At 63.8% G+C, this 229,172-nt stretch carries 217 protein-coding genes and 3 tRNA genes (1 of these 220 running past the window's edge); 91 read left to right on the top strand and 129 right to left on the bottom strand.

All coding sequences use genetic code 11. The features are described from left to right. Together ABIC75_RS10200 and ABIC75_RS10205 are read left to right on the top strand one after the other, a co-directional pair. A partial coding sequence (locus ABIC75_RS10200) for a hypothetical protein (RefSeq protein ID WP_354013752.1) occupies positions 1–188 on the top strand: 188 nt, incomplete at its 5' end. Between the two features lie 203 nt (positions 189–391). After that, positions 392–1,192 carry a dioxygenase family protein gene (locus tag ABIC75_RS10205; protein WP_354013753.1) on the top strand — a complete coding sequence of 267 codons (801 nt, stop codon included), beginning with the start codon at positions 392–394 and terminating at the stop codon, positions 1,190–1,192. On the opposite strand, the gene ABIC75_RS10210 is transcribed toward ABIC75_RS10205, so the two are convergent. Continuing rightward, positions 1,179–1,538 (bottom strand): cupredoxin domain-containing protein, encoded by a 360-nt coding sequence (locus ABIC75_RS10210; protein ID WP_354013754.1) that lies wholly within the window; start codon positions 1,536–1,538, stop codon positions 1,179–1,181. The genes ABIC75_RS10205 and ABIC75_RS10210 overlap by 14 nt on opposite strands. Further along, entirely contained in the window at positions 1,535–2,476 is a 942-nt protein-coding gene (locus ABIC75_RS10215; RefSeq protein ID WP_354013755.1) for a metallophosphoesterase family protein, read from the bottom strand. Before ABIC75_RS10215 ends, ABIC75_RS10210 begins: the two co-directional genes overlap by 4 nt. 139 nt (positions 2,477–2,615) lie before the next feature. On the opposite strand from ABIC75_RS10215, the gene ABIC75_RS10220 reads away from it, so the two are divergent. After that, a complete protein-coding gene (locus tag ABIC75_RS10220; RefSeq protein WP_354013756.1) occupies positions 2,616–3,188 on the top strand; it encodes a sigma-70 family RNA polymerase sigma factor in 573 nt (190 codons plus the stop codon). Beyond that, entirely contained in the window at positions 3,175–3,960 is a 786-nt protein-coding gene (locus ABIC75_RS10225; protein WP_354013757.1) for an anti-sigma factor family protein, read from the top strand. Before ABIC75_RS10220 ends, ABIC75_RS10225 begins: the two co-directional genes overlap by 14 nt. Positions 3,961–3,968: 8 nt before the next feature. On the opposite strand, the gene ABIC75_RS10230 is transcribed toward ABIC75_RS10225, so the two are convergent. Together ABIC75_RS10230 and ypfJ are read right to left on the bottom strand one after the other, a co-directional pair. After that, positions 3,969–4,331, bottom strand: a complete 363-nt coding sequence (locus ABIC75_RS10230; protein WP_354013758.1) for a YkgJ family cysteine cluster protein — start codon at positions 4,329–4,331, stop codon at positions 3,969–3,971. A gap of 90 nt (positions 4,332–4,421) precedes the next feature. Then, positions 4,422–5,282 (bottom strand): KPN_02809 family neutral zinc metallopeptidase, encoded by an 861-nt coding sequence (ypfJ, locus tag ABIC75_RS10235; protein WP_354013759.1) that lies wholly within the window; start codon positions 5,280–5,282, stop codon positions 4,422–4,424. 109 nt (positions 5,283–5,391) lie between these two features. Here ypfJ and ABIC75_RS10240 point away from each other — a divergent pair, with 109 nt between their 5' ends. Continuing rightward, positions 5,392–5,787: an MAPEG family protein gene (locus tag ABIC75_RS10240; protein ID WP_436407908.1), complete on the top strand. Its 396-nt coding sequence runs from the start codon at positions 5,392–5,394 to the stop codon at positions 5,785–5,787. 37 nt (positions 5,788–5,824) lie between these two features. On the opposite strand, the gene ABIC75_RS10245 is transcribed toward ABIC75_RS10240, so the two are convergent. Next, the gene (locus tag ABIC75_RS10245; RefSeq protein ID WP_354013760.1) at positions 5,825–7,378 is read right to left on the bottom strand and encodes a hemolysin family protein; all 1,554 of its coding nucleotides are present in this window, start codon (positions 7,376–7,378) and stop codon (positions 5,825–5,827) included. A gap of 241 nt (positions 7,379–7,619) precedes the next feature. Here ABIC75_RS10245 and ABIC75_RS10250 point away from each other — a divergent pair, with 241 nt between their 5' ends. Further along, positions 7,620–8,429: a CPBP family intramembrane glutamic endopeptidase gene (locus tag ABIC75_RS10250; RefSeq protein ID WP_354013761.1), complete on the top strand. Its 810-nt coding sequence runs from the start codon at positions 7,620–7,622 to the stop codon at positions 8,427–8,429. 22 nt (positions 8,430–8,451) lie between these two features. Here ABIC75_RS10250 and ABIC75_RS10255 read toward each other — a convergent pair whose 3' ends face one another. The 8 genes from ABIC75_RS10255 to ABIC75_RS10290 all read right to left on the bottom strand — a co-directional run bounded on the left by ABIC75_RS10255 (position 8,452) and on the right by ABIC75_RS10290 (position 14,593). Next, positions 8,452–9,021 carry a Maf family protein gene (locus ABIC75_RS10255; protein ID WP_354013762.1) on the bottom strand — a complete coding sequence of 190 codons (570 nt, stop codon included), beginning with the start codon at positions 9,019–9,021 and terminating at the stop codon, positions 8,452–8,454. A gap of 30 nt (positions 9,022–9,051) precedes the next feature. Further along, a complete protein-coding gene (locus ABIC75_RS10260) occupies positions 9,052–10,569 on the bottom strand; it encodes an acetyl-CoA hydrolase/transferase family protein (protein WP_354014340.1) in 1,518 nt (505 codons plus the stop codon). Positions 10,570–10,647: 78 nt separating this feature from the next. Continuing rightward, on the bottom strand, positions 10,648–11,097 hold the full coding sequence (locus ABIC75_RS10265) for a GNAT family N-acetyltransferase (RefSeq protein WP_354013763.1): 450 nt from the start codon (positions 11,095–11,097) through the stop codon (positions 10,648–10,650). 172 nt (positions 11,098–11,269) lie between these two features. Beyond that, entirely contained in the window at positions 11,270–11,740 is a 471-nt protein-coding gene (rlmH, locus tag ABIC75_RS10270) for a 23S rRNA (pseudouridine(1915)-N(3))-methyltransferase RlmH (RefSeq protein ID WP_354013764.1), read from the bottom strand. 85 nt (positions 11,741–11,825) lie between these two features. Continuing rightward, positions 11,826–12,218, bottom strand: coding sequence for a ribosome silencing factor (gene rsfS, locus ABIC75_RS10275; protein ID WP_354013765.1), 393 nt, complete (start codon positions 12,216–12,218; stop codon positions 11,826–11,828). Positions 12,219–12,520: 302 nt separating this feature from the next. Then, positions 12,521–12,823: a hypothetical protein gene (locus ABIC75_RS10280; protein WP_354013766.1), complete on the bottom strand. Its 303-nt coding sequence runs from the start codon at positions 12,821–12,823 to the stop codon at positions 12,521–12,523. A 523-nt stretch (positions 12,824–13,346) separates the two neighbouring features. Continuing rightward, entirely contained in the window at positions 13,347–14,006 is a 660-nt protein-coding gene (locus ABIC75_RS10285; RefSeq protein WP_354013767.1) for an NrsF family protein, read from the bottom strand. Positions 14,007–14,011: 5 nt separating this feature from the next. After that, a complete protein-coding gene (locus ABIC75_RS10290) occupies positions 14,012–14,593 on the bottom strand; it encodes a sigma-70 family RNA polymerase sigma factor (RefSeq protein ID WP_436407909.1) in 582 nt (193 codons plus the stop codon). A gap of 303 nt (positions 14,594–14,896) precedes the next feature. Here ABIC75_RS10290 and ABIC75_RS10295 point away from each other — a divergent pair, with 303 nt between their 5' ends. From ABIC75_RS10295 to msrB, 3 genes are all read left to right on the top strand, one after another. Then, on the top strand, positions 14,897–15,592 hold the full coding sequence (locus ABIC75_RS10295; RefSeq protein ID WP_354013768.1) for a hypothetical protein: 696 nt from the start codon (positions 14,897–14,899) through the stop codon (positions 15,590–15,592). A 121-nt stretch (positions 15,593–15,713) separates the two neighbouring features. Then, positions 15,714–17,432, top strand: coding sequence for a cytochrome c biogenesis protein DipZ (locus ABIC75_RS10300; RefSeq protein WP_354013769.1), 1,719 nt, complete (start codon positions 15,714–15,716; stop codon positions 17,430–17,432). Between the two features lie 21 nt (positions 17,433–17,453). Continuing rightward, positions 17,454–18,074 carry a peptide-methionine (R)-S-oxide reductase MsrB gene (gene msrB, locus ABIC75_RS10305; RefSeq protein ID WP_354013770.1) on the top strand — a complete coding sequence of 207 codons (621 nt, stop codon included), beginning with the start codon at positions 17,454–17,456 and terminating at the stop codon, positions 18,072–18,074. A gap of 46 nt (positions 18,075–18,120) precedes the next feature. Here the strand turns inward: msrB and nadD are convergent, their stop codons facing one another. From nadD to ABIC75_RS10345, 8 genes are all read right to left on the bottom strand, one after another. Continuing rightward, positions 18,121–18,765 carry a nicotinate-nucleotide adenylyltransferase gene (nadD, locus tag ABIC75_RS10310; RefSeq protein ID WP_354013771.1) on the bottom strand — a complete coding sequence of 215 codons (645 nt, stop codon included), beginning with the start codon at positions 18,763–18,765 and terminating at the stop codon, positions 18,121–18,123. Continuing rightward, complete coding sequence (gene holA, locus ABIC75_RS10315) at positions 18,762–19,772, bottom strand: DNA polymerase III subunit delta (protein WP_354013772.1); 1,011 nt, start codon at positions 19,770–19,772, stop codon at positions 18,762–18,764. Before holA ends, nadD begins: the two co-directional genes overlap by 4 nt. A 14-nt stretch (positions 19,773–19,786) precedes the next feature. Further along, positions 19,787–20,344, bottom strand: coding sequence for an LPS assembly lipoprotein LptE (lptE, locus tag ABIC75_RS10320; RefSeq protein ID WP_354013773.1), 558 nt, complete (start codon positions 20,342–20,344; stop codon positions 19,787–19,789). A gap of 5 nt (positions 20,345–20,349) precedes the next feature. Beyond that, positions 20,350–23,109 carry a leucine--tRNA ligase gene (gene leuS / locus ABIC75_RS10325; protein WP_354013774.1) on the bottom strand — a complete coding sequence of 920 codons (2,760 nt, stop codon included), beginning with the start codon at positions 23,107–23,109 and terminating at the stop codon, positions 20,350–20,352. Between the two features lie 166 nt (positions 23,110–23,275). Continuing rightward, the gene (locus ABIC75_RS10330) at positions 23,276–23,890 is read right to left on the bottom strand and encodes a PqiC family protein (protein WP_354013775.1); all 615 of its coding nucleotides are present in this window, start codon (positions 23,888–23,890) and stop codon (positions 23,276–23,278) included. Next, positions 23,887–25,566 carry an intermembrane transport protein PqiB gene (locus ABIC75_RS10335; RefSeq protein WP_354013776.1) on the bottom strand — a complete coding sequence of 560 codons (1,680 nt, stop codon included), beginning with the start codon at positions 25,564–25,566 and terminating at the stop codon, positions 23,887–23,889. The genes ABIC75_RS10330 and ABIC75_RS10335 overlap by 4 nt, the downstream gene beginning before the upstream one ends. Next, entirely contained in the window at positions 25,559–26,182 is a 624-nt protein-coding gene (locus ABIC75_RS10340) for a paraquat-inducible protein A (RefSeq protein WP_354013777.1), read from the bottom strand. The genes ABIC75_RS10335 and ABIC75_RS10340 overlap by 8 nt, the downstream gene beginning before the upstream one ends. Next, a complete protein-coding gene (locus ABIC75_RS10345; RefSeq protein WP_354013778.1) occupies positions 26,179–26,820 on the bottom strand; it encodes a paraquat-inducible protein A in 642 nt (213 codons plus the stop codon). The genes ABIC75_RS10340 and ABIC75_RS10345 overlap by 4 nt, the downstream gene beginning before the upstream one ends. Before the next feature lie 140 nt (positions 26,821–26,960). Here ABIC75_RS10345 and trxA point away from each other — a divergent pair, with 140 nt between their 5' ends. Beyond that, positions 26,961–27,821 carry a thioredoxin gene (gene trxA, locus ABIC75_RS10350; protein ID WP_354013779.1) on the top strand — a complete coding sequence of 287 codons (861 nt, stop codon included), beginning with the start codon at positions 26,961–26,963 and terminating at the stop codon, positions 27,819–27,821. An 86-nt stretch (positions 27,822–27,907) separates the two neighbouring features. Here trxA and ABIC75_RS10355 read toward each other — a convergent pair whose 3' ends face one another. The 4 genes from ABIC75_RS10355 to acnD form a co-directional block, all read right to left on the bottom strand. After that, positions 27,908–29,899, bottom strand: coding sequence for an alpha/beta hydrolase family protein (locus tag ABIC75_RS10355; protein WP_354013780.1), 1,992 nt, complete (start codon positions 29,897–29,899; stop codon positions 27,908–27,910). A 155-nt stretch (positions 29,900–30,054) separates the two neighbouring features. Then, entirely contained in the window at positions 30,055–31,245 is a 1,191-nt protein-coding gene (gene prpF, locus ABIC75_RS10360; RefSeq protein ID WP_354013781.1) for a 2-methylaconitate cis-trans isomerase PrpF, read from the bottom strand. Continuing rightward, a complete protein-coding gene (locus tag ABIC75_RS10365) occupies positions 31,235–31,648 on the bottom strand; it encodes an endonuclease domain-containing protein (RefSeq protein WP_354013782.1) in 414 nt (137 codons plus the stop codon). The genes prpF and ABIC75_RS10365 overlap by 11 nt, the downstream gene beginning before the upstream one ends. Before the next feature lie 46 nt (positions 31,649–31,694). After that, positions 31,695–34,304 (bottom strand): Fe/S-dependent 2-methylisocitrate dehydratase AcnD, encoded by a 2,610-nt coding sequence (acnD, locus tag ABIC75_RS10370; RefSeq protein ID WP_354013783.1) that lies wholly within the window; start codon positions 34,302–34,304, stop codon positions 31,695–31,697. A gap of 240 nt (positions 34,305–34,544) precedes the next feature. On the opposite strand from acnD, the gene ABIC75_RS10375 reads away from it, so the two are divergent. Together ABIC75_RS10375 and ABIC75_RS10380 are read left to right on the top strand one after the other, a co-directional pair. After that, positions 34,545–35,030 (top strand): DUF4442 domain-containing protein, encoded by a 486-nt coding sequence (locus tag ABIC75_RS10375; protein WP_354013784.1) that lies wholly within the window; start codon positions 34,545–34,547, stop codon positions 35,028–35,030. A gap of 58 nt (positions 35,031–35,088) precedes the next feature. Next, the gene (locus ABIC75_RS10380) at positions 35,089–35,763 is read left to right on the top strand and encodes a DUF502 domain-containing protein (RefSeq protein WP_354013785.1); all 675 of its coding nucleotides are present in this window, start codon (positions 35,089–35,091) and stop codon (positions 35,761–35,763) included. Positions 35,764–35,793: 30 nt separating this feature from the next. Here the strand turns inward: ABIC75_RS10380 and ABIC75_RS10385 are convergent, their stop codons facing one another. Then, on the bottom strand, positions 35,794–37,407 hold the full coding sequence (locus ABIC75_RS10385; RefSeq protein ID WP_354013786.1) for a multicopper oxidase family protein: 1,614 nt from the start codon (positions 37,405–37,407) through the stop codon (positions 35,794–35,796). Positions 37,408–37,486: 79 nt separating this feature from the next. After that, a complete protein-coding gene (locus tag ABIC75_RS10390) occupies positions 37,487–39,184 on the bottom strand; it encodes a phospholipase C (protein ID WP_354013787.1) in 1,698 nt (565 codons plus the stop codon). Positions 39,185–39,950: 766 nt separating this feature from the next. On the opposite strand from ABIC75_RS10390, the gene ABIC75_RS10395 reads away from it, so the two are divergent. Continuing rightward, the gene (locus tag ABIC75_RS10395) at positions 39,951–42,077 is read left to right on the top strand and encodes a M13 family metallopeptidase (protein ID WP_354013788.1); all 2,127 of its coding nucleotides are present in this window, start codon (positions 39,951–39,953) and stop codon (positions 42,075–42,077) included. A gap of 96 nt (positions 42,078–42,173) precedes the next feature. On the opposite strand, the gene ABIC75_RS10400 is transcribed toward ABIC75_RS10395, so the two are convergent. Beyond that, positions 42,174–42,479 carry a hypothetical protein gene (locus ABIC75_RS10400; RefSeq protein WP_354013789.1) on the bottom strand — a complete coding sequence of 102 codons (306 nt, stop codon included), beginning with the start codon at positions 42,477–42,479 and terminating at the stop codon, positions 42,174–42,176. A gap of 150 nt (positions 42,480–42,629) precedes the next feature. Next, a complete protein-coding gene (panE, locus tag ABIC75_RS10405) occupies positions 42,630–43,559 on the bottom strand; it encodes a 2-dehydropantoate 2-reductase (protein ID WP_354013790.1) in 930 nt (309 codons plus the stop codon). Between the two features lie 104 nt (positions 43,560–43,663). Between panE and ABIC75_RS10410 the strand changes: the two genes are divergently transcribed. From ABIC75_RS10410 to rapA, 10 genes are all read left to right on the top strand, one after another. Beyond that, positions 43,664–43,837, top strand: a complete 174-nt coding sequence (locus ABIC75_RS10410) for a hypothetical protein (RefSeq protein ID WP_354013791.1) — start codon at positions 43,664–43,666, stop codon at positions 43,835–43,837. Positions 43,838–43,866: 29 nt separating this feature from the next. Beyond that, positions 43,867–46,206: a catecholate siderophore receptor Fiu gene (locus ABIC75_RS10415; RefSeq protein ID WP_354013792.1), complete on the top strand. Its 2,340-nt coding sequence runs from the start codon at positions 43,867–43,869 to the stop codon at positions 46,204–46,206. A gap of 98 nt (positions 46,207–46,304) precedes the next feature. Then, entirely contained in the window at positions 46,305–46,982 is a 678-nt protein-coding gene (locus ABIC75_RS10420; protein WP_354013793.1) for a Fe2+-dependent dioxygenase, read from the top strand. A 274-nt stretch (positions 46,983–47,256) separates the two neighbouring features. Continuing rightward, a complete protein-coding gene (gene pilV / locus ABIC75_RS10425; RefSeq protein WP_354013794.1) occupies positions 47,257–47,814 on the top strand; it encodes a type IV pilus modification protein PilV in 558 nt (185 codons plus the stop codon). Then, the gene (locus ABIC75_RS10430; RefSeq protein ID WP_354013795.1) at positions 47,811–49,166 is read left to right on the top strand and encodes a PilW family protein; all 1,356 of its coding nucleotides are present in this window, start codon (positions 47,811–47,813) and stop codon (positions 49,164–49,166) included. Before pilV ends, ABIC75_RS10430 begins: the two co-directional genes overlap by 4 nt. Before the next feature lie 95 nt (positions 49,167–49,261). After that, complete coding sequence (locus ABIC75_RS10435) at positions 49,262–49,921, top strand: pilus assembly PilX family protein (RefSeq protein ID WP_354013796.1); 660 nt, start codon at positions 49,262–49,264, stop codon at positions 49,919–49,921. 17 nt (positions 49,922–49,938) lie between these two features. After that, positions 49,939–54,366, top strand: coding sequence for a pilus assembly protein (locus tag ABIC75_RS10440; protein WP_354013797.1), 4,428 nt, complete (start codon positions 49,939–49,941; stop codon positions 54,364–54,366). After that, on the top strand, positions 54,363–54,806 hold the full coding sequence (locus ABIC75_RS10445) for a type IV pilin protein (protein ID WP_354013798.1): 444 nt from the start codon (positions 54,363–54,365) through the stop codon (positions 54,804–54,806). Before ABIC75_RS10440 ends, ABIC75_RS10445 begins: the two co-directional genes overlap by 4 nt. Positions 54,807–54,811: 5 nt before the next feature. After that, a complete protein-coding gene (locus ABIC75_RS10450) occupies positions 54,812–55,423 on the top strand; it encodes a GspH/FimT family pseudopilin (RefSeq protein ID WP_354013799.1) in 612 nt (203 codons plus the stop codon). Between the two features lie 102 nt (positions 55,424–55,525). Then, on the top strand, positions 55,526–58,366 hold the full coding sequence (gene rapA / locus ABIC75_RS10455) for an RNA polymerase-associated protein RapA (protein WP_354013800.1): 2,841 nt from the start codon (positions 55,526–55,528) through the stop codon (positions 58,364–58,366). Positions 58,367–58,426: 60 nt separating this feature from the next. Here the strand turns inward: rapA and ABIC75_RS10460 are convergent, their stop codons facing one another. The 4 genes from ABIC75_RS10460 to gloA form a co-directional block, all read right to left on the bottom strand. After that, the gene (locus ABIC75_RS10460; RefSeq protein WP_354013801.1) at positions 58,427–59,131 is read right to left on the bottom strand and encodes an aspartate/glutamate racemase family protein; all 705 of its coding nucleotides are present in this window, start codon (positions 59,129–59,131) and stop codon (positions 58,427–58,429) included. A gap of 45 nt (positions 59,132–59,176) precedes the next feature. Then, entirely contained in the window at positions 59,177–60,547 is a 1,371-nt protein-coding gene (locus ABIC75_RS10465; protein ID WP_354013802.1) for an amino acid permease, read from the bottom strand. A gap of 31 nt (positions 60,548–60,578) precedes the next feature. Then, a complete protein-coding gene (locus ABIC75_RS10470; RefSeq protein WP_354013803.1) occupies positions 60,579–61,229 on the bottom strand; it encodes a rhomboid family intramembrane serine protease in 651 nt (216 codons plus the stop codon). Positions 61,230–61,370: 141 nt separating this feature from the next. Continuing rightward, positions 61,371–61,898: a lactoylglutathione lyase gene (gloA, locus tag ABIC75_RS10475; RefSeq protein ID WP_354013804.1), complete on the bottom strand. Its 528-nt coding sequence runs from the start codon at positions 61,896–61,898 to the stop codon at positions 61,371–61,373. Positions 61,899–61,997: 99 nt separating this feature from the next. On the opposite strand from gloA, the gene ABIC75_RS10480 reads away from it, so the two are divergent. Then, the gene (locus ABIC75_RS10480; protein WP_354013805.1) at positions 61,998–62,639 is read left to right on the top strand and encodes an NAD(P)H-binding protein; all 642 of its coding nucleotides are present in this window, start codon (positions 61,998–62,000) and stop codon (positions 62,637–62,639) included. A 72-nt stretch (positions 62,640–62,711) separates the two neighbouring features. On the opposite strand, the gene ABIC75_RS10485 is transcribed toward ABIC75_RS10480, so the two are convergent. The 3 genes from ABIC75_RS10485 to ABIC75_RS10495 form a co-directional block, all read right to left on the bottom strand. After that, positions 62,712–63,428, bottom strand: coding sequence for a C40 family peptidase (locus ABIC75_RS10485; protein WP_354013806.1), 717 nt, complete (start codon positions 63,426–63,428; stop codon positions 62,712–62,714). Between the two features lie 230 nt (positions 63,429–63,658). Next, on the bottom strand, positions 63,659–64,396 hold the full coding sequence (locus tag ABIC75_RS10490; protein WP_354013807.1) for a YggS family pyridoxal phosphate-dependent enzyme: 738 nt from the start codon (positions 64,394–64,396) through the stop codon (positions 63,659–63,661). A 106-nt stretch (positions 64,397–64,502) separates the two neighbouring features. Further along, positions 64,503–65,927, bottom strand: a complete 1,425-nt coding sequence (locus tag ABIC75_RS10495) for a M20 family metallopeptidase (protein WP_354013808.1) — start codon at positions 65,925–65,927, stop codon at positions 64,503–64,505. 199 nt (positions 65,928–66,126) lie between these two features. On the opposite strand from ABIC75_RS10495, the gene ABIC75_RS10500 reads away from it, so the two are divergent. From ABIC75_RS10500 to ABIC75_RS10515, 4 genes are all read left to right on the top strand, one after another. After that, complete coding sequence (locus ABIC75_RS10500; RefSeq protein WP_354013809.1) at positions 66,127–66,480, top strand: ComEA family DNA-binding protein; 354 nt, start codon at positions 66,127–66,129, stop codon at positions 66,478–66,480. A 106-nt stretch (positions 66,481–66,586) separates the two neighbouring features. Then, a complete protein-coding gene (locus ABIC75_RS10505; protein WP_354013810.1) occupies positions 66,587–67,066 on the top strand; it encodes an SET domain-containing protein in 480 nt (159 codons plus the stop codon). Between the two features lie 5 nt (positions 67,067–67,071). Continuing rightward, positions 67,072–67,611: a GNAT family N-acetyltransferase gene (locus ABIC75_RS10510; protein ID WP_354013811.1), complete on the top strand. Its 540-nt coding sequence runs from the start codon at positions 67,072–67,074 to the stop codon at positions 67,609–67,611. After that, a complete protein-coding gene (locus tag ABIC75_RS10515) occupies positions 67,608–68,177 on the top strand; it encodes a HutD family protein (protein WP_354013812.1) in 570 nt (189 codons plus the stop codon). Before ABIC75_RS10510 ends, ABIC75_RS10515 begins: the two co-directional genes overlap by 4 nt. Before the next feature lie 1,037 nt (positions 68,178–69,214). On the opposite strand, the gene ABIC75_RS10520 is transcribed toward ABIC75_RS10515, so the two are convergent. The 7 genes from ABIC75_RS10520 to ABIC75_RS10550 all read right to left on the bottom strand — a co-directional run bounded on the left by ABIC75_RS10520 (position 69,215) and on the right by ABIC75_RS10550 (position 77,155). Then, positions 69,215–70,135 (bottom strand): hypothetical protein, encoded by a 921-nt coding sequence (locus ABIC75_RS10520; protein WP_354013813.1) that lies wholly within the window; start codon positions 70,133–70,135, stop codon positions 69,215–69,217. Then, the gene (locus ABIC75_RS10525; protein ID WP_354013814.1) at positions 70,117–72,330 is read right to left on the bottom strand and encodes a M1 family metallopeptidase; all 2,214 of its coding nucleotides are present in this window, start codon (positions 72,328–72,330) and stop codon (positions 70,117–70,119) included. The genes ABIC75_RS10520 and ABIC75_RS10525 overlap by 19 nt, the downstream gene beginning before the upstream one ends. A 75-nt stretch (positions 72,331–72,405) precedes the next feature. Continuing rightward, a complete protein-coding gene (locus ABIC75_RS10530; RefSeq protein WP_354013815.1) occupies positions 72,406–74,049 on the bottom strand; it encodes a sulfite reductase subunit alpha in 1,644 nt (547 codons plus the stop codon). Continuing rightward, positions 74,046–75,017, bottom strand: a complete 972-nt coding sequence (locus ABIC75_RS10535; RefSeq protein ID WP_354013816.1) for an FAD:protein FMN transferase — start codon at positions 75,015–75,017, stop codon at positions 74,046–74,048. Before ABIC75_RS10535 ends, ABIC75_RS10530 begins: the two co-directional genes overlap by 4 nt. Before the next feature lie 41 nt (positions 75,018–75,058). Continuing rightward, positions 75,059–75,871, bottom strand: coding sequence for a DUF4198 domain-containing protein (locus tag ABIC75_RS10540; RefSeq protein WP_354013817.1), 813 nt, complete (start codon positions 75,869–75,871; stop codon positions 75,059–75,061). Between the two features lie 18 nt (positions 75,872–75,889). After that, positions 75,890–76,405, bottom strand: coding sequence for a DUF2271 domain-containing protein (locus tag ABIC75_RS10545; protein WP_354013818.1), 516 nt, complete (start codon positions 76,403–76,405; stop codon positions 75,890–75,892). A 105-nt stretch (positions 76,406–76,510) separates the two neighbouring features. Continuing rightward, a complete protein-coding gene (locus tag ABIC75_RS10550; protein ID WP_354013819.1) occupies positions 76,511–77,155 on the bottom strand; it encodes a PepSY-associated TM helix domain-containing protein in 645 nt (214 codons plus the stop codon). 234 nt (positions 77,156–77,389) lie between these two features. On the opposite strand from ABIC75_RS10550, the gene ABIC75_RS10555 reads away from it, so the two are divergent. Both ABIC75_RS10555 and ABIC75_RS10560 read left to right on the top strand, forming a co-directional pair. Further along, positions 77,390–78,079, top strand: coding sequence for a response regulator (locus ABIC75_RS10555; RefSeq protein WP_354013820.1), 690 nt, complete (start codon positions 77,390–77,392; stop codon positions 78,077–78,079). A gap of 41 nt (positions 78,080–78,120) precedes the next feature. Continuing rightward, on the top strand, positions 78,121–79,542 hold the full coding sequence (locus ABIC75_RS10560) for a sensor histidine kinase (RefSeq protein WP_354014342.1): 1,422 nt from the start codon (positions 78,121–78,123) through the stop codon (positions 79,540–79,542). Between the two features lie 136 nt (positions 79,543–79,678). Here the strand turns inward: ABIC75_RS10560 and ABIC75_RS10565 are convergent, their stop codons facing one another. Together ABIC75_RS10565 and ABIC75_RS10570 are read right to left on the bottom strand one after the other, a co-directional pair. Continuing rightward, the gene (locus tag ABIC75_RS10565) at positions 79,679–81,088 is read right to left on the bottom strand and encodes an aspartate aminotransferase family protein (RefSeq protein WP_354013821.1); all 1,410 of its coding nucleotides are present in this window, start codon (positions 81,086–81,088) and stop codon (positions 79,679–79,681) included. 49 nt (positions 81,089–81,137) lie between these two features. Beyond that, positions 81,138–81,842, bottom strand: a complete 705-nt coding sequence (locus ABIC75_RS10570; RefSeq protein ID WP_354013822.1) for an MtnX-like HAD-IB family phosphatase — start codon at positions 81,840–81,842, stop codon at positions 81,138–81,140. A gap of 226 nt (positions 81,843–82,068) precedes the next feature. On the opposite strand from ABIC75_RS10570, the gene ABIC75_RS10575 reads away from it, so the two are divergent. The 5 genes from ABIC75_RS10575 to ABIC75_RS10595 are packed head-to-tail and all read left to right on the top strand — an operon-like array spanning position 82,069 to position 87,138. Then, positions 82,069–83,502 (top strand): TolC family protein, encoded by a 1,434-nt coding sequence (locus ABIC75_RS10575; protein ID WP_354013823.1) that lies wholly within the window; start codon positions 82,069–82,071, stop codon positions 83,500–83,502. Next, positions 83,502–84,635, top strand: a complete 1,134-nt coding sequence (locus ABIC75_RS10580; protein ID WP_354013824.1) for an ABC transporter permease — start codon at positions 83,502–83,504, stop codon at positions 84,633–84,635. The genes ABIC75_RS10575 and ABIC75_RS10580 overlap by 1 nt, the downstream gene beginning before the upstream one ends. Before the next feature lie 3 nt (positions 84,636–84,638). After that, entirely contained in the window at positions 84,639–85,394 is a 756-nt protein-coding gene (locus tag ABIC75_RS10585; protein ID WP_354013825.1) for an ABC transporter ATP-binding protein, read from the top strand. Continuing rightward, complete coding sequence (locus ABIC75_RS10590; protein WP_354013826.1) at positions 85,391–86,329, top strand: efflux RND transporter periplasmic adaptor subunit; 939 nt, start codon at positions 85,391–85,393, stop codon at positions 86,327–86,329. The genes ABIC75_RS10585 and ABIC75_RS10590 overlap by 4 nt, the downstream gene beginning before the upstream one ends. A gap of 11 nt (positions 86,330–86,340) precedes the next feature. Then, a complete protein-coding gene (locus ABIC75_RS10595; protein WP_354013827.1) occupies positions 86,341–87,138 on the top strand; it encodes a MipA/OmpV family protein in 798 nt (265 codons plus the stop codon). A gap of 64 nt (positions 87,139–87,202) precedes the next feature. On the opposite strand, the gene ABIC75_RS10600 is transcribed toward ABIC75_RS10595, so the two are convergent. Then, the gene (locus ABIC75_RS10600; protein ID WP_354013828.1) at positions 87,203–87,523 is read right to left on the bottom strand and encodes a non-heme iron oxygenase ferredoxin subunit; all 321 of its coding nucleotides are present in this window, start codon (positions 87,521–87,523) and stop codon (positions 87,203–87,205) included. Continuing rightward, positions 87,520–88,062: a GNAT family N-acetyltransferase gene (locus ABIC75_RS10605; RefSeq protein WP_354013829.1), complete on the bottom strand. Its 543-nt coding sequence runs from the start codon at positions 88,060–88,062 to the stop codon at positions 87,520–87,522. The genes ABIC75_RS10600 and ABIC75_RS10605 overlap by 4 nt, the downstream gene beginning before the upstream one ends. Before the next feature lie 146 nt (positions 88,063–88,208). Here ABIC75_RS10605 and ABIC75_RS10610 point away from each other — a divergent pair, with 146 nt between their 5' ends. Both ABIC75_RS10610 and ABIC75_RS10615 read left to right on the top strand, forming a co-directional pair. Continuing rightward, the gene (locus ABIC75_RS10610) at positions 88,209–90,248 is read left to right on the top strand and encodes a M13 family metallopeptidase (RefSeq protein ID WP_354013830.1); all 2,040 of its coding nucleotides are present in this window, start codon (positions 88,209–88,211) and stop codon (positions 90,246–90,248) included. 239 nt (positions 90,249–90,487) lie between these two features. Next, positions 90,488–91,267 (top strand): tetratricopeptide repeat protein, encoded by a 780-nt coding sequence (locus tag ABIC75_RS10615; RefSeq protein ID WP_354013831.1) that lies wholly within the window; start codon positions 90,488–90,490, stop codon positions 91,265–91,267. Between the two features lie 53 nt (positions 91,268–91,320). Here the strand turns inward: ABIC75_RS10615 and ABIC75_RS10620 are convergent, their stop codons facing one another. The 5 genes from ABIC75_RS10620 to ABIC75_RS10640 form a co-directional block, all read right to left on the bottom strand. Next, positions 91,321–92,568 (bottom strand): aminotransferase class V-fold PLP-dependent enzyme, encoded by a 1,248-nt coding sequence (locus ABIC75_RS10620; protein WP_354013832.1) that lies wholly within the window; start codon positions 92,566–92,568, stop codon positions 91,321–91,323. Between the two features lie 33 nt (positions 92,569–92,601). Next, the gene (gene sufD, locus ABIC75_RS10625) at positions 92,602–93,921 is read right to left on the bottom strand and encodes a Fe-S cluster assembly protein SufD (protein ID WP_354013833.1); all 1,320 of its coding nucleotides are present in this window, start codon (positions 93,919–93,921) and stop codon (positions 92,602–92,604) included. After that, positions 93,918–94,688, bottom strand: coding sequence for a Fe-S cluster assembly ATPase SufC (gene sufC, locus ABIC75_RS10630; protein ID WP_354013834.1), 771 nt, complete (start codon positions 94,686–94,688; stop codon positions 93,918–93,920). Before sufC ends, sufD begins: the two co-directional genes overlap by 4 nt. 73 nt (positions 94,689–94,761) lie before the next feature. Further along, on the bottom strand, positions 94,762–96,243 hold the full coding sequence (gene sufB / locus ABIC75_RS10635) for a Fe-S cluster assembly protein SufB (protein ID WP_354013835.1): 1,482 nt from the start codon (positions 96,241–96,243) through the stop codon (positions 94,762–94,764). 46 nt (positions 96,244–96,289) lie between these two features. Beyond that, positions 96,290–96,724 carry an SUF system Fe-S cluster assembly regulator gene (locus tag ABIC75_RS10640; RefSeq protein WP_354013836.1) on the bottom strand — a complete coding sequence of 145 codons (435 nt, stop codon included), beginning with the start codon at positions 96,722–96,724 and terminating at the stop codon, positions 96,290–96,292. Positions 96,725–97,070: 346 nt separating this feature from the next. Between ABIC75_RS10640 and ABIC75_RS10645 the strand changes: the two genes are divergently transcribed. The 5 genes from ABIC75_RS10645 (at position 97,071) to ABIC75_RS10665 (ending at position 101,801) form a co-directional block, all read left to right on the top strand. Then, positions 97,071–97,409 (top strand): P-II family nitrogen regulator, encoded by a 339-nt coding sequence (locus ABIC75_RS10645; protein WP_354014343.1) that lies wholly within the window; start codon positions 97,071–97,073, stop codon positions 97,407–97,409. After that, positions 97,399–98,739 carry an ammonium transporter gene (locus ABIC75_RS10650; RefSeq protein ID WP_354013837.1) on the top strand — a complete coding sequence of 447 codons (1,341 nt, stop codon included), beginning with the start codon at positions 97,399–97,401 and terminating at the stop codon, positions 98,737–98,739. The genes ABIC75_RS10645 and ABIC75_RS10650 overlap by 11 nt, the downstream gene beginning before the upstream one ends. Before the next feature lie 86 nt (positions 98,740–98,825). Beyond that, on the top strand, positions 98,826–99,839 hold the full coding sequence (locus ABIC75_RS10655) for an aminoglycoside phosphotransferase family protein (protein ID WP_354013838.1): 1,014 nt from the start codon (positions 98,826–98,828) through the stop codon (positions 99,837–99,839). Beyond that, positions 99,836–100,540: an N-acetylmuramate alpha-1-phosphate uridylyltransferase MurU gene (gene murU / locus ABIC75_RS10660; RefSeq protein ID WP_354013839.1), complete on the top strand. Its 705-nt coding sequence runs from the start codon at positions 99,836–99,838 to the stop codon at positions 100,538–100,540. The genes ABIC75_RS10655 and murU overlap by 4 nt, the downstream gene beginning before the upstream one ends. Positions 100,541–100,685: 145 nt before the next feature. Beyond that, positions 100,686–101,801, top strand: coding sequence for a sterol desaturase family protein (locus tag ABIC75_RS10665; protein ID WP_354013840.1), 1,116 nt, complete (start codon positions 100,686–100,688; stop codon positions 101,799–101,801). A gap of 7 nt (positions 101,802–101,808) precedes the next feature. On the opposite strand, the gene ABIC75_RS10670 is transcribed toward ABIC75_RS10665, so the two are convergent. From ABIC75_RS10670 to ABIC75_RS10720, 11 genes are all read right to left on the bottom strand, one after another. Beyond that, positions 101,809–102,372 carry a hypothetical protein gene (locus tag ABIC75_RS10670; protein WP_354013841.1) on the bottom strand — a complete coding sequence of 188 codons (564 nt, stop codon included), beginning with the start codon at positions 102,370–102,372 and terminating at the stop codon, positions 101,809–101,811. 243 nt (positions 102,373–102,615) lie between these two features. Next, on the bottom strand, positions 102,616–103,581 hold the full coding sequence (secF, locus tag ABIC75_RS10675; RefSeq protein ID WP_354013842.1) for a protein translocase subunit SecF: 966 nt from the start codon (positions 103,579–103,581) through the stop codon (positions 102,616–102,618). Between the two features lie 13 nt (positions 103,582–103,594). Continuing rightward, entirely contained in the window at positions 103,595–105,466 is a 1,872-nt protein-coding gene (gene secD, locus ABIC75_RS10680; RefSeq protein WP_354013843.1) for a protein translocase subunit SecD, read from the bottom strand. A gap of 88 nt (positions 105,467–105,554) precedes the next feature. Continuing rightward, positions 105,555–105,890: a preprotein translocase subunit YajC gene (gene yajC / locus ABIC75_RS10685; protein ID WP_354013844.1), complete on the bottom strand. Its 336-nt coding sequence runs from the start codon at positions 105,888–105,890 to the stop codon at positions 105,555–105,557. A gap of 316 nt (positions 105,891–106,206) precedes the next feature. Beyond that, a complete protein-coding gene (tgt, locus tag ABIC75_RS10690) occupies positions 106,207–107,334 on the bottom strand; it encodes a tRNA guanosine(34) transglycosylase Tgt (RefSeq protein WP_354013845.1) in 1,128 nt (375 codons plus the stop codon). A 217-nt stretch (positions 107,335–107,551) separates the two neighbouring features. Further along, positions 107,552–108,580, bottom strand: coding sequence for a tRNA preQ1(34) S-adenosylmethionine ribosyltransferase-isomerase QueA (queA, locus tag ABIC75_RS10695; protein WP_354013846.1), 1,029 nt, complete (start codon positions 108,578–108,580; stop codon positions 107,552–107,554). Positions 108,581–108,672: 92 nt separating this feature from the next. Continuing rightward, on the bottom strand, positions 108,673–109,275 hold the full coding sequence (locus ABIC75_RS10700) for a response regulator transcription factor (protein WP_354013847.1): 603 nt from the start codon (positions 109,273–109,275) through the stop codon (positions 108,673–108,675). Next, positions 109,272–110,453 (bottom strand): sensor histidine kinase, encoded by a 1,182-nt coding sequence (locus tag ABIC75_RS10705; protein WP_354013848.1) that lies wholly within the window; start codon positions 110,451–110,453, stop codon positions 109,272–109,274. Before ABIC75_RS10705 ends, ABIC75_RS10700 begins: the two co-directional genes overlap by 4 nt. Next, positions 110,450–111,670, bottom strand: a complete 1,221-nt coding sequence (locus ABIC75_RS10710; RefSeq protein ID WP_436407920.1) for a sensor histidine kinase — start codon at positions 111,668–111,670, stop codon at positions 110,450–110,452. Before ABIC75_RS10710 ends, ABIC75_RS10705 begins: the two co-directional genes overlap by 4 nt. Positions 111,671–111,706: 36 nt before the next feature. Then, entirely contained in the window at positions 111,707–112,471 is a 765-nt protein-coding gene (locus ABIC75_RS10715; RefSeq protein WP_354013850.1) for an ABC transporter permease, read from the bottom strand. A gap of 20 nt (positions 112,472–112,491) precedes the next feature. Beyond that, complete coding sequence (locus ABIC75_RS10720; RefSeq protein ID WP_354013851.1) at positions 112,492–113,406, bottom strand: ABC transporter ATP-binding protein; 915 nt, start codon at positions 113,404–113,406, stop codon at positions 112,492–112,494. Positions 113,407–113,713: 307 nt separating this feature from the next. Between ABIC75_RS10720 and ABIC75_RS10725 the strand changes: the two genes are divergently transcribed. The 6 genes from ABIC75_RS10725 (at position 113,714) to ABIC75_RS10750 (ending at position 123,251) form a co-directional block, all read left to right on the top strand. Beyond that, a complete protein-coding gene (locus ABIC75_RS10725) occupies positions 113,714–115,219 on the top strand; it encodes an aminotransferase class III-fold pyridoxal phosphate-dependent enzyme (protein WP_354013852.1) in 1,506 nt (501 codons plus the stop codon). Between the two features lie 173 nt (positions 115,220–115,392). Continuing rightward, a complete protein-coding gene (locus ABIC75_RS10730) occupies positions 115,393–118,221 on the top strand; it encodes a lamin tail domain-containing protein (RefSeq protein WP_354013853.1) in 2,829 nt (942 codons plus the stop codon). A 208-nt stretch (positions 118,222–118,429) separates the two neighbouring features. Beyond that, positions 118,430–118,771 (top strand): PsiF family protein, encoded by a 342-nt coding sequence (locus ABIC75_RS10735; protein ID WP_354013854.1) that lies wholly within the window; start codon positions 118,430–118,432, stop codon positions 118,769–118,771. A gap of 146 nt (positions 118,772–118,917) precedes the next feature. Continuing rightward, positions 118,918–119,559 (top strand): uracil phosphoribosyltransferase, encoded by a 642-nt coding sequence (upp, locus tag ABIC75_RS10740; RefSeq protein ID WP_354013855.1) that lies wholly within the window; start codon positions 118,918–118,920, stop codon positions 119,557–119,559. Positions 119,560–119,809: 250 nt separating this feature from the next. After that, on the top strand, positions 119,810–121,447 hold the full coding sequence (locus tag ABIC75_RS10745) for a methyl-accepting chemotaxis protein (protein ID WP_354013856.1): 1,638 nt from the start codon (positions 119,810–119,812) through the stop codon (positions 121,445–121,447). 13 nt (positions 121,448–121,460) lie between these two features. Further along, the gene (locus ABIC75_RS10750; protein WP_354013857.1) at positions 121,461–123,251 is read left to right on the top strand and encodes an EAL domain-containing protein; all 1,791 of its coding nucleotides are present in this window, start codon (positions 121,461–121,463) and stop codon (positions 123,249–123,251) included. A gap of 48 nt (positions 123,252–123,299) precedes the next feature. Here the strand turns inward: ABIC75_RS10750 and pip are convergent, their stop codons facing one another. The 3 genes from pip to ABIC75_RS10765 all read right to left on the bottom strand — a co-directional run bounded on the left by pip (position 123,300) and on the right by ABIC75_RS10765 (position 126,849). Then, the gene (pip, locus tag ABIC75_RS10755) at positions 123,300–124,256 is read right to left on the bottom strand and encodes a prolyl aminopeptidase (RefSeq protein WP_354013858.1); all 957 of its coding nucleotides are present in this window, start codon (positions 124,254–124,256) and stop codon (positions 123,300–123,302) included. Between the two features lie 98 nt (positions 124,257–124,354). Next, positions 124,355–125,380, bottom strand: a complete 1,026-nt coding sequence (locus tag ABIC75_RS10760) for a YncE family protein (RefSeq protein WP_354013859.1) — start codon at positions 125,378–125,380, stop codon at positions 124,355–124,357. 86 nt (positions 125,381–125,466) lie between these two features. After that, positions 125,467–126,849 (bottom strand): FAD-binding oxidoreductase, encoded by a 1,383-nt coding sequence (locus ABIC75_RS10765; protein ID WP_354013860.1) that lies wholly within the window; start codon positions 126,847–126,849, stop codon positions 125,467–125,469. Between the two features lie 123 nt (positions 126,850–126,972). On the opposite strand from ABIC75_RS10765, the gene serA reads away from it, so the two are divergent. Next, positions 126,973–128,205 (top strand): phosphoglycerate dehydrogenase, encoded by a 1,233-nt coding sequence (gene serA, locus ABIC75_RS10770; RefSeq protein ID WP_354013861.1) that lies wholly within the window; start codon positions 126,973–126,975, stop codon positions 128,203–128,205. A gap of 216 nt (positions 128,206–128,421) precedes the next feature. Here serA and ABIC75_RS10775 read toward each other — a convergent pair. From ABIC75_RS10775 to thrS, 9 genes are all read right to left on the bottom strand, one after another. Beyond that, positions 128,422–128,498, bottom strand: a tRNA-Pro gene (locus ABIC75_RS10775). A gap of 62 nt (positions 128,499–128,560) precedes the next feature. Then, the gene (locus ABIC75_RS10780; protein ID WP_019467383.1) at positions 128,561–128,917 is read right to left on the bottom strand and encodes a MerR family transcriptional regulator; all 357 of its coding nucleotides are present in this window, start codon (positions 128,915–128,917) and stop codon (positions 128,561–128,563) included. After that, entirely contained in the window at positions 128,898–129,197 is a 300-nt protein-coding gene (ihfA, locus tag ABIC75_RS10785) for an integration host factor subunit alpha (RefSeq protein WP_019467382.1), read from the bottom strand. The genes ABIC75_RS10780 and ihfA overlap by 20 nt, the downstream gene beginning before the upstream one ends. A 1-nt stretch (position 129,198) precedes the next feature. Further along, on the bottom strand, positions 129,199–131,610 hold the full coding sequence (gene pheT, locus ABIC75_RS10790) for a phenylalanine--tRNA ligase subunit beta (protein WP_354013862.1): 2,412 nt from the start codon (positions 131,608–131,610) through the stop codon (positions 129,199–129,201). Positions 131,611–131,631: 21 nt separating this feature from the next. Beyond that, a complete protein-coding gene (pheS, locus tag ABIC75_RS10795) occupies positions 131,632–132,627 on the bottom strand; it encodes a phenylalanine--tRNA ligase subunit alpha (RefSeq protein WP_354013863.1) in 996 nt (331 codons plus the stop codon). 145 nt (positions 132,628–132,772) lie between these two features. Beyond that, positions 132,773–133,132, bottom strand: a complete 360-nt coding sequence (gene rplT, locus ABIC75_RS10800) for a 50S ribosomal protein L20 (RefSeq protein ID WP_017463630.1) — start codon at positions 133,130–133,132, stop codon at positions 132,773–132,775. A gap of 16 nt (positions 133,133–133,148) precedes the next feature. After that, positions 133,149–133,346, bottom strand: coding sequence for a 50S ribosomal protein L35 (gene rpmI / locus ABIC75_RS10805; protein WP_019467379.1), 198 nt, complete (start codon positions 133,344–133,346; stop codon positions 133,149–133,151). Between the two features lie 306 nt (positions 133,347–133,652). Next, on the bottom strand, positions 133,653–134,177 hold the full coding sequence (gene infC / locus ABIC75_RS10810; protein WP_304529332.1) for a translation initiation factor IF-3: 525 nt from the start codon (positions 134,175–134,177) through the stop codon (positions 133,653–133,655). A gap of 44 nt (positions 134,178–134,221) precedes the next feature. Further along, positions 134,222–136,123, bottom strand: coding sequence for a threonine--tRNA ligase (thrS, locus tag ABIC75_RS10815; RefSeq protein ID WP_354013864.1), 1,902 nt, complete (start codon positions 136,121–136,123; stop codon positions 134,222–134,224). A gap of 349 nt (positions 136,124–136,472) precedes the next feature. Here thrS and ABIC75_RS10820 point away from each other — a divergent pair, with 349 nt between their 5' ends. Beyond that, on the top strand, positions 136,473–137,486 hold the full coding sequence (locus tag ABIC75_RS10820) for an NAD-dependent epimerase (protein WP_354013865.1): 1,014 nt from the start codon (positions 136,473–136,475) through the stop codon (positions 137,484–137,486). 42 nt (positions 137,487–137,528) lie between these two features. Here ABIC75_RS10820 and ABIC75_RS10825 read toward each other — a convergent pair whose 3' ends face one another. The 3 genes from ABIC75_RS10825 to uvrB all read right to left on the bottom strand — a co-directional run bounded on the left by ABIC75_RS10825 (position 137,529) and on the right by uvrB (position 140,221). Continuing rightward, complete coding sequence (locus ABIC75_RS10825) at positions 137,529–137,978, bottom strand: CopD family protein (protein ID WP_354013866.1); 450 nt, start codon at positions 137,976–137,978, stop codon at positions 137,529–137,531. Positions 137,979–138,041: 63 nt separating this feature from the next. Beyond that, a tRNA-Val gene (locus ABIC75_RS10830) sits at positions 138,042–138,116 on the bottom strand. 83 nt (positions 138,117–138,199) lie between these two features. Continuing rightward, on the bottom strand, positions 138,200–140,221 hold the full coding sequence (uvrB, locus tag ABIC75_RS10835) for an excinuclease ABC subunit UvrB (protein ID WP_354013867.1): 2,022 nt from the start codon (positions 140,219–140,221) through the stop codon (positions 138,200–138,202). 151 nt (positions 140,222–140,372) lie between these two features. Here uvrB and ABIC75_RS10840 point away from each other — a divergent pair, with 151 nt between their 5' ends. Further along, on the top strand, positions 140,373–140,933 hold the full coding sequence (locus ABIC75_RS10840) for a GspH/FimT family pseudopilin (RefSeq protein ID WP_354013868.1): 561 nt from the start codon (positions 140,373–140,375) through the stop codon (positions 140,931–140,933). Here the strand turns inward: ABIC75_RS10840 and ABIC75_RS10845 are convergent. The 8 genes from ABIC75_RS10845 to ABIC75_RS10880 form a co-directional block, all read right to left on the bottom strand. Then, positions 140,930–141,268 (bottom strand): hypothetical protein, encoded by a 339-nt coding sequence (locus tag ABIC75_RS10845; protein WP_354013869.1) that lies wholly within the window; start codon positions 141,266–141,268, stop codon positions 140,930–140,932. The two genes, ABIC75_RS10840 and ABIC75_RS10845, sit on opposite strands and share 4 nt — an antisense overlap. Before the next feature lie 525 nt (positions 141,269–141,793). After that, positions 141,794–141,961, bottom strand: coding sequence for a hypothetical protein (locus ABIC75_RS10850; protein WP_354013870.1), 168 nt, complete (start codon positions 141,959–141,961; stop codon positions 141,794–141,796). Positions 141,962–142,095: 134 nt separating this feature from the next. Next, a complete protein-coding gene (locus ABIC75_RS10855; RefSeq protein WP_354013871.1) occupies positions 142,096–142,665 on the bottom strand; it encodes a hypothetical protein in 570 nt (189 codons plus the stop codon). Positions 142,666–143,056: 391 nt separating this feature from the next. After that, the gene (locus ABIC75_RS10860) at positions 143,057–143,512 is read right to left on the bottom strand and encodes a hypothetical protein (RefSeq protein WP_354013872.1); all 456 of its coding nucleotides are present in this window, start codon (positions 143,510–143,512) and stop codon (positions 143,057–143,059) included. Positions 143,513–144,042: 530 nt separating this feature from the next. Continuing rightward, a complete protein-coding gene (locus ABIC75_RS10865) occupies positions 144,043–144,531 on the bottom strand; it encodes a hypothetical protein (RefSeq protein ID WP_354013873.1) in 489 nt (162 codons plus the stop codon). Further along, positions 144,528–144,689 carry a hypothetical protein gene (locus ABIC75_RS10870; protein WP_354013874.1) on the bottom strand — a complete coding sequence of 54 codons (162 nt, stop codon included), beginning with the start codon at positions 144,687–144,689 and terminating at the stop codon, positions 144,528–144,530. Before ABIC75_RS10870 ends, ABIC75_RS10865 begins: the two co-directional genes overlap by 4 nt. Positions 144,690–144,729: 40 nt before the next feature. Continuing rightward, complete coding sequence (locus ABIC75_RS10875) at positions 144,730–145,068, bottom strand: phage holin family protein (RefSeq protein WP_354013875.1); 339 nt, start codon at positions 145,066–145,068, stop codon at positions 144,730–144,732. Beyond that, the gene (locus ABIC75_RS10880; protein ID WP_354013876.1) at positions 145,068–145,304 is read right to left on the bottom strand and encodes a hypothetical protein; all 237 of its coding nucleotides are present in this window, start codon (positions 145,302–145,304) and stop codon (positions 145,068–145,070) included. Before ABIC75_RS10880 ends, ABIC75_RS10875 begins: the two co-directional genes overlap by 1 nt. 45 nt (positions 145,305–145,349) lie before the next feature. Between ABIC75_RS10880 and ABIC75_RS10885 the strand changes: the two genes are divergently transcribed. Continuing rightward, complete coding sequence (locus ABIC75_RS10885; RefSeq protein ID WP_354013877.1) at positions 145,350–145,607, top strand: hypothetical protein; 258 nt, start codon at positions 145,350–145,352, stop codon at positions 145,605–145,607. A gap of 25 nt (positions 145,608–145,632) precedes the next feature. Here ABIC75_RS10885 and ABIC75_RS10890 read toward each other — a convergent pair whose 3' ends face one another. The 8 genes from ABIC75_RS10890 to ABIC75_RS10925 are packed head-to-tail and all read right to left on the bottom strand — an operon-like array spanning position 145,633 to position 155,982. Further along, on the bottom strand, positions 145,633–146,253 hold the full coding sequence (locus tag ABIC75_RS10890) for an SPRY domain-containing protein (RefSeq protein WP_354013878.1): 621 nt from the start codon (positions 146,251–146,253) through the stop codon (positions 145,633–145,635). After that, on the bottom strand, positions 146,250–147,686 hold the full coding sequence (locus ABIC75_RS10895; RefSeq protein ID WP_354013879.1) for a glycosyl hydrolase family 28-related protein: 1,437 nt from the start codon (positions 147,684–147,686) through the stop codon (positions 146,250–146,252). The genes ABIC75_RS10890 and ABIC75_RS10895 overlap by 4 nt, the downstream gene beginning before the upstream one ends. A 2-nt stretch (positions 147,687–147,688) precedes the next feature. Continuing rightward, positions 147,689–150,286 (bottom strand): hypothetical protein, encoded by a 2,598-nt coding sequence (locus tag ABIC75_RS10900; protein ID WP_354013880.1) that lies wholly within the window; start codon positions 150,284–150,286, stop codon positions 147,689–147,691. Further along, positions 150,279–150,515, bottom strand: coding sequence for a hypothetical protein (locus tag ABIC75_RS10905; protein WP_354013881.1), 237 nt, complete (start codon positions 150,513–150,515; stop codon positions 150,279–150,281). The genes ABIC75_RS10900 and ABIC75_RS10905 overlap by 8 nt, the downstream gene beginning before the upstream one ends. Next, positions 150,512–150,940 (bottom strand): hypothetical protein, encoded by a 429-nt coding sequence (locus tag ABIC75_RS10910; RefSeq protein ID WP_354013882.1) that lies wholly within the window; start codon positions 150,938–150,940, stop codon positions 150,512–150,514. The genes ABIC75_RS10905 and ABIC75_RS10910 overlap by 4 nt, the downstream gene beginning before the upstream one ends. Beyond that, the gene (locus ABIC75_RS10915; RefSeq protein WP_354013883.1) at positions 150,931–151,785 is read right to left on the bottom strand and encodes a phage BR0599 family protein; all 855 of its coding nucleotides are present in this window, start codon (positions 151,783–151,785) and stop codon (positions 150,931–150,933) included. Before ABIC75_RS10915 ends, ABIC75_RS10910 begins: the two co-directional genes overlap by 10 nt. Next, positions 151,778–152,980, bottom strand: a complete 1,203-nt coding sequence (locus ABIC75_RS10920; RefSeq protein ID WP_354013884.1) for a hypothetical protein — start codon at positions 152,978–152,980, stop codon at positions 151,778–151,780. The genes ABIC75_RS10915 and ABIC75_RS10920 overlap by 8 nt, the downstream gene beginning before the upstream one ends. Further along, positions 152,980–155,982: a phage tail length tape measure family protein gene (locus tag ABIC75_RS10925; RefSeq protein ID WP_354013885.1), complete on the bottom strand. Its 3,003-nt coding sequence runs from the start codon at positions 155,980–155,982 to the stop codon at positions 152,980–152,982. The genes ABIC75_RS10920 and ABIC75_RS10925 overlap by 1 nt, the downstream gene beginning before the upstream one ends. Between ABIC75_RS10925 and ABIC75_RS10930 the strand changes: the two genes are divergently transcribed. After that, positions 155,956–156,234: a hypothetical protein gene (locus ABIC75_RS10930; RefSeq protein WP_354013886.1), complete on the top strand. Its 279-nt coding sequence runs from the start codon at positions 155,956–155,958 to the stop codon at positions 156,232–156,234. The genes ABIC75_RS10925 and ABIC75_RS10930 overlap by 27 nt on opposite strands. A gap of 7 nt (positions 156,235–156,241) precedes the next feature. Here the strand turns inward: ABIC75_RS10930 and ABIC75_RS10935 are convergent, their stop codons facing one another. The 16 genes from ABIC75_RS10935 to ABIC75_RS11010 form a co-directional block, all read right to left on the bottom strand. Next, positions 156,242–156,733 carry a DUF6631 family protein gene (locus ABIC75_RS10935; RefSeq protein WP_354013887.1) on the bottom strand — a complete coding sequence of 164 codons (492 nt, stop codon included), beginning with the start codon at positions 156,731–156,733 and terminating at the stop codon, positions 156,242–156,244. After that, complete coding sequence (locus ABIC75_RS10940; RefSeq protein WP_354013888.1) at positions 156,733–157,521, bottom strand: hypothetical protein; 789 nt, start codon at positions 157,519–157,521, stop codon at positions 156,733–156,735. The genes ABIC75_RS10935 and ABIC75_RS10940 overlap by 1 nt, the downstream gene beginning before the upstream one ends. Beyond that, positions 157,514–157,765 carry a DUF7210 family protein gene (locus tag ABIC75_RS10945; protein WP_354013889.1) on the bottom strand — a complete coding sequence of 84 codons (252 nt, stop codon included), beginning with the start codon at positions 157,763–157,765 and terminating at the stop codon, positions 157,514–157,516. The genes ABIC75_RS10940 and ABIC75_RS10945 overlap by 8 nt, the downstream gene beginning before the upstream one ends. 3 nt (positions 157,766–157,768) lie before the next feature. Further along, complete coding sequence (locus ABIC75_RS10950) at positions 157,769–158,431, bottom strand: hypothetical protein (RefSeq protein ID WP_354013890.1); 663 nt, start codon at positions 158,429–158,431, stop codon at positions 157,769–157,771. Next, positions 158,428–158,877 carry a hypothetical protein gene (locus ABIC75_RS10955; protein WP_354013891.1) on the bottom strand — a complete coding sequence of 150 codons (450 nt, stop codon included), beginning with the start codon at positions 158,875–158,877 and terminating at the stop codon, positions 158,428–158,430. The genes ABIC75_RS10950 and ABIC75_RS10955 overlap by 4 nt, the downstream gene beginning before the upstream one ends. After that, entirely contained in the window at positions 158,870–159,166 is a 297-nt protein-coding gene (locus ABIC75_RS10960) for a head-tail joining protein (protein ID WP_354013892.1), read from the bottom strand. Before ABIC75_RS10960 ends, ABIC75_RS10955 begins: the two co-directional genes overlap by 8 nt. A gap of 3 nt (positions 159,167–159,169) precedes the next feature. Beyond that, positions 159,170–161,044, bottom strand: a complete 1,875-nt coding sequence (locus ABIC75_RS10965; protein ID WP_354013893.1) for a phage major capsid protein — start codon at positions 161,042–161,044, stop codon at positions 159,170–159,172. 62 nt (positions 161,045–161,106) lie between these two features. After that, entirely contained in the window at positions 161,107–162,627 is a 1,521-nt protein-coding gene (locus tag ABIC75_RS10970) for a phage portal protein (protein ID WP_354013894.1), read from the bottom strand. 47 nt (positions 162,628–162,674) lie between these two features. Next, on the bottom strand, positions 162,675–163,220 hold the full coding sequence (locus ABIC75_RS10975; protein ID WP_354013895.1) for a hypothetical protein: 546 nt from the start codon (positions 163,218–163,220) through the stop codon (positions 162,675–162,677). Positions 163,221–163,269: 49 nt separating this feature from the next. Next, on the bottom strand, positions 163,270–163,560 hold the full coding sequence (locus tag ABIC75_RS10980) for a Mor transcription activator family protein (protein WP_309444555.1): 291 nt from the start codon (positions 163,558–163,560) through the stop codon (positions 163,270–163,272). Positions 163,561–163,563: 3 nt separating this feature from the next. Then, on the bottom strand, positions 163,564–165,504 hold the full coding sequence (locus ABIC75_RS10985; protein ID WP_354013896.1) for a phage terminase large subunit family protein: 1,941 nt from the start codon (positions 165,502–165,504) through the stop codon (positions 163,564–163,566). Further along, complete coding sequence (locus tag ABIC75_RS10990) at positions 165,501–166,091, bottom strand: hypothetical protein (RefSeq protein WP_354013897.1); 591 nt, start codon at positions 166,089–166,091, stop codon at positions 165,501–165,503. Before ABIC75_RS10990 ends, ABIC75_RS10985 begins: the two co-directional genes overlap by 4 nt. A gap of 363 nt (positions 166,092–166,454) precedes the next feature. After that, a complete protein-coding gene (locus tag ABIC75_RS10995; RefSeq protein ID WP_354013898.1) occupies positions 166,455–168,431 on the bottom strand; it encodes a DUF5906 domain-containing protein in 1,977 nt (658 codons plus the stop codon). Between the two features lie 1,090 nt (positions 168,432–169,521). Further along, complete coding sequence (locus ABIC75_RS11000) at positions 169,522–169,743, bottom strand: hypothetical protein (protein ID WP_354013899.1); 222 nt, start codon at positions 169,741–169,743, stop codon at positions 169,522–169,524. Then, positions 169,743–170,123 carry a hypothetical protein gene (locus ABIC75_RS11005; RefSeq protein ID WP_309444567.1) on the bottom strand — a complete coding sequence of 127 codons (381 nt, stop codon included), beginning with the start codon at positions 170,121–170,123 and terminating at the stop codon, positions 169,743–169,745. Before ABIC75_RS11005 ends, ABIC75_RS11000 begins: the two co-directional genes overlap by 1 nt. Before the next feature lie 66 nt (positions 170,124–170,189). Further along, the gene (locus tag ABIC75_RS11010) at positions 170,190–170,414 is read right to left on the bottom strand and encodes a hypothetical protein (protein WP_354013900.1); all 225 of its coding nucleotides are present in this window, start codon (positions 170,412–170,414) and stop codon (positions 170,190–170,192) included. Positions 170,415–170,502: 88 nt separating this feature from the next. Between ABIC75_RS11010 and ABIC75_RS11015 the strand changes: the two genes are divergently transcribed. Together ABIC75_RS11015 and ABIC75_RS11020 are read left to right on the top strand one after the other, a co-directional pair. After that, entirely contained in the window at positions 170,503–171,168 is a 666-nt protein-coding gene (locus ABIC75_RS11015) for a LexA family transcriptional regulator (protein ID WP_354013901.1), read from the top strand. A gap of 38 nt (positions 171,169–171,206) precedes the next feature. After that, positions 171,207–172,826 carry a hypothetical protein gene (locus tag ABIC75_RS11020; RefSeq protein WP_354013902.1) on the top strand — a complete coding sequence of 540 codons (1,620 nt, stop codon included), beginning with the start codon at positions 171,207–171,209 and terminating at the stop codon, positions 172,824–172,826. Here ABIC75_RS11020 and ABIC75_RS11025 read toward each other — a convergent pair. Next, positions 172,823–173,302 carry a hypothetical protein gene (locus ABIC75_RS11025; RefSeq protein ID WP_354013903.1) on the bottom strand — a complete coding sequence of 160 codons (480 nt, stop codon included), beginning with the start codon at positions 173,300–173,302 and terminating at the stop codon, positions 172,823–172,825. The two genes, ABIC75_RS11020 and ABIC75_RS11025, sit on opposite strands and share 4 nt — an antisense overlap. Positions 173,303–173,507: 205 nt before the next feature. Here ABIC75_RS11025 and ABIC75_RS11030 point away from each other — a divergent pair, with 205 nt between their 5' ends. The 15 genes from ABIC75_RS11030 to ABIC75_RS11100 are packed head-to-tail and all read left to right on the top strand — an operon-like array spanning position 173,508 to position 180,625. Next, complete coding sequence (locus ABIC75_RS11030; protein ID WP_354013904.1) at positions 173,508–173,759, top strand: hypothetical protein; 252 nt, start codon at positions 173,508–173,510, stop codon at positions 173,757–173,759. Then, entirely contained in the window at positions 173,756–173,989 is a 234-nt protein-coding gene (locus ABIC75_RS11035) for a hypothetical protein (protein WP_354013905.1), read from the top strand. Before ABIC75_RS11030 ends, ABIC75_RS11035 begins: the two co-directional genes overlap by 4 nt. 2 nt (positions 173,990–173,991) lie before the next feature. After that, a complete protein-coding gene (locus ABIC75_RS11040) occupies positions 173,992–174,198 on the top strand; it encodes a hypothetical protein (protein WP_354013906.1) in 207 nt (68 codons plus the stop codon). Then, positions 174,195–174,401, top strand: a complete 207-nt coding sequence (locus ABIC75_RS11045) for a hypothetical protein (protein WP_354013907.1) — start codon at positions 174,195–174,197, stop codon at positions 174,399–174,401. The genes ABIC75_RS11040 and ABIC75_RS11045 overlap by 4 nt, the downstream gene beginning before the upstream one ends. A 20-nt stretch (positions 174,402–174,421) precedes the next feature. Continuing rightward, positions 174,422–174,952, top strand: coding sequence for a DUF6378 domain-containing protein (locus ABIC75_RS11050; protein WP_354013908.1), 531 nt, complete (start codon positions 174,422–174,424; stop codon positions 174,950–174,952). A gap of 56 nt (positions 174,953–175,008) precedes the next feature. Then, complete coding sequence (locus ABIC75_RS11055) at positions 175,009–175,197, top strand: hypothetical protein (protein ID WP_354013909.1); 189 nt, start codon at positions 175,009–175,011, stop codon at positions 175,195–175,197. Beyond that, on the top strand, positions 175,194–175,553 hold the full coding sequence (locus ABIC75_RS11060; RefSeq protein WP_354013910.1) for a hypothetical protein: 360 nt from the start codon (positions 175,194–175,196) through the stop codon (positions 175,551–175,553). The genes ABIC75_RS11055 and ABIC75_RS11060 overlap by 4 nt, the downstream gene beginning before the upstream one ends. A gap of 8 nt (positions 175,554–175,561) precedes the next feature. After that, positions 175,562–175,750 (top strand): hypothetical protein, encoded by a 189-nt coding sequence (locus ABIC75_RS11065; RefSeq protein WP_354013911.1) that lies wholly within the window; start codon positions 175,562–175,564, stop codon positions 175,748–175,750. A gap of 4 nt (positions 175,751–175,754) precedes the next feature. Then, a complete protein-coding gene (locus tag ABIC75_RS11070) occupies positions 175,755–176,027 on the top strand; it encodes a hypothetical protein (RefSeq protein ID WP_354013912.1) in 273 nt (90 codons plus the stop codon). Beyond that, the gene (locus ABIC75_RS11075) at positions 176,024–177,910 is read left to right on the top strand and encodes a ParB/RepB/Spo0J family partition protein (protein ID WP_354013913.1); all 1,887 of its coding nucleotides are present in this window, start codon (positions 176,024–176,026) and stop codon (positions 177,908–177,910) included. The genes ABIC75_RS11070 and ABIC75_RS11075 overlap by 4 nt, the downstream gene beginning before the upstream one ends. Continuing rightward, entirely contained in the window at positions 177,900–178,757 is an 858-nt protein-coding gene (locus tag ABIC75_RS11080) for a hypothetical protein (protein WP_354013914.1), read from the top strand. Before ABIC75_RS11075 ends, ABIC75_RS11080 begins: the two co-directional genes overlap by 11 nt. Further along, complete coding sequence (locus tag ABIC75_RS11085; protein ID WP_354013915.1) at positions 178,750–179,088, top strand: hypothetical protein; 339 nt, start codon at positions 178,750–178,752, stop codon at positions 179,086–179,088. Before ABIC75_RS11080 ends, ABIC75_RS11085 begins: the two co-directional genes overlap by 8 nt. Next, positions 179,081–179,419: a hypothetical protein gene (locus ABIC75_RS11090; RefSeq protein ID WP_354013916.1), complete on the top strand. Its 339-nt coding sequence runs from the start codon at positions 179,081–179,083 to the stop codon at positions 179,417–179,419. Before ABIC75_RS11085 ends, ABIC75_RS11090 begins: the two co-directional genes overlap by 8 nt. Beyond that, positions 179,416–179,634: a DUF4224 domain-containing protein gene (locus ABIC75_RS11095; protein WP_354013917.1), complete on the top strand. Its 219-nt coding sequence runs from the start codon at positions 179,416–179,418 to the stop codon at positions 179,632–179,634. The genes ABIC75_RS11090 and ABIC75_RS11095 overlap by 4 nt, the downstream gene beginning before the upstream one ends. A gap of 1 nt (position 179,635) precedes the next feature. Beyond that, entirely contained in the window at positions 179,636–180,625 is a 990-nt protein-coding gene (locus tag ABIC75_RS11100) for a site-specific integrase (protein WP_354013918.1), read from the top strand. Positions 180,626–180,671: 46 nt separating this feature from the next. On the opposite strand, the gene ABIC75_RS11105 is transcribed toward ABIC75_RS11100, so the two are convergent. The 8 genes from ABIC75_RS11105 to grxD all read right to left on the bottom strand — a co-directional run bounded on the left by ABIC75_RS11105 (position 180,672) and on the right by grxD (position 192,492). Beyond that, positions 180,672–180,748, bottom strand: a tRNA-Asn gene (locus tag ABIC75_RS11105). Positions 180,749–180,815: 67 nt separating this feature from the next. Further along, a complete protein-coding gene (gene ppnN / locus ABIC75_RS11110; RefSeq protein WP_354013919.1) occupies positions 180,816–182,225 on the bottom strand; it encodes a nucleotide 5'-monophosphate nucleosidase PpnN in 1,410 nt (469 codons plus the stop codon). 176 nt (positions 182,226–182,401) lie between these two features. Continuing rightward, complete coding sequence (locus ABIC75_RS11115; protein WP_354013920.1) at positions 182,402–185,713, bottom strand: carboxypeptidase regulatory-like domain-containing protein; 3,312 nt, start codon at positions 185,711–185,713, stop codon at positions 182,402–182,404. A 329-nt stretch (positions 185,714–186,042) separates the two neighbouring features. Next, entirely contained in the window at positions 186,043–188,472 is a 2,430-nt protein-coding gene (locus ABIC75_RS11120) for a TonB-dependent receptor (RefSeq protein WP_354013921.1), read from the bottom strand. Positions 188,473–188,951: 479 nt separating this feature from the next. After that, positions 188,952–190,661, bottom strand: coding sequence for a lysophospholipid acyltransferase family protein (locus tag ABIC75_RS11125; RefSeq protein ID WP_354013922.1), 1,710 nt, complete (start codon positions 190,659–190,661; stop codon positions 188,952–188,954). A 101-nt stretch (positions 190,662–190,762) separates the two neighbouring features. Then, positions 190,763–191,362, bottom strand: a complete 600-nt coding sequence (locus ABIC75_RS11130; RefSeq protein WP_354014344.1) for a YhgN family NAAT transporter — start codon at positions 191,360–191,362, stop codon at positions 190,763–190,765. Between the two features lie 36 nt (positions 191,363–191,398). Then, positions 191,399–192,169, bottom strand: a complete 771-nt coding sequence (locus ABIC75_RS11135; RefSeq protein WP_354013923.1) for an SDR family NAD(P)-dependent oxidoreductase — start codon at positions 192,167–192,169, stop codon at positions 191,399–191,401. After that, positions 192,169–192,492, bottom strand: coding sequence for a Grx4 family monothiol glutaredoxin (gene grxD / locus ABIC75_RS11140; RefSeq protein WP_354013924.1), 324 nt, complete (start codon positions 192,490–192,492; stop codon positions 192,169–192,171). Before grxD ends, ABIC75_RS11135 begins: the two co-directional genes overlap by 1 nt. A 122-nt stretch (positions 192,493–192,614) precedes the next feature. Here grxD and sodB point away from each other — a divergent pair, with 122 nt between their 5' ends. Continuing rightward, entirely contained in the window at positions 192,615–193,193 is a 579-nt protein-coding gene (sodB, locus tag ABIC75_RS11145; protein ID WP_354013925.1) for a superoxide dismutase [Fe], read from the top strand. 77 nt (positions 193,194–193,270) lie between these two features. Here the strand turns inward: sodB and ABIC75_RS11150 are convergent, their stop codons facing one another. Next, positions 193,271–194,434: a 5-(carboxyamino)imidazole ribonucleotide synthase gene (locus ABIC75_RS11150; protein WP_354013926.1), complete on the bottom strand. Its 1,164-nt coding sequence runs from the start codon at positions 194,432–194,434 to the stop codon at positions 193,271–193,273. Further along, a complete protein-coding gene (gene purE, locus ABIC75_RS11155; protein ID WP_354013927.1) occupies positions 194,431–194,934 on the bottom strand; it encodes a 5-(carboxyamino)imidazole ribonucleotide mutase in 504 nt (167 codons plus the stop codon). The genes ABIC75_RS11150 and purE overlap by 4 nt, the downstream gene beginning before the upstream one ends. A 63-nt stretch (positions 194,935–194,997) precedes the next feature. Here purE and ABIC75_RS11160 point away from each other — a divergent pair, with 63 nt between their 5' ends. The 4 genes from ABIC75_RS11160 to ABIC75_RS11175 all read left to right on the top strand — a co-directional run bounded on the left by ABIC75_RS11160 (position 194,998) and on the right by ABIC75_RS11175 (position 199,228). After that, positions 194,998–195,270 carry a Trm112 family protein gene (locus ABIC75_RS11160; protein ID WP_354013928.1) on the top strand — a complete coding sequence of 91 codons (273 nt, stop codon included), beginning with the start codon at positions 194,998–195,000 and terminating at the stop codon, positions 195,268–195,270. 165 nt (positions 195,271–195,435) lie between these two features. Next, complete coding sequence (locus ABIC75_RS11165) at positions 195,436–197,730, top strand: DUF1631 domain-containing protein (RefSeq protein WP_354013929.1); 2,295 nt, start codon at positions 195,436–195,438, stop codon at positions 197,728–197,730. Next, positions 197,727–198,581, top strand: coding sequence for a carboxylating nicotinate-nucleotide diphosphorylase (gene nadC, locus ABIC75_RS11170; RefSeq protein WP_354013930.1), 855 nt, complete (start codon positions 197,727–197,729; stop codon positions 198,579–198,581). Before ABIC75_RS11165 ends, nadC begins: the two co-directional genes overlap by 4 nt. Positions 198,582–198,820: 239 nt before the next feature. After that, positions 198,821–199,228: a DUF3301 domain-containing protein gene (locus tag ABIC75_RS11175; RefSeq protein ID WP_354013931.1), complete on the top strand. Its 408-nt coding sequence runs from the start codon at positions 198,821–198,823 to the stop codon at positions 199,226–199,228. A gap of 51 nt (positions 199,229–199,279) precedes the next feature. On the opposite strand, the gene ABIC75_RS11180 is transcribed toward ABIC75_RS11175, so the two are convergent. The 5 genes from ABIC75_RS11180 to petA form a co-directional block, all read right to left on the bottom strand. Further along, complete coding sequence (locus ABIC75_RS11180) at positions 199,280–199,729, bottom strand: ClpXP protease specificity-enhancing factor (protein ID WP_354013932.1); 450 nt, start codon at positions 199,727–199,729, stop codon at positions 199,280–199,282. A gap of 161 nt (positions 199,730–199,890) precedes the next feature. Further along, positions 199,891–200,514: a glutathione S-transferase N-terminal domain-containing protein gene (locus ABIC75_RS11185; protein WP_354013933.1), complete on the bottom strand. Its 624-nt coding sequence runs from the start codon at positions 200,512–200,514 to the stop codon at positions 199,891–199,893. A 96-nt stretch (positions 200,515–200,610) separates the two neighbouring features. Continuing rightward, the gene (locus ABIC75_RS11190) at positions 200,611–201,357 is read right to left on the bottom strand and encodes a cytochrome c1 (RefSeq protein WP_436407910.1); all 747 of its coding nucleotides are present in this window, start codon (positions 201,355–201,357) and stop codon (positions 200,611–200,613) included. After that, positions 201,350–202,651 (bottom strand): cytochrome b, encoded by a 1,302-nt coding sequence (locus ABIC75_RS11195; protein WP_354013934.1) that lies wholly within the window; start codon positions 202,649–202,651, stop codon positions 201,350–201,352. The genes ABIC75_RS11190 and ABIC75_RS11195 overlap by 8 nt, the downstream gene beginning before the upstream one ends. Continuing rightward, positions 202,651–203,256: a ubiquinol-cytochrome c reductase iron-sulfur subunit gene (gene petA, locus ABIC75_RS11200; protein WP_354013935.1), complete on the bottom strand. Its 606-nt coding sequence runs from the start codon at positions 203,254–203,256 to the stop codon at positions 202,651–202,653. The genes ABIC75_RS11195 and petA overlap by 1 nt, the downstream gene beginning before the upstream one ends. A 381-nt stretch (positions 203,257–203,637) precedes the next feature. Between petA and ABIC75_RS11205 the strand changes: the two genes are divergently transcribed. Continuing rightward, a complete protein-coding gene (locus ABIC75_RS11205) occupies positions 203,638–204,825 on the top strand; it encodes a S1C family serine protease (protein WP_354013936.1) in 1,188 nt (395 codons plus the stop codon). On the opposite strand, the gene ABIC75_RS11210 is transcribed toward ABIC75_RS11205, so the two are convergent. Then, positions 204,811–205,911: a lytic transglycosylase domain-containing protein gene (locus tag ABIC75_RS11210; RefSeq protein ID WP_354013937.1), complete on the bottom strand. Its 1,101-nt coding sequence runs from the start codon at positions 205,909–205,911 to the stop codon at positions 204,811–204,813. The genes ABIC75_RS11205 and ABIC75_RS11210 overlap by 15 nt on opposite strands. 320 nt (positions 205,912–206,231) lie before the next feature. Between ABIC75_RS11210 and miaB the strand changes: the two genes are divergently transcribed. The 10 genes from miaB (at position 206,232) to ABIC75_RS11260 (ending at position 218,286) form a co-directional block, all read left to right on the top strand. After that, the gene (gene miaB, locus ABIC75_RS11215; RefSeq protein ID WP_354013938.1) at positions 206,232–207,584 is read left to right on the top strand and encodes a tRNA (N6-isopentenyl adenosine(37)-C2)-methylthiotransferase MiaB; all 1,353 of its coding nucleotides are present in this window, start codon (positions 206,232–206,234) and stop codon (positions 207,582–207,584) included. Then, positions 207,581–208,075, top strand: a complete 495-nt coding sequence (locus ABIC75_RS11220; protein ID WP_354013939.1) for a GNAT family N-acetyltransferase — start codon at positions 207,581–207,583, stop codon at positions 208,073–208,075. The genes miaB and ABIC75_RS11220 overlap by 4 nt, the downstream gene beginning before the upstream one ends. A gap of 8 nt (positions 208,076–208,083) precedes the next feature. Continuing rightward, positions 208,084–209,070 (top strand): PhoH family protein, encoded by a 987-nt coding sequence (locus ABIC75_RS11225; protein WP_354013940.1) that lies wholly within the window; start codon positions 208,084–208,086, stop codon positions 209,068–209,070. Beyond that, a complete protein-coding gene (gene ybeY / locus ABIC75_RS11230; protein ID WP_354013941.1) occupies positions 209,067–209,546 on the top strand; it encodes an rRNA maturation RNase YbeY in 480 nt (159 codons plus the stop codon). The genes ABIC75_RS11225 and ybeY overlap by 4 nt, the downstream gene beginning before the upstream one ends. 437 nt (positions 209,547–209,983) lie before the next feature. Next, positions 209,984–211,255 (top strand): HlyD family efflux transporter periplasmic adaptor subunit, encoded by a 1,272-nt coding sequence (locus tag ABIC75_RS11235; protein ID WP_354013942.1) that lies wholly within the window; start codon positions 209,984–209,986, stop codon positions 211,253–211,255. 15 nt (positions 211,256–211,270) lie between these two features. Then, a complete protein-coding gene (locus ABIC75_RS11240) occupies positions 211,271–212,524 on the top strand; it encodes a hypothetical protein (protein WP_354013943.1) in 1,254 nt (417 codons plus the stop codon). Between the two features lie 5 nt (positions 212,525–212,529). After that, the gene (locus ABIC75_RS11245) at positions 212,530–214,500 is read left to right on the top strand and encodes a glycosyltransferase family 2 protein (RefSeq protein ID WP_354013944.1); all 1,971 of its coding nucleotides are present in this window, start codon (positions 212,530–212,532) and stop codon (positions 214,498–214,500) included. 14 nt (positions 214,501–214,514) lie between these two features. Beyond that, positions 214,515–216,041 (top strand): efflux transporter outer membrane subunit, encoded by a 1,527-nt coding sequence (locus ABIC75_RS11250; RefSeq protein ID WP_354013945.1) that lies wholly within the window; start codon positions 214,515–214,517, stop codon positions 216,039–216,041. A 140-nt stretch (positions 216,042–216,181) separates the two neighbouring features. Continuing rightward, the gene (locus tag ABIC75_RS11255; protein ID WP_354013946.1) at positions 216,182–217,027 is read left to right on the top strand and encodes an HlyC/CorC family transporter; all 846 of its coding nucleotides are present in this window, start codon (positions 216,182–216,184) and stop codon (positions 217,025–217,027) included. A gap of 38 nt (positions 217,028–217,065) precedes the next feature. After that, positions 217,066–218,286, top strand: a complete 1,221-nt coding sequence (locus ABIC75_RS11260) for a lipoprotein N-acyltransferase Lnb domain-containing protein (RefSeq protein WP_436407921.1) — start codon at positions 217,066–217,068, stop codon at positions 218,284–218,286. A gap of 9 nt (positions 218,287–218,295) precedes the next feature. On the opposite strand, the gene ABIC75_RS11265 is transcribed toward ABIC75_RS11260, so the two are convergent. Then, on the bottom strand, positions 218,296–220,299 hold the full coding sequence (locus tag ABIC75_RS11265) for an acyltransferase family protein (protein ID WP_354013947.1): 2,004 nt from the start codon (positions 220,297–220,299) through the stop codon (positions 218,296–218,298). Positions 220,300–220,412: 113 nt separating this feature from the next. On the opposite strand from ABIC75_RS11265, the gene corA reads away from it, so the two are divergent. Continuing rightward, positions 220,413–221,432 carry a magnesium/cobalt transporter CorA gene (gene corA / locus ABIC75_RS11270; protein ID WP_354013948.1) on the top strand — a complete coding sequence of 340 codons (1,020 nt, stop codon included), beginning with the start codon at positions 220,413–220,415 and terminating at the stop codon, positions 221,430–221,432. 86 nt (positions 221,433–221,518) lie between these two features. Here corA and ABIC75_RS11275 read toward each other — a convergent pair whose 3' ends face one another. Continuing rightward, positions 221,519–223,594 carry a S9 family peptidase gene (locus tag ABIC75_RS11275; RefSeq protein WP_354013949.1) on the bottom strand — a complete coding sequence of 692 codons (2,076 nt, stop codon included), beginning with the start codon at positions 223,592–223,594 and terminating at the stop codon, positions 221,519–221,521. 447 nt (positions 223,595–224,041) lie between these two features. On the opposite strand from ABIC75_RS11275, the gene ABIC75_RS11280 reads away from it, so the two are divergent. From ABIC75_RS11280 to ABIC75_RS11295, 4 genes are all read left to right on the top strand, one after another. Continuing rightward, positions 224,042–224,470, top strand: coding sequence for a pilin (locus ABIC75_RS11280; RefSeq protein WP_354013950.1), 429 nt, complete (start codon positions 224,042–224,044; stop codon positions 224,468–224,470). Positions 224,471–224,805: 335 nt separating this feature from the next. Beyond that, entirely contained in the window at positions 224,806–225,246 is a 441-nt protein-coding gene (locus tag ABIC75_RS11285) for a pilin (protein ID WP_354013951.1), read from the top strand. A gap of 74 nt (positions 225,247–225,320) precedes the next feature. Further along, positions 225,321–227,276 (top strand): hypothetical protein, encoded by a 1,956-nt coding sequence (locus tag ABIC75_RS11290; RefSeq protein ID WP_354013952.1) that lies wholly within the window; start codon positions 225,321–225,323, stop codon positions 227,274–227,276. A 144-nt stretch (positions 227,277–227,420) separates the two neighbouring features. Further along, positions 227,421–229,172, top strand: the 5' portion of a protein-coding gene (locus ABIC75_RS11295; protein ID WP_354013953.1) for a hypothetical protein. The gene runs 246 nt beyond the window's last position; only the first 1,752 of its 1,998 coding nucleotides appear in the window; its start codon is at positions 227,421–227,423; the stop codon falls past the right edge of the window.

Here is a 229,172-nt window from a genome sequence, read left to right on the forward strand (position 1 = left end):
AGGCCATTTTCTTTGGGTTACTTTTCTTTTGGGCCAGCAAAAGAAAAGTGACTCGAGCGGCGGCAGCCGATCGAAACGCCCGCTGCGTAGGCGGCACGCTGGCGGAAGCGCCACAAAGGCGCGATCAGACGCAATCGCGACAACCAACCAAGTGCAAAGTCACTGGATTCCGGCCTACGCCGGAATGACGAGCTAGAGCGTCTCCGTCCACTGAAAGGCGCCTCTTGCTCTTGCCCCCTTTGGAGGGGCGCAAAAGCGACGAACCAAAACCTGGTCGCATGCACGCGCCACACACCCCATCGTTCCACCCCAGTGACGCATCGTTCACCCCACGCACGCTGCAATCGCCCGCAAAATCCCTACCCTATGGTGGTCCCCCGAGGTAACCACCATGACGACCCTCCCCAGCCTCTACATCTCCCACGGTTCGCCCATGACAGCGATCCAGCCGCGTCGCGTGGGCGAGCGGCTGGCCGAACTCGCGCGCGAACTGCCGCGCCCCAAGGCCATTGTGATCGCCACGGCGCATTGGCTCGCGCGCCAGCCACACGTGGGCGGGGCCACGCGTCCGGAAACCATCCACGATTTCTACGGGTTTCCGCAGGCGCTGTTCGATATCCAGTATCCGGCGAAGGGCGATCCCGCGCTGGCCGCGCATGTCACCGAATTGCTCGACAAGGCGGGCCTGCCCACCACGCTCGACCCGACGCAAGGGCTGGATCATGGCGCCTGGGTGCCGCTGCGACTGCTTTATCCCGAGGCCGACATCCCTGTCGTTCCCTTGTCCATCCAGCCGCAGTTGGGACCCGCACATCAGTACGCCGTGGGTCGCGCGCTGGCGCCGTTGCGCAACGACGGCGTGCTGGTGATCGGCTCGGGCAGCATCACGCACAACCTCCACGATTTCCGCGAAGGCTACAGCGAGGAACGCGAGGCGCCGTACGTGCGACCTTTCATCGAATGGATCGAGCGCAAGTTGTCCGAGGGAGACGTACCTGCGCTGCTCGACTATCGCAAACAGGCACCGTTTGCCGAGCGCGCGCATCCCACCGACGAACATCTACTGCCCTTGTTCCTGGCGCTGGGTGCGGCGGGGGAAGGCGCGCACGCCCAGCGCATCGATGCCGGCATCGAGTACGGATTGCTGGCGATGGACATCTACCGCTTCGACGGTGCCGCTACTTCACGATGACGGTGCCCACCATCATCGGATGGATGGCGCAGTAATACGTATACGTGCCGGGGTGATCGAACGTCACCGCGTAGCTGTCGTTGGTATCGAGCGCCTTGGACGGCGTGAACTGATTGCCCGCGCTCACCACGACATGCGGTTCTTCATCACGATTGGTCCACACCACGCGCGTACCGGTGGACACGGTCAGCGTCTTCGGCGCGAAGACGAAATCCTGGATATTCACCGCGACCGGCTTGGCCGAGGTCGTCGTTGCCACGGCATCCGCCGCCATCACGGGGGAAAGCGCTGCCGTGGACAGCACGAGCGTGGCAATCACCACCAGCATCCAGCTCATCACGTTCATGCAAACACCTCCTCGGTGACGGCGAGCGCATGACTGCCCTGCACGTGGCGCACGTCGCGAATACCGAGATAGCGATGCAGATCGTTCGGCGCCACGTCCTTCATCGGTCCCGGCGCCGGTGCCGTGCCGGGCGCCGGTTGCGGATAGGCGGTGGAACGCGCGGTGTAGAAGGTGATGTTGCCTTCCACCTTCTGCTGGATCTGGTGGATGTGGCCGTTGAGCACGCTCACCGAGCCGAACCGACGCAGATAGCTCACCGCTTCGTTGCTGTCGTCCGTGCCCCAGCCCCAGTCCGGATACAGCGGCCATAGCGGCATGTGCGCGAATATCACCAGCGGCGTGTCGGGCGAGAGCGAGGCGAGATCCTTCTTCAGCCATGCCAGCTGATCGGCGCCGAGCGAACCGAGGCCGCCGGCCTTCAGATTCAGCACGTTGATCAAGCCCACGAAATGCACGCCGTGGTGGTCGAAGCTGTACCAGCCACCCGTTTGTTGGCGTTCGCCGAAGCGACGGAAGAACTCGGCGCCGTTGTCGCCGATCACGTCGTGTTCGCCCGGCACGTAGAACACCTTGGCCATGCGCGCGTCCTGCATGATGCCCGACAGCGTGTCGAACTCTTCCGGCCGCGACAAATGCGTGAGGTCGCCGGTATGCAGTACGAAATCGGGTTCATTCTTCTGGGCGTTGATCATCGCCAGCGACTTGCGCAGCGTGCCGGCCACGTCCGCGTTCGGCGCCTTGTTGAAGCCGATGTGCGAATCGCTGATCTGCACGAAGCCGAAGGTGGCATCGGTGGCGATGGTGCCGCCTCCGGCGTTCAACGGTTGTGCCTTCAGCACGCCGCCGTGCATCAGCCACAGCGTGCCGGTGCCGGCCCACGCCATGCACTTGAGGAAATGGCGGCGGCCTTCGGTCTCGCGGTCTTCGATATCTTGCATGGTCGAATCTCCGGTATTGGCGGCAGGCACCTTGCCCACGGCCCTTACCCCAATACCCGGCCATGCACGCATCTATTCCCGGCACACGCGCCGAAGAATCGATTGGAATAAAGTGGCCGCAACCCGGGTATTCCCTCGTATGCCGACCGAGCCGAACGCCAGTCCCAAAGGAACCGATGTCGCCCGGAGCGCCCGCTTCGAGGCGCAGGTGGTGCCGTATCTCGATGCGGCCTACAACCTGGCGCACTGGCTCGCGCGCAATCCCGCCGACGCGCAGGACGTGGTGCAGGAAGCCATGCTGCGCGCACTGCGTTATTTCGACAGCTTCCATGGCGGCGACGTGCGCGTGTGGCTGCTCGCCATCGTGCGCAATACGTTCTACACGCTGCGCAGCCGCGCACCGCAGGACGCCTTGCACGACGAACTGGACGACGCGAAGCATCCGCTGGTGGACGACGGCCCGTCGCCCGAAACCCTCACCCTGCTCGCCGTGGACGTGGGCGCGCTGCAGGCGGCGCTGGAACGATTGCCGCCGCCGCTGCGCGAAGTGCTGGTACTGCGTGAACTCGAAGAATGCTCATACAAGGAAATAGCGGCCATCACCGAGCAGAAGATCGGTACGGTGATGTCCCGTCTTGCCCGTGCCCGCGAACGCCTGCGGGACGAACTCACCTGTCGGCCCAAGGAGGTACGTCGTCATGATGTGCGATGACGCCGGGCTGCTTCTGCACGCCTATCTCGACGACGAGCTGGATGCCGCCGACAGCGCGGCGATGGCTCGCCATCTCAGCGAATGCGCTGCCTGCAAGGCGCGCTACGAGACTTACGCCATCATGCAGAAGGCCCTGTCCGAACCTACGCTTTATCGTCGCGCGCCCGATGCGCTGCGCGCCCAGTGGACCACGCCACCCGCGCCCTCCACGCCCTCCACGGTGACGCCATTGCCGGTGCGGCGACGCTCGTTCGTGCCGTTGGCCGCGGCGGCCGGCTTTGTGGCGGCCATGCTGCTTTCCGTGCCCGCGTGGCTGCACTGGCTGCCTTCGCGCGGCACGGGCGATGCCATCGTTGCGCAAGCCATCTCCGGCCATGTGCGCTCATTGCAGGGCGAGCATCTGATGGATGTGATCTCCACCGACCAGCACACGGTGAAGCCGTGGTTCGAGGGCAAGCTCGATTTCTCGCCGCGCGTGAAAGACCTGGCCGGCGAAGGCTTCCCCCTGGCCGGCGGCCGTCTGGATGCACTGGAAGGACACAGCGTGGCCGCGCTGGTCTACAAGCGCCGCCTGCACGTGATCAACCTGTTCCAGTGGCCGGCGGAAAGCGGCACGGCACCGCAGGTCGCGACGCAGGAACACGGTTACACGGTGATCCGCTGGACCGGCGATGGCATGCATTACGTGGTGATCTCCGACGTCAACGAAGCCGACCTGAAGCAGTTCGTGCTGGCCTTCCAGAACGAGGCCAATCCGCTGATGTCGCGCTGAGCGGCGAGTCAGTCGCCGGCAGCGGTCACCGGCCAGTCTTCCGGCGTGAGCACGGGCAATCCGTGTCCCAGCCGCGCCTTGTCGCATTGCGCGCTGGGACGTCCGAATTCCCAGGAGGGCTCCACCTCGCGGCACACCGAGGGCCTGCGCTCGTAGATGCCGCAATGCGCCGCCTCGCCCACCACGCCCTGCAAAGCCACGCAGCGTGGGCGCGATGCCTGCGTACCGCGCATCACCAGACGATGTGGATCGAGCGTTTCGGTGAGCTCCGGCGGCACCACGCCGCCCAGCGACGCGTCCGCCTCTGACCAATGAAAGGCCACGCGGAAAAAGGCGCAACAGGCACCGCAACTCAGGCAGGGATGCAACATGCAGATCGTTCGGGAGCGCCCGGTGGGCGCGCAGACGGGCATTCTAGAACGCCGAAGGCCCGCCATGGCGGGCCTTCGATGCTGCGTTTCTCACGGCTCGCCGGAAAACGTATTGCAGCTTGCAATGTCGCCGCTGTCGAAACCTGCGCGGAACCATTTCACGCGTTGCGCGGAGGTGCCATGCGTGAACGAGTCGGGCACCACCCTGCCCTGCGCCTGCTGCTGAAGCGCATCGTCGCCGATCTTGCTGGCCGCGTTGAGCGCCGATTCGATGTCGCCCGGCTGCAGCCATTGCAAGCGCTGCTGGCTATGGTTGGCCCACACGCCGGCAAAGCAGTCGGCCTGCAATTCCTGGCGAACGGAAAGGCCATCGGCGCCTTCCATGCGCGCGCCGCGGCGACGCGCCTGTTCCACCTGGTCGAACACACCGAGCAGGTTCTGCACGTGATGGCCCACTTCATGCGCAATCACATAGGCGCGGGCGAAATCGCCGGCCGCGTGGAAGCGGCTTTCCAGTTCCTGGAAGAACGCCACGTCCAGGTAAACCTTCTGGTCGCCCGGGCAATAGAACGGACCCACGGCGGTCGACGCCGCACCGCAGGCGGTATTCACGCCACCGCTGAACAGGTCCAGCTTGGGGTCGACGTACTGGCGCCCGTGCGCCGCGAAAATATCGCCCCAAGTCTTCTCGGTGGAACCGAGGATGGCGCTGACGAAATCCTTGGTCTGCGGGTCGACGTTCGCCGGCTGCCCGCTGGGCGCGGCCACCTGCTGGCCGCCGTTGTCCGCCTGTCCCAGCAACGCGGTGGGGTCCTTGAAGAACACGAAACCCAGGATGGCGAGGATGATGATGCCGCCAATGCCCATGCCGCGACCGCCGCCGAAACGGGGACCGCCGCCGCCACTGTCGACCTCGACGTTCTGGCTGCGTTCGCCTTTCTGCCAATCCATATGACGGCCCTCGCGTATCCGACGGTCCGGTGACGATAGCGCCTCGCGCCCTCTCCCGCCATTGGCACGCGATGGCTACAGTGAGCCACCCTTTTCGGAGAAAACACACATGATCCAGCACCTGCCCGCCGTCGTCGTCCTGCTCACGGTCCTGCTCCAGTTCGGCACCGTCTGGGCCACCAGCAACGCGCGCACGAAATACGGGGTCAAGGCGCCGGCCATCGGCGGTCATCCGGGCTTCGAGCGCGCCTGGCGCGTGCAGATGAACACGCTGGAATCGACGGTGATCTTCCTGCCCACGCTGTGGCTGGCCGTGCAGTACGGTTACCCGCTGTGGGCCGGCGTGGCGGGCCTGGTGTGGGTGTTCGCCCGCGTGTGGTACGCGGTGACCTATCTGCAGGATGCGGCCAAGCGCGGCCCCGGCTTCATGCTGGCGACGGCGGCCTGGGCGGTGATCCTGGTGTTCGGCGTCATCGGGCTGGTCCGCGCGATGATGGTTGGATGAGCCAACGATGGGGCGCACGTCATGTGCGCCCCATGCGTCATTCGACCGGATTCACCTTCAGGCGCTCGATGCGCGCACCGTCCATCCCCACCACTTCGAACAGCAGGCCTTCGCTGGTGAACGTATCGCCCACGTTGGGCAAGCGGCCCAGCTGCTGCAGCGCGTAGCCAGCAAGCGTGGAAAAACTGTCGTCGCCGGTCAGCTTGAAACCAAGCAGGTGCTCGACACGACGCAGGTCCAGGCTGGCATCGAGCAGCCAGGTGCCGTCGGTTTCCTGCACGGCGGAAGGGTCGCCACTGTCCTCGTCGGGAAATTCGCCGGCGATCACTTCGAGCACGTCGGTAGGCGTGACCAGGCCGAGCACGCTGCCGTATTCGTCCACCACCAGTGCAACCTGCAGCGTCGAACGGCGGAATTCCTCGATCAGGCGCAGCACGCTCAACGATTCGAGCACCGTGAGCGGCTTGCGCACCACCTGTTCCACGTCGATGTGGCCGTGTTCCAGCAGGCTGGCCAGCAGATCGCGCGATGACGCCACGCCGACCAGTTGATCGAGATCGTCGCCCGCCACCGGCAGCCACGCATGGCTTGATGCGGTGACTTCGGCGCGAAGCTGCTCGGCGCTTTCGCGCGGGTCGATCCAGTTGATTTCCGGACGCGGCGTCATGATGGAACGCACTGGGCGATGCGCCAGATCCAGCACGCCCTGCACCATCGCCAGTTCGTCCTTGCCGAACATGGCAACGCTGCCTTCGGGATTCGCCGTCGTCGTTTTCGGCGCGGCGTCTTCGTCGTCGCCGGCACCGCCCAGCAGGTTCAGCACGGCCAAGGCGGTGCGATCGCGCAACGTGCGCGCACTGCCCAACAGGCTGCGCTGGCGATTGCGGCGCATCAACTGGTTGAACACTTCGATCAGGATGGAGAAGCCGATCGCCGCGTACAGGTAGCCCTTCGGAATGTGAAAACCGAAGCCTTCCGCGACCAGGCTGAAACCGATCATCAACAGGAACGACAGGCACAGGATCACCACCGTCGGCCGCGCATTGACGAAGCTGGTGAGCGGTTTGCTGGCGCTGATCATCAGGATCATCGCGATCACCACGGCAATCATCATCACCGACAGGTGATCGACCATGCCCACGGCGGTGATGACCGAATCGATCGAGAACACCGCATCGAGCGCTACGATCTGCGCCACCACCAGCCAGAACCGCGCAGGCGCGCGCTTGGCTGCGTCGCCGTGGTCGGCCGCTTCCAGGCGCTCGTGCAATTCCACCGTGGCCTTGAACAGCAGGAACGCGCCACCCAACAGCAGGATGATGTCGCGCCAGGAGAGCGACACCGCACCCCATTCGACGATGGGCGTGGTGAGCTTCACCAGCCACGACATCGCACCCAACAGCGCGAGCCGCATGACGAGCGCCAGCAACAGGCCAAGCACGCGGGCCTTGTCGCGCTCTTTCGACTGCAGCTTGTCGGCAAGGATCGCGATGAAGACGAGATTGTCGATGCCGAGCACGATCTCCAGCACCACGAGGGTGAGTAGACCTGCCCAGGCAGTCGGGTCGGACAGCCAGTCGAATGCAAACATGGGCTGGCGCCTGAGCGCCGATTTCCTCCTTGGAACGTCCCTTCACTATACAAGGCGATGCCGTGAACGCGATGACAGCCATGGGCTGCTCGGCGCCCGTCGCATGGAAGGCCTGCGCCGACCGTGCCAAAGGACAGGATTGGCACGCGCAACGCCAAGGTCTAGCGTGGCCACATCGGCCGGTGAGCGCGAAACCTGCTGACGCAACTACTGCGCGCGCGTGCGCCCTGGAACGTTTTTGATGGATGCGAACCGCCTGACCGAGCTACCCGTTTCGCCGCCACACCCCGCTTCGCGCGCGCCTGCCCCGGGCCAGGCCATCGCCCTGATCGTGCTGTATTTCGCCCTGCAGCTTGCCGTGGGCAGCGTGTTCACGCTGGCGGCCGGCGTCGTCGCTACGCTGCGACAGGGCGGCGGACTGGGCGACATCATTCCGCTGGGTCGCCACTGGCTCGGCCAATCGGATATGACGGCCGCTGCCGTGATGGTCACGCTGCTGATTTCGGCCGCGGTGATCGTGCATCTCGCCCGCCGCTGGTGGCCGCAGCAATGGGGCCAGGCTGAACCGCCGGGCCTGGGCTTCACATCGTCTCCACACCTCGCTTTTTACGTGACCGCGCTCGCGGCGGGCGTGATGATGCCCATCGTCGGCGGCATGCTCACACAGTGGTTGGCGCAAGGTCACGAAGTGAGCCAGGACATCAAGCAGCTCGGCGCGCATACGTCGTTGGCGCTGCGACTGCCGCTGGCGCTGCTGGTGATCAGCGTCGGCCCGCTGGTGGAAGAACTGCTGTTCCGCGGCGTACTGTTGTCGGCCATCGCGCGCTACACCGGCAATGGCATGGCCATCGTGCTGTCCGCCCTGCTGTTCGCCTGCGTGCACCTGCCGGACTTGTCGTTCCTCTGGTACGCGCTGCCCAATCTTGCGCTGCTTGGGCTCATCCTCGGCTGGCTGCGCGTGCAGTCGGGTTCGATCTGGCCCGCCGTGGTGGCGCATGGCATGAACAACATGCTCGCCGTGGTTTCGTGGTTCGTGATCAGCAACAGCTGACGTACCTTGCGAAGAGCGCCGATCAGGCGCCGATCAGCGAATGCGCGCGCAGCAAGCGTGCCGTCTCGTAGATCGGCATCCCCATGACGCCGGAATGGCTGCCATCGAGATGCTCGATCAGCTTGGCGCCATGGCCCTGGATGCCGTACGCACCCGCCTTGCCAAAGGGCTCGCGGGTGGCGATATAGGCGGTGATGGTGGCGTTGTCCAGGGTTGGCATGGTCACACGCGACAGGCTGGTATCGGACCATTCACCTGAACGCGTCACCAGCCACACGGTGGAAATCACTTCATGCACGCGGCCCGACAAGCGACGCAGCATGCATGCGGCATCTTCCGCATCGTCGGGCTTGCCGAAGACTTCGTCATCGAGCACGACTTCGGTATCCGCACCAAGTACGGCCGCACCGGATTCCTCAAGCACGGCCAACCCTGCCCTCGCCTTTTCGCGCGCCACGCGGCTCACGTAATCGCGCGGTGATTCGCCCAGCAAGCGCTGTTCGGGCACGTCGACATCGACGATGCGGAAGTTCACGCCGATCTGCTCGAGCAACTGGCGGCGGCGCGGCGACTGGGAAGCAAGATAGAGCATAGGAAGCAGCCCCGGTAACGGCAGGAAACCCTAAGGTCTCATATCGCCGCTGTCGAGGAAACGCTGATGCCACGAAAGTGCTTCCTGCAACAGATGTGGCGTGTGCTTACCGCGGCTGTGGTGCATGGCCCGATCGAAGTGGTCCTGCAGCAGAGGCCGGTAGCTTGGGTGGGCACAGCGCTCGATCACCACCTTGGCACGCTGCCGCGGCGACAGGCCGCGCAGGTCGGCCAGCCCCTGCTCGGTGACGATCACGGAAACATCATGCTCGGTGTGGTCGACGTGGCTAACCATCGGCACGATGCACGACACCGCGCCATGCTTCGCCGTGCTCGGCGTGAGGAAGCAGGAGAGGAAACCGTTGCGCGCGAAATCGCCCGAACCGCCAATACCGTTGATGATGCTGGTACCGGCGACATGGGTGGAATTGATGTTGCCGTAGAGGTCGGTTTCCACCATGCCGTTCATCGCAATGCAGCCTAGGCGACGCACCAATTCGGGATGATTGGAGATTTCCTGCGTGCGAAGAATGATGCGCTGGCGGAAGAAGTCGATCTTGCCCAGAAAGCGTTCGATGCCGGCCGGGCTCAGCGAGAACGACGTGGCGGACGCTACCGACAGCACATCGTCCTCCAGCAGTTCGAGCATGCCGTCCTGGATCACTTCGGTGAATGCGCTCAGTCCGCTGAAGCCACCATCGCGCAAGCCGGCCAGCACCGCGTTGGCGATGTTGCCGACCCCCGATTGCAGCGGCAGCAATTGGGGAAGCAGCCGGCCCTTGGCGATTTCGTGGCGGAAGAACTCGATCAGGTGACCCGCAATCTGGCGCGAGCAATCATCCAGCGGCGCGAAGGCACTGTTGCGATCGGGCGCATTCGTTTCCACCACCGCGATGACTTTGGCGGGGTCGAGCCGAAGATATCTTTCGCCAATGCGATCATCGGGCCTGAGCAACGGGATCGGCTTGCGATGCGGCGGCAAGGCGGTGCCGTAATAGATGTCGTGCATGCCGTCCAGTTCGAGCGGCTGCCAGTGATTCACTTCGACAATCACCTTGTCGGCCAGATCGAGCCACGTCTTGTTGTTGCCCACCGAGGATGACGCCAGCAGACTGCCGTCGGGCATGATCGCCGCCGCTTCGATCACCGCCAGATCGATCTTGCCGAAGAAGCCGAACCACGCGTACTGCGCCACATGGCTGAGATGGATGTCCAGATAATCCATCTCGCCACGATTGATGCGCGCGCGAAGTTCCGGATCGGACTGATATGGCAAGCGCAGGTCGATGCCATCGGCACGCGCCAGCGCGCCATCGAGTTCCGGTGCCGTGGAGGCACCCGTCAGCACGCGCACGCGGAAGGGTTCGCCGCGTTCGTGCGTGGCCACCATGCGCGCGGCGAGCGCCTGCGGCACCGCCTTTGGATAGCCCGCGCCGGTGAAGCCGCTCATGCCGATCGTCATGCCGTGATCGACTCGCTCCGCGGCCTTGGCTGCCGTCATGACCTTGGCGGCCAGTCCTGCATGACGAATGCGCTTGTCCACGGGGATGTCTCCTGCACGGCAATCCTCCAATGGTAACCCGCGAAAGCGTCAAACTCCTGGCAAGCTAGACGATGGTCGAGTGCATCAGAACCGCACGAAATACTCGCGAAATTCCTCGTCGCGCTTCCATCCCATCGACTCGTAGAGCCGCTGCGCCGACACATTGGCGTGAGCCGTGGCGAGCGTCATGCCGGATGCGCCGACCGCGCGCGCGAAATCCATCGCTTCGCGCATCAATGCCGCAGCCACGCCGCGTCGACGTGCGTTCGGTGCGACAAAAAGATCATTGAGCAGGTACATGCGTGACGTGCGCACCGACGAGAACATCGGGTACAGCTGCACGAAACCCGCGCCTTCGCCGTCGCCATCCATTGCCAGCACCACCACGGAGTCGTGATGCTGAAAGCGTTCGCGCAGGAATTGCGTGGCGCGTGCGATGTCGGTCGGCTGGCCATAAAACACGCGGTAGGCGTCGAACAGCGGTGCCACGAGATCGAGGTCGTGAATGGTGGCCTGGCGTACCGTGATGGACATGCGCGCATCCCCGCAACAGCGTCGTTGACGCCAGTATGCGTGGCCGCCCCAGGCTCGCCTATGACCACTTCCCGGGAAAAACGCGCCGAGCCGGCACATGGACAGACGCCATCGCCATCCGAAACAAGCCAACCGCGTCGACGCGCCCTTAGGTCATCGGTGCCTCACGCAACTACGCGCGATGGTAGGGATGTCCCGCAAGCAGGGTCGTGGCGCGATAGAGCTGTTCGGCCAACACCAGCCGCACCAGCATGTGCGGCAGCGTCAACGGCCCGAGCGACCAGGATTGATCCGCCCGCGCCAGCACGTCGGGTGCGTGACCATCGGGACCGCCGATGAGAAAGGCGAGATCGCGGCCGGACATGCGCCATTTGGCGAGTTGCGCCGCCAACTCTTCGCTGGACCATGTCTTGCCGCGACCATCGAGCGCGACGACGTGGATGTCGCGCGGCAAGGCCGCAAGAATCGCGGCGCCTTCATCCTGGATCGCGCGCGCGTCGTCGCGACCCTTGCCGCGGATGCCGGGCTTGAGCTCGATCAGTTCCAGCGGAAGCTCGTGCGACAGCCGCTTGCGGTATTCGGCAAAGCCTTCGGCTACCCACGAGGGCATGCGTTCGCCGACGGCGATCAAACGGGCGCGCATGAATCACGATCCAAAAATCGGGGAAACAAGGGGGAAGCCACGCGCGTTGGACAGCGCGCGGCATTCACCGCCGGTACGCGGGCCATCAGCCCGCGTTGGCGACTTCGGTGTCCATGTCGCGATCACCCACGGTCCACAGCCTTTCCAGGCCATAGAACTCGCGAATGCGCGGCAGCATGACGTGAACGATCACGTCACCCAGGTCCACCAGTACCCATTCGGCTTCGCGCTCGCCCTCCACGCCGAGCGGCATCACGCCCGCCTGTTTGGCGAACTTGACGACTTCGTCGGCGATGGATTTGACGTGGCGCGCGGAGGTGCCGGAAGCGATGACCAGCAGATCGGCGATGGAGGTCTTGCCGCGGACGTCGATTTCACGAACGTCCTTGGCCTTCAGTTCGTCCAGCGCGTTGATGACATGCTGGCGAAGGACCGCCGTGGTGGCGGATTTGGTGTTGCGCTTGGCGGTCTGACTCAAGTGCGTTTGCCTCGATGCGGGATCGACGCGCGGGATGGCGCAGCCGCAGTATACCGGACCACTTTGAAGCCCATGTCAAACGGAAAAACCGGGCCGGAGCAAGCAGGCTCGACCGAGATCGATCTGATTCGCGGGTCGAGACCCCTGCCGGCCCAGCGGCCCCGAGAGACAGGCTCCGTGCACTCCGGATGCCGTCCATGACAAGCAATCGCGGCGCACGAGGGTCCGCTTCTGTCGCTGGGGCAAAAAAAGAGGCCCTCTCCGCGCGGAGAGGGCCTCGTTCTTTTCAGCGCATCAATGCATCAATGGCCGGCAGTGGACGAGGAAGCGGGTGCGCCGCTCTTCTTCGTGTTGTGCTGCTTCTTGTGATGGGTCTGGGTGGCGTCGCTCTTCATCGAGTCGCTGCTCATCGAATCGCCCTTCATCGCGTCGCTCTTCATCGAATCGCTGCTGGACTTCATGGCGTCCGAGCTGGACTTCATCGCGTCCTTGCTGGCGTCCTGGGTCGACTGCGGCGTGGTGCTCTGTGCCATGACCGGAGACATGGCCAAGCCAAACACAACGGCGGTCGCGAAAGCGAGTACGGCGTAACGGGAAACTTTCATGGTTGGGTATCTCCAGAAACGGTGAGGTAACCGTGCGGTGAGGCCGCACTTCCATCGAACAACCGCTATCGTCCCTCCCGAACGACGACGGCAAACCGGTGGCGATCATGTCGACTACCGGCCACGCCGCATCAGCCTTCCTGCCCGATGCGAACGGCCCATCCCTGGTCCGTCAAACCTCTTCATCCGATCGCCCATGCGACCGCCCCCTTCCGGTGCCAAAGCCTATACCCACGCGTGACCCACGAATGTGTCATGGCGCGATGGCCATTCAGTTGGAATATGGCGAGGGCAACAGCAATAATTTGCGATTGCTGCGGTGCGTGCGGCGCGGGGAAGCACGGCGGTTGATCCGCATGCATCGATGTCGCATCAGCGCTGATGTCGTCAGCCCGTGGCGACGGGCGGTCCGTTTTCGTCGTGATTGCGTGCTGCGGCGCAGCACCCCATTTTCATCGCGCTGCACGCGTTCCATGCCTTGGTTTTGGGGTCGCGTCCGGCGATGTCGCCGCCAGGAAAACCGTTACTTCAACGCAGGCTGCAGCAGGCGACCGCCCATTAAGGCATTGGCCAGCACCACGATGGCGACGGCCATCGCGTGGGTCAGCAGGTCCGTGGCCGCAACGGCAAAGGCGTGACAGATCTCGAGCAATGCCGCCGAGGCCGCGGCCGAAGCCAGGCCGATCATGATCGCCGCCAGCACCGGACGCAGCGGACAGGCACGGCGCAGCAGCCAGATCATCAGGGCCGACAACGGCACCGAGAGACTGATGATGAAGATGAGGCAATCGCTGGCCTCATTGAACCGGGCGATATGCGCCGACGGTCCAAGCCAGTCACGCATGCAGCCCAACCCACTCGCGCCCACCCACAGCAACAGGCTCGGCAATGGCAGCCACACCCAACGCCAGGAACGTCCCGGCACGCCCAGGGTAAACGCCGCCCAGGCCGCGCTAACCGCCGTGATCACCGCACCCACGCCAGCGATGGCGATGTCCGGCGCCGCGACCCAGCGCTTGATCATGTGGCCGACACCGTAATGCATCAGCAGGCCCGCCGCGATCACTGCCACCACCACCAACCAGCCGAGCGTACGCACCCACGGGGGCGGCAGGCGCCGCACCGGCGTGAGCTGATCGCCCAGCGATTGGATCAGTGACTCGGGGAGTCGCGGTTCGGCCATGATGCTCAGGGTTCTCCGTGGAAACGCGCACGCAGCGCCTTCAATGCGCGATGCAGATTGACCTTCAGCGCGCCGGTCTGTCGCCCCGTTTCGGCGGATACTTCGGACAGCGAACGCTCCTTCAATCCCAGCTGCTCGATGGCTTCGCGTTGACCGGGCGGCAGCGAAGCGATGGCGTCGTGCAGTCGCTGCGCCTCTTGATCGCGCTCCGCCGCTGCCGTGGCATCGTCCGCATCTGGATGCATGTCGTAGGCATGTTCGTCGTGCACCTCGCGGCTGCCGCGACGTCCCTGACTGCGCAGCGCATCGATGGCGCGCCGCCCCGCCAATGCCGAGAGCCACGCGTCATAGGAGCGCGCCGGATCATAGGTATGCCGAACCCGGTGCACGGTGAGCAGGGTCTCCTGCACCACATCGTCGAGCTGGTCCACGGCAACGCCCTGTCGCCTCGCGGCGACGCGAATCAGCGGCACCGACGCGGCCAGCACCCGTTCGTACGCCCGACGATCACCACCCTGCGCCGCAGCCATCCACGCGGCGCGCTGACGCTCCTGCGTGTCGCCGACGGGGGCTGCAGCATCGCTCACGATGGAATCGGTCCTGGCCCAGCGGGAAAGGACGATATCTAGACCTATCGTGTGGGGTAAGGTCAAGGTGGCGGTCATATTCGGGCGTCGAGGGTCCTTCTCCTCCATTCGATGCGACCCGGCATCGAGTTACGTCCTGTCGCCCTCAGCGCAGCCTTGGGAACACCGCTGGGTCCCTTGAATATCGTTTTTCGCGGGCTTTTCGGAATCTTCCGATGGTCAGCCCCGTCCCCTGGCTGGCCTAATGCCCGCCGAGTCTGCCTTCCCCAACAGACCGTTCGTTTCAATCGCAAGGAAAGCCCAATGAAAAAGATCCTGATCGCGATGGCGCTCGCCGCCGTCGCCGCGCCTCTTGCTGCCCAGGCAACCGACAGCAACGGCATCGGCTACACCTACGTGCAGCTCGACTACGTCAACGTCACTGGCTCTGGCCACGACGCAAGGGCGGATGGTGCATCGTTCAGCGGTTCGTACCAGTTCGCCAACAACTTCCAGGTGTTCGGCAGCTACACCGACCTGCGTTCGCCCACGTATTCCAGCAGCGACTATGCTTCGGGTTATACGTACGGCACGACCGACAAGTTCAAGGACCGTCCATGGTCGCTGGGCATGGGCTACGCCGCCTCCATCGGCTCGCAGGCCGACTGGGTGACCCAGGTGTCCTACACGCACGATCGCGTCAGCGACCATTACTGCGCCTGGGCTCGCTCGGCCACGGCCTCCGCTAGCCGCTGCGGCAACATCAGTACCGACGGCAATCTCTGGGCCGTCAATACGGGCGTAATGGGCCGCATCGTCAACAACCTCGTTGCCAACGCCTATATCGGCTACAGCAACGGTGGCCGTTACAGCCATGAGGGCCCCGGCATCCTGGGCAACGTGTATGCCGATTTCGGCCTGGTCTACAGCTTCAATCCGACCTGGGCCCTGCACGGCGGCGTGCGCGTGAACAACAACGGCAGCGAGAACATCAGCGTCGGCGTGCGCGCCAGCTTCTGATCGCCGCCATCAGGCAAGCAAGAAGGCCCGGCCATGTGCCGGGCCTTTTTCTTTGGGCGCAGGTAACCTGAACCGTATCCGCGACGAATGATCCAGTGACATCCCCACGGACCTCCGCTCCATGCTCGTGTTGATCCTGGCCTATCTCGGTGGCGTACTGACCATTCTCAGCCCGTGCATCCTGCCGGTGCTGCCGTTCGTGTTTGCCCGGGCCGACCGGCCCTTCGCCCGCAACGGCCTGCCGATGCTGGTGGGCATGGCACTCACGTTCGCGCTGGTGGCCACGCTGGCGGCGGTGGGCGGCAGTTGGGCGATCCAGGCCAACCAGTACGGGCGCATCATCGCCTTGATCGTTTTGGCGGCACTGGGATTGACGCTCTTGTCGACGCGACTGGCCGAATGGATCAGCCGTCCGTTCGTGGCGCTGGGCAACAAGCTGTCGCAGCGTTCCGAGGAAGACGATTCGATCTGGTCCGCCGCCGGACTGGGCGTGGCGACCGGCCTGCTGTGGGCGCCGTGTGCCGGCCCCATCCTTGGCCTTCTGCTGACCGGCGCGGCATTGAACGGCGCCAGCCTGCAGACCTCGTTGTTGCTATTGACCTACGCCCTGGGCGCGACGACGTCGCTGGCCCTGGCGCTGCTGGTGGGCGGGCGCGTCTTCTCGCTGATGAAGCGCTCGCTCGGTGCCGGCGAATGGGTGCGTCGCGCGCTCGGCGTGCTGGTATTGGCTGGTGTTGCGGCGATTGCACTGGGTCTGGATACCGGCGTGTTGACGCGCGTGTCGCTGGCCAGCACGGGCGGTATCGAACAGAAGCTGATCGATGCGGCCCGTCCCGCACCCGCGCCAGCACCCGTGGTCAAGCAAGGCGAACCGTTGCCGGTGGAAGGCGAACTGCCATCGCTGCAAGGTGCCACCCAATGGTTCAACACGCCGCCGCTGTCGGTGCAGTCGCTGCGCGGCAAGGTGGTGCTGGTCGATTTCTGGACGTATTCGTGCATCAACTGCATTCGCGCGTTGCCGTATGTGCACGCGTGGGCTGACAAGTACAAGGATCATGGCCTCGTCGTGATCGGCGTACACGCGCCGGAATTCGCCTTCGAGAAAGATCCGCAGAACGTCAGCAAAGCGATCAAGGATCTGGGCGTCGATTATCCCGTCGCGCTCGACAACGACTACGCCATCTGGAAAGGCTTCAACAACGAATACTGGCCTGCGCATTACTTCATCGATCCGCAAGGCCGCATCCGTCATCACCACTTCGGCGAAGGCGAGTACGAGCAGAGCGAGGATGTGATTCGCCAGCTGCTGACCGAAGCCGGCCAGAAGAATCTCCCTGGAGGCTATGTGCAGCCGGGCGCACAGGGGGCGGAAGCCGCGGGTTCGGGCGATGCGATGCGCTCGCCGGAGACGTACGTCGGTTACGCACGCGCCGAGAATTTCGCCGGCGGCCAGGTGGCGCACGACGATGTGTGGACGTATCACGCACCGAAAACCTTGATGACCAACCAGTGGGCACTGGATGGCCGCTGGACCGTGCGCGACGAGAATGCTCGTCTCGATGCCGCCAACGGCAGCATCGTCTATCGCTTCCGCGGACGCGACCTGCATCTGGTGCTGGGCCCCACGCATGACGGCAAGCCGGTGCGCTTCCGCGTCACCATCGACGGCAAGACGCCGGGCGCCGATCACGGCATGGACACCGACAGCGACGGCAACGGCACGGTGACGTCGCAGCGTCTCTATCAGTTGGTTCGCCAGGCCAACGGCACCGGCGAGCGTACCTTCGAGATCACGTTCCTCGACCCCGGCGTTCAGGCGTACGCCTTCACTTTCGGCTGATTCAACCTCACGGAGGTTCTCATGTCTCGCACCAAGGACATCGTGAAACTGGAGCGTCGCCGCTTTCTGCGCGCGGCGCTGACAGGAGGAGCTCTTGCTGCCATCGGAGGCTTTGCGTTACCCACGCTGTTGAAGCACGGCGCACTGAGCGGCGAGGCCATGGCAGCCACACCGCCCGCCACCGGCGGCGAGGTGCTGCTCATCTGCTTCGCCGACGACGGCCACAAGCTGGGGCAATGCCACGTGCCCAAGCTGGTGCTCAACGACGCGCAATGGCATGAGCGCCTCAGCGACGATGCGTACTACGTGATGCGTCGTGCCGGCACCGAGCGCGCTTTCAGCGGTGCGCACGACAAGCCGGCCGTGCCGGGTCTCTACCGTTGCCCCGCCTGCGACACCGCCTTGTTCGACGCCGCTACGCAGTTCGATTCGGGTACGGGCTGGCCGAGTTTCTGGCAGCCGATCGCCAAGCAGAACGTGATCGAGATACGCGACACCACGTTTGGCTGGGAACGCATCGCGGTGAGTTGCGCGGGATGCGACAGCCATCTGGGCCACGTGTTCGATGATGGTCCGCGCCCCACCGGCCTGCGCTATTGCATGAACTCGGTGGCGCTGCGGTTCGTGCCGCGTACGTCGTAAGCATGGGCGTGACTGCGACGCCGCGGTCACGCACCACGCCATCGCCTTACGGCAGCGGTTTGCCTCGATAAGGCGCGAGCACGGCGGGATCGTCGAACAGGCCGCACGGCAGCAGGTAACGCGGGTCGCGTCCTTCCGCCAGCAGTTCGCGCACGCGCGTCGCGGAAATTTCCAGCGGCGTCACGGCCAGTTCGATCACCTTGCCTGCGGGCAAGGTCTGCAGCAGGTCGGGATCGGTCACGCGACGCGGAAGGATTTCCACTGCCAGTTCCACCGACCAGGCTGCATCGATGCCGGGACGGTTGAGCACGCCGATGTGCGCGTGCTCGAACAGCTCGCGCCAGTGGTGCCAGCTCGGCAGGTTGGCGAACGCATCGGCGCCCAGCAGCAGCACCAGCGGTCGATCGCCCTGCTCTTGGCGCAATTCGCGCAAGGTGTGGATGGTGTAGGAAGGCCCTTCGCGGCGCAGTTCGCGTGTATCGAGGGTGAGACGTTCCTGGCCTTGCAGCGCCGCCTTCAACATGGCGACGCGCTGCGCCGGCGTTGCGGTGGGAGCATGGCGATGGGGCGGCACGTTGGCCGGCATCAGGCGCACTTCGGCGTTGAGCAGTTCGGAGGCTTCCCACGCCACGCTGAGGTGCCCCAGGTGCACCGGATCGAACGTGCCACCAAAAAGCGCCAGCGGCTTCATGCCAGTGCGCCGGAAGCCCGCGGTTCGGCAATGGCCGCGATGAGGCGCTCGGCTTCCAGCCATGCATCGCCCTGCTCGCGGCCTTTCGCCATGCGATCGATGCGCGCGGCGCGCGCCAGGCACTGCAGCCAGTGTTCGCGCGGTGCGCGGCGCAGCGCCTTGCGGAAGAGTTGTTCGCGCGCCGGCCACAAGCGCTCGGCGCGTGCCTGCGCAGCGAAGTCGTGGGCGTTGGCCAGTCGCAACGCAAGCTGCAGTTGGTTCACCAGCCAACCCATCAGGCCGATCAGCTCCTCGCCCTCGGCATGCAGGCCGGCGAGAATGCGCAGCGCGCGACCGCCCTCGCCTGCGAACGCGGCGTCGGTGAGCTTGAATGCGTCGTAGCGGGCGCTGTCGGCGACGAGGTTTTCCATCTCCTGCGCATCGATCTTGCCCTGGCCGTGCAATACGACCAGCTTGTCGATTTCCTGCGCCGCGGCAAGCAGATTGCCCTCCACGCGCTCGGCGAGCAGCGCGGACGCATCGGGCGTGGCCGAGAGCCCGCGCGACGACAGGCGTGCACCAATCCACGACGCCCATTCGTTCGGGCGCGGCGCATTGAACACCACCAGGGCGCCTGCGGCATCGAGGTTCCTGGTCCACGCGCCTTCGTGCTTGTTGCTCCACTCGGTGGCCGTGATCAGCAAGGTCACGTCCGGCGGCGGATTGGCGCAGAACTCGTTGATGGCCTTGGCGCCTTCGGTACCGGGGCGACCGGTGGGAAGGCGCAGGTCGAGCAGGCGGCGCGTGGCGAACAGCGACATGCCGGCCGCGGCGCGCGCCAGATCATCCCAGTCGAAATGGTTGCCGACATCCAGCACTTCGCGTTCGGCATAGCCGAGCTTGCGTGCTTGCGCGCGCAACGCGTCAGCGGCTTCCAGCACCAGCAATTCTTCGCCGGCCAGCAGATACACCGGCCGCAGTTGATCGGCGGCCAGCGATTTCTGCCATTGCATGGCGTTGAGCGGCATGAGGAGGCGCTTGCTTAGTGCGTGCTGCTGGCCGAGGCCGGCTGCGCTTGCTCAGCAGCCGCCGCGGCCGTCTGGCCCGGATGACGGCCAGCCGCCTGCAGACGGAACAGGATGGCCTGCACCATGTCGTCGTTGAGGCTGCCCTGGATCGCGTCGACCTGCGCCTGCGTACCCACGGTATTGGTGGCGTCGTAGCTGAATTCGCGCTGCAGGTCGATGCGCTGGTGCGGTACCAGCGGCTGGCCGGTACCGTCGTGCACGTCGAATTCCACGTGATAACGCACGGTGTATTCGGTCACGCGCGCCTGCCCGCTCACGGTCAGCGTATCGGTGCTGAATTGGGCAAGTGGAGCGCTAAGTTCGGCGACACCGGTGCCGGCATGCTCTTCGACCGTGATGCCCGAGCTCACCAGCGCGCGCTCAAGACCGCGCTGGAGGTTGGGATTGCCCGACGTCACGTGCACGCGCTGCATGGCAGGCGGCAACGCCACGTTCTGGCGCAGATGGAACCCGCACGCTGCCAGCACAACAGTGGACATCAACAGCAGCGAAGCTTTGAACACACGGCTCATGGATTTCATCCTGCGACGATGTTGACGATCTTGCCGGGCACTACGATCACCTTGCGCACGGTCTGGCCTTCCAGGAAGGCGGCAACCGGCGGATGTGCGCGGGCCAGCGCCTCGGCTTCTTCTTTGGACGCGTTGGCGGCCACCTCGATGGTACCGCGCAACTTGCCGTTGACCTGAACCGCAAGCGTGAGCGAGTCGCGCACCAGCGCGGCGCCATCCACCTGCGGCCAGGGCTGGTCTTCCAGCACCGACTGCGGATGACCGAGCACCTGCCACAGCGCGTGGCTCACGTGCGGCACCACCGGGTTGAGCAGCAGCACCATCGCTTCGAGCGCTTCATGGCGCACGGCGCGGCCCTGGTCGCTCTGGTCGTTGAACTTGTTGAGCGCGTTGAGCAGTTCCATCAGCGCGGCGATGGCCGTGTTGAAGGAGTGGCGCCGGCCGAAATCGTCGCTCACCTTCTGGATGGTTTCGTGCACCTGGCGACGCAGCGTCTTCTGGCCGGCGTCCAGCACGGACGGATCGACCACCGGGTGATCCGGGTTGGCCGCATGCGTGGTCACTTCGCGCCAGAAGCGGCGCAGGAAGCGCGCCATGCCTTCCACGCCGGCCTCGCTCCATTCCAGCGACTGTTCCGGCGGCGCCGCGAACATGGAGAACAAGCGCACCGTGTCGGCGCCGTACTTATCCACCATGGCCTGCGGATCGATGCCGTTGTTCTTGGACTTGGACATCTTCTCGGTGCCGCCGATCTTCACCGGCTGGCCGTCGTGCTTCGAACGCGCACCGATCACGCGCGCCTTGTCGTCGCGCTCGATTTCCACGTCGGCCGGATTGATCCAGTCCTTCGAGCCATCGGCGCTGTCGCGATAGAACGTTTCGGCGATCACCATGCCCTGGCACAGCAGGTTGGTGGCCGGCTCGTCCGAATGCACCAGGCCCGCGTCGCGCATCAGCTTGTGATAGAAGCGGAAGTACAGCAGATGCAGGATGGCGTGCTCGATGCCGCCGATGTACTGGTCCACCGGCAGCCAGTAGTTGGCGCGTTCGTCGACCTGATCGTGCGCACCCGGGCTGGTGTAGCGCGCGTAGTACCAGCTCGATTCCATGAAGGTGTCGAAGGTGTCGGTTTCGCGCTCGGCCGGACCGCCGCATTGCGGGCACGTGGTCTTGCGCCACTCGGGATCGGCCTTGATCGGCGACTGCACGCCGGAGAACGCGACGTCTTCCGGCAGCACGACGGGCAACTGGTCTTCCGGCACCGGCACCGCGTCGCAGGTGGCGCAGTAGATCACGGGAATCGGGCAACCCCAGTAGCGCTGGCGGCTCACGCCCCAGTCGCGCAGGCGCCAGTTCACGCGGCGCACGCCCTTGTGCTCGCGCTCGAAGCGCGCGGCCATGGCTTCGAAGGCCTGGCCGTAATCCATGCCGTCGAATTCGCCCGAGTTCACCAGATAGCCGCGCTCGGTGAAGGCGCTGTCTTCCTGGATGCTTTTCTCGAAGTCTTCGATCAGCTGCACGGCCGCCGGGATGTTGTAGACATCGACGCTGCCAACGCCGAGCGCGGCGCGCAGTGGATCGGAACCCACGCCCTTGGACAGGTCGTGATTGATCTCGGCCACGGCATCGAGCACGGCGCGATCGACCACCACCATCTTGATCGGCAGGCTGTATTTCTTGGCGAATTCCCAGTCGCGCTGGTCGTGGCCGGGCACGGCCATCACGGCGCCCGTGCCATAACCCATCAGCACGAAGTTGGCCACGAACACCGGGATCTTTTCACCGGTGAGCGGATGCACGGCTTCGATGCCGGTATCCATGCCGCGCTTTTCCTGCGTCTCCAGCTCGGCCTCGGACACGCCGCCGTGCTTGAGTTCCTCAAGGAAGGCCGCGAGCTTGGCGTTGCCTTGCGCCGCCTTGAGCGCCAGCGGATGTTCGCCGGCGATGGAGACGAAGGTGACGCCCATCAGCGTGTCGGGACGCGTGGTGAAGACGGTGAGCGGCTCGCTCTCGCCTTCCACGTCGAAATGGATTTCCAGGCCCTCGGAACGACCGATCCAGTTGCGCTGCATGGTCTTCACCGCATCGGGCCAGCCGGGCAGCGTGTCCAGGCCGTCGAGCAGTTCCTGCGCGTAGTCGGTGATCTTGAGGAACCACTGCGGGATCTCGCGCTTCTCCACCAGCGCGCCGGAGCGCCAGCCGCGGCCGTCGACCACCTGCTCGTTGGCGAGCACGGTCTGGTCCACCGGATCCCAGTTCACCACCGCATTCTTGCGGTAGGCCATGCCCTTCTTCATCAGCCGCGTGAACATCAACTGTTCCCAGCGGTAGTAGTCGGGGCGACAGGTGGCGAATTCGCGGGTCCAGTCGTACGCGAAGCCCATGCGCTGCAGCTGGGCGCGCATGTGCTCGATGTTCTGGTAGGTCCACTTGGCCGGCGCGGTCTTGTTCTTGATCGCGGCGTTTTCGGCGGGCAGGCCGAAGGCGTCCCAACCCATCGGCTGCAACACGTTCTTGCCCTGCATACGCTGGTAGCGGCTGATCACATCGCCGATGGTGTAGTTGCGCACATGGCCCATGTGCAGCGCGCCGGACGGATACGGCAGCATGGAAAGGCAGTAGAACTTGGGCCGCGAGGCGTCTTCCTTCACCTCGTAGGCGCGCTGGTCGCGCCAATACGTCTGAGCGGCGGTTTCCAGCGTCTGCGGCTGGTAGCCCTGCTCGTTGCCCTGGTCCTGGTTACCTTGATCCTGAATGTCCTGCATGTGTCCGGCGCCGTGAGTTTTGCGGGCTGCCACCGGCCTTTCCGATGGTCAGCTGGGAACGCGGCAGACTAGCAGAATTGGGGTCTGTTCCGCGCCAAACGGTCGCAAAACGGTGCCACGGAGGGCCTGGCGGGAGGCACGTTGCGCACTCCCGCTGGCTGCGCGATCAACCCTGAGGGCAGCTGGTGCCCTGGCCATTGGCCATGGCCGCCGCGGCCGCGCCGATCTGTCCGGCGAGGCGGTTGATCGCTTGCTGGTGTCCCTGCACCAGGGCGTCGTAGCCCTGGCCCACGGTTTCGCTGAGGCGACTGGTGCACGCCACGCCATCGCCGCCCTTCAGCGGACGCACGCTCCACGCCGCATCGATATAGGCATAGCTGCCGGGCACGGAATCGAAGCGGCGGATATCGAGCTTGATGCGCACCACAGCGTTGCCATGGCTGGGCAAACCGGTCACGTCCTGGGCGCGGAAATCACGCGTGAGGTCGGCGCTGAGCGCACCGCGCACTTCGTCACCCAGCGGTGCGATCCAGCGCTGCCCCTGCAGCACGTCAACGCCCTGCCCGCCCTCGCGCACCACCATCTGCGGCTGGTCCACCTGCGCCGGCACCGTGACCGGCAGCAGTTCGAACTGGAAGGGCTGCGCCGTGGGCGCCACCGTGGCTTCGCCACCAGCCGGCGGCACCAGCGTGTAGTAGCGCAGCGGCGGCGCCGAACCGCACGCACCCAGCACCAGCGCCAGTGCGGCAATGGCCAGGTTCAACGTTCCCCAGCGCTTCATGGCTTGCTCCCTTGCGACGGTTCGACCGGCGGCGGCGGTGGTGGCGGCGTCTGCGCCGGTTTGTCGTCGGCGCGGCGGCCACGCAGCAGCGCGTCCGGATGCGCGCCCAGATAGTCGGTCATGACGCGCAGCGAACGCGCGGCCCGCTGCAATTCCTGCAGCGTACCGCCCAGGTTCTGTTGCAGCTGCGAATCGGGCGAGAACATGTTGTCTGCATTGCCCAGCGTCTTCTGCGCGCCCTTGAGCGTGTTGGTGACTTCCGGCAGCACACCGCTGTTCACTTGCTTGAGCGTGCGGTTGAGCTCGGCCAGCGTCTGGTCGAGGTTGTTGCCGATGCTGTCGAACGGAATCTTCTGGATCTTGTTGACGATGTCGGCGATCTGCTGCTGGATCTTGTCGAAGTCACCCGGCGCCGTGGGGATTTCCAGCGGCCGGGCGCGACCATCGAAGGCCACCGTCGGCGCCTTCGGCAGGAAATCCAGCGCGATATAGAGCTGCCCGGTGAGCAGGTTGCCGGTGCGTGCCTGCGCGCGCAGGCCGCGATCGACCAGCTTGCCCATCATCATCGACATCTGCTCGTCGTCGCCCTGCGACTTGGCGATGGCCACGAGCTTGTCGTGCGCCTTGCCCAGGCGCGCCGGATACACCACCGCACCGACGATGGTCGGGAAGGTCTGCGTCTTGTCGTCGTAGTCGAGGTTGATGGACACCACGCGGCCAAACGGCACGCCCAGGAATTCCACCGGCGCATTCACCGCCAGGCCACGCAGCGACTGGTTGAAGCGCATGCGGATGTAGCGCGGCTCGCCATCGGGCGGCGCCATCGCCGTAGCCTGGTCGTTGAACAGCGTGAAGGCGTCGTTTTCCTGCGCGCGCGTGGCGTCGTGCGGCCCCGGCGGATCCTGGAACGCGACGCCGCCCGCCAGCACCGTGGCGAGCGATTGCGTGTTGACCTTCAGGCCGTCGGCACCCAGTGACACGTCGATGCCGCTGGCATTCCAGAAGCGCGAGGAGGTGGTGACGAACTCGTCGTTGGGTGCATCGACGAAGATCTGCAGCGTCACGCCCTTGCCGTCCTTGTTGAGGTGGTAGGACGACACGCGTCCCACCTGGATGCGGCGGTAGTAGACGGGCGAGCCGATATCCAGCGAGCCGAGGTCGTCCGAATGCAGGTCGAAGGTCTTGCCCGGCGCGCCATGCGTGACCGTGGGCGGCGACTCCAGGCCGACGAAGTTGTCCTTGGGCTCCTGCGACTGGCCGACGTCGGCGCCGATGAAAGCGCCCGAGAGCAGCGTATCGATGCCGGACACGCCACCGAGCCCGATGCGCGGACGCACCACCCAGAAGCGCGAATCGGCGGTGGCAAAGCCCTTGGCGGTCTTCTCCAGCGCCACCTTGGCCACCACGTGCGTGCGGTCTTCGCTGAGGCGCACGGTGCTCACCTTGCCGATGATCACGCTCTTGAACTTCACCGGCGTCTTGCCCGGATCGAGGCCTTCGGCGCTCTGGAAGCTGATGTTGATGGTGGGGCCCGCTTCGTACCACGCGTGGATCACCAGCGAGAGGCCCACCAGCGCGGCGATGACCGGCACCAGCCAGACCAGCGACGCATTCACCCGCGGCCGCTGGACCACGGGTTCGGGCAAGTCGTCGGTGATCTTGTTGTCGTCAGTCATCGGAGTCCCTGCCATCCCAGATCAATCGTGGATCGAACGTCATCGAGGCGATCATGGTAATCACCACGGTGAGCCCGAAGAACACCACGCCAGGCAGGGGTTCCACCTGGCTGAAGAAACCAAATTGCACCAGCGCCGTGAGCAGCGCCACCACGAACACGTCCAGCATCGACCAGTAGCCGATGAACTCGACCAGCCGGTAAAGCCTGCCCCGCTGGCGCTGCGCCCACTGGCTGCCGCGTTGCGAACTGATCAGCAGCAGCCCCAGCGCGAAGAATTTCAACACCGGTACCACGATGCTGGCCGTGAACACGATAACGGCAAGATCGGGCGATCCCTTGACCCACAGCTCGATGATGCCGCTGAGGATGGTGTTGTCGTCCACGTCGCCCAGGCTCACCGTGCGCATGATGGGCAGGATGTTGGCGGGCAAGTAGAACATGAATGCGGCGATCAGCAACGCCCAAGTGTACGTATAGCTGCGCGACTTGCGCTTGTGCAGCGGCGACCCGCAGCGCGGACACACCACATCCGGCGCCTTCACGTCACGGCACACCATGCGGCAGACGTGGCAGCCAATCAGGCCCAGGTCGCTGGCGCGGGGCAATTCACTCATGCCGGCGTTTCCTCGGTGATGTCCCACAGGCGGCGCACGTCGATGCTGGAGAACGCCGTGATGATTAGCATCAGCACACCGTACGCGAAGATGCCCGGATTGGCCGCCACTTCGAAATACATGTGCGCCTTCACGATCGCCACCAGGGCGCCGAGCACGAATACCTCGCTCATCGTCCACGGGCCCACGCGATAGAGCATGACCATGATCCAGCGGAAGCCCGGCGCACGGCGGCGCTGGCGCGCATAGGCCAACACCCAGAACAGGAAACCCATCTTCACGATGGGAAAGAAGAACAAGGTGAGCGCGGCAATCACGGCCACCACCTCCGCGTGGGAGCGCCACATGATCATGATGCAGCCCCACAGCGTGGCGCTGATCTGCTGGCCGTTGAGGCCCAGCGTCACGATGGGCCAGATGTTGGCCTGCACGAAGGCGATCATCGCGGTGATCACCAGCGCAAACATGCCACGCACGCCGATGCTGTGATGCCGGGCGAGGATGGCGTCGCAGCGTACGCAACGCGCCACCTCGCCACGCGCCAGCTTGCGGCGGCGGTATACCGTGTCGCAGTGCTCGCAAATCCACAGCGTGGGGGGAGCGATAGCCGGTTTGAGGCCTTGCGATGGCATGGTCATGGGGGGATTTTCGCAAATATCCGTGTCTGCCGCCGCAGTGGCCGAACCAAGCGTTCACGCGGAGGCACCGTAAGCCCCTGCGACCTTGATATGCTGGCTGACGCCCTGATGTGAAGGGCATTCGTCAACGGGAGTTCCCAGTGAGTGCCACGACCGCCGATACGCATGTTTTTGACGTGCGCGAGGACAACTTCGAAGCCGAGGTGCTGCAGGCCTCGCTGACCACGCCGATCCTGGTCGATTTCTGGGCGACCTGGTGCGGCCCGTGCAAGACGCTCGGCCCGATGCTGGAAAAGCTCGCCGGCGAGTTCAACGGCGCGTTCCGGCTGGCCAAGGTCGACGTGGACAAGTCGCAGCAGCTGGCCGGCATGTTCGGCATCCGCAGCATTCCCACCGTGATGCTGGTGAAGGACGGCCAGATCGTGGACGGTTTCCAGGGTGCCCTGCCCGAAGGCCAGCTGCGCGAATTCCTGCAGCGCCACGTGCAACCGCTTGATGGTGACGCGAACGACGTGGAAGCCACACCGGAATCGCCGGAGGAAGCGATCAATCGCATCCAGCAGGCCATCGCGGCCGAACCGGAACGCGCGGAGCTGAAACTCGATCTCGCCCTGGCCCTGATGCGCGCCGGCAACGCCGACGCCGCCGAAGCCGAACTGACCTCGCTGCCCGCCAACCTCGCCACCGATGCTCGCGCCGTGCGCCTGCGCAGCCAGCTCGACCTGGCTCGTGCGCTCAAGGGTGCGCCGTCGCTGCAGGAATTGCAGCAACGCGTACAAGCCGATGCCGGCGATTGGGCCGCACGCGACCTGCTCGGCGTGCGCCTGCTGCTGGAAGGCGACGCGCCGGGCGGACTGGATCAGTTCCTCGCCATCCTTGAAAAAGCCCGCGACTGGAACGACGGCCAGGCGAAGAAGCGCTTGCTGGCCGCCTTCACCACGCTCGACGACGCCGAGCTGGTGGGCCGCTATCGCCGCCGGATGGCGTCGCTGTTGTTCTGATCGACGTGGCGACGGGAATGCCCCGCCGCCAGCAACCGATATCACGGGCAAAGCCCATTCCCTCGCGGGAGTGGGCTTTGCGTTCTTCAGGGCGCGTTCGCCACCGCACCGTTGCTGCCAATGTTGCGGTCGAGGAACTGCGTGAGGCGCTCGAACAGCTCCACGTTGTTCTTCTCATCGTAGAAGCCGTGGCCTTCACCCGACTTGTACAACCACTCGTGCGGCACCCCCCGCTTGTTGAGCGCCGCATGCAGTGATTCGCCATGGATCGGCGGCACGCGCTCATCCTGCCCACCCACGATCAGCATCACGCTGGCCTTGAGCTTGTCGAGCTGGTTGATCGGCGAGCGGGCCGCCAGCATGGCCGGATCGGTGCCCAGGGTGTTGCGCAGGTAGTTCTTGCCGCTGATGCGATCGGAGATGTCGCCGTCGGTGTACATCTTGGCCAGGTCGTAGACGCCGACGTAGCCGATGGCGCAGCGATAGAGATCCGGCTCTTTCACCACACCTTCCAGCGCCGCGTAACCGCCGTAGCTGCCGCCGAAAATGCAGATGCGTCCCGCCGTGGTGATGTGCTGGTCGATGGCCCAGTGCGTTGCGTCGGTCACGTCGTCCTGCATGGCGCCGCCCCACTCCTTGTAGCCGGCGTGCTCGAAGCCCGCGCCATAGCCGCCCGAGCCGCGATAGTTCACCTGCAGCACCGCATAGCCACGCGTGGCCATCACCTGCACGGTGGGGTCGTACTCCCAATCGTCGCGTATGCCGAACGGACCGCCATGCACCATCACCACCAGCGGCAGTTGCTTGGCCTCTTCACGGCCCGGCGGCATGCTCAGGTAACCGCGAATGGTCATGCCGTCGCGCGCCTTGAACTCGATCGGCTGCTTGGAGGCCATCTGGCTGGGCTTGATCCATTCGGCGCGCTGAAGCAGTTGCTCGGCCTTGCCGGTGGCGTTGTCCCACAGGTAATACGTGCCCGGATCCATGTCCGACGAGGCCAGCGCCACCGCCTTGCTGCCATCCTCCGTGCTGGACACGACGCGCACGCTTTCGCCAGGCAGGGCCTTGGTGAGCGCACCGATCACCTTCATGGTGTCCGAGCCAGCGACGAAGGCCGATGCGGAAGGCGTTCCGGGCATGGCGTATACGCCCACCACGTCACGTCCGTCCAGCGAACGCATGAGGGTGTCGCCGTCGGTGATGTCATTGGTCCACACCGGCGCTTTCAGGGTCTTGCTGGCCACGTCCCATGGGCACAGCGCGCCAATGGCAGTCGTGCCGTGGCACGACATGTAGACCACCGAATCGTCGCGGTTGAACGCCTCCGGCCACGGCACGTCCTTCGTGGATGAGCCCTGGAACAGCAGCTGCCACTGCTGGCTTCCGTCCTCGCGGTAATACACCACCCGATACGCGTGACTGTCCGAGCCCATCGCGAAACGGGCCACGCCATGGTTGTCGACCACGAAGGAGGCATTGCGCAGTGGCGCCGTTCCCACCGGCCGCTTGACGCCGCTGTTCGCGTCCATGATGAAGAGCTGCGTGTACGCGCCATCGGCACCGCTGTCCCACGAGTTGGTCGCGATCATCACGTGGTTGCGATCACCGTTGCGCAGGATATCCACCAGCTCCCCCGAAGCGCGCTCCGACTGCGCCTGCTGGATGTGCGTGTTGCCGTTGCCGCTACCCGCTCGATAGCCGAACAGCAGGGCCGCGCCCGAACCATCACCGTTCACGGCAAAGAGCTCGCCCGTGGCGAAGGGCCGGTCCCAGCCACTTACCTGCGTGCCTTCGGTGTAGATCACGCGATGATCGTTGATCCACCAGAAATCCACGACCTGATTGCCCTCGCGCGGCTTCAGCATCGTGCCCTTGTGATTGACCAGATCGATCAGCGCCAGCATCGGCTTGCCCTTCACCACCGTGGTGGCCGCGAGGTAATGGCCATCGGCTGAGATCTTGATCTGGCTGTACTGTGCGTGGCGCGCCAGGTCTTCCAAAGACACGGTGGCGGCAAACAACTGGGACGACCAAAGACAAAGCACGCCGAAGACGGCGCACCAGATACGCTTTTCCATGCTATCTCCCCCAAGGAGCGGCACCCCATATGCCGCTGCCGAATCGCAGTATAGGCAAGTTGCGACCCGTTGATAGAGGCGGAAAGCGCCCATTCCGGAGTAGTGCAAAGACGCCCCGGCAGGGCGGGGCGTCGGCCCGAACCTGGGTTCGATGCTTAGAACGAATCGCCCGGCACGCGTACCCAGCCTTCCATCAGCACGCGCGCGCTGCGGCTCATGATGGCCTTGGTGACGGCCCAGGTTCCATTCACCAGCGTTGCCTCGGCACCAACGCGCAACGTGCCGGACGGATGGCCAAAGCGCACCGCCTGGCGCTCACCGCCACCCGCCGCAAGATTGACCAGCGTGCCCGGGATGGCAGCAGCCGTGCCGATGGCCACGGCCGCCGTGCCCATCATGGCGTGATGCAGCTTGCCCATCGACATGGCACGCACGAGCAGATCGATATCGCCTGCCGCCACCTGCTTGCCACTTGAGGAAACGTAGTCGGCCGGCTTGGCGACGAAGGCCACCTTGGGCGTGTGCTGGCGCGTGGCGATCTCGTCGAGGGACTTGATCAGACCCATGCGCAGCGCACCATGCGCGCGAATGGTCTCGAATGTTTCGAGTGCCTTGGCGTCACTGTTGATGGCGTCCTGCAATTCCGTGCCGGTGTAGCCGATGGCGGTAGCCTCCACGAAGACGGTGGGGATGCCCGCATTGATCATGGTCGCCTTGAGCGTGCCCACGCCCGGCACGTCGAGATCATCGACGAGGTTGCCGGTGGGGAACATCGTGCCGCCGACGCCTTCCTCCTCGGCGGCGGGATCCATGAATTCCAGCTGCACTTCGGCGGCGGGAAACGTCACGCCGTCCAGTTCGAAATCGCCGGTTTCCTGCACGTCGCCGTTGGTCATGGGCACATGCGCGATGATGGTCTTGCCGATATTCGCCTGCCAGATGCGCACGATGGCGACGCCGTCGCGCGGCACGCGCGAAGGATCAACCAGGCCACCCGCGATGGCGAATGGCCCCACCGCCGCCGAGAGATTGCCGCAGTTGCCGCTCCAGTCGACGAAGGCCTTGTCGATGGCCACCTGGCCGAACAGGTAATCCACATCGTGATCGGCGCGAGTGCTCCTGGACACGATCACCGTCTTGCTGGTGCTGGACGTGGCGCCACCCATGCCGTCGATCTGCTTACCGTAGGGATCGGGACTGCCAATCACGCGCAGCAGCAGCGCATCGCGTGCGGCGCCGGGCACCTGCGCCGACTCGGGCAGATCGTGCAGGCGGAAGAACACGCCTTTGCTGGTGCCGCCGCGCAGGTAGGTGGCGGGGATGCGGATCTGGGGCTTATGGCTCATGAAAATCCCGTATCGATGCAATCTGGTGTTCTCCCCTCTCCCCTTGCGGGAGAGGGGCTGGGGGAGAGGGGACGCTTTTGGCGAGCTCTTTCAAAATGGCCTCAAGCACTGCTTCGATATTCTGCAATATCTCGTCATTCCAATAGCGCAGCACCGTGAAGCCTTGACCCCGCAACCATGCATCACGCACCGCGTCATTGGCACTGCCGTTGTGCTGCCCGCCATCGGCCTCAACGACCAGGCGAGCGCCGAAATGCACGAAATCCACGATGTAGGGGCCAATGGGTTGCTGCCGCCGGAACTTCTGATCGCACATGCGGTGGGCACGAAGGTGACGCCACAGTAGCTGCTCCGGGTCGGTCATGTTTTTGCGCAAAGTCTTGGCGAACTGTCGCTGATCCATGCCCCTCTCCCCAACCCCTCTCCCGCAAGGGGAGAGGGGCTTCTGGTCACGCCGCCTGCGAAGCCTCGAGGAAGTCCTGCGCAAACCGCTGCAACACGCCGCCGGCCTCATAGATCGACACTTCTTCCGCGGTATCCAGGCGGCAGGTGACCGGCACCTCGATGCGCTCGCCGTTGCTGCGATGGATGACCAGCGTGAGATCCGCACGCGGCGTACGCGTACCGATCACGTCGAAGGTTTCGCTGCCGTCGATGCCCAGCGTCTTGCGATTGGTGCCCGGCTTGAACTCCAGCGGCAACACGCCCATGCCGATCAGGTTGGTGCGGTGGATGCGCTCGAAGCCCTCGGCCGCAATCGCTTCCACGCCCGCCAGCCGCACGCCCTTCGCCGCCCAGTCGCGCGACGAACCCTGGCCATAGTCGGCACCCGCAATGATGATCAGCGGCTGCTTGCGATCCATATAGGTTTCGATCGCTTCCCACATGCGCATCACCTTGCCTTCCGGTTCCACGCGCGCCAGCGAGCCCTTCTTCACTTCGCCGTTTACCACCGCCATTTCATTGATGAGCGTGGGATTGGCGAAGGTGGCGCGCTGCGCGGTGAGGTGGTCGCCGCGATGGGTCGCGTACGAATTGAAGTCCTCTTCCGGCAGGCCCATCTTGGCGAGGTACTCGCCCGCGGCGCTGTCGAGCAGGATCGCATTCGACGGCGAAAGATGATCGGTGGTGATGTTGTCACCGAGCACCGCCAGCGGACGCATGCCCTTGAGCGTGCGCTCACCGGCCAATGCGCCCTCCCAGTACGGCGGACGACGGATATAGGTGCTCTGCGCGCGCCAGTCGTACAACGGCGCAGCGCTGGTGCCGGTGCTGCCCGTGCGCGCGAACATCGGCTCGTAGACCTTGCGGAACTGTTCGGGCTTCACGCTGGAAGACACGATCGCGTCGATTTCCTCGTCCGACGGCCAGATGTCCTTGAGCGTCACCGGCTGGCCATTCGCATCGATTCCGAGCACATCCTTCTCAATATCGAAACGGATGGTGCCGGCGATGGCATAAGCCACTACCAGCGGCGGCGAGGCGAGGAATGCCTGTTTCGCATACGGATGGATGCGGCCGTCGAAATTGCGGTTACCCGAAAGCACGGCGGTGGCATACAGGTCGCGGTCGATGATTTCCTGCTGGATCTTGGGATCCAGCGCACCGGACATGCCGTTGCAGGTGGTGCAGGCGAACGCCACGATGCCGAAGCCGAGCTTCTCCAGCTCCGGCAGCAGCTTGGCTTCTTCGAGATACAACTGCACCGCCTTGGAGCCGGGCGCCAGCGAACTCTTCACCCACGGCTTGCGCGTGAGGCCGCGCGCATTCGCGTTGCGCGCGAGCAGCGCCGCGGCGATCACGTTGCGCGGATTGCTGGTGTTGGTACAGCTGGTGATGGCCGCGATGATCACCGCGCCATCGGGCATCTGGCCGTTGGCTTCCTGCGCCTGCGCGGCGTCGAAGTTCACGGCAATGCCGCGTTCGGCGAGATCCGAGGTCGGCAGGCGCTTGTGCGGGTTCGACGGGCCGGCCATGTTGCGCACCACCGACGAAAGATCGAACGTCAGCGTGCGCTCGTACTGCGCACGATCCAGCGTATCGGCCCACAGGCCCGCGGCCTTGGCGTAGGTTTCGACCAGCTTCACCTGTTCGTCGCTGCGACCGGTAAGGCGCAGGTAGTCGGTGGTCTGGTTGTCGATGAAGAACATCGCGGCGGTGGCGCCGTATTCCGGCGCCATGTTGGAGATCGTTGCGCGATCACCCAGCGTGAGGCTGGACGCGCCTTCGCCACGGAATTCCAGGTACGCGCCGACCACCTTTTCCTTGCGCAGGAATTCAGTGAGCGCGAGCACGATGTCGGTCGCGGTGATGCCGGGCTGGCGCTTGCCGGTGAGTTCGACGCCGATGATGTCAGGCAGGCGCATCCACGACGCGCGGCCGAGCATCACGTTCTCCGCTTCAAGGCCACCCACGCCGATGGCGATGACGCCCAGCGCATCCACGTGCGGCGTGTGGCTGTCGGTACCCACGCAGGTGTCGGGATAGGCCACGCCGTCCTGCACCTGGATCACCGGCGACATCTTCTCCAGGTTGATCTGGTGCATGATGCCGTTGCCCGGCGGAATCACGTCGACGTTCTCGAACGCCTTCTTGGTCCAGTTGATGAAGTGGAAGCGGTCTTCGTTGCGGCGATCTTCAATCGCGCGGTTCTTCGTGAACGCGTTCGGATCGAAACCGCCGCACTCCACCGCCAGCGAGTGATCGACGATCAATTGCACCGGCACCACCGGGTTCACCTTGGCCGGGTCGCCACCGCGCTCGGCGATGGCGTCGCGCAGGCCGGCCAGGTCCACCAGCGCCGTCTGGCCGAGGATGTCATGGCACACCACGCGCGCCGGGAACCACGGAAAATCGCGTTCACGCTTGCGCTCGATGAGCTGTTTGAGCGACTCGGTGAGGATGGCCGGATCGCAGCGGCGCACGAGGTTCTCGGCGAGCACGCGCGAGGTGTACGGCAGCGCGTCGTAGGCGCCCGGCTGGATCGCTTCCACGGCGGCGCGTGCGTCGAAATAGTCCAGCGAGGTGCCGGCCAGGGAGGTGCGATAAGCGGTATTCATGCGGTGAGAACCCTTTGCTGCGTTGTTCTGTGGCGTTATCCACACCGAGGCGCCATCAAGTCGCGCCTTGAGCCGCACATTCTAACGCACCCACTCTGGCCCACCCAGGCAACAACCCGCGTGGCCTCGCTCACGCGGCAACGCTCGTTTTTCTGCAGCATTCCGCAATGCCCATGGACAAAACATACGCATCCGTATGTTTGAGGTATCCTAGGCCGCTCCTCCCCTGACCTGCCCGATATGCGCGCCTCCACTTTCCGCCGCCTGATGAACCTGTGGCCGCCGTTCCTGTTCAACAGCATCCGCGTGCAATACGTGTCGGAAGACTGGTCGGAATTGCGCGTGGTGTTGCGCCTGCGTCCCTGGAACCGCAACTACGTGCGCACGCAGTTCGGCGGCAACCTGTTCGCCATGACCGATCCGTTCTGGATGCTGCTGACCATGCATCAGCTCGGCAACGACTACTTCGTGTGGGACAAGGCCGGTGCCATCGACTTCGTCTCGCCGGGACGCGAGGACGTATACGCACACTTCAAGCTGGAGCCATCGGTCGTCGATGAACTCCGCACCGCTGCCGCCGGTGGCGAGAAGGTGCTGCGCTGGTTCGATGTGGATGTCGCCACGCGCAGCGGCGAGGTCGTGGCCCGTGTGCGCAAGCAGTTGTACGTGCGGCTGAAGCCGAAGGCGCGCGTGGAGCCTGCCGAGCAACAAAGCAACGCCGCCTAGGACGACGCCAAGCCAGTCGCCATGGGACAATGCCGCGTCCCTCCCCGGCATTCCATCCATGAAACGTCTGCGCATCAAGCGTTACCTGTTCACCGGCCTGCTCACCTTCATTCCGCTGTGGGTGACCTGGGTGGTGTTCAAGTTCGTGCTGAGCATGCTCGCCGGCATCGGCACGCCGCTGGCGTCGGCACTGCTGACGACGCTGTCGTCCACCTCGCCACTCGCGGGCATGGCGCTCAACAACGCGTGGATCACCTTCGTGATCGCGCTGCTGCTGACGCTGGGCGTGCTGTACATCCTGGGCTGGCTCGCCAACCGCGTGATCGGCCAACGCCTGATCGACGGCTTCGACGCCCTGCTTGCACGCATTCCGCTGGTGCAGACCATCTACGGCGGCACCAAGAAACTCATGGCCGTACTGCAGCAGAAACCGTCGGGCGTGCAGCGCGTGGTGCTGATCGACTTTCCACGCAAGGGCATGAAGGTGGTGGGCTTCGTCACGCGCGTGATGACGGAGGAAGGCACGGGTCGCGAAATGGCGGCGGTCTACATTCCCACCACGCCCAACCCCACCGGCGGCTATCTGGAAGTGGTGGCCGTGGAGGAACTCACGCCCACCGACTGGACCATGGATCAGGCCATGGCGTTCATCATTTCCGGTGGCGCCGTCGCACCCGATACCTTGCCGGCCTCGCCCGCAACGGCACGCGCACTTGCTCAAGACAACGAATGAGGCCGGTGTGGAAGCGGGCTACGGCCTCTCTCACGCCACCACTTCAAACGGCCGCATCATCTCGTTCGACGCATGCTCCAGCAGATGGCAATGCCAGACATAGCGCCCGACATAACCGTCGAAGGTGATGATGTAGCGCGTCACCATGCCGGGATACACCTGTGCGGTGTCCTTCCAGCCGGCCTCATGTGCAGGCGGCGGCTGTGCCGGACCGGTGTAGCGGATCGTTTTTGATTCCAGGTAGTCGTCCACGTCGAACGGACGACGGTCGAGAATCTGGAAGCGCACCAGGTGCAGATGGATCGGGTGCGTGTCCTCGGTGAGATTCACCAGGCTCCAGATTTCCGTGCTGCCGAGTTTTGGCTTCTCCGTCACCGGATCATGCCAGTGCTTGCCGTCGAGCAGCATCAGCATCGGAGTAGCGACGCAATCGGCGTACTCGTCGATGGTGAGCACGCGCGTGGTCGTGGCGCGCGATTCGGCCACGCGCGGCACGTCGCGCAGCGTGGGCGGCACGCGGCTGTTATCGGCGACCTTTCCAGGCGCGACGTTGAACTGCATCAACGGCAGCGTGTCGTTCATCAGTTCGATGGCACTGCCGTTCAAACTGGCGAAATCCACGATGAGATCGGCGCGCTCGCCCGGCGCAAGGAACAAGCTCGTCTGTGACACGGGCGCAGCAAGCAGACCCTGGTCACTGCCGATCTGCAGGAACGGCCGCTGGCCCCGCAGGCTCAAGCGGAAGAAGCGCCCGTTGGCGGCATTCAACACGCGGAAACGATAACGCCGCGCCTGCACATCAAGGCGCGGCATCAATGCGCCGTTCACCAGCATGGCGTTGCCGAACACTTCCGGCACCCACGGCGCATTGGTTACGCCGGAGGTGGGGTAATACAAATGCCCGTCTTCGGTAAGCAGGCGATCGGTTAACACCAGCGGCAACTCGTAGTCACCGTTGGGCAAGCCCAGCGACAACTCGTGTTCGTCGCGCAACAGGTACATGCCAAACAAGCCGGCGTAGAGATTCAGCCGCTCGATGCCCATGGTGTGGTCGTGGTACCAGAGCGTGGCCGCCTCCTGCTGATTGGGATACGTCTGCTTGCGCACTTGGCCGGGCACGAGCCAGTCCGTGGGGTAGCCATCATCCGTCGCGGGCACGCGCGCGCCATGCACATGCACCACGCCGCGCACTTCCGGCTTGTCGGGCTCGGCGCCGCAAACGTGGTGATCGATGGGCAGAAAGTGTTTCAGAGGAAGTTTGTTGCTCCATTCCACGTGCACCGCTTCGCCGCTGCGTGCCTCGATGGTGGGACCAGGCATGCTGCCGCCGTAGGTCCACAAGCGCGTTGGCGCAAGATCGCGATGCAGGCGCTGCTCGCCTTCGCGCATGGCGATGCGCAGGGTCTCGCCCGCTTTCGGGCGAAGCACTTGCGGCCGCGGCAAGGGATCGACGAACGGCGTGAGCCGCGAGGGATCGAGCAACTTCGGCACGCTGGTTTGATCGGCCACGGCGTGCTTGCAAAGGCCGCTGCCTTTGGCGGCGTGTGGCATGGCCATGTGCATGGGCGCACCCAACGCGCGCAGCGCGCCCGTGCCGGCGACGAGGCCCATGCCCTGAAGAAAACGACGACGCGAGGGATGCAAGATTCACCGCCTCCGTAGTTGAAAAACGAAACGCCCCGGACCGCTGTCCGGGGCGCGCCACGCATGGAAACTCAGGATATCAACCGTGCCAATGCGGCAGGCTCGCCCACGGCCACGGCTTGGGCTGCTTCACCGGCTGGCCGGTCTGCTCGTCCAGGATCAGTCGACGCTGTTCCGGGAACGGCTGGTAGAAATCGAACATCGGGGTGAGCGAGCCGGCCACGTTGTCGAACGAACCACCGCCGAGGCGTTCGCTGCGCAGCCAGTTGTCCTCGATGAAGCGCGTGACGGACGACTGATCGGTCAGCGTGTGATCGACATGGTTGCTGCGCGCCCACGGCGAGACCACCAGCAGCGGCAGGCGCGGGCCATAACCGCAACGACCCTGCACCGGCTGGCCCTTGCTGTTGGTGCCCGGCAGCGTGCCGCGGGCCTTGCACAGGCCCGCGCCGTCGAGTGCATCGGACGAGGTGCTGGACGCATTGATGCGCGGCGCGGCCTGGTGGTCGTACCAGCCGTCGGAGTCGTCATAGGCAATGACCACGGCTGTGTCGCGCCAGTCCGGCTGCTGCTGCAGGAAGTTGATCACGTGCACGATGAACTGCTGCTCGTCCAGGGGATCGGAATAACCCCCATGACCATCCTGGTAACCCGGTGCCTTGAGGAAGCTCACCGACGGGAAGTTGCCCGCCTGCACGGCCGCGTAGAAATCATTGATGTCGTACTGGTGATTGCCGGCATCGCCCTGATGACCGATGGTCTTGGTCGAGGTGGGGCGCGCATGCGTCGGGTTGGCCGTGCTCGGGTAATACTGGAACGGCTGATGATGCGGGATGTAGTCGCTCTCGTTCGCCTTGGTCACTGCCGAGGTGGTCTTGCGCGCGCAGCCGGTGCTGCCGTTGGCGTTGACATGCGTGAGATCGAAGCCGCCTTCGAAGAAGCCCCACGTCACGCCGGCCTGGTTGAGCAGGTCACCCACGTTCTTGCCGCCGAACTGCACCTGGTTGCCCGTGGGCGAAGAGCAGACATCGCCGATGGGATCGGCATCGCCCACCAGCGTGAGACCGCCCTGCCCGTCAGCCACTTCATTGCCGGTGCCGTTGAGCGTCTGCGTGACGCCGTTGGTCTGGCCGGAGATCAGGTTGATGGCGCCCGGCGTGGACGGCCCGAAGGTGCTGCCGTAGCTGTTGTCGCTCAAGGCGAACGACTGTGCGTAGTTCCACAACGCGGTGACGGTATTGCCGTCGTAGTAGCCCATCACCTGGCCAGTGCCTTCCTCATCCGGCGTGGCACCCGGCAGCGTTTCGCCGGTACCGGTGTATTTCGGAAACAGGTCCATCGCGCCACCGTCGAACGCTTTCTGTTCGGGACCGTAGGCGTGGTCCTGGTCGGCCGTCGCGGCCTGCGCACGAGAGAGGCGGAACGGATTGATCGCCCCCGTGCCGTTGGCGCTGTTCTGCTGGTTGGGATTGTGCGTGAGCAACTTGGCGTCGTAGCCGTTCACGCGCGGCGTGAACGGGCGCGCGAAGAACGTCGGCTCGCCCTTGCCGTTGGCGGCGTAGGGATAGGTGCCGAAGTAGTGATCGAAGGAGACGTTCTCCTGGAAGATCACCACCAGATGCTTGATCGGTGTGGACGTATGGACGTCCCCATTGCCACCGCCGTGATGCAGGCTCGCATCGTCGACTGATTCGGCATGGACAGGAAGTTGGGCGAGGGATACGGCGGAAAAACTCAAAACGCACGCGGCAATGCAGACTGCGAGGTTGTTTCGCATGGAAGGCTCCCTACGGTCGCGGTGATGCGCTTCCCCTCAAGCGCTGATTTCTCCGACCATAGGCTCGATTGGTGACAGGCGAATAACAGCAGGCGTCGTATTTTCATGCGATTTTCGCGCTGTGACGTACACCGCAATGCACGAGCGCGCAGCTGGCATTTCTTCGAAGCGATACGAAACGGCTCCGGCTCTAAATCCTCAGCACACCCTTACTGGCGATGTAGCCATACCGTTGATTAGGGAGATCGTGACGATCCGGGCCCGCAATCCTTCAGGCTTGTATGTCGCAGTCAGTGTGAGCTTCTGAGGCCATTTCTTTGGGTTACTTTCGACGCGAAGCTAGTCCCCGTGGGATCTTTGGGCCAGCAAAGAAAAGTGACTCGAGCGGCGGCAGCCGATCGAAACGCCCGCCGCGTAGGCGGCCAGATCGCGGCAACGCGACAATCGCAGCCCAAAGCGACCGGCTGTTCGGCTGCCGAAAAGCGCCTTTGGGCCTTTGGGCCTTTGGGCCTTTGGGCCTTTGGGCCTTTGGGCCTTTGGGCCTTTAGGCCCTTGCCCCAAGCCCATCGCCCCCCTGTAGTCGAATCCCACCTCAAGCCAAGCCCCCCATTGCGCCCAAACCCCCTGACCTTTGACACTGTCTGGACCGTGACTTGCGGCCTAGCCTGAACAGTCGCACGTGCGATCCGGGGGAGCGGCAGGGAACCTCGCGATCGCGATCACCATCGGCCGTCCTGCGCGGCCAACGACACACAGAGGGAAATCCATGACCAAACCGTATATGAAGCCCATTGCGCTCGCCGTGAGCCTGGCCCTGTCGCTGAGCGCCTGCGGCAAGCACGAGGACGCCGAAAAGGCCCCGGCCGCCAGCACCACCGCGCCCGCCCCCGCCAGCACCGCCGCCATGGCGGCTGCCGCGCCCAAGAGCGTGTTCGACGTCAGCGACCTGGACAGCAACATCCAGGCCTGCCAGGACTTCAACGGTTTCGTCAACAGCAAGTGGGTCGCCGCCAACCCGATCCCGAACGACCGCAGCCGTTGGGGCGCGTTCGACAAGCTGGCCGAGGACAGCCTCAACACCCAGCATTCCATTGTCGACGACGCCGCCAAGAACGCCGCCAACGCGCAGGCTGGCTCGATCGAGCAGAAGATCGGCTACCTGTTCGCCTCGGGCATGGACGACGCCGCCATCGAAAAGGCCGGCTTCGATCCGATCAAGCCCAAGCTCGACGCCATTGCCGCGCTGAAGAGCGGCAAGGACGTGGCCAACTACCTCACCCAGAACTTCACCTCGGGTGATCAGCTGGTGTTCCAGTTCGGCTCCGGCGCCGACTTCAAGGACGCCAAGATGCAGATCGGCTTCACCCAGCAGGCCGGCCTGGGTCTGCCGACCAAGGATTACTACACCGACGCGAAGTACAAGGAAATCCGCGACGCCTACGTCGAGCACATCACCAAGGTGCTGCAGCTGACCGGCGTGTCGGAAGCCGATGCGAAGAAGCAGGCTGACCAGGTCCTCGCGTTCGAAACCGAACTGGCCAAGGCCTCGCTGGCGCCGGTGGAACTGCGTACGCCGGAAAACCAGTACCACTTCGTCACCGTGAAGGAAGCGGACAAGATCACCCCGCACTTCAACTGGGAAGATTTCTTCAAGGCCCAGGGCGTGACCATCGACAAGGGCTTCTCGCTGTCGCAGCCGAAGTTCTTCGCTGAGTTCGACAAGCTGCTGGCCACTGCGCCGGCGGACCAGTGGCAGGCCTACCTGCGCTTCCACACCATCGACGACGCCTCGCCGCTGCTCAGCAAGGCCTTCCAGGACGCCCGCTTCGACTTCTACGGCAAGACGCTCTCCGGCCAGCCGGAACAGAAGCCGCGCTGGAAGCGCGTGCTAGGCGGCGTGAACGAGTCGATGGGCGAAGCGCTGGGCCAGCTGTACGTGGCCAAGGTGTTCACGCCGGAAGCCAAGCAGCGTGCCGAAGAGCTGGTCACCAACGTGCGCAACGCGCTGAAGGCTCGCATCGAAAACCTCGACTGGATGAGCGCCGAGACCAAGGAAAAGGCCGTCGCCAAGTGGAACACCTTCCTGCCCAAGATCGGCTACCCGGACAAGTGGCGTGACTGGTCGGGCCTGGACATCAAGCAGGGTGACTACTACGGCAACGTGATGGCCGCCGCCAAGTTCAACTACCAGTACGACCTCAACAAGATCGGCAAGCCGACCGACCGCAAGGAATGGGGCATGACCCCGCAGACGGTCAACGCGTACTACAACCCGACCGACAACACGATCAACTTCCCGGCCGCGATCCTGCAGCCGCCGTTCTTCTATGCCAATGGCGACGACGCGATCAACTACGGCGGCATCGGTGCAGTGATCGGTCACGAAGCCAGCCACGGCTTCGACGACGAAGGCAGCCAGTTCGACGGCGAAGGCAACAACGCCAACTGGTGGACCAAGGAAGACAAGGACAAGTTCGAGGCCCGCACCGCCAAGCTCGTCGCGCAGTTCAACGACTACGCGCCGATCAAGGACAAGCCGGATGTGCACGTCAACGGCCAGCTGACCCTGGGCGAGAACATCGCCGACCTGGGCGGCCTGAACGTGGCGTACGACGCCCTGCAGGAAGCGCTGAAGAAGAACCCGCAGGAAGCCGCCGCGAAGATCGACGGCTACACCGAAGACCAGCGCTTCTTCCTCAACTGGGCTCGCGTGTGGCGCGGCAGCGTGCGTGAGAAGGAAGCCCTGCTCCGCCTCAACACCGATCCGCACGCACCGGCCTCGCTGCGCGCGATGGGCGCTCCGTCGAACATGGAATCCTTCGCCGCGGCCTACCAGTGCAAGCCGGGCGATACCATGGTGCGTTCGGGCGACAAGCAGGTGAAGATCTGGTAATGCCCGTCATGCACTGAGTCGCTCAGTGCAATCGACGAACAAAGGGCGCCCATGGGCGCCCTTTGTTTTCGCTCCTGCCACAACCGGAAGGCTGTATTAGGCGCTATCTTGCAGCAACTGTTCCGCAGCATCCGCGTGACGTATCAGCTGAGCGGCGAGTTTGCGAACCTGGGCAGCAGTGCCATGCATGGTGACTTCCAAACCGGTATAGCCACTGGAATGCATATGCAGGTACACCACCGCACGAGGCCCGGAAAGCGCCTGTATGTCGACGTGAACGTCGCCCATGATGGCCACGTTGCGGGACGCGAGCACGGTCCTCACGCCTTGCGTGCACAGCACGTTGTATTCGCCTCTATTTAATGGTTCCCGCAACAACGGCGAAGCATGTTGCTCCATCATCTTTTCTCTCCCATTCGCCACGACTGAATGTCGGCAAGTCGATGGGCATAGTCGAACGCCTTACTCCGGAAGTGACATAGGCGCACGCCTGAATTGTTGTCGGCAGACTTCACCCGGCTGAGGTGACCAATGAACCGCCGCATGAATCGCTCAGGCCGAGCGTGAGCGTCTCACCTCATAAGCCTTCAGATGCGCGTAAGCGGTACGCAGCATGCCTAGCGCGTCGCTTTCATCGCCGCCGCGATGGAGCAAATCACCCACGATATGATCGGCCTCGATGGGGCCGCCCTGCTCCAGATCGCGCATCATCGAGGCGCTCAATGCCGAGCCCTTTTCCGTAAGCACGCCACGCGCGCGCGCCATCACCGCTTCGCTGGGTGCATGCGCGTTGTGTTCTGCGACGCGGCGGCAATCCTCCAGCAATTGCAACGTGGCTTGTTCGCCGCCCTTGGCCGCCATGATGTCGCCGACGGGTGCACGCATCAGGCAGGTGATGCCGGCGAGTGAGGCGAGGAAGACCCATTTGTCCCACATGTCCTGCAGGATGGTGGTGCTCAGTCGCGGCTCGAACCTGGCCGGGGACATCGCTGCAAGAATGCGTTCCACGCGCTCCGAGCGCGAGCCGTCGCGTTCGCCGAAGGTCACGCTGTGCGACTGGTTGAGATGGCGTACCGTGCCTTGCGCATCGAGCGTCGCCGCGATCACGCACTGGCCGCCGAGCACACGTGCGGCACCGAAGCGCGCATCCAGCAGATCGAGATGCCGCATGCCGTTGAGCACGGGAAGGATGGCCGTCTGCGGCCCGACGGCCGGCGCCATGTCCTCGATCACCTGCGGCAGGTGATACGCCTTGCAGCTCAGCAGGATGAGATCGAAGGTCTCGCGCAGCGCATTGGCTTGCACCGTCTTGGGATGCGGCAACGTGGCATCCCCCAGGCTGCTGCGAATCACCAGGCCGTGCTCGGCCAGCTGGGCGGCTCGCTTCTCGCGCACCAGGAAGGTCACGTCCTGCCCGCTTTCCAGCAAGCGTCCACCGAAATAGCCGCCGGTGGCGCCCGCGCCAATCACCAGAATCCGCATCGTTCGACTCTCCTAGAACCAGGCCGGAAAGGTTACGCCAAGCCGGCCCGCCTGCCTTCCCGACCTAGGTCGGGGCCGTCGCAGCCTCAAGAAGTTGCAATCAATTGCAACTCATTCTCATTACCAATAACATTCAGCAAATGTTTGCCGGCGGGTTCTTGCAGGTGATGGACCACCCGATCGAGCAACAACGCATCCCACGCATGTTTTCAGGACCTATGCCGCAATCGACGCCCGCCGCCGCCACTCGTCGACCTGCCCTGGCCAGCCTCGGCTGACCGCCCCTCACTTTGACGACGAGCTACCCATGGCGCACATCACGAGCCGCAAGCACCCCGTAACCCGCAACGCGCTGAGCGTTGCCACGGCCACCCTCATGACGGGCCTGGCCATGGCGCAGCCGACACTGGCGGCCGATGCACCGGCGGATACCGGCACCACCAACCCGGCAACGACCACCAACACGAACGCGCCGAAGAACCTGCCCGGCGTGTCGGTGGAAGCGTCGGCGGTGAGCGATTACAAGGTCGACAATCTCCAGTCGTCCAAGTACACGCAGCCGATCCTGGACACCACGCAAACCGTCAACGTGATCAGCAAGGACCTGTTCCTGCAGCAGGGCGCGACTACGCTGACCGAGGCCCTGCGCAACAGCCCGGGTGTGGGCACGTTCTACGTGGGCGAGAACGGCACCACCTCCACCGGTGATGCGATCTACATGCGCGGCTTCGATACGTCGGGCAGCATCTTCGTCGATGGCGTGCGCGACCTGGGCACTATTTCGCGCGACGTCTTCAATACCGAGTCGGTGGAAGTGATCAAGGGACCGGCCAGCACTGACAACGGGCGCACCGCGCCCACCGGCGCCGTGAACATGGTCAGCAAGCAGCCGGAACTGGGCAACGGGATCAGCGCTTCGCTCTCCTACGGCAGCGCCGACCAGCGCCGCATCACCGCCGACTGGAACCAGGCCGTGAGCAACACCAGCGCCTTCCGCCTCAACGTGATGGGCCAGGATTTTGGCGTGCCGGGTCGCGACAAGGTGGAGAACAACCGCTGGGGTATCGCACCGGAATTCGCGTTCGGCCTGGGAACGCCCACGCGCGTGTACATCGACTACCTGCACATCAAGCAGAACAACGTGCCGGACGGCGGCGTGCCGACCATCGGCCTTCCCGGCTATACCACTCCCGATCCGAAGCGTCCGTTCCTCACCAACGCCGATGAAGTGGATTCGTCCAACTTCTACGGCACCACGGCCGACCACGACCATGTCACCGCCGACATGTTCACCGTGCGCCTCGAGCACGACTTCAATGACCACATGGTGTTCCACAACACCTTGCGCTGGGGCCGCACGTTCGAGAATTACCTGCTCACCTCGTTCATGGGTAGCGCCGCGAACCTGCTGACGCCGAACCCGAACGATCCGTCGACGTGGACCATCGCGCGCAGCAATCCAACGTTCAAGCACCAGTCGAACCGCATTCTCACCGACCAGGCCAACCTCACCTGGAACTTCGAGACCGGCGCGATCACGCACAACCTCAGCACCGGCATCGAGCTGACGCAGGAGAAGGCGACCACCATCGGTTACGTCGCGCTCAATGGCACGACCTGGCCGGCGGCCAACCTGTACAACCCGAACTGGGACGTGAAGGGCCTCGTGTACGGCCAGAACGGCGCGTATACGGACGGCCAAACGGATACCGCTTCCGCCTACGTGTTCGACACGCTGAAGTTCGGCGAACACTGGCAGGTGAATGCGGGCGTGCGCATGGACCACTACGACACCGACTACTCCAGCGTCGTCGCGTGTGGTGCCCGCAACGCGCCGGTGTGCGGCACGCTGCCCACCGGCTCGCCGGTTCAGGGCCTGACCACCACCACCGGCGACAACCTGTGGAACTGGAAGCTCGGCGTGCTCTACAAGCCGGTCGAATACGGCTCGTTCTACATCAACTACGCCGTGTCGGCCGAACCGCCGGGCGGCAACACGCTCACGCTCTCCAGCTCCACCAACAGCCTGGACAATCCGAACCTGGAACCGGAGCGTGCACGCACGTATGAGATCGGCACCAAGTGGGAGTTGCTGGACCAGCGCATCCTGCTGACTGGCGCGCTCTACCAGACCACGGTGAGCAACGACCTCGTGCAGGATCCGGTCACCCTGCTCTACTACCAGATCGGCAAGAAGCGCGTGCAAGGCGTCGAACTGAGCGCCGTAGGCAAGATCACCGAGAACTGGGCAGTGAGCGGTGGCTTCACCACCATGAATGCCAGCGTGTTGAGCGGCACCGCCGTGGCACAGGACGGCTCGTCCGACCTCGCGTATACGCCGAAGAAGGCCTTCACCAGTTGGACCAGCTATCTGCTGCCCTTTGGCCTGACCATTGGCGGCGGCGCGCGCTACAACGGCGAGATGCTGCGTGGCACGGACGGCGCCATCGGCACGCCTGCGTATACGAAGGCGTATTGGGTGTTCGACGCGTTTGCGTCCTATCCCATCAACAAGAACTTCGATCTGCGCCTCAACCTCTACAACCTCTTCGACAAGGACTATGTCGCGGCGATCAACAAGAGCGGCTACCGTTACACCCCAGGCACCCCGCGCTCGGCGATGATCACGGCCAACGTCCGGTTCTGATGGAACGTTTGCCGATCGCGCATTGCTGATCGAGCGCAACGTCACCGCCCCGATGGCAGTCGGAGCGGCGACGCCACACTCTCACGTCGAGGCACGCCATGCTGCTGCACATTCCAGGGATCCTCGACCAAGCACAGGTGCGTGCCATGCGGCAGGCACTCGATCAGGCCACGTGGACCGACGGGCGCGAGACCGTCGGTCCACAAGGTGCCAAGGTGAAACGCAACCTGCAGTTACCCGATGCTTCACCGTTGCGCGCCGAACTCGGGCGCATCGTGCTCGATGCATTGGCCAAGCATCCGCTCTATCACGCAGCCACGTTGCCGCTGCGCACGCTGGCGCCGCGCTTCAATCGCTATGAAGGCGGCGGGCAGTACGGCTTCCATGTCGATGGCGCGGTGATGTCACTGCCGCACGGCGAACAGTTGCGCAGCGACATCTCCTGCACGCTCTTCCTCGCCGAACCGGAGGAGTACGACGGCGGCGAGCTGATCATCAGCGACACCTACGGCGAGCACGACGTGAAGCTGCCCGCCGGCGACGCCATCATCTATCCCTCAAGCAGCCTGCATCGCGTGACGCCCGTCACACGCGGCGCACGCATCGCCGCGTTCTTCTGGGTGCAAAGCCTCGTCCGCGACGACGGCAAGCGCCGCCTGCTGTTCGAACTGGACGCCTCCATCCAGACCCTCACGCAGACGCAGGCCGATCCGCAGGCCCTGCTGCAATTGACCGGGGTGTATCACAACCTGCTCAGGCAGTGGTCGGAGACGTGAGAGCGAACGCTGGGTCGTGCCACGCGAGTTCGCAATAACTTACGACGCCATTCTTTGAACTCAATCACTTAACTGTGACGGGTGGTGGCGTTTTTCCGACAAGCGGCAATCGAAAGCTGACGTCTTTCATAGGAAAATTCCTTCAAGCCGGGCATGTGTGCTTGCACGGTTCGGCGTTCTGCCCAGAGCAGACGCCCGGCGTTTCGCGAAGGCCATCGGGCCAGAACGCATCGCCGCCAGCCACAGGGGCACGGGAGCAATTGGGGGAAATACGATGCAAGTCATATCGCGTCAGCGAGGCGTCTCGCTGATCGAAGTCCTCGTGGCAGTCCTTATCTTCAGCCTCGGCCTGATTGGCATGGCAGGCCTGTTGATGATGTCCACGCGCTCGAATCAGTCCGCATACCTGCGCACCCAAGTGACCTTCCTTGCCAATGGCATGGCTGACCGCATGCGTGCCAACCCGGCAGGTGTCTGGGGCGGCAACTACAACATCACCGCCTTGCCAACGGCCACCCAGGATTGCAGCGGCACCAGTTGCACGCCGGCACAGCTCGCCAAGCACGATCTGGGCGCCTGGGCGTCACAGCTCAATACGTTCCTGCCTACGGCGACCGCATCCATCAAGTGCGATGCGACGAGCGCAGGCTTCACGCCCAGCAGCACCCAGGTTTCCATGAATCCGCCTTACGGCGGCAGCTGCACGATGGTGATCAAGTGGTCCGAGCGCGACGTGGCCGCCACGACCAATGCGAGCGGCAGCGCCACGGCGGTGGTCGGCAACGCGAACGGCACTACGACGCAGACATTCCAGTGGGTCTTCACGCCATGACGCATCTTGCCCTGCTTCGCCGCCAGCGCGGCTTTTCGCTGATCGAACTGATGATTGCCATGGTGCTGGGCCTGCTGGTAGCCGGCGGCATCATCTCCATCTTCATTTCAACGTCGGCCAGCAACCGCGTGCAGACACAGCTTGCCCGCCTGCAGGAAGAGGGCCGCTACGCCATCACGCGCATCAGCGGCGACATTTCCGCATCCAACAGCCAGTACTGCACCAACACCGGCGGCAACGCCCACCTGGGCAGCGGCGGCGTCTACCTCGACGGTTTGCGTGCGGCCACGGTTTACGCCGCAGGCAACGCCTTGATGGCGGCAATAAACGACAACACCACGCCATGGGGAGCCGGCAACTACCCGGCCATGCCGACGGCGCCGTATTCGTTGCCGGCCTTCCTTTCGATGCGCGGTTACGACTGCACCATCACAGCCTGCCTGCCGCTGGACCCGAGCACGGTGACGTTCACCAATCCGTTGAAGGGCCAGAGCCAGAACATCGGTGATCGTGTGCTTGGTTCGTCGATCCTGACCATGCGCTACATCAACCCGTCGGCCGGCTGGACGATCTACCCCACCGGCAGCGCCACGGGCAGCACCGTGGACATCAATGCCGCGGATGGCTCGCTCAAGGACATCAACCTCAAGCCCATCGGCAGCGAGCCGCCCATTACCAACGTCAAGGCCAACGACCTGATGATGTTGGCCAACTGCTCCAGCGGGCAGATTTTTGCCGTCACCGGCCAGGGTAGCGCGACTCTGACGCCCGCCACGGTAGGCAGCGGCAGCGGCTCCAATTTTGCGGTGCCCAGCGGTCAAGCGGGCATGGCGGCGCCGGTGCTGTTCGACCTCAACACCGATTTCCAGACGGTCACCTATTACCTTCGCGTTGTGCAGGGCAGCGACGGCGTATCGAAGACGGGCGCACTCATTCGCCGCGTGAACGGCGTGGACAGCGACCCCATCGTCACCGGCATCGAACGCCTGAACTTCACGTACGGCGTGGAACTGCCCGACGGCACCACGAAATTCCTCGCCGCCAAGGACGTCGATGCAAGCACCAGCACCACGCCGGGCTGCTCTTCGCAAGTGATGAGCGCCGATACCACAGACAGGGGCTGCCTGTGGCGCGCGGTGAAGAGCATCGAAATCGATCTGGTGATGGACGGCCAGGTGCCGCTCTACACGCTGACCAACAACGAGCTGCAATACACGTATGCGTTCGATAACAAGCTATCGCTCACGCAACCGGGAAGCATGGGCGTGACGCCGGCGCAGCAAGGCTTTGTGAACCAGCTGATCCGTCGCGAATTCACCGCGCTGGTTTCGGTACGCAACTACAACCCCTGAACAATCACGCATGCGCCTTCGGGCGCATGCATCGGTGCCGCGCCAGGCTGATGCCGAAGCGAACGTTCACCGGAAACTGCACAGCGGAGCTCGTCATGACCACGTTTCCATCCGCACACCATCGGCACACGCATCGGCGCCAGCGCGGCGCGGTGCTGATTGTCGCGCTGGTTTTCATGGTGCTGCTGACTATTCTTGCCATCGGCGCATCGGGCCGCTCGCTTTTGCAGGAGCGAATGGTCGGTGGACTGCGCAGCGCACAGCAGGCGCAGATGAGTGCAGAGACAGCGCTGCGCGGCGCCGAGTGGCGTCTGTGGACCAGTACCAGCAACGTGGGCGGCCATCTCAATTGTCTTAACGGCAGCATTTCCTCGGACGACGGCTGCGTCATCTACAACCCCGGCAACCCGCCCTACGATGCGACGGGCGACGTCACCAAGTTCCGCACCAGCCAGGGCTGGGTCACCGGCGTTGGCTACACGTACAAGGGGCCGGGCAAATCGATCGACTACACCGCCAGCAGCCTCGGCAATGCCGCCGTGGCCCAGGCACCGATGTACATCATCGAGGACATGGGCCCCGAGCAGCCGCCGGGTGCGGGCTCACAGCATGAGGCCGGCGACACCGGCCCCAACAACGTGGGCCCGGGCCAGGTCAACACACACATCTTCCGCATCACCGCACGAGCGACGGGTGGCAACCCGAACACCGTGCGCGTGCTGCAGAGCACCTTCGACGCCCAGGCGACCAATTGAGCCGGAGCACATACGACATGCTGACCCGCATTCCCTCTCAACGACTTCGCTTCGGCCTTACGGCCGTGCTGCTGACCCTGCTCAGCGGTTTCGCGGCGCCCTTCACACCGACGGTGGAGGCCGCGACCACCAACGGCTCGGTGGAACTGAGCCCCACGCCGCCGGACCAGACGCAAGCAGTCGGACCGAACATCGTGATGACGTTCGACGACTCCGGCTCGATGCAGTCCAACCGACTCAACGATGCGCCGCCCTTCAGCACGAACAACAACGGCAGCTTGAAAGCGCCGCCTTCGGGTTCGTCGAATAAGTCGTATGACTGGAGCGCCGGCCCGTGGCGTTGCGCTGGCCTGATCGACGCGGACTCCACCGACTCGACCAGCAAGACCCTGCGCGCGCTGACCATGAACGGCGTGTACTACAACCCCAACATCACCTACAACCCACCCATCGACGCCGCCGGCAACACGTTCGCCAATGCCGACGTCAAGCTCCTGGCCGTGCTGGTGGACGGCATCGCCGTGAACCGCCCGCTCAATCCTGCAACGGGCAACAGCACCGGCGCATACAACAACAATCCTGACCTTGACCTGCCCAGTACCGGTGCCGCCACCAACATGATGGGCACGCTGGCAGGCGCGTTGACGTATGGCAACGCGTTTGGCACGACCAGCCAGTGTCCAAGCTCCGGCACCTACAACCTTACGTGCACGCAGTTCAACTCCAACTCGTCCAAGAAGAACGGCACGACGACGTATTCGTACTTCACCTGGCAGGACAGCAATGGCAACACGCTGGCAGGAACCACCTGCCCCAATGGCGTGACCTGCGCGACCCAGTCCTCCACGAAAACGGCGTCCAGCACCTTTGCCACCTGGACCTACTACGCCGACAACCGCTGGATGTGCGGTACCGGTTCGGCGGCTGGCGGCGGTGGCGGTGACATGTATGCGGCGAGCAGCCCGATGGACGGCGCCACGCATACGCTGAGCGACGGCACGTCCTCGACCTATCCGAACGGCACGCCGTACTACTATCGCCTGAAGAAGGGCGTGACCGTCACGCTGAACCAATACGGCACACCGGCCACTCCCACGGATTTGGACACGCTCTACACCCCGAGCAACTGGGAAGCCGTGCCGGTACCGTCGTCGCAGTACCAGAACTTCGCCAACTGGTACGCGTATTACCGCACGCGCAACCAGATGGCGCGCACGTCGCTGTCGCGTGTGTTCGGTTCGCTGGGCGGCAAGACGGAATCGGGCGGCTACGGCAGCAACATCCGCGTGGCCTGGCAGAACCTCAATTCGGGTACGTACAAGCTCCCCACGGGCAGCGTCATCAGCGAGCTGCTCGATGACAAGTCATGTTCCGGGGTAGCCGCATCGGACAGCTCCAAGAGTCCATCGTCGGTGCAGGTAACCACAAGCAATACAGCGCAGCCCACCTGTTATCGCAGCGCGTTCTACAACTGGCTGTTCCAGGTACCGGCGAGCGGCGGCACGCCAACGCGCAGCGCCGTGGCGCGCGCAGGTAAGTTCTTCACCGGCGCTTCGGGCAAGGACCTCACGGACCCTTACTGGCAGCCCGCCTATATCGACCCGGTCAGCGGCTCGGCCATTGGCTCGTCGCACGAGCTGTATTGCCGCCAGAACTTCCACATGCTGGTTACCGATGGTTTGTGGAACGGTGGCAAAGACGGCCCGACTGCCACATCGCTGACACTACCACCGTCGGCCGGCACACTGGCTCTGCCCGACAATGTGGCGTTTCCAGGCACTGGCTCGGCCGGCGTGACGTCTATCTACGCTCGCGTTGATGACACCGCTGATACGGGCACGGACTCGAACAACAACTCGTACAACTACGCGTCGCTCTCGGATGTGGCCTTCCACTACTGGGTGACCAATCTCCGCCCTGATCTGTACAAGCCGGCCAACAACCAGATCGTGCCGCCCTACCTGCCCGACCAGACCACGGGCGTGGTGAATACGAACAACACGACGGGTTCGGTCGTCACCTCGACCAACATCAACAGCGAGATCTACTTCAATCCGAAGAACGATCCGGCCACGTGGCCGCACATGTCCGAATACCTGGTCGGCCTGGGCGTGAACGGCCAGCTGAGCTTTTCCAACGACACGGATTGCACCGCCAGCACGCCGACGAGCAGCTCCGATGCGTGCGCGTTGCGCAAAGGCATCACCAATTCGTCGACGAGCATCGGCTGGCCGGTGCCCAACGGTTCGGGCAGCGGCATCGCGGCCAACGTGGACGATACCTGGCACGCGGCGCTGGCTGGCCGCGGCCAGTACTTCAATGCCGGCAACCCGGCGGCGCTCATCACGCAGATCACCAACATCCTGACCAACATCTCTGCGCGCGCCGCGCAGCCGGTGGTGAGTGCGGTGAACGCGACAGTGCTGTCGCTGGGCTCCGTGACCTACAACACCGGCTATAGCTCGGTGGATTGGACCGGCGTGCTGCAGGCCGTGACGCTGAACTCCGATGGTTCGATCGGCGCGCAGCTGTGGGATGCCGGCGACATCCTCACCAACAAGACCGCTGCGGTGAACCGCCAGATCTTCACGGTGATGCAGAACAGCGGTGGCACCATGACGGCCATTCCGTTCGAGAGCAACGCCGGGTTCGACACGGCCGAACAGAACGCGCTGAATCTGCCCGCCTCGGCGGACAGCACCAACGATACGTTGCAGACCCGCGTGAGCTATCTGCGTGGCGACCGCACCGAGGAAACCGCCAACGTGATGCGCACGCGCAGCAGCCTGCTGGGCGCCATCATCAACGCCCAGCCGGTGTATGTGAGCTACCCCGCCAGCGGCTACAACAACAACTGGCCGGCGGGCTCCAATGAAGTGCTCTCGGGCGCAGAGACGTATGATGACTACGTCAGCACGCAGGCGTTCCGCGCCGGCACGCTTTACGTGGCCGCCAACGATGGCATGCTGCATGCCTTCGATGCCTCGCTGACCTGCTCCGCTAAAGACAGCAACAACAACTGCATCAGTCTGGGCACCACGCAGGCCGCCACGGCGGGCCAGGAGCGCTGGGCTTACGTGCCGCGTGCCGTCTACGGCAACCTTGGCAACCTGACCAGCAAGAACAGCTTCAAGTTCGCCCCCACCGTGGACGCCACGCCGATCACGCGTGACGTGTTCTTCTCGGACCAGAAGTGGCACACCATCCTCGTCGGTGGCCTGCGCCTGGGCGGCCGCGGTGTGTACGCGCTGGACATCACCAACCCCACCGGAGTCTCGGAAACCAAGCCCAACGTGTTGTGGGAGTTCGATGCGGATACGACAGCCTTTGACGCCAGCCACCTGGGCTTTACCTATGGCCAGCCGAATATCGGCCGCCTCGCCAACGGCGAATGGGTGGTGCTGGTGCCGGGCGGTTACTTCCCCGACTGCAGCAAGAGCGATGCACCGCCGAACTGCACAAGCATCACCTTCCCCACGGATACCAGCTACACGTCGCTGTTCATTCTCGACGCGCAGACAGGTGCACTGGTCAAGGAGCTGAAAACACCGACCAACATCACGGGAGTAACCAGCTTCGGCCTGACCTCGCCGGTGCTTGGCGACTACAACAACGATCAGATCGACGACGTCGCGTATGCCGGCGACCTTGCAGGCAACCTGTGGCGTTACGACCTGACCGACACTTCGCCCGACAATTGGAAGGTGTCCCTCGCCTACCAGCCGCCCACCCAAGGCACGCAGCCGATCACGGTGATGCCGCGCCTGTTCCCTGACCCGGCCACCAATCGCTTCATGGTGGTGTTCGGCACCGGCAAGTACCTGGGTGCGAACGACAACACCTCCACGACCATCCAGTCGGTCTATGGCATCCGCGACCTGGTGTCGTCAGGTGCGACGGTGACGGTGACTCAGGACAAGCTGCTGAAGCAGACGCTGTCGGAGACCACCATCAACGATTCCACCAATGCCAACAACGGCGCCACGCTGCGCAGCATCACCAGCAACAAGATCAGCAACAGCTACGAAGGCTGGTATTTCAATCTCAATACGCTCGACAGCAGCGGCAAGCAGACCGATGTAGGCGAGCGCGTGGTGGTGACGCCGGCCGCGTTGTTCAACACCAACACGGTGGTGATCAGCACGCTGATGCCGGGCAACACCGACCCATGCAACCCGTCGGTGGTCGGCTCCATCATGCTGATCGACGCCACCAGTGGCGGCGCGGGCTCGGGCCTGTCCTCGCTCGGCGGCGTTCCCTACGTGGGCGCACGCGTGAACAACGTACGCACCAGCGGCACCATGCCTGTGACCACCACCGTCGGTGGCGGCAAGACGCTGTTCCCCGGCGTGACCCTGACGGGAACCGGCGGCGGTACAGGCCAGACCCTCACCGGTGACGCGCCGATCTGGCGTCGTCGCTCCTGGTCGGAAATCCATCCATGATCGCGATCAAGAGGCTTCCCATGACCCGCTCGCGCGGCTTCACCCTGATCGAGCTGTTGATAGTCGTGGCGATCATCGCCGTGCTGGCGGGCATCGCGATACCGATGTATCAGCGCTACACCTTCCGCGCGCGGCGTGCGGATGGCCAGCAGCTGCTGCAGGCCATCGCCACGGCCCAGGAGCGCTACTACTCGACCAACAACAAATACACCGATCTGGCCACGCTCGGTTACGCCAGCCCTGTCACCTCGGAACATGGCTTCTACATCGCGGATATTCCGGCGAGCGCGTCCACCTCAGGACAGGCGTTCACCGTGGAAGCCATTCCGCAGACCAGTCAGAGCAAGGACGTCTGCAAAACACTCACCATCTACAGCAGCGGCAAGCGGACGCCCGATACCAGCGATCCCGCGCTCAACTCCAACGGTCCGTGCTGGTGAGCGCCATGAATCGGACAGCCGCGAAGACACGGGGCTTCTCGCTCATCGAAATGATGGTGACGCTGGCCATCATGGCCATCCTGGCCATGATCGCGATTCCATCGTTCCGCAACATGACCCGCCGCAATCAGGTCACAACGTCGACCAACAGGTTGCTTGCCGACCTGAGTTACGCAAAGACGGAAGCCGTGAGTCGCGGTTTGTTCGTGTCCCTCTGCCCCAGCTCGGACGGCGAAACCTGCCAGACCACCACCACGTATGACACGGGCTGGATCGTGTATGCGTACTCGCCGGGCAACGCCAAGGCCAACACGAAGTTCGACAACACGTCGCCGGCCACCAATCTGCTGCTGCGCTACACGCAGGCCCAGCAGGGCGTGTCGATCACGGGACAGGACAACAGCACGAACAACGACGTCATCAGCTTCGACTCCCAGGGCCAGCAAATGCCCAGCGCCAGCGCCAAGGAGCTGGATTTCGTGGTCTGCTATCGCGACGGCACCAGTGGCGTGGGCACCAGTACGAGCGCCGCGCAGGGCTCGGAGCTGGTCCTGATGGCATCCGGTGGCCTCACCACCAAGCCCTGGCCCGTGGGCAGCGCCTGCACGCCTTCCTGAAGCGTGCAGGCGCTGCCCCTCCATGAGGCATCACGTACTTTCTCTAGGCATCCACAACCACTGAGCGGATAATCGACGGTCCTTGCAACTTGCGGATCGCTGATGTTCGTACCTGGTCAACGTTGGATTTCCACCGCCGAGCCCGAGCTTGGCCTTGGCACGGTGCTTCGCGTCGAAGGGCGTGGCGTGCAGGTGCTGTTTGCCAAGGCCGGTGTGCTGCGGCCCTACGCGATCGACTCGGCGCCGCTGGTGCGCGCGGAGTTCCGCCCTGGCCAGCGCGTGGCGGGCAAGGGCATCGCGTTCCTGGTCGAACGGGTGGAAGTGCGCGAGGAGCTGCTGGTCTATCGCGGCGAGGGCCGGGAGCTGGAGGAAGGCCAGCTCGACGACGAACAGAGCGTCAGCCAGGCCGATGACCGCCTGATCGGCGGCCGCACCGATCCCGTATCCCATTTCGAATTGCGTCTGGAAGGCCTCAAGCGCCGCGCCGAGGCGCGCCGCTCGCCCGCATGGGGCCTGGGCGCCTCGCGCATCGGGCTGGTGCCGCACCAGTTGCGTGTGGCGGGCATCGCCGCATCGCGCCGCCCTCCCCGCGTGCTGCTGGCGGACGAGGTGGGCCTGGGCAAGACCATCGAGGCGGGCATGATCATTGCTCGCCAACTCGCCACCGGCCGCGCCGGGCGCGTGCTGGTGCTGCTGCCCGACACGCTCGTCTACCAATGGTTCGTGGAGCTGCTGCGTCGCTTCAACCTGAGCTTCGCCATCTACGACGAAGAACGTTGCGAATCGCTGGAGCAAGGCGGCGACACCTCCAATCCCTTCGAGGACGAACAGCTCGTCATCGCCGATTTCACCTTCCTCGAGCAATCGCCCAAGCGCGCGCAGCAACTGCTCGATGCGCGCTGGGATTTGCTGGTGGTCGACGAAGCCCATCACCTCGCCTGGGCACCCGATGCGGCCAGCCCGCGCTACACGCTGGTGGATCAGCTCGCGGCGGCTACGCCGGGCGTCATCCTGCTCACCGCCACGCCGGAACAGCTCGGACGCAGCGGCCATTTCGCGCGCCTGCGCCTGCTCGATCCGCAGCGCTACCACGACCTGGACGTCTATCTGTCCGAATCGGACACGTTCCACAGCCTGTCGAAAGTGGCCGACCGCTTGCTGGACGGCAAGGCGCTCGACGATGCCCAGCTCGCCACGCTGCGCGAGGCCTTCGCGGGTGACGATGCCCTGCAGGCGCGCCTAGCTGACACCACCAAGCCGGACAACGCGCGCGAGATCCTCGCCGCGTTGATCGATCGCCATGGCACCGGCCGCGCGATGTTCCGCAATCGCCGCGCCAGCATCGGCGGCTTTCCCAAGCGCGCGCCGGTGTGGCATCTGATCGACAAGGACACGCTGAGCGAAGATGCGCGCCAGGCGTTGCTCGGTGAATTCCACGCCGATATCCAGCAGCCCTCGCCGGCCATCGAGATCGACTACGGCAACGATCCGCGCATCGATGCGCTGGTCGCCCTGCTCGACGCGCACCCGCAGGACAAATTCCTGCTGATCTGCCGTAGCCAGGCCAAGGTACTCGCGCTGGAAGAAGCGCTGCGTACCAGGAGCGGCGTGGGCGTGGCGCGCTTCCACGAAGGCCTGGGCATCGTGCAGCGCGATCGCAACGCGGCGTATTTCGCGCAGCCGGACGGCGCGCGCTTGCTGCTGTGCTCGGAAATCGGTTCGGAAGGCCGCAACTTCCAGTTTGCTCACCGACTGGTGCTGTGGGACTTGCCGCTCGATCCCGATCTGCTCGAACAGCGCATCGGTCGTCTCGATCGCATCGGGCAGAAGCACGACATCAGCATTCACGTGCTCGCCGTGGCCGACAGCGCACAGCACGTGCTCGCGCGTTGGTACGACGAGGGCGTGGATGCGTTCCGCTCCAGCCCGGCCGATGGCCGCGAATTGCTGCGCCGTTTCGGCGATGCGCTGTCGCGCCTGGCCAGCGAACATGCACGCGGCGACGACAACCGTGACCAGGAACTGGACGTGCTGCTTGCGGAAACGCGCGGCGCGCACGAGGAAATGGCCGAGTTGATCCGCGATGGCCGTGACCACCTGCTGGAACTGGCCGCCAGCCGCGACCTGCATGCCGACGAACTCGCGCAGGCGTTCACGCGTGAAGACAACGATCCCAGCCGCGACGCCTTCATCCAGGGTCTGCTCGAGCGCTTTGGCATTCATGCCGAGGAACTGGGCGGCAAGGTTCTGCTGCTCGATCCGCAGTACCTGTCCACGGATGCCCTGCCCGGCTTCGCCGAAGGTCCGCAGGCTGTCACGTTTGCCCGTGACGTGGCATTGGCTCGGGAAGAACTGCCGCTGTTGCGCCTGGATCACCCGATGGTGCTGGGCGCACTCGATCTCACCTTGTCCAACGAACAAGGCAACGCAGCGTTTCTCGTCGACGATGCCCTGCCGCCGCGCAGTGCGTTGCTGCAGAGCGTGTTCCTGATCGAATGCGTGGCCGACCGCAAGCTCGACGCCGAACGCTTCCTGCCGCCGCAACCCATCGTGGTGACGGTCGACACGCGTCTGGCTGAGCGGCCGGATTTCCGCCCCAGCGACATCGGCCTGCGCAAGGCCGCCGACCGCACCATCGAAGTGGCGCGCTACCGCAAGTTCCTGGCCAAGCTGGTGCCGCCGATGCTGGAGAAGGCGGAAGCCATCGCCAGCGAACGGGCCAAGGCGAATGTCGACGAGGCCGTGGCATTGGCCACGGATACGCTCGACGCCGAGCTGTCACGCCTGCTGGCATTGCGTGCGGTGAACCCGGCCATCAGCGAAGCGGAAATTTCGGCCATCGCGGACGAGCGCACGGCGTTGCTCAAGGCCTTGCCGGGTGCCCGTTTGCGTCTCGACTCCGTGCGTTTCGTCGTGAGCCCGGACTTCCTCGCGCTGCGGTAAGACAAGGCGCGTGTTGCAGATCGCCGCGGAGAAACTCTGCGGCGATCATGGCGGCACGAATTACTTCGCGCCTTTCTCCAACGCGAATGCCACGGCGGCTTCGGCATGCAGTGCAGCCGTGTTGAACAGCGGCAACGACACATCGTCCTGACTGAGCAGCAAGCCAATTTCGGTGCAACCGAGAATGACGCCCTGCGCACCGGCCGCGATCGATTCATTGATGATGGTGCGATAGAACTCTCGCGACGCATCGCTGACCACGCCCGCGCACAGTTCGTCGAAGATGATGCGATGCACTTCCGCACGTTGCGGCTCGGAAGGCAGCAGGCAATGCACGCCGTATTTCTCCTCCAGGCGTGATCGATAGAAAGCCTCGTTCATCGTAAAGGCGGTGCCCAGCAGCAACACCGAGTTCAAGCCCTGGGCGACGATGGCCTCGCCGGTAGGATCGGCGATGTGGATGAACGGCAGCGCCGTTGCCGCCGCGATCGCATCGGCCACCTTGTGCATGGTGTTGGTGGCCAGCACGATGCATTCGGCGCCGGCCCCTTGCAGTCGACGCGCCGATGCCGCCAGGGCCGCACCCGCCGCATCCCAGTCACCCGCGCGCTGCAGGGCGGCGATCTCGCTGAAATCGAAGCTGTCGAGCAGCAGCCTGGCCGAGTGCAGCGGCCCGCATTTGTCGCGGACGCTGCGGTTGATCCACTGGTAGTAGATCAAGCTGGATTCCCAGCTCATGCCGCCGATCAAGCCGATGGTGCGCATCTGAAGACTCCATGAGTTGCAGGGCAGAGCCTGCCTCTCGGGAGTCTAGCCGCGCTCGACAGCCTGCATGCTTGTCCTGACATCGAACAGGCGGTAGGTGATTGCCAGCAAAGCGACCCAGCTTGCGCCGATATAAAGCGCCACGCGCGTATCGGGACTCACGCCCAGCATCACCACCACAAAGCCAAGAAACGCCAGGCAGACGATGCCGCTCAACGGCCACCAACGCAGGCGAAAACCCGCAGGCGCCTCGCCGCGTGCACGCAGCTGGCGACGGAAGCTGTAGTGCGCGAGCAGCACCATCGTCCACGTCCACACGGTGTTGAACGAGAGAATCGACATCATCATGCCGAACACCTTGGCCGGCAGCAGGTAGTTGAGCAGCACGGCCAGCAGCAGCACCGCCAGCGTCACCAGGATGGCGCGCACCGGCACGCCCTGCTCGTTCACCACACTCAGCGCCGCGGGCGCCTGTCCCTTGCAGGCCAGGCTGTACAGCATGCGGCTGCCGCTGAAGGTCGTGCAGTTGAAGCCCGAGAGCGCCGCCGTGATCACCACGAAATTGATCAGGCCAGCCGCTTGTGGAATGCCCAGCTTGGCGAACGTGGTGACGAACGGGCTGCCGTGCTCGCCCAGGCCCGTCCATGGATAGATGGCCATGATCACGAACAGCGCACCCACGTAGAAAATCAGGATGCGCCACAGCACCGAATTCACCGCGCGCGGGATGGTGCGCTCGGGCTGCGCCGCTTCGCCGGCAGCGATGCCTACGGTTTCCACGCCGCCAAACGAGAACACTACCACTGGCAACGCCAGCACCATGCCCAGAACGCCATGCGGAAACCAGCCGCCGTTCGACCAGAGGTTCGACAATCCCGTCGGCTGCCCGCCATTGCCCCAGCCGAGGAAGATGATGGCCAGGCCGCCGGCGATCATCGCCAGCACGGTGAGCACCTTCACCAGCGTGAACCAGAACTCCATCTCGCCGTAGATCTTCACCGTGAGCAGGTTCAGGCCACCGATCATCACCACGCTGCCGAGCACCCAGATCCAGCGCGGCCAATCGGGAAACCACTCGTGCATGTACGCGCCCACGGCGGTGGCCTCGGCCATGCCTACGCCCACCATCAGCAACCAGTAATTCCAGCCGGTGACGAAGCCCGCAAACGGACCGAGGTAACGCTGCGCATAGACGCCGAAGGAGCCGGCGACCGGATCGCGCACCGTCATTTCGCCCAGCGCGCGCATGATGATGAAGATCATCACGCCGCCAAACAAATAAGCGAACAACACGGACGGACCGGCCAGCTTGATCGCGTCGGCGGAACCGAGGAAAAGGCCGGCGCCAATGGCCATGCCTAGCGCCATGAACGTGATGTGGCGCGGCGTCAGTCGACGCTGGAGATGCTGGGTCATGGGAACGGCCGGAAGACTGCGAATGTCGCGATCAGCGCCAGAGTTTGCGCTGCGGCTTGATCGGCAACTTGCCGCGCCAGTACTGGATGAGGATGAAACCACCGAGCATGCCGCCCAGGTGGGCGAAGTGCGCGATGCCCGCCTGCGTGCCGGTCACGCCCATGAACAATTCAGCCAGGCCGTAGAGGGTGACGAACAGCCAGGCGGAGATGGGGATCGGCAGGAAGATGAGGATCATCTTCTCGTGCGGGAACAACATGCCGAACGCCAGCAGGATGCCGAAGATGGCACCCGACGCGCCCAGCGTGGGATAGAAACCGCCGGTGAACCAGTTCACCACCACCAGCTGCGCCAGCGCGGCCACCAGCAGGCACACGAAGTAATAGACGATGAAGTTGCGCGTACCGAACACGCGCTCGATCTGGCCGCCGAACATGAAGAGCGCCAGCATGTTCGAGAACAGATGCGTCAGGCTGCCGTGCATGAAGGCATAGGTGACCAGTTGCCACGGACGGAAGCCCACCGACACCAGTCCCTGCGCGCCCTGCGCCACCTGGTCCGGGCCCCACGGCCACAAGGCGAAGTAGGTCAGCAGCGTTTCGCCCATCACCTGCTGCAAGAGGTAGACCACCACGTTGGCGATCAGCAGGTTGCGGGTGACGACAGGAAGGTCAAACGGCATATCGGGACAAATCCGCGAGGCGATCTACCCAAGCGTAACCGTAGCGGCGCAGCGCCGCCATGGCCGTCCGACCTGGAAACCAGGGTGTCGGAAACATGGGAGCAACGAAAAGCCGCCCTGCGATGGCAAGGCGGCCCGGGGTCAGGCGATGAACGCTGCCGGCTGAAGAATCTCGATCCAGTAGTCGTCAGGATCACGAATGAAAGCGATGTGCTTCATCCGCCCATCGGTCAGGCGCTTCTGGAACGTCACGCCCATCGCCTCGAAGCGAGCGCAGGCTTCTTCCACGTTCGGCACGGAGACGCACAGATGGCCGAAGCCGCGCGGATCCGCGTTGCCGTGGTGGTAGCGGAACGCCTCGTCATGTTCGGTGCCGTGGTTGTGCGTCAGTTCCAGCACGCCCGGCTGGCCAAGCACCCACTGCAGGCGGGCGGCATCGTCCTCGGGAATGACCGAGCGGTCCGGCACCAGCACCAGGTACACGATGGTGAAGGCCGCTTCGGCAAAATCCTGGCGGTGGACCGGCGTGAAGCCGAGCACGCGCGTGTAGAAATCGAGCGAGCGAGTCAGATCCTTCACGCGGATCATGGTGTGGTTGAACACGTAGCCACGGGTGGCGGCTTCGGGCGTCTGGACGCCCGGCATGTCGAGCAAGGGGGAAAGCGACATCCACTTCTCTTCCGGGAAAAACGAATTCTCAACATGGGGTTCATCCCGAACCAGGCAACCCTTCCGCTGCAATAACGATCATCGCCATAGAATGTCGCCATGACCACAGCGCCACGCCATGTCCTGCTTGCCGGTGCCACCGGGCTCACCGGGCGGAAGCTGCTCGCGCTGCTGCTCGAGGACGACAGCGTGGCGCACGTTTACGCACCGACGCGTCACGCGCTGCCACCCCATCCGAAGCTGGAAAATCCGGTGGGCATGGTCAGCCACCTGATTGCGCAATTGCATGGCCAGGCCGACACCGTGTTCTGCTGCCTTGGCACCACCATTCGGCAAGCCGGTTCGCGCGAAGCCTTTCGCATGGTCGACTACGACTTGCCGCTGTCACTGGGCAAGCATGCGCGCGCGCTCGGCGCCAGCCACTATCTCGTCATCAGCGCGCTGGGCGCAGACGCGTCCTCGCGCCTGTTCTACAACCGCACCAAGGGCGAGCTTGAACTTGCGCTGCAGAAACAGGAGTGGCCGCGACTCACCATCGTGCGGCCGTCGCTGCTGCTCGGCGCGCGCCACAAGCCGCGCATGGGCGAGGTATTCGCCGCTCCTTTCTCACGCGTACTGCCCGGCCGCTGGCGTGGCATCGAGGCAGGCACCGTGGCCACGGCGATGTGGCGCCTGGCCAAGGCGCCCGGTAGCGGCCTTCGCATCGTCGCCTCGGACGAGCTTCAACAGCTCGGCAGTTGAGGGCGGGCGCAACGCGCAGGCATAAAAAAAGGCCGCCCCGTGGGCGGCCTTTGACTGACGGTGACGTCCAAATCAGCTGCGGACCAGCGCACCCGGGCGCTTGGCGCCGGCGAAACGCTGTGCCCAGTAAGACTGGTCCAGACTGTCCACGCGCACGGTCTTGCCGCGCGAGGGCGAATGGATGAACTGGCCGTTGGCGATATAGATGCCCACGTGCGAAATGCGGCCCTGGCCACGCTTGCCCGCGGTGCGGAAGAACACCAGGTCGCCCGGCTTCATCTCGCTGCGGTTGACCTGCAGGCCAGCCAGGAACTGCGAGGCGGAGTTGGTCGGCAGATCGAGGCCAACAGCATGGGCGAACACGTAGCGGACAAAGCCGCTGCAATCGAAACCGGTGGACGGATCGTGGCCGCCGCGCACATAGCGGATGTCGCGCAGCTGCATGGCCATGCCGATCAGGGTCTTGCGCAGATCGGAGGTGTCGTTGGCGAGCGCGGCGACTGCATCGACGCCGGAATCCGGCATGCCGTCGCCATCGGCGTCGTCTTCATCGACCGGGCCAGCCGACTTGTCGGCCGAGGCCTTGGTGGCGAGCTGGGCGGGAGCGGCGGACTGGGCGAGCATGGCGGCCGGCGAGAACAGCGACAGCGGGCCCATCAGGTTCGGTGTTACGGAGGCCGACGACGGCGCGGTGGCCGGAGTGGCGGTGAGTGGATCAGCGAAAAGCGGAAGGGAAGTAAGCAGTGCACCAGCAAGCGCAGCAGCGGCGAAAATTCGCTTCGTTGGCATGTGGGACAAATCCCTTTGCAGTTCGTGAGTTACGCCGCCGGTGGATTGGCGGGCCGTGATGGAGCCGTGAACTTAGCAAAGAGATATAGATCGTTTGTTCGGACGCGGTTAACTGTACCCCGTCGTTTCGAAATCTGGCACGACCTATGCTTGGTGCTTAGAACGTGATAAATGATTGATTTCTCAATGAAAACTGTGTCAAATTGGTTACATATTGATCAATTAGTAAACTAAATATTCAATTCGGTACCGTACGTTTCTGGGATGCGTCTCACACCAAAAATGGCGGTGCCGACACGAATTTCGGTCGCACCCTCGGCGATCGCGAGGGGGAAATCCCCGCTCATACCCATGGAAAGGTGTGCCAAATCATGGCCATGGTCGCGCTCCGCATCGCGCAGCAGGCGTAGCTGGCGGAAGCAGGCGCGCACTGCCTCGGGGTCGTCTGACTGCACGGCCAGCGTCATCAACCCGCGCACCCGCAGGCGGTCGTACGCGCGCAACGCGTCAAGGAAGGGCGACAACTGATCGGCAGGCAACCCGTGCTTGCTCTCCTCTGGCGAGGTCTTCACTTCGATCAGCACGTCGATGGCGCGGTCTTCGATGTCCAGGCGTCGCTGCAACGCCTCGGCCAGCTCCAGCCGGTCAAGCGACTGCACTTCGCTGGCCAGGCGCGCCACGTCCTTGGCCTTGTTGGTCTGCAGGTGACCGATCACCACCCACTCGATCGGCTCGCCCGCCAGCGCTTCGGACTTGCTGCGGATCTCCTGCACCTTGTTCTCGCCGAAACGGCGAAGGCCCAGCGCCATGGCGGCGCGCACCACCTCGGGGCCAAAGGTCTTGCTCACGGGAAGGATCGATACCTCGGCCGGATCGCGCCCAGCCGCACGGCATGCCGCGTCGACGCGCTCACGCACGGACGCCCAGTTCTCGGCGAGATGGGAAATGTCGTTGCTAGGTTCGGACATCGCTGACCCCTGCAAAGTCCGCACGGGCATCGGTCCGGTCGTTACCGGCGTCCTGCGCGGACAGGAAACGCATCGCCCCGGCGGATGGCCGGGGCGACGATCACGGTCAGGCCTTGGCGCCCTGCGCGTAGTGATGAGCAACCACGTCGGCCACCACCATCGACACCTTCTTGCCGGTGGGAATGTGCAGGAACTCGTTGGGGCCGTGCGCGTTGGAGTGCGGGCCAAGCACGCCGGTGATGAGGAACTGCGCCTTCGGGAACTTCTCGCCGAGCATGCCCATGAACGGGATGCTGCCGCCCTCGCCCATGTAGGCAGCCGGCGCGCCGAAGTAGGTTTCCGAGGCCTTGGCCACGGCCTCTTCCAGCCACGGCGACAGCTGCGGCGCATTCCAGCCGCTGCCGTCCTTCTCCAGCTTGAAAGTGACCTTGGCGCCGTACGGCGGATCCTTTTCCAGTAGCTGCTTCACCAGTTGGCCTGCCTTGGCGCCGGATAGCGTCGGCGGCACGCGCAGGCTGAGCTTTACCGAAGTCTTGGGACGCAGCACGTTGCCCGCGCTTTCCAGCGGCGGCATGCCGTCCACGCCGGTCACGGCCAGCTGCGGGCGCCAGGTGCGGTTGAGCACGAGTTCGGTGAGGTCTTCGGTGACCGGGTGCATGCCTTGCACGAACGGGAACTTGTCGTAAATCGCCGTGCCGAGCGCTTCGGCCGACTTCTTGGCCTGGTCGATGCGCTGCTGCGGAATGTCGACGTAGAGTTCCTTCGGCTTGATCGTGCCGGTTTCCTGGTCTTCCAGGCGGCTCAGCAGCTCGCGCAGGATGCGGAAGCTGGAAGGCACCACACCGGACGCATCGCCCGAGTGCACGCCCTCTTCCAGCACCTGCACGGTCAGCTCGCCGCCGGTCATGCCGCGCAGCGAGGTGGTGAGCCACAGCTGGTCGTAGTTGCCGCAACCGGAATCCAGGCACACCACCAGCGACGGGTTGCCGATGCGGTCGGCCAGATGATCCACGTAGTACGGCAGGTCGTAGCTGCCCGATTCCTCGCAGGCCTCGATGAGCACCACGCAACGTGCGTGCGGCACGCCCTGCTCATGCAGCGCCAGCAGAGCGGCCAGCGAACCGAAGATGGCGTAGCCGTCGTCCGCACCGCCGCGGCCATAGAGCTTGTCGCCCTTCAGCACCGGCGTCCACGGACCAAGGCCTTCGGCCCAACCCGTCATCTCCGGCTGCTTGTCGAGATGGCCGTACAGCACGACAGTGTCGTCGCCCGTGCCCGGCACTTCGATGTAGATGAGCGGCGTGCGGCCTTCCAGGCGCACCACCTCGAGCTTGGCGCCGGGCAACGAGGACAGCTTGCTGCGCGCCCAGGTTTCCATCAGCTTCACCGCGGCGTCCATATAGCCGTGCTCCACCCACTTGGGATCGAACATGGGCGACTTGTTGGGGATGCGGATGTACTCGATCAGCTGCGGCACGATCTCGTCATCCCACAGTCCGCTGATGAAACGGTTAAGGCGAGCGGTATCCATGGACGACTCCTACAGCGGTGGGAAAAGGCCGCCATTGTATCAGCCGGCCTGAAGCGCCTGCGGCGGCACCAAGGCCCACGCACGATCACGCGCAATTCCAGCGCAGCCATTCCACCGTACCGACAGCCTGCGAGGTGGCGGCTGGAACACAGTCGTCGGGCGGCCGGGAGGCGGCCGCATAAACCATGGAGGAATCATCATGATCAAGCAGATCGCAGCAGCATTGTTGGCATTCGCGCTGGCCTGGCCGGCCTTCGCGTCCACGCCCGTCAACGTCAACACGGCGGATGCCGCCACCCTGGCCAACTCGCTCGATGGCATCGGCCCGTCGAAGGCCGCGGCCATCGTGGCGTACCGGGAAGAGCACGGCCCGTTCAAGTCCGTCGACGACCTTTCGCACGTCAAAGGCATCGGCCCGGCCACCCTGGAACGCAACCGCAGCGCCATCCTGGTGGGTGACGCCGATGCTGCGGCCAAGCCTGCTGCCAAACCCGCTGCCAAGGCCGCGCCAGCCAAGGCTGCGCCCAAGGCCGCCAAGTCCGCCGGGCAATAACCAAACCACGTCAAGTACTTGCGTACACAAATGGCATCCGGCCGGGTATGGAAACCCCGGCCGGATGCGCCTACACTCGCCCGCCTTGCCATCGGTTAGGGCTGCCATGATTGTTCCGCGTTACCGCATAGCCGCGTCGAACATCGCCGGCGCGGGTCAGGGGTTGTTCTTACTCGATGACGTTCCCGCCGGACAGATCGTTACGGCGCCGGACGCCATCGACCGCACCTATCGCCACGACGAGCTGGTCAGCTCGCCGGAGCTTTCGGCGCAGCTTTATGCCAGTGCCCGCTGGTTCGAGGACCGCTATACCGTGTCCCCTGACTGGCCGGACGAGTGCTACATCAACCACAGCTTCGAACCGTCGGGGCTGTGGCATCTGGGTTTTGTGTTTGCCGCGCGCGACTTGCCGGCAGGCACGGAGATGACAGTGGATTACCGCCACCTGTTGCCTCCGGGAGAGGAAGAAGCCTTCGTTGACGCTGCCACCGGGCAGAAAATCGTGGGCATGCCATGGATCGAAAGCCTTCGGACGAGCACTCACGCTTTGGCGGCCCTGCTCGATGGCACCCGACTTGCTTGCTGAAGATCATGATCGACATACCTGTCATTGAAACCGCGCGACTGCGCCTTACCGCTCTGGCCGAGCGCCATTTCGACGATTACGCCGCCATGCTGGCCGACCCGGCCAGCACTCGCTGGATCGGTGACGGGCAGCCGCTGGACCGCACCAACGCCTGGCGGTCGCTGGCCATGCTCATCGGCCACTGGCAATTGCGTGGCTACGGCATGTGGGCGCTGGAGCTGAAGGACACCGGCGAGTTCATCGGCCGCGCCGGCCTGATGCGCCCCGAGGGTTGGCCCGACCTGGAACTCGGCTGGATGCTCAAGCCCGACTTCCGTCACCACGGCTACGCCACCGAAGCGGGAAGCGCCATCCTCGACTTCGCCTGGCATGCCCTGGGCGCGCCGCGGGTCATCAGTTTGGTGAAGGTCGGCAACGAAGCATCGGACCGCGTCGCCGAACGTCTGGGCGGCGAGCACATTGAAGACATGGATTTCTTCGGGGCGCACAACCACGTCTTCGCGTACTACCCGCCCTGCCCCGAGAAGCGTCGCGCCTGGGCATGAGCCAACTGCTCCGACTGCCGGCTGAAAGCCTCCACGGCGCTCCCTGCGCCAAGGGCACGGCCGTCATCACGAACATTGCCCGCGGGCCAGATGACGACGCCTGGCAGTGGCAGATGTCTTTGATCGGCATGGAGCATGAGGTGGATTTTCCAGCACATGCTGACCTGCGCCGGCACTTCGTGCCCCTGGACGCCCCGGTGGCCATCGCCTTCGCCGATGGCCGCACCCAGCACCTCACCCGCTTCCAGATCGCCCAGTTCGACCAGCACAACGAACCGCAGGCCTGCCTGCCCACTGCGCCGACGCGCACCTTCAACCTCAAGCTGCGCGGCGAAGCGCAGGGCGAGCTGATGGTCCGCCCGCTCAACGGCGCGATGGTGCTGCTGGCACCGTCGGGCTGGCGCTGGTTCCTGCTCTTGCTGTCCGGTCGCGCCAAGGTCATCGCCGACCATCGCTCCCAGCCATTGGAAGCGAACGACATGATGTGGATCGACCCGATCCCCAGCCACCCGGTGCGTATCGAAGGCGGCGGCGAGATCGTGCTGGTTCGTCTTCCCACAGCCTGAGAGCCGCCAACAAGACTTGGCGCCAACCCGCTCGTCATTCCAGCAAAAGCTGGAATCCAGCGTCTTTGGCACGCAACGAAGTCACTGGATCCCGGCTTCTCTGAGTTGACGGCAGTTTTGTCAGCGATTCCAAGTCCTCGTTCCTGCACTTCGGAAACGAAGTCGGCATTGGATATTTGCCAGATGCGCGGCCATCACCTGATCGTTGATGCGACTGATTGGCGCCCTACTTTCTGTTGAGAATTTCTCCGGCTCTCAACGCTTCCAAACTGAGAATCAGGTGCATCCGAATTCCGCGAAGGCCTGATCGAGCTCATGCGTCGTTATGTGGCGTTTGTCCATTTCGCTGGCGGAAAGGAATCGCGCCATCCGGACCTGACTACAGTTCAAGAACTTTCCGCCCTCCTGAAGTATCTGCCTCGGACTCGGTTGCTCTCCGACGGAAATGGTCTTCACCAACTCTCCATCGGCACTTCCTGGAAGGCGCGGAGGCCCTTGAGCTGGCGAGCCTCCGCGAACGTATTTGAGCATGGGATTTTCGTACGACGAACCGGCGGAAATGGCTTCCCGAGGCAGGTCAACGCTTCTCGGACTGTCCGCCTCTCTCGCCTGTTGAGGCTCATCGGACCGTGGAGCATCCAACGCCTCGGGTACAGGCCTTCTCACAAAACTCCTGGACGGAGACAAGCGAAGTGTGGCGTGTATCGCCGCCGGATTTTCATGCAATAACGCGGCACTGCGAGAGAGCGGCGGCTGCGGCAGAAACACGAGCTGCAGTGCACCAGTCCGAGTCAATATCTTCGCGCGATCTCTCGAATACTCCGGAGCCAGAGGCATCGTCAGGTACACGAGGATCAGCAGATGAAGCAAAGCAACGACTGCCAAAGTCGCGCCCTTTCTTAGAGCATGCTTCCAATGCCGTATCAGCCGCACTCCCTTCGCCCGTCTGTCGAACGACGCGATGGTGGAGTTGACACCTCATGGCCGGCGTTGGTTCCTGCGTTTGTGGTCCGGCTGTCGCATCACTCCCTTCGTCCCTACAAGCTGGACCGCCTGCCCAAGCCCAGCGAGCGGCCAACATCCGCCAGCGCGAACAGACGTGCGATGCGCATCCATCCCAGCGCAACGACCACCCATTGGCTGAGCAGGAAGCCCCACACCAAGCCCTGCGTTCCCACCGATACCGTGTGCGCACGCAGCAGCCCGAAGGCCAGTGCGATAGCGAAGCCCAGCGCCGTAATCAGCAGATAGGCGAGCAAGGTGGACAACGGCCGGCGGACGAGCTGCAACAAGCCGCGCACCATGGCGACCGTGGCCGAACGCAAGCCGACATCCGCAATGAACGATGCACGCGCCGATTCCACCCATGCCTGCGCCAGCACGATGACGATGCCCGCCGCCCACCACGCCATGTGCTGCGCGTTGTCGGCCTGCGACTGAAGCGTGGCGAGGTCGCCGCGGTCGTTCGCGCGATCGAGCCCCAGCTGGATCAAGAAACCCGCCAACGCGTACGGCAGCGCCGACCAGAGCATCAGTCGAAACATGCGGCCGTACTCGGTCAAGCCACCCTGCAGAAGCTGACCGAAGCCAAGCGTGCGCCCCGCCCGACCGCTCGCCACCACCATGCCGTTGAGCCATGGCAGCCAGAGCAGCATCAGGAGCACGCTGGCCAGTCCTGCGCCGTGCAGCGTGGCGTGCTCGTGTGACAAGGCCACGACGACATCACTGAACATCAGCCCGTCGAACTGTCGTGCCCACGCATGCGCATGGGTGGAGTGATCGAGCAAGGCACCCAGCGATTGCAGGAGCGGAAGCGCCGCCACGGAAGTCGCAACAAGCGTTGCCAAGATCCACAGCAACAGCAGCCTCCACTGCAATGCTGCAAATGGCGCCAGCGCCACCGCACCCACATCCACGCGACGAGAACTCTTGTAGGCCATCACAGCGTCACCAGGCATGCGTAAAGTGCCTGCAGCGCGGCCGCCAGGTCGGCGGTCCAGCGGCGCGAGGCGGAGGCATCGGTTTTCACCGTGCGGCTGTCGTTGAGCTTGTTCTCGTCGAGCAGGATGTTCCGGTCCGGATCGAGTTCCGCCGAAACCGCCGCCGTATCGCCGGTGAAGACGAAGCGCGCCCAACGACGGTCGTCGTCCCAGTGAACGTCGACATGCGAGCCGCCAGCAAACGTCACGCGCAGGATCTGCGGCACGGCCGCACCTTCGCGCACCACCGTCACCGTACTGCGTATGGGAAAAGCGCCCGCCTCGGTTTTTCCCGCGTGAGGGTGGGTTTTCTTCCAGGCTTCGTCCGCCTTCGCTACCTGCTCGTAGCGGTCGTCGTCCGTCAACTCGACGCGCTGGCCGTTCTTCATCCAACTGCCTGCTTCGGGCAACACCCTGCTGATATCGATCGATGCGACGCGATCATCGATGCGGGCCGTGCCATAGACGAACTGGTCGAATATCTCGTCGACCGCACGCGCGTTGCCCGAAACGTCGATCAACGTCGCGCGAAGATCCGCCACGGACGGATGGCGGAAATGCCAGCGCCGATAGTATTCGCGCATCGCGCGCGCCATCACGTCCTTGCCCAGGCGCTCTTCCAGATCATGCATCGCCGTGGCCGTGCGCGAATACACGGTGCCGTAGCTGGAACTGGAATAGCGATCCCAACTGTTCTGGCCAAGCGGATCGAATGGATGCGACAAACCGGCATCCAGACGTTCGGACGTGAACACATCCATCGACGGCGTGATGCCCGCGCGCCGCAGCCAGGTGCTGGGCGTGAGTACGCGCTGGTTGCGGTCTCGCAGCATGCGTTCGTCCCAATACTCGTTCATGCCTTCGTCGAGCATCGGCTCCTCGAATTCGTTCGAGGCAAGCAGGCCGTAGAAATAGCCGTGGCCGAATTCGTGGATGGTCACGAAGTCGATGTTCCACTGGTCCATCGTGTCCTTGTCGATCTCCTTGTCGCCCTCGGCGGTGAAGAAGGTCGGATACTCCATGCCACCGGCCTCATCCGCATTGAAGGGCGGCACCACGGCCGTCACGGTGCGATACGGATATGGCCCCAGCGTGTCGGAGAAATAACTGAGCGAGTCCAGCGTGGCCTTCAACACGAGCTGCGCGCTGGCAACGTACTCGGGCGGATAGATCACGCGCACCGCCACCTGCGGACTGCCCGGCCCGTGCCAGCTGCCGTCGAGCGTGCGAAAGCCCTTGGCGGCGACCCATGCAAAATCGTGCACGTCGTTCTGCACGAAGTGGTAGGTGGTCTTGCCGTTCTGTACGGACGGTTCGTCCTGCTGCGCGCCCACCGCACCCACGGTGTAATCGGAGGGCACCGTGAGCCGCACATCGTAGCTGCCGAAGTCGGCGTAAAACTCGCTGTTGAAATGGAACTCGTGCACGTTCCACTGCACCTGCGTGGCGCCGCGTTCACCCGGCAGTTCGAGCACGCCGATCTTGGGAAACCACTGCGCCACAAGATTGAAATCGCCCCACCAGCCAGTGCGCTCGATCACGCGCGGCAGCTGGCTGGTGAAATCGACATCCAGCGTCAGCGTGCCGCCGGCCGGCACGGGTTCGGCGAGGTCGATGGCGGCCACGGTCTGGTCAGTGGCCGGACCATCGTCGGGGTGCACGAAGCTCCACTTCAGCGCCGCGTTCCCCTGTTGCACGCTGGCGAGGTCGATCCAGCCCCACTCGCCCTTCTTCGGTGCAGCGTTTCCTCGCGAATGGCCATGCGCGGTAAGCACGTTGCGTTCGGTGAAGAAGGTGCTGCCTTCGTTCTGGAATGCATTGAGGTAAAGGTGCAAGTAAATGCGATTGACGGTTTGCTGGCTGCGATTGCGCCAACGCAGCTGCTCGCTGCCTTTCACGCTGTGCTTGCCGGCATCCAGTTCGGCATCGATGCGATAACTTGCGACGCGATCGGAAAGCGTAGCCTCACTGCCTGTGCGTATGCCGCCCCATGCATCCGGCGCGCTGGGTTCGCGCGGTGCCGCAGCGTGCGGCTTGGCCATCGGAATCACCGCCGGCACGGTCGCTACGCTGCTCGCGGGTGCCGGAACATCCTGCGCGTTTACCACGGCCGACAGCGTCAAACAGGTCAGCGCCAACCAAAGACGTGACGCGCCTTGCGTGCGTGTTCCCATGTAACCCTCCCCCGAAGGAGTGCCAGCCTGCGGCATCGGCGCATCGCACTCCTATAGGCCAAAGGTCACGGCAACTCAATACACGTCGCGACGGTAACGTCCTGCCTCGCGCAACTGCTCGACCGTCGCATCACCCAGGGCTTCGCGCAGAATGGCATCGACGCCAGGCGCCATGCCTGCGAGGCTGCCACACACATAGATGGCCGCGCCTCGTTCAACCCATGACTGCAATACATCGGTAGCGGCGCGCAGACGATCCTGCACGTAGACGCGCGACTCACCCTCGCGCGACCAGGCCAGGTCGACTCGCTCGAGCCAGCCTTGCTGCTGCCACTGAAGTATCTCGTCGCGATGATAGAAATCACGGGCGGACTCGCGCTCACCGAACAACAACCAGTTGCGTCCGCGTCCCGCTTCCACGCGCGCCTTCAACAGCGCACGCAATCCCGCCAGCCCCGTGCCATTGCCGATCAGCACCAGGGGTCGATCGTCGACCGGCGCATGAAAGCCGGAATTGGTGCGGATGCGAAGCGCAATGTCGCTACCGACATCCGCATGCTGGGTGAGCCAACCCGAACCGATACCCGGCGAACCGTCGTCCCGCTGCATGCGGCGCACAAGCAGGTGCACCGCACCGTCCGATGGCACGGAGGCAATGGAGTATTCGCGATGCGGTAACGCCTGCAAACCTGCCACCAGTTCCGTCAACGGATTCTGTTGTGCGTCACCAAGCTCCGGTAGATGGCTTGCCGACAACCACTCACGCAAGCACGCCCGACGCCCATGGTGTTCCACGACCGCATTACCGTCGAGTGCATGCGTTGCGAGCCATCGTTCGACATCGTCAACCGCATGCCGCGGACCGATCTCCACCAAGTCGCCCGCCTGCCAGTTCGCCGTGCCCTCGAGCGGGCACAGCGCCAGATGGAAGCATGGACCACCCGTGCTGTGCGGATTGAGCAACGTACGTTCGATCAGTTGCCACCGCTGATAATCGGGGGCCTGCCAATCCGGCAACTCGCTCGCACCGGAAAGCAGCGCGAGGTGATGCTGCCAATGACGCAACGCCGCCGCATCGCTGTTGTCCACTTCCACCGGATCGAACAGCAGCGTCGCGCCGCTTTGCTGCAGCCAGTGCTGGAGCGCGCGGCCAAACCCGCAGAAATCGTCGTAGTCGCGATCGCCCAGTGCCAGCAGCCCGTAGCGAAGCGAATCAAGCGATGCAGGCGCGCGCATGAATTGTGTGACGAAACGCGCGGCGCTGTCCGGTGCATCGCCCTCGCCGGTGGTGCTGACGACGAACAGCACGCGCCCGGCACCGACCAGCGTTTCCATATCCAGGTGACCGAGCTCGATCAGTCGCACCGACTCGCCCGCGGTCTGGAGACTTTGCGCCGTTTGCCGCGCCCATTGCTCGGCATTGCCGGTCTGGCTCGCATAGGCAACGAGGATGGCGCTGTGCTCCCGGGCATCGGCAGGCGCCATGTGTTCGGCCATCCGTCGCGCAATGCTGCGACGATGCCGGCCTAGCCATGCGGTAAATCCGGCCCACAACGACAGCACAAAGACCGCGCCCCACCAGCGTGACGTGCCCGGATCGTGCCACTCCCATTCGCGCGCATGCAGCGTCATCAACGCGACGATCAGCACGGCAAGCAAGGCGCAAAGCAGCACATTGCCCCAGGCGGGACGCGTCGATGTCGCAGGCGATGCACTCATGACGCCAGCGCAGCCTCGAATGCCGGCGACAGGCGCTCTTCCAGGCCGTTTGCACCGTGCACGATGAACATCACCGCAAGGCCGTGCTCCCTGGCGTAAGCCATGCCTGGCTCCGGCCCCAGCACCGTCATCAGCGTGCCCATGGGATCGGCCTGCATCGCATCGCCAGCCAGCACGCTGACGGAGGCCACCGTATGCGGCACTGGCCAACCAGTGCGCGGGTCGATGTGATGCGAGTAAGTCACCCCATCGGCAGCGAACTGGCGGCGGTAATCGCCGGAGGTGGCGATGGCGCGTCCCGTAAGGCAAACCACCTGACTGAGCTGGTCGGCGTACTGCACGGCGCCGATCGCCGCACCGGGACGTTCGATACCGATGCGCCACGGCGAGCCGTCAGGCTTGTTGCCCTTCCCTTTCATCTCGCCGCCCACTTCGACGAGCCACGCGTCGAAGCCGGCACCATCGAGCAAGCGACCGACAAGGTCGACGCTGTAGCCCTTGGCCACCGATGAAAGATCCAGATAGATACCGCCGGGCTGATAGACGCTGTGCGTGGCGGCATCCAGTTTCAGATGCCACCAGCCGATGCGCTCGCGCGCGGCGTCGATGGAGGCGCGCGACGGCGGCTCGCGTCGCGCGCTTTCGGGGCCGAAGCCCCAGAGATTCACTAGCGGGCCCACCGTGGGGTCGTACGCGCCGTCGCTGTCACGCGCCACCTGCAAGGCATGCTTCACCACCTCGAAACACTCGGCCGGCAGCACGTGCCACGTGCCGGCTGGCGCAGCGTTGAAACGCGACAGTGACGAGGTCGACTTGTACGTACTCATCTGGCCGTCGACCAGATCCAGCACGGCCTGGATGCTGCCCGCGTACGACGCCAGCGATAGCTCCGCCGGCATCACCGCGCGCACCGACCAGAACGTGCCCATGGTTTCGCCCTGCACGGATTGCACGACGAGATGACTCATAGGCACCACACTGTTCCGATCGATAGCGCTTGCGTGAGGCATTACTGCGGCAGCACTTCCAGCGTGGCGGCGTACGAGAGTCGACGCACCTTGGCCTGCTTGATGCTGGACTTGTTGTCCTGTGTGCTCGCGTTCACCCAGTACATGCCGGCGTGCGGCCACGTGATGCTGAACTTGCCGTCCTTGTCGGTGGTGACGCCGATTTCTTCCTGCGCATTGCGGTAGCGCGTTTCGCCGGGAATGGCCATCACCTTGAGGTTGGCGGCCGGTTTGCCGTCGATCAGCAGCTGGAACGTGGCCGCCTCGCCCGAAGCAAGATCGGTAACGTGCGTGACCGGCACCAGCTCCAGGCCCTTGCCGCTGGGCTTGAGCGCGCCGTCGCTCGGCTTGCCGTTGGTCACGAAGGTTTCCGTGCGGTTGATCGACTCGGAAACTTCCACGTTCTTCGCATTGGACGGAATCGACTTGGCCAGGTCGGCAGCGTCGCCGCGCCAGCGCTTCTTCTGGCCATCCACTTCGTAACTGGCAAACAGACCACCGTTCACGGCGGCGATCTTGTACGTGCCGGCTTCGGTCAGATGCACGTCGAACACGCTGCGGTACTGGCCGGTGAACGCGTTTTCCAGTTTGGCCGTCTGGCCGTCCGGTTGGGTGATGACGATGCGATCCAGTTGCACGGGCATATGATCGGCGCTGAATAAATCATCGGACATGGCGGCGTCGACCGTGACCCAGGGATCGTTGCCCGCCACATTGGAGGCCGATGGCAACAACCACAGCTTGTGCGCCTGCGCCGAGAGCGGCAACACCAGTGCCAGGGCCAACGCGCTCCACTTCAACGAATGTCTGCTCATGGGGTTGTGCTCCTTCAATTACGGGGCAAGATCGACTTTGACGGCGCCCAGTTCGCTACTGCCCTGGCCCGCCAGTTGTTGTGGCGCGGCGGCAGGCCAGGTGAAGGGCACGCGAACGACTTCGCGACCGCCCGATTCCCGGGCCGCTTCGACGACGAGGTCGTACTTGCCCGGCGCCAGTGCGTTGAGCGGCGCCTTGCCCTCGTGGAAGCTCAACTTCTGGTCGCCCGCCGGACGCGTGGCACCGGATACACCGTCGACCGGCATCTGCAATTCACGGCCACCTCGACGCCACCATTGACGCAGCTCGGGCAGCCACTTGGTGCCAGCGCCTTCCTTCGAATCCTTCTGCGCGTACCACACAGCCAGTTGCGCCGCGACGGAATGGTCTTCGCGCTCCACCCACACGGCGGTGTACGGGCGGTGATATTCCGCCACGTTGAGCTGCGGAATCTGCACGGTGACATTGAGATCGGCCGCGGCGACCGGAGTGGCCAGCAGGATCGCGGGAAGAGTCAGGGAAAGGCGGCGCATGAGGTCCTCGGTGAGACGCGAGAAGAAGAATCGAAAACGTTTGAAGGCATGATCGGCGCACGGCAGGTGATGATCATCTTCATGCTCGTCTGCTCGCTTTCCATGTCAGTGGATGAAGATCAGCGCGAGCACCAAGGGCAGCACCAGGCCAAACGCGACCAGCGGCCAGGTGGCGCCGCGTTGTGCGGCGTGCATCTTCAGCAGAAGCAAGCCAGTGATCGAGAAGATCACGCAGGCCAGAGCAAACACGTCAATGAACCAGCCCCACGCAGGCCCCGCGTGCCGGCCTTTGTGCAGATCGTTGAGATAGGCGATGACGCCGCGCGAGGTGCGTTCGGTCTCCACCTTGCCGGTTTCGCGATCGATGCTCAGCCACGCATCGCCACCCGGACGCGGCATCGAAAGATAGATTTCATCGGAAGACCAATCGCCGGTGCGGCCGGCCACGTCGATGTCGAGCGTGGCACCGACCCAGTCCGCCACCGCCGCAGGCAAGGCCACGCCCTTGCGTTGGTCATCGCCGCTCACGGCCTTGAGCAAGGCGGCGGGCAATTGGGCGGTGCGATGCACGGTGGCGGCCTGCGCCTCGATCTGGCCGGCATGGTTGAGCGTGAAACCCGTGATGGCGAACAGCAGCATGCCCACCAGGCACAGCGCGGAGCTGATCCAGTGCCACTGATGGAGCTGCTTGAGCCAGAACGCGCGGCTCGATCCCATCCGATTGTTGTGCGACCGCGCCGCTGATTCCATGCCTGCCTTTCAGAGCCTTTGCATCATCTCTCTTGGATCAGCGCCAAACCGCGTGACGGGCCATGCAACCGAGTCGCGCGCCCGCTGTCTCAACGTCCAACAGGGCGCTAAGCTTCCCATCGTCCGGGCAGCCTGCTCCTGATATAGAGCCAGAATGTTGCCACAAATGAGAATCACTCGCAATTCAATGATGATGGCTTGCGCGCCGACCCGTCGCCTTTTCCGGAAACCGATATGCGCATACTGATTGCCGAGGATGACCCCTCGATTGCCGCCGGCGTCAGCGCCTCGCTGCGCCAGGGCGGCCACGCGGTGGACTGCGTGACCGATGGCGCCAAGGCCGACGTCGCGCTGCGCGACACGCCGTACGACCTGCTCATCCTCGACCTGGGGCTGCCCAACCTCGATGGTGCCGACGTACTGCAACGTCTTCGCAAGCGCGGCACCGGCCTGCCCGTGCTGGTCATCACGGCCCGCGAAGGCCTGCGCGAACGCGTGCGCGTACTTGATCTGGGCGCCGACGACTACCTCGTCAAACCTTTCGCACTCGCCGAATTCGAAGCACGCGTGCGCGCCCTGCTGCGCCGCTACACGTCGCAAGGCGCACCCGAACTCACCATCGGACGGCTGCGGCTGGATCTTCCCGGTCATCGCGCCTGGATCGACGATAAACCGCTTGAACTCACCGCCCGCGAATTCGGCCTGCTCGAAGCCCTGGCTGCACGCCCCGACCGCGTGACCAGTCGCGCGCAACTGGTCGAAGCGTTGTGCAGCTGGGACGAAGAACTCACCGACAACGGCCTGGACATCGCCATCTATCGCCTGCGCCGCAAGCTCGCCGAGTCGGGCACGCAAGTGCGCACCATCCGCGGCCTCGGTTACCTGCTGGAAGAAGTGAAGGAAGGCAAGGAAACGAAGGCATGAGCGAAACGGCGCGGAAGCAGGACGATTCGTGGCTCTATCGGATGATCGAGCCCGACGGCCGGCCCAGCCTGCGCCATCGACTGCTCTCCTCGCTGCTGGTGCCGCTGATGATGTTGCTGGTGGTGGAAAGTTTGATCACCTATGGCGGCGCGCTGATCTATTCCAACCACGTGCACGATCGCGACCTGGGCGACGACGCGATGACGCTCGCCCAGATGCTCAGCCAGGAAGACCTGGGCGGGCAGATCTCACCGCAGGCGCGCTTCCTGCTCGAATACGCGCCAGAAGGCCACAACTACTTCAACGTGAGCAGCCAGAAGCACGGCCTGCTGGCGGGTTCGCCCGAACTGCAGCCGGCACCGCTGAGCGGCGCCAGTTCCGACGGCGAGCCGGCGCTGTACACCACGTCGGTCTACACGCCCACGCAGAAGTACCGCGAACTGCGCGCCGCCACGGTGCGCATCCCGAACCTGCAGGACCCGAGCGACCAGCTCACGGTCACCATGGCCGAGACGTTCCATGATCGCCACCAACGCGCGCGCGAAATCCTGCTGCTCAGCATTCCCGCGCAGGCCTTGCTGATCGCCAGCGTGTTCTTTCTCGTGCTCTACGGCGTGCGCGTGGGCCTGCGCCAGCTCGATCCCCTTACCGCGCGCCTCGCCTCGCGCGAGCACGATCTGGCGCCGATTGGCGATGCCGATGTGCCGGTGGAAATCCTTCCGCTCACGCGCACCATCGACGGGTTGTTCGCGCGCCAGCGCGGCATGCTCGCCTTGCAGGAGCGCTTCATCGCCGACGCCGCGCACCAGCTCAAGACGCCGCTGGCCGGGCTGCGCGTGCACGTGGAACGCGCGCAGATCGATCCCAGCAAGGAAACGGTGACCGATGCCTTGCAGCACATCTTGCGCCTCACGCAACGCGCCAGCCGCACGTCCAGCCAGTTGCTCGCGTTGACGCGCGCGCAGTCGCCGGACCTCAACGAAACCGCGCCATGCGTGTTGCTCGATCTCGCGCAGGTGATTCCCGAATTGCTGGGCGTACGCGTACACGACGCCATCGCCGCAGGCGTGGACCTGGGTTACGAAGGGCCGGCCGGCCCGGTATGGATCGATGCCGACCGCCTTTCGCTGCAGGAAATGCTCGACAACCTGATCGACAACAGCCTGCGCTACGCGGGCCGCGGCAGCATCCTCACCATCGGCGTATCGGTGTTGAGCGAAGGCCCATGCGTCAGCGTGGAAGACAACGGCCCCGGCGTACCGCCCGCCTTCCTCGAACGCCTGGGCGAGCGGTTCTTCCGCGTGCCCGGCATGACGGAAGAAGGCACCGGCCTGGGGCTGGCCATCGTGCAGCGCATCGCGCAGCGCCATCACGCCAACGTGCGTTTCCTCAACGGCAGCAGCGGCGGTTTGCGCGTGGAAGTGGTGTTCCCGCCGGCGCGCACGTCGCGAACGCCGGACTGAACGCACGCGCCATCCTCCGCACAAAAAAATACGGCGATGCATGCGCACCGCCGTTGTCACACTTCCCCTGCATGGGAACGACTTGAGACAAACCATAGAACGACGCCGCGGGTTTTCACCCGCGGCGTCGTGAGGATTACATTGCCTTCTTGGCCTTGGTCAGCAACTGATCGAGCAGCGCGATGGCCAGGTCGATTTCTTCGTGCGTGATGTCCAGCGACGGCGCGAAGGTGATCACGTTCTTGTACCAGCCACCCACGTCGAGCACGAGGCCGATCTTCTTGCCGTTGTGCTCCAGGTCGCCGGCCAGGCCGATGTCGACCATCTTGTCGAGCAGCGCCTTGTTCGGCGTGAAGCCGTCGTCGGTGCAGATCTCCGCGCGCATGGCGAGGCCGAGGCCGTCCACGTCGCCGATTTCCTTGTGACGCTTCTGCAGGTCGCGCAGGCCTTCGAGGAAGTGCGCGCCCTTCTTCGGCACGCTGGTCTCGTAGTCCAGCTCGTAACCCATCTTGATCACTTCCAGACCCAGCGCGGTGCCGAGCGGGTTGGAATTGAACGTGGAGTGCGTGGAGCCCGGCGGGAAGATGGTCGGGTTGATCATCTCTTCGCGCGCCCACAGGCCCGACAGCGGGTTCAGGCCGTTGGTGAGCGCCTTGCCGAACACGATGATGTCCGGCGTCACGCCAAAGTGCTCGATCGACCACAGCTTGCCGGTGCGCCAGAAACCCATCTGGATTTCGTCGACCACCATCAGGATGCCGTACTGGTCCAGCACCTTCTTCAGGTCCTTGAAGAAGTTCATCGGCGGCAACACGTAGCCGCCGGTGCCCTGGATCGGCTCGACGTAGAACGCGGCGTACTCAGCCTGATTGACCTTGGGATCCCACACGCCGTTGTATTCGGTCTCGAACAGGCGCGCGAACTGGCGCACGCAGGCATCGGAATATTCTTCCGGCGTCATGCCCTTGGGGCGGCGGAACGGATAAGGGAACGGCACGAACATCGCGCGCTCGCCGAAGTGGCCGAAGCGGCGACGGTAACGGTAGCTGGAGGTGATCGACGAAGCGCCCAGCGTGCGACCGTGGTAGCCGCCTTCGAAGGCGAACATCAGGCTCTTGCCGCCGGTGTAGTTGCGCACCAGCTTGAGCGAATCTTCCACCGCCTGCGCGCCGCCGACGTTGAAGTGCACGCGGCCCTTCACGCCGAACTTCTGCTGCGCGTCGACCGCAATGGTCTTGGCCAGCTCGATGCGGGTCTGGTGCAGATACTGCGAAGCCACCTGCGGCAGCACGTCGATCTGATTCTTCAGCGTGTCGTTGAGGCGCTTGTTGCCGTAACCGAAGTTCACGGCCGAGTACCACATCTGCAGATCGAGGAAGCGCGTGCCGGCGGTATCGATCATCCAGCTGCCTTCGCCGTGGCGGAAGATCTTCGGCGGATCGACGTAATGCACGGTGTCGCCAAAGGAGCTCCACTCGGCCTCATCGGCCAGCAGCTGCGCGTCGGGAATGACCACGCCAGCGGCGTTCTTGTCGTAAGCGTTCATCAGGGAAATCCGGAATCGATCAGAAAGGGGTGGAACGGGCGAGGCCCGTTCAGGGAATCGTGACGGCCAGGGCAGGTTCGCCCGGCGTGTGTTCGGCCAGCAGGCTGCCGTCGAGCAGACGGGGCAGCAGCTCCAGCGCGTCCTCGAAGCCGGTGATCGGCACGTAGGGGATGCCCGCGGCGCGGCAGTGTTCGATCAGGCGGTGCTTGGCGAACACGAAATCGACGCGGTCGGCGGCACAGAAGTCCGAGGCACCGTCGCCGATCAGCAGCGTCTTGGTGCCTGTCTTGGCAGCTTGTGCCGCCACGGCGCACTTGCACGTACCGCTGCGGCAGCCGTCCGCCTGAAATGGCGAGGTGAGCTGCCACTGGCGCGGCGGCGTCGCCGGGGCCAGGTGATTGGCGGCCAGCGGCAGATCGTCCAGGCCGTAACGACCAAGGATCTTGTGGATGGCGTAATCGAGGCCGTCGCTCACCACGCGCAGCGGGGTCGACAGCTCGCGCGCCCTGGCCACGAAGGCCGGGAACGCGTGGTCGATCCACAGCGAGGAGAGATGCTTGTCCAGCTCGTCCTGGGTCATGTCCAGCAGACCCACTTGCCCGGTCATGCATTCGCGCGAGCCGATGCGGCCGGCACGCCAGTCCTGCTCAAGCGTTTCCCAGCCCGGACGGCCGAAACGGTCGAGCAGCGAGTCGATCACGTCCTCGACGGAGATGGTGCCGTCGAAGTCGCAGAGGATGGTCCAGCCTGTCACTCGGTGAAGCTCCGCTAATGCAGTGTGAGGACAAGACTAGGAAGACACCCCTTTCGGCCCCCTTTCTTTCCGAAAGATGCTGCGCAAAAAGAGGTACCCTGATGTCGGCCATTCAATAAGCTAGTTGAAGGCTTGCTCCGGTATGCTAGGGAACTCCCTGGCGTGCCGTTGCTCAAACCTCAGGAATTTCGTGCTTCAGCGTCGAAACAACCCGGATCTGCCGAACATGGAAGCTGTGCCTCGCCGGGATCGCCATCTGCTCGCCAGCGGCCTGTTGGCGTGTGGACTTGCGGTGCTGGCCGGTTGCTCGGTGGCCCCGCTGCCCGAGCTCAAACCGCCCGTCCCGGAAACCTGGCGCAATGCGCCGGCCGGCGTGGCGCCTCCCGCCGCCGACCTCAAGGGTTGGTGGACCGCGCTGGGCGACCCCGCCCTGGACGCCCTGGTCGAGCGCGCCCTCCAGAACAACCTGGACGTGGCCCAGGCCGCCGAGCGCCTGCGCGCTGCGCGAACCCTGAACCACCACGCCCACGACCCCTACCTGCCCAACCTGCACGGGCGCACCAACGACGTGATCGATCCGGACACCACGGCCTCGTATTTCGTCGTCGGTTTCGATGCGGTGTGGGAGCTTCCGCTGTTCGGCGCGTGGCAGAGCAGCAAGCGCGCGGCGCAGGGACAGGAAAACGGCGCGGCGGCCGCCTTGCGTGGCGCGCAGGTGTCGTTGGTCGCCGAAGTCAGCCGGCGCTGGATCGAACTGCGCTCGGCACAGGAGCAGGCCCGCTTGCTCACGGCCATCCGCGATGCGCAGCAGGAAAAGCTGCGCCTGCTGCAGGTGCGCGCTGGGCTCAAGCTGGTGCCACCGGTCGAAGTCGCCAAGACCCAGGCCGAACTCGCCCGCGCCGAGGCTGCACTGACCGAACCCGAGCAGGTCATCAATGCCTGCGTGCAGCAACTCGCCCTGTTGGTGGGACAACCCGAGCCCGATCCGGCCTGGCTCACGCCCGGTCCGCAACCGCGCCTGGGCGAGTGGCAGCTGACCACCGCGCCCGCCGACATGTTGCGCGCACGCCCCGAGATCGCCAGTGCGGAAGCCGAAGTGCTGCGCGCCGCCGGCGAACTCGGCCTGAGCCGTGCGGACATCTATCCGCATATCGGTCTGGGTGCGTCGCTGCAGTGGTCGGCGAACATCTTCTCCAACTATCACGTGCACACGGGCGAGGCGATTTCCTCGTATGGCCCGATCATCGACGTGCCCTTGTTCGATTGGGGCCAGCGCGTGGCGGCGGCGCATGCGAAGGATCACGAACTGAAGGCTGCCGTCTATGCGTATCGCCAAGCCGTGCTGCAAGGCGTGGCCGAGGCGGAAACCGCGATGGGCGATCTGGAGCAATCGCGCACCCGCGAAGACGCATCGCAACGCGCCACGGTGGCGCTGGATAGCACCACCGCGGCCTTGCGCAAGCGCGCCGAACTCAACCTGGGCAGCAACCTGGACGTGCAAGAAGGCCTGATCGAAAACCAGCGCGCGCAACTCGAACTGGTGAGCGCCATTGCCGCGCGCGACCTCGCCTACGTCTCGCTCTACAAAGCGCTCGGCGGCGCTTCCATGCCTGCCCCGCCGGCACCGGCCACCGCGTCGGCCGCGAAAGGCACGGACTGATGGTCGCGCTGGCACGCAAAACACTCGTCTACGAATGGCGCCGCTTCCTGCCGGCGATTCTCGCCGTGGGTTTCGCTGGCCTGTTGCAGCTGCTGCAGGCCGCGCTGGTGCTGGGCATCTTCGGTAGCGCGAGCGTATACATCACCGGTTCGTCGGCGGATTTGTGGGCCGGCTATCCCGGCACGCAGAGCGTGAATCTCGGCCGCTCGATCGACTCCGGTGTGGAAATGCGACTGCGCATGGACCCGTCCGTGACGGCCGTGGAACCGTTCCACTGGGTCGACGCCGACTGGCGCGGGCCCAGCGACACAGGCGGCGTATCGGTATTCGTCTCTGGCATCAACGCACGTCCGGACGGCATGCTGTTCGCACACGCCCTGCCACCGGCACTGCGTGCACGCTTGAACGAACCGGACGCGGTGATCGTCGACCGCGCCGACCTGGACAGCCTTGGCGTGCATGTGGGCGACAGTGCCGTGATCAACGGCCATCGCGTGCGCGTGGTCGGTGTGAGCAGCGGCTTGCGTGCGCTCGGTGGCGTGAACGTGGTGGCATCGCTCGCTACCGCCGCCGAACTGGACACCGACCCTTCCAACGCCAACCGCATGACCTACTTCGTGGCGAAGCTGCGCGATCCGGCCCAAGCCGATGAAGTCGCGGCGCGTCTGCGCGGCAACACCGCCTTCGGCAAGTACGACGTGTGGACCGCGCAGGACTTCGCCCGCCGCTCGCAGCTTTACTGGATGTTCGACACGGGCGCCGGCGCAGGCGTGCTGTTCCTCGCCGGCATCGTGTTCCTCGTCGGCGCGGTGATCACCAGCCAGACGCTGGTCGCCGCGGTGATCGGCTCGGTGCGCGAATACGCCACGCTCAACGCACTCGGCGTGGGCGTAGGTGCGTTGCGCCGCGTGGTCATGGAGCAGGCGTTCTGGGTGGGCGCGCTCGGCCTGGTCGGAAGCACCGTGCTCGGCGCCATCGCGCTGGCCATTGCGCGCAGCCGCAGCGTGCCGGTGGCACTCGATCCGTGGACCACGCTGGCGTGCCTGGCGCTGGGCATGGGCCTGGCCATCGTCTCGGGTCTTGCCGCCATGCGCAGCCTGCGCCGCGCCGACCCTGCCACCTTGCTGAGGTAAGCGATGAGCGCGCAGCCCCATTCCGTGCCCACCGTTTCGTTGCAGGCTCGCAACGTGAGCAAGTCGTTCTCGTCCGGGCCGATTCATCACACCGTGCTGCACGACCTCACGCTCGACGTACGCGCCGGCGAACTCACCCTCATCTCCGGCCCATCCGGTTGCGGCAAGAGCACGCTGCTCGCCATCCTGAGCGGACTGCAGGCAGCCGACAGCGGCCACGTGATGGCGCTGGGCCAGGATCTGGGTGTGCTCGGCACGCGCGAGCTGGAGCGCTTTCGCCTGCTGCACACCGGTTTCGTGTTCCAGGGCTTCAATCTGTTTCCCGCGCTCAATGCGCTTGAACAGGTGGAACTGCCACTGAGCTATCTCGGCCTTGCACCCGGCGAAGCACGGCGGCGCGCCGTGGCATCGCTGGAAGAAGTAGGCATGGGCCCGCGCATGGAGCTGCGCCCTTCCGAACTCTCCGGCGGCGAAAAGCAGCGCGTGGCGATTGCCCGCGCGCTCGCCAAGGAGCCCGGCCTGCTGTTCGCCGACGAGCCCACCAGCGCGCTCGATGCCGCGAATGGCCAGATCGTCATCGATATCCTGCACCGCATTGCCCGCACGCACGGCACCACCGTGCTGTGCGTCAGCCACGATCCTCGACTGGTGGGCCACGCCGACCGCGTGCTCGCCATGGAGGATGGCCGTATCCTTAGTGACCGTGTGCCCTCCCCGACGTCGACGCCGCCGTCAGGCCACGAGGAACCTTCCGCATGACCCTGCGTCCGCTTCATTCCCTGCTCGTGCTCGCACTCGTTGCGCCCCTGCTCGTCGGCTGCTCGCACGACGACAGCGGCAAGTCGAACACGCAGGCCGCGCCCGCCACGCCGTATGCGGCCGTGGCGCGCGGCCGTGTCGACATCGAGGGCGGCCTGCTCAAGTTGAGCATGCCGCGCGAAGGCGTGGTGGCCGACATCAAGGTGCGCGAAGGCGATCATGTGAAGAAAGGCCAGGTGCTGGCCGTGCTCGACACCAAGCCTGCGCAGCTGGCCGTGAGTGCAGCCGAGGCCGAACAGAAACAGGCCAAGGCGCAAGGCAACATGCTGGATGCGCGACTGAAGGCAGCCCAGCAGCGCGCCACGCGACTGCAGGCCGCCGCTGCGGCCGGTGCGGGCGACGGCCAGAGCGCCGACGACGCCAAGGATGCGGCGAACCAACTGCAAGGCGAACTCGACAACGCACGGGCCGCCGAAGCCATGGCAGGACAGAAGCTGGAAGCCGCGCGTTACGAACTCGCGCAGCGCAGCCTGGTCGCGCCGGTGGATGCACAGATCGTCGAGCGCGACATCCAGCCCGGCGCCACCGTGTCGCCGCAAGGCGGCGCTGCCTTCGTGCTGCTGCCGGAAGGCGCACGCATCGTGCGCGCCGAACTCAACGAATCGTTCGTAAGCGCCGTGCACGACGGCATGCATGCGCAGGTGGTGGACGACAGCGGTAGCGGCGTGCCCACGCTCAGTGCGCACGTACAGCGCATCGGTACCGTGTTCGGTCCCAGCGCGCTGGAAGAAGATCCGCTGATCCGCGCCAACACTCGCACGGTGGAATGCGTGCTGGTGTTCGACGAAACGCCGCCGCCGTCGCTGCGCATCGGCCAGCGCGTGATCGTGCAATTTGCCGACCAGACAGGTGCGCGCGCCAAGCCAGGCGCGTGATGTCGGTCGGCATGTCGTTGCGCTTCACCTATCCCGCGATGCTGCGCACCGCCGCCCTGCTCTGCGCCTGCGTGCTTTCCTCCATCGCATGCGCGGATGACGCTTCTCCTGAGGACCGCAACATCATTCTTGGCGCCGGTGTGCAACGCATGCCGGGATGGATCGGGTCCAAGGACCATCGCAATCAGCCGGTGCCCTATGTAGACGCCGAGCTGCCGTGGCACATCACGCTCTCGACGCTCGATGGCCTGACCGTGGATTTCATCCACAGCGGCTCATGGCGCGGCGGCTTCTACGGCAACTATCTGTGGGGCCGCGAACGCAGCGACCTCGGCCCCAAACTGGGTGGCATCGTGGACTCGCTGTCGCCCCGACTCAACGCGGGCGGTTACCTGGAATACCAGGCCACCAAGGCCTTCAGCGTGGGCGGCAACCTGGCGCACGACACACAGGGTGCCGGCGCCTACCTCAACCTCTACGCAGACTGCGACCTGCCCGCCATCGGTTACTTCAACCACAGCGTGCAGCTGCAGTGGCAAGCCATGAACGGTCCCGCGATGCGTCGCTTCTTCGGCGTCACGCCGGAACAGGCCGCGAAACTCGATACGTCGCCATGGTCGCCAAGTGCGGGCAGCCAGCAGATCTCGTTCGAATACGACGCGTACATGCCCACCAGCGAACACACTGGTGTGGCCGTGGCCATCAACTACGCGCGACTGCTGGGCGATGCCGCCGACAGTCCGCTCGTGCGCCACTTCGGCTCAGCCAACCAGCTCACCACGACGCTGGCGTTCGTGTACCGGTTCTGACGAATGCGGGGAGCCGCCCGAAGGCCGCTCTCCATTTCTCCGCACGTTGATGTGACGGCCGGCCTTACCGGTCGTCCCGCGTCCATATCTGCCCATCCACTTCATGCACCGGGAAGCTGGCAATCGGCTCGTACGCGGGCGGGCACATGACGGCGCCGGTGCGCACATCGAAGCGCGCACCGTGGCGCGGGCATTCCACTTCGAAGCCATGCACCTGGCCGCCGGCAAGTTCGCCGCCGTCGTGGCTGCATACGTCCTCGATGGCGTAGAGATCGCCGTCGATGTTGTAGACGGCGATGGCGGTGTCGCCATCCCATACCACCTTGAATTCGCCCGGCAGCATCTCGCTACGCGTGCCCACGAAAACCCAGTCGGCGAGATTCATGCGAACACCTCGCCCAGCGGCTTGCTCATGCACACGAAGCGCAGATCATCGCGACGCGGCAGGCCGCAGCGTTCGTCGCCATAGGGAAACGGCAGCGTTTCGCCGGTGAGCGCGTAGCCTCGGCGTTCGTACCAGGCGATGAGTTCGGCGCGTTGCTCGATCACCGTCATGCGCATCGCCGGCACGCGCCACGACGCATGTGCCACGCGTTCGGCCTCGGCGAGCAAGGCACGACCGATGCCGCCCATCTGCAAATCCGGATTGACGGCGAACATGCCGAAGTAACCGGCTGTGCCCTGTCGTTCAATGTGACAACAGGCGAGCAAGACGTCATCGCGCTCGGCCAGCAGGATGATGCTGTCGTCGCGGCCGATCAGCTCGCGCACGCTTTCCGCGTCGGTACGCTGGCCGTCCAGCAGATGGCTTTCGGTGGTCCAGCCGCGCTGGCCGGATTCGCCGCGGTAGGCCGATTCAACGAGGGCGACCACGGCCGGTATGTCGGCGGCGACGGCCGCGCGATAGAGAGGGAGAGTAGGCATGCCGTCATGATACCGCCCGACTCCGGATCGCACTGCACAATGACCTTCGACACTGTCCTCTACCTGACAGCCCTGCCTAGCCTGTGGATTGGGGACTAGCGTCCCACGACCCGATGCGCGCACCGCATTCCATCCAGGGAGAATCCATGAAGAACCGCTTTTTGAAACCGCTCGCGCTGGCCGTGGGCCTTGGCCTGTGCACCAGTGCACTGGCCGCCCCCACAGGATCCTTCGACGTGAAGGAACTGGATGCCAGCAAGGGCGTCTGCAACGACTTCAACGGCTTCGTCAACGCGAAGTGGCTGGCCGCCAACCCCATTCCCGCCGATCGCACGCGCTGGGGTTCGTTCGACGCGCTGCGCGAGGGCAGCCTCAACGTGCAGCACAGCATCGTGGACAAGGCCGCCAAGGGCGCCGCCACCGCCAAGCCGGGTTCCATCGAGCAGAAGATCGGCTATTTCTACGCCTCGGGCATGGACGAAGCCGCCATCGAAAAGGCCGGCTATGAGCCGATCAAGCCGGAGCTCGCGCGCATCGATGCGCTGAAGAACAGCAAGGACGTCGTCGCGTACATCACCGACAGCTACGCCCGTGGCAACCCGGTGGCGTTCCGCTTCAACGGCAACGCGGACTTCAAGGATTCCAGCCGCCAGATCGCCTACACCAACCAGGGCGGACTGGGCCTGCCCACGGCCGACTACTACAGCAAGCCGGACTTCGAAAAGATCCGCACCGAATACGTGGCGCACATCGCCCGCACGCTGCAGCTGGTGGGCGTGAGCGAAGCCGATGCACAGACGCAGGCAAAGGCTGTGATGGCATTCGAAACGCGCCTTGCCGCTGCGTCGCTGGTGCCCACGGAACTGCGCCAGCCGGAAAACCGCTATCACTACGTGAGCATCGCTGATGCCGACAAGGTGACGCCGCACTTCGAATGGGCCGCGTTCTTCAAGGCGCAGGGCGCGGATGTGAAGGAGGGCTTCTCGCTGTCGCAGCCCAAGTTCTTTGCCGAATTCGACAAGATGCTCGCCGACGTGCCGACGAGCGACTGGCAGGCCTACCTGCGCTTCCACGCCATCGACGCGGCATCGCCGTATCTCTCCACGCCGTTCCAGCAGGAAGACTTCGCGTTCAACGCGAAGACGCTCAACGGCCAGAAGGAAATGAAATCGCGCTGGAAGCGCACGCTCGACAGCGTGGAAGGCGGCATGGGCATGGCGCTGGGCCAGCTCTACGTGGCGCAGACCTTCTCGCCGGCGTCGAAGGCGCGCGCCGAGCAGCTCGTGGGCGACCTTCGCGCGGCGTACAAGAACCGCATCGAGAACCTGCCGTGGATGAGCGACGCTACCAAGAAGAAGGCGCTGGAAAAGTGGGCCACGTTTACGCCCAAGATCGGCTACCCGGACAAGTGGCGTGACTGGGCCGGCCTGGCCATTCCGGCCAGCAACAGCTACTTCCAGAACGTGGAAGCCTCCGACAAATTCAACTACGACTACATGGTCGCCAAGATCGGCAAGCCGGTGGACCGTACCGAATGGGGCATGACGCCGCAGACGGTAAACGCGTACTACAACTCGCTGAAGAACGAGATCGTGTTCCCCGCCGCCATCCTGCAGCCGCCGTTCTTCGACGCCAAGGCTGACGACGCCATCAACTACGGCGGCATCGGCGCCGTGATCGGCCACGAAATGGGCCACGGCTACGACGACCAGGGCAGCAAGTTCGACGCGCAGGGCAACAACGTCAACTGGTGGACCGGCGAAGACCGCAAGGCCTTCGAAGCGCGCACCGACCTGCTCGCCGACCAGTTCAACCACTACGAAGCGCTGCCGGGCAAGTTCGTCAACGGCAAGCTGACCATGGGCGAGAACATCGGCGACCTCGGCGGCCTCAACGCGGCTTACGACGCGCTGCAGATGGCGCTGAAGCGCAACCCGGCCGAAGCGAAGAAGACGATCGACGGCTACACCGAAGACCAGCGCTTCTTCCTCAACTGGGGCCGCGTGTGGCGCGGCAGCATCCGCCCGGAAGCGCAGCTCACCCTGCTCAACACCGATCCGCACGCACCGGCGCAATTCCGCGCCATCGGTGCGCCGTCGAACATGCCGGCCTTCGCACAGGCGTTCCAGTGCAAGGCAGGCGACGCGATGGTGCGTTCGGCCGACAAGCAGGTGAAGATCTGGTAAGTCGTTCCAACTGGGACGTGTAGCAAAAAACCCGCGGCATGCCGCGGGTTTTTTTCTTTGGGGCGGAAACATCGCTAACGAGACTTGGCTTAAGCTCACATCGTCATTCCCGCGAAAACCGCCACGAGCATACGATCCCGGCGAGCTTTGCTCCGACCGGCTGTAGGTATCGTCCCAGCATTTGTTTCTCGCCATCCTGACGCCCTAAGCTGCCCCCACACTCACAGGGGAGTTACGCGATGCGATCGATTCTCTGGGTCATCCTGACGGCCTGCCTTATCGCCGGCTGCGCATCACAACCTGCGGCTTCTCCCGCATCGTCAACAGCACCCGTGCCTTTGGCCACCGTGGCGGCGGGCAGCAAGAGCACGATCACCCTGGCGCCCAAGGCCAGCGACGATGCCGACCTTACGGAGGTACTTCGCGGCGTCAAGATGATCCAGTCGGGACAGATCATGGCCGCCATCGATGGCCCGTTGAACGGCATCGTTCACAAGTACGAGGCGCAGTACGGCGCACCTCCAAAGGACATCTACAGTGCGCGCGGCATGGCGGATGCCGTGCTCTATGCCGGCCTGGGTGCGTCGCAGAAACGGAACGTGCAGGTGCTTGGGCCCGCATGGGCGGAAGCCTATTGGGCACGCGGGTACGCGTACGGCGAAATGGCGCGCTATGACGATGAGGAAGTCGAGCTGGGCAAGGCTCTCGCGCTTGCGCCGTTTGACGCGCAGTACAACAACGAGCTGGGTTACGTGATGATCCAGAAGCGCGACTGGAACAAAGCGCTGTCACTCTACGAAACGGGTGAGGCCTATGCGCAGATCAGCATGGGCGACGACGCCGCGCATGGCCAATGCGTCGCCCTGCGCGGGCAGGGTTATGCGCTGGTGGAACTGCACCGGCTGGACGAGGCGATGGCCAAGTACCGGGAGTGCCTGAAGATCACGCCAAACGAACCCAAGTCGCTGGGCGAAATCGGCTATATCGAGGACTTGAAGAAGAAGCAGAGCAGCCAGTGAAGGTCGCCGTGCCCCAACCCTCTCCCCTTCGAGGAGAGGAAGTCGGGTTGCGGTTACATCAGCAGCTTGCGAACCTTCAACAGTGCGGTAATGAACGCATCAACCTCTTCGCGCGTGTTGTAGAACGCCAGCGAGGCGCGAAGCGTGGCGGGCACCTTGAAGAACTGCATCAGCGGATGCGCGCAATGGTGGCCAGAGCGCACGGCCACGCCCTGCAGGTCGAGCAGCGTGGCCAGGTCCGTGGCCTGTGCGCCTTCGATCAGGAAGGAGATGACCGGCTCCTTCTCCTTCGCCTCGCCGAACAGGCGCAGGCCGGGAATGTCGCGCAGGCGTTCGGTGGCGTAGCTCAGCAGCTGCTGTTCCCACGAATGGATGGCATCGAAGCCGATCGAATCGTAGTAGTCGATGGCGGCACCCACTCCGGCAAAACCGGCGATATTGGGCGTGCCCGCCTCGAACTTGTGCGGCGGCGCGGCGAAGGTGGTGCCCGAAAAGCTCACCTCGCGGATCATCTCGCCACCGCCGAAGAACGGCGGCATCGCTTCGAGATGCTCCTTGCGTGCCCACAGTCCGCCCGTGCCCGTGGGCGAGAGCATCTTATGGCCGGTGAAGGCGTAGAAATCGCAGCCCAGCGCCTGCACGTCCACCGGACGATGCGGCACGGCCTGCGAGCCGTCCACCACCAGCGGAATGCCACGCTTGCGGCATTCGCGCGCGATCTCGCGCACCGGGTTCACCGTGCCAAGCACGTTGGACACATGCGTGACGCAGGCCAGCTTCACGTCGGGCGTAAGCATCTCGATGTACTTCTCGACGATCAGCTCGCCGCGATCATCGATGGGCGCTGCCTTCACCGTGGCGCCCGTGCGCGAGGCCACGATCTGCCACGGCACGATGTTGGCGTGATGTTCCATCACCGTGGTGAGGATGCTGTCGCCTTCCTTCAGGCGCGGCATCGCGAAACTGTAGGCGATCAGGTTCATCGCCTGCGTGGTGCCCGAGGTGAGGATCAGCTCGTTGCGCGAGGTGGCGTTGATGAAACGCGCCAGCTTGTCGCGCGCGCCTTCGTACGCAGCCGTGGCTTCCTCGCCGAGCAGATGCACCGCGCGCGACACGTTGGCGTTGCGCAGCCGGTAATGCTGGTCCACCGCCTCGATCACGCTCAGCGGCTTCTGGCTGGTGTTGGCGTTGTCGAAGTAGATGAGCGGCTTGTCGTGGACGGTGCGCGACAGCAGCGGGAAATCGGCGCGGACGCGCTGCACGTCGAAGACGGTGGGGCTCGGCTGGGTCTGTGCGTTCATCGTGTTCGTTTCGCCTTGCTGTCGGGGCGCCGGTCAGGCGGAGGGCAATTGCGCCATCAGTCGTTCGTTGATGTGTTCGCGCAACCCTTCCTCGGGCAGCGATTCGAACACTGCGCGACAGAACGCCGCCGTGAGCATGGCGCGCGCTTCCGCCAACGGAATGCCGCGCGAGCGCAGGTAGAACAGCGAACGCTCGTCGAGTTGGCCCACGGTGGCGCCGTGCGCGGCCTTCACTTCGTCGGCGTAGATTTCGAGTTCCGGCTTGGTGTCGATCTCGGCCTGACCGGAAAGCAGGAGATTCTTGCTGCTCAGGCTGGCGTCGCTGCCATCGGCGCCTTCGGCCACCACGATAGCGCCGCGGAACACGCCGCGCGAACGCTCGTCCGCCACGCCGCGCCACACGGATTCGGATGCGGTGTTGAGCGCCTGGTGGCGAATCGACATCTGCGTATCGACGTGCTGGCGGCCGCGCAGCGCAAACACGCCACGCGTATCCAGACGCGATGCATCGCCCGCCAGCGTCGCGTGCAGGTCATGACGTACCAGCGAGCCGCCAAGCTCCAGCGCATACAGCGCCGCGTGTGCTTGCGCATCCAACTGCACGCTGTCGTGGCGCACCAGCGTGCTGCCTTCGGAAACGTCCTGCAGCGCCACGTGACGCAGCTTGGCGCCCTGGCGCAGCACGATGTCGGTGACCTGCGTGCCCAGGTTCTGGTGCGCGCCGGCCGTGACGTGCTGTTCCACCAGCGACAACTCGGCGCCCTCGCCCAGTTCGATCACGTGACGCACGTGCCAGGCGAGTGCCTGTTCCGCCGGTGCACCAATGAAAAGCAGTCGCACCGTCTGCGTAATCTTTGCACCCGCTGCCACGCGCAGCACCACGCCATCGGCGGCAAGTGCCGCATTGAGGCGGGCGAAGACATCGCCGCCTTCGCGGTAGTGACGCGACAAGGCGAAACGCAGCGGCTCGGCATCGCCCTGCAACGCTTTCGAAAGCGGCAAAAGGCTCAGGCCCGCAGGCAGCTGGCCGATGCGCGAGAGTTCCTCGCGGAACACGCCGTTGACGAACACCAGCAGCGGACCATCGATACCTGGCAGGGCAAAGCCATCGATATCGATGGCAAGCGTGGAAGCCTGCGCATCCGATGCAGCGAAGCGGCGCTGGCTAAGCGCGCGCAGGGCCGTGTATTTCCATGCTTCGGCGCGGCCATCAGGAAGGCCACCGGCCACGAAGGCATCGAAGTTCTCGCGGCGCGCGGCATCCAGCCAGCCGATACCGCTGCCCGGCAGCCGTGCCTGCGCGGAAGCTTCCATCAGCGATTCAACGAAAGGCGTGCGCTGGGCTTCGCTCATGCCGAGGCTCCGATAAGCGCGGGATCCTTGTCGTTCACCCACGCGTAGCCCTGCGCTTCCAGCTTCAGCGCAAGTGTCTTGTCACCGCTTTCCACGATGCGGCCATCGGCCAGCACGTGTACGAAATCCGGTTCGATGTAGTCGAGCAGGCGCTGGTAGTGCGTGATGACGAGGAAGCCACGTTCGGCCGAACGCAACGCGTTCACCCCCTGCGCGACCTGCTTGAGCGCATCGATGTCGAGGCCCGAATCGGTTTCGTCGAGGATGGCCAGCTTCGGTTCCAGCACGGCCATCTGGAAGATCTCGTTGCGCTTCTTCTCGCCGCCGGAGAAACCTTCGTTCACCGCGCGATGCAGCAGCTCGTCGGAGATCTGCATGATCTTCAGCTTCTCGCGCACCAGCTTGAGGAACTGCATGGAGTCGAGTTCCTTCTCGCCCCGTTGCTTGCGCTGGGCATTGAGCGCGGCGCGCAGGAAGTAGGTGTTGTTCACGCCGGGGATTTCCACCGGATATTGGAACGCCAGGAACACGCCTGCAGCGGCGCGTTCTTCCGGTTCCAGCGCGAGCAGGTCGACGCCGTTGAAGGTAACCGAACCTTCCGTCACTTCGTAACCGTCACGACCGGAGAGCACGTTGCCGAGCGTGGATTTGCCGGCGCCGTTGGGGCCCATGATCGCGTGCACCTCACCCGGGTTCACGCTGAGCGTGAGTCCCTTGAGGATGTCCTTGCCCTCGACGCGGGCGTGCAGGTTTTCGATCTTCAGCATGACGGTTTCTTCAGTGGGCAACGCCGTAGCGCCGCGTGTTCAAAATAAGGATCGGATGCAGCGATGAAGGCGATCAGCCGACCGCGCCTTCCAGCGAGACTTCCAGCAGCTTCTTCGCTTCCACCGCGAATTCCATCGGCAGTTCGCGGAAGACCTGCTTGCAGAAGCCATCGACGATCATCGATACGGCGTCTTCCTCGCCGATGCCGCGGCTGCGGCAGTAGAACAGCTGGTCGTCGGAAATCTTCGAGGTGGTCGCCTCGTGCTCGACAATGGCGGTGGGATTCTTCACTTCCATGTACGGGAAGGTGTGCGCGCCGCACTTCTTGCCGATCAGCAGTGAGTCGCACTGCGTGTAGTTGCGCGCGCCTTCGGCGCCCTTCTCCACCTTCACCAGGCCGCGATAGCTGTTGCTGCTGCGGCCGGCGCTGATGCCCTTGGAGACGATCTTCGACTTGGTGCCCTTGCCGATATGGATCATCTTGGTACCGGTGTCGGCCTGCTGGCGATGGTGCGTGAGCGCCACCGAGTAGAACTCGCCCACCGAGCGGTCGCCACGCAACACGCAGCTGGGATATTTCCAGGTGATGGCCGAACCGGTTTCCACCTGCGTCCAGGAAATCTTCGAGTCGTTGCCGCGGCAGTCGCCGCGCTTGGTGACAAAGTTGTAGATGCCGCCGACGCCGTTCTCATCGCCCGGGTACCAGTTCTGCACGGTGGAATACTTGATCTGCGCGCGTTCCAGCGCCACCAGCTCGACCACGGCGGCGTGCAGCTGGTTCTCGTCGCGCATCGGCGCGGTGCAGCCTTCGAGATAGGACACGTACGCATCGTCCTCGCACACGATCAGCGTGCGCTCGAACTGTCCGGTGTTGATGGCGTTGATGCGGAAGTAGGTGGACAGCTCCATCGGGCAACGCACGCCCTTGGGGATGAACACGAAGGAACCATCGGAGAACACGGCCGAGTTGAGCGCGGCGAAGAAGTTGTCGCCCACCGGCACCACGCTGCCGAGGTACTTCTGCACCAGTTCGGGATGTTCGCGGATCGCCTCGCTCATGGAGCAGAAGATCACGCCGGCTTCGGCCAGTTCCTTGCGGAAGGTGGTGCCCACGGAGACCGAATCGAACACCGCATCCACCGCCACGCCCGCGAGCTTGGCGCGCTCGTGCAGCGGCACGCCGAGCTTGTCGTAGGTTTCCAGCAGTTTCGGATCGACTTCGTCCAGCGACTTCGGGCCAGACTTGGGCGCGGCGTAGTAGCTGATGGACTGGTAATCGATCGGCGTGAGGTTCAACTTCGCCCAGTCGGGCATGGGCATGGTGAGCCAGTGGCGATACGCCTTGAGGCGCCACTCGGTCATCCACTCCGGCTCCTTCTTGAGCGCGGACAGCTGACGCACGATGTCTTCGGACAAACCGGCCGGCAGATAGTCGGTCTCGATGTCGGTGACGAAGCCGGCTTCGTAGCGACGGCCCAGCGCTTCGGCCACTTCGGCGTTGTCGCGAAGTGTCGTGGCGGTAAGCTCGCTGCGTTCGGTGGTTTCGGTGGTCATGGTCGTATTCGTGTCGTCGTGGGCGGTCGTCATGGATGGCCTGTGGTCATCCGATCAGGTTGGCGTCGATGCGACGACTGGGTGGTTTGAGCATGTCGGACAGGCTGACGGCGCGAAGCGCGCTGTCCACCACGCTGTTGACGTGTTGCCAGTTGGAGCGCACGCCGCACAGCGATTCGCGCTCGCACTGGCCTTCGGCAAGACTGCATTCGGTCATCCCGATGGGGCCTTCCAGCGCCTCCACGATCTGCGCCAGGGTGATGTCCCCGGCCGGTCGCGCCAGGCGGTAGCCGCCGTTGACGCCGCGGAAGGACTCCACCAGCCCGGCATGGCCGAGCGACTTCAGCAGCTTGCTCACGGTGGGCAGCTCCAGGCGCGCCTCATCGGCGATCTGCGCCGTGCTGAGCACGTCGTCAGGATGGGCGGCGATGCAGGTCATCACCACGGTGGCGTAGTCGGTGAGTCGGCTGACGCGGAGCATGGGGGAATCGGCCAGGGAGACGGCGGGGAATCGGTACCAAAATGGTACTGATTAATGGGTGTGAGGTCAAACCGCGGCGGCGCACCAAAAGCGGGATTTGAGAGACCGGATCTGCTCTTTTTCCGGGCAATGGCGCGACTATCGGGATCCCGAGCGATCCCCTCTCCTTACCGTCATCCCCGCGAAGGCGGGGATCCAGTGACTTTCGTTCTCCGCTAACTCGTTGAAAGGCGCTGGATTCCCGCTTTCGCGGGAATGACGGCGAGAAACTCGAAGCGCCCGTGCAGAGCTCATGGCACGCATCCTGCTGCACCGCGACATATCGACCGCACGGGGAGCGTTGGGGATGAAGTGGATAACGGCCATCATCAAACCGTTCACGCTGGACGATGTCCGGCAGGCACTGACCGAGGTGGGCGTGACGGGCATGACCGTCACGGAGGTGAAGGGGTTCGGCCGCCAGCACGGGCACACCGAGTTGTATCGGGGTGCGGAGTATGTGGTCGATTTCCTGCCCAAGCTGAAGCTTGAGGTGGCCGTGGCGGACGAGCAGCTCGACCGGGCCGTGGAGGCCATCGTCGGCGCCGCCCGCACCGGCAAGATCGGCGACGGCAAGGTGTTCGTGAGCGAGCTGGAACAGGCCATCCGCATTCGCACGCAGGAGGTCGACGTCGATGCGCTTTGACTTGAAGACCTCGCGCCCGCTGCTCGCCCTCATCGGCTTGCTGGCCACCTCGCCCGCGTGGGCACAGGCCGCCGCGGCCGCGCCCACGCGCATCGACAGCGGCGACACCGCATGGATGCTCACCGCCACCGCGCTGGTGCTGTTGATGACCATCCCGGGCCTCGCGCTGTTCTACGGCGGCATGGTGCGCGCGAAGAACCTGCTGTCGGTGCTGATGCAGTGCTTCGCCATCACGGCGATGGTGTCGGTGCTGTGGATGGTCTACGGCTATTCGCTGGCCTTCAGCACGGAAGGCATGCAGGCCGGCGTGACCAACCTGCATTCGTTCATCGGCGGATGGGATCGCTCCTTTCTGGCCGGGCTCAAACCCGATTCGCGCTACCAGACGGTGCCGGAAAGCGTGTTCGTGATGTTCCAGCTCACCTTCGCCATCATCACACCCGCACTCATCATCGGTGCGTTCGCCGAACGCATGAAGTTCAGCGCGCTGCTGTGGTTCAGCGGGCTGTGGCTCACCATCGTCTACCTGCCGGTGGCGCACATGGTGTGGAGCGGTCCGGGTTCGTTCCTTGGCGATCTGGGCGTGCTCGATTTTGCGGGCGGCACGGTGGTGCACATCAACGCGGGCATCGCCGGCCTCGTCGCGTGCCTGGTCATCGGCAAGCGTCGCGGTTATCCCAACGTGCCAATGCCGCCGCACAACCTTGGTTACACCGTGGTGGGCGCGAGCCTGTTGTGGCTGGGCTGGTTCGGCTTCAATGCGGGCTCGGCAGTCGCGGCCAACGGCAGCGCAGGCATGGCCATGCTGGTCACGCAAATCGCCACAGCCGCCGCTGCGCTGGGCTGGCTGGCCATCGAATGGATCGTGCATGGTCGCCCCAGTGTGCTGGGCATCGTTTCCGGTGCGGTCGCCGGCCTCGTCGCCGTTACGCCCGCGGCTGGCACGGCCGGGCCGGGCGGCGCGCTGGTGCTTGGTCTCATCGCAGGTGTTGTCTGTTTCTTCAGTGCCACGCGCCTCAAGCACAAGCTCGGCTATGACGACTCGCTGGATGTGTTCGGCGTGCACGCCATCGCCGGCATCATCGGCGCCCTGCTCACCGGCCCGCTGGCCTCGCCCAAGCTCGGCGGCTTCGGCACGGTGGAATCGCTGTTCGGACAATTGTGGATACAGGCCAAGGGCGTGGGCTTCACCGTGGTGTGGAGCGCCGTGCTGAGCCTGGTCATCCTCAAGCTGATCGACTGGACGCTGGGCCTGCGCGTGGACGACGAGCAGGAGCAGGTGGGCCTGGATCTCTCGCTGCACGAAGAGAAGGCATACAACCTGTCGTAAACGTTGACCCGCTTCCTCTTTCGCAGGGGAGAGGAAGCGGGCCGCAGGAGCCGGTAAGCTGCGCACATCGCCACCCGCAGCACACCATGACCACCGCCCCTGACCGCGCCGCCGCTCGCCTCGCCTGGACCCGCTCCGCCCTCGGCGACGCCACGCTCACCCTCGCATCCGCCTCGTCCGACGCCAGCTTTCGCAGCTACTGGCGCACGCATCACGCCGGCAAAAGCTGGGTGGTGATGGATTCGCCGATCGCGCAGGAAGACCCTCGTCCGTGGCTCGCCATCGGTGAGCGACTGGCCGCTGCGGGCCTGCATGTGCCGGCGGTGTACGCCAAGGACCTGGAGCAAGGCTTCCTGCTGATCGAGGATCTCGGCACGCAGCTCTATCTGCCTGCGTTGAACGACGACAACGCCGATCGTCTCTACGGCGACGCGATGGACGCGCTGCTGCTGATGCAGACGCGCATGGACCACGCCGATCTGCCGCTGTTCGATCACCCGCGCCTGGTGAGCGGGTTGGAGGTGATGCCCGAATGGTTCCTCGGCAAGCACCTTGGCTACACGCCGACGTGCGGCGAATGGGACGTGCTGGAAGCCGCCTTCAGCGTGATCATCCGCAACGCGCTCGAACAGCCGCGCCGGTTCGTGCATCGCGATTACCACAGCCGCAACCTGCTCATCGTCGATAGCAACAATCCCGGCATCATCGATTTCCAGGGCGCACTCTCCGGCCCGATCACCTACGACCTCGCCTCGCTGCTGCGCGATGCCTACATCGTGTGGCCGCGCGAACGCGTGGAAGGCTGGGTGGAGTCGTACCGGCAGCGCCTGCTCAAGGCGAACGTGATCGATGAAAACGTCGGCCGCGAACGTTTCCTGCGCTGGTTCGACCTGACCGGCCTGCATCGCCACATCCGCGTGCTCGGCCAGTTCTATCGCCTGTGGTATCGCGATGGCAAACCGGGCTACCTCACCGACGTGCCGCGCGTGTATCACTACGTGGTGTCGGTGGCGGAACGCTATCCCGAACTGACGGATTTCGTGGCGTTGCTGAAGCAGCACGCGGAAGGTCGCGACCTCACGCAGGTGGTCACTGCATGAGGCACGCCATGATCTTTGCCGCTGGCCTCGGCGAGCGCATGCGGCCGCTCACCGACCGCACGCCCAAGCCCTTGCTGGAAGCCGGCGGCAAACGCCTGATCGAATGGCATCTGGAAAAACTCGCCGCGATCGACGTGCGCTACGTGGTGATCAACACCTCGCACCTGGCCGCTCAATTTCCCGATGCACTGGGCGACGGTTCGCGCTGGGGCCTGCGCATCCGCTACGCCTACGAAGGCCCTACGCCGCTGGAAACCGGCGGCGGCATGCTCAATGCCCTGCCCTTGCTGGGCCCCGAACCGTTCCTCGTGATCAGCGCAGACGTGTGGACCGATGCCGACTTCGCGTTGCTGCCTGCGGAACCCAGGGGCGTCGGCCATCTGTTGATGGTGAACAACCCGCCTCACCACATCCACGGCGATTTCGCGCTCGACACGCAAGGCATGATCCATGACGACAACAGCGCGCCCCGCCTTACCTATAGCGGTATCGGCGTGTTTCGACGCGAATTGCTGGACCATTGGCACGACGTCGTCCCAGATGCCGGCGCGGAGCATTCGCCGCCCCGCTTCAAACTGAGGCCCTTGTTCGAACGTGCCATGGCCCGGGGCCAACTTACAGGCAGCCACTATCAGGGCGCCTGGACCGACGTCGGCACGCCGCAGCGCCTGCAGGAGCTCGACGAACGTCTGAGCCGCTGAGGCAGCCCGGCGAAAGGTAGCCTGCGCAAAATCCTGCCAGTTGGATGCGGCCGGATCACGGCGTTATCCTGAACCGCCCGGTCCTGCAGCACCCCGCTCCACTTTCCGCCTGCAGAGCCGACCAGCAACTCGCAAGGTGTCGACGATGTCCGAACTGTGGTCCCATCTGGTCAGCTGGTTCGCCAGCCACGGCGTGCTGCCGCTGCTGCAGTTCCTGCACCTGGAAGGTCTGGCCGGCGATCCGAACGACATCTCCGCTTCGCTGCTTATCGCTGCGTTTCAGCTCTGCGTGATCGGGCTCATCTTCCGCCCGCTGGAAAGCGTGGTGCCGGCGGAAAAGTGGGAGCATCGCAAGCTCACCAAGGTCGATTTCCAGTACACCGTGCTGATGCTGGTCGGCATCTTCCCGATCTTCAGCTATCTCATCCTCACGCCCATCGCCAATTACTTCGGCGGCCCGGATACCGGCCCCGGCGATGCCAGCGCCTCGCCGCTTGCCATCACCCATTGGGTGCCGTGGCTGAAGCAGCATCCGTGGCTGCTGTTCGGCTGCTACTACGTGGTCTACGACCTCGTGTACTACTGGATGCATCGCCTGCAGCACGCGCTGCCGTGGTGGTGGGCGCTGCACAGCATGCACCACAGCACGCGCCAGATGAGCTGCTGGACCAACGACCGCGGCAGCCTCATCGACGGCTTCATCCAGTCGATGATCCTCGCCACCGTCGGCATCGTGATGGGCGTGGACCCCGAACAATTCGCGTGGCTCGTGCTGATGGGCGAACTGGTGCAGAACTTCTCGCACGCCAACGTGCGCATCGCCTTCGGCCCCGTGTTCAACCGCGTGTTGGTCTCGCCCAAGTTCCACCGCCTGCACCACATGCTGGTGGACCCCACCCGGCCCAACCTGCACAACTGCAACTTCGGCCAGGTGTTCTCCATCTGGGACGTGATCTTCGGCACCGCCCTGTACAACGAACCGCTGCGCCCCACCGGCGTGGGCGATCCGATGGTGGACGACGACAACAACCGCAATCTTGTCGGCCTGCACTGGAATGCGGCCAAGCGCTTCTGGGGCGCGGTGCGTCGACTCGAAGGCTGGAAGTTTGGCGAGGTGGCGTTCGGGCCGGACTATCGTCCGATTCCCGTTGATCAGTTGGACCTGCATGGGTTGGCGCATCATGTGATGCAGCCGGCGCATGTCGCGCAAGAGTCGCCCGACGAAACGCCACCTATACAGGCTTCGACCGAAACAGCCTGAGGGGTTCTCAGGCTGCGGCTAGCGCTTTCGATGAGAGCGCTGCGGCCAGATCTTTCGGCCGATCTGCGTAAAGCAGGATCCAACGTCGTGGTGCAATGACCTTCCCTTTCCTGGACAGGCGCACCTGATTCATGGCGGAATCTTCAAGCTCAATGGCCACGTTGGGAGAGTCGGGCCGACTCACAATCAGGACATCGCTCAGATGCAACTGATTAGCCGCTGCCCAGGCGTAACGTGATTCCTGGAATGTGTGAACGCTGTGGATCAAGGCACGCGAAATGCTCCCCTCATAACGAGTACCGCCGCCAAGCCACAACGTCCGCTCGTCAATCACATGGGGAATGGCGCTGCTTACGCTGCGCACGGCTAACGCCCACCCAACCGCAAAAAGACCTGCGCCGAAGACAGCACCATGGATCAGCCCGGGATGCGCGGGACGGCATAGCGTTATAAGTACCCACGAAAGCGGAAAGTCGCCAAGCAGTCCGATGATCATCACGGGCACCAGCACACTGCCGACTGGGCCGTTGGAAGTACTGAAGCGTCGCCCTGCCGGATAGCCTGCGGCCACTCGGGCACTCGGCCTTGGGCGCCCCAGCAACACGGCAATGAATTCAAGCCAAAGATTGGGTGCTCGAGGCATTCGAAATAGTCGTAGCTGTGCTGACGCATCCTAGCGTTCGGCGCGAGAGGCGTTCAATCAGAGAAACCTTCCACGCGATTACGCCGAACCATCTGCCGGTCTCCTGGAAAGGCAAAAAAAGGCCCGGGAAATCCCGGGCCTTTTCTTGTCCAGCGAAGCAACGCGATCCGCTTACGGCCGACGCGCCAGCTCCGGATTTTCCTTGGTCTTGGGCATCAGGTCCTGCTTGGACACGCCCAGCCACAGCAGGATCGGGCTTGCCACGAAGATGGACGACAGCGTACCCACCAGGATACCGATCAGCATGGTGATGGCGAAGCCATGCACGGCCGGGCCGCCGAAGAAATACAGCGCAGCCATGGTGATGGCGGTGAACAGTGCGGTGATGATGGTTCGCGACAGCGTGTTGTTGATCGAGCGGTTGAGGATCTCTTCCGGCTCGGCCTTGCGGGCCAGGCGGAATAGTTCGCGCACGCGGTCGAACACCACCACCTTGTCGTTGATCGAGTAACCGATCACCGCCAGCACCGACGCAAGCACCGTCAGGTCGAACTCACGCTGCATGAGCGCGAAGATGCCCACGGTGATCAGCGCGTCATGTGCTTCAGTGGCAATGGCCGCCACCGCAAAACGCCATTCGAAGCGAATACCGAGGTACAGGCCAATGCCCACGATCACCACGATGGCCGCCAGGATGCCGTCGCTGCGCAGCTCCTCGCCCACGGCGGAACCCACGTAGTCGCGGCTCTTGAGCTTGGCATCGGGGCGCGCCACCTGCAGCGTCTTGGTGACGTCATCGGCGATCTTGTCCAGGTTCACCTTGCCGCCGTTGTCGACGCCCGACTTCGGATCGTCCTTCGGCTGCAGGCGGATGGACACTTCCTTGGTACCGCCCAGGCTCTGCACCAGCGCGTGCTCCATGCCGCCCTTCTCAAGGGCATCACGCACTTCGCCAACCTGCACCGCGTTGTCGTAATCCACCACCAGCGACACGCCGCCGGTGAAGTCCAGGCCGTAGTTGAGTCCCTTCACCGCGATGAGCGTGATGGACGCGATCATCAGCAGGATGGCGATGCCCACGCTGATCTTCCTCATGCCGAGGAAGTTCACGTTTGCGTTGTGATTGAAAATTTCCATCTGTGTCTCTTCCTCAGACCGACAGCGTCTTGAGCTTGCGATGACCGTGGATCAACGCGGTGATGGCATGCGTCACGGTGACCGAGGTGAACATCGAGGTCAGGATACCGATCAGCAGCGTCACGCCGAAGCCCTTGATCGGGCCTGAGCCCATCGTGGTCAGTGCGAGTGCGGCGATAAGGTGGGTGACGTTGGCGTCGAGAATGGTCGCCCACGCCTTGTCGTAACCGGCGCGGATCGCGGCGTGCGGCGAGGAGCCGTTGCGCAGTTCTTCGCGAATGCGTTCGCAGATCAGCACGTTCGCATCGATGGCCATACCCAGCGTGAGCACGATACCGGCAATGCCCGGCATGGTGAGCGTCACGCCCACGGCCGACATCACCGCGATCAGGATCACCAGGTTGAAGAACAGCGCCACGTCGGCCACCAGGCCGAAGAGCTTGTAGTAGAACGCAGCGGCCAGCAGCACCAGCGCTAGACCGAGCGTCACGGCGCGCAGTCCCTTGGCGATGTTGTCCTGACCCAGGCTGGGACCGATCACGCGTTCTTCGACGATGTCCACCGGCGCCGCCAGCGAACCACCCTTCAGCAGCAACGCGAGGTCGGACGCTTCCTTCGGGCTGCGCAGGCCGGTGGTCTGGAAGTTCTTGCCGAACACGCCGTTGATGGTGGCGTAGTTGATCACTTCTTCCGTGACCTTCGGCGTGCGCACTTCCTTGCCGTCGACGATCTTGGTGTCGACCACGCGCTCCACGTACACCACACCCATCGGCTTGCCGACGTTGCCGGTGGTGAAGTCGAGCATCTTCTTGGCGCCAGCCGCGTTGAGCGTCACCGACACTGCCGGGCTGCCGCTCTGCTGGTCGAAGCTGGACGAGGCATCCACCAGTTGGTCGCCGGTGACGATGATGTTCTTGCTCAGCAGGTACGGGCGGCCGTCGCGATCCTTGTAGAGGCGCGCGTCGGGCGGAACGATGCCCGTGCGGGCAGCGTCCACGGCCTGCTGCGGCGTGCCGTAGCCGGAACGGTATTCCAGCGTGGCCACGGCACCGATGATCTTCTTGGCTTCGGCGGTGTCCTGCACGCCGGCCAGCTCGACCACGATGCGGCTGTCGCCCTGCTGCTGGATGATCGGCTCGGACACACCCAGCGCGTTGATACGGTTGCGCAGCGTGCCAAGGTTCTGGCGAATGGTGTTGAGCGAGAGCTCACGCGCCTTGTCCGGACGAACCACCGCATTGAGCGGGAAACGATCGCCGGTGGGGCTCGCGTCCGTCACCGACAGGTCCGGATAGTCCGCGGCAATGGCATTGGAGGCAGCCACGCGGTCTTCGGCGCTCTTGAGCACCACCGACACGCCCTGCCCGCGCTGCGCGTTGCGCACCACCGAGTCGTAACGGATGTTCTTTTCGCGCAGCAGGCTGCGGATGTCGTCCGCATAGCGCGTTTCCTGCTTGTCGATCACGTCGTTCTGATCGACCTGCATGAGGAAGTGCACGCCGCCCTGAAGGTCGAGACCCAGCGGCATCGACTTGGCGCCGATGGCATTCAACCAATGCGGCACCGTGGACTTCAGGTTGAAGGCCACCGTGTAGTCGTCGCCCAGCGATGCCTTGATGGCGTCGGCCGCGCTCTTCTGCACGTCGGCATTGGCGAAGCTGGCGAGCAGATGATCGCCATTGAGCTCGACACCGGTGCTGGCGACGTTGGCCTTCTTCAGCGCGTCGGTGACCTTTTGTTCGAGCGCCTGGTCAACCGTGCCATTGCGGTTGGCCGTGATCTGCACGGCAGGCACCGGCAGGAACACATTGGGCAACGCATAGACAATGCCGAGCACCAATACGATGGCGACCAGCGCATATTTCCAGCGTGGAAAATCACTCATGCCTTGAATCCGTCAAAAGCCGCGGCAGAGGCAGCCGCGGCGAGCAATGCATCGTGTGGAACCGGAGCCCCTCCGCCCCGGCAAGTCGTCAGGACGACTTCAGCGAGCCCTTGGGCAGGACCTGCTGCACGGCGCCCTTCTGCACCTTGATCTTCACGTTCGGTGCGATCTCGACCGTGATGAAGCTCTCACCGATCTCTTCCACCCGGCCGGCAATGCCGCCGTTGGTGACCACTTCGTCGCCCTTGGCCAGAGCCGAGAGCATGGCGCGATGCTCCTTCTGGCGCTTCATCTGCGGACGGATCATGACGAAGAACATGACCACCAGCAGCAGGATCGGCAGGGCCAGGCCCACCAGGGGATTTCCCCCGGGAGCGGCTGCGGGAGCGGCCTGGGCAATCACGTAGGACATCGGAAAGGTCATCAGCTCGTCTCGCAAGTAGCGGTATCGGCAGGGTTTTCTGCCAACACCTGATAAAAGATCGTGGATTATGCCACGCGCCCCCGGCCCCTGCATGCGCCGCAAGGCCCGCCCGTGAAGGGTTCTGGCGTCGCGAGGCGTGGATTGCAAGGGACTGGACCGGGGAAGGAGGGTCAAGGTTCCCTTGGACACCCCTTCCGCTATTGGGCGCGGGCCGAAAACGCCTTCTACTCGTCATTCCGGCGCACCCCAAAGGGGGCAAGGGCCGGGATGACGAGCATCGAGGCTTTGTCTGGAAGTGGGGGCTACATTCCAAGCCTCAGTCGGATACCCCACCCGCGCGCCGCGCATAAAACTCCGCCACAAAGTCCTCCAGCTTCCCCTCCGCAATCGCCCCGCGCAGCCCCGCCATCAAACGCTGGTAGTGACGCAGGTTGTGCATGGTGGCGAGCTGGCTGCCGAGGATCTCGTTGCAGCGATCGAGGTGGCGCAGGTACGCGCGGCTGAAGCCGTTGCTGCAGGCGTAGCAGTCGCAGCCTTCCTCGATCACGCGGGTGTCGAGCGCGAACTTCGCGTTGCGGATGCGCACCGTGCCTTCATCCGTGAAGAGGAAGCCGTTGCGTGCGTTGCGCGTGGGCATCACGCAATCGAACATGTCGATGCCGCGGCGCACCGCTTCCACAATGTCTTCCGGACGGCCCACGCCCATCAGGTAGCGCGGCTTGTCCTGCGGCAACAGCGGCACGGTGAAGTCGAGCGTGTGGTTGCGCTCGGCTTCCGGCTCGCCCACGGCGAGGCCGCCCACGGCGTAACCGTCGAAGCCGATGTTCACCAGGCCTTCGGCCGAGCGGCGGCGCAGGTTTTCGTACACGCTGCCCTGCACGATGCCGAACAACGCGTTGGGATTCTTCAAGTCATCGAACGCGCGGCGCGAACGCTCCGCCCAGCGCAGGCTCAGCTCCATCGAGGTGGAAGCCACCTTTTCCGTCGCGGGATACGGCGTGCACTCGTCGAAGATCATCGCGATGTCCGAATCGAGCACCTTCTGGATGCGCATCGATTCTTCCGGGGACAGGAACACCTTCGAGCCATCCACCGGCGATGCGAATGCCACGCCTTCCTCGGTGATCTTGCGCTTGTGCGCCAGCGAGAACACCTGGAAACCGCCCGAGTCCGTGAGGATGGGCTTGTCCCAGCCGATGAACTTGTGCAGGCCGCCGAACCGTTCCACCACCTCGAGGCCGGGGCGCAGGAACAGGTGAAAGGTGTTGCCCAGGATGATCTCGGCGCCGATCTCGCGGATGTCCCGCGGCGTCATCGCCTTCACCGAGCCATAGGTGCCCACGGGCATGAAGGCCGGCGTTTCCACCGTGCCGCGGTCGAACGTGAGACGGCCACGGCGGGCCGCGCCATCGGTGGCCTGGATGTCGAAAGTCAGGGAAGTCATCGGGCGATTATCGCCTGTTTCGCGCTTTGGCGCTTTTTCGCTGGACGCGGGACTTCCGCTGACGCCGGGCCGGTCTCACGTTGCTCGTCATTCCGGCGTAGGCCGGAATCCAGTGCGAGTGTGATGGCTTGTTGCGGAAAGCATGTTCAGCCCTTCGCGATAGCCGGCTCCTGAGGCTCTGGATTCTGGCGTGCGCCGGAATGACGAGCGAAGAAACTCAGCCTCGCGGCAAAATCAACATCGCATCGCCATACGAGAAGAAGCGGTACTTCTGCTCCACCGCGTGCCGATACGAACCCAGCATGAAGTCGCGCCCCGCCAGTGCCGACACCAGCATCAACAGCGTCGACTGCGGCAGATGGAAGTTGGTCAGCAGTCCATCGATGCTGCTGAACTTGTAACCGGGGAAGATGAAGATCTGCGTTTCGCCCGCGAACGGCTGCAGCTCGCCGTCGCGCACGGCGCTTTCCAGGGCACGCACCACCGTGGTCCCCACCGCGATGACACGACCGCCCGCCGCACGCGTGCGGCGAATCTGCTCCACCAGGCTCGCGCCCACGTTGAGCCATTCGCGGTGCATCTGGTGATCCTTGATGTCATCCGCGCGCACGGGTTGGAACGTGCCCGCGCCCACGTGCAGCGTCACGTAGCCGAACTGGATGCCGCGCTCGCGCAGCGTCGCCAGCATCGTTTCGTCGAAATGCAGGCCAGCCGTGGGGGCGGCCACCGCACCAGGCTCGCGTGCGAACACCGTCTGATAGCGCTCCATGTCGCTCGCATCAGCATGACGCGCGATATACGGCGGCAGCGGCATCTCGCCCAGCTTCAACAGCAGGCGCTCCAGCGGCTCGGGCGACTCGAAGCGCAGGCGGAAGAACGATTCGTCGCGCCCCAGCACCACCGCATGGCTGCCGTCGGCCAGTTCGATGCGACCGCCCTCTTTCGGCTTCTTGCTCACGCCCAGTTGCACGGTGGCTTCGTGCGCGCCGGTGACGCGCTCGATCAGGATTTCCACCTGGCCACCGGTGTCCTTGCGCCCGTACAGGCGCGCCGGCAACACGCGCGTGTCGTTGAAGATCAGCAGGTCGCCTTCGCGCAGGAAATCCGGCAGCTCGCGGAACATACGGTCCTGGCGCGATTGCGCATCCACATCGAGCACCAACAAACGGCTCGCCGAACGTTCGGCCAACGGCGCCTGCGCGATCAGCTCGGGCGGCAACTCAAAATCGAAATCGGTCTTCTTCACGGCGGGATACTGGCGTCGAATAGGCCATTATCGCGCAAAGTGCCGACCGGGGCCGGAAAAAGCAGAGGCCGCCTGAAAACGCGGCTTCTTGGCTACAGCCAACCCTTCTGCCGAGCCAGGCGATACGCCTCGATGCGATTGGCTGCGCCAAGCTTGCCGATGGCTTCGGACAGGTAATTGCGCACGGTGCCATGCGAGAGGTTGAGCTGTGTGGCGATGTCGTTCGCCGACTGCCCTTCGCCGGCTAGGCGCAGTACCTGGCGTTCGCGGTCATTGAGCGGATCAGCTTCGGACCACGCTTCGAGCGCCAGCTGCGGATCGATGGCACGTCCACCGCGATGGACCATGCGCAGCGCTTCGGCGAGATTCTCCGCCGGCGCATCCTTCAGCAGGTAACCGGAGACACCGGCATCGAGCGCGCGGCGCAGGAAGCCCGGGCGCGCAAACGTGGTCACGATGATCACCTTGATCGGCAGCTCATGGCGCTGGATGCGCTGCGCCAGTTCCAGCCCGGTCAGTCCAGGCATCTCGATGTCGGTGACGAGCACGTCGGGTTTCACGCGTTGCAGGTCGCGCCATGCCGCTTCGCCGTCCGGCGCCGAACCAAGCACCTCGATGTCGCTTTCGAGGTTGAGCAGCGCGGACAACGCACCGCGCACCATCGCCTGGTCTTCGGCCAGCAATACACGAATCATGCAGCACTCCTGTTGTTCAACACGATGGACTGTTCCTCCTGCGGAAGCTCCGACGCTTTTTCCTTGCCCATGGGCACGGTGACCGTCAGCACCGTGCCGCGACGCAGCGGCGAATCGATCTGCAGGTTGCCGCCCAGGGCGCGCACGCGTTCGCGCATGCCGCTCACGCCGTTGCCGTGCGCGCTCAGGCCGCCGCAACCGTCGTCGCTGATCTGCATCTGGAAACTGTGCTTGTCGATGGTGAAGTCCACCCTCGCCGTGTTTGCCCTGGCGTGCCGGTGGACGTTGGTCACGGCTTCGCGCAACACCAGGGCCAGGGGCGCTTCGAGTTGCGCGGAGAGATGAGCCTCGCACGGCAGGCTGCCGCTGAAGGCCACGCCCGAGGCTTCCAGCATCAGGCGCGCCGACACCAGCTCCGCCGCGAGATCGCCGCGCCGCATACCCGTCACGGCGGTGCGCACTTCCGCCAAGGCATGGCGCGCTACGCGTTCGACTTCTTCCATCTCGCGTTGCGCACGCTCGGGGTCGATCAGCGCGAGCTTGCGTGCGAGTTCGGATTTGAGCGCCACCAGCGACAGCGTGTGGCCGAGCAGATCATGCAGGTCGCGGCCGATGCGTTCGCGCTCGGCCAGCGTGGCCAGGCGTCGAACTTCCTCCTGCGACAGGCGCAGCGCCACGTCCCTGCGCTGATTGTTCATGCGCAGGAAATGGCCGAAGCCCGAGGTGAGCGACACGAAACCGATCAGCAGCATGATCCACGGCGAGGCATGCAGCTCGTAGGCGACGATGGCCGTGGGGATGGCCAGGATCGCCAGCGCCGTCAACCAGCGACGCAGCGACGACAGATAGGCAAAGCACATCGCCGACGACACCACGTAGCCCATCGCCACGCCGTTGTACGGCCACACGAGCCAGCCGAGCACGGCGATGGCGGCGGCGTACCCGGCGAGGTAGCGATAAGGCGCCGTGTACACCTTGAGGTGGAAATACAGATACAGCGGCGCCGAGATCAGCGTGGGTACCAGCCAGCGCGTCCATACGGCCCTGGGGTCGGCCATGGGGCCGATGATCAACGCGGCGACCCACACGAGGTTCGCCATCGCCTCCCAACGCAGATAGCTGGGCGAGCCCAGCTTGCCGAGCAGGGAGTCGGGATGCGGCTTGAGCCAGTTGTTCATGTCGCGTGCCGCTCCTGTGGAGGCCAGCTTGCCGCTACCGCATCCGGTGCCTGCCCGCTCGTGCCCGCATCACGCAGCATCGGCCGCGACCGCAGCGGCACGGTGATGAGCAGCCGCGTGCCCTGACCGGCCGGCGACACGACTTCCAGCGTGCCGCCGAGCGCACGCACGCGTTCGTGCATGCCCTTGAGGCCATTGCCATGCGCGTCGATGCCACCGCGTCCGTCATCCTCGATGCTCAGCTTCAAGGCCTGGTTGCTGATCGCCGTGGACACGCGTGCGTGGCTGGCGCGCGCATGCCGGGCGATGTTGGTCACGGCCTCACGCAGTACCAGCGCCAGTCCGCGCTCCACATCCACGGGCAACGAAGGCGGCAGCGCGCTGCATTCGAAAGAGACCACCGAGGCTCCCAGCATCAACCGGGCCGCCGCCAGTTCCGCGGCCAGATCCGTGGCGCGAATGCCGGATACCGCGATGCGAACTTCCGACAGCGCATGACGCGCCACGCGCTCGGCTTCGGCCATTTCGCGTTTGGCGGCTTCGCTGTCGCGGTCGAACAACTTGCGCGAGAGCTCCAGCTTCAAGGTGATCAGTGACAGCGTGTGCCCCAGCAGATCGTGCAGGTCGCGGCCGATGCGTTCGCGTTCGGCAAGCGCCGCAAGGCGTCGCACTTCGTCGTGCGAGAGGCGCAGCTCGGCCTCCTTCTCCTCGCTGAGGCGCTCCGCGTGCACCACCAGGCCCACGATGATCGACGTAACCGGAATCCACACCACCGCCTGCCACGCGTAATGCAACAGCGATACTTCGGCGATGAGCATGAGGTTGAGGATCACCAGCAGACCCATATAGCTGCGCAGCGGCATGCGACAGCTGCGCAGCATGATGGTGCCGTAGACGAAATAGGTCAGCCCGCTGGGATACCAGGGCAACAGCAGCATCGACATGGCCACCAGCGTCAGCGCGAAATAGCGCGACCGCCGGCGCGAGGACACGCAGCACTGCGCATACAGCAGCAGGAACAGCGGATAGCTCAGCAGCGTCAGTAGGGCCCAGCGCAAGGTGTAGTGGTCGAACGCCGGGATCACGAACACCCAGACGGACCACAGCAGATGGATGGCATCCACCCACGGCGACTTGCCCTTCTGCAGCCCGATGGCCACCAGGGAGTCTGGCGCAGGCGTAAACCAAGCTCGTAGCCACTGACGCACCGTGCCCATCTCCCCGTGATCCGGCTGCCCGTGATGCATGCTACTTCAACCGACGCGACGCAGGCGGCGTGCCGCCAGCAGGAAGAAGCCCACGCCGTAGGCCACCAACACCAGCACGTGCGGCCAGGCCTGCGAATGGCCCAGGCCCAGCGAAGCCAGGGCCAGCTGCTGCAGGTGGGCGCTTGGCCAGATCGGCGCAATCTGCTGCAACACCGAGGGAAGCGCCGAAAGCGGAATCCACAGGCCCGACAGGAACGACATGGGCAGGTAGATGAGGTTGATCACGCCCGGCGCGCCCTGCCCTTTCACCAGCGTGCCGACCAGCATGCCCATGGCGCAGAACGGCAGCACGCCCAGCATCCCGGTGACCAGGAACACCAAAGCATGCACTGCGCCCAGCTGCACGTGTGCCAGCGTCACCGCCAGCACGAGCAACAACAGCATCACTACGCCAGCGGCCAGCATCGCCATCATCATCTTGCCGAGCAGGTAGGCGCCGGGCGGCATAGGCATCGCGCGCTTGAGCGTGAGCAACCCGTTCTCGCGTTCCAATGCCAGCGATACGCCAAAACCGAACAGGCCCGGACTCATCACGCCGAACACGCCATAGCTGGCGAGCAGGTAGCGTGCCGTGTTCGCATCGGCGTGGTGATTCATCACGATGCCAAACAACAGGTAGAACATCGTGGGGAACAGCGTCACCGGCAACAGGAAGCCCGGCGAGCGGAAGTAGCGCAGGCATTCGCTGCGCGCTTCTGCCATGTAGGCACCCAGCAGGCGGCGTGGCGTCATGCGGGACGAAAACGTCATTTCTACCGCCGTAACAGACATCACGCTGCCTCCTTTTCCGTGGCGGACTCGCGAGTGAGTTCGGTGAACGCCTCGGCCAGGCCGGCGCGGCGCACTTCCAGTTCCGACAGCGCCGGATCGGCATCGAGCAGTCGGCGCAGCACGTTCTCCGGCGCGTCGCTATGCAGGTGGATGTGCGCACCATCGCGCTCTGCGTGCGAGACGTGTGGCCATTGCGCCAGCGCCACCACATCGAGATCGCTGCTGCAGCGAATGCGCGTTACCGCCACGTGCGAGCGCAACGCATCCACGCTGCCTTCGCTCAGCACGCGCCCCTTGCCGAGCACCACCACGCGTTGCGCGAGCGCCTCGGCTTCTTCCAGGTAGTGCGTGGTAAGCACCACGGCACAACCTTCGGCAACGAGACGGCGAATGGCCACCCACAACTTCTGTCGCGCATCGATATCCATGCCGACGGTGGGTTCGTCGAGAAAAAGCAATTCGGGCCGGCCGCACAAGGCAAGCGCGAATTGCACACGACGCTGCTGTCCACCCGACAGCGCCGAGTAACGTCGCGACAGCAAATCGCTCACGCCCGCCATCGCCGCGCTCTCTTCCATCGAACGCGGCGCGGGGTAGTAGCTCATGGTGAGGCGTAACAGTTCCGATACAGTCAGCGTGGAGGGAAGAAACGCCGATTGCAGCATCACGCCGATGCGGCGGCGTGCGTCGATGTCCTGCGGATCCTTGCCGAACAATTCCACCTTGCCGGCATCCGCGCGCGTCAGCCCCAGCAACAAGCTGATGGCGGTGCTTTTGCCGGCGCCGTTGGGGCCCAGCAAGGCGAGCAATTCGCCGCGGTGCAGCATGAGGTCGAGACCGTCCAGCGCCGTTAAAGCGCCGTAACGTTTGATGGCACCAGACAGGCTGGCAACGACTGCGACAGACGGGATCATGGCGGCTCCTCCTTACCCGCCATGCTAGGCACCGCAAGGGTTTGGCGGGAGTTCACCACGTCAACTGCTATACATGACAAGCGTCACCCGGGGTACCGGCGGCGACAGCGCCGCGCTATGCTCAGGCAGTCGTTGCGTTGCCACATCCGTGATGGATCGCAGTGCGACATGGCCCGCAGAGATTGGAAACAGGCTCTGGGGCCCGCGCAAGCGCTGAATGGTCACGCGCTTTCGCCTTTGCATTCGTTGACACGTCGGCACGCATGCCATCGGGACGGCAGGCAAGTCGACCTTGAAGGAGAAACCCATGGGCGTGATTGATCAGCTGCGCGAACTGCGCGAATTCGGCGGCGCACCGCAGACCAATGGCCTCGACGACGCCACCATCGAGCGCTTCGCCGCAAGCCATCCTGACCTGGCGCTTGCGATCAGCGACGCCGTGGCGCGTCACCGCGAACTGCGCAGCGAACTGGGCGACTTCCTCAAGCTCGACGAAGCCGAACAGATGGCGCAGGCGCAGAAGGCATTCGTCAATTTCTATCCGGACGACGCCATCAACCCGTACCTGCCCGCCGCCGCGCGCGGCCCGTGGGTGGTGAGCTTCAAGGGCGCCGTGATCCACGACAACGGCGGCTACGGCATGCTCGGCTTTGGCCACAACAACGCGGCCATCGACGCGGCGCTGGCGCGTCCGCAGGTGATGGCGAACGTGATGACGCCGAGCATTTCGCAGATGCGCTTCGCCAAGGCGATGGATCGCGAACTGGGCCGCCACCGCGGCAGCAATCCGTACGCGCGTTATCTCGCGCTCAATTCCGGTTCGGAATCGGTGGGCCTCGCCTGCCGCATCGCCGACGTCAATGCCAAGCTGCAGACCGACGCCGGCGCGCGCTACGCAGGCCGCACGATCAAGCGCGTAGCCGTGAAGGGCGCGTTCCACGGCCGCACCGACAAGCCGGCGTTGTATTCCGATTCCACCCGCAAGACCTACCTGCAGCACCTGGCCAGCTATCGTCACGAAGACACGCTGCTCACCGTGCAGCCGTACGACATCGCGCAGCTGGAAGCCGTGTTCGCCGATGCGGACAAGAACGGCTGGTTCATCGAAGCGATGTTCCTGGAACCGGTGATGGGCGAAGGCGATCCGGGCCGCGCGGTGACGCCGGAGTTCTACCAGAAGGCGCGCGCGCTCACCGAGGCACACGGTTCGCTGCTGCTGGTCGACTCCATCCAGGCCGGCCTGCGTGCGCACGGCGTGTTGTCGATCACCGACTATCCGGGCTTCGAGAAGCTCGCGCCGCCGGACATGGAAACCTTCTCCAAGGCACTCAACGCCGGCCAGTACCCGCTCTCGGTGCTCGCCGTGACGGAGCGCACCGCCGAGCTGTATCGCAAGGGCATCTACGGCAACACCATGACGGCCAACCCGCGCGCGCTCGACGTGGCTCTCGCCACGCTCGACCTGCTCACCGACGAGGTGCGCAACAACATCCGCGAGCGCGGTAAGGAATTCGTCGACAAGCTCAACGTGCTGAAGAACGAACTCGGCGGCCTGATCACCAAGGTGCAAGGCACCGGCCTGCTGTTCTCGTGCGAGCTGGCGCCGGAGTTCAAGTGCTACGGCGCCAACTCCATCGAGGAGTTCATGCGCGAGCGTGGCGTGGGCGTGATCCATGGCGGCACCAACTCGCTGCGTTTCACGCCGCACTTCCTGGTCACCAGCGACGAAGTCGATCTGGTGGTGTCGCACGTGCGCCAGGCCCTGCTGCAGGGTCCGCGCAAACTCAAGACGGTGAAGGCCGAAGCGGCCTGAGGAAGCGACATGACCGGCATCGTTCACGCCACGTCGACGATGCCGGTCACACTGCGGAACGCAAAGCGCTTCGCAAATTGAAGCGCTGCCGCAACTTCCTTCGCAAAACTGTCGCAATGGCTACTTAGCCTCTCCCTGTTGGGGTCCACCCGGACCCAGGAAGGGAGTGGTGAATGAAACCAGCGCACATTCGACGTGCCCTAGCAGTCGCACTGTTGCTCGCCCTGTCGGCAACCGCTGCGCAAGCGGCAGACCTCAGCATCAGCCAATTTCGCGTCCGTGGCCCGGCCGGCGGTAACGACGAATTCGTCGAGCTGTTCAACAGCGGCAGCAAGGCGCTGGATCTGTCGGGCTACAAGTTCAACGCCTCCAACGTCAGCGGCACCACGGGAACGCGTCTCACGCTGCCCAGCGGCACATCCATCGCGCCGGGCTGTTATCTGTTGCTGACCAACAGCGCGAGCAGCGGTTATTCCGGCAGCGTGGCGGGCGATTTCAAATACAGCACGGGCGTCACCGACGATGGCGGCCTCGCCATTCTCGACAGCTCGGGCCAGTGGGTCGATCAGGTCGGCCTCTCTACCGGTTCGGCGTATAAGGCCGGCACGCCGCTGGCTACGTTGGGCACCACCAACGCAGACAAGGGTTATGGCCGCAAGCCCACGGCGGCCGGCTTGCCGCAGAACACGGGTGACAACCAGGCCGATTTCAACGTCGCTTCCCCCACCACGCCGCACAACAGCGCAAGCACGTGCGTGGTACTGGGCCAGGCGTTGTCCATCGCCGATGCAAGCGCCACGGTGCGCGGCGCAGCGGACGTCCAAATGCCGTTCACGATCACGCTCACCCAGCCGGCGCCCACTGGCGGCGTGTCCGTGCATGCAGCGACGTTGGATGGCACGGCCACGGTTGCCAATCACGATTACGACGCGCTCGATACCAACCTGAGCATCGCCGAAGGCCAGATGCAGGCGAGCTTCAACGTGGTGGTGCATGGCCGCACCACACCGAGCGACGACAAGGCCTTCGAGGTCAAGCTGAGCCAGCCCAGCGGCAACGTTCCGCTGTCGCGCGACACCGCCATCGGCGCCATCCTCTACGACATTCCGGTCGCCGCCGAAATCTGGCAGATCCAGGGTCGCGATCAGATATCGCCGCTGCTCGGCAAGCCGGTGAAAACCACCGGCAACATCGTCACCGCGGTGGGCCCGGCCGGCTTCACCATGCAGACGCCCGACGCACGCGCCGATGCCGATACGCTCACGTCCAACGGCATCTACGTATTCACGTCGAGCACGCCGACGGTTGCTGTCGGCGATGTGGTGAACGTGGATGCCAGGGTTTCCAACTACTACCAGTTGCCCGAACTCACCAGCCCGGTCGTCACGGTGACCTCGCATGGCGCGCGCCTGCCGAAGGCGGTGGTGTTTGGCGATGCGATTCCTTCATCCGACCCCGCCAAGCTGTCCTGCGGCGCGACCAACTTCCAGTGTTTCGTGGGCATGCGCGTGGTGATCGAGAACGGCATGATCAACACGGGCAACAAGCGTTTCAGCGGCGAGCCGTATGCGGAAGTGAGCATCACCGCGAACGGCAAGCGCTCGTTGCGTCTTCCCGGCGTGCGCTATGGCGTGCCGGTGCCTGATGGCGTGCAGCTGCCCAACTGGAGCGGCAACCCGGAAGTGTTCAAGATGAATACGGCGGACTTCGGCGCCGTACCGCTCAACACGCCGTTCATCGCGGGAACGACGTTCCGCGCCGAAGGCATCATCTCCTACGATTTCGGTGCGTACACGTTCATCCCAACGAAGATCACGCTCAAGCACGTCGCGGAAATGCAGCGCTCCGTTTCGCCCACGGCACCGCATGCACTGCGCATCGGTGCGTTCAATACCGAGCGCTTCTGCGACAGCAACTTCAACACCACCTTTACCTGCAGCGGCGACAGCAAGGAGCCGACGGCGGATGAAGTGGCGTTGAAGACGCAGCGCCTGTCCGCCTATATCGGCAGCGTGCTGCAGTTGCCCGACGTGCTGTCGGTGGAGGAAGTGAAGAGCCTGCCGCTGCTGCAGGGCCTGGCCACGCAGCTCAGCGACGACTATCGCGCCAAGTACCAGGCGTACCTGGTGCCCGGACACGATCCCAGCGGCATCAACGTGGGTTTCCTGGTGCGCAGCGATCGCGTTCGCGTGGTGTCCGTGCAACAGCTGGCCGCCGATGAAACGTGGGACGACAACGGCCAGACCGCCTTCGTGCACGACCATCCGCCGCTGCTGCTCACCGCCGAGGCGCGCGGCGTGCGCTTCCAGGTGATCTCGGTGCACATGAAGGCGCGCACCAACGTCGACGACAACGACGACAGCGCCGTGCGTGATCGCCAGAAGCGCTTCCTGCAAGCCAGCTCGCTGGCACGTCAGGTGCAGAACCTGCAGACCACCAACCCGTGGCAACCGCTGATGGTGGTGGGCGACTTCAATGCCTACCAGTTCAGCGATGGCTGGGTGGACGTGGTTGGTCTGGCCTCGGGCCAGTACAAGGACAGCGAAAACCAGCTAAAACTCGGCAAGAACATCGTGCGTCCGGCACTGTGGAATGCGGTGGAATCGGTGCCGCAGAATGATCGCTACTCGTTCCTCTACACCGAGGAATTCGGCCCGATCCAGGGCTATACCGCCGCAGGCTCGGGCAACTCCGGCCGCGAGGTGCCCACGGTGCAGGTGCTCGATCACGCACTGATGAACGACATCGCCCGCTTGCGTTTCCTGAAGATGCAGTACGGTCGCGCCGACCTCGATGCACCAGTGCAGACGGAAGCCGATGCCGCCACCGCCACCGACGTGCGCAAGGCGATCGGTGTGTCCGATCACGATGGCTTCGTGGTGGATCTGTTCGTGCCGGGCTTGTTCGGCGAACAGGGTCATGATCATCACGATGACGAGGATCACGGGCATGGCCATCACGACGACGATGACCAGGGCGAAGGTCACGGCCACGGTCACTGACCGTTCGCTTGCGATCAACAGGAGGCCACGCCCGGGGACGGGCGTGGCCTTTCTTTTGGCGCCACTACCAGCGGGATTTGGGCATCGCCTTCGAACTTGCTGAACGGCGCGCTCAGCCGGCTGGGAATACCCTCCCACGCGAGCTGGCGGCGGGCATAGACTTGCGCCACCGGCACTCGCCGGTCATGTCATCCAGGAGGGTATCCGCATGTCTTCGCGTTTGAGTCTGATGCTTGCCGGCGTTGCGCTGGCCTTCGCCGCATCCACCGCGTTCGCTGCACCCCAGGACGCCGCCAGCGCGCCCGCCAAGAATTCGCAGCAACAGCGCATGACCGACTGCAACAAGCAGGCCACGGGCAAGACCGGCGACGAGCGCAAGGCCTTCATGAGCAGCTGCCTGAAGGGCGAAAGCGCTGCGCCGGCCAAGATGACCCAGCAGGAAAAAATGAAAGCCTGTAACGCCGATCCGCAGGCCAAGTCGCTCAAGGGCGACGCACGCAAAACCTTCATGAGCACCTGCCTGAGTGGCACGCCCAACGCGGGCCATTGATCGTTCAGTGCAAGTCACCAGGTGCCGGCGCATGCCGGCACCTTTTTTATGCCCATGAAGAACATCGTGGAGAGCCGTGCATCGACCGATGCAACGGGCGCGCGAGTGGGCGACAATCCCATCCATTATTCCGCGCGGGGTTGCCCATGAAGATCGTCGAAGTCCGCCATCCCTTGATCCAGCACAAGCTCGGCCTGATGCGTCGCGCGGGCATCAGCACCAAGGAATTTCGCGAACTCGCCTCGGAAGTGGCTTCGCTGCTGACCTACGAAGCCACCAAGGATCTGGAAACCGTCGAGCAGCGCATCGACGGCTGGGCCGGCCCGCTGACGGTGCACCAGATCAAGGGCAAGAAGGTCACCATCGTGCCGATCCTGCGCGCGGGACTGGGCATGCTCCCCGGCGTGCTCGACATGATTCCTGCAGCCAAGGTGAGCGTGGTCGGCCTGCAGCGCAACGAAGAAACGCTCGAACCCATCGCCTATTACGAAAAGCTTACCGGCCGCATGGACGAACGCATTGCGCTCATCGTCGATCCCATGCTCGCCACGGCCGGCACGCTGGTGGCCACGGTGGACATGCTCAAGGCCGCGGGCTGCAAGCGCATCAAGGGACTGTTCCTGGTGGCGGCGCCCCAAGGCCTCAAGCGCATCGAGGCGGCGCATCCGGATGTGGAGATCTACACCGCGTCCATTGACGAGCGGCTCAACGAACACGGCTACATCCTGCCGGGGCTTGGCGATGCGGGCGACAAGATTTTCGGCACCAAGCAATTGCCTGCCGGCTGACCGTCACTGCCGCGCAATGCATGAAAGCCTCGCTCTTGTCGGCGAGGCTTTTTCCTTGATCAGGGGAATGCGAAGCGCAGCACGAAGGTCATGCAGGCGACATCTTTGCGTGCCATCTTTGCCGCGCTGCTCCGTCTCGACGGATGGCGAATAACAAGTTGAATTTCATGAGATTTATTCTGCTTTGTGGCTAAAGTTGCCGCGTGGTGGGCCGACAGCTCTTGCAGTTCCCTCACCCCGGACGTTCCCCATGTTCAAGCTCTTCAAGCCGATCACCGGATGGACGCTGCGCCAGCGTCTGTTGTTGCGCCTGCTGGCCATCGTGTCGCTGCTGGCCATCACCTGCGTGGCCGGCGTAGTGCAGTTGCGTCGCGCAGATACGCGCATCCAGGGCTTGGTGGACGGTTCGCTGAGCCCGGTGGCCGACGTGGGTCGCGTGCAGAACGACTACAACAGCACGCTGCAGGTGCTCGTGCATGCCGTGATGTCCCAGCTGCCCTCGGCGGTGGAAGACGCACACACGCGCATCCACGCCGATCGCATCGATGCCGAGCGCCACTGGAAGACGCTGCAAAACAGCGAGCTGGCGCAAGAGCAGGCACAGACGCTCAAGCTCACCACCGCGCACCGCGCCGAGGCCGACCGCATCATCGACGAAACGCTTGCCCTGCTCGACGCGGGGCAGTTCGACATCGGCGGCCTCAAGCTCACCACCGAAGTGCAGCCTGCCTACGAACCGTTGCAGAGCGACTTCGCCAACCTGTTCCAGTCGGCGCTGACCAAGGGCAACGAGCAGGTGGCCATGCAGCGTGCCGCCGACCGCGACGGCATGATCCTGCTGCTGGTGCTGCTGGGCGTGGCACTCGCCGTCACCATCGTGCTGGACGCCGCGCTGATGCACTCGCTGATGCAACGCCTCACGCGCGCCACGCAGGTCGCCCAGCGCATTGCCGCGGGCACCCTCGGCGAAGCGGTGGAAACAGGCTCCAACGATGAACTCGGCAAGCTGCTGCGCGCACTCGCCTCCATGGATGCCCAGCTCACGCGCGTACTCGCCAAGGTGCGCGTGGGTGCCGAATCGGTAGGCGAACGCGCGCGCCGCCTGGCGCAGGACAACGAAGCGCTGAGCCCGCGCACGCAGGCGCAGGCCGCCAGCCTGGAACAGACGGCGGCTTCGATGGCGCACATGGCCGACACGGCCACGCAGGGCGCGAGCCACGCCGACGGCGCCGCGATGGCAGCGCGCGACGCGCTGGACCACGCCGAACACGGACGTCACGTGGCGGGCGAAGCCATCGATTCAATGCAAGCCATCGAAAAAGCCAGCCGCGACATTTCCGAAATCGTCGACCTGGTCGACAGCATTGCGTTCCAGACCAACCTGCTCTCGCTCAACGCCGCGATCGAAGCCGCGCAGGCGGGCGAGCGTGGTCGCGGTTTTGCGGTAGTGGCAACCGAAGTGCGCCAGCTCGCACGTCGTTGCGTGGATGCAGGCAAGGACATTCGCCGTTTGGTGGAACGCAGCGGCGATGCGGTCGATACCGCACGCGAGCGCGTGACGCGTTCGGGCGAGGCGCTGGACGGCATCGTGCTCAGCATGGGCAGCGTGTCCGAGCGCGTCTCGCAGATCTCCGGCGCCACGCTGTCGCAGGTCAGCGGCATCAGCCAGGTCAATCGCGCGGTGATGGCGATGGACGGCATGACCCAGGCCAATGCCGACCTGGTCGAAGACATCAAGCACACCGGCCGTGCACTCACCGCCGATGCCGACACCCTGATGCAACAAGTCGCCTTCTTCCGCCTTCCCCCACAGGAAGGTCACCATGAGTCGCCGCATGATGTGGGGCTCTCATCCGCCATGACGCATTTATCCCGGGCCGCGGCCTGATATCGAACAGGGCATGCCAGTCAGACTCGCCCACCCTCATACACGGCAATCCATGCTGGAGCGCGCGCTCGCCGCGGGAAGCCTGCAACCGGTGTTCCAGCCGGTCGTGCGCGTGGACACGCTCGACGTGGTCGCGCATGAAGGTTTGAGCCGGTGCGCCTTCATGCCGGGCGAGCTGTCCATCCTCGACCTGCTCGATCTGGCGCGCATGGAAGGCAGGCTGGCCGAGCTGGAACTGCACGCCGCGCGCACGCTGTGCGGCGCGTTCGCCGCCCAGGCAGCGCCGGGACGTCTGCTGGTGAACCTCAGCGCGCACGCCATCCTGCACGACTCTCTGCGGCCGGATGACGTGCTCGCGGCGTTGTCCTCCAGCGAACTGGACCCGGCACGCGTCACCATCGAGGTCACGGAACGCGACGTGGTGGAAAGCCCTGCCCGTCTTGCCCATGCGCTCGGTTATCTGCGCGCGCACGGCATACGCATCGCGCTGGACGATTTCGGCAACGGCCATTCCAACTTCGAATTGTGGAACGAGATCCACCCTGACGTGGTGAAGATCGACCGCTATCTCATCAACGGCGTGTCGCGCAGCGCGGGACGACTGGCCATCGTGCGTTCGCTCTGCCAGGTGGCCGAATCGCTGGGCACTGACCTGGTGGGCGAAGGCGTGGAGGATCCGGCAGACCTGCGCGTGCTGCGCGATCTGGGCATTCCCTTTGCGCAAGGCTTCCTGATCGGTCGTCCCGCCGAACAGACCGTGCGCGAGGCAAGCGCCGAATCGCGACAGCTGCTGCGTACGCCCGCCGTGCCCGTGTTGCCACGGCCACGCGGCCCGGTGACGCAGCGTCCCACGCAGGTGAGTCATCTGCTGATCGAAGCACCGGCCGTACAGCCGCGCCAGACCAACGAGGAGGTGATGGCGCTGTTCGTCGACCATCCCGAGCTGCATGCGGTCGCGGTGGTGAAGGATGGCCAGCCCATCGGCCTGATCAATCGGCGCCTGGTCAACGAGCGCATGGCGCAGCCCTTCGCACGCGAACTGCTGGCGCGAAAGTCATGCACCGCGCTGATGAACGGCGCGCCGTTGGTATGCGACGAGAACCGCAGCCTGGAGAGTCTGGCCGACGTGCTGCGCGGCGAAGACCAGCGCTATCTCGCCGATGGTTTCATCGTGACGCGCAAGGGGCATTACCTTGGCCTGGGCACGGGCGAGGCACTGGTGCGCCGCGTGAGCGAGTTGCGCATCGAGGCCGCGCGTCACGCCAACCCGCTGACCTTCCTGCCCGGCAACATTCCCACCACGGAACACCTGGAACGCCTGATCGACGGCGGCGAATGCTTTACCGTGGTGCACGTCGACCTCACCGACTTCAAGCCGTTCAACGATCACTACGGTTATTCACGCGGCGACGAGATGATCCGGCTGCTGTCCGGCCTGCTGAGCGAGCACGTCGATCCGTCGCTCGATTTCATCGGCCACATCGGCGGCGACGATTTCGTGGTGCTGTTCCAGAGCGCCGACTGGGAGATCCGCTGCCAGCGCGTGATCAGTGCTTTCAACGCGCGCGCGCCGCAACTGTTCGACGCGATCGACATCATCCATGGCGGCCTGCACGGCAAGGACCGTCGCGGCGAACCGCAATTCTTTCCCTACACCACGGTGGTGATGGGTGCGGTGGAACTGGCGCCGCCCTTGCCGCAGCGGGCGCAATCCATCGCCATGCTGGCCGCACGCGCCAAGCGTCACGCCAAGCGCGCGCACGTGAGCCTGCACGTGTTTTCCAGGGCGCTCGCGGCGACATGAAAAAACCCCGGCCGTTGCCGACCGGGGTTTGACAGGCAAGGACGCTGATCAGCGGCCGAAGCGATCGGTGGCCTTCACCAGCTCGGAGATGTTGCCCGGCTCGAACGCCGAGTGGCCTGCGTCCTGCACGACGCGCAGGTCGGCTTCCGGCCAGGCGCGATGCAGATCCCACGCGCTGCGCATCGGGCACACCACGTCGTAGCGGCCCTGCACGATAACGGCGGGAATATTGCGGATGCGATCGACGTTGCGCAGCAGTTGGTCGTCGCGCTCGAAGAAGCCGCCGTGCACGAAGTAGTGGCATTCGATGCGCGCGAAGGCCAGCGCGAATTCGTCTTCGCCACTGGACTGGATGTGGCCTTCGTCCTGCCACAGGTAGCTGGTGGCGCCTTCCCACACCGACCAGGCGCGCGCCGCTTCCACGCGTTCGATCGGGTCGCTACTGGTGAGGCGGCGATAGTAGGCGCTCATCAGGTCGCCGTGCTCCACTTCGGGAATGGCCTTGAGGTACGACTCCCATGCATCGGGATACAGCGCATCGCAGCCCTTCTGGTAGAACCACTCCAGCTCCCAGCGACGCAGCATGAAGATGCCGCGCAGCACGAGTTCGGTCACCTGTTCCGGATGGGATTGCGCATACGCGAGCGCCAGCGTGGAACCCCACGAACCGCCGAACACCTGCCACTTGTCGATGCCCAGGTGTTCACGGATACGCTCGATGTCGGCGACGAGGTTCCACGTGGTGTTCTCGTGCAGCTCCGCATGCGGCGTGGATTTGCCGCAACCGCGCTGGTCGAACAGCACGATGCGGTACACCGCCGGATCGAAGAAGCGACGGCACTTCGGATTGGTGCCGCCGCCCGGGCCGCCATGCAGGAACACCACCGGCTTGCCGTTGGGGTTGCCGCTCTGTTCGTAGTACAGCGTGTGCAGGTCCGAAACCTTGAGCATGCCGGTGTCGTACGGCTCGATCTCGGGATACAGGGTGCGAAGTTCCTGCGACATGCTCATGCTCCTGAAGCAAACGGGGACGGCCTATAAGGCTAGCACGCCGTCCCTCGCGCCCCTTGATTCAGCGGACCTCTCAGCATGCCGGAGACGCTTCAGGGCGTACCCACGGTCAACACTTCGAAGCTGTCCGGCACCACGTCCGGGCGAGCGCCCTCCTTCGGCGGCGCGGCCCACTTGGCGGCCGAGAGGTAGAGCCGGTGCAGCTTCGGATCGAGCGCCAGCGTTCGCGCGCTGGGTTGCGTGGCAATGGTGGCCACGACGTTGTAGTGATCCGCATCCTTTTCGCGCACGGCGGTGATGTCGCCGCTTTCGCCATTGGAGCTGTACACCATCGACGTACCTTCATCGAACACCACGGCATCCGGACCTTCGCCGATCGGCACCTGCGCCACCACCTTGCCGGTGTCTGCGTTCGTCACGGCCATCTGCTTGTTATCGCACACGGAGAACAGGCGATGCGCCTTGCGATCCATGGCCAGGCCGGTAGGTGACTCGCAACTGCCTAGCGACCAAGTCGCCACCACCGTGTTGCTGGCGGTGTCGATCTTCACGAGCTGGGCGCTGTCCTCGAGGTTCACGTAGATATGCCCGGCTTCGTCGCTCACGGCAAATTCCGGCTTGCCAGCCAGCGCCACCGTGCTGGTGACCGTGTTGTGCACAGGATCGATGACGCTGAAGGAACGCCCTTTTCCGTTGAAGGTAAAGACGTGCTTGGACGCGGCGTCGTAAACGATGGCGTCGGGCTTCTCTCCGGTGCCATCGATGGTCGCCACCACCGCCAGCGTGTCCAGATCGAACACGGTGACCGACGCCGCTTGTCCGTTGCTGGCGTAACCGCGATGCCCCGCTTGATCGAGCGCGACACCGTGCACGCCCTTCGTGCCGGGAATTGCGCCAATACGCTTGTTCTGGTCGACGTCCACCACGTCCACATGGTCGCCACGGGTCACGAAGAGATGCCGGCGTTGCGCATCGAAACTGAGGTAGTCCCAACCACCGGCGCCGCCGAGGGGCAGATGGCCGATGACGCGGAAATCCGCGGGTGCCGGGGCCGCAGCGGCATGGGCGGCGCAGGCCGTGGCGAGGGCGCCGATGAGCAAGCTAGACAAGGGACGCATGGTCGAACCTATGGGCGTGAGGTCCCCACAGCATCCACCTCCCGACTTAGGCTGCGCTTAGCCGGCGCCCGAGTGCGCCCAGACACTCACTCGAAAAGCTTGCCCGGATTGAGCAGGCCCTTGGGATCGAACACCTGCCGCACGCCCCGCATCAGCGCAATCTCGGCCGCGCTGCGCGTGCTGCCGAGGTAGGCGCGCTTCACCAGCCCGATGCCATGTTCGGCCGAGATGCTGCCGCCATGTCGCTGCAAGGTGTCGGCAAGCAGCTTGGTGACATGCTCGCACTGGGTGATGAAATCGGTATCCGACACATCGTCCGGACGCAGCACGTTGATGTGCAGGTTGCCGTCGCCGATGTGCCCAAACCACACCACGTCGAAATGCGGGTACTCGCGCCCCAGCAACGCCTGGATCTCGTGCAGGAAGGTCGGCAAGGCGCTGATGCGCAGCGAGATGTCGTTCTTGTACGGCCGGTGCGGCGCAAGGCTTTCGGTGATGCCTTCGCGCAAGCGCCACAAGGCCGCCGCCTGCGCATCGCTTTGCGCGATCACGCCGTCGCTGATCCAGCCCTGGTCCAGGCCGTACTCAAACGCCCCGAGCGCGGCGTCCTGCGCGGCTTCATCCGCGTCGAATTCAGTCACGACGTAGTACGGATGATCGCCATCGATGGCCCGCTGCGCACCGTGCGCCAACACATGACGCAGCGCTGCATCGGTAAAGAACTCGAACGCCTGCAGCGTGAGGCGCGAACGGAACAGCGCGAACACCTCCATCAACGCATCCATGGTGGGCAAGGCCAGCAACATGACCTGCGACGGCGGCGGCGGATTGGTGAGACGCAGCGTCGCTTCCACCACGATGCCCAGCGTGCCCTCCGAGCCGATCAGCAGCTGGCGCAAATCGTAGCCACTGGAATTCTTGATAAGCGCGCGATTGAGCTGCAACAGCTCGCCGTTGCCGGCCACCACGGTGAGCCCGGCAATCCATTCACGCGTGTTGCCGTAGCGGATCACGCGAATGCCGCCGGCATTGGTGGCGATGTTGCCGCCGATGGAGCACGAACCGCGCGCGGCGAAATCTACCGGGTAGATCAGTCCATGCTCTCTCGCGGCTTCGTGCACGGCATGCAGCGTCATGCCGGCCTGCACCGTGAGCGTGCGATCCACCGCATCGAACGAGAGCACGTTCTTCATGCGCTCCAGGCTGAGTACCAGTTCGCCGTTCGCCGCCACGGCGCCGCCCGAGAGGCCTGTGCGGCCACCCGACGGCACGACCGCGACATCCCGCTCGTTGGCCCAGCGCACGATGGCCTGCACCTCGGCGACGTCGCCGGGCAGCGCGATGGCCAGCGGCGCGGGCGTCCAGCGACGCGTCCAGTCGCGACCGTAGTGCTCCAGGTCGGCCGGATCGGTCAGCAGGCGAAGATTGGGCAGGCGAGCGGCAAGCTCAGCCAGTCGAGCATCGGTCATGTCGCGTTCCCTGGGGTGCCCCGCAAGCCTGCCAGCGCAGCACCGCATCGTCCAGTGTTGCGACGCCGCAAAACGGCCTCAAGGTCTGGCATAGTGCAAGCGTTCTCCATCGTGCAACGGCCCATGAAGACCTCGTTCCCAAAACAAGACATCAAGGTACTCCTGCTCGAAGGCGTCAGCCGCAGCGCCGTGGAAAGCTTCCAGCGCGCGGGTTACAGCCAGATCGAATACCACGAAAAAGCCTTGCCGGAAGCCGATTTGAAGGCCCGCATCGCCGAAGCGCACATCGTCGGCATCCGCTCGCGCACGCATCTCACCGACGACGTGCTTCAGCAGGCTAAACGGCTAATTGCCGTGGGCTGTTTCTGCATCGGCACCAACCAGGTGGACCTGGGCAGCGCCCGCCGGCTGGGCGTTCCCGTCTTCAATGCGCCCTACTCCAACACGCGCAGCGTGGCGGAATTGGTTATCGCTGAAACCATCATGCTGCTGCGCGGCGTGCCCCAGAAGAACGCCCTGTGCCATCGCGGCGGCTGGACCAAGTCGGCCGCCGGCAGCTTCGAGGCACGCGACAAGGTGCTGGGCATCGTCGGCTACGGCCATATCGGCACGCAGGTCGGCGTGCTGGCCGAAAGCCTGGGCATGCGCGTGATCTTCCACGACATCGAATCCAAGCTTTCGCTGGGCAACGCCCGCGCCGCCAACAGCCTGGAAGACTTGCTGGAGCGCGCCGACGTGGTGACGCTGCACGTGCCTGAGACACCCGCCACGCAACTGATGATCGGCACGCGCGAACTGGCCCGCATGCGCAAGGGTTCGCTGCTGATCAACGCCTCGCGCGGCACCGTGGTGGATATCGACGCCCTGGCCGCCGCGCTGCGTTCGGAGCATCTGGCCGGCGCGGCTGTCGACGTGTTCCCGGTGGAACCCAAGGGCAACGACGATGCATTCGTGTCGCCGCTGGTGGGTATGGACAACGTGATCCTCACCCCGCACATCGGCGGCAGCACGCTGGAAGCACAGGACAACATCGGCATCGAAGTGGCGGCCAAGCTGGTGCGCTACAGCGACAACGGTTCCACGCTGTCGGCCGTGAACTTCCCCGAGGTGTCGCTGCCGGAACATCCGCGCAGCCGCCGTCTGCTGCACATCCATCGCAATGTGCCGGGCGTGCTCTCGCGCATCAACGAATTGTTCTCCGCCGGCAACATCAACATCGACGCCCAGTTCCTGCAGACGGACAGCGAGGTGGGCTACGTGGTGATCGACGTGGCGGCCGACGAGAAGCAGTCGGGCGAGCTGCGCGATCGGCTTTCGGCCATTCCAGGGACGCTGCGCAGTCGCGTGCTGTATTGAGAGGAACCTGCACGGTCGCCTCAGTACAGCCCCTCCTCACCGTCATTCCTGCAAAAGCAGGAATCCAGTGTCTTTGCACGTTGTCGAAGGGCCTGAAGTCGCTGGATTCCTGCTTTCGCAGGAATGACGGGCTAGAGAGGTGTAAGGCTGAGTGCAGGAAAGCTTCACAAACAAAAACGGCGCCCAAGGGCGCCGTTTTCATGTCTGTTGCCGAATTGGTCGGGACGGCGGGATTCGAACCCACGACCCTCTGCCCCCCAGGCAGATGCGCTACCAGGCTGCGCTACGCCCCGATGATCGGCAAGACGACAAGTCTACCAGCTTAGCCGGCAGTACCGGAAGTCGTCTTGAAAGTTCAGCGGCGCAGAAGCGCGAGAACTTCTTCCAGCTCCATGCGCACCTGGCGCACGATCTGGTGGGAAATGCTCGATTCCATGCGCGCCTGCGGGCCTTCCAACCGTGCGCGGGCGCCGGTGATGGTGAAGCCCTCGTCGTACAGCAGGCCACGGATCTGACGGATCATCAGCACGTCGTGACGCTGGTAATAGCGGCGGTTGCCACGGCGCTTGACCGGATTGAGCGCGGGAAATTCCTGTTCCCAATACCGCAACACGTGCGGCTTGACGCCACACAGCTCGCTTACCTCACCGATGGTGAAGTAGCGCTTCGCCGGAATGGCGGGCAGCTCGGTGTTATTCCCTTGGTCCAGCATAGCCCTCGACTCGCACCTTGAGTTTCTGACCCGGTCGGAACGTCACCACGCGGCGTGCAGAGATGGGAATCTCCTCACCCGTCTTGGGATTGCGCCCCGGTCGCTGGTTCTTCTGACGCAGATCGAAGTTGCCGAAACCCGACAGCTTCACCTGCTCGCCCTTTTCCAACGCCTCGCGGACCACCTCGAAATAGGCGTCCACGAACTCTTTTGCCTCACGCTTGTTGAGGCCCACCTCGAGAAAGAGGCGCTCGGCCATCTCTGCTTTGGTCAGCGCCATCTTATCCTCGCAACTTCGCCTTGCATGCCATCTCCAACGCTGCGACTGCTTCACGAATGTTACGGTCAGCGTCGTCGTCAGTAAGCGTGCGTGAAGCGTCCTGTAAAATCAAGCCCATAGCGAGACTCTTTCGGCCTAGTTCGACCCCCTTCCCGCTATAGCGATCGAACAGGCGCAGCTCCTTGAGCTGGCTGCCCAGGGTCGTGCGAACCACGTGCTCAATCTGTGACCAGCTCACCTCTTCCGGCACGTCCACCGCGATGTCGCGGCGTACGGAGGGGAAGCGCGGCACGGCCGTGGCCTTGGGCAGGCGGCGGGCCAGGACCGGGTCCAGCTCAAGCTCGAGCACATGGACATCGGCCCCCAGGTCCAGGGCTTTAGCCAGCTGGGGATGCAGCGCGCCAAAGTAGCCAACGGTCTGACCGTCGCGGGTCACGCGGGCGCCACGGCCCGGGTGCAGCCAGCTCGGCAGGCCATCGGCATGGACGGCCCAGCGGTCGGGCTCGCCGCCCCAGGCGATCAAGGCATCGAGGTCGCCCTTGAGGTCATGGAAGTCGAGCGTGCGCGAGGCTTCGCCCCACTGTTCCGCGTATGCCGTGCCGCTGGCCACGATGGCAAGGGACGGCGTTTCAGTGGGCGCGTCCTTGCGGGCGGCCGCTTCGGCGCCGATGCGGAACGTGCGGCCCAGTTCGAACAGGCGCACGCGCTCCTGCTGACGGGCGCGGTTGTGCGAGAGCGCCACGATAAGGCCGGGCAGCAACGACGGCCGCATGATGGCCAGGTCGGCCGACAACGGATTGGCCAGCGGCACCCACTGCTCGGACATGCCCCAGCGCTGCAGCACATCGCTGCCGATGAAAGCCAGGTTCACCGCCTCGTAGTAACCGCGGGCGGCAAGCTGCTCGCGCACGGCCAGCTCGCTGAGGCGTGCCTCCGGCTCAGCGGTGAGCGCCAACGCACCGGCCGGCGTGTGCGTCGGGATGTTTTCGTAGCCATGAATGCGCGCGACCTCTTCGATCAGGTCTTCTTCGCGCTCGATGTCGAAGCGACGGCTCGGTGCCGTGACCTTCCAGCCATCGGCCTGCGGTTCCACCGTCATGCCCAGGGCCGTGAAGATGCGCGCCACTTCTTCGTCGGCGACGCTCACGCCCAGCACGCGGGCCAGGCGCGCGCGCCGCAGCAGGATGGGTTCCGGCGAACGCAGGTATTCAGGCAAGGTGACGTCCAGCAACGGGCCGGGCACGCCACCGGCGATATCGACGATCAATCGCGTGGCGTACTCGACGGCGATGCCCGGCAGCTCCGGATCAACGCCGCGCTCGAAGCGGTGCCCCGCGTCCGTATGCATGCCCAGCTTGCGGCTGCGGCCGATGATGGCCGACGGGACCCAATGCGCCGCTTCCAGGAAAACGTTGCGCGTGGTGTCGGTGACGCGCGTCTCCGAGCCGCCCATGATGCCGCCCAGCGCCACCGCACGGGCGCCCTTGCCGCCGACGCTGTCGGAAACGACGAGGAAGTCATCGTCCAGCTCGACCGTGCGGCCATCCAATAGCGCCAGTTGCTCTTTGGCGCGCGCGGGACGAACGACGATGTCGCCTTCGAGCTTGTCCTTGTCGAACGCATGCATCGGCTGGCCAAGTTCCAGCATCACGTACTGCGTGACATCGACCAGGAAACTGATCGGGCGCAGGCCACTGCGACGCAGGCGTTCGGCCATCCAGACGGGCGTGGAGACGCTCGCATCGACGTTGTCGATGACGCGCCCGGCAAAGCGCGGCACGCGCGCACCCGCGTCGAGCACGACCTTCATCGTAGCCTCGCTCTGCGCCGGCACCGGTGCGGCGTCCAGCGGAATGACCTGACCGCCCAGCGCGGCAGCGACATCGAAGGCAATGCCGCGCACGCTGAAGCAGTCGGCGCGGTTGGGCGTCAGCTTGATTTCGATGGAGGCGTCCGGCAAGCCGAGATACGTCGCGAGCGGCGTGCCGACTTTCGCATCGGAGGGAAGTTCGAGCAGGCCCGACGCATCCGGATCGATGCCCAGCTCCTTGGCCGAGCAAAGCATGCCGAACGATTCGACGCCACGCAGCTTGGCTGCCTTGATGGCGATGCCGCCGGGCAGCGTCGCGCCGACGGTAGCCAAAGGCGCAACGAGGCCCGCACGCGCATTCGGCGCGCCGCAGACGATCTGCACGGTGCCGTTGCCCGTATCCACTTCACATACCTGCAGGCGATCGGCCTCGGGATGCTTCTGTGCGCTGACAATGCGCGCCACCACCACGCCGTCGAGCGAATTGCCCAGCGCGGTGACGTCTTCCACTTCCAGGCCAATGGCCGTCAGCGTCGCGGCGAGCTCGTCGCGCGAGGCGTTGGTCGGCACATGATGGCGCAGCCAGTTCTCGGAGAATTTCATGCGTATCGGTTCCTGCTGCGTTTACGCGAACTGCTTGAGGAAGCGCAGATCGTTCTCGAAGAACGCGCGCAGATCGGAGACGCCATAGCGAAGCATCGCAAAGCGTTCCACGCCCAGGCCGAAAGCAAAACCGGTGTAGCGCTCCGGATCGATGCCGCAATTGCGCAGCACGTTCGGATGCACCATGCCGCAGCCCAGCACCTCAAGCCAGCGCGTGCTGCCGTCTTCGGCATCCCAGCGGATGTCCACTTCGGCCGAGGGCTCGGTGAAGGGGAAATAGCTGGGGCGGAAACGCATCTCGAAATCGCGCTCGAAGAAGGCGCGGATGAATTCGGCCAGCGTGCCCTTCAGGTCGGCGAAGCTGGAGGTTTCATCCACCAGCAGGCCTTCGATCTGGTGGAACATCGGCGAGTGCGTCTGGTCCGAATCGCTGCGATAGACCTTGCCCGGCGCAATGATGCGGATGGGCGGCTGGCGTCCCTGCATGGAACGCACCTGCACCGGCGAGGTATGCGTGCGCAGCAGGCGGCCATCGCCGAAGTAAAAGGTGTCGTGCATGGCGCGCGCCGGATGGTGCGGCGGGAAATTCAGCGCCTCGAAGTTGTGCCAGTCGTCCTCGATCTCCGGACCGTCGGCGCGCTGGTAACCCAGGCGCGAGAAGATCGCGGTGATGCGCTCGAGCGCTCGCGTGATCGGATGGATGCCGCCGCGTTCGCCGTTGCGGCCGGGCAGCGTGATGTCGATGGTTTCTGAAGCGAGGCGATGATCGAGCTCGGCCTGCTCAAGCACCTGCTTGCGCACGGCCAGCGCGTCGGCAAGACGATCCTTGATGCGGTTGACGTCGGCGCCGCGCGCCTTGCGCTCGTCCGGCGACAACGCGCCGAGAGCCTTCAGTGCGGCGGTGACAATGCCGCTCTTGCCCAGCAGGCTGACGCGCAGCGCGTCGAGCGCTTCGAGCGTGTCGGCCTTGCCGATATCGGCCAGCGCCTGCGAGGCGAGGCTATCCAGATCGTCCATCGATGCGATTCCGGGTTGAAAGTCAGAAACAAAAACGGGGAGGAGGCGTGTGGCCTCCTCCCCGCTAGCGTTGCACGCATCCTTTGAAGAGTGCGGCCATGGATGGCCGCGTCTTGATCTTCTCGATCAAGGATGAGCGCACAAATTACGCTGCCAGACTGGCCTTCGCCTTCTCTGCGATCGCGCCAAACGCCTTGATGTCGTGCACGGCGATGTCCGCCAGCACCTTGCGGTCGACGGTGATGCCGGCCTTGGCGAGGCCGTTGATCAGGCGGCTGTACGACAGACCGAACTGACGAGCGGCAGCATTGATACGAACGATCCACAGGGCGCGGAACTGACGCTTGCGCTGCTTGCGGCCGATGTAGGCGTACTGACCGGCCTTGATGACGGCCTGGTTAGCAACGCGGAAGACTTTGCGACGGGCGTTGTAGTAACCCTTCGCGCGGCCAATGATCTTCTTGTGACGACGACGGGCGGTAACGCCACGCTTTACACGAGCCATGGTTTATCTCCTCGCCTTACAAGTACGGCAACATGCGTGCTACACCCTTGGTGTCGCATGCCTTGACGTGGTTGGTCGCGCGCAGGTTGCGCTTACGCTTGGTCGACTTCTTGGTCAGGATGTGCGACTTGAAGGCGTGACCGGCCTTGAACTTGCCCGACGCGGTCTTGCGAAAACGCTTCGCGGCCGCCCGGTTGGTCTTGATCTTGGGCATGGGAATGCTCCTTGATGGGGTTCGCTTTTTAAGGAGCTGCCCCGGTTTCTGACTGATCTGGCGGCGGCCATCCGGCCACACTTTCCGTCCTGCCACGATCGGTTCACGACCCGTCCTGGTGGGTCGAACCGGCGATTATACGGAGGGATGGGGGGTTTTGCCAGCGAAAGGATGGGCTTGCCGCTCTTGACTCCCCCTCCCGGAGGAGAGAGGGAAATGCCTGCGTCGGTCGGAAGGCCTCAGGACGCCGCAATACGCCAAAAGAAAAAGCGACCCAGAGGCCGCTTTTTCAATCTTTTCCGAAGCTTACTTCTTCTTCGGGCCGATCATCATGACCATCTGGCGGCCTTCCAGGCGGGGGAAGGACTCGACCACGCCGTTCTCGCCCACGTCTTCCTGGATCTTCTTGGCCAGGTTCTGGCCCAGGTCCTGGTGGGACATCTCGCGACCGCGGAAGCGGATGGTGACCTTGACCTTGTCGCCTTCCTCGAGGAAGCGAAGCATGTTGCGCAGCTTGATCTGGTAGTCGCCCACGTCCGTGACCGGACGGAACTTCACTTCCTTGATCTCGACCTGCTTTTGCTTCTTCTTGGCCGCCTGGGCCTTCTTCTGGGCTTCGAACTTGAACTTGCCGTAGTCCATGATGCGGCAGACCGGCGGATCGCCGTTCGGCTGGATCTCGACCAGGTCCATGCCCGCCTCTTGTGCCAAGGCCAGCGCCTCGTCGCGGGTAAGAATGCCGAGCTGTTCCGAATCTGCGCCGATCACGCGTACACGGGGTACACGGATCTCAAGGTTACGGCGATTGCCCTTAGTGTCGGTGGTAGCGATACCACTATCCTCCAGAAGAGTTCTTGTTTATGCCGGCCCGCCGCTTAGCGACGGGTCTCGGCTTCCAGGCGTTCGATAAACGCGACCAGCGGCATGCTGCCAAGGTCCTCGCCCGAACGCGTACGCACGGATACGGCCCCCGATTCCTTCTCGCGATCTCCGACCACCAGCAGGTAAGGGACTTTCTGCAACGTATGTTCGCGGATTTTATAGCCGACCTTCTCATTGCGCAAATCGGCGTGCACGCGGAAACCTTTGTCGACAAGGGTTTGCGCCACTTCGCGAACATAGTCGGCCTGGGCATCCGTAATGCTGAACACCGCGGCCTGCACCGGCGCCAACCACGTCGGCAGCAAACCGGCGTGATGCTCGATCAGGATGCCGATGAAACGCTCCATCGAACCGACGATGGCACGATGCAGCATCACCGGGTGACGACGCTGTGAATTCTCGTCCACGTACTCGGCGCCCAGGCGCTCGGGCATCATGAAGTCCACCTGCATCGTGCCGACCTGCCAGGCGCGGCCGATGGAATCCTTCATGTGGTACTCGATCTTGGGGCCGTAGAAGGCGCCCTCGCCCGGCAGTTCTTCCCACTTCACGCCGGCGGCGTTCAGCGCGGCGCGCAAGGCGGCCTCGGCACGGTCCCACACCTCGTCGCTGCCGATGCGCTTGTCGGGACGCAGCGCGATCTTCAGCGCGATGTCCTCGAAGCCGAAATCGCCGTAGACCTTCATGGCCTGCTGATGGAACGCCGTCACTTCGGATTCGATCTGCTCTTCGGTGCAGAACACGTGGCCGTCGTCCTGCGTGAAGGCACGCACGCGCATGATGCCGTGCAGCGCGCCCGAGGGCTCGTTGCGATGGCACGCGCCGAACTCGCCGTAGCGAATCGGCAGCTCGCGGTAGCTGTGCAGATCGGTATTGAAGATCTGCACGTGACCCGGGCAGTTCATCGGCTTGAGGGCGTACGTGTGCTTCTCCGACTCGGTGAAGAACATGTTTTCCTGGTAGTTGTCCCAGTGGCCGGACTTCTTCCACAGCGACACGTCCAGCACCTGCGGGCAGCGCACTTCCTGGTAGCCGCTGTTGCGGTACACGCGGCGCATGTACTGCTCCACCTGCTGCCAGATGGCCCAGCCCTTGGGATGCCAGAACACCATGCCCGGGCCCTCTTCCTGCTGATGGAAGAGATCCAGCGCCTTGCCGATCTTGCGATGGTCGCGCTTCTCGGCTTCTTCCAACTGGTGCAGGTAGGCCTTCAGATCCTTGTCGTTCAACCACGCCGTGCCGTAGATGCGCGTGAGCATCGCGTTGTTGGAATCGCCGCGCCAATACGCGCCGGCCACCTTCATCAGCTTGAACGCGCGCAGCTTGCCCGTGTTGGGCACGTGCGGGCCACGGCACAGGTCGGTGAAGTCGCCCTGCGAATACAGCGAGAGCTCTTCGTTGGCCGGAATGCTTTCGATGATCTCGGCCTTGTATTCCTCACCGAGGCCGCGGAAGAAGCTCACCGCGTCGTCGCGCGACTTCACGCTGCGCGTCACCGGCAGGGCTTCCTTGACGATCTTCTCCATCTCCGCCTCGATCTTCACCAGATCGTCGGGCGTGAACGGGCGCTCGTAAGCGAAGTCGTAGTAGAAGCCGTTGTCGATCACCGGACCGATGGTGACCTGCGCGCCGGGATACAGCCTCTGCACGGCCTGCGCCAACAGGTGCGCCGTGGAATGACGCAGGATGTCCAGCGCCTCCGGACTTTTCTCCGTGACGATTTCGAGGCTGGCGTTGTGGTCGATGGGGAAGCTGGCGTCCACCAGCTTGCCGTCCACCTTGCCCGCCAAGGTGGCCTTGGCCAGGCCGGCGCCAATAGAGGCAGCCACATCCTGCACCGTCACCGGATGATCGAACGGGCGCTTGCTGCCGTCGGGTAGCGTGATTTCAATCATGTTCGCACCTGAAAAAGACGTCCCAAGGAACGTGCTCTGTTTTTAATTTGAAGAGTCCGGCCATGGATGGCCGGTTTGTCCTTGCCTGCCTGGACGGCAGGCAAAAATAAAGAGCGCCACGCGCCCTTTGTGTGAAACAAGGCGTGGCTCGAATCAGCGTTGGAAAGTGGTAGTTGCCATGTCACACGCTCGACCGGCGCTTGAGGCGCGGGCCACCTTGTCTCCGGGTGGGTACGTTCAGAACGCTAGTTTAGCCCATTGCGCGATGTCAAATCAGTCGGCGCGACGCTGTCTCAATATTGGCAGCGATAGAATGCCAGCCCCCCCCGTCGAAGCTTGAGGTTTCCGCATGCGCATTCTCGTCACCGGCACGGCCGGCTTCATCGGCTCCGCCCTTGCCGAGCGCCTGCTGGCGCGCGGCGACGAGGTCTATGGCATCGACAACCACAACGACTACTACGACCCCACGCTGAAGGAAGCCCGGCTCGCCCGTTTTGCCGAGCATCCCAACTACACGCATCTGCGCGCCGACCTTGCGGATGCCGACGCGGTGAACCGGGCCTTCGGCGAATTTCGCCCGCAGCGCGTGGTGAATCTGGCCGCCCAGGCTGGCGTGCGCTATTCGCTGAAGAACCCGCAGGCCTACGTGCAGAGCAACCTGGTCGGCTTCGTGAACATCCTGGAGGCCTGCCGCCACGGCAAGGTCGAGCACCTCGTCTATGCCTCCTCCAGCTCCGTCTACGGCGCCAACCGCAAGATGCCCTTCGCCATCGAAGACGCCGTGGATCATCCGGTGAGCCTGTACGCGGCGAGCAAGAAGGCGAACGAACTGATGGCACACACCTATAGCCATCTGTACGACCTGCCCACCACCGGCCTGCGCTTCTTCACGGTGTACGGCCCATGGGGCCGCCCTGACATGTCGCCCATGCTGTTCGCCGATCGCATCAGCCGCGGCAAGCCGATCGATGTCTTCAACTACGGCAACCACAGCCGCGACTTCACCTACATCGACGACATCGTGGAAGGCGTGATCCGCACGCTCGACCACATCGCCCTGCCCGACGCCGCCTACGATGCCTTGCAGCCGAGCCCGGGCACATCGAGCGCGCCGTACCGCGTCTACAACATCGGCAACGATCAGCCGGTGCAATTGCTGCGTTTCATCGAATTGATGGAACAGAACCTGGGCCGCACGGTGGAGAAACGCCTGCTGCCGATGCAACCCGGCGACGTGCCGGACACATGGGCTGATGTCTCCGCCCTGCGGCGCGACGTGGGCTATTCGCCGAACACGCCGATCGAGGACGGCGTGGCACGCTTCGTCGCTTGGTACAGGGAATATTTCCAGCGCGGCGAATGAAGTGCGCCGCAGCCTTCCTGCGAAATGAGCTGCCGAGCTCGCTCAGAACGGCTTGGCGATCACCAGGAACACGATGCCCAGCAGTACCAGCACAGGCAGCTCATTCATGATGCGCAGCGTCTTCGACGAAGGCAGTGCCCCGCCTTTTTCGCTGCGCTTGAGCAGCCGGCCCGACCAGATGAAGTAGGCGAGCATCAACACCACGAGGGTCAGCTTGGCGTCAATCCAGTGGAGCGACGCCACCACGTTCGGCAACGCCTGCGGGAACAGGCGCCAGCCTTCCCACAAGGCCAGCCCGAACAGGAAGGCCATGCCGAACATGTTGTGACCGAACTTGTACAAGCGGCGCCCCATGAGCAAGAGCCGCGCCTTCACGGCAGGCTCGTCGCCGGCCTCGGCGATATTCACGAGGATGCGCGGCAGGTAGAACACCGTGGCCATCCAGGCAATGACGAATACGACATGGAAACTCTTGACCCAGAGGTACGTCATCGACTGGCTCCTTCGGCGCAAAAAGAAACGGCGTGACCCGAGGCCACGCCGTTTCGTCGGTATTGGTGGGCGGTACAAGGATCGAACTTGTGACCCCTACCATGTCAAGGTAGTGCTCTACCGCTGAGCTAACCGCCCGGAGCTCGCCCGGCATGCCGTGCGAGCCGCGCAGTATACGTGCTCCGGGTGCCGGCGACAACCACCCGGCCGAAAACCGGGCCTCAGCCAGCTCGCTCACGCAGCTTGTGAATCTGGTCGCGCAGGCGGGCAGCCTCCTCGAATTCCAGGTTCTCGGCGTGCTTGTACATCTGCGCCTCGAGCTTCTTCATCATGGCCGCCGCCTGATCGGCGTTGAGCGCCGCGTATTCGGCGCCCTTCTCCGCCACGGCCGCGCCCTGGCGCTCGCCGCGACGGCCGCGACCACGCGTCGGCGCCTCGCTGCGGGCACCCTCCATGATGTCGGCGATGCGGCGCACCACCGATTGCGGCGTGATGCCATGCGCTTCGTTGTACGCCTGCTGCTTTTCACGGCGGCGAGCGGTTTCGTCCATCGCCGCCCGCATCGAACGGGTGATGTTGTCGGCGTAGAGGATGGCCTTGCCACGCAGGTTTCGCGCAGCGCGGCCAATGGTCTGGATGAGCGAGCCCGTCGAGCGCAGGAAGCCTTCCTTGTCCGCATCCAGAATCGCCACCAGCGACACCTCGGGCATGTCGAGGCCTTCGCGCAGCAGGTTGATGCCCACCAGCACGTCGAACTCGCCAAGGCGCAGGTCGCGGATGATTTCCACGCGCTCCACCGTCTCGATATCCGAATGGAGGTAGCGCACCTTGATGCCGTGTTCGCCAAGGTATTCCGTGAGGTTTTCAGCCATCCGTTTGGTGAGCGTGGTTACCAGCACGCGATCGCCCATCGCGACGCGCTTGTGCACTTCACCCAGCAGATCGTCGACCTGCGTGCGCACCGGGCGCACTTCCACTTCGGGGTCGATCAGGCCGGTGGGACGCACCACCAGTTCGACCACGGCATCGCCCGACTTCTGCAGTTCGTAGTCACGTGGCGTGGCCGATACATAGATGGAACGCGGCGCACGCGCTTCCCATTCCTCGAAACGCAGCGGACGGTTGTCCATCGCCGATGGCAGGCGGAAACCGAATTCCACCAGCGTCTCCTTGCGCGAGCGGTCGCCCTTGTACATGGCACCCAGCTGCGGAATGGTGACGTGCGACTCGTCCACCACCAGCAACGCATCCGCCGGCAGATAATCGAACAACGTCGGGGGCGGTTCGCCGGCACTGCGGCGCGTGAGATGACGTGAGTAATTCTCGATGCCCTGGCAGTAACCGACTTCGGCCATCATCTCGATGTCGAAACGCGTGCGCTGATCCAGTCGCTGCGCTTCCACCAACTTGTTGTCTTTGTAGAGCTGCTCGAGGCGTTCCTTCAGCTCAACCTTGATGGTCTCGATGGCGTTCAACACGCTCTCACGCGTACTGGCGTAATGCGTGCGCGGATAGATGGTGTAGCGCGGCACCTTGCGAATGGTTTCGCCGGTCAGCGGATCGAACAGCGCCATGCTTTCGATGTCGCCGTCGAACAGTTCGATGCGCAGCGCTTCGCTTTCCGACTCGGCCGGAAACACATCGATGACTTCGCCACGCACGCGATACGTACCGCGGCGCAACTCCATTTCGTTGCGCGTGTACTGCAGCTCGGTGAGCTGGCGGATCAGCTGGCGCTGGTCGATGTGCTCGCCCTTGGCAAGGATCAGGCGCAGCGAGAGATAGTCTTCCGGATCGCCCAGGCCGTAGATCGCCGACACGGTGGCCACGATGATCGAGTCCTTGCGCGACAACAGCGCCTTGGTGGCCGCCAGTCGCATCTGCTCGATATGGTCGTTGATCGAAGCGTCCTTCTCGATGAAGGTGTCCGACGCCACCACGTACGCTTCCGGCTGGTAGTAGTCGTAATAGCTGACGAAGTATTCCACCGCGTTGTGCGGAAAGAATTCCTTGAACTCGCCATACAGCTGCGCGGCCAAGGTCTTATTGGGCGCCATCACGATGGTCGGCCGCTGCACCTGCTGGATCACGTTGGCGATGGTGTACGTCTTGCCCGAGCCGGTAACGCCCAGCAGCGTCTGTGCCGCAAGGCCGGCCTCGAAGCCCTCGGCAAGCTTGCGAATGGCCTCGGGCTGATCGCCAGAGGGCTTGTAGGGGGAGACGAGTTCGAAGCGGTCGGTCATGGCTCTCTACATGCGGTCGCGACGGGTCATTTTAAATTGCCCTGCTGACAGGGCCTGTCAGCAGGCTACGACACACCGCCCTGGCCCGGGAGGACTGGGCTGCCAACGGGCCACCGCTAGGCTGAACGCTTCCGTGACGCAGGAGGCGACGGTGGAAATACGCCCGGAAGGCTATCAGCCACGGCGAAGTGCCGGATTCACGCTGGTTGAAAGTGTCGTCGTGCTGATCGTTTTGGCCGTGCTCATTGGCGCCGCCGTTCCTGCCATGGGCCAGATGCTCGCCCGCTACCAGCTCACCACGGCCCAGCTCGACCTGATCGCCACACTCCAGTACACGCGAAACCTGGCAGTGATCAGCGGGCGCCCCAAATTGTTCTGCCCCATTTCCGCCAGTCAACAATGCGCCGGCGACACGCGCTGGGAACGCGGCTGGGCGATCGGCAACTACCGCACCGGCAACGCGGATCAATTGGATGGCCCTCCCACGTTGGTGAACGTCGGCTACAACAGGGTCGTCATCCTCAGCACTTCCGGACGCAAAAACATCCGCTTCCAGCCCAGTGGCAGTGCGGGCGGTAGCACCGTGACCTTCACGCTGTGCCGCAAAGGGCACGCGGAAGACGCGCTGGCGCTCACCGTCTCCAACGTGGGACGCGTAGCCAGCGCCAAAGCCAAACCCGATGAGGCCGCAAAGTGCGGAGCTGCCAACTAGAGGCAGGCCTTGGCCACATCGCGATAGGCCCGCAAGGCCAGCACTTCCATGCGTTCGTACAACACCACATCGGCCCCCGCCGCCTTGCTGTGGATCACCAGCAGTTCCTCAATGTTGGTGGTGGCATTGCGCGCCACGACCTGCAATGCGATGGGTGTTTCGACGATTCGCGCCGTGGGCGATATCGCCATCCAACGCGTGTGTACGCAGGCGGCATAAACGGAATCGAGCTTGGCCGTGCTTGCCTGGAATGTAGGCTTGTTGTGCGTGATGTCGCCCGTGCTCGCGCATCCGGCGAGGCACAGGGTTCCGGCGATCAGCCGCCAAACGCGCATCATCAGCTCCAAGCCCCATCTGCGACGTGCGTGATTGTGCTCCCGTTGGCCCACTGAGAAAGAGCTCAAATATTGACCACTGCTGCAAGGGCCGCCCGTGCATGGCCAGGTGCCTCGGCGAGCCGCGGCGCCCCTGCATCTGGTGCCAAACGTCCCGCTTGCGAGACCGCGCCTCTTCGCCCATTCAAAGGACAAAAGCTGCTATCAGAGGGCATTGAGACCCCAGTCCGGCACAGGCATAAAAAAAACCCCGCCAAAAGGCGGGGTTTTCTCGAATATGGCGCCCGAAGTTGGACTCGAACCAACGACCCCCTGATTAACAGTCGGGTCAGCTAAATCAACTCAACCTGTTGAAATTACTGTGCTTTCAATATTGACGCCGTGTCTACTAAAAGGGGCAGCTGCGGCCCGTTAAGGCGCATCTTCGCGACATCCAGCCTCGTGAAATAGACAGTTAGGTGCCCCACCACCACAAAAAAAGCCCCGCCAGAGCGGGGCTTTTGGTCAGCGGCGGCCGTTTGGCCCTTATGCGGCGCGGCGGGCAGCGGCAGCTGCGTACTGTTCGGCTACCGACGAGAACCAGCCAATACCGCGCACAGCATCACCCATGTCCTTGATCTTGCTCTCAAAATGCTCAGCAAGTTCGCAAACCAGTTCATCCCTGATCGCCAGGAATTCTGCGTAAGACGACATGATTTTCGGCTCCATGACCGTACCCTCTCGAACACCCATGATTGACGACACCGTCAATGTGTCGCCATAAATAAACTTACTAAGTATAGCTATGCTTTTTGTATAGCACCAGCCGAAGCAGGTTTCTATAGCCCTTACGACACGACCTTCAGCCCAGCTTGCTCCGCGTCACGTTTCCGCACCACGATCCAGTTACCGTGAGTGCTGAGCTCAAAGGCATCGTCGAACAGTGCTGTTGAAACTGCCGTGAGGAATTCCTTAGTCATCGGTACGTTGGCCCAAATCTTAAGTTCCCGAGCCGGCATCACCCGAAACGTAAGTTCAAACGCACCAACGATGGTCACGGCTGCAATCCAGGCCAGACGTTTAATGTCGGGCTCGTTGTTAGCCACATCAAGCATGGGCTCGACATAGACGGACACCATCTTCAGCCACGGCGAGGCTGACTGCGGCCGCGCATGCACCAAGTTGACCAGGGCGACCGCAGTCTTTACCCCATTGATGTCATCAAATACGCCGTAGAGAGCTGTCTTACTGTCGCCGGCCTGATTGCCAGCCAAGTGAGCCTTACACGCCGAAAAACAACCATCGTAGAAGGGACGGTTGACGTTCTCCGGATTGTTGTCGGCATATTGCAGCCAATGCGCTTCGGTCGCATTTAGACAATTTGCGTCAACTTGGCGAAATTCAAATGGCAAAGGCATCCTTCCCCCATTCCTTGCAATTCATATAGTTACGTCTTGCCGGCAACGTCGACAGAACTCAACGTGGCAGCTCCCCTGTGTCAGATGCAAGGCCCGTTCCACCCCTTGCGCCCCGCGCTTGCGAGGATGTCATAGCTTCCCGATGGCTCGAAATATAGCTTTCGTCGGACGAGAAGCGCACCAAATTAAAAGTCTCTGCAACTCTGCCTCTACATCAATCGCTTACGGCCACCAATTTTACGGAATAACCCGGTTTGCTTCCGTATCCAATCAAGGGGTTGTAGGTCAATTTTACGGGGTTGAGACGCCTGCTATCAGCCCCGCACGTCTAGCCGGATCTACCTACCGCACACGGGCTCCCTGGGAAGCTACATGGCGAGTGACGGGCCCTTCAGTAAGGGAGAAATGGCGCGCCGATGCAGCTTCGCAGGCGCGTTGACGCCGGCGCCTGGGCTGCGCACTGCGCAGGCAAGGCGCCCTGACCAACGGCTGATGGACGACATGTCGTAGGCTCAGCGTCTGATGACTCGAGGTCTGCCAAGCCGCGGCCGGCTGCCTCGCTCAACGGCTTCGGCTCGATCGACCAATATTTCGGTGAAAGGTAAGCGTCAAGCCGCTTGACGTCGTCCGAGAGCGCTTTGATTGCGGCCGCTTGCTGCTCTGCATCAGCGCGGTCTGCGCCGCCGTTGTGAGTGGCCGCCTGCAGGTTCTCCAGCTGCGTTCTCTCCACAGCGACGCAATAGCCGGCCTTCAGCTCCGTGTCCGTCGGCAAGCGTCGGATCTGCGCCAGGGATGCCATGGGCGTCAGGGCCAAGGCCAGAATGAGGCAAGCGCGGGCGGTCTTCATCGTTCACATCCCTATGGAATCGAATGCACGCAGGCTACCTGAAGTTTGCGATGAGCGCGTGCCACACTGACTAGCTCTCGGCGCGTGAGATCGCCGGCGCCTACCCTGCCGCGCATGGGCAGACGAGCGAAATTCACGATGGGCCGACCAGGCATTTGCAATGTCTGCAACCGTGGGTGCATCACCCTGGACCAGGTGGGCATTAAGTGCTTTCACTGTGGCGAAGGCGAATTCGTTCATCGCAGCTACTGGGAACAGCGGGAATGCCAGTGCCACAGCGCGCCAGGCTGCTCGCTGTGCGCCGGCGCAGGATTCATCGCTATTCCTCGCGAGGACTGCCGGCAATGGCCGGAATTTCGGCAGACATTTGCCGCGCCGGCAGTCTGGCCCACAAAGTAAGCCCCGCACTTGGCGGGGCTTACGCTTAGCGGATTACGCCGTCGGCTCGGAGCTTGGCCATACACGCACGCTCTTGGTAGCGGATTGTCACCAGCTCGGCGTACTTACCGATGGCATCGGCTTTCCACGCGTCATTCGCCGGGATGTCCGCCTCCGACTGGAGGGGCGGCACTCGATCCAGCAGCTGCGGGGGCGGTGTCTGATCGCACGTCACTTGGGGCACCTGCAGCGGCATTGGCGCGGTCGACGGCTTGGTCGAGAGCGGACTGCACGCCGTCAGGGCGGCTGCAATTAACAGCGGCAGCAGGACGGTCACGGTAAACAGTGCGGATCGTTTCGATGGTGTCATGGGTCTGCGCCTGGATGGCCGGCAGCGCTGTGCCGAGGTTGTGTTGGAGTTGCTGGCCAGCAGAGGCGCTGAGCGAATCGAGCGCATTGCGGGCCTCCTGCACCTGTGCGACCTGGCGCGCGTCGTCGGCGAGCACCGCGTTGCGGCCGGCATCAACGCCGGCGGCATAGCGCGTGTTTCCGTAGTGCACGACGGCCCAGCAAATGGCGATGATGAAAAGGATGATGAGAACGCCGGCGATCAGGCGTCCGTATTGCTTGAGAGTGTTCATGCGCGGCCCTCGGGACCTCTGCCTGAGAAGGAAACGGCGATCGCCATCAACGCGATCACCAGGAACGCAACGCGAACGGCATCGGCCTCAAGGGCTGGCCAGTGCGGTCGGCCGCAGGCCTGATTGACGGCCGTCACGCCGATGACGATCAGGGCCACGATGAGCGCGTGGCCCGCCCACAGCTGGACTCGCTTACGCCTACGGCCCGCCATTGGCGATGCCTCCGGTATCGGTGACCCCCAGCTTGTTCCGCACCACGCGCTCGAGCATGCGGATGCTTGCCGTGGCGCCCAGCCAACCGCAGACCCCAACCATCACGCCCGTCCACTGCGGCGAGAGCTGCATGGCCTGGCAAAGCAGCATCACGAGGATGCCCACGAATCCGGCGGCGAGCGATTCGATGACAGCGCGCCAGAGGCTCACCTTGAGTCCGGCGTCCATCATGCGCAGCGCGTAGCCCAGCAGGCCGCCGAAGGCGGCGAAGAATGGATATAGGAGCAGCTGCCAGAACTGGAGGCTCGGCGGCTGTGCATCCATCAGGCGTTCACCGCCGCGCGCACGGTGGCCAGCGCGGTGGCGTAGTGCTGAGGCCAAGCCTCCGGATGAGGACGTCCCGGACGCCAGTTGCGCTGGTAGTACGACCAGGCCGAAGCCTGATCGCCCAGCGCAGGCAGCGCAGCTGCGTCCGTCAGCAGGAGAAGCCGCGCAAAGCCAGCGGCGAGCAGATCGTCTGTCGCCAGCGCCGCGTAGACCGATTCACATAGCGCTGGCACGCCACGAGCAGCGCACAAGGACTTCGCGAGAGCTGCCGAAGCTGGATGCGTCAGAACGCCGTTGACGCCGCCGCGTTCGAACTGCGCGAGACCATGCGCAGGACCACCAATCTGAAAACGGCACTTAAGGCCAGACTCCTGCAGAAAGATGGCCAGGGTTTGCACGCGCGCCTGGTCGCTCGTGAGCTTGGGCGGCAACAGGCGAAGGGCCGGGTCGATAATCTGGACCAGGGCGTCTCGGGGCGCGATCGGGAGCGGCAGCGTCATAACCGACAGCGTGCCGCTCGCGCCGGAAACGGCTAAGGCAAACCGTTTCCAATGATCGACGTCAGCCCCCCGACCACGACGAGTAACCTGTGGGCGGCGCATAAGAGAAATCGGACGTCTTGAAGCGGCCGGTCACCGCATGTGCCGGACTGCTCGCACGCCACAACGCGGCCGATGGAATGACCGTGTTGGGAACGCCCGTGAACGCGGGCGACGTTCCCGCTACCGGATCACCGCCGCCCTGCACCAATCCGTTCTTGGCGAACCACACTGACCCAGTCGAGCCGTCGTAGAACACACCGATCACGTCGCCGGTACCGAACGCTGCGCCGTAGGTCGACAACACCGCATTCGTCGCCTTCTGCCCCGTCTGCCCGTAGTAACCCCAGCCGCTCGCATCAGCACCGGTGTAGACCGTCAGAGAGGCCGCCGCGAGCGCTAGGCCAACGGTGATGAAAGGCGACGTGGTGCCGGCAACGATGAGCACCTCGAAATACAGTTTGCCTGCGCTCGCCCCTTGCGTTGCGCGGATCGCACCGTAGGCACCGTCCGCACCATTTTTTGTTGCGGTCAGGTTTCCATTGGACAATGCAATGGAGGCATTCTTGTCCGTTTGACTCCACGTCACCGCAGGAGCGCCCGACGAGACCCTCATGCCGGAAGCCACGATGCCAGGGATCATGCCGACACCGTCTGACCGATAAGGTCGAAGGTATCGACACCCACACGCTTTAGCGTCACTGCAGCACCAGGTGCCACCACGAGCGTGCCGCTCGCCGGCGGACTGATCGTGACGCCGGCACCCTGCACGATAGTCAGATTGCCGGCGCCCACGTTGCGCAGATGCCACTCACCGTTCGTCGGCAGCGCCACGGTGGAATTGGGCTGCACAGTGTAGGTCTTGGCAGTCGCTGCCGTGAACCGAATGTAGTTGCCGGCATCGGATGCCGCGAGCGTCACTGCCGTGCCTGCTTGGGTTACCACCGGCGCCACGGAGTTGGCCACGGACAGGTCAAGTGACACGCACAACAAGCCCGAGCCTCCGGTCTTGTTGAACACTGCCGAGACGCCCGATCCCGCGAGCACTGAGTGCCAGCTCAGATTGCCGTTGAGTAAGTTGCTGGCGTCAACAATGTCAGCAACGGTCGCCATCCACCCCGACGCCGCATGCTCGATGTTGAACTGGCTGATTTTGAGGAAGCTCGCGCCGCCGGTACCCGTGATGCCGTACTTGCAATGGATCGACTGGAAGCGCTCGATCATCATGGCGTGGAAGCCTGCCGGCGACTCGGCCGCATACTCACAACCCCACGCGTTCATTTCGCGAGCGGTGAGGTGCTCGCCGAACAGGAATCCCTTGTAAAAGCCGACCGCGTTGACCACGCCAATCGACGTTTTTGCGCCATTGTTGAGGGCGGGAAATTTGATGCCATAGCTTGTCGCCGTCGTCGGTTCCGCAATCGCGGCGACGTTGTAGGTACCGGTATCGACCATGACTTCGTTGACGGAAACAGCGGTGACGCGCGAAAGATCGATGGCCGAGTGGCCCGGGTTTGCCGGCATCCGCACCCGCAAGTTGTGCATGCCGACCAGCAGGTTGCTGAAGCCGTTGAACGAGCCGGACGGTCCTTTGCAGCCGATGCAGTTCCCGCCGGTACCGGTGGCGAGCGTGCTCTTCAAGATCGCCCCGCCCGTCGGCAGCGGCATGGCCCCGATCACACTTACGACGGGCGTCGGCGGCGTCGGGCCGAGAAGCAGCACGCTGATCTGATTGCCGCTGGACACGTCGATTGATGGCAGGAGAATTTGCGCATTCGCACCGCCGGTGTCGGCAAGCGCGCCCGCGATGATGTAGATGGCCGCCGGGAAATAGACGACACCACCACCAGCGGCGGCGCAGGCCGTGATGGCCGCCTGGATCGCTACCGTGTCATCGGTCGCGCCGTCACCCAACGCGCCGTAGTCCTTGACGTTGAACCAGCGCAGGCCGCCCATCACCAGCGACGTGGCCAATACTTTCATGCTCGCCGGCGAACCGCCGCCGATGGCCACCTCAAGCCATTCGTTGCCGGCCAACAGCTGCAGTAGACTCAGATCGCTGATCTTCTTACCCATGTTCAAGACTCCAGGAGGCGCGCGGCGCCGTCTTCAGTGATACGTGTGTCGCCGTCTTCGGTCAGGCGTTCGCCGGCCGTGCCGCTGCCATATGCGAACGCCGCGACAAAGCTTTGCCAGCTGGCCAAGCCATCGCGAACACACCACATTTCCAGCGTGAGGGCCCCGTCCGCCGTCATGGCAGGGACCGTAAAGGTGTTGGCGGTGATGCCCGATCCGGAAGCGATCACCGCATTGCTGGCATCCACGACTTGCCAGCTCAGCGTCTGGCCGCTCTCGGGAGCAACGTTCGCCATGCTGTAGTCGATCAGCTGATCCGCCTGGAGCACGCGATTGCGGAAGGCGAACGCCACCGCGATGTCACCCGTGAGCGACGGAACGCTCAGTGCGTCCAGGCCATTGAGCATTACCGCTGCCGGCGGGTACGGCCGCGCCTGGCGACCATCGAACGCCACGGCCATCGGCGTCGCGGCCGACTCATCCAACTGCTGGCTGCCGGTGTTGGTAAGCAGCTTGACCTCGACGGTCTCGCCGCTGGTGTATTCGGTGGAAACGGCAGCGACCTCGGCGCCGTAGAACCACAGCCTCTCACCGGCGGCGTGCTGCGCCGGCACCGTGTCTGCACACGCGCGCCCGAGGACGATCGTGCCCGCTTCGGCGTCGATCGCATCGACACGCACGATCTCGTTGCCCCATTGCGCTGCGGTGCCCACTGCCACCAGGCTGAGCTGATAGCCGTTGGCGATGGTGAAACTCGTGCCTTCGTAACCAGCAGCGGCAACCACCGTAGCGGATGGGCACCAATCGCCGTGCGTCGTGCCCGCATAGTCTCCGCCACTGGAGACCACCACCGTATAACCCAGGCTCGTCGGCGGTGTCGCCGGGTCAGCGGCCACCGCCATCAGGTAGCCCACGTCCGCCGGCAACGCGGCCAAGTCTGCCCGCGACAGCGCACTCACCACAGCCACGTAAGGCGCTTCGAACGCCGCCTGGTTCACGATGGCCACCGGGATCTGCGATGGCCTCGTGTCGACGCCATGCTCCGTATCCACGAACGTCGTGATCGGCAGGCTGTAGATGTCTTGCGAGGCCGTGATCGTGATGGCACCCGACTTGAGCGTGCCGGACGACTTCTCTGCAAGGATGCACACCATGTCAGCGATACCGCGCTTTACCGACTGCAGGCGGAAATACGTGCCCACACGCCAGGCGTACGGCAGTCGCGTCGTGGTGAGCTCGAATGCGCGCGTCGGCGTGATCGATGCGCGCAGGTCACGCGTCGCCACCCGAATGGCCAGGTCGCTGGTGGGGATCTCCGGATAGGTCGTTTGATCGTGAATCGTGCCGAAGGCATCAATCGCGGCCATGGCTTGCACCGGCGCAGTGCTGAGCGTCTCGTTCTGCTCCGGATCGAAGTACTGCACGCTCACCGAGTTGGTGGCGCTGTCGAGGGTGCTGGGCGACTCGCTAAAGTCGAGAATGTCGTCGTCGGTGAGGATAGGCAGCGACGCCAGGTCGAAGACGCCGTTGGCGACATCGATGTACCACTGGCCGTCCACGGGACTGCGGCTCATGCTGCAGCCAGCCACTTTTTCAATGCGGGTGATGAAGTCGTCCAGGCTTTCATTCGCCGGGTCGTACTCGGTGCACAGGCCAAAGCTCTGCTGGTAGTACCAGTCTGCCGCCGCGCGGAAACTGGCATCGTTCATGTTGGCCACCGGCTCGCGACCCATATCGAGCTGCGTGCGCGCGTAGTAGAGGATGTGCGCTGGATTCATGGCCAAGATGCCATGCGGCGCCGAACAAACAACGCTCGGCTCGGTGACGCCCAGCGGGCTACCGCTGCCGTGCTCGGCGAACGAAGTCGTTGACCCCACGGGACAGGTGGGAAGCACGGTGACGGCCGCAATGCCGATCGCGTTGCCCCGCTCCACGCTGGTGGCACCGATCTGCCAAACGCTACCCAGCGCGTAGACATAGGACTGCTGATACGTGTAGGTCGAACCGTCATGCGCGTTGCGCGCATCGAGACACATCTTTCCGATGTCGTGCGCGCTACCGATGAAGGTCTCCGGCACCGTCCCGTACGTAGTCCCCTGATTGGTGATCGGAGAGCCACCCTGCACAAGGAAGTAGCCGTCGAGCGAGATGGGCCCACCATCACCCACCGGAATCGCGGCCGTTTCGGGATACCAGCAGCCGTTGTCCCAGCCCGCCTTGATGCGCTCGAATTTGTAGCTGGGCTTCTGCGGGTAGGGATTCATGGCGCCGTAGCGGCCGCCCTTGAACACCAGCGTTGCGACGCCACGCCAAGCGGGAACCTGCGCGCCAAAGGTGGCAAGCAGATAAGGGTTGGGCTGCTGCGTGGCTTCGCCAAACATGACGTCAATGTCGCCGGCGATGCCGCCTTGATCTTTTTCCCCACCCCACAAATTGGGCGCGTTGACAGTGATCGTGCCGCTGCTGGTCAGCCTGCCCGCCCATGCGGTTTTGTCGCCACCGCGCATCTCAAGGAAGGCATCGATGGGCCCCACGCCGAGACCCGCGTGATACGCAACCCGGTACCAATATCCGACGGTCGTGCCGCCACCCTTACCCATGCAACTCCCCTTGGTCCGCTGCCGCGGCGCGCTTGCGCGCCCACGTCACGACGGCGAGTGCCATCGCATCGCCGTTAGCTTCCAGAACGGCCGCGTCGATGCCGTGTTTCACGAAGTCGGACCAATCGAGGCCATTGGCCTCAAACCAGGCGCGTGCGCCGCTACGGCAAAAGCCAGGGCGCCGGCTATAGCCAGGAATCGTGAAGAGATCGCGTGTGGTGATGATCACTTTTTGCCACCGTCGGACTTGATCGGATCGCGACCGACGAGCAGCCACGCGAGCAGGAATGAGTCATCCACCCAGCAGGTGCCGAAGTGATGCTTCACGGACTGGCCGTCGTCGGTGGTGGGCGTGTCGGTGGTTTGCGCGGTGGGCGCCGTCTGTTTACCCGCGAGGGCATAGGCGGCTACGGCGGCCAGTAGCGCGATCACGATCCACACGATGAACCAGATGATCGCCTCGTGTGGGTGATCTTTAGGCGCGGGACGATTGGCTGCGATCGCGCGCGCCACCACCTCGCCAAGGACCGCAAGAAAGGCGAAGCCCACCAGCATGAAGCGTGCATGCAACCCTGACTGTGTGTCTGCCCACCAGTAGCGCAGGCGCCATCCGTACACGTAACGCCAACGTTCAATGCGCGCGATCAGCCCCATGACATGCTCTGCCCGCTGTAAGGATTCTGGACGGGCTTGTAGATGGCGCCCCCATAGTTGATCGTGTTGTCGCGGTCCGCACACGCGGCCCAAGTGCGCTGGCAACCCGGATAAACAGTCACAGTGAGGCCGGCCGCGAGACCTGCTGCACCAGAGAGCAACACGATCGTGCTGCCATCGTGCGCCATGATGGAGAGGCGTTGGATGAGACCATTCGAGTCGGTGAATTCCAGTCCACCGCCAGCGAGTGACAGATCCAGACCTGCAAACGCCGCGGCGCTAAGCGAGAGGCCATTGATCTCATCGACCGCTACGGTGATCGAAAAGGCGCTCTTCAATAGGTTGCATCCTCGCGGACCGGTCGAATACACGGTCTTCCAGCAGGCGATCTGCCATTTGGCGCCCTGCCGCTGCGCCTTGCCGATGCTGCTCGCCGTGACGCAGGTAAGTTCCAGCTGGCCGTCCGTGAACTTGGGCTGGCCGACCTGTCCCAACCACTCCACGATGATCTCTTGATCGGGATCACCAAGATGGGTGGCCATGCATGCGACGGCGACGGTGTCGCTCGGAATGTACGGGTGCCAGTTGTCGCCCAGGGACTGCGTGACTGGATCCGTGTTGTTCGCGTCGCGGTTGTAGGGCAACGTGACCTTGAGGCTGTCCTGCGCGGTCTCGACAGTCTGCTTGATCTCTTCGCGCGCAATCGGCGCGGCCAGCCAGGTGAAGCCACCCACGACAATGTCACGATCGGTCGCGGCGAAACGCCAGGTCTTGCCCTGCCGCGCGAAGCGGAACAGATGCGTGGGCTTGCCGCCGCGACGGCTGAGTTCGAAGTCCTTAAACACTGTTCTGCACCGCCTGCCATTGCAAACTGCATGTGGCCACGCCTTCGGCGTCCGTGACGTGCGTCAGCTGCACGCTGTCGCCGGCGAGTTGGCACATCGATAGCCAGTTGATCTGACGCACCTGGTCGGGCGTCACGTCACGTCCAAGCGCGCTGTCGAACTGCAACGTCTCACCGTTGACGAGCTGCGCGCTGCCGGTGATGCGCCGATAGAAGATGGTTCCGTCGTACAGCTCGATGCGGATGTCGCGGCGATTCGTTTGCTGCGCCCCGAACAGGCTGTAGTAGCACGGCGCCACCGGCAGCACGGTGGCGTTCGCGGCAACCTCGCCCGTCAGGCGCAGATCGTCCTGCCAGCTGGGCACCCAGAGCTGACCAGCACGCCCAGCGAGCGCATACAACAGCGAGCGAAACGCCGAGTGACGCGCGCGACCGTGGAGCACGAAGTTTTGCGTTTGCACGCGCCAGGGAAGGTTTGGCAGATCGAAGTAGTAGACCGTCGCCGTGTCCACGTCGACGCTGCTGCCCTGCCGCGTGTATTGCGCGGTGGGGCCGTCGGATTCATCGCCACGCCATTCCAGTACCGGCACACCACGGTAGGTAGCTGCGCTCGGCCACGCGGCCGGCCAATCGCATGGCTCGTCGACCAGCAGGTTGACCGCAAGAGACGACACGGCCGCGCTGCTCTGCGTGGCCACAGGCATGTCCTGCAGGCGCGCGGCGCGTAGAGGGTACAGGCGGGTGCCCACTGGCCACGCGTTGGCCGTCGGCGCCGCCAGGGTCAGGCCGCTCGCATCCATGGCGTTGACCTCAGCCAACTCCCAGTGCTGCTCATCCAGCCAAAGCGCCACCTTGCCACCCACAACGAAATCGAAACCCGTGGTACTGCAGGCGATGGCGTCGATGCCCGCATCGAGTGGCGCCGTCAGCCACTGCACGTCTGGGTAGATCGGCAGCAGGAAGCCGCGCGTGCCGATGCCAAAAGCGATCGCATCGACGATGCGTCGCGCGTCGCCCACGTCCAACGTCTGCATCGAATAACTGCGACGTGGTGCATTGAGCAACGCACGCGTTTGTTGCATCGCCGTGCCGCTCGACTGCATGACATCGGTCAGCCACGAGAGCGTTTCGTTGACGCCCTGGCTCCAATCGGGCAGCGCGGGCCACAGCACCGGTTGGCCAGCCAAATAGCCCATCAGCGCCCCCACTTCCCTTGGATGGTGCGCGGGTTGTCACCCACGATATGCACCACGGCCTTTTGCATCGTGGGCGATTCGGCGAGTTTCTCAGCGGCCTCTTCGATGCTCCACACGTGGATATGTGTGCCGCCATCGGGATTGCCGCCGCTGGCCGCGTTGCGAGACGCAGCGGCACTCGCCGCATCCGCAGACAGGCGCGGCTCTGGTTGAGCCAGCGGAACCGGCAGCCAGTTGCCGCCCACGTATCCGCCATCGGCATACCCGTCCAGCCCCGCGCGGAAGGCTTCGAACGCCGCCGGGCCGCCCATGGCCGCGATGTTCTCCTGGCTCAATACGCCCTCGCCTCGATGCACCACACCGGCGACCTGGTACTTGCCGCCGCGCCCCGTGTAACCGCCCTCGGAAAAGCCTGCTTGGACGGACGTAATCTGCGAGATCAGCGCGATCATCTGCGCACCCACGGTGGCCATCGCCGCGATGTTGGCGGGGAAAGGCACATCGGCGCCGGCGTTGCTGATTGCCTTGCCGAGATTGATGCTCGCCTGAGCGATCGCCGCAGCCTTGCTGGCTGCGAAGGCGATGCGATAAGCCTCGGTGTTCTTGCCCACCGACTTCTCGACCGTATTGGCCGACTGCTCCAGCGTGCTGGCAATGCCGGTCACCAGGACCTCGTTGCTCGCATCCTGGAGCGCCTGTTTTTTGGCGTAGTAGTCCGTGTAGAGCGCGTTTTCCTTGGTGACGAAATCCTGGTCGGCCAGCAACTTCTTCTGGTTCAAATCCACGAGGGCAGCCAGCTCGGCTGCATACTGCTTGTCGAGGTCGTTGCCGGCGTTGTTGATTTTGTCCAGTTCACCGAACGAACCGCCCACCGACGAGCCCACACCCTTGTAGGTGGGCAGCGGTTTCAGCTGCGTGTTGAGCACGCCCTGGACGGCCTGCTGGTATTCGCTTGCACTGATGACACCTTTGTCCAAGTCATCCTTCAGCGTCTGAAGCTGAGCGCGCAGACCATCGAATTTGATGCCGTTCGCGTCCTTGAGGCTCTGCAGCAGCTTTTCGAAGGCCTCGCGCGCCTTCTTGGCCGGCGCATCGAGCTGAGCGTCACGCGCGGACGCGGCCGCGGCGATGACCGCATCACGCTCTGCATCGATCGCTTCAACGTTGGCGCCATTCGCGGTCTTGGCCTTGTCGGCCAACGCGTTCGCCTGGGCGACCTTGTCGTTGTAGGTCGCCCATGCCTTCGCCACGGGATCAAGCGCGCCCTGCTCATCGTTGAGCAGTTTGATCAGCTGCGCCTGCGCGTCTTCAGCGGCCTTATCGCTTTTGGGCTTTGGCGTCTTGGTGTCGTAGCGCTTGTTGATGTCGGCGACGTACTGGTCGTACATCCCGCCACTAAACGACACATTGCCGTCCTCGTCTGTGACAGCTTGCACGCCCGCGAGGCGCGAGTCGCCCGGGTCCGCGCCTTTCCAGAGCTTTAGAAAATCCGCATTGAGCTTGTTGAGTTCGGCCTGCTTGGCCTTGTTGCGATCAAGCGACTGGCCGAGACGATCGAGATCGGCTGCGGCATCCACCGCACCGGTCGAGAGGCTGTTCGTCAGGCTCTTCTGGTCCGCGGCATCGGTGGCGTCTTGGACCTTTTTCTGCAGCGCCTGCAGCTTGGTTTCGTCTTCCGGCGTCCACTGCTCGAACGAGCTATCGGCCTGGTCCACCAGTCCGGATCCGAAGAACATGTTACGGATGCGGCCGACCGTGCTGTATTCGTGGTTCTGCGCGGCCTCCTTTCGGCCCTGCAGAGCATACAGCTGCGTCTGGTCGTCGGCCGTCCCGGTGATCAGCGATGCACCGGTTTTCATCCGCTGCCACGCATTGTCGGCAGCGGTTTTGACGTTGTCCCACCAGCGCGCCAGACCGGAGAGCTGCGCGTTCATGTCCTGAATGCGCTGCACCGCTGCGTCATGGAAAGCGCGCGCCGCCACATCCATGGCAGCCTGCGTGTCGCCTTCCTGCTCTAACGCGGTGATCTGGTCGTAGATCGACGTGGTCAGGAAGTGGTACTGGTCGTTGGCCTTGAGCAGGCTGGTCGACGTGCCATCGAAGATCTGCAGCACAGCAGCGGTGGCTTTCTCCGCGCTCTCGCCGGTGAGCGCCGCCATGTCGACAGCCGCCTGCCCTACGGATTGCAACGCCTGGGAGCTAACCCTGCCACTTGCGACCAGCTGGTCGAGCACGGCCCTCGACTGGCTGATCCGGCCGTTCGAAGCGGTGATGGATGCCGCCATCTTGTCGATCGAGCCCGTGGTCTGGCCAGCGTAGTTGCCGGTCGCCTCTATCGACTTATTGGTCTTGTCGTTCTCCGCCGCCACCTGCTCTGCAGCCACGGCCAGCACGCCGAACTCAGCCACCACGCCGGCGATCACTAGCGTGAGCGGGTTGAATAGTGCGGCGAGCAACCCGGTCCGGTTGCCCAGGGTGACGAGGCTGCCTTCCAGCCGCGCCGTGTTGCCCCGCGCGAGCTCTCCCAGAATGACGCCCAGTTCGCGCGCTACACCGCCATTGACGACCATGGAGGCGGTGTGTGCGTTCGTGGCCACGGTAGCAACCTCGGCGGACTCCGCTTCGACCGCCTGCGCCGCGGCGAGACGTTCGATGTATGCGGCCTGCTCACTCGCCGTAATCGCGCCTGCACCCATCGCGCCGTCCAGCGCCGCCTCGGCAGCCGCAACGCCTTCCGCCGTCGCGAGGTTGCCCGCGAACGCCGCGTTGAGCAGCTGCATCGCGCGGACTTTTGCTGCCACTGCCGCGTTGAATGCTGTCGCTTCGGCAGCAATGCTTTCAGTCGCCGCCGCGGATGCGGTGGTCTGCTGCGCGTAGCTTCGACTGACAGCCGCCACCTGGTCGGCGGTGCTCTTGATGGCCGCGTTGCTTTGCTGCTGCGCATTGGCCTGCGCGAGACTCGCCTGCACCATCTCTTGGATGCGCGCGTTGGCGTCCTGCAACGACTCGCCGAGCTTCTGCGCCGCGGCGTCACCTGCGCCGAGCTGATCGCTGAAGCCCTGCACACCCTGCATGGCCTGTGCGATATCGGCCCGAATACGCAGCAGCAGTTCGAAGTCTTGCGTATTGGCCAACGTCAGTCCCTCAGTGCGTCAAACAGTTCCGTGGCCGCTTTGCCGCCGGCGTTCGCGGCAGTCATGGCGATCAGTGCGGCTCGGCGCTCCCTACGCTCGAGGCGTTTCGCAGCCGCGTGATGCAGCATCAACTGACGGTGGGTGTAGTAACCGAGCCGTTCCGGGTTGTGCCCAGATTTGGTGAGGGTCGCGAAGACGTCTGCCCATCGCGCGCCCCGACCTTTCGCAGCAGTTCCAGCTGCACCCTTGTCAGGACGCGACGAAGAAAAAAATCAGCATGCACCGCCCACCAGAGCAGCAGCAGGTTCTCGCCGTCACGGGCGTCGAGCGTGCGCACCCACGATGGCTCTTGATCGCAGCTCACCGCGATGAGGTCGAGGACCTGCTCGTGGCGATCGGCAAACACCTGGCGCAGGCTGTCTAGGTCATCAAGCTGTCCCTGCAAAGCAACGGCGGACATCGCCTCAGCGAGCGAGGCGATCTGCCCGCCATGCTGCAACGACTCCACGAAGTTGAGCTCGCGCATCGCAACAATACGATCGGCGATCGTTGCGCTGCGCCCTGGGAAGAGAACGGCGAGATCCTTCTCGCCATCCTCCGGTTTCGCTCCGACCGACATCAGCCCGCGGCCAGCGAGATCTGCGTGATCGAGCCGAACTGGCCGAGCCCACCGGTGGCCGGCTTGCTCGGGTCGATCAGGACGCCACCGGTGATCTGCATGCCCTGTACATCATTGCCGGTGGAGATCAGTGCCAGCTCCGCAAGCGGATCGGTCGCGACCTTGTAGAGGTCGACCATTTCCGGCGCGCTGTCGTTGGCCAGATTCACGCCCTCGTAGCGCAGGGCGATGTTGGGCTGCTTAGCCGTGAAGATACCGACGGCCTTGCGGGCGCCATAGCTGTACGCCGCCTTCAACGGCATCACGAAGCCGGTGACGTTCAGCAGCGTGCATCGGCCAAAGTTAGCATCGTCGAGTGAATAGTCGGTACCGGCAACCAACGTTTTGGCGGCACCGGACGTGCTGTCAGTGATGACCACCTCCGACACGCCGGGATTGGCGAGGTAGAACACGTCGTTCGCCGCCAACGTGGCATCCAGCAGCTCGCCCGTCACGGTGCCTGCCGCCGTAGTGATCGGCGTGCCGAACAGAGCGAGGGCCAGGGTGTCTGTGTCGACCTGGTTGATGGTCATATCGAGGGTCGAGGTCTTCTTGGTCGGGAAGCTGGCCGTCTCCGCCATCGCCCCTGTGAAGCTCTCGTTGTGGGTGACCTTTTCGACGCTCAGCTTGACGCTCAGGGCGGACACGTCGCCCACCCACTTGAATTTGCCCGGGAGACCCGTCACCGGATCGCGGTAGGCGATCGAGATGCGGCCCTGGCCATAACGGTAAAGAGTAGGCTTATCCATGGTTTGAGACTCCGGCAGTGGCATCGGCGTCGACCGCCGTGCTCATGGTGTGCGTTTCGGGTTCGCCGCCGGCGTCCGCCGGCAGAATGGCATTGGCGTGCTGTGCGAGATCAGCCGGTGTGGTGCGGTGGCCAACGCCGCGCAGCACGAGCCACTCGCCTTCGATCGAGTTCAGATTCAGCACAGCGCCGGGCGCAAAGGGCTCGCCGGCATGTGTATGGGGTTTGTCGAGCGTGATGCGCATGGGTTACCTCGAACCGAGCTGGCGAACGATTTCAGCCTGCAGCGTGCGCATGGCAAATTCGGCGAGTCGTTCCGGACGACGGCCGTGCTTGAGCATCTGACCGAGACTAGGTCCGTACACGGACTCGAGCGGGAATTTGGTCCTGCCCGCATTGCGGCCTTTGAGATATTTCACCTTGGGCCGGTTGACGTTCTCCTGGAGCACTAGCAGCGCGCCGTTGGTGCCGCGCGCAATGAAGCTTCCGGCATGTACCGAAGGTGCGCTGCCCCGCTTAATCGCAAAGCGGGCGCCAAGGCCGTTATCGCCACGCAGCTTGCTCTTGAGTTGCGAGACGCGAAACCGCTTCTTGCTAATCGTGGCGGCCATGCCGTCGCCACGCACCTTTGTCCACTGGGCGCCGAACTCGATGGCATTGATGCCGCGCTTGCGTCCGACGAGCGATACGCCGTCGGCAGTCGGCCGAACCGTCAAGCCTTGATCAATGCGCGTTGGCGACAGGTTGTACTCCGCGCCAATGTCGCGCTTGGCTTCTGGACCGAGCCTGCGCCGCATGGTGCTGATCGCACGCGCCTGTAGCTGCACAATGCGGCCAGGAATCGCCGCCACGGCTTGCGCCGCGTCCAAGGCACCAGAGAGTTCAACGCTGAAAGTCGAATACTTGCTCATCGGAAATACGTCGTCATGACACGAACCTGGCCGGCGATGACTGCCTCGCCGTCCGGTCGGTCCAGAATGGCGATGTCGACCACTTCCATCGGTGTGGCCTGCACGCTCGGCTTTTGCACCTGCGCCTTGCTGTACGCCTCCATACAGCGATCGATATCCTCGATCACTGCATGCGCCTGCTGCTGGGCGTTATCGATGTCGTTGCCGATCGCAAACTCGATCAGCAACGGAAACTGACGCACTGGCTTGCCTGGGCGCTGGGCCGGCGTGCCGGTGATCGAGTCGCTGTAGATCATCAGGCCAAGCGCTTCGGTATCCGGGCGCTGACCATCCGTCGTCCACACATTCAGGCCGGCGTCGGTCAAGTAGCCGTTGGCAACAGTGATCGTCTGCAACTGGACCTGCAGGGCGAGAATGATGGCCCAGGTCTTGGACGGCTCAGCCATTGAGCACCACCGTCACCACCAGGCCGTCGCTCTCGGCAATTTCCTCGACCTTGCCTGCTTTGCCGCGTACGGTGAACTCATCACCACGGAGCGGCTGCCAATCGGCGACCATCATTGCGACCACGCGCTTACTGCCGTAAACGCGGGCACGCTGCCCCACGTCCTGCACAGCCTGATCCACAAACGCCAGGAATGACGCCGTGGTGCCATCCTGTCGCGCGACAGAAACCTGCTCGCCGAGAACGGCGAGCAGGTCTTTGGTCGGCTGCTGGAAGGCGTCGAGCGCCATGCTTTACAGCGTCACCGCATCGGTCATCGCGGCGAAGCTTTCCTTGTGGCGAACCGCCACGTCGACGTCCTGGAAGGCGCGAACCACAACGCTACCGGTGTCGCCCTGGCTGAACGGATCGACCTGCAGCTCCAGACCGCCCCACATGCCGACGATCAGGTCCGCGAAGTTGCCGAAGATGATCGAGCTGAGGTTGGTGCCGGTGCCCTTGGTGCCGTTGCTCGGCACAGCGTTGGTGACCGCTGCCTGGTAGCCGTTGAGCGGCGTGTTGCCGTCACCCCAGATGCCATCGCCGTTGGCGCCGGCGAACTTCTGCGTGGTCTTGAGCTTGCCACGCATGGCCGCGTTGGTGAGGTAGCCCAGGGTGCCGACGTCGGCGTTCGCGACAGCCACGGCCGTTTCCAGGCCCACGATGTTGGCCCAGGTCGGTGCCGCACCGTTGGCGCCGCCGACCTGGCTGCCAATACCGGCCACATTGAGGATGCCAAGCGGGTTCGGCGCCACGCCCGAGCCGTTGATCGCGGCCAGCTGGATGCCAAGGCCAACCGTCCGGGCCAGGTCATTGCGCACGAAGCTTTCCACATCGAGCGAGCTCTGCAGCAGCATCTTGCGGCTGATCTGCGTGCGCGCCATGCCGCTCTTGGGCGACATCGGCACCTGATCGAAGGTCTGGCCCGACTGGGTGGCAGAGCCGCTTTCGCCGACCCAGAAGAACGAGGCGCCACCCGTCTGGCGCGGGATGGCGATATCGCCGACCAGGCCCGTCAGGAACTGCGCACCCAGACGGTTCAGCACCATCGAGTTGCGAAGCAGGTCGATGAAGTTGGCCGTAAGCAGGTTGGTGGCCACCAGGTTGCCACCTTGCGCGGCAGTGCCCTTCACCACGTTGTCGGCGCGCAGGCCATGCTTGAGAACGTCGATCGGCACGAGCAGACCGCGCACGCCACGCCCCTGCTTTGCGGCAGCAGCGTTCGATGCCTCCATTTCGAAGGCGGCGTACTCCTGCGCCTGGCGATCCTGCGGATTGGCCAGTGCATTGAGCGCGCGGATGAAGCTGTACTGCTGGATATCCTGCCGGCTCATGCCGATATCGGCGGTCGGCTGCGGCTGACTGGTGACGTGCTCCAATGCTTTCGAGCGGAAGGCGTCCATGGTCCAGCCACTGCGGATCGCCTCCGAGGCGATCTCGCGAACACCCGGGTAGCGACCGATCAGCTGGTCGGCGCCTGCCGTGATATCGGCGATGCGCTGGCGTTCGGTGGCCACGCCGGTGCGCTGTGCATCGGCCTGGATCTGGGTGGTGTCAATCGTCGTGCTGTTGTTCTCGGGAGGCATGCGGTTCTCCGGGATATTTCGGGATGCGGGATGGGCGCTGCGCCCCACGCCGACGCTGGCGTCGGCAGGAACGCTGACCAGGGAAATTTCGTACGGCTCCCAGTCCGTGACGCGATAGGTGCCGACACCGTCGCTTTCGGATTCGAGCCGGGCTTCATGGATGAGGTAGCCCACCGAGACGTTCTGGCGGATGCCATCGACAACGTCCTGGAACACCTCGCTGGCACGCGCGCTTTTCCCAAAGCGCACCACGGCCCGGGCAACCTTGTCCTGACCGATCTGCACCGATTCGATCACGCCGACCTGGTCGCGCGTGTTGTGATCCATCAGCAACGCGCCGCCACTGTTGAGGCGATCAGGGCGCATGCTGCGCGCCTGCACGTCGAGGATCTCGTTACCCCACCAGTTCTCGACCGGTGTTTCGCTGGCGAAAGCGAGCGTGACCGTGCGCGCCTGGTCGTCGACGGCGTCGCGCTTGGCGTCAATGCGCAGAAAGCGCTCGCCTTTCGCGCCAGGTGCAAGTTGTTCGGGAATCGGTGGCATGGGAAGACCTCAGTCCGTATGGATCAAAGGTTGAACGTCGGCGTGGAAATGACTAAGGCAAATCATTTCTTCGCCTCGTTCGTCGGCTTCGCGGCGCCCTGGTCGTTGCCGGACTCGGCAACAGCACTGGCAATCGTTCCGGTCGGCGCCGTTGTGCCCGTCAGCGTCACACCCTTATCGGTGAGCATCTGCTGAAAGTGCTTGAGGTCATCGATGACTTCCTCGATGTCGCGACCGGTCTGTGCGCACACCTGTTGCGGGCTGGCCAGGCCGTTCTCGATCGCCAGCACGTTGGCGGCCATGTCCTTGAGCGGGTCCACCCACTGCCAGCGGCGCGCCTGCCAGTTGTGCTCCATGAACTTGGCCTTTTTGGCCAGCGGCAGCGCGGTTCCGTTGGGAAGCTTGACGGCGTTGCTCAGCAGCGCCATTTCGAGCCAATCCTCATAGACCGGGATCAGAAACTGCGTAATGAACCAGTTCTGCACGACCATCCACTCGTCGCGCTCCTCGATCGTGCCCGACCGAATGGATGTGAAGTTGATCCCTTCCAGGTCGTTGGCCAGGCTGTGGTAGCTCATCCCAATGGCGCTCGCGACGCCGCGCAGCGTCGCCTTACAGAACGCGTCGAACTGAGCGTGGGGATAGTCTGGGTTGAACGCCTCGAAGCCATAGCCCTCGGGCAGCACATCGAATGTGCCCGGCGAGGCCTCGCTGACGAAGTTCCCCTTGTCGTCTTGCCCTTCCGTGGCGACGGGCGGCTGACCGTCCGGGCTGGTGAAGAAGCCCATTTTTGATGCGCCGATACGCGCAGCAATGACTGCGGCCTCTCGATAGCCATTGAGGTCATTCAGGCGACGCAAGGCGGCATGCATCCAGGGCACGCCACGCGTCTGCTCATCTTCAATGGTGATGAAGCCGTGGAAGATATCGTTCGCCGGCACGCGTTCGCGGTAGCGGCTCGCGCTGGGTGACTCTGTCGGATGGCGATCCCAGAGGTGGTAGGCAACGGGCTTGCCCCATTCGTCCACCTCCACGCCCATGATGATCGCATTGCGACCTTCTGCCGGCATCACGTTCAGCAAAGTATCGAGGCGGTCGACATCCAAGACTTGCAACTGATAGCTGAACTCGCCAGCTCCGTTGCCGCGTCGGCGCCGCACCAGGTATTCCCCGTCCCGTGGCAACGCCCGCAGCAGTGCGCGACAAATGTCGATGAAACTACGCTTGCCGCGCGCATCGCAATTAGCCGGCATCGTCCAACGCCAGAAGGCATCCTGCAGGGTCTTGTTCGCGATCGCGTCGAAGGTACCGTCGGGATCTTTCGCGCGGACCTGCAGCTGAAAGCCTTCAGGGCCAACGACCTCGCGCGGCACCGACCGGCCGAACTTCGCCGCATACTCATTGTTCTTGAACATGTCGCGCGAACGTGCGCGCAAACGATCGAGATCGCCACGCAGCTCCGCGTCGATAGCGATGTTGTAGCTGGTCATCGACGCTGTGAGACGGCTGATCAGGGCGCCGTCGAAGGCGCGTGCGCGGCTGCGCGGCGGCTGAGGCTTCATCGCCTGGTCGAGCGCGGCCATGCGCGCTTGGCTCATGGGCCGGCGAGTGGACCCGCTGCGCGCCGCCATCAGAGCACCATCCGGATGCGCGTGCCAACGACTTGGCCGCGAGCTGCAGCCTCTTCGCGCGTTACCAGCATCTGGTAACGCGTCTGGAGCTTGATCAGATCGGGCAGCGGGTAGTAGCTGATCTTTCGGCCATTGATCTCGAAATTGCCGGCGACAGGCGCCCTGCTTTCAAGCCACCCGTTGATGCTGTCAAGCACCTTGCGCGCATGGGTTCGGGTATCTATGCCAGCTGTCGCGCCGGCTAGATCGGGGGTAACGGTCAGTAGCGAACTACCCAGGGTGAAGCGATCCGTCCCGTCCGTGACGTATTCCTGCACCCGATAGGTGCCGGGCTCCCACTCTTTAGTGTCGGCCGCAGGCACCTTGACGGCGTAGTCATCACCGTCGGCAACTGCGGTGACGTTGTAAACGGCAGCGGTTCCGACCAGCGTGTATTGAAGCGTCCAGCCGTCGCTGGGCGGATACGCGCCACCGGCACGGGTCCATTGCAAGGTGTCGCCGGCGGCGACCTGGTCGGGGATTCGGCAAGACGTAGGGGCGCTCATGCGCCCACGTTCACCCACGATCGGGAAACGGCTAAGGCAAAGCGTTTCCTTAAACCGCAAAGGGCACTGCGAGGATCTGGCGGACGCGCTTGATGCTGATGTCATGGCGCCGCGCGATCAGCTCGTCATGATCTCCCCGCCGGTGCTCGGCACGGATTTGCTTGTCGCGTTCTGCGAGCTTGGCTTTCCCGCTTTCGCCCACTTTGGCGATGTAGTGCCGCTCGCCTCCCCAGTCCGCTCGCACATCGGCCTCCACGGCCATGAGCACCTTGGGAGGAAGCTTGCCATGTGCGCTGGCGATGCGGTCGAGGATGTCGGCTACGAGATCGAGATGGGCCATGGGTCACCAGGTCGTTGCAAAGCCGCCGCGGCGGCGTGTGTTTGGCTGTTGTGCTGGTTGTTCGCGGGGAGGTGGCGCCGACGCTGCTGCCGGCGGAGCACTAGAGCCACCAGGCACGGCAACCTTCACGGTCAGACGCGCCTCCCGGGCATCCCAGTCCGCCTTGCTCAGGCGATGCAGTCGCAGCTCCGGATGATGCGCAGCGGCGTAGGCGTAAACCCAGGTGTCCAGTGGCTCATTGCGCGGCGCACCCTTCCGCTTTTCGAAACGGTTCTTGCTCGGGTTGTAGGTCTCCGCCACGAGGCCACCGAAATAGTCCGGCGGCAGCTCGTCGCTCATGTGGCAAAGGCGATCGGCCGAGGTCTTATCACTCCCGTCCTTGTTCTTGTCCGCATCAACGCTCAGCCGCGAATAGAGCCAGTGTTTGATGCCGACGGTACCGACGTGGTGAATCATCACGCCCCGCTTGTCGACCTTGCCGCGCCAGGTGACGTCTTCCAGCTTGCCCTTGCTCAGCACCGGCGCGTTGTTGGGCACGGCACCGAAGATGCACAGTGGTCGACGGACGCGACGCGCGCGAACGAAGGCCTTGACCGCCTCGGTGCGGTGGCCACCTGCATCCACCGCGGACGCCTCCGCGACCAGCGTGCCGCCCAGCTCGTGCTCGATGCCCTTGTTGAGTAGTTCGGTGAGCGCATCCCACACCGCGTCTTCAGCGGGATCGCCGGGCAGCTCCACGTAGTCGATCGTCCACCAGGTGAGGCCGCGCCCCCAGCCAATGAAGTGCACCGCCAGACGGTTATCCTGCGTATCGACGCCAACGGTCATGGCGAGCACGCCGCGCGGAGCTGTGCGAAGGCTGTAGGGCTCGGCACGATCCGCGATGACGTTGTGCTTGACCGCGCGCATGGCGGGGTCTTCCCAGGCCTCGGCCAGGCGGTCATTGACGAAAGTCTTGAGCTTGGCAGGGTCGTTCTGCGCAGCGCGCCACTTGCGCACCAAGTCGATCCATCGCGGGCCCAAGCCGATTTGGTAATACAGGCAGTTCGCCGTGTAACCACGCACGGCGCGCCCGGGAAACTGGGGGATCCAGCGGCCCGCCCTGAACATCGCCGTTTTCTGATGCTCGCGGATCACCACGCCGCACTCGCAGCACACGTACCAGCAATCCGAGCCATCCGGTGTCCACTGCAACCCGCTCCACTCGAGCGGCTGCATATGGCCGCAATCCGGGCACGGCAGGTGAAAACGCCGCTGATCCGATTCCTCGTACATGAAGTCGATGCGGCTGATCCCCTTCACGCCCGGCGTGCTGATGAAGAGCGCCTTGTACGTCGAGGGAAAGGCCGACGTGCGGCCGTTGAGCATCTCCACTGGGTCATCGCCGCTGGTGAGGTTGCCGGCAAATTCGTCGACTTCGTCCACCACCAGCTTTTTGACCGTGGTGGATTTCAAACGCGACGGGCTGCCCGCGTGTTCGATGTACAGCTGGCCGCCGGAGAAGTCCTTGAACGTGCGCCGGTTGCTGCTATCCCTGCTGGCTACACTGGTGAGTGACCGCTTCACGACCGGCGTCTCTTCCAGCATGGGGTTGAGCTTCTGGGCGACCCACTTCTCCATGCTCACTTCACCAGGAAGGCAGACCATCATCGGCGAGGGGTCCTGATCCATGGTGTAGCCGAGAAAGTTGACGGCAACTTCGGTCTTGCCGATCTGGATGGGAAACTTCAACACCACGTCGCGGACGCTGCTGCGAGCGCTCAAGCAATCCATCGGCTCCTGCAGCAAAGGATTGCGACTGGTGCGCCACTTGCCTGGCTCCGCGCTACCTTTCGCGCTCAGGATGCGTTCCGCATCGGCCCACTGCGACACCGTCATTGGCTTCCGCGGCGCCATGGCGCGGCCAGCCGCCGCGTAGATCAGCGCACCTGCGTGTGCCGTCATGCGTCCTCCCGCTTGGCCAGCGTGGCGAACTGACGGGCCGTGTCTTCCAGCGCATGCTCGATGGCATCGACCAGAACGGCACGCACGCGACCTTCGTCGTTCTCAGCGGCCAGCTGCGGGCCGAGCACGTCCGGAAGGCGCTCAAGCGTGGTGCGCAGGACCGTGAGCGTGCTGCTAACCGCCGCCACGACATCGGCCGCCACCATCAACTTGCCGATCTCCAGCTCGTAGTCGCGCTGCGCTGACAGGGCGAGGTAGTGCTCACGGCGCGCGCGGCTGCTTTGGTAGCGGCCAACCTCACCCGTCGCAGCATCCCCCGCGTCGTCTACGGGCTCACCATCGTCGTCCTGCGCTGCATCCTCACCCTCCCCCTGCCTTGCGGTGCGTGTAGCCGCGTGGCGCTCCACGACGCCCGCTTTGCTCGGATCAGAGGTGTCGCGCATGCGTTGCTGGCTCTCAGCGACTAGCAGGTGCTTGCCGTCAGCAGTCAGCACCAGGCGGTCAGCTTTCTTCAGGGCCGTGACGGCCGAAGGCTTGACGCCAAGCATCCGAGCGAACTCCGAAAACGTCGCGATATTGCCGTCCATCAATGAGTTGCTCCCACTACTACCCCTCTTTCGAGCGACGACGAGAAAAGAAAAGAGCGCGCGCGTGCGTGATGTGCGGCATGGTGTGCGGCAACGTGTGCGGCACGAAATGGCGCAACGGCGCGGGTGTGCGGCATGTGCGGCATGTGCGGATAGGTGCGCACATGTACGCACACACGCGCAGCGCACGCGCCTGCCCGCACGCCCGCATGTAGGGGAGATGCCGCACATGCCGCACAGCGAGGCGCAGCAACGGTTGCAAGCCGCACACCATGCCGCACACCATGCCGCACATACCGCACAACACAGGCCAAAGGAGCGCGTCGAGCGGCTGATCGCCGCCAGAAATTCATGCGAGCGCACTCAGCCGTCATAGGCCTCGCCCTTGAAGACGCCAATCGAACGCCGGAAGCGGGTGATGTGATCGCCCAGCCACGCCGTTTCGGAATCGGCGGGGCCGCACTCCTCTTTGCCGAGCATCAGCACGCCGTGCGGGCCTTTGATCCCGCCCGTGTCGACGTACCGCTTGCGTGCGCTGACCACCTTGCACTTGCGTTCCAGCGCGTTGATCAGCCGCGGCGACGGCGCCGGCTTGAACCCGTTCCGGTTGCACCAGGCGCGATAGAGCTCGTACACATCCGTGCTCAACGCCGGGCGCGGCGTCACCCCTTCGATGTCGCCCGCCGTCAGCGCGCGATGGAAGCGCACGGTGCTGTCCAGGCTCAGCTGGATCAGCTCATCCTTTGCGTCGGTGTATGGCGGCAACGTGCCAGGCTGGAAATCGCCGAGGTCGCGATGGAGTAGGAAATCGTGCAGTGCCTCGATGCCACCGTTGCGCATCTCGGCCATGACCTCGGCATAGAACGCCGGACCAAGCTTTTGCGGCGTCCAGATGACTGCATGGCGCCGATCGTCCTCCTCGAGCACAACCGGTACCGCTTCGTTACTGAGAAACACCACGTTGACGTGGTTCTTCTCGTCATAGGCCTGCATGTTCTTCGGGTTGATGCGGATCCACTCGCCCGTGATGAAGGCCTTGAGCTTGTTCTTGACGTGGTACAGGTCGCTTCGCGCTACCACTTCGTCCGCGATCAGGAACAGTTTGCGGCTCGCCCAGTCATTGAACTTGTCCTCGATGGCGGTCTGATCGATCACCCGCCCGTACTGGCCATAGATCGACATCAGCGCTTCAAAGAAAAGGTTCTTTCCGGTGCCCTGGGGTCCGTGCAGCACCATCGTGGTTTTCATCTTCGTGCCCGGGTGCTGGATCGGGTATGCGATCCAGTTGAGCGCCCAGTTGAAGAGGATTTCCTTGTCCTGTTCCTCGCTGCACATGTAGCGCAGCAGCTCCAGCAGCTTGTCGCAGCTTCCAGCCTTCGGTTTCGTTGGCCAGCCGCCCCACAAATTGCACTTCACAGCAGGATCAAGGCCTGCCGGATCAAAGCCGACCTCGCGTACGCGCACGATGTCGCGGTCGGGGTGCTCGGCCCATGCGCGATGCAGTTCGCGCGACATGCACGCGTCGCGCATGTCGCCCAGCGCGACCAGGCAGTGCTCTTGCCGATCGAACACCGTACCGCCCTGCCCATACACCAGAGCAAAACGCTCCAGGAGCTCGTCGATCGACTCGATAGGGCGGAGAGCGTCGTTCCCCTCCCCCCCGTTTTTGCGTGCCCGCGCGCGACGCGGTGCGTTGTTCCACCCCAATTCCGTGAGACGGGCCTCGACCTGCGTGCGCACGACGTGCAGGCCTTCGACCGCCTGCAGATCGTTGAAGTCGGTGAGCTTGATGCCGCGCTCAATGAACGCCTGGTGCCGCGCGGCGAAGTCGTTGAAGAGAGGAACAACCCAGCCGCCGCTGGCCTCAAGTGCAGCGGCGCTCGCAGCGACAACGCCGGCGTTAGTGCGGCCGTGATCCTGTGCGCACTCCGCATTCGGGCAGACAGGACCGTCGCGCATGGGTGAGAGGTTCAGTCGTGCCTTGCAGTGTGGGCATTCGCCGAAAATATCGTCATCGGCGCACACCAACACCTTCGCCGTCTTGTATCGGCGGCGCAATTCCGAAGACACACGACCGAGATTGCCGGCATCGAACGCGACCGCCACCGGCAAGCCCGTGGCTGCGTGAAGCGTGGCGGCCGTGGCGTAGCCTTCCGCCACCAGGACGATCCACGTCGGCACGCCGATCAGGTGGAAATGACCCTTTTTCGACAGGCCCTGCGGCCAATAATCCTTGTCGCGGCCGTTTCGCTTGCGTGCATGGATGAACTGCAGGCCATGGATCTTGCCGGCGGTATCCAACATCGGCACCACCACCGCGCCCGACGGCGTGAAACGCACGCCCAACGCCGGCACTGCCTTGCGTGCGAGGTAATCCGAGTGGCCTTCCTCCGAACACTTGGCCCAAACCGCCGTCGCTCGCGCCGCGGCGCGGCTTGCAGCTGCTGCGCGCACTTGGTCAGCGCGCTTGCGATCTTCCGCCAGGCGCTTGCGGATGGCCTCGCGCTGCTCCGCGTTGAAATCGCTCTTGCGTAGCTCGACTTTTTGCGCGCCATTGTCGTTGCCACGCCACACGCCGAAGCTGCCAACGATCAGTAGGTCACCGCTGTCCGCGACGAGCTCGTGCAGCATGTACCAACCGCGCTTTTCGCGGTCGCCGTCGACGCGGCAGCGCACCATGCGCCCGATTTCGAGGCTTTCGACAAGAAGGCCAGCGGCGCGCAGCTGGTCAAGCACATCGCTGTAGTTGGTCGCGGCCATTTCAGTAACTTTCCAGCGCGCTAACTACAGGGTTTTTGCGGCCGTGCAACCCGCATGCGGACCCTCTAGGGAGGACCCGAGAACCGGTGACGCTGTTTGCCCCGCGATGCCGCGTGGCCGAGCCGCTGCGCTTCGCGCGCGACTCGTTCCTCAACACGGTGGCCGGGGCGAGGGGTTCGCGACTGAGCGTCATACAGCGCGTCCTGTGCGAAGCGCCGCACGCAGTTCCGCTTTGACTGTGGCTTGCGTCGGCCCACGGCCATCGGCATCACGGCACCATGTCGCCACCAGGTCCGACATGTGATCGCGAAGCATGAGGCCGTCCGCGCGGCTTTCAATGGGCACAACGACGATCGATCGACACGGCAACACGAACACGCGTACGCCCTTGCCCTGCCATGCGCGCTCGGCGATATGGCCAGACAGCGCGGCCAGGCATGAACCCACACCACCAATGCGGCGACGCCCACCCACACCAAGTGGCAACTCAGTGGTGGGCGTCATGCTGGTGGTGACAACCTCAACGACGCCTGGCGCGCCTGCGGCGGCCGCTGCAGCTCGGCCAAGATCTGGGCGCGCTCCTCGTCCGTAATCCCCTGTTCGAAGATACGGGCCACGCGTTCCTGCGCTGCGCGCAACGTCGCGCGCTCCTGTGCTGACAGCGGGCACGTTAGCGAGCCGCGCGCGGTGACCACCGACGCGCCTCCTGTTCGTTCGCCTTCGCGCAATCGATGCATAGGCGTGCGCCCATGTGCTGGCGCAGTTCGCTGATCGGCTCGCCACAATCGAGCATCGAGCAGAACGGCAAACCCTTACCGCTCTGCTGGCGTGCCTGAAGTGCGTGCTCGATGTCCTCCTGTTGGCGCTGTTGCGCCACATCGATCGCGTCCATCATTTGCCCCTTGGCTTGGTCATGCCCGCTGCCTTCAGCAACCCTGGAAGGTCCTCACAGAGGTGAAAGAGCGCGGCGAGAATCTGTTGCTGGCTCACCGACGGGTCCTGTAAGAAGCGGTCGATGAGGTAGTAGATGGGTGTCAGGTCACCGCTCTTGGCGATGTATTCCTCGAGTAGGTCGCAACCGACATCGCGCTTGCGCCCCGTACCGCCGTTGAGCTTTTCGCTCAGCGATGCCGGCGTCTCGCCGACCTGGGCGGCGACATTCGACAGGCCCCGGTTGTAGACCCCTGCCGCAACGCAGTTGCGGAGCTTGCCATGGAGCTTCGAGAGCCCGGGCTGAAAGGTGACCGTCGTCGCCGCTTCAAATGTTCGCATTGGTTCGCACTGACCGGTGGGAGAATGGGCGCCATGAGACATGGCAGTCGGACATCACAGACCCACCTAAGCAGCGACCTCCTGGTTGTTTTCCGGGGCGGCTGCGCCATCAAGACCATCGCTGACGGTTCGCGCCAGGCTGACCAGGGCGACGCCCTGCTCGTACTTAACCGAGCGCGTTCCGTTCTTCAGACGGTTGATCGTCGACTGGCTGATACCGGTCACCCGGCCAATGCGGGATTCCGACCAGCGGGCAGCAATAAGGGCGAGGACGGCTTCTTGAGGGTTCATAGTGACGGGGATTATTATGCTAGTTAGCATACCCAGTCAATGCTCTTCTGCATACCGGAAGCAGGCTCATCTGCCTGACCATCCGGGTATGAACTATCTCCAGTCCAACCTCAAATTCCTAATCGACCGCGAGTCGATGACAGAAAACGCCCTGGCCAACGAAACCGGCATGGACCAGAGCCAGATCAATAGGATCATTGCTGGCAAAAACAGAGAGCCGCGGGATCGGACGATTCAACCACTCGCCGACCGGTTCCACCTGTCGGTGCGTGAGCTCAAGTATGTCGACCTGTCGGTCGATAGCCTGGAAGCGAAGCCCGAAATTGCGCGCGCGGAGCACGCCGTTCGGATCTATGCGGCAGCGGAAATTCCAAGCGCTGGCGCAGCGAAATTGAATCCGCTGGCCGACGTCGGCTACCAGGATGTATCCGCCGCCTGGTTAGCCTCCGCCACTGATGCGGCCCCATCGATGGTCAGAATCGCATACCAGCACGATGATTCAATGCAGGGCGAAATTGAGAAAGGCGACCTCGTGTTTATCGACACGTCCGTCAAAAAAGTGCTCGCGGAGGGCATCTATGCCTTTACGTATTTCGGCATGCCGCACATCAAGCGTGGTCTGATCGTTGGCAAGGATAGCCTTCGATTCACGGGGACGAGGTCGTTTAATTCCATACCTGTCGAAGGCGCGGAACTCGACGGCCTTGAGATCATTGGCAAGGTCTTTGCTACGCTGAGCCCTCGACGTTTCTAGCGCTTCGAGCGGTGCAGGGACACAAAGCGGAATGTCTCATGAGGGGATTGAGCATTAACGTGAAAGGTTTAGGGATAGCTGTTGTCTATGGATTGTTGTTCTTCACGTTGAAGCAGCACACGCCGCTGACGCTGAACCTTCCCATAGGCCTGCGTCTGGCAGCGTTCATGATGGCACCGCCGCGCCTATGGCCATGGCTTGTGCTCGGCGAATTCGGTGCTGCCAGTTATTGGACGCTTAATGCCCATTTTGGTCACGGCTTCTCGTGGGCGTGGGTGGCCGCCGCAACGATGTTGCCGGTGTTCGGCGGCCTATGTCCGGCCGCCCTCATGAAGAACACACACGGTGACGTGCGCTTTGATGTCCCGCTTGATACGGCGACGTACGTCGGCATTGCCCTCTTCGCTGGAGTGCTCTCCGCAGGCATAAGCACGTTCTGCGCGAGCATTGCGGGCGCAGGCGTCCACGTGCAATTTGACAGCCCTGCGTTGCCCAAGATGTTCACCGAGTTCGTCACTGGGGCATGTACGGCAAACCTGATCATGCCGCCATTGTTTACCGTGCTACGTGACTTCCTGGCTTCCGGATACAAGCAAGTCAGAGAAGGCGATGCCACCATTTATATCGGCGCCGCGTCATACATCATCGTCGGCTCCCTCCTGCTCAATGCCATCCCTATCAGCTTCCTCACGATTGGTCGGTGCGCTCTTTTTGCACCGCTGCTGCTGATCACAATGTTTCGCGGATGGCGTGGAACGGCGGCGATGATGGCAGTCTGCTGCGTTGCGCTTCAATTGTCTGAGCGTGGCGACGCCAAGAGCGACCTCCTTGCAGTTCAGAACGTGGCTACGGCCGCGATGGCCGGCATCCTTCTGGTGGGCTCCTTGATCACGCAGCACAAGCAGCAGTCCGCTGCGCAGCAGCTTCAAATCGAATCACTTGCGTCCAAGCTTCGCCGCCACTCGTCAAGGGCGGAGGCTCAATTCCGACACAGCGCTGGCCTGGTTGACCGGCTACATCGAGCCGTCGATGAAGCAGATCAGCGCATCAGGAATGCCAGTGATCGAGAGGCGATCACCCAGAGCTGGTGGTCAACGATGAAAACGCTCCGCCGCGATCTGCGCAACCTAGGCGACATGTTTCACCCGCGATTGCTGGAGGAAAAAGGCCTTCGCGCAGCTATCGCCAGCGGCCCTCTTGCCCACCTTCTGATGAACTGCAACATCGAGTTTGATCGGCGCCTCGATGGTCGCCCTAGCCTGCTCTCGCAAGAAATGCAGATGTCGCTATACCGGCTTTCATACGAAGCGGCTTGCCTTCTGCTGAAGGGCGGCACACCAGAGACGATTCGCCTAGCGTTGCGCATTGGGCGAGTGGCTCAGGGCCCTATGTACGCCGCACTGCGCATTACGGCGCTAGCGGCGAATGAAGATGCCTGGCGCCCTGCCGTGTCGGTGCTTAGTACCGGCCTGAGCCTGGAGGACATTAGCCTGGTGGCCGAAAGTTTTGACGGTGGCGTCGATTGCGCTAAGAACGGCCGCCGTGTCACCGTCCTATTGTTCGAGGGTTTCCGGTCCGATCCACTGACTGCTCCCCAAAAAACTGAGGCCGCCTCGCAGTTTCAGCTCCGAAGCGGCCCCAGCAATTCCGTCAGTTAGTTATTCAGCTTCGAGCAGTCGGCAACACTCGTGCAGTCTGCCGTCCTGAACGTCGTCGACGGAGTTGCCGTCAGGCCTTGTGCAGACTGGCTGACAGACGTCGCGCCATCGTCGTAAATGACCGCACCGTTTGTCGGAGCGACCGGTGCGACCGTCACTTCGCCCGTACCTAGCGGCAGCGCAATGGTCGTGGCGCCGTCCACCGTGGATGCCACACCGCCGCGGACGTTACCGGCGGCATCGTTCACCTGGACGTACTTCACGCCGTCACGCACGAACACGTAGACGTGCCAATTCGAACTACGGCTGACGTCCTGAGCATTCGGCCACGCCGAGCCTAGACCCACAGCCGGAGCTGCGCCTGCTGCCCCCGCAATGCCGGTCGCCAACGCCATGACCACCGCGACGGCCAATCCCCGCTTCAACACTCCCGCTTTCGTCATCGCCTTATCCCTTGTTGTGGTGACTTGCAGCATCCGGAGCGTCCCCTTTTTCCCTGCCAAATATCTGAACGCTAGATAAACGATCAGGCTGTTTAGCGCCGACTTATGCTTTTCGGCATTATGCTGACTTGCATTAAATAATGCTCTTCAGCATAGTTTGGGCGTCGGCACCCTGCTCCGTGCCGCCAAACAGCATACGTGGCGCCCGGTTTGGCGCACAGGCTCTGAGGACAAACCTATGATCGAGAGCGCAGTCCATCATGCTATCGGCCGATTCCGGAAATGCCGGAAATGCAAGGCCGAGCCGAAGCATTACCAGGTCCGTGGGCGCCGCAGCGGCGAGCCCGTCCGTTTTGAGCCCTGCCCCGGCCGGCACCGCATCGCCTGCGGCTGCACGCATACGGCTGAGCTGCCCACGCTCGAACTCGCGGAAAGCGCCTGGGAGCAGACGCAGCGCCGCACCAAACGCCCGGCAGCGGTGGCCGCATGAGCACGGCAACGCACTACTGGGAAAAGCTCGCCGCGGCTCACGACGCCCAGGCGCTCGCCCATCGCCTCTACGCCGAAGCGGCCCGCAATTCGGGCCGTTCCGACGAAACCACGCTGGCCACCATCAGCCACAACGACGTTCAGAGCGGCTATTTCGCGAAGCGCGCCGACGAAGCGCGCTCCAACGCCGCATGGCCCAGCACGTCCCTTGCCATCGCCTCGGAGGCCTGATCATGCCTGCTGCCACCCTTCCCATTGCTCCGCCTGTGACTTTCAACGCAGCGCGTGAAGGCGACGCGTATCGCGGCGAGATCATCCAGTCCAACGGCGAGCGCGCTGCGCGCACCCATCACCTCCACGCCACCGTGCAGGCTGCGCTCCAAGCCGCTGACCGGTTGTGGAAGAGCCTCCGAGCCCAGGCCGCCGAGGTGGACCTGTGATCGTCACCGATCGCACCGGGTCCAAAGGCGATGTCGCGGCAGCCGTCAAAGCCGCCATCGCCCGAATCCAGAGCGCCACGCAGGTGCCCGAGCTGTTCGACAAGCAGCCGGGCGCCTGGATCGTCTCGTGGCCGTCCATCTGCGCGGCCTGGGTGATCGCCGCGCTCATCGCCTACTGCCGTTTCACCGGCCGCATCCAGTAACCCACCACCAGGGGAAAACCATGAATCACAAGAGCGTCATCGTCCACGGCCCGCAGGGCTGCGGCAAAACCCAGATGGCTCAGGTCATCGCCGGCTACCTGAATATGCCGAACGTGGTGGATGACTGGAACCCGGCCGACGGCATGCACTCCACCAACACGCTCTACCTCACCAACTTCCACCCGGGCATGTTGCCCCAGCACGCGGAAGTGTTGCGCTATTCGGATGTGATCGACGCCATCCACCAGCGCGACCTGGCAATGCCGAAGGGAGCGTCGGAAATCCTGCTGGAAGCAGCAGGCGCCATCGACGATCGCGCTGAGCTGCGCGACCAGGAGCACGGCGAACGCAGCATGGCCCGCGCGGTAGCCGCATTCAACGCCGTGCACGGGACGTCGCTCACCGAGCTGCAGGGCTGGAACTTCATGCTCGTGCTCAAGATCGCGCGCAGCACCGCTGGCCGCGTGCACGCCGATGACTACACCGACGCCGCCGGCTATGCCGCGCTTGCGGGCGAATGCGCGCAGCGTGCGCTGCCGGCCCACGTATGAGTGCCCGCGAGTTGAACCCCAACCATGCGGTGACCGCAGCCTTGCGAGAGCAATGGATGAAGTTCGCCGCCCTTCTGGTGGCCAAGCAAGGCGGTCACGTCGTCATCAGCATGCAGGACATCAGGTCCACGCCCGAAGGCTTGTTTCTGACGGTGCAGGAGCTCAACGACGGAATCCATTTGCGCCTGGTCGACGAGCAAACAGCCGAGCGCCTGGCACGCAAAGAAGGAGGCCTGCCGGCATGACGCACACCACCGACCCTAACGATCCGCGCATTCGTCGCTTTGGCGATCCAGAGATCGGCAAGCAGAACGCCGCGTACCTGGTGCTGAGCGAGGAGGAACGCGCCAAGGGCTTTGTGCGCCAGGTGCGCCGAACCTACGTGCATCAGTTCATGCTCGACGGCTCGCCCGTCCCGTACCCGCTGATGTCACGCAACGGCTTGGCTGGATGCGGCGTGGCCACGACGATGAGCTTGCCGCTGGCCGAGACCTATGCGCGTGACCCGAGCTTCTATGGCGCGACCTGGTGCTGCGGTTGCGGCAAGCACCTACCGGTGAGCGAGTTCACCTGGGAAGACCACACCGAAGTGGGCTCGTGAGGCAGCGCATGAGCCAGCAAAAAAAGGATGCGAAGCAGCTGACGCGAGCCGCCGAGTCCCTCACGGGCCGGTGGTTTTGCGGTTCGGGCCAGCACTTCGTCACCGGCGACGCCGTGCTCCGCAACGGCAGGCGCGTGTGCATCGCCTGCAGCCAGCGCATGGCGGACCTGCGCCGTAAGCAGCGAAACCAGGGGTAAGACGATGGACGCAAAAGCACGTCAGCGGCGGCGAGCTCAGAACGCCGCACGCATCATCAGCGCAATCCAGCCCGCGCAAGGCCAGCTCACGAAAGCCCAGGACGAGTTGGCCCTCATGTACACGCCGCCTGGCGTTGCCATGGCATTGCTTCGCGCCGGCGCCGAGATGGAACGGGCGATAAGGATGGCGGAGCGCGCCATGCATCGCGCATCGCGCAAGGCACTTCGCGGCGAGCCGTCGGCCGCCGCCACTCACCATACGGGGGAATCCCTTTGATCACTTCCATTCCGCTTTCTAAGCTGGTTCCGTCGCCGCTCAACGTGCGCAAGATGGGTGGCCAGAGCATCGATGATCTCGCCGCCTCAATCCGCGCGCACGGGCTGCTGCAGAATCTGACGGTAGCCGCCAAGGGCGGCAAATACGAAGTCGTCGCCGGCGGCCGCCGATTGCGTGCGCTGCAGCGCATCGAGAAAGAGGACGGCAAGCTCCCCGATGCGCTCCAGGACGGCATCCCCTGCATGTCAGTGCTCGGTGACGACGCGCACGATGCGAGTCTGGCCGAGAACGTGGTGCGCGAGGCTATGCACCCAGCGGATCAGTTCGATGCATTCCACGCGATGGCGGAACGCGGTCATGGTGTTTCCGCGATCGCGGCCGCCTTCGGCTGCCCTGAGTCGGCGGTCAAGCAACGCCTCAAGCTGGCCAAGGTATCGCCAGCACTGATCGAGGCATATCGCGCAAGCCGGATGACGCTCGAAACGCTGCAGACCTTCAGCATCACCGACGACCGCAAGCAGCAGGAACGCGTGTGGAAGGAGGTCGAGCACACCAACAAGGAGTACCAGGCGGAGAACGTGCGGCGCCGCCTGGTCAAGAGCGAGATCGACTTCAACGACAGCGACGAAGCGCAATTCGTCGGTATCGAGGCATACGAGGCCGCCGGCGGCTTCATCCGCCGCGACATGTTCACCAAAGCGATCTACCTCGATCGCGGCCTGGTCGAAAAGCTGGTGACGGTGAAACTCGACGACATGAAGGCGCGGATAAAAGCCGAGGGCTGGGCCTGGGTCGAGGTGAAGCGTGACTATGTGTCGGTCTACAGCTATCAGCGCAAGAAGAGCACCAAGCGCGAAGCCACGGCCCAAGAGACGGCCGCGATCGCCGCCCTGCAGGCCGAACGTGCTCCGCTCCAGGAGCGTATCAACGTCCTGCAGGCGATCGAGGATGAAGACCTGCAGGCGGCAACGCAGGACGAGTTCGACCAGCTGGACGTGCAGGTCAACAACATCGACAGCCGGATCGCGCTGATCAAGGATGGCATGGTCAACTTTTCGGCCAAGGCCATGGCTGCATCGGGCGCGATCATCGAGCTGGCCCACAACGGCCTGCGGATCCACCGCGGCCTGATCAAGGAAGCCGATGCCAAGCGCGCGGCCAAGGAAAAGGAAAAGGCCAAGGGGGGAGCAGCAAGGGAGGCGCCGGAGTCGGCCGAGCTGTCAAACGCCATGGTTGAACGCCTCACCGGCTACCGTACCGCGGCGTTGCAGCTGGAGCTGGCCACGCGCGCCGATGTCGCGCTCGCGCTGCTGGCCTGGGAGCTGCTGCAGAGCACCTTCGGCGTGCACTGGTACCTGCACCTGGGCAGCATGAACGCCACGCCGTACCGCGGTGCGGACTTCCAGCGCCTGGGCGTTGCGGCGGACTACGCGCCGATCGAGGATCTCTTCCAGCTCACCGAGGAGTGGCGCGGCCAGATCCCCGAGGATGCCGGCGACGCCCTCCGGTGGGTGTTCGATTTGCCGGCGGACGAACTGCAGAACCTCCTGGCCATCTGCACGGCATGCGCGTTCAACGGGACATTTGGCTCTGGCGCCATGCAGTCCCAGCGTAGCAAGCGCGACATGGTGGAGATCCTTGTCGATCGCCTCGGCTTCGACATGGCGCAACATTGGCAGGCGACGGTCGAAAACTTCCTGGGTGCCGTGCCCAAGGCTATCGCGATCGAGGCCGTCACCGAAGTGCAAGGCGCCGAGCGCGCCAAGGAACTGCTACCGCTCAAGAAGGCCGAAGTGGCGAAGCGTGCGGCCGAGTTGCTTGAGCATCGTTTCTGGCTGCCGGCGCCCTTGCGGATCTCAAAGGAGAATGGCCGTGGCGCTTGAATCAACGATCATCCAGTCGCTGCGCGCCGCCGGCGAGCCTGTCGCCATCAACGAGCTCGCCATCGCCACCGGTACCGACACCAACGACACGGGAGCGATGCAGGGTCTGCGCAACACGTTGCGCGGCATGGTGCACAAGAGGCAGCTGCTTAGCCGGAACGGCCTGGACGGCATCCTGCGGTACATGCTGCCAGGGTCGCCTGTGGCCCGCGTCGCGTCTGCACCTCAGCCCGAGGCTGATGCGGCTCAGCAACCGTCTGAGAACCATGCCGCCGCGGAATGCCCCAGCGATAGCACTCCGGCGCCCGAGGGCACTGCAGCCGGCAAACCCGACGTTGCTGTCGGGCGCCTTGGCACCAAGACCCTTCTTGTGTTCCAGGCGCTCCGCGAGGGCGAATGGGTGGAACGCGGCACCCTGGACTTCCGGACCAAGCTCAGCATGACGGAAGTGCTCACCGGACTGACCGCCTTGCGTAAGCGCGGACTGGTCGTCTCACAGGGCACAAAGGCAAATACGCTTTGGGCTCGTGCAGACGCAGCAACGCTTGCCCATTTCGATCAGGCTGCTGCCTTCATGGAGCGCGTGTCGGAGGCCATGCCTAAAGCGGTCGCCCTGGTAGCTGCCCCTGCGCCGCAGGCGGTGTTGCCGTCTGCATCACCTGACAGCGACGAAGCGCGTCGCTACCGTTGGTTGATCGAGAACGCAGATATCTCGTTTTCGTTCGGCGCGATCAGCATGCGTTCGGCATCTGCACCGAAGGCCAATGAAGAGAAGGTGCTTTGGGATGCGGCGATCGACACGATGCTTTCCATGACGACGCCACACGCGGAGGCCGCTCTTGGATAACGTCCGCCAGATGGCCGCCATGGCCGCCCTCAACAAAATGCTGAGGCAGGGACATTTCAGCGTGTCCGTGGTACGTGACATCGCCTCTATGTTCGATATCGTGCCTGATCCGGAAGCGATGGCGATTCTGAAGCCGCTTCATTGCGTGGACTATGCGGAGATGCCTCGCGAACTCTATGCAGCGCTTCCGGGCCTTGTGCAAAAGGCGCTCAGCGGCAGCCCCATCTTTCAGTTTGAGCTCAAGCATGGGCCCGAGCCACTGGCGTTGGCGGCCGGGGCAGGACGAGGGCGAGGCCTCTTTCGCAAGCTCCTCGGAGGCGCCGATGGCTGATCTTCTCCAGATCCTGCAGCACTCGTTGGGTGTCGATCAGTTTGGCAGAGGCAGCCAATACCGCAATCACTTTGTCACCGGCGAAGGTTCGCAGGACCACCGTGCCTGTATGGAACTCGTCGCCAAGGGGCTGATGACGCGGCGCCTCGGCAATGCGCTTTCGGGTGGCGACGATGTGTTTTTTGTCACTGCCACGGGTATCGACTATGTCGCGGTGAACAGCCCTGCCCCGCCTCCAACTCCGAAGCTCACGCGCTCACAGAAGCGCTACCAGGCGTTTCTTCGCGCCGATACCGGCTTGAGTTTTGCCGAATGGATTGGTGTGGCATGACCGATACCTGGCTTACACCCGACGAGGTTTCGCAGCTGACAGCCAAAAAGCGCTGGTCGGCCCAATGCAAAGCGCTCACGATGATGGGCATACCGTTTCGCCCGAATGCCGTCGGCCGCCCCCTGGTCGAGCGCGCCATGGCGTTGATCTCGCGCGCACCGCCAAAGCCGAAACGCCGCGAGCCTGATTTCTCCAGTCTCGTTCGAGCGATCTGACATGGGACGCAAACGCACCGCCAACAAGCACCTACCGCGCCGCATGCAGCTCAAGCACGGCGCCTATTACTACGTCTCGCGCAAGGACGGAAAGCCGCACTGGCTGCGCCTGGGCGATGACTATGCAATCGCGCTGCAGGAGTGGGCGAAATTGGAGGGCGCGGCGCGTCCCGACAAGATGACCGTCGGCGGCGCCATCGCCCATTACCTGCAGGTCGCCGGCAAGCGCCTCTCGCCACGCACCGTGGACAACTACGGCTGGAGCGCAAAGGCGTTGCTGCCGGTGTTCGGCGAAATGCTGCTCGAGGAAGTCGAGCGCTCGCACGTCTACACGTACCTGGTGCAGAAAGGCAACGTCGCTGCGAACCGCGATCGCGCCCTGCTCTCCGCCGCGTACAACCACATGATGAATGCCGGTCTGTACAAGGGCGAAAACCCCGCCGCCGGCATGCGCTTCCGCAACAAGGAAACGGCGCGCGATCGCTACGTCACCGACGCCGAGCTCGATGCGCTGGTGGCACAGGCGTCGACACGCTTTGGCGACCTGCTGCAGTTCGCCTACATCACGGGCATGCGTCAGCTCGACCTGGTCAGCCTGAACCTGACGGCGGCCACCGACGATGGCATCGCCTACATCGACAGCAAAACCAAGAAGCGCCACGTCATCGGCTGGACCGATGAGCTGACCACGCTGTGGAAGCGCATCGCAGGCCTCCGCATTGGCTCTCAGCCGGCGTTCCTGACCCGCGACGGCACGCGCTATACCACCACCGGCCTGAAGGCCTCGTGGCGCCACGTGAAGCTACGGGCGAAGCTGGGTGATCTCACGTTCCATGACATCCGCCGCAAGAGCGGCAGCGATGCCGACGACGAGGCGCATGCGCAGCAGCTGCTGGGCCACGCGGATCCGAAGGTGACCCGCAAGCACTACCGGGCAAAGCCCACCACGGTGAGCCCAATCACGCCAAATAATAGACAGAAGCGCGAATAGTAGACAAAAGCAAAGGGCTGCGATTGCTCGCAGCCCTTGCAGTATCTGGCGCCCGAAGTTGGACTCGAACCAACGACCCCCTGATTAACAGTCAAGTGCTCTAACCGGCTGAGCTATTCGGGCGGGGTGAGCTGAATAGTTTGAATATTCAGCTCCGGGCTGTCAAGACGTTTTGACCAACCGATGATGTTCAGGCGGCCTTGCTGGTGAGCACCCGATAGCAGGGCACGTAGGCCGTGCCGCCGGGGAGCTTCATGCGGTCCTGGGCCACGAAGGCCTTCAGCAATTCGTCCAGCGAGGTCATCACGTCCGCGTCACCGTCGATATCGAACGGGCCGTACTTCTCGATGGCGCGCATGCCCTCTTCCTTCACGTTCCCGGCCACGATGCCGGAGAACGCGCGACGCAGGTCGGCGGCCAGCTCATGGCGCGGGCGATCGCGATGGATGGCGAGCGAGCGCATGGCTTCGTGCGTGGGACGGAACGGCAGCTGGAACGCGTAGGGAATATTGAGCGCCCAGTTGAAGAAGAACGCGTCCTTGGTGTCGAGGCGATAGTTGCGCACCTTGTCGATGCCACGAACCATCGCGCGCGCCACGGCAGCCGGGTCGTCCACGATGATCTGGTAGTGCTGCGTCACGCTCTCGCCGAGCGTCAGGCGCAGGAAGCGATCGATCTGCTCGAAGTACGCGGCCGACTGCTTGGGGCCAGTGAGGATCAGCGGGAACGGCACGCCGGCATTGTCCGGATGCAGCAGGATGCCGAGCAGATACAGGATCTCCTCCGCCGTGCCCACGCCGCCCGGGAACACGATGATGCCGTGGCCCATGCGCACGAACGCTTCGAGACGCTTCTCGATGTCCGGCATGATCACGAGGTGATTGACGATCGGGTTCGGCGATTCGGCCGCGATGATGCCCGGCTCGGTGATACCGATGTAGCGGTTGCTGCGGCGACGCTGCTTGGCGTGCGCGATGGTCGCGCCCTTCATCGGGCCCTTCATGGCGCCTGGGCCGCAACCCGTGCAGATGTCCAGGCCACGCAGGCCGAGCTGGTAGCCGACCTGCTTGGTGTATTCGTATTCGTCGCGCGAAATCGAATGGCCGCCCCAACACACCACGAGGTTCGGGTCGATCTGCGGCTTGAGGATGCGCGCGTTGCGCAGGATTTCGAACACGGCATGCGTGAGGCCTACGCTGTCGTCCAGATCGAAATTGCCCTGCTCCATCTGCGTGGACACGTAGACGATGTCGCGCACCACGGCCACCAGCAGCTCGTTGATGCCGCGGATGATCTGGCCATCCACGAAGGCCTGGGCCGGCGCGTGGGTAAGTTCGATCTTGATGCCGCGGTCCTGCTGCAGCACCTGGATGTCGAAATCGGGAAACTGCTCCAGGATCGAGCGCGGATCGTCGCTCATGTTGCCCGAGGTCAGCACGGCCAGCGCGCAGCGGCGCAGCAAGGCGTGCAGGCCCGAACCACTGGCGTCGCGCAGGCGCGCCACCTCATTGCGGGACAGGATGTCCAGGCCACCGGCGGGCGAAATGCGCGCGCTCACGGTGGCGGGTCGGCCGGACTTTCCGGCTTGAATCTCATTCATTGAAGCATTCTCCTCGCCGCGCCCTCGCGGCTCGTACGTCCGTGCAAAACGCGGCGGACCGCGTAGCTTCCCGCGCCAGGCATGGCAGGGTCAAGTTGCAGGGCTTTCTCCCGTTTATAAAAAAGCCGGCGCCCAAAGGGCGCCGGCCTGAGATCAACATCGCAAACAACTACGTTTTAGAACGCGTACTTCACCGTCAACAGCACCGACCAGCGCTGGGCGAGGTCGTCGTTGTTGTTGATGTAGGTCGGGATCGGCAGCGGATGGTAGCCACCACCCTGGTTGTAGGTGGTGCACGATGCCTTGCCACCGCAATCGATGTTGTAGATGTACTTGCCCGTCTTCGGGTCGACACCGGCGTAGTCAGCCAGGGCACGGCCACCCGGGAACGCCACGCGCTTCTCGATACCCCAGTGCTTGTTCAGCAGGTTCGTGAAGTTGTAGACGTCGAAGCGGATGATGCCTTTGTTGCCCTTGAAGATGCCCGGGATTTCCTGGCTGAAGCTCAGGTCGATCTGGTTGATCCAGCCGGCGCGATCGCCATTGCGCTTGGCCACTTCACCCTGGTGATCCTTCAGGTAATCGTTCTTCTGGATGTTCTCCCAGAACTGATCGATCAACGCTTGGCTGGTGCCCGGACGGAACTGGACTTCACCCGGACGCGGGATGTAGACCAGGTCGTTGATGTAGCCGTCGCCATTGGCGTCATTGCCGAAGGTCCAGCTGTACGGGGACGCGGAATGACCGTCGTAGAAGATGCTCGCGCTGGTGGCGTAGTCGCCCCAGAAGCGATGCTGCCAGTTGAGCGAGGCGATCACGCGACGCGGCACCGAGTAGTTCGAGGTGCTGGCCACGTTTTCGTTGGAGTTGTAGACGTAGTTGTTGCCGTAGTTCGAGTTGGCGACCGAGGACGTGCCCGGGTTTACTTCGGTCGAACGACTCCAGGTGAAGCCGACCATGCCCGACCACTCTTCCGAGAACGGCTTTTTCAGCGAGAGCGCGATGCTGTCGGCACTGCCCTTGCTGGTGTTGGCGAGGTTGATCATCTGGCCCGAGAAGGCCGAGTTGGCATGCGCGCGCGGGCCCGGCTTGGTCGTAGCCGGATCGGTGAATGCACCGTAGTACGTGTTGCGGCCATCCGGCAGCACACCCGTCGGGGTGCCCAGGTTCACGTTCTGGAACCAGATCGCATCGCGCTGGTCGATGTGCTCCCAGTCAGCCGTGGCGATCAGGCCATACCAGGGCAGCTCGCGGTCGACGCCGAGGCTGATCTTCCACGCGGTCGGGATGTTCCAGTCCTTGGAAATCGTGTTGACCGTCATCTGGCCAGCACCCACTGGACCCGGGTTCTGGTTATGCGGATCCGGGCTGAACGCCGGCAGATTGACGTTGCACGGCGGCGACTGGGTCGGACCACAGTTGTACTGCGTCTGGGTCACGCCGGAGTTGGAGAAGATGTTGCCCATCCACACGGCCGGCTGGTTGGTCACGAACAGGCCCGCGCCACCACGCAGCTGCGTCATGCGCTCGGTGTTGAACGCATAGTTGAACGACATGCGCGGCTGCACCACGCGATGGCCGTTGATGGTGTACTGGTTGGTCTGGCCGTAACCGCCAGTGGCCTGACCATTGGCCTTGGTCGGCCCCGGTGCTGCGGCGTAGGCAGCGTTGTACAGCGGCTTGTCGTCCATCAGCGGCACGTCGACGCGCACGCCGTACTGCAGCGACAGGTTGTTGGTCACCTGCCAGGTGTCCTGCAGGAAGATGCCCCACTGCGTGAGGTTGTAGTTCGCGGCGACATCGCCCAGGCCCAGGTTGCCGGCAGGACGGTTGTACCGGTACTGGTAGTACAAGCCCTTGGCGAAGTTATCGAGACCGGTGGTGTTGCCCGGGATTTCTTCGAAGGTGTAGCTGCCGTAATAGTTCTGCAGGAAGAGGTTGTAGTACTTGCCCTTTTCGTAATCGAAACCACCCTTCACGGTGTGGTCGCCGAGGTACAAGGTGCCGGCCCAGGCTGCGTCGAGGGTCTTCACCTTCAGCACGTTCGCCTGGCTGGAGTACTCCGTGCCGAACTCGATCGCCGGGCCGTTGAACGCCACCGGATAGACGGTGATGTCAGGCATCGCCACGCCGTTGTACGGGCCGCGGTTCTGGTCGAAGTTGGCGTACGACAAGGTGGTGTCGGTGGAGAAAATGTCCGACCAGTCGTCGTAGAAATGCAGCGCGTAGCTCTTGTTGTCGACGTTGGTCTTGTACCAGCCGCTGGACAGCACGAGCTTGGTGGTGCTGCCGGTGATGATCGGCTTCTCTTCCTTGGTCTCGCTATAGGTGAAGCTGGCGCGGTGGTTGTCCGCGATGTTCCAGTCGATCTTGGCGAGGTAACGCTTGTCCTGCAGGTTGGAGTTGCCGCCGCCCACCGAACCGATATCGGTCAGGCCGTACTTGGCGGCGATATCGCGCACCTGCTGCACCTGCTGGCTGGTCAGGTTCTTGATAGGCGTCGCAGCGCCGGAATCCTGCGGACCATACGGGCTGCCCGAGCCGACCTGCTCGCTCTTCTCATACGACGCAAAGAAGAACAGCTTGTCCTTGATGATCGGGCCGCCCACGGTGCCGCCGGCCGTCCACTGGCGGTTGAAGCCGGCGTACGGCTTGTCCTGCTCGTTGTCACCGATCATGTCGGTGTTCTGGAACGCGTAGTAGACCGAGCCGTGGAAGTCGTTGGTACCGCTCTTGGTCACGGCGTTGACGTTGGCGCCGATGCCGCGACGGGTGGCCACGTCGTAGTTGGCCGTCGAGATGTTGTATTCCTCGATGGTGTCCTGCGAGATCGGCGTGCCCAGCGTCGGCAGGCCGTTCGCGTTCAGGCCGAACGGATCGTTCGCGCTGACCGAGTCGACGGTGATGTTGTTGTAGCGGCTGTTCTGGCCCACGGCCGAGATTTCGCCGCGGGCGCGGTCGGTGATCACCACGCGGGGATCAAGACGGACCACGTTCTGGATCGAGCGACCCGGGGTCGGCGTAGCCTCAAGCTCGCGACGCGACACGATGGTCGACAGGCCCTTGTTGTCCGGGGTGAAGGTCTGCGACAGCGTGTTCGCCGAGACGGTCACGCCGCTGAGGTTCTGCGCGTTGGCCGTATCGGCGGAAACGCCCATGGTCAGGTTGACCGCCGTGTCCTGGGCCAGCTGCAGGTACACGTTGTCCTGCTCGCTCTGGGTGCCGTCCTTGGAGACCTTCACGTCGAACGGGCCGCCCACGCGCAGGCCCTGAGCCGAATAACGGCCGGCCGCGTCGGTGGTGGTGGTCTTGGTGGTGCCCGAGGGCTCATGCACGATCTGCACGGTGGCGCCGGCGATCGGCTGGCCGCTGCCGTCCACGATGCGGCCGCTGATCGACGACGAGGTGTCCTGGGCCATCACCGGGGAGGCCGCAAGCAAGCCTGCGATTGCCACCGGCAGCAATTTCGTACGCAAAGAATGGTTCATCGAGATTCAACCCCTTAAGAAAGTCGCAAAAAAGGCATGGGACCAGACCGAAGGAGTCCCATGCCCCCTCGCCACCGTCTTAAGTGACTGATTCCCTAAATTATTTTGACTCGCCCGGGACCGCCCTGCGGGGCCGTCGACCGCGACTCATCACGACGAATGTATCCGCATTATATTACAATTTCGTAACTTATTGACGAAATACTCACAATTCTTGCGGGCTCTTCTTACGCTTCGCGCAAGTTATTGATGGCTGAACATTTCCCCGGGCACAAAAAAACCGGCGCCTTTCGGCGCCGGTTTCGGGGTACAGCGAGTTCGTCTTCGGCTTAGAAGAACGAGATGCCGAAGGTGACCATGTAGGTACGGTCTTCCAGCAGCGAGTAGTACGGTGCCGAGGTGAACAGCGTGCCGCCCGTGTTGACGTCCTTGATCGTGTTACCCGGGTTGCTGGCCAGGAACGCGCCGATGTTGTTGGCGTTGGTCAGCGCGCGCTTGTTGGTCAGGTTGAACACGTTGAGCTTGATGTACGGGTTGCGCAGCCAGGTGGCGAAGTCGTCGAACTTCCAGCCGGCGTTCAAGTTGAACACCGTGTAGCCGCCCACCTGTTCGGTATTCGACCAGTCGCCCCAGATCGGACCGCGGTACTTGGCGTCCAGGCTGGCCCAGAACGGACCATGGTCGTAGCCAAGGCGCACGAAGCCCGAGTTCTTCGGCGTGTTGATGAAGGTCTTGCCTTCGGTCGGATAGGTGCCGTCGCCGAAGGTGTTGACGTTACCGTCGAGGATGGCCTTCTGGTACGAGTAGTTGCCGTACAAGGTCCAGTCTTCAGCGAACTTGTAGCTGCCTTCGGCGGTGACGCCGCGCATGTGCATCTTCGGCAGATTCAGGTACACCGTCTGGCCGGAGTTCACGTCGTAGCCCGAGATCTGCTTGTTGACCAGGTGCGACTCGTACGCGTCGACGTTGGCCGAGAAGTGATCGGCATAGAAGCGCCAGCCCAGGTCGACCGTGGTGGCCTCTTCCGGCTTGGACTGATAGGTGCCGGCCGCAGCGTTGGCGAGGTTCTTGGGGTTGTCCGCCACGGCGACGTTCTGCAGCAGCGAGCCATTGATCGGTGCACGGTAGGTACGGCCGGCGCCGATGTAGAACTGGTTCTGGTCGTCGAGCTGGTACTTCACGCCAGCGGTCGGGCTGACCTTGTGATAGGTCGCTTCGGCCTCGCCGCCGAACTGGTTGGTCTTGGCATTGGGAGTGCTGTAGCTGCCCCAGTTCTCGTAGTCGTAACCGCTACGGTCTTCCCACAGGTACGCCGCGCCAACCGTGATGGTCCACTTGTCGTTCGGCGTCCAGGTGTTGGTGGCGAAGAACTTCTTGATTTCGGAGTTGGTGTACTCACGGTACAGGCGCTGGATCACGCCGTTGGAGTAGCGGATGTAGTTGGAGTCGCCCCAGAAATCGGACGGCTCGCCGCCGACGGCCGGGTTGAAGACCTCCTGCTGCTGCTGGCGAGCACGCTCGTACCAGAAGCCGTACTCCAGGCTGTCGTCCATGCCGAAGTCCTGGTTCAACTTGGCGATGACACCCGGGCGGTAGGTGAAGGTCTGGCTGACGTCGTAAGCCACCGCGCTGCCGCCGATCTTGCCGTCGCCGTTGAGATCCTGGTCGGCCACGCCGATCACGTTCTGCGGCACGGTCGATTCGGTGAACTTGTAGCCGCCACCGCCGCCGCCGTTGCCGTACCAGAAGTACGGCACCACCGACAGGCGCAGGCTGTCAGCCAGCTTGAACTCGCCATCGAGGCTGGCCAGCCAGCTGGTGAACGGGTTGGTGTGGAGCTTCCAGTAGTAGGTATCGGTCGGGCTGTAAGCCTCGTCGTAGCTCTGGAAATAGCCGCCCGAACGCACCTGGGCCTTGGTCAGGCTGTCGTAGCTGTAGTTGCGCTCGCGGTTGTACTGGACCGAGCCGGAGATGTAGTTGTTGTCGTCGATCGTCCACAGCGCCTTGCCGTCGACCTTGGTGACGTTCAAGTCGCCCGGGCCGCGCCAGAAATCAGAGGTGTTGTTCGAGTACGACAGCCACGCGCGCACCGGCCCGAGGTCGCCGGTGTTGAAGCGCAGGAAGGTGCGGCGATAGTCGTGGTTGCCCAGGCTCTGGGCAAAATCCAGGCCGGCCTTGTGCGACGGGTCGATGGTGACCCAGGAGATGGCGCCGCCGGCAGCGCCGGAGATCGGCGTGTCGACGTCCGGGTAACCCTGCAGCACGGTGATGTCACCCATGTTCTCGGTGTCGCCGTACTCGGTCGAGTAGACCTTGTAGTTGCCGCTATCGTTGATCGGCGCGCCGTTCACGGTGGTACCGATTTCGTCGCTGGTGAAGCCGCGGATCTGGTAGTTGCCGTTGGCCAGGCCGCTCACGTCATCGGTCGAGGCGTTCACGCCCGGGATCGAGTCGATCATCTGCACGAAGGTGCCACCCGGCGCCGCCTTGACGATGGCGTCGCGCGAGATGGTCGAAACCGCCTTCGGAGCCGTCTGCACCGACATCAGGCCGTCGCCGAGCGACAGGCTCTGCGCCTGCACCGTCACCGTGTCCAGCTGCTGGGCACGCTTGGTGTCATTGGAGGTGGTGGTATTGGACGTGCTCGACGGGCCGCTGCGCGTGGCCGGTTCCTTGGTCTGCGGGTTGGTGGCCTGGCCCGTGGTGTCCTGGGCCGAGGCAACGCCGGCAGCCATGCAAAACACGACAGCGATGGCCATGGAAAGGTGGTTTCGTTTCATCATCGTCATTCCAGAATTGACAAAAATTTGGAGTCAGCCGCCGCCCGGAGGTCGCCAGCAAACAGAGAAGGAAAAGAGGCACGCCGCCCGACAGAAAGATTTCGCGATTTATCGAAAAATATTTCGCAACCCACTGCTTCAAAACGCGATTTCATGCCATTTAACGTAAATTTAAACGTTTCCTCCGGGCGTAAAAAAGCCCGATCGGTAAAAATCGGGCGAAATTACGAAATCAGTTGAGACTGCTGGCCAGGGCAGCGACAAGCCCCTTGTGCTCTGGCCAACGACGTCAGCTTTGCATAAGTATTTTACAAGAAATTTACCGCACGATCACGCGATGGACAGCGTTCGCGTATTTACCTGCCACGGTGGTCAATAAGTAACCACCTGAATGTGTGTAAGGCAACGGCCGATCGGCCTATGGGCGCTGATCCGCGCCCAGGACTTTGGCGCCGTACTCATTTCCCCAGATAGCGGGCCCGCTTGGCCGGCTTGAGCGTGGCCAGGTCCAACATCACTAGGCCATCGACACAGCCCGAGAAGCCCGGGTCTTCGCCAAAATCGAGGAACTGCACGCCTTCGGGTTCCACCAGATCCACATACTGGCGATACAGCACCGGCAGGCTTACGCCCAACGCATCGAGATGATGCTTGAGCTTGCCAAGGCCGGCCGCCGGATCGAGCCCCGCCAGCGCATCGCGCACCAGATCGATCACCGCCGGCGACACCACGAACGGCTGACGCGCCGACGCCAGGCCAGGCGCACCGAAGTAATGCTGATGTGCCGCCGCAATCCACTCGCGCGCCTCGCGCGGAAGGCTGACCGACATGCTCACCGGCCCGAACAGGTAGCGCAATTCGGGATGGCGCTGCAGATACAGGCCAATGCCTTGCCACAACTGATCGAGTGCACGCGAACGCCAGTACGCCGGCGCGATGAAGCTGCGGCCCAGTTCCAGGCCCTGCGCCAGACGCGATTCGAGCGCCGGCGAATAACTGAAGAGGCTTGAGGTATAGAGCGCCTGCATCCCGCGTTCGCTGATCAGGCGACCACCGTGCCCGAAGCGATAGGATCCGACCACGCGCAGCGCCTTCGGATCCCACAAGACCAGATGTTCGTAGTGCGGGTCGTAGGCATCGAGGTCGCGACGTGCGCCCGTGCCCTCACCCACCTTGCGGAACGTGAGCTCGCGCAGGCGGCCGATCTCGCGCAGCACGGCGCTGTCGGATGCGCCCTTGAACAACAAGATCTGCTTGCCGTCGTTGAGGTCGGCAAGCTTTTCAGCCTGCGACTGCAATTCCGCCACCACACGCTCCGTGGGCTCCGGATGCGCCAGCGGTGCCTGGCCGCCGAAGATCAGGCCCCGATGACGACCGACGCGATAGACATGGCGTCGCATCAGCTTCGCAGCGCGCTTGGTGGAGCCGCCGCTGTGTTGCTCGATCTCGTCGGCGGAAACGAGCGGGCCAACGCTGAAACCCACACGGCGACTCGTCGGCGAGATGGCTTCGCGTGGCAGCATCGCCGTGCTGAGCGGCTTGGCCAGCATCGACAGGCCATAGAACATGGCCGAATTGCGGGCCGAGATGTGGATGGGAAGCACCGGCACGCGGCTGCGCTGCGCGAGGCGCACGAAGCCATCGGCCCAGCGCCCGTCGCTCACGCCCGATGGACTGACGCGCGAAACTTCGCCGGCCGGAAAAACGATCAAGGCCTCGCCGTTATCCAGCGCGCGGTAGATATCGCGCATTTTCGAGGCCGCACCCTTGCCGAACACGTCCACCGGCAACAGCAATTTGTGCAGCGGCTCGATCGACATCAGCCAGTCGTTGGCCAGGATGCGCACATCGCGGCGCACCGAACCCACCATCTGCAACAAGGTCAGGGCGTCAATCATCCCTAGCGGATGATTGGCGACGATCAACACGCCACCCTCGACCGGAATGTTCTCGCGCTCGCGCGGATTGACGAAGTAACTGACGCCGAGCACATCGAGCACGCGCTCGACGAAATCGAAGCCTTCGGCCTCACCAGCGGCTACCAGCGTACGGTTGAAACCATCCTCATCGGCCAGCCGGCCCAGCATGCCGGCCACCGGCCGGCGGATCAGGGGATGTTGCGCCAACCACGGCAGACGTTCGGTGAGGGTCTGTTCAACGCTGAGCATGACCGCCTCCTGGGATTTACCCCAAATGCTGGTAGCGGATTATGACAGCAAGGTTATGCGGATAGGTCCGAAAGATCACGAGAGGGACGATGCCCACAGTTTCAAACGACCAGATGCAGATACGCGGCCACGCCGCCCATGAACATCTGCACTGACAGCGCGATCAGCAGCATGCCCATCACGCGCTCGAGCGCCGTCAGCACACTCTCGCCCAGCCAGCGAAACAGATAGGTGGAGCAAAGCAGGATCACTGACGTGGCCAGCCATGCGCCGAGCAGTGCGATGGCCCAGTCCGCGGTGCGTCCCGGCTGGGTATTCGTTAGCAGTAACAGAGCCGCCATGGCAGAAGGACCGGCCACGCCGGGAATGGCCATGGGCACGATGAACGGCTCGCCCTCGCCCTGCTTGCCAAAGATGCCGCCGCCATCGGCCGGCGGAAACACCATGCGGATGCCGATCAGGAACAGCACGATGCCGCCCGCGATGCTGATCGATTCCTGCCGAAGCTGCAGCAACTTCAGAATGTGCTGGCCGCCGATCAGAAAAACGAGCAGCACGCCCAGCGCGATCAGCAGTTCGCGGATCATCACCTTGCGGCGACGCTTGGGCGCCACGTCCTTCAGCAGGCTCAGGAAGATCGGGATGTTCCCGAGCGGATCCATGATGAGGAACAGCAGGATCGCCGCCGACAGCGTGGTCATCTGCATTTCCATGTCAGCAAAACTCCAGCGTCATGGTCATGCCGATGTGCGCAAATCGAGGGCCGCGCCGCGCGCGTTCTTGCCCTGCGAGCCCAATAGATAGATGGCCGCCTCGGCGGCCGCATCCGGCAGCGGCTGGAGCATGGTGTCTTCGCCGAAATAGGCCGCACGTCGCAGCGTGGTGCGCATCGGTGCGGGCAGCAACGCATGCGCGCGAAGTGATGACTGCTCCGTTTCCTGATGCAGGATTTCGACCAGTCGCTCCAGCGCCGCCTTCGACACGCCGTAGGCGCCCCAGTGCGCGCGCTGCACGAGTTCGGGATTGTCCAGCACGAACACCACGGCGCTGTCCGACGCGCGCGACAACAACGGCATGCATGCCTGTGTGAGTGCGAACGGCGCCGACACGTTGACGTGCATCGCACGCAGCCAGTCGTCGGGCTTGTGCACGGACAGCGGCGTGAGTTCCTTGAAACTGGCGGCCGCATGCACGATGCCATCGAGTCGACCGAAGTCGCGCTCGAGGCCATCGGCCAGTGCTTCGTAATCCGTCGGCGTGGCCGCTTCCATGTCGAGCGGATGGATCACCGGTTCGGGCAGCCCCTCACCGACCATCGCATCGTAAAGTTGTTCGAGCTGGCGCTTGCGGCGACCCGTGATCACCACCGTGGCACCGGCGCGCGCCGCGGCGCGCGCCACGGCGGAGCCAAGCCCGCCGTAGGCACCGGTGACCAGCACGACGCGACCGGCCAGCGAGCCGGGCTCAGGTGCCCAGCCTTCCGGCAAACGAACCAGGGGAAGCGTCATCAGGAATCGGCTCCTGCCACGTCCGCCGCCATGCGGGCGAGTTCACCGGCCGCCTTCAGGTCTTCGATGATGTCGCAACCGCCGATCAGCTCGCCCTGGATGAAGAGCTGCGGAAACGTTGGCCAGTTCGCGTAATGCGGCAGCGCCGCACGGACTTCCGGATCGGCCAGCACGTTGACGGCGTGGAACTGCGCGCCCGCCTCCTTCAGCGCCTGCGCGGCGCGGCCGGAGAAGCCGCACATGGGGAACTGCGGCGTGCCCTTCATGAAGAGCACGATGGCGTGTTCGGCCAGTACCGCCTTGATTCGCTCGTTAACGTCCATAATTCGGCTGCTTCATCGTTACAATGCAATGAGATCGATAGTGTATCAGTCGTGCGCGGGTCGCCGTTCCTCGGCCGTTCCAGCCCGACCTCTTTCCTCAGCCAACGCCCAGGAGCCATATCATGGCGATCGAACTCCCCCCCTTGCCGTATGAAAAGAACGCACTCGAGCCGCACATTTCCGCGGAGACGCTCGAGTATCACTATGGCAAGCATCACCAGGCCTACGTGACCAACCTCAACAACCTGATCAAGGGCACCGAGTTCGAGAACGCCGCGCTGGAAGACATCATCAAGAAGTCGTCCGGCGGCGTGTTCAACAATTCCGCCCAGGTCTGGAACCACACCTTCTACTGGAACTCGTTGAGCCCGAAGGGCGGCAACGAGCCGACCGGCAAGCTGGCCGACGCCATCAACAAGGCGTTCGGTTCGTTCGAGAAGTTCAAGGAAGAGTTCACCAAGTCGGCCGTGGGCAACTTCGGCTCGGGCTGGACCTGGCTGGTGCAGCGTCCGGATGGCTCGCTGGGCATCGTCAACACGTCCAACGCCGCCACGCCGATCACCGGCAGCGACAAGCCGCTGCTCACCTGCGACGTGTGGGAACACGCGTACTACATCGACTATCGCAACGCCCGTCCGAAGTACATCGAGGCGTTCTGGAACCTGGCGAACTGGGAATTTGCGGCCAAGAACCTGGCCTGATCTTCCGGGAATCCAGCCAATGAAAAACGGGGCCGTCGGGCCCCGTTTTTTTTGCAGCAGCGGTGATCAGCTCGCGGTTACCTGGTTTCCCTCAGCTTATCCACCGCCGGATCTGCCTGCTGATCGCGCCCCAGGGCATGCGCGATACCCGTCAGGCGTTCCACCAGACGACCGGCGTCGGGCGCACACACCGTGGCATGGCCCACCTTGCGACCCGCACGCGGCTGCTTGCCGTAATCGTGCCAGTGCGCATCGATGGCTTCGAGCACGGGTGCCGCGTCGGGCAGCTCGCCGATCCAGTTGAACATGGCGGACAGTCCGCGTGCCGAGGTATCACCCAACGGCAGGCCGAGCACGGCGCGCACGTGGTTTTCGAACTGGCTGGTGAGCGCGCCCTCGATGGTCCAGTGACCGGAGTTGTGCACGCGCGGCGCCATTTCGTTGCCGAGCAACTCGCCGTCCTTCACGAACAGTTCCAGCGCGAAGACACCGACGTACGAAAGCTTTTCCGCCAACGTGCGCGCCAGACCGGTGGCACGCGCCTGCAGCGCCGTGATGTCCGATGCCGGCGCCAGGCTGAGCGAGAGTACGCCATCGGTATGCCAGTTCTGCGTGAGCGGCCAGGTGCGGAAATCGCCGTCGCGACTGCGCACGGCAATCACCGACAATTCGCGATCGAACGGCACGAACGCTTCGAGAATCAGGCCATGTGCCTGCGCCTGCGAACCCAGTGCCGCCCATGCAGCATCGGCATCGGCCAGCGTCTTGATGCGGAACTGACCCTTGCCGTCGTAGCCAAGGCGACGCGTCTTGAGGATGGCCGGCGCACCGACCACGGCGAGCGCGCGGTCCAGATCGTCGCGCGTATCGACCGCCTTGAACTCGGGCGTCAGCAGACCGCATTCGCGGAACAGCGTCTTCTCGGCGAGACGATCCTGCGCCACGGCGAGTGCGCGCGGTGCGGGAAACACGTCGACGCGCTTGGCCAGCCAATGCGCGGTTTCGGCCGGCACGTTCTCGAAATCGAAGGTGACCACGTCCACTTCGCGGGCGAAGTGTTCCAGCGCGTCGTAATCGGTCCAGTCCGCGACGACCAGCGGCGCAATCTGCCCGGCACAGGCGTCGGCGGCGCTGTCCACCACCAGCGTCTTCACGCCGAGCGGGGCCGCGGCCAAGGCCAGCATGCGGGCGAGCTGGCCGCCGCCGAGGATGCCGAGCACCGGTTGACGACGGGCGGTCACGAGCGCGGGTCCGGGTTATCCAGGACGGTCTGCGTCTGGCGGCCGCGGTAAGCCTCGAGCGCGGCGGCGATGGCCGGGTCGTGCAGCGCCAGCACCGAGGCGGCCAGGATGCCGGCGTTCACGGCACCGGCACGACCAATGGCCAGGGTGCCGACCGGAATACCGGCCGGCATCTGCGCGATGGAGAGCAGAGAATCCATGCCGTTGAGCGCCTTGGACTGCACCGGCACGCCGAACACCGGAAGCCGCGTCTTGGCCGCCAGCATGCCCGGCAGATGCGCGGCGCCGCCGGCACCGGCCACGATGACCTGGATGCCACGACCCACCGCTTCCTCGGCATACTGGAACAACAGGTCGGGCGTACGGTGCGCCGACACCACGCGCACCTCGTGCGCCACGCCGAGCTCGGCCAGCACGCTGGACGCATGCTCCATGGTTTCCCAGTCCGAGCGGGAGCCCATTACAACGCCCACGCGCGGCGGGAGGGAAGTCGATGTCATGACCCAAGCCATCCAAAAGGGTTATTGTACGGACTTTCCGCGTCTCGGCACGACCCACTCCCCATGGACAAACGCCTGCTCGATATCCTCTGCTGCCCGGTCAGCAAGGTTCCCGTCCGCCCTCTCCAGCGCCAGGAGCTGGACGCACTGAACAAGGCCATCGGGGCCGGCCAGGTGCAGAACGTCGCTGGTGCCGCCGTGGGCGCGCCGGTGACGGAAGCCCTCATCACCACCGACCGGAAGGTCATCTACCGGGTGGAGGACGGCATCCCCGTCATGCTGCCCGAGGAAGGCATCGGGACCTTGCAGCTCACTGACTTTCCGGCCGATGCCTGACGGCTTTTCCTGGCCGGACACCCGCATGAACCTGCTTCTTGTGAACGTGTCGACATATATCGATACGACGAATGACAGCGCCCCATGACATCCCTTATCGTAGGCTGGCGTATTGTCGTATGTGGCTGTAGGCACGTCGGCATCACTTTCAGGGGGTGAAAGGCGATGAAAGACGCCAGTGAATCATCCAATATCGTCAGCCTGACCCAGCGCCTGGACCCATCCAGCGAGCGCGGAGGCGCCCTCTTGAACACCGTCCGGGACATTGCTGGCCGTCGCCTGCAGATCTTGATCAACGGCATGTTCGAGCATGTCGACGACGCCCTTTTTGATCTGGCTGAGAAGGCGGAAAACAACGCCGCCCAGATGCACTACTTCGATGGCATGCGCGAAGTGCGCAAGCGCCGTCCGATGGTGGAACGCAGCTTCCTCGCGCAGATCTCGCGCGAACTGACCGATTTCGCCTCGAGCTATCGCAACAACACCGGCAACACCGGCGGCGTGTCGCTGCCCGTGGGCTCGGTGGAACTGTCGCTGGTCGCCGACAACGAGCTGGAAGAATCGCTGGCCATCACCAGCATGATCGGCAAGAACGAAACGCGCCTCACGCGCGACCTGTTCGCCGTGAACCAGCGCCTCTCCGTCATCTACGGCGGCATCAAGATCGACGATGCCACCAACCCGGTGGGCCCGGCCGCGCTGTCGCAGGCCTTCCGCCAGGCGATGCGCGAGCTCAGCGCCGAGATGCGCGTGAAGCTCATCATCTACAAGCTGTTCGACCGCTACGTGCTGGCCTCGCTGGACGAGCTCTACCAGGAGATCAACACCGAACTCGTGCGGGCGGGCGTGCTGCCGCAGCTGCGTCACGAAATCCCGCGCGCGGGCGGCGCGCCGCGTGGTGCCGGCCAGGCTGCTCCTGCTGCGGACGCCACTGGCGCTGCACAGGCCGAGGGCACGTTCCTTGGCGAAGACGAAAGCGGCAATGCATCCAGCGAACTGATCCAGACGCTGCGCACGCTGTTCAGCGCACGGCGCACGGCGCCTGTGGGCGGCGGACAGCATCTGCCGGCCGGTGCCGTGCAGCTGCCGAGCGCCAATGAACTGATCGGCGCACTGAGCGTGCTGCAGAGCCAGGCGGCCATCAACCAGCACATGGCGGCGAGCGCCGGCAATGCGGTGGAACTGGCCGGCGAAGTGCAGCAGCTCAAGGAACACCTGCTCGCCCAGATCGGCTCCCTGCGCGGCGAGAAGCCGAGCCAGGTGTCGACCATCGACGAGGACACCATCGATCTCGTCGGCATGCTGTTCGAGTTCATCCTCGAAGACCGCAACCTGCCGACCGAAATGCAGGTGTTGCTGGCGCGCCTGCAGATTCCGTATCTCAAGGCCGCCATCCTCGACCGCAAGCTGTTTGCGCACCGCCAGCATCCGGCGCGTCGCCTGCTCGACAGCCTGGCCGATGCCGCCAAGGGCTGGTCGGCGGAATCCGATCGCGACCACCGCCTGCACGACAAGATCAAATCCATCGTCGACCGCCTGCTGCAGGACTTCGACGATGACATGACCATCTTCGAGCGCCTGTGCGCCGAGCTGCAGGAATTCCAGGACATCAGCCGCCGCCGTGCGGAACTCGCCGAGCAGCGCGTGGCCGAATCCACCCGTGGCCGCGAGAAGCTCGAACAGGCGCGTCGCCGCGCCGCGCGCGAGATCCTCAGCCGTATAGAAGGCCATAATCTTCCGCCGCTGATCCACGGCATTCTGTCGCGCGCATGGGCCAACTACCTGGTACTCACCATTCTTCGCCAGGGCGAGGAATCGAGCGAGTTCCGCGATGCGCTGCGCTTCGCCAACGACTTCATCGACAGCACCAAGCCGGCCCGCACGCTCGACGAGCGTCGCGCCCTGCGCCAGATGCTGCCGGGCATCGAACGCGCGCTGCGCCGCGGCCTGGGCAACGTGGCCTTCCAGGAAAGCGACATCGATCGCCTGCTGGCCCAGTTGCACACCTACTACCGCCACCAGCTCGGCGAAGCCGTGCCGGAAGCCGAAGTGCAGGCCGTGGAGGAATCCACCAACCTGCCCATTCCCGAAAGCATCCAGCCGATCGCCGAATCCGAGGCGGAACTGGCCAGCTCCGAGCCCGAGCAGGAACCGGTGCTCGACACGCCCGAGGCGCTGCTCGTCGCCGAACTCAAGCCCGGCACCTGGCTGGAGTTCGTGACGGGGCCGGAAACCATCGAGCGCGCCAAGCTCTCGTGGATCAGCCCCATGAGCGGTCGCTACCTGTTCGTGAACCGTCGCGGCCTGAAGGTGGCCGACTACGCACCGCACGAACTGGCCCAGGCACTCGCCAGCGGTACGGCGCGCGTGCTTGAATCCACCGCATTGTTCGACCGTGCGCTGGACGCCATCGTCGGTCGCCTCAGCCAACCGGCCACGTCCCAAGCACCGACCGAATGACTTCAGCACAACTTGTTTCCCCTTCGTCCGACCTGATCCAGGCGGATGTCGAACGCGCTTTCGCCGAAGACATCGGCGTCGGCGATGCCACGGCCGACCTGTTGCCGGCCAACGCCACCGCCAGTGCCGCCCTGACCTGCCGCGAAGACGCGGTGATGGCGGGCATCGAATGGTTCAACGCTTGTTTCCGCACGCTCGATCCGCAGGTGCAGATCGAATGGGCGGTGCGCGACGGCGACCGCGTCGCGGCCGGCTCGGTCATCTGCCGCATTCGCGGCAACGCCCGCGCACTGGTAACGGCGGAACGTTCGGCACTGAATTTCCTGCAGTTGCTTTCGGGCACGGCCACTACCACCGCTGCGCACGTGGCCGCCGTGGCAGGCACGGGCGTGCGCGTGCTCGACACCCGCAAGACCGTGCCCGGCCTGCGCCTCGCGCAGAAATACGCCGTGCGCTGCGGCGGTGGCCATAACCATCGCGTGGGCCTGTACGACGCCATCCTGGTGAAGGAAAACCACATCATCGCCGCGGGCAGCATCAAGGCGGCGGCCGACGCGGCGCGCCGGCTGCATCCCAACCTGCTGCTGGAAATCGAAGTGGAAAACCTCGACGAACTGCAGCAGGCGCTCGATGCCGGCGCCGATCGCATCATGCTCGACAACTTCACCCTGCCGCTGATGCGCGAAGCCGTGGGCATCGCCAAGGGCCGCGCGGAGCTGGAGATTTCCGGCAACGTGGACCTGTCCACCATCGGCGAGTACGCCAGCACCGGCGTGGACTACATCTCGGTGGGCGCGCTGACCAAGCATGTGCGGGCGGTGGATTTGTCGTTGCGCTTGAAGCTCGACTGATCCACATCGAAGCGGGCTCGTCAGCTCTTTTGCTCGTCATTCCGGCGTAGACCGGAACCCAGAGGCTCATGTCCCGACCATTGCGAACTGCTCCACCGAGCAGGCCTGTTCGATGACCTAATACCGATGCAACTGGATGCCGGCCTGCACCGGAACGACGAGCATGGGCGCGTCGGGAACCGGTGGCATTTCACGCCGCGCCCCTTGCAAGCCACGCGCGACGCCTACACTCTCGCGGCATGAGCGAGCTTTCTGATCTGATCCTGTTGGTACTGCTGCTGGCCATCATCGGCTCGTGGCTCAAGCTTGCTCGCGGGCGCGAGCAGGCTACGCAGGAAGCACGCATGCAATGCCGCCAGCATGGCCTGCAATTGCTCGATGAAAGCGTCGGCCTGCGCGGCCTGCGTCTGCTGCGCCAGCACGGCCAGTTGCTGCTCGAACGCTGCTACACCTTCGAGGTAAGCATCGACGGCAACGACCGCGAACCCGGCAAGCTGTGGCTGATCGGCCGCACGCTCAGCGGCGTGAGCCTGCCGACCATCCAGAGCCACCTGCCCGGCCTGCTTTCCGAGCACGTGCCGCCGCCGGCGGAAGACAACGTGGTGCAGCTGCGTCCACGCCTGCGCAAAGACAACCAGCTGCACTGATACCGCGGATACCTGCATCGCGCCGACAAGGTCGGCGCGACGGGTGACGGCTTACTTCACCACGCGCAGGAACGGCGCGCTGCGCTTGGGCTTCTCGCCGGCCTCGCCCTCGGGCGTCGGCGGCGTGTCATCCGGATCGGGCGACGACGGCGGGGGCTGATCGCCACCCTCTTCCGCCGGAAACATCATGCCCTGGCCGTTTTCCTGCGCGTACAGCGCCAGCACGGCCTGCACCGGGATGTGGATGTTGTGGCTGACACCGGAGAAGCGCGCCTGGAAGCTGATCCAGTCGTTGCCAAGATCGAGGCTGGCCACGGCGCGCATGGCCAGGTTCAGCACCACCTGGCCGTTCTTGATGACCTGTGGAGGCACCCGCACCCCTTCCCGCGTGGCGTCCACGAGGATGTAGGGAGTCAGGTTGTTGTCGGTGATCCAGTCGTAAATCGCCCTGAGCAAATAGGGACGATTGGAGGACATCGGCGGGAGCTTGTCGTCGGTCATTCAAAAACCTATGGAGAGCGACGCCCCACGGGAGGCCCAGGGCGCGCCAAGTGGATCGTGCCAGTTTAATGCCAAGGCGACTCGAGTTGTCGCAGCACCGCCATAAAGCCTGCCCGGCCCCCCAGGAATCGATCGGATGCAGGGTCTGGCGGGGCGCACCGTCAGGGGCGCATGGCCTTCTCTTCGGGCGTCATGCTGCGCGCATAACCCTGACTGGCGAACAGGCGTTCGCCGTAATCCAGGATGGGCTTGCCCTCGCGGCCGAGGTCCACGCCCAGCCAGGGCAGGCGCCACACCACCGGGGCCACCAGGCAGTCGGTGAGGCTCATTTCCGGGTTGAGGAAAAACCGCGAAGCCTTGAACAGTGGCAAGGCGCCCAGCAGATGCTCACGGAGCCGCTTGCGCGCCGCTTCGGCGGGACGGCCGCCCGCCCGGATGGTGTCCACCTCCGGCAGCCAGTCCAGCTCGATCCGCACGGTGGCCAGGCGCAGGCGCGCCCTGGACAGCGGATCGATCGGCATCAGCGGAGGGTGGGGATAGCGTTCGTCGAGGTATTCGCAGACGACCGCCGTGTTGTAGAGGGTCAGGTCACGGTCGACCAGGGTCGGCGTGCTGCCATAGGGGTTGAGATCGAGCAGGTCTTCCGGCGGCTTGGCGGGGTCGACGATCACCCTGTCGTAGCTCACGCCCTTGGCGGCAAGCACGAGGCGCGTCCGGTGGCATTGGATGCCATCCGCGGTGGTGTACAGGGTGAGTGCGGTACGCGAACGAGCGCTTTGGACCATGCGCGATCTCCCCATCGACATGAAGCATGCACGGCGGCCCCGGACCCTCTGAGAGGTTCGTCGGCCGCCGTACCGTAGGCGTTGGAAGGTGACGTCTTAGTGGACGTCCTTCCAGTACTCCTTCTTTAGCAGATATGCCAGGAAAGTGAAGCCTGCCAGGAAGAGGAGCACCCAGATGCCGTAGCGCTGGCGCTGGAGGGCAGCCGGCTCGGCGGCGTACTCCAGGAAGTTGGTGAGGTCACGGGCGGCCTGCTGGTACTGGGCCGGCGTGAGCTTGCCCGGCTGCGACAGCTCGAGCTTCTCCACGTCGTCGCTACCTTCCTTCTTCACGGCCGTCTGGATGCCCTGCAGCTCCCACAGCGGGAACGGCATGGAGGCATTCGGGAACACCGTGTTGTTCCAGCCCACCGGACGGGTGGGATCGATGTAGAAGGAGTTGAGGTAGCCGTAGACCCAGTCGGCGGTCTTGGCGCGCACTTCCAGCGAGAGGTCCGGCGGTGCCTTGCCGAAGAACTGCTGGGCCGAATCTTCCGGCATGTGCGAGATCACCACGTCACCGAACTTGGCGCCGGTGAAGTTGAGGTTCTTCATCACCTCGTCCTCGGACAGGCCAAGGTCTTCGGCGATGCGCGAATAGCGCACGTACTTCAGCGAGTGGCAACCCACGCAGTAGTTGAAGAACAGCTTGGCGCCGCGCTGGAGCGAGGCCTGGTCGCGGACATTGGTGCCGGCCGAAGGCAGGTTGCCTTCTTCCTGGGCCATCGCCGCATTGGTGCCGACCAGCAAGCCTACGGTGAGTGCCAGCGTGGAAATGATCTTCTTCATCGGCTTCCGCTTACTCATGGTCAAACACCACCCGCTCCGGAACCGGCTTGGTCTTTTCCCAGCCAAGTCGCGTGTAGAACCACAGGAACACGAAGTACCCGAAGTAGAGGAAGGTCATCACGCGACCGAACGTGTTTTCCCAGAAGGTCGCGTCCGTGGGCGTCCACTTCGTGGTCAACTCGCCCACCACGCCGGCACCCACCAGGGCCAGGCCAATGAAGGAGGCCGCGAAGGTCATCAGCGCCACCTTGAAACCGGTACCGCGATAACGAATGGAGCGCACCTTGCCGGCATCGATCCACGGCAGCACGAACAGCAGCGCGATGGCGCCGAACATGCCCAGCACACCCCAGAAGGCCGTGCCGAAGAACGACGGGATCATGCGCAGGATCGCGTAGAACGGCGTGAAGTACCACGACGGCTTGATGTGCGACGGCGTCACCAGGTTGTTGGCAGCAACGAAGTTGTCGTGCTCAAGGAACCAGCCGCCGACGGTGGGCGCGAAGAAGATGATGAACGCCGCCATCGTCAGGAAGAAGCCGACAGCCACCAGGTCGTGCACGGTGTAGTACGGATGGAACGGAATACCGTCCGCCGGTTTGTTCGGATCCCAGCGGTTGCCCTTGGGTCCCTTCTTGATCTCGATGCCGTCCGGGTTGTTCGACCCCACTTCGTGCAGCGCGAAAATGTGCAGCACCACCAGCAGCAACAGCACCAGCGGCAGCGCGATCACATGCAGCGCGAAGAAGCGGTTGAGCGTGGCGTCGGCCGGCAGGTAGTCGCCCATGATCCATTCGACCAGCGAACCGCCGATGACGGGGATCGTGCCGAACAGCGAGATGATCACCTTGGCACCCCAGAACGACATGTTGCCCCACGGCAGCACGTAGCCCATGAAGGCCTCGGCCATCAGCGACAGGAACACCAGCATGCCCAGCAGCCACACCAGCTCGCGCGGCTTCTGGTACGAGCCGTACATCAGGCCGCGGAACATGTGCAGGAACACCACCACGAAGAACAGCGAGGCGCCGGTGGAGTGCATGTAGCGGATCAGCCAGCCCCACTCCACGTCACGCATGATGTACTCGACCGAGTTGAAGGCTTCCGCCGCACTCGTCTTGTAGTTCATGGTGAGGAAGATGCCGGTGACGATCTGGTTGACGAACACCAGCAGCGCCAACACGCCGAAGTAGTACCAGAAGTTGAAATTCTTCGGCGCGTAATACTCGGTCATATGCTTGCGATACACGGGCATGAGGCCCGGCGCACGCTCATTGACCCAGTCGCCGATACGCGTGAATACGTTGGCCATTAGCCGGCCTCCTTCGGATCCACGCCAATCTGGATGTGCGTGTCGTCCATGAAATGGTACGGCGGCACGAGCAGGTTCTTGGGTGCGGGCACGCCCTGGTAGACGCGACCGGACATGTCATAGCGTGACTTGTGGCAGGGGCAGTAGAAGCCGCCCTTCCAGTCCGGATCGAACGGCTCGGGCTTCATCACCGGCACGAAGTCGGGGACGCAACCCAGGTGCGTGCACAGACCCACCAGCACCAGCCACTCGGGCTTGATGGAGCGGGTTTCGTTCTGCGCGTACTTGGGCTGCTGCTCGGCCGAACCGCTGTCGGACTTGGCGTCGACCAGGCGCGAGTCCTGGCTGGGCAACGCATCGAGCTGCGCCTTGGTGCGGTTGACTACAAACACCGGTAGACCGCGCCACGGGTAGGTTACCCGCTGGCCCTCTTCGATCTTGCTGATGTCGATCGTGACCGGCGCACCGGCGGATTTCGCCCGCGCACTGGGTTCCCACGACTTGATGAAGGGCACGACTGCCGTTACGACTCCCACACCACCAACCACTGCCGTGGTCGCTGTGAGGAAGCGGCGGCGGCCGTGATCGACGACTTCGTTCGCCATCAGGCTCTCCGGTACTTACATGCCATTGAGACGCGGAACTTAATAAGTTCCACGGGTGCTTGCCAAGCACGTCGATCAAGTTCGGCAGCAAGAGACTACATGCTGCGAACAGAAATTCCCCTAAGACTCCCCCTTAGAGAACAGCAGGCACGCGCAGTACCAGCACGATGAGCATGCAGCGAGAGCCACAGGCCTTCCGTTGTCGGGTACTTAGCGCACCGGGAAACCCCGGGACGACCCGCTTCGCAAGCGCCAGTGGAACTGACTCCCGCAAAATCGCGTTAGTGTAGCGTCAGGGCATGGCTCGTACAATAAAAGAGCGACGCCTGCGACACATGCGCGCACCCCTCACTAACGCCTTGCCATGAAACGCATTACGACATGAAACATGCCGCTGGCACGCTCGCATTCATCGCCCGCTTCGTGGTGCTAGGGCTGGCGGTTGCCTTCGTCATCAGCCTTGCATGGCCCAATGTCGGCAATCGCCTGAGGGAACGTTTCGGGGTCGCGCCAACGGCGAACACCGAGTCCGCCATCACCACGCCTGCCCCCACGCGCACGAGCGGCCCGATTTCTTACGCCGACGCGGTGGCCAAGGCCGCGCCCTCGGTCGTAAACATCTACGCCAACAAGATGGTGACCGAACAGGCCGTGCAGATGTACACCGACCCGGTGCTGCAACGCCTCTTCGGCGGTCGCCCCACCGGTCCCGCGTACAAGCGACGCGAGCAAAGCCTGGGCTCGGGCGTGATCGTGCTGCAGGGCTACGTGCTCACCAACAACCATGTGATTGCCAACGCCGACGACATCCAGGTGCTGCTCTATGACGGACGCGTGGCGAAGGCCACGCTGGTGGGCGCGGATGTGGAAACCGATCTTGCCGTGCTGAAGATCGACGCCGGCAATCTGCCCGTGATCCACATCGCCGACCACCACCCCACGCGCACCGGTGACGTCGTACTTGCCATCGGCAATCCGCTGGGTTTGAACCAGACGGTGACCATGGGCATCGTCAGCGCCATCGGTCGGCAGCTCAGCAGTTCGAGTCCGGAGGATTTCATCCAGACCGATGCCGCGATCAACCTCGGCAACTCGGGCGGCGCGCTGGTCAATACCGATGGCGAACTGGTGGGCATCAACACCTTGCTGATTGGCAAGGCCGCCAATGCCGAAGGCATCAGCTTTGCCATTCCCGTCGCCAGCGCCAAGCGCGTGCTCGACCAAATCATCGACACCGGCCACGTGGTGCGCGGATGGATGGGCGCCGACTACACCTTCGTGCCCGTCGCGGCCGACAGCGGCCTACCCGCCGCGGCACGCGGGGCGCAGGTCACCGATATCTATCCCGGCGGCCCGGCCGCCACCGCCGGCATCCAGCCGCACGACATCCTGTTGCGCATCGGTTCGGAAGACATCGTCGATCCCGCCGATCTGCGCAAGCACGAGGCGGCGCTCAAGCCCGGCAGCAAAGTAGAAGTGTCGGGGCTGCGCAACGGCGCGCCGTTCCACACCGAAATCATTCTGGCGCAGCGCCCGCCGACCACGCCCACGGCATCACTGGATAGCTGACAGCCCCGCCGCAGCCACCGACGTCCGACCACCACCTGGATGGATGGCCAAGCCATAGCGCTTGCGCAGCGTGCCCACGCGTTCCACATAAACTTGGGTTTCAGCAAACGGTGGCACGCCGTTGTAGCGCTGCACGGCGCCAGGGCCTGCGTTGTATGCGGCGGCCGCCAGACGTTCGTTGCCGTTGAACGTGCGCAGCAACAAGCCCAGGTAGCGCGCGCCACCGCGGATGTTCTGCGCGGTGTCGAACGCATCGCGCACGCCCATGTCGTTCGCCGTGCCGGGCATCAACTGCATCAGGCCCTGCGCCCCCTTGATAGACAGCGCACGCGGATTGAATGCGCTCTCCGCGTGGATGATGGCGCGCAGGAAAGCCTCATCGACGCCCGACTCATGGCTGGCCAGCGCGATGATGTCGTCGTAGATGCCCAGGTGTAGCGCCACCGAATCCCAGCGAATATTGGAGTGCAGATTGCAGGCCACGCAGGTCGCGATGTAGCTGAAGAGCATCGTCACCGCATGCCCCTGCTCGCCCGCCGGGCGCAGATTGGTGTACTCCACGCTGCCGTCCTTGCGCACCACGCGATAGACCGCGCCACGCAGGACGCGGCTGCCGTCGGCATCGGCGTCCGCCACCGGCTTTTCCGGAACAGATGCACCATGCGCCGGGCTCGCCTCGCTGTAACTCCACTGCCCCGGCTTGCCCGCCGGTGCCTGCTTGGGCGGAACGACGCGAGCGCTGGTTTCCACCGAATCCTGGACCCAGGCCACGGAGGGCGGCTGAGGCGCGGGTGCGGGCGGAACCTTGCCCGCCGAGGTTTCCACCGAGCCCTTCACCGTTGCCAATGAAGGCGCGGCCGCGGGTTTCTTGCGAACCGGATCGGGCGCGCCGGCAATGCGGCTGCAGCCCTGATAACCCGCGGTGCTGCTGCTGAACACGACTTCGCCTGACGAACCGTTGCACCGGTAGAGCGCGCCCGCATGCGCAGGCACCGGAATGGACGCGGCGCCCGCCAGCAACGCAACGGCAGCCAGCAGACGTCGGATCGCCGTGGCGCCCAGCCGCGAGGGAGGCAGCCCGTTCACGAACTCCCCTTGGGCCGCCCAGCTTTGGCGGCGGCCTCATCCCGGTCAAGCAGCGACATCGCTCCCCCTCGTTCTTGCTTCCCGGTCAATGCCTTGCAAGCGCCGGGCCAGGCGGCAGTGTGCCTCCGCGCAGGCTGGTCGCCAAGCGGAAAAAGACCGATTCGTGCTGCAGTGCCTGTTTCGGCCCCCGTGAATGCCACGTTGGCGCGCAAGTGATTGATCCGGCAAGCCGCTTCCAGTGGCGGCTGGGCGCCTGGGCGCGTAAACTGCACGGTTCGGCAAACTCCGCACCGCCTCCAAGAATCACGGTACCCAAAGCCATGACCGGCAAGCTTTTCATCAAGACCCACGGCTGCCAGATGAACGAGTACGACTCGGCCAAGATGGCCGACGTGCTCAAGGCCTCGCACGGCCTGGAGCTGACCCAGGACGAAGCCGAGGCGGACGTCATCCTGATCAACACCTGCTCCATCCGCGAAAAGGCGCAGGAAAAGGTCTTCAGCCAGCTGGGTCGCTGGAAAGAGCACAAGCAGGGCGGCAAGCCGGTGCTGATCGGCGTGGGCGGCTGCGTGGCCTCGCAGGAAGGCCAGGACATCATCAAGCGCGCGCCCTATGTGGACCTGGTGTTCGGTCCGCAGACGTTGCACCGCCTGCCCCAGCTGATCGAGGCGCAGCGCGCCAGCGGCAAGCCGCAGGTGGACATCAGCTTCCCGGAAATCGAGAAATTCGATCGCCTGCCCGAGCCGCGCGCCGAAGGCCCGACCGCCTTCGTGTCGATCATGGAAGGCTGCTCCAAGTACTGCTCGTACTGCGTGGTGCCGTATACCCGCGGCGAGGAAATCAGCCGTCCGTTCGACGACGTGCTGGTGGAAGTGGCGCAGCTCGCCGGACAGGGCGTGCGCGAAGTGAACCTGCTCGGCCAGAACGTCAACGCCTATCGCGGCCCCACGCATGACGGCGGCACGGCGGATCTGGCCGTGCTCATCCATGCGCTGGCGCAGATCGAAGGCATCGGCCGCATCCGCTTCACCACCTCGCATCCGCTGGAGTTCTCCGACTCGCTGATCGAGGCCTACGCCAACGTGCCGCAGCTGTGCAACTTCCTGCACCTGCCCGTGCAGGCCGGTTCGGACCGCATCCTCACCGCGATGAAGCGCGGCTACACGGCGCTGGAATTCAAGCAGAAGATCCGCAAGCTGCGCGCCGTGCGTCCGGACATCTGCATCTCCTCGGACTTCATCGTCGGCTTCCCCGGCGAGACCGAAGACGATTTCGAAAAGACCATGAAGCTGATCGAGGACGTGGGCTTCGACCAGAGCTTCTCCTTCATCTTCTCCTCGCGTCCCGGCACGCCGGCGGCGAACCTTGCCGACGACACCTCGCAGGAAGTGAAGCACGCTCGCCTCTCGCGCCTGCAGGCCAAGCTCAACGACAACGCGCGCCAGATCAACGAAGCCATGGTCGGCACCGTGCAGCGCGTGCTGGTGGAAAAGGTCAGCAAGAAGAATGCGAACGAAGTGACCGGCCGCACCGAGAACATGCGCTTCGTGAACTTCCCGGGCAGCACGCGCATGATCGGCCAGTTCGTGGACGTGGTGATCACCGAAGCGATGAGCAACTCGCTGCGCGGCCGCGTGAAGCTGGCCGAAGAAGACGTCGCGCTGGCCTCGTGACGGCGCCTGTTTCGATCCGGGAAATCGGCGCCGACGAGTTCACGCTGGTCTGGCCGTTGTTTCGCAGCGTGGTCGCGGCGGGCGACACCTATAGCTACCCGCCCGATCTCGCCTTCGAACAGGCGCGCGACTGGTGGACCTCGCCGCCCACGCGCTGCTTCGTCGCCGAGCGCGAAAAGCTGGTGCTTGGCTGCTACATGCTGCGGCCCAACCAGCCGGGCCTGGGCGACCACGTGGCCAACGCCGGCTACATGGTGTCGCCCGCCGTGCGCGGGCAAGGCGTGGCGTCGGCCATGTGCGAGCACTCGATGACGCTGGCCCGCGACGCGGGCTTCACCGCCATGCAGTTCAACTTTGTAGTCTCGACCAATACGTCCGCGGTGCGCCTCTGGCAGCGCCACGGTTTCCGCATCGTCGGACAGGTGCCTGGCGCATTCCGCCACGCAGCCCACGGCCCGACCGATGTCTACGTGATGCATCGGCATCTTTGACAAAGCCCATGACCAACGGTCTCAATCAACGCGATTTTTCCCTTGAGCCGGAAGACAACGCCCGGCTGTCGAACCTCTGCGGTCCCTTTGACGAACACCTGCGCCAGATCGAGTTGCGCCTGGGCGTGGAGATCAATCACCGCGGCAACCTGTTCCAGGTGATCGGCGATGAAGGCGCATCGCGTGCAGCGGAAAAAGTGCTGCGCGCGCTGTACGCCGTCACTGAAAACGAATCGCTCAACGGCGCCAAGATCAACCTGCATCTTGCCGAGTCGGGCATCGAGGCGATCGTCAACGATGCCGCGGAAAGCGCCCAGGAAGTCACCATCAAGGTGAAGCGCGGCGTGATCAAGGGACGCGGCCCCAACCAGGCGCGCTACCTGCACGCCATCACCACGCACGACATCAGTTTTGGCGTGGGCCCGGCCGGTACCGGCAAGACCTATCTCGCTGTGGCCAGCGCCGTGGAAGCGCTCGAAGCCAACCGTGTGCAGCGCCTGTTGCTGGTGCGTCCTGCCGTGGAAGCCGGCGAAAAACTGGGTTTCCTGCCGGGCGATCTTTCGCAGAAGGTGGACCCATATCTGCGCCCGCTCTACGACGCACTCTATGAAATGCTGGGCTTCGAGAAAGTGGCCAAGCTGATCGAGCGCAACGTGATCGAGATTGCCCCGCTGGCCTATATGCGCGGCCGCACACTCAACGATTCCTACGTGATCCTCGACGAAGCGCAGAACACCACTGTCGAGCAGATGAAGATGTTCCTCACGCGCATCGGCTTCGGTTCGGTGGCGGTGATCACCGGCGACGTCAGCCAGGTGGACCTTCCGCGCAACGTGCGCTCGGGCCTGCGCCACGCCGTCGAGGTGCTGCGCGGCGTGGACGGCATCAGCTTCACCTTCTTCACCTCGCGCGACGTGGTGCGCCATCCGCTGGTGGCAAAGATCGTGCGTGCGTATGAAGCCTTCGAACAGGCTTCCGACGAGCCGCCGCGATGAGTGCGCCGGTGACGCTCTCCGTCGGCTATGCCGTTTCGCGAAAAGGCGTTCCTGCGTCGCGCAGCTTCCACCAATGGGTTGAAGCGGCGCTGCGTGGCGCCAAGCGTCGCAAGGCGGCCGAACTCTCCATTCGCATCGTCGATGCAAAAGAAGGGCGCACGCTCAATCGCGACTACCGCGGCAAGGACTACGCAACCAACGTGCTGTCTTTTCCGGTCGAGCTCCCACCCGGCGTAAACCTGCCGCTCATCGGCGACCTCGTGATCTGCGCGCCGGTGGTGGCGCGCGAGGCGGCCGAGCAAGGCAAGCCATCGCGTCATCACTGGGCCCACATGACGGTGCATGGCGTGCTTCACCTTCTTGGCTACGATCATATCGAGGACGAGGAAGCCGAGGCCATGGAAGCGCTCGAAACGCGCATCCTCGCCGGACTTGGCATCGAGGACCCCTACGCCGTCGTCGACAGCGACGACTGAGCGGATTCAATCGCTTCGCATGCTCTTGCGCGACAACTTGCGCGAACGAGAACCTGCACGAGAGAAACGGCGCGCAACTCATTGATTGCCGCCATCCAGCCATCTCAACGCCTGCTGCAATGCGTCAGCTTGATGTCAATCGCGCATGTCGCACGAGTGACGCATGTTCATTTTTTGAACTGATATCTAACTGTTCCTGAGCATTTTTCCGGCCGAAGACAGGCGAGGTTCATCGCCAAGGAACTATTCCTTGACGGGTCCGGTAACTGACGCATCGCATCAACCAGGAACGTCATCCGACGTCGCGGCACGTAAGCCACCCATCCTCCGGATTTCAAATCACTGGCCGCCATCTCGCTGAGATGCGCTTCCTTCCGCCCCGCTTCGGCGCACGGGTGCAGGCGTCTGCGCGACGTCGATTGCCAAAGGCTAACGTTTTGAAGACCGACCTCCTGCCCACCGAACGTTTTCCCCATACCGCGCCTGCGCCCACCGGAGAACTGGCGCCCAGGCGCAAGTCGTCCCTCGCCATCGTGCCGCGCCTGGCAGGCTATGGACTATTGGGATTCATCGCGTGGCTGCTGCTGTCCACGCTGCTCGAGCCGTGGCTCTCCAACCGTGCCACGCGCGCCGTACTCAACGCCCCTGCCGTGCTCATCACCACGCCCATCAGCGGCACCGTGAGCGAACTGCACGCGCAGAGCGGACAGCCCATCGAGCCCGGCCAGACGATTGCCGTCATCAAGAACAACACCGTGGCACGCGATGCGCTGACCACCTTGCTCACGCAGCGACTCGATCTGCAGAGCCGGCTCGATGACCTCGACCATCGCATCCAGGCGGATCAACGGATGCTCGAGTACGTCAACCACCAGTACGACCAGTATCAGAACGCCAACGTGTCCCAACTGAAGAATACGTATGCGTCGCTGCAGGCACAGCAAGACGCGGCCTCGTCCAAGCTGGAGGAACTGGACACCAAATACCAGCGCGCCATGACCTTGCAACGCGATGGCGCCGTAAGTGCCGCCACTGTGTCGGCGGCGCGCGCCGAGGCGGATGCCGCGCGCAGCGAAGCCGATGCGCTGGACAAGAGCGCCAGCGGTGTTGGCGACAGCCTCACTGCGGCAAAACGGGGCGTCTATGTTGCCGCGGGCCAAAGCAGCAACGATCAACTGACCCAGCTCTCGCAGCGGCGCGCCGACCTGCAAAGCAGCATCACCGGCGAGCAGGCCCAGTTGGACGCGCTGAACAAGCAGATGAGCGACCTCACCAACCTCGTCACGCACGAACAGGATCGCGTGCAGGCACTTTCCGATTACGCGGTAAAGGCGTACGGGCGCGGCGCGGCGCAGGACATCGTGGCGCCCGTCGGCACCCAGGTAACGGCGGGATCGACTCTGGTGCGCGCCACTGACTGCAGCAAGACAGACGTGGTGGCGGTTTTCCCGGCGCGGATGGCTGGACGGCTGAACGTAGGCACGCGATTGCGCGTCCAAATTGAAGCATCGGGCCAATCGCACGACGCGCACATCTCGCAGATCCTTCCCACCGCAAACGAGGCGATGCAAAACAGCTATAGCGCCCCCTTCCCCTATGCCGAAGACGGCTCGGTCTATGCGCTAGCACAGTGGGATGCGCAAGACGGAGCGAATGCCGGCATACCGCCCTGCACCCCGGGCCGCAGCGTCATCGCGAGCCTGCGCTGACTGATGGAAGCCGGCATGTTGATACGACGACCTTGCTTTTTCGGTTTCGCACTGCTGCTGGCCATGGTGGCATCCAGCCCGGTGCCGGCCGCCGGCGTGACCCAGCAGCAACTTGCCGATAGCACATGCTCTGCCTTGCGCTCGGCGGCCACCGCCATTCCCGGACAGGGACCGATGCTGTTGCCGAGCTACCCGAACCTTCAGCCCGGATCGATGAAGGCCCTGGAGAACGTGGCGTTCGTCTACGACAACGCACTGGCCGGCATCGCGCTCACCGCCTGCGGTGACGCCGCGCAGGCTAAACGCATCGCCGATGCGCTGGTGATCGCTGCCTCGCATGACCCCAGCTTCAACGACGGCCGTCTTCGCAACGCCTATCGCGGCGGCGCGGTTACAGGCGAGAAGGCCGAATTGCCGGGCTATTGGGAGAGCAAGGGCAATTACTGGAGCCAGGACCCTTACCAGGTGGGCACGGCCACCGGCAATGTCGCCTGGGCGGCACTGTTGCTGCTGACCGTCTACGACAACAGTCACGACCGGCGATACCTCGATGCTGCCGTGGGACAGCTACACTGGATACAGGCCCATGCTTTGGGCAACGCACCTGCCGCTTACGAGGGCGGCGTGTTCGGCTACGACAACGCTCAGCGCCCACAGCACTGGAAAGCCACGGAACACAATCTGGACGTCTATGCGGCTGCGATATGGGCAGCGCGCGAAACCGGTGATGCCGCGCTGGCGCAACAGGCAAAGGTGGCTGGAGACTTCGTGAGGTCGATGTGGGATCCGACCCAGCACCGTTTTCTGGTCGGCACGCTCGACGATGGCAAAACGATTTCGCGCGACAAATCCGGCCTCGACGCGCAGGTGTGGCCGTTGCTCGCCTTCAATCCGCACCCAGCCGACTGGAATCAGGTGTGGTCCTGGGTCGATTCGCAACATCGTAGTGGCGACGGCTACGGCTATCGCCGCCAACCCGACGGTGTATGGACCGAGGGAACGGCGCAGGTCGCCACGACGCTGCAAGCGAGCGGCAAGCCGGTGCCCGACACGCTATGGCAACTGCTAGCGGCACAACGCAGCACCGGCGGCATGCTGTACGCCACGCCACAGCCGCGTATCGCCACTGATTTCGCGATTGGCCCTACCTCCACCTACGCCGACTTCTTCTACTACCACCAGCCCCACCTCGGCGCGACCGCTTGGGCCGCCTTGGCCGCCAAAGGCTGGAATCCCTTTGTGGGTCACCCGATGGCCCACGCGGAGTAGGCACCATGAGCTTTCCGTTCGACAACCTATCGATGCTCGAGGTGATCGGACTGACCTTGCTGTTGGGCGTGGGCTTGGCGCGGTTTGCCAACCCGCATCGCCAATTTGACCGCCTGCTGTTCGGCCTGTTGGCCGGCGGGCTGCTGCTGCGCTACGCGCTCTGGCGCACCGCCGACACGCTGCCCGACTCCAGCCACGGCTTCGCCAGCGTGTGGTCGTACGTGTTCTACGTCTTCGAGATGATCTCCATCGTGTACACGCTGGCAGCCATCGCGGTGATGGTGCGTCGACGCGACAACCGCCCGCAGGCCGATGCCGGCGAAGCCCGCCTGCGCGCGGCCGGCACGAACGTGCCCGCGGTGGATGTATTCATCGCCACCTATAACGAGGACTGGCAGATCCTGGAAAAGACCATCGTCGCCGCCAAGGCGATCGATTATCCGCATGTCGCGGTATGGGTACTCGACGATACGCGCCGCGACTGGCTGCGCGACCGCTGCGCCCAGCTCGGCGTGAACTACACGCGTCGGCCCGACAACAGCCATGCCAAAGCGGGCAATCTCAACAACGGCCTGCGGCTCTCCGCGGGCCACACCAACGCGCCCTACATCCTGGTGCTGGACGCCGACTTTGCGGCGCAGAAAAACATCCTCTATCGCGTGCTTGGACTGTTTGCCGATTCCAAGGTCGCACTCGTGCAGACGCCGCAGTTCTACTACAACGCCGATCCCATCCAGCACAACCTGGGCGCAACCGATAGCTGGGTGGACGAGCAGCGCGTGTTCTTCGACGTGTTCCAGCCTTCGCGCGATGCGTGGGACTCGGCCTTCTGCGTGGGCACGTCGTTCGTGATTTCGCGCAAGGCGATCACCGACGCCGGCGGCTTTCCGACCGACAGCGTGTGCGAAGACATCCACACCACCTATCTGCTGCGAAAGAGCGGCTATATCACGCGATGGCTCAACGAGCGCCTTTCGGTGGGCCTGTCGGCCGAGGGACTGGTGGAATACATCAACCAGCGCGGCCGTTGGTGCCTGGGCACCATGCAGGTGGCCTTGCTCAAGGACGGTCCCTTGCGCGGCTCGGGCTATCGACTGATCGACCGCCTGCACTACATCCACGGCATGCTGCACTGGATCGGCAAACCGTTCCTGCTGATGATGCTGGTGGCGCCGGTGCTGTACTGGTACTTCGGCATCGCCGCGTTCTACACCACGCCGGAGCGCTTCCTGTTCTACGGCCTGCCCGCGCTGATCGGCTTCTGGTTCTACGGCCCATGGATCACCGAACGCAGGACGCTGCCCATCTTTACGGAAGTGACGCAGCTGGTGGCATCGTACGCGGTGACCCGAACCATCATCTCGGCCTGCTTCCGTCCGTTTGGACGTCCGTTCAAGGTCACCGCCAAGGGGCTGGATCGTAGCAAGGTGGTGGTGCACTGGCGACTTGCGGGCTTCTTCATCACACTGATGCTTTTCCTCCAGATCGGTGCGGCGAACACCATCATGAACGCCGACATGAGCGCTGGCACGGTATTCAACCTTGGCTGGACGCTGATTGCCCTGGTGCTCAACCTGGCGGCGATCATGGCGTGCGTGGATCTTCCGCGACTGCGCCAGGAAGAACGGTTTCCGTTCCGCCGCGCCACACGCTGGCGCGTAGGTGCGCGAGAAGAAAGCAGCCAATTCATCGATATCTCGCTCAGCGGCGCCGCGCTGCGCCGAGGCACTGGCATGCCTGCGCGCGGCGAGCGGTTGCGTGTGCTGGTTCCCGAGGTGGGCTGGGTGCCGGCGCGGGTCGCTCGCCACAGCAAGCGGCGCCTGTGCGTGCAGTTCGAAACCGACGAAGCGTTGCGGCATCGACTCATCGAACTGATCTTCAGCCAGACACCGCACAACGTTGCCATCAAGGCGCGGCCGTTGCGTGCCTTCCTTCGCCTGGCGCGTCTCGCCGGCCTGTCCTTTTCGTCGCGCTGATTCCGGAGATCGCCATGAAGCCCCTGATTGTTGCCGCATCGCTTACCACGTGCCTGCTGGCCGCCTGCACGATGGAGCCGGCGTATCAGCGCCCGACCATGCCGGTGCCCAACCGCTACCCCGAACAGGCAAGAGCCACCCAGGCGGCAACAACGGCCGCATCGGCACCGGCGCCGGCCATGCCCGAACTGGAGTGGCGTGACTTCTTCAAGGACCCGGTGCTGCAGCGCCTGATCGAGATTGCACTGGACAACAACCGCGACCTGCGCATCGCCGCCGCCAACATGGCCGAAGCGCGTGCAGGCTATGGCGTGGCGCGCGCGAATCTGTTTCCCGAAATTGATCTGCAGGCCTACGCCGGACGCCAGCGCTTGCCGGGGATGACGCAACAGCCGAGCAATGGGCTGCTGGGCCCGATCCAGAACAATCGCACCACCGCTGCCTCGTTCAATACCTTCCAGGTGCAAGCGGCCACGACCAATTACGAACTCGATTTCTTCGGTCGCCAGCGCGCCACGGCGCACGAATCGGGCAGGCTGGCGGAGGCCAGCGCCGCTGACTACCAGGCCGCCCGCATTGCCGTGATCGGCGAAGTGGCCGATGCGTATCTGGCGCTCAATGCCGATCGCGCCCTGCTGCAATTGGCCCAGCAGACGCTCGCCGCGCAGCAGCAACACGCACAGGTGATGCAGAACGCTTTCCGCGATGGCGGCGTGTCGGAGTTCGACATGCGCCGCTCACAGACTCAGGTGAGCTCCGCCCAGGTGGATGTTGAAGACGTGCAGACCCGCATCGCCAAGGACATCAATGCCATGACGGTGCTGATTGGCCAACCGCTGCCGGCTGGCTACGCCACGCCGAGCCAGTGGCAGGCACCCTTGCTGACCGATGTGCCAGCCGGACTGCCTTCATCCCTGCTGGATCGCCGCCCCGACATCGTCGCTGCCGAGGACAGGCTTCGCGCGGCCAATGCAGACATCGGTCGCGCCCGTGCCGCCTTCTTCCCGAACATCGCGCTGACCGCGGCGCTTGGCGCCCTGAGCGGCGGACTCTCCAACCTGTTCTCGGCCGGCTCGCTGGCGTGGAACGCGGGCGCCTCGGCGGCCATGCCGTTGCTCGATTGGGGCAAGAACAAGAACGAGCTTTCCGCCAGCAAGGCCCGCTACAGCGGTGCCACGGCCGCCTATGAAGGCACTGTGCAGCAGGCCTTCCGCGAAGTCGCCGACGCACTGGCCGTGCGTGACCACATCGTGCCCGAGCTCAAGGCCCAGCAGGAGCTGGTGGACCAGTCGCAACGCGTCTATGGCATCTCGCAGGTCCGCTTCAAGGAAGGTATGGACGACTACATCGCCACCCAGGACGCACAGCGTTCGCTGTATGCCGCCCAGCAAAAGCTGGTGGGCCTGCAACTCGACCAGGCGGTGAACCAGGTCAACCTCTACAAGGCCCTTGGTGGTGGCTGGAATGGCAATCGCGGGCAGACGGCCGCTGGGGTAGCCAGGGCACCGTCGCCAGTGTCACCCACGGCCAGCGCCCGATGAATTCACGGGCGTCCCGCGGCCGGAACCGGGGCCTGCTCCCGGTGTGGCCGCCCGCGCCCCGGCGCCTTGTTCCTGAATCGTCACGAATTTTCCGCTAGACTGACCATTCCGCCCGAGTTTGGGCAGCATCCGCACGAGTAATGAACGAGGACCCTGGCAGTACCAGCGGCCCGGCCCACCGCAGTTGGTGGGATCGACTGGGCCACATGTTTTCCGGCGAGCCGCGCAACCGCAAGGAGCTCATCGACGAGCTGCGCACCGCCCAGGCCAACGGCCTGATGTCCATCGACACCCTGACCATGGTCGAGGGTGCGATCAAGGTCACCGAGCTCAGCGTGGACGACGTCATGATCCCGCGCGCGCAGATCGTGATGCTTTCGGCCGAAGCTCCGCTGCACGACATCCTCGAAACTGTGGTGGAATCGGGCCACTCGCGCTTCCCCGTGCACGGCGAAGACAAGGACGACATCCTCGGCATCCTGCTCGCCAAGGACCTGCTCCGCTTCGTGGGCAACGGCGATCACTTCGACATCGCCAGCGTGCTGCGCCCGGCGGTGCTCATTCCCGAATCCATGCGCCTGAACGTGCTGCTGGCGGAGTTCCGCCACACGCGCAACCACATGGCGCTGGTGGTGGACGAATACGGCGGCGTCGCCGGCCTGATCACCATCGAAGACGTGCTCGAACAGATCGTCGGCGAGATCGACGACGAGCATGACGACGAGGAAGAACCTGAGCTGATGCACGAGCAATCGGGCGGCGGCTGGGTGGTCAGCGCCCTCACCCCGATCGCCGACTTCAACGAACAGACCGGCGCCAGTTTCTCCGACGAGGAATTCGACACGGTGGGTGGCATGTGCACCTCCGAGTTCGGCCACCTGCCGGAAGTGGGCGAGGAAATCGTGATCGGCGATTACCTGTTCCACGTCACCGAAGCGGACGACCGCCGTGTGCAGGCGTTCCGCGTCACCCGCCTGGAAAACTGATCGTGCATGATCATGGCAGGACGCCGGCGTCGCCGCGCCTGAGTCGCTTCATCGCCAGCGTCGCCAGCCTCCTGCTGTGCTGCCTGCTTCTTTGGCCATCTCATGCACAAGCTGGCGTGGCCAACGCGCCAGGCAGCAACCTCGAAGTGTCGCTGGTCACCTATGGCCCCGGCGACACCTATTGGGAACGCTTCGGGCACGACGCCATCGAGCTGCGTGACACCGTGAGCGGCGAAGCCGTCACGTTCAACTACGGCGTGTTCGACTTCGACGAAAGCGGCTTCCTGCTGAATTTCGCCCGCGGCCAAATGCACTACCTGATGGACGCCGCGCCCTCCGACGTCGACCAGCACTACTACACCGAAGTCGGCCGCTCGGTGACGCGCCAGCGGCTCGCCTTCACGCCGGCCCAGGCGGCCGAGATGCGCGACTACCTACTGTGGAACCTGCAGCCGGAAAACGTGCGCTACGAGTACGACTACTACGTGCGCAACTGCGCCACGCGCGTGCGCGATGCAATCGACAAGGCACTCGGCGGCGTCATGAAGCCGCAGCTCGAAGCACGCGCCGGCGGCATGACGTATCGCCAGCAAACCGCGCGCCTGATGAGCCAGCAGGCGTGGCTGATGCTCATCCTCGACCTTGGCCTCGGCCCTTACGCCGACCAGCCGATGAACGCCTGGCAGGAAGCGTTCCTGCCGATGGAACTGCAGAGCGAAGTCCGCCACGTCACCGTGAACAACGCGGAAGGCCACGCGCAACCGCTCGTGCTGGACGAACAGGTGGTGTCGCCCAATCGCCTCGATGCACCGCCGGCAACCGCGCCCGATCTTCGTCTGCCGCTGGCATTGGCCGGGCTGATCTTCGCCATCCTGTTGATCGCCGCCTACCGCTTTGCGCCCGTCGTTTACGCCCTGCTGGGCTCGCTGTATCTGGTGCTCGCCGGCCTCGTCGGTTTGGCACTGCTGATCCTGTGGACGCTCACCACGCACCACTCCGCGTGGGGCAACGCCAACCTGCTGCTGTTCAACCCGCTCGCCTTTCTACTGCTGGCTGCGCTGTGGCGCTCACGCAAGCGGTTGCCAGCCTCGCGCTTCGCCAACAGCGTGATCGCGCTGCAACTGCTCGCCGTCCTCGCCGCCTGCCTGATGCATCTGCTGCCCGGCGTGGTGCAGCAGAACCAGCCTTGGCTGCTTTTCGCGCTGCCGATTTGGCTGGCGATGGCCTGGATGCTCAGGAAGCAGCGGGCGCCGATCTAAACGCCTTGCTCAAGGGCGCGCGCCCGCAAGCGAGGCGTGCGACGTGCCGGTTTGCAGATCACCGATACGCCGCCCCAGTTCTGGCGCCAGCGACTTCGCGAAGCTGGCCGTCATGTGCTGGGAATCGCGGAACACGATCACACCGCCCATTTCTGCCGCACACCTGCCTTGGGGGCAGATCCGATCGTTCATATCGATGATCTGCACGTTGGTAAATCGCGAACTGGCCTGTTGCAGCCACTGCAGCACGAGTTCATCGTGCGGATCGGAAGAGGGCGCGTCACACGACTGTCGCGCACCAAGCCATTTCGGCCGACCTTGATGAGCAGCCAGACAGTCCAGCCCGTCAAAGGGCAGGCGCGGCGTGCCTCGCAGAATGAGAATGCGGCTTGCCGAGTGATCAATACTGCCCAGTACTCGCGACGTACCTTCTACCCACTGGGCCTGGCTAAAGCCGTCCGTTGCGACGGTACTCAACAGAACCATGTCCGGATGCAACTCAGACAGCTGCGCGAGTGCGTTTCGTCTCCACTCGGAGCACTCGGTATATTCCCTGCCGATGCGTGCATAGAAAAACGATTCGTCGACCATCGGGCAGGACGATTTCGTCAGTACCACCAGGCGCCAATCACTTTTTCCGAAGACTTCGGCGACCGCAGGAAACCACTGGCCCGCGATACTGTCGCCCATCAACACCGCCGTATGCGGCGCGCTCGAGGGACCGAAATAACAGGGCTTCACGGCGCTGCTGTAATAGAAGTCGTCGCAGCCCTTGCGATAGATGGCCGGCGTATCGCTGCGAGCTGCGGCGTACCGCTGCATCTCCGGACTACTGAAACGCACCAACGTCGTATTGAACCATGCCATCGTCAGCAGGTTGACCAGCACCATAATGGCCAGGCAACCCATCAATGCCATCCGTGGGCGGTCCAACCACCACGACTGATGTCGCACGGGATACTCGACCCAACGGTAAGACGCTGCCGCCAGACCAAGCGCCACCGTGACAGAAGCCAGCCGCACCATCGGATCGTGGGAACCGGCAATCGCATAACCCAGCAACAGTGCCGGCCAATGCCACAGATACCAGGCATAGGACACGCGACCCAGCATCTGCATGGGACGAAGCGCCAGCAACCGCGACAGGCCTATGCCATCACCATGCGAACCCGCCCACACCATGAGCACAGCACCAACGACAGGAATGGCCGCGCGCCAGCCCGGGTATGGCGTGTTTGCTCCATAAGTCAGCGCGGCTGTCGCCACCAGCAAGAAGCCCACCCATCCGGCCGCCTGCACCACGCCTCTGGCGGCGCGAGGTCCGAAAAGGCCTTGAACGTTTCCGCGAAGACCAAGCCAGATCAACGCACCCGCCGCGAATTCCCAAGCGCGGACCGGCATCATGTAGAACGCCCATTGCGGAAACCGCGGAGTCAGCAGCCAACTGGCGATAAGCCCCGACACGACCAGGGCCACCATGACCCAACGCAACTGGCCCGTTCGCTTGCCGTCTCTGGCGCGCCCCAAAGCAAGCAACAAAAGAGGCCACACGAGATAGAACTGCTCCTCCACGCCCAACGACCAGGTATGAAGAAAAAGGTTGCTGTCCGTGCCCGGCGCAAAATAGTCCATCTGCACCAGCGCGTAATAAATATTGCTCGCCCATAGCGCAGCCATGGCGGCCGCACTGGGTTGCTGCAATTGCTCGCCAGGCGCGAGCACAACGGCTGCCACCAGCGACGTGACGACGATCATCAGGATGAGCGCCGGCATCAAGCGGCGTAGGCGGCGCAGGTAGAAGTCACCGAAGGCAATGCTGCCGGTGTTTTCCAACTCGCGGAGCAACAAGCCAGTAATGAGAAACCCGGAGAGAACAAAGAAGACGTCGACGCCGACAAACCCGCCCGCAAGCCACGGAATGCCGGCGTGCGCTCCCACGACCAGTGCTATGGCCAACGCCCGGAGCCCTTCGATATCCCCCCGGTAACCCAACTGGTAATCGCCACGCTTCATGGAACTGTCATGCCCCCTGCCCTAGGGTCTGGATCATACGACGGCCCGGAAAGAATGCTGTGCCCCGTCGACGGAAATTGCGCCCCGGCCCCATAAAACGGCATCATCACGGCATGTCATTACCCTCTCTTTCCACGCAGCCGGCCGCTGCACAGACCGGAGCCATGGTCGTCAACTGCGTTGCCTATCGCTTCGATGGGCAGCGCATTGGCGACATCAGCGTCGATGACATCAGCGAAGTGCTGAAGCAACCTGACACCTTCGTGTGGGTGGGATTGCACGAGCCCGACGAATCGCTGCTGCACAAACTGCAGGAAGAGTTCGACCTGCATGATCTTGCGATCGAGGACGCGCAGGCCGCACACCAGCGCACCAAGATCGAGACCTATGGCGACTCGCTGTTTGTGGTGGTGCAAACCGCGCAACTGGTGAGCGGCCATCTTGCCTTTGGCGAGACGCATGTGTTCCTCGGCCAGCGCTATCTGGTGACGGTGCGCCACGGCGCCTCGCTCTCCTACGCCCCTGCCCGACGCAACTGCGAACACACGCCGGACCTGCTCGCGCTGGGCCCCGCCTATGGCCTGTATGGCGTGCTCGACTACATCGTCGACAACCTGCTGCCCATCGTGCGCGACTTCCGCGAAGAGCTGCAGGAGCTGGAGAAGGACATCTTCTCCGACACCTTCCGGCGCAGCACGATCCGTCGCCTGTACGACATGCAACGCGACCTGATGACCTTGCGCCTCGCGGTGGCACCGATGCAGGACATCATCAGTCAGCTGGTGCGACAGCATCCGCAGCTGATTCCCGATGAATTACGCGCCTACTTCCGCGACGTGTACGACCACGTTTTCCGCGTCAACGAGTCGATCAGCGCCATGCGCGAGATGCTCGCGGCAGCCATCAACGTGAACTTGTCGCTGGTCACCTTCGGCCAGAACGAAGTGATGAAGCGCCTCGCCGGCTATGCGGCCATGTTGGCCGCACCCACGCTGATCACGAGCTGGTACGGCATGAACTTCGCGCACATGCCCGAGCTCAACAAGCCATGGGCGTATCCCGTGATCATCGGGCTGGTCCTGTCCATCGTGACCACGATCTACTTCATCCTCAAGCGCAATCGCTGGCTTTGACAGCGGCTTTGTCATCACGAGCGAGATGCGCTCAAAAAAACGGCGGCTCAGAGGCCGCCGTTTTTCTTACATCAGAAGCTCAAACATCACTTGCTGGTTGAAGTCGACGCATCCTGCGCCGTCCACTGCCTCAACCACGCATTCACCGTCTCATGCCACTGCACGCTGTTCTGCGGCTTGAGCACCCAATGGTTCTCGTCCGGGAAGTGCAGCAGCTTGCTGGGAATGCCGCGGCGCTGCAGCGCCGTGAACGCGCCCAGGCCCTGCGTGTCCGGAATGCGGAAGTCCTTGGCCGAATGCACGACCAGCATCGGCACGCGCCAATCCTTGACGTGGTTGACCGGGTTGAACTTCTCGTAGTTTTCCGGGTGCTCGTACTGCGTGCCGCTGTTCTCGCGCTCTTCGAACCACAGCTCTTCGGTGTCGTAGTACATGGCACGCGCATCGAACACGCCGTCGTGATCCACCAGGCACTTCCACGGCTGGTTCCACACGCCGGCGATCCAATAGATCATGTAGCCGCCATAGCTCGCGCCGAGCGCACACGCGCGATCGCCATCGAGGAAGCTGTACTTGGAAAGCGCGGCGCTCCAGCCGGCCTTGAGGTCTTCCAGCGGCTTACCGCCCCAATCGCCCGAGATCGAATCGGTGAACGACTGGCCGTAGCCGGTGGAACCGTGGAAGTTGATGGTGACGACGGCAAAGCCTTGGCCCGCGTACGTCTGCGGATTCCAGCGATAGCTCCAGCTGTTGTTCATAGCGCCCTGCGGGCCACCGTGGATGATGAAGGCCACCGGGTATTTCTTGCCGGCCTTGTAACCCACCGGTTTCACCACGTAGCCCTGCACCGTTTCGTTGTTCCAACCCTTGAAGGTGAAGAACTCCGGCTCGCCCAACTGCACTTTCTTCAGCGCATCGGCGTTGTAGTGCGTGACCTGCTTGAGGCCCTTGCCCTGCAGGTCGGCAACGTAGAGATCGGCCGAACGCTTGAGGTCATCGCGCTGCACGAGCAGCGACGACTTGCCCAGCGAGTAGCCGCCCACTTCGCCATTGGTGACGAGCGTGGTGGCTTTGCCGCTGGCCACGTCGATGGCGAACAGCGGGTGCTGCCCGTTGTCGTCGGCGGTGACATAGAGCGTCTTGCCATCGGCCGACATCTGCATACCGCCAGCGGAGCGATCCCAGCTCGGGGCCACTTCGCGCTTCTGCCCGCTGGCCAGGTCCATCGCCATGATGCGGAAGCGATCCGACTCGGACGCCGGCGTCTTCATGGCAAGGTAGTAGAGCGTCTTGCCATCCGGCGAGGGCACCGGGAACGCATCCCATGCAAGGTTCTCAGCGGTGAGGTTGCGCGGTGCAGCCGAGCCGTCGGCCGGCACGCTGTAGACGTCGAAATTGGTCGACCACGGCTCGCTCTTGCCAGCGATACGCACATCGAAATACACGGTCTTGCCATCGGGCGAGAAACTGAATTCCGCATCGTCACCGAACGGCTTGCTCGGCACGTCGCCGTCGATGCCACGCGTCAGCAGCGTTGGTTGTTCGGACGGCTGATCGAGGTCGGCGATGAACAACTGCGCGCGGCGCCCGTCGGCCCACGTGTCCCAGTGACGCACGAAGAGCTTGTCGTAGACGGTGCCTGACGCCTTGTCCTTCGCACGACCGTCGAGGCGCTCCTTCGTGCAGGCCAGATCGGCGCAATCGGTGAACACGCCAAAGGTAAGCAACGCCTTCTTGCCATCGGGCGAGAGCTTGTAGCCGTCCACATCGATCGGCGCATGAGTCACCTGCACCGCGCCTGCCGAACCGGCAAGCGGACGACGCCACAGCTGCGCGACGCCATCCTTCTCGGCCACGTAATAGATGGCCGAACCATCCGGCGACCAACGCGGCGACGAGGCCTTCTCCACCAACTTGACCGCACTGCCCTTGGCCAGGTCGAGCACATAGATCGACGTGATGCCCTTGTTCGCTGCGTAGTCGGTGGCACGCACCGTATAGAGCGCCTGGCGGCCATCCGGCGACAGCTGCGGATCGCCGACGCGATCCATCATCACGAGGTCGCGGATGTTGAAGGGATGGGTACCGTGGTTCTCGACCTCGGCCGCTACGGCAGAGGTACCGGCCAACGCAAGCGCCAACGCGACAAACAAGGGTTTCATGGGTGGGGTTCCTGGGTGTTGCGAAAGAGGTGACGGTAAGGGGCTGCGGGGGTTGAAGCAAGGCGCGATGCGGCATGGCGGGATATCGCTGGCTAGCCTCCCAATTACAGCAGCCCGCCCGCCTATCGCAGGCCATCCTCCAAGCGGCGGTGCCCCGATAGCATCCAATCTGTCGCCCCACTAATCGATCCGACCTCATTCGTGCCGGATCCGATCGCGCGAGCCGTACTTTGTCAGAGGCCCGGTTCGTCATCCGGCACGGGGACACCCTTTCATGGGGCATGGAGGCAATGGACGAAAAGCGCCTGATTCCGGCCAGCCTCTTCGTGACCGGCTTCACGAATCACCGTGACGGTGGCCATTGAGTCGTAGATATCTACGACCTTCCAGTCCCCTTGGTACAAAACCTGCTCCCGGACTGCTCAGGAAAACACAGGGGAGTACCACATGTCGCGCCCGCGAACTGCCGCAGGCTTTACGCTGATCGAGTTGATGATCGTCGTGGCGATCATCGCCATCCTGGCGGCTATTGCCATCCCGCAGTATCAGTTCTATGTGGTGCGCTCCCAAGTTACGGCAGCCCTGAGTGACATAACGCCGGGCCGCACAGCTTACGAAACGCTGATCAACCAGGGTGTCACCGACGGCACAACGTACGCCAATGCCAACAATCTCGGGCTACAGCCGGTCACACCGCATTGTCTGAAGATCACAGCGACCGCGTCGCCCACTCAGGGCACCATTGTGTGCACCCTTGATGGAAGCTCCGTTATCAAGAATCAGACGCTCGAACTGGATCGAAGTTCTTCCGGTACTTGGTCGTGCAAGTCCGAGGTCGAAGCCCGCTATCTGCCAACCAGCTGCCAGAACGGCTAAACCAAAGGGCTAAAGGTGACAAAAAATGTCACCAGATGACCGCCAAGGGCGATCAACGTGCGGATTCACAGTAGACATCGCGATCAGGTACTCAGTACTCGCACCTGGTCGCCCGGCATGGCTTGTTGACTAGTGCCAACCCCTGCACAATCCGGTCACCTGCCAGCAAGCAGGGGCCTGTTGGAGGCAGGAGTGGCACACAAGATGCTGCTACCTGCTTCGAGTTTCCTGGTCGTTCCACGTCAATTGTGGGGGACCGGATCCGCCTAGGGGGTACGGGACCGGGGCTCAGGGGCACAATCAACGGTTAGCTAACCAAAAACAGAGGAACCACCATGAAGAACCAGAAGGGCTTCACCCTGATCGAACTGATGATCGTCGTGGCGATCATCGCGATCCTGGCTGCCATTGCCATTCCGCAGTACCAGACCTACGTCATCCGCTCGCAGGTGACCCGCGCCATCGGCGAAGCCGGCGACATGAAGGTCGCTGTGGAAGACTGCCTCAACGCCGGTGCCACGGACTGGGGTACGCCCGCCAGCTGCGTCAACACCAGCACCTCGTCCGACCTGCTTTCGGGCGGTCATCCGGTTGTCAGCGGTTTCACGCCGCCTCTCACGATTACCGCGACCTTTGGCACCGGCAACACTGGCCATGCAAACACTGCGCTCAGCGGCGGCAGCGTCGTGTGGACCCGTGACACTAGCGGCACGTGGACCTGCAGCAGCGTTGCCCATGGCGTGTCGGCAAAGTACGCCCCGGCCAGCTGCCAGTAAACAACTGATTGCGGTTAGATCCACAAGGGCCGCCATTAGGCGGCCCTTCTTTTTTGATGGAACAGAATTAGCCTATGAGTCGCATATCAAAGTCTCAGCACCAGAAACTCTCGGTGAGAGGCCTCTCCCTGCTGGCCGCGATTCTCATATTCGCCGTATTCTTCCCGGCCCTCCAAGGCGGCTTCATCTTCGACGACTACCCAATCTTCGCGGAAAATCCTGCCGTCCATGTCACTGGATGGCACTGGGACGACTGGGTGTCTGTCTGGCACTGGTCACTCAACAATATCCAGCGACCGTTGGCCATGCTGACTTATGCGCTCAACTACGCGCTTGGTGGCAGCACATTCGGCTTCAAACTGACGAACCTGCTTATACATCTGATCAATGCACTGCTAACCCTGGCGTTAACGAGGCACCTGCTCGGTGCGGCATGGCGCCTTCGCGAGAACGACAATGGTAATATTTCGCGGAAATTGATCGACTTCAGCGCACTGGCGATTACCCTGGCATGGGCCGTCCATCCGCTTCAAGTTTCCACCGTGATGTACGTCGTACAGCGCATGGAAATGCTCGGCTTCACGTTCACATTGTTGGCGCTGCTCGCCTACTGGAAGGCGCGCACATGCCAACGATCGGGCCAGCGCGCATGGCCGTGGCTGCTGCTCTTCGGTGCACTCATTGCGACCGGTTATTTCGCCAAGGAAACGGCGATACTCGTGCCAGGCTACACATTGCTCATCGAGTTGACGCTACTGCATTTCAGCGCGGCCAGCCCGAGCGTCTCACGGACGTGGAAAGCCTTTTACGCCATCGGCTGCGCAGCGGCGCTGGGCTTTCTGCTGTTCCATCTGATTCCACACGTCGCGCAGCCCATCAACTATGTGAGCCGCAACTTCACAGCCTCCCAGCGTGAATTGACGCAATTGCGCGTACTGCCTATGTACCTCTACTGGATACTGGCGCCTCTACCCAGCCATTTCCAGTTCTACTACGACAACTACGCGGCTTCTCTAGATCTTTTCCATCCGATTAGTACGCTGCTAGGAGCCGTCGTCCTGGCCGGGCTGGCTTTCGTGGCTATCGCCGCGCGATATCGCAGGCCCCTGCTGGCGCTGGGCATTGGCTGGTTTTTCATTGCCCATATCCTCACCAGCAGCCCCATTCCCTTGGAACTGGTTTTCGAACATCGCAATTACCCCGCGCTTCTTGGCGTGTTGCTGGCCGTCGCTGATCTCCTGCGCCTGATGCTTGCGCGGGCTGACGCCCGCGTGGCTGCCCTGATTGCGGCGCTGCTCATCGCTAATCTCTGTTTGTTTACTTTCATCCGCGCATCCATCTGGAGCAGCCCTTTTCAGCTATCCGTCGCACTCGCGGATGCCAACCCCGGTTCCACCCGCGCAGCTCTGGACTTGGCGAGGCGTTACATGGCCATGTCGGGGGGCGACCCGGATTCACCACTTTATGCGATGAGCCTCAAGGAACTCGAGCGGGCAGCGGCATTGCCGACGTCGTCTGCGCTACCGGAAGAGTCTCTTCTGCTTGTCGCAGCCGACCGTCCGGACATGCCCGCTCAGCCATGGTGGGACAGTTTGACCCACAAGCTGAAAACCGGACCTCTAATGGGCGACAACTACGCAGCGCTAAACAAGCTGATGACCCAGCGACTCGGTGGTAAGAAGGGCATTGATGCCCACCGGCTGGCGAACGCCTATGCAGTAGCGATCGAGCGGTCGCCGACTAGGGAAATGTTGCACGTGGAGTATGCGGAGCTTGCTGGCGAGGCTCTGGATGATCCGGATCTGGCGGTCCAGCAATGGCAGGCTGCGCTCAGGCTTGAGAAGGATCTTCCCGGCTACGCTAAACAGCTGGCCTCGTACTTGGCATCCAGTCGACGCGACACGGAGTCCGCGGCGGTTATCGCGTATGCGATTGCGCTGCAGCCTTCGTTGCGTGATGACCCCCAAATACTCGCGATCCAGGTTGAAATGCGATCACGGAGTGCCACCGAACCCCGTCCGGCGCTGTGAAAAGAGCAGGAGCGGCCTTCAAACCCATGGTCCGCCAAGGATTCCCTTGCTCAGGGAGAATCGGAGAGGCCAGGATTTGGTGACCTAGGGGCCAGAACGACGACCCTGTAAGCTGGCGTCATAAATTCTTAATGATGGGACACCGTGGCAGAAGGCTCCTCACAACCTCGCATTGGCCTGCGCATGGTGGCTCTGGCGCTGCTTGTAACGACGATCGTCTATTGGCCTGGCCTGTATGGAGGCTGGTTGTTTGATGATTATCCGAACATCGTCGACAACAAGGGCATTCAGCCGCAGTCGGCCAACCTTCCATCACTGATCACGGCGGCACTCTCGTCCCCTGCCAGCGACCTCAAGCGCCCATTGGCATCATTGAGCTTCGCAACGAACTTTCTCCTGACGGGGTTGGATCCGTTCTGGATGAAGTTGAGCAACCTCGTGATTCACCTGATCAACGGGTTGCTGATTTTTCTGGTCGCTCGTTCGCTAACCCGGCTGGCTGATCGGCATCGACCGACCAAGCGTACGGCCGAGGTCTTCGCCGGCTGGGTGGCAAGCTGCTGGTTATTGCTGCCCATCAACCTGACGGGCGTGCTGTATGTCGTCCAGCGCATGGAAAGCCTCGCCAATGTGTTCGTATTGCTGGGCCTACTTGGCTACATTGTCGGGCGTTACCGCATGCAGCATGAGAACGGCTCGCAGCTTGCTGGCCTTGGCATTAGCGCGGGCAGTCTGATCGCTGGAACTGTCTTCGGCCTGATGGCGAAAGAAACGGCAATCATGCTCCCGCTGTATGCATTTCTCATCGAGTCGATATTGCTTGGATTCGGCTCGCGCAAGTCCATAAAAAGGGACCGGCGCGTCATTGCCCTCTTCGTAGTGACTTTGTTCGTGCCGTTTATCTTGGGCGCCGCATGGCTCGCTCCGACACTGTTGCAACCCGAGGCATGGGCAACGCGCGACTTTAATATCTCGACCCGCCTCCTGACAGAGGCAAGAGTCGTCGTCGACTACATGGTCTGGACAGCATTTCCACTACCCTCCTTCCTCTCCTTCTATCACGACGACTACATCGTCTCGACCGGACTGCTGTCTCCTGTAGGCACATCAGTATGCCTGTGCATCCTGGCCGCATTGATCGGCTTGATGCTGTGGATGAAGAAGCGGCGCCCATTGGCCTCCACGGGCATCGCACTTTTTCTTGGAGCACAGCTGCTCACGGCGACGATATTGCCTCTCGAACTTGTCTACGAGCACCGTAACTACTTCGCAAGTTTCGGCTTGCTCTTGACGATTGTCGATCTGCTGTATTTGCGCACTGTATCGAGCACATGTATAGATACGGCTGCGCAAGACTCACAACCACGGCGGACCATCGATTCACAACTGGCGCTGTTTGCCCTGTTAGCTCTCACGCTCTGGTGGACCACAGCCACGGCCCTGACCGCTTACGCTTGGGGCGATCCATTGCGCTTGTCCGTCGAACTGGCAAATCGCGGCCCCGATTCACCCCGGGCGCAGTACGAGCTCGGGCGAACGTACATCATTTACTCGGGTTATGACCCGCACTCGCCATACACAAAACTCGCCTACCCTCCGCTGGAGAGAGCTGCTCGAATCTCGGCATCGTCGATCCTTCCTCTCCAGGCGCTGATCTTCATGAATTCCCGCATGCACCTGCCGCTAGACCCGAAGTGGTGGGACACCATGGCCACCAAACTCAAGGAGCGCAGGCCTGGAGTCCAAGACGAAAGCTCGCTCGGGGCATTGGCCCATTGCGCCGCCGATCGACTATGCGACCTGCCTCCCCAGGAGATGACCAGGGCCTTCCAAGCCGCATTGGATCATCCAAACCCAACAGCACGCCTGCTTTCGATGTATGGAGAGTACGCATGG

This window comes from Dyella japonica, assembly GCF_040545895.1.
Classification (GTDB): Bacteria; Pseudomonadota; Gammaproteobacteria; order Xanthomonadales; family Rhodanobacteraceae; genus Dyella; species Dyella japonica_D.

Coding starts and splice junctions, on each gene's coding strand:
- ABIC75_RS11255 (WP_354013946.1), top strand. CDS start 216,182: ATGAACGAGGACCCTGGCAGTACCAGCGGCCCGGCCCACCGCAGTTGG.
- ABIC75_RS10465 (WP_354013802.1), bottom strand. CDS start 60,547: ATGACCCAGCATCTCCAGCGTCGACTGACGCCGCGCCACATCACGTTC.
- ABIC75_RS10950 (WP_354013890.1), bottom strand. CDS start 158,431: ATGAGCAAGTATTCGACTTTCAGCGTTGAACTCTCTGGTGCCTTGGAC.
- ABIC75_RS10935 (WP_354013887.1), bottom strand. CDS start 156,733: ATGTCGGTCGGAGCGAAACCGGAGGATGGCGAGAAGGATCTCGCCGTT.
- ABIC75_RS11035 (WP_354013905.1), top strand. CDS start 173,756: ATGAGCACGGCAACGCACTACTGGGAAAAGCTCGCCGCGGCTCACGAC.
- ppnN (WP_354013919.1), bottom strand. CDS start 182,225: ATGAATGAGATTCAAGCCGGAAAGTCCGGCCGACCCGCCACCGTGAGC.
- ABIC75_RS10850 (WP_354013870.1), bottom strand. CDS start 141,961: ATGTCGTCTTACGCAGAATTCCTGGCGATCAGGGATGAACTGGTTTGC.
- ABIC75_RS11165 (WP_354013929.1), top strand. CDS start 195,436: ATGAAAGACGCCAGTGAATCATCCAATATCGTCAGCCTGACCCAGCGC.
- ABIC75_RS10340 (WP_354013777.1), bottom strand. CDS start 26,182: ATGAGTGAATTGCCCCGCGCCAGCGACCTGGGCCTGATTGGCTGCCAC.
- nadD (WP_354013771.1), bottom strand. CDS start 18,765: ATGAAGCCGCTGGCGCTTTTTGGTGGCACGTTCGATCCGGTGCACCTG.
- ABIC75_RS10595 (WP_354013827.1), top strand. CDS start 86,341: ATGTCGTTGCGCTTCACCTATCCCGCGATGCTGCGCACCGCCGCCCTG.
- ABIC75_RS11010 (WP_354013900.1), bottom strand. CDS start 170,414: ATGAACCCTCAAGAAGCCGTCCTCGCCCTTATTGCTGCCCGCTGGTCG.
- ABIC75_RS10960 (WP_354013892.1), bottom strand. CDS start 159,166: ATGGCGCTCGACGCCTTCCAGCAGCCGACCAAAGACCTGCTCGCCGTT.
- ABIC75_RS10330 (WP_354013775.1), bottom strand. CDS start 23,890: ATGAAGCGCTGGGGAACGTTGAACCTGGCCATTGCCGCACTGGCGCTG.
- ABIC75_RS10705 (WP_354013848.1), bottom strand. CDS start 110,453: ATGAACAACTGGCTCAAGCCGCATCCCGACTCCCTGCTCGGCAAGCTG.
- ABIC75_RS11030 (WP_354013904.1), top strand. CDS start 173,508: ATGATCGAGAGCGCAGTCCATCATGCTATCGGCCGATTCCGGAAATGC.
- ABIC75_RS10490 (WP_354013807.1), bottom strand. CDS start 64,396: ATGTCCGAACCTAGCAACGACATTTCCCATCTCGCCGAGAACTGGGCG.
- ABIC75_RS10250 (WP_354013761.1), top strand. CDS start 7,620: ATGGATGCGAACCGCCTGACCGAGCTACCCGTTTCGCCGCCACACCCC.
- ABIC75_RS10730 (WP_354013853.1), top strand. CDS start 115,393: ATGAAACCAGCGCACATTCGACGTGCCCTAGCAGTCGCACTGTTGCTC.
- ABIC75_RS10860 (WP_354013872.1), bottom strand. CDS start 143,512: ATGAAGACCGCCCGCGCTTGCCTCATTCTGGCCTTGGCCCTGACGCCC.
- ABIC75_RS10500 (WP_354013809.1), top strand. CDS start 66,127: ATGATCAAGCAGATCGCAGCAGCATTGTTGGCATTCGCGCTGGCCTGG.
- ABIC75_RS10965 (WP_354013893.1), bottom strand. CDS start 161,044: ATGCCACCGATTCCCGAACAACTTGCACCTGGCGCGAAAGGCGAGCGC.
- ABIC75_RS10440 (WP_354013797.1), top strand. CDS start 49,939: ATGCTGACCCGCATTCCCTCTCAACGACTTCGCTTCGGCCTTACGGCC.
- ABIC75_RS10525 (WP_354013814.1), bottom strand. CDS start 72,330: ATGGGAACACGCACGCAAGGCGCGTCACGTCTTTGGTTGGCGCTGACC.
- ABIC75_RS10335 (WP_354013776.1), bottom strand. CDS start 25,566: ATGACTGACGACAACAAGATCACCGACGACTTGCCCGAACCCGTGGTC.
- ABIC75_RS11245 (WP_354013944.1), top strand. CDS start 212,530: ATGAGCTTTCCGTTCGACAACCTATCGATGCTCGAGGTGATCGGACTG.
- ABIC75_RS10345 (WP_354013778.1), bottom strand. CDS start 26,820: ATGACCATGCCATCGCAAGGCCTCAAACCGGCTATCGCTCCCCCCACG.
- ABIC75_RS10415 (WP_354013792.1), top strand. CDS start 43,867: ATGGCGCACATCACGAGCCGCAAGCACCCCGTAACCCGCAACGCGCTG.
- ABIC75_RS10940 (WP_354013888.1), bottom strand. CDS start 157,521: ATGGATAAGCCTACTCTTTACCGTTATGGCCAGGGCCGCATCTCGATC.
- ABIC75_RS11195 (WP_354013934.1), bottom strand. CDS start 202,651: ATGGCCAACGTATTCACGCGTATCGGCGACTGGGTCAATGAGCGTGCG.
- ABIC75_RS11070 (WP_354013912.1), top strand. CDS start 175,755: ATGGACGCAAAAGCACGTCAGCGGCGGCGAGCTCAGAACGCCGCACGC.
- ABIC75_RS11290 (WP_354013952.1), top strand. CDS start 225,321: ATGAGTCGCATATCAAAGTCTCAGCACCAGAAACTCTCGGTGAGAGGC.
- ABIC75_RS10865 (WP_354013873.1), bottom strand. CDS start 144,531: ATGAACACTCTCAAGCAATACGGACGCCTGATCGCCGGCGTTCTCATC.
- msrB (WP_354013770.1), top strand. CDS start 17,454: ATGTCTCGCACCAAGGACATCGTGAAACTGGAGCGTCGCCGCTTTCTG.
- ABIC75_RS10855 (WP_354013871.1), bottom strand. CDS start 142,665: ATGCCTTTGCCATTTGAATTTCGCCAAGTTGACGCAAATTGTCTAAAT.
- ABIC75_RS11190 (WP_436407910.1), bottom strand. CDS start 201,357: ATGAGTAAGCGGAAGCCGATGAAGAAGATCATTTCCACGCTGGCACTC.
- ABIC75_RS11060 (WP_354013910.1), top strand. CDS start 175,194: ATGACGCACACCACCGACCCTAACGATCCGCGCATTCGTCGCTTTGGC.
- tgt (WP_354013845.1), bottom strand. CDS start 107,334: ATGACTTCCCTGACTTTCGACATCCAGGCCACCGATGGCGCGGCCCGC.
- ABIC75_RS10535 (WP_354013816.1), bottom strand. CDS start 75,017: ATGAGTCATCTCGTCGTGCAATCCGTGCAGGGCGAAACCATGGGCACG.
- ABIC75_RS10715 (WP_354013850.1), bottom strand. CDS start 112,471: ATGACGTTTTCGTCCCGCATGACGCCACGCCGCCTGCTGGGTGCCTAC.
- ABIC75_RS10640 (WP_354013836.1), bottom strand. CDS start 96,724: ATGCTCCGCGTCAGCCGACTCACCGACTACGCCACCGTGGTGATGACC.
- murU (WP_354013839.1), top strand. CDS start 99,836: ATGAGGCACGCCATGATCTTTGCCGCTGGCCTCGGCGAGCGCATGCGG.
- ABIC75_RS10845 (WP_354013869.1), bottom strand. CDS start 141,268: ATGCGCGTTTGGCGGCTGATCGCCGGAACCCTGTGCCTCGCCGGATGC.
- leuS (WP_354013774.1), bottom strand. CDS start 23,109: ATGCAGGACATTCAGGATCAAGGTAACCAGGACCAGGGCAACGAGCAG.
- ABIC75_RS10895 (WP_354013879.1), bottom strand. CDS start 147,686: ATGGGTAAGAAGATCAGCGATCTGAGTCTACTGCAGCTGTTGGCCGGC.
- ABIC75_RS10530 (WP_354013815.1), bottom strand. CDS start 74,049: ATGAGTGCATCGCCTGCGACATCGACGCGTCCCGCCTGGGGCAATGTG.
- rapA (WP_354013800.1), top strand. CDS start 55,526: ATGTTCGTACCTGGTCAACGTTGGATTTCCACCGCCGAGCCCGAGCTT.
- ABIC75_RS10420 (WP_354013793.1), top strand. CDS start 46,305: ATGCTGCTGCACATTCCAGGGATCCTCGACCAAGCACAGGTGCGTGCC.
- ABIC75_RS11100 (WP_354013918.1), top strand. CDS start 179,636: ATGGGACGCAAACGCACCGCCAACAAGCACCTACCGCGCCGCATGCAG.
- pheS (WP_354013863.1), bottom strand. CDS start 132,627: ATGGACGATCTGGATAGCCTCGCCTCGCAGGCGCTGGCCGATATCGGC.
- ABIC75_RS10565 (WP_354013821.1), bottom strand. CDS start 81,088: ATGAACGCTTACGACAAGAACGCCGCTGGCGTGGTCATTCCCGACGCG.
- ABIC75_RS11065 (WP_354013911.1), top strand. CDS start 175,562: ATGAGCCAGCAAAAAAAGGATGCGAAGCAGCTGACGCGAGCCGCCGAG.
- ABIC75_RS10985 (WP_354013896.1), bottom strand. CDS start 165,504: ATGACGGCACACGCAGGTGCGCTGATCTACGCGGCGGCTGGCCGCGCC.
- ABIC75_RS10610 (WP_354013830.1), top strand. CDS start 88,209: ATGAAGAACCGCTTTTTGAAACCGCTCGCGCTGGCCGTGGGCCTTGGC.
- ABIC75_RS10515 (WP_354013812.1), top strand. CDS start 67,608: ATGAGCCAACTGCTCCGACTGCCGGCTGAAAGCCTCCACGGCGCTCCC.
- ihfA (WP_019467382.1), bottom strand. CDS start 129,197: ATGGCGCTGACCAAAGCAGAGATGGCCGAGCGCCTCTTTCTCGAGGTG.
- ABIC75_RS10910 (WP_354013882.1), bottom strand. CDS start 150,940: ATGGGGCTGATCGCGCGCATTGAACGTTGGCGTTACGTGTACGGATGG.
- ABIC75_RS10545 (WP_354013818.1), bottom strand. CDS start 76,405: ATGCGCCGCCTTTCCCTGACTCTTCCCGCGATCCTGCTGGCCACTCCG.
- ABIC75_RS10205 (WP_354013753.1), top strand. CDS start 392: ATGACGACCCTCCCCAGCCTCTACATCTCCCACGGTTCGCCCATGACA.
- ABIC75_RS10255 (WP_354013762.1), bottom strand. CDS start 9,021: ATGCTCTATCTTGCTTCCCAGTCGCCGCGCCGCCGCCAGTTGCTCGAG.
- ABIC75_RS11130 (WP_354014344.1), bottom strand. CDS start 191,362: ATGACCACGCTGTCGGCGGCGATCCTGCTGTTCCTCATCATGGATCCG.
- ABIC75_RS10550 (WP_354013819.1), bottom strand. CDS start 77,155: ATGGAATCAGCGGCGCGGTCGCACAACAATCGGATGGGATCGAGCCGC.
- ABIC75_RS10365 (WP_354013782.1), bottom strand. CDS start 31,648: ATGGATCAGCGACAGTTCGCCAAGACTTTGCGCAAAAACATGACCGAC.
- ABIC75_RS10875 (WP_354013875.1), bottom strand. CDS start 145,068: ATGGATGCACAGCCGCCGAGCCTCCAGTTCTGGCAGCTGCTCCTATAT.
- uvrB (WP_354013867.1), bottom strand. CDS start 140,221: ATGACCGACCGCTTCGAACTCGTCTCCCCCTACAAGCCCTCTGGCGAT.
- panE (WP_354013790.1), bottom strand. CDS start 43,559: ATGCGGATTCTGGTGATTGGCGCGGGCGCCACCGGCGGCTATTTCGGT.
- sufC (WP_354013834.1), bottom strand. CDS start 94,688: ATGCTGAAGATCGAAAACCTGCACGCCCGCGTCGAGGGCAAGGACATC.
- ABIC75_RS11285 (WP_354013951.1), top strand. CDS start 224,806: ATGAAGAACCAGAAGGGCTTCACCCTGATCGAACTGATGATCGTCGTG.
- ABIC75_RS10230 (WP_354013758.1), bottom strand. CDS start 4,331: ATGTTGCATCCCTGCCTGAGTTGCGGTGCCTGTTGCGCCTTTTTCCGC.
- sufD (WP_354013833.1), bottom strand. CDS start 93,921: ATGAGCGAAGCCCAGCGCACGCCTTTCGTTGAATCGCTGATGGAAGCT.
- corA (WP_354013948.1), top strand. CDS start 220,413: ATGTCATTACCCTCTCTTTCCACGCAGCCGGCCGCTGCACAGACCGGA.
- upp (WP_354013855.1), top strand. CDS start 118,918: ATGAAGATCGTCGAAGTCCGCCATCCCTTGATCCAGCACAAGCTCGGC.
- ABIC75_RS10355 (WP_354013780.1), bottom strand. CDS start 29,899: ATGGAAAAGCGTATCTGGTGCGCCGTCTTCGGCGTGCTTTGTCTTTGG.
- pip (WP_354013858.1), bottom strand. CDS start 124,256: ATGTCGCAGGAACTTCGCACCCTGTATCCCGAGATCGAGCCGTACGAC.
- ABIC75_RS10920 (WP_354013884.1), bottom strand. CDS start 152,980: ATGGGCTATTTGGCTGGCCAACCGGTGCTGTGGCCCGCGCTGCCCGAT.
- yajC (WP_354013844.1), bottom strand. CDS start 105,890: ATGACCTTTCCGATGTCCTACGTGATTGCCCAGGCCGCTCCCGCAGCC.
- ABIC75_RS11250 (WP_354013945.1), top strand. CDS start 214,515: ATGAAGCCCCTGATTGTTGCCGCATCGCTTACCACGTGCCTGCTGGCC.
- ABIC75_RS11280 (WP_354013950.1), top strand. CDS start 224,042: ATGTCGCGCCCGCGAACTGCCGCAGGCTTTACGCTGATCGAGTTGATG.
- ABIC75_RS11135 (WP_354013923.1), bottom strand. CDS start 192,169: ATGACGCTTCCCCTGGTTCGTTTGCCGGAAGGCTGGGCACCTGAGCCC.
- miaB (WP_354013938.1), top strand. CDS start 206,232: ATGACCGGCAAGCTTTTCATCAAGACCCACGGCTGCCAGATGAACGAG.
- petA (WP_354013935.1), bottom strand. CDS start 203,256: ATGGCGAACGAAGTCGTCGATCACGGCCGCCGCCGCTTCCTCACAGCG.
- ABIC75_RS10735 (WP_354013854.1), top strand. CDS start 118,430: ATGTCTTCGCGTTTGAGTCTGATGCTTGCCGGCGTTGCGCTGGCCTTC.
- ABIC75_RS10765 (WP_354013860.1), bottom strand. CDS start 126,849: ATGACCGATGCTCGACTGGCTGAGCTTGCCGCTCGCCTGCCCAATCTT.
- ABIC75_RS10665 (WP_354013840.1), top strand. CDS start 100,686: ATGTCCGAACTGTGGTCCCATCTGGTCAGCTGGTTCGCCAGCCACGGC.
- ABIC75_RS10240 (WP_436407908.1), top strand. CDS start 5,392: ATGATCCAGCACCTGCCCGCCGTCGTCGTCCTGCTCACGGTCCTGCTC.
- pheT (WP_354013862.1), bottom strand. CDS start 131,610: ATGAAATTCTCCGAGAACTGGCTGCGCCATCATGTGCCGACCAACGCC.
- ABIC75_RS10220 (WP_354013756.1), top strand. CDS start 2,616: ATGCCGACCGAGCCGAACGCCAGTCCCAAAGGAACCGATGTCGCCCGG.
- ABIC75_RS10540 (WP_354013817.1), bottom strand. CDS start 75,871: ATGAGCAGACATTCGTTGAAGTGGAGCGCGTTGGCCCTGGCACTGGTG.
- ABIC75_RS10380 (WP_354013785.1), top strand. CDS start 35,089: ATGAAACGTCTGCGCATCAAGCGTTACCTGTTCACCGGCCTGCTCACC.
- ypfJ (WP_354013759.1), bottom strand. CDS start 5,282: ATGGATTGGCAGAAAGGCGAACGCAGCCAGAACGTCGAGGTCGACAGT.
- ABIC75_RS10520 (WP_354013813.1), bottom strand. CDS start 70,135: ATGCCTGGTGACGCTGTGATGGCCTACAAGAGTTCTCGTCGCGTGGAT.
- serA (WP_354013861.1), top strand. CDS start 126,973: ATGAAGACCTCGTTCCCAAAACAAGACATCAAGGTACTCCTGCTCGAA.
- ABIC75_RS10885 (WP_354013877.1), top strand. CDS start 145,350: ATGCGTCAGAACGCCGTTGACGCCGCCGCGTTCGAACTGCGCGAGACC.
- ABIC75_RS11055 (WP_354013909.1), top strand. CDS start 175,009: ATGAAGTTCGCCGCCCTTCTGGTGGCCAAGCAAGGCGGTCACGTCGTC.
- prpF (WP_354013781.1), bottom strand. CDS start 31,245: ATGAGCCATAAGCCCCAGATCCGCATCCCCGCCACCTACCTGCGCGGC.
- ABIC75_RS11185 (WP_354013933.1), bottom strand. CDS start 200,514: ATGGTCCAAAGCGCTCGTTCGCGTACCGCACTCACCCTGTACACCACC.
- ABIC75_RS10945 (WP_354013889.1), bottom strand. CDS start 157,765: ATGCGCATCACGCTCGACAAACCCCATACACATGCCGGCGAGCCCTTT.
- ABIC75_RS10460 (WP_354013801.1), bottom strand. CDS start 59,131: ATGCGCACCATCGGCTTGATCGGCGGCATGAGCTGGGAATCCAGCTTG.
- ABIC75_RS10470 (WP_354013803.1), bottom strand. CDS start 61,229: ATGCCGTTTGACCTTCCTGTCGTCACCCGCAACCTGCTGATCGCCAAC.
- ABIC75_RS10825 (WP_354013866.1), bottom strand. CDS start 137,978: ATGACGTACCTCTGGGTCAAGAGTTTCCATGTCGTATTCGTCATTGCC.
- ABIC75_RS11180 (WP_354013932.1), bottom strand. CDS start 199,729: ATGACCGACGACAAGCTCCCGCCGATGTCCTCCAATCGTCCCTATTTG.
- ABIC75_RS10605 (WP_354013829.1), bottom strand. CDS start 88,062: ATGCCTACTCTCCCTCTCTATCGCGCGGCCGTCGCCGCCGACATACCG.
- ABIC75_RS10215 (WP_354013755.1), bottom strand. CDS start 2,476: ATGCAAGATATCGAAGACCGCGAGACCGAAGGCCGCCGCCATTTCCTC.
- ABIC75_RS10700 (WP_354013847.1), bottom strand. CDS start 109,275: ATGATTCGTGTATTGCTGGCCGAAGACCAGGCGATGGTGCGCGGTGCG.
- ABIC75_RS10225 (WP_354013757.1), top strand. CDS start 3,175: ATGATGTGCGATGACGCCGGGCTGCTTCTGCACGCCTATCTCGACGAC.
- ABIC75_RS11040 (WP_354013906.1), top strand. CDS start 173,992: ATGCCTGCTGCCACCCTTCCCATTGCTCCGCCTGTGACTTTCAACGCA.
- ABIC75_RS10375 (WP_354013784.1), top strand. CDS start 34,545: ATGCGCGCCTCCACTTTCCGCCGCCTGATGAACCTGTGGCCGCCGTTC.
- ABIC75_RS10510 (WP_354013811.1), top strand. CDS start 67,072: ATGATCGACATACCTGTCATTGAAACCGCGCGACTGCGCCTTACCGCT.
- ABIC75_RS10890 (WP_354013878.1), bottom strand. CDS start 146,253: ATGATCCCTGGCATCGTGGCTTCCGGCATGAGGGTCTCGTCGGGCGCT.
- acnD (WP_354013783.1), bottom strand. CDS start 34,304: ATGAATACCGCTTATCGCACCTCCCTGGCCGGCACCTCGCTGGACTAT.
- ABIC75_RS10970 (WP_354013894.1), bottom strand. CDS start 162,627: ATGGCCGCGCTCGACCAGGCGATGAAGCCTCAGCCGCCGCGCAGCCGC.
- ABIC75_RS11205 (WP_354013936.1), top strand. CDS start 203,638: ATGAAACATGCCGCTGGCACGCTCGCATTCATCGCCCGCTTCGTGGTG.
- holA (WP_354013772.1), bottom strand. CDS start 19,772: ATGCCGCTCAACGCCATGCAATGGCAGAAATCGCTGGCCGCCGATCAA.
- ABIC75_RS10615 (WP_354013831.1), top strand. CDS start 90,488: ATGCGATCGATTCTCTGGGTCATCCTGACGGCCTGCCTTATCGCCGGC.
- ABIC75_RS10485 (WP_354013806.1), bottom strand. CDS start 63,428: ATGCCAACGAAGCGAATTTTCGCCGCTGCTGCGCTTGCTGGTGCACTG.
- ABIC75_RS10645 (WP_354014343.1), top strand. CDS start 97,071: ATGAAGTGGATAACGGCCATCATCAAACCGTTCACGCTGGACGATGTC.
- ABIC75_RS11095 (WP_354013917.1), top strand. CDS start 179,416: ATGACCGATACCTGGCTTACACCCGACGAGGTTTCGCAGCTGACAGCC.
- ABIC75_RS11025 (WP_354013903.1), bottom strand. CDS start 173,302: ATGCTGCAAGTCACCACAACAAGGGATAAGGCGATGACGAAAGCGGGA.
- ABIC75_RS11175 (WP_354013931.1), top strand. CDS start 198,821: ATGAGCGAGCTTTCTGATCTGATCCTGTTGGTACTGCTGCTGGCCATC.
- ABIC75_RS10555 (WP_354013820.1), top strand. CDS start 77,390: ATGCGCATACTGATTGCCGAGGATGACCCCTCGATTGCCGCCGGCGTC.
- ABIC75_RS11005 (WP_309444567.1), bottom strand. CDS start 170,123: ATGCGAACATTTGAAGCGGCGACGACGGTCACCTTTCAGCCCGGGCTC.
- ABIC75_RS10650 (WP_354013837.1), top strand. CDS start 97,399: ATGCGCTTTGACTTGAAGACCTCGCGCCCGCTGCTCGCCCTCATCGGC.
- ABIC75_RS10750 (WP_354013857.1), top strand. CDS start 121,461: ATGCCAGTCAGACTCGCCCACCCTCATACACGGCAATCCATGCTGGAG.
- ABIC75_RS11120 (WP_354013921.1), bottom strand. CDS start 188,472: ATGGCCATCGCTGTCGTGTTTTGCATGGCTGCCGGCGTTGCCTCGGCC.
- ABIC75_RS11090 (WP_354013916.1), top strand. CDS start 179,081: ATGGCTGATCTTCTCCAGATCCTGCAGCACTCGTTGGGTGTCGATCAG.
- ABIC75_RS10820 (WP_354013865.1), top strand. CDS start 136,473: ATGCGCATTCTCGTCACCGGCACGGCCGGCTTCATCGGCTCCGCCCTT.
- ABIC75_RS10395 (WP_354013788.1), top strand. CDS start 39,951: ATGACCAAACCGTATATGAAGCCCATTGCGCTCGCCGTGAGCCTGGCC.
- ABIC75_RS10990 (WP_354013897.1), bottom strand. CDS start 166,091: ATGGACGGCAATATCGCGACGTTTTCGGAGTTCGCTCGGATGCTTGGC.
- ABIC75_RS10300 (WP_354013769.1), top strand. CDS start 15,714: ATGCTCGTGTTGATCCTGGCCTATCTCGGTGGCGTACTGACCATTCTC.
- ABIC75_RS11275 (WP_354013949.1), bottom strand. CDS start 223,594: ATGAAACCCTTGTTTGTCGCGTTGGCGCTTGCGTTGGCCGGTACCTCT.
- ABIC75_RS11015 (WP_354013901.1), top strand. CDS start 170,503: ATGAACTATCTCCAGTCCAACCTCAAATTCCTAATCGACCGCGAGTCG.
- sodB (WP_354013925.1), top strand. CDS start 192,615: ATGGCGATCGAACTCCCCCCCTTGCCGTATGAAAAGAACGCACTCGAG.
- ABIC75_RS10590 (WP_354013826.1), top strand. CDS start 85,391: ATGACCCTGCGTCCGCTTCATTCCCTGCTCGTGCTCGCACTCGTTGCG.
- ABIC75_RS10900 (WP_354013880.1), bottom strand. CDS start 150,286: ATGGGTAAGGGTGGCGGCACGACCGTCGGATATTGGTACCGGGTTGCG.
- rlmH (WP_354013764.1), bottom strand. CDS start 11,740: ATGCGCGCCCGTTTGATCGCCGTCGGCGAACGCATGCCCTCGTGGGTA.
- ABIC75_RS10580 (WP_354013824.1), top strand. CDS start 83,502: ATGGTCGCGCTGGCACGCAAAACACTCGTCTACGAATGGCGCCGCTTC.
- ABIC75_RS10505 (WP_354013810.1), top strand. CDS start 66,587: ATGATTGTTCCGCGTTACCGCATAGCCGCGTCGAACATCGCCGGCGCG.
- sufB (WP_354013835.1), bottom strand. CDS start 96,243: ATGACCACCGAAACCACCGAACGCAGCGAGCTTACCGCCACGACACTT.
- lptE (WP_354013773.1), bottom strand. CDS start 20,344: ATGAGCCGTGTGTTCAAAGCTTCGCTGCTGTTGATGTCCACTGTTGTG.
- grxD (WP_354013924.1), bottom strand. CDS start 192,492: ATGGACGTTAACGAGCGAATCAAGGCGGTACTGGCCGAACACGCCATC.
- ABIC75_RS10400 (WP_354013789.1), bottom strand. CDS start 42,479: ATGATGGAGCAACATGCTTCGCCGTTGTTGCGGGAACCATTAAATAGA.
- rpmI (WP_019467379.1), bottom strand. CDS start 133,346: ATGCCCAAGATCAAGACCAACCGGGCGGCCGCGAAGCGTTTTCGCAAG.
- ABIC75_RS10655 (WP_354013838.1), top strand. CDS start 98,826: ATGACCACCGCCCCTGACCGCGCCGCCGCTCGCCTCGCCTGGACCCGC.
- ABIC75_RS10280 (WP_354013766.1), bottom strand. CDS start 12,823: ATGAAAGTTTCCCGTTACGCCGTACTCGCTTTCGCGACCGCCGTTGTG.
- ABIC75_RS10725 (WP_354013852.1), top strand. CDS start 113,714: ATGGGCGTGATTGATCAGCTGCGCGAACTGCGCGAATTCGGCGGCGCA.
- ABIC75_RS11050 (WP_354013908.1), top strand. CDS start 174,422: ATGAATCACAAGAGCGTCATCGTCCACGGCCCGCAGGGCTGCGGCAAA.
- ABIC75_RS10245 (WP_354013760.1), bottom strand. CDS start 7,378: ATGTTTGCATTCGACTGGCTGTCCGACCCGACTGCCTGGGCAGGTCTA.
- ABIC75_RS10710 (WP_436407920.1), bottom strand. CDS start 111,670: ATGGGCACGGTGCGTCAGTGGCTACGAGCTTGGTTTACGCCTGCGCCA.
- ABIC75_RS11160 (WP_354013928.1), top strand. CDS start 194,998: ATGGACAAACGCCTGCTCGATATCCTCTGCTGCCCGGTCAGCAAGGTT.
- gloA (WP_354013804.1), bottom strand. CDS start 61,898: ATGTCGCTTTCCCCCTTGCTCGACATGCCGGGCGTCCAGACGCCCGAA.
- ABIC75_RS10285 (WP_354013767.1), bottom strand. CDS start 14,006: ATGGCCGAACCGCGACTCCCCGAGTCACTGATCCAATCGCTGGGCGAT.
- ABIC75_RS10980 (WP_309444555.1), bottom strand. CDS start 163,560: ATGGCCCATCTCGATCTCGTAGCCGACATCCTCGACCGCATCGCCAGC.
- ABIC75_RS11240 (WP_354013943.1), top strand. CDS start 211,271: ATGTTGATACGACGACCTTGCTTTTTCGGTTTCGCACTGCTGCTGGCC.
- ABIC75_RS10495 (WP_354013808.1), bottom strand. CDS start 65,927: ATGGATACCGCTCGCCTTAACCGTTTCATCAGCGGACTGTGGGATGAC.
- ABIC75_RS10430 (WP_354013795.1), top strand. CDS start 47,811: ATGACGCATCTTGCCCTGCTTCGCCGCCAGCGCGGCTTTTCGCTGATC.
- ABIC75_RS11000 (WP_354013899.1), bottom strand. CDS start 169,743: ATGGACGCGATCGATGTGGCGCAACAGCGCCAACAGGAGGACATCGAG.
- ABIC75_RS10480 (WP_354013805.1), top strand. CDS start 61,998: ATGACCACAGCGCCACGCCATGTCCTGCTTGCCGGTGCCACCGGGCTC.
- ABIC75_RS10585 (WP_354013825.1), top strand. CDS start 84,639: ATGAGCGCGCAGCCCCATTCCGTGCCCACCGTTTCGTTGCAGGCTCGC.
- ybeY (WP_354013941.1), top strand. CDS start 209,067: ATGAGTGCGCCGGTGACGCTCTCCGTCGGCTATGCCGTTTCGCGAAAA.
- rplT (WP_017463630.1), bottom strand. CDS start 133,132: ATGGCTCGTGTAAAGCGTGGCGTTACCGCCCGTCGTCGTCACAAGAAG.
- ABIC75_RS11125 (WP_354013922.1), bottom strand. CDS start 190,661: ATGCTCAGCGTTGAACAGACCCTCACCGAACGTCTGCCGTGGTTGGCG.
- ABIC75_RS10450 (WP_354013799.1), top strand. CDS start 54,812: ATGAATCGGACAGCCGCGAAGACACGGGGCTTCTCGCTCATCGAAATG.
- ABIC75_RS10295 (WP_354013768.1), top strand. CDS start 14,897: ATGAAAAAGATCCTGATCGCGATGGCGCTCGCCGCCGTCGCCGCGCCT.
- ABIC75_RS10975 (WP_354013895.1), bottom strand. CDS start 163,220: ATGAGCGCCCCTACGTCTTGCCGAATCCCCGACCAGGTCGCCGCCGGC.
- ABIC75_RS11115 (WP_354013920.1), bottom strand. CDS start 185,713: ATGAACCATTCTTTGCGTACGAAATTGCTGCCGGTGGCAATCGCAGGC.
- ABIC75_RS10390 (WP_354013787.1), bottom strand. CDS start 39,184: ATGCGAAACAACCTCGCAGTCTGCATTGCCGCGTGCGTTTTGAGTTTT.
- purE (WP_354013927.1), bottom strand. CDS start 194,934: ATGACATCGACTTCCCTCCCGCCGCGCGTGGGCGTTGTAATGGGCTCC.
- ABIC75_RS10760 (WP_354013859.1), bottom strand. CDS start 125,380: ATGCGTCCCTTGTCTAGCTTGCTCATCGGCGCCCTCGCCACGGCCTGC.
- pilV (WP_354013794.1), top strand. CDS start 47,257: ATGCAAGTCATATCGCGTCAGCGAGGCGTCTCGCTGATCGAAGTCCTC.
- ABIC75_RS11265 (WP_354013947.1), bottom strand. CDS start 220,299: ATGAAGCGTGGCGATTACCAGTTGGGTTACCGGGGGGATATCGAAGGG.
- nadC (WP_354013930.1), top strand. CDS start 197,727: ATGACTTCAGCACAACTTGTTTCCCCTTCGTCCGACCTGATCCAGGCG.
- ABIC75_RS10955 (WP_354013891.1), bottom strand. CDS start 158,877: ATGGCTGAGCCGTCCAAGACCTGGGCCATCATTCTCGCCCTGCAGGTC.
- ABIC75_RS11020 (WP_354013902.1), top strand. CDS start 171,207: ATGAGGGGATTGAGCATTAACGTGAAAGGTTTAGGGATAGCTGTTGTC.
- ABIC75_RS10445 (WP_354013798.1), top strand. CDS start 54,363: ATGATCGCGATCAAGAGGCTTCCCATGACCCGCTCGCGCGGCTTCACC.
- ABIC75_RS10560 (WP_354014342.1), top strand. CDS start 78,121: ATGATCGAGCCCGACGGCCGGCCCAGCCTGCGCCATCGACTGCTCTCC.
- ABIC75_RS10600 (WP_354013828.1), bottom strand. CDS start 87,523: ATGAATCTCGCCGACTGGGTTTTCGTGGGCACGCGTAGCGAGATGCTG.
- ABIC75_RS10745 (WP_354013856.1), top strand. CDS start 119,810: ATGTTCAAGCTCTTCAAGCCGATCACCGGATGGACGCTGCGCCAGCGT.
- ABIC75_RS10210 (WP_354013754.1), bottom strand. CDS start 1,538: ATGAACGTGATGAGCTGGATGCTGGTGGTGATTGCCACGCTCGTGCTG.
- ABIC75_RS10780 (WP_019467383.1), bottom strand. CDS start 128,917: ATGCTGGACCAAGGGAATAACACCGAGCTGCCCGCCATTCCGGCGAAG.
- secD (WP_354013843.1), bottom strand. CDS start 105,466: ATGAGTGATTTTCCACGCTGGAAATATGCGCTGGTCGCCATCGTATTG.
- secF (WP_354013842.1), bottom strand. CDS start 103,581: ATGGAAATTTTCAATCACAACGCAAACGTGAACTTCCTCGGCATGAGG.
- ABIC75_RS10435 (WP_354013796.1), top strand. CDS start 49,262: ATGACCACGTTTCCATCCGCACACCATCGGCACACGCATCGGCGCCAG.
- ABIC75_RS11225 (WP_354013940.1), top strand. CDS start 208,084: ATGACCAACGGTCTCAATCAACGCGATTTTTCCCTTGAGCCGGAAGAC.
- ABIC75_RS10265 (WP_354013763.1), bottom strand. CDS start 11,097: ATGTCCATCACGGTACGCCAGGCCACCATTCACGACCTCGATCTCGTG.
- ABIC75_RS10575 (WP_354013823.1), top strand. CDS start 82,069: ATGGAAGCTGTGCCTCGCCGGGATCGCCATCTGCTCGCCAGCGGCCTG.
- thrS (WP_354013864.1), bottom strand. CDS start 136,123: ATGATTGAAATCACGCTACCCGACGGCAGCAAGCGCCCGTTCGATCAT.
- ABIC75_RS10620 (WP_354013832.1), bottom strand. CDS start 92,568: ATGAACGCACAGACCCAGCCGAGCCCCACCGTCTTCGACGTGCAGCGC.
- ABIC75_RS10720 (WP_354013851.1), bottom strand. CDS start 113,406: ATGATCCCGTCTGTCGCAGTCGTTGCCAGCCTGTCTGGTGCCATCAAA.